196 protein-coding genes, 1 tRNA gene, 4 pseudogenes and 1 riboswitch (2 of these 202 only partly in view) are annotated in these 230,686 nt (G+C 61.7%); of the genes and pseudogenes, 96 read left to right on the forward strand and 105 right to left on the reverse strand.

Annotated elements, in window-relative coordinates:
- The 5 genes from AC3WRD_RS00235 to cobG all read right to left on the reverse strand — a co-directional run.
- Positions 1-456: the 5' end (the start) of a TcdA/TcdB pore-forming domain-containing protein gene (locus AC3WRD_RS00235; protein ID WP_102620086.1), read on the reverse strand. The gene continues 6,684 nt to the left of window position 1, outside the view; 456 of the gene's 7,140 nt are visible here — the first part of the coding sequence; the start codon lies at positions 454-456; the stop codon falls past the left edge of the window.
- A gap of 339 nt (positions 457-795) precedes the next feature.
- The gene (cobJ, locus tag AC3WRD_RS00240; RefSeq protein WP_102620087.1) at positions 796-2,499 is read right to left on the reverse strand and encodes a precorrin-3B C(17)-methyltransferase; all 1,704 of its coding nucleotides are present in this window, start codon (positions 2,497-2,499) and stop codon (positions 796-798) included.
- Complete coding sequence (locus AC3WRD_RS00245; RefSeq protein WP_371858307.1) at positions 2,499-3,233, reverse strand: precorrin-2 C(20)-methyltransferase; 735 nt, start codon at positions 3,231-3,233, stop codon at positions 2,499-2,501. Before AC3WRD_RS00245 ends, cobJ begins: the two co-directional genes overlap by 1 nt.
- Positions 3,230-3,856 carry a precorrin-8X methylmutase gene (locus tag AC3WRD_RS00250; protein ID WP_102620088.1) on the reverse strand — a complete coding sequence of 209 codons (627 nt, stop codon included), beginning with the start codon at positions 3,854-3,856 and terminating at the stop codon, positions 3,230-3,232. The genes AC3WRD_RS00245 and AC3WRD_RS00250 overlap by 4 nt, the downstream gene beginning before the upstream one ends.
- A complete protein-coding gene (gene cobG, locus AC3WRD_RS00255) occupies positions 3,849-5,147 on the reverse strand; it encodes a precorrin-3B synthase (protein ID WP_102620089.1) in 1,299 nt (432 codons plus the stop codon). Before cobG ends, AC3WRD_RS00250 begins: the two co-directional genes overlap by 8 nt.
- A 144-nt stretch (positions 5,148-5,291) precedes the next feature.
- Here cobG and cbiE point away from each other — a divergent pair, with 144 nt between their 5' ends.
- The 26 genes from cbiE to ureC all read left to right on the forward strand — a co-directional run bounded on the left by cbiE (position 5,292) and on the right by ureC (position 30,190).
- Entirely contained in the window at positions 5,292-6,503 is a 1,212-nt protein-coding gene (gene cbiE / locus AC3WRD_RS00260; protein WP_102620090.1) for a precorrin-6y C5,15-methyltransferase (decarboxylating) subunit CbiE, read from the forward strand.
- Entirely contained in the window at positions 6,496-7,593 is a 1,098-nt protein-coding gene (locus AC3WRD_RS00265; RefSeq protein WP_102620091.1) for a cobalt-precorrin-5B (C(1))-methyltransferase, read from the forward strand. Before cbiE ends, AC3WRD_RS00265 begins: the two co-directional genes overlap by 8 nt.
- A complete protein-coding gene (locus AC3WRD_RS00270; RefSeq protein WP_102620092.1) occupies positions 7,590-8,318 on the forward strand; it encodes a cobalt-precorrin-6A reductase in 729 nt (242 codons plus the stop codon). Before AC3WRD_RS00265 ends, AC3WRD_RS00270 begins: the two co-directional genes overlap by 4 nt.
- A gap of 191 nt (positions 8,319-8,509) precedes the next feature.
- Positions 8,510-8,812: a type II toxin-antitoxin system RelE/ParE family toxin gene (locus AC3WRD_RS00275; protein ID WP_102620223.1), complete on the forward strand. Its 303-nt coding sequence runs from the start codon at positions 8,510-8,512 to the stop codon at positions 8,810-8,812.
- A gap of 3 nt (positions 8,813-8,815) precedes the next feature.
- Positions 8,816-9,106, forward strand: a complete 291-nt coding sequence (locus tag AC3WRD_RS00280) for an addiction module antidote protein (protein ID WP_085609233.1) — start codon at positions 8,816-8,818, stop codon at positions 9,104-9,106.
- Positions 9,107-9,203: 97 nt separating this feature from the next.
- On the forward strand, positions 9,204-9,605 hold the full coding sequence (locus tag AC3WRD_RS00285; RefSeq protein WP_102620093.1) for a DUF2946 domain-containing protein: 402 nt from the start codon (positions 9,204-9,206) through the stop codon (positions 9,603-9,605).
- A gap of 48 nt (positions 9,606-9,653) precedes the next feature.
- Positions 9,654-10,133, forward strand: coding sequence for a copper chaperone PCu(A)C (locus AC3WRD_RS00290; protein WP_102620094.1), 480 nt, complete (start codon positions 9,654-9,656; stop codon positions 10,131-10,133).
- Positions 10,134-10,154: 21 nt separating this feature from the next.
- Positions 10,155-10,601, forward strand: coding sequence for a DUF2946 domain-containing protein (locus AC3WRD_RS00295; protein ID WP_102620095.1), 447 nt, complete (start codon positions 10,155-10,157; stop codon positions 10,599-10,601).
- 84 nt (positions 10,602-10,685) lie between these two features.
- The gene (locus tag AC3WRD_RS00300; protein ID WP_102620096.1) at positions 10,686-12,806 is read left to right on the forward strand and encodes a TonB-dependent copper receptor; all 2,121 of its coding nucleotides are present in this window, start codon (positions 10,686-10,688) and stop codon (positions 12,804-12,806) included.
- 80 nt (positions 12,807-12,886) lie between these two features.
- Positions 12,887-14,266: a PepSY-associated TM helix domain-containing protein gene (locus AC3WRD_RS00305; RefSeq protein ID WP_102620097.1), complete on the forward strand. Its 1,380-nt coding sequence runs from the start codon at positions 12,887-12,889 to the stop codon at positions 14,264-14,266.
- A 162-nt stretch (positions 14,267-14,428) separates the two neighbouring features.
- On the forward strand, positions 14,429-16,555 hold the full coding sequence (locus AC3WRD_RS00310; RefSeq protein ID WP_102620098.1) for a TonB-dependent receptor: 2,127 nt from the start codon (positions 14,429-14,431) through the stop codon (positions 16,553-16,555).
- A gap of 12 nt (positions 16,556-16,567) precedes the next feature.
- On the forward strand, positions 16,568-17,356 hold the full coding sequence (locus tag AC3WRD_RS00315) for an ABC transporter ATP-binding protein (RefSeq protein WP_096819763.1): 789 nt from the start codon (positions 16,568-16,570) through the stop codon (positions 17,354-17,356).
- Positions 17,353-18,300 (forward strand): ABC transporter substrate-binding protein, encoded by a 948-nt coding sequence (locus AC3WRD_RS00320; protein ID WP_102620099.1) that lies wholly within the window; start codon positions 17,353-17,355, stop codon positions 18,298-18,300. The genes AC3WRD_RS00315 and AC3WRD_RS00320 overlap by 4 nt, the downstream gene beginning before the upstream one ends.
- Positions 18,297-19,307, forward strand: coding sequence for a FecCD family ABC transporter permease (locus tag AC3WRD_RS00325; protein WP_102620100.1), 1,011 nt, complete (start codon positions 18,297-18,299; stop codon positions 19,305-19,307). The genes AC3WRD_RS00320 and AC3WRD_RS00325 overlap by 4 nt, the downstream gene beginning before the upstream one ends.
- Positions 19,308-19,352: 45 nt before the next feature.
- Positions 19,353-19,652: a 7(1) septoil knot domain-containing protein gene (locus AC3WRD_RS00330; RefSeq protein WP_102620101.1), complete on the forward strand. Its 300-nt coding sequence runs from the start codon at positions 19,353-19,355 to the stop codon at positions 19,650-19,652.
- Between the two features lie 225 nt (positions 19,653-19,877).
- On the forward strand, positions 19,878-21,143 hold the full coding sequence (urtA, locus tag AC3WRD_RS00335; protein ID WP_102620102.1) for an urea ABC transporter substrate-binding protein: 1,266 nt from the start codon (positions 19,878-19,880) through the stop codon (positions 21,141-21,143).
- A gap of 142 nt (positions 21,144-21,285) precedes the next feature.
- Positions 21,286-22,788: an urea ABC transporter permease subunit UrtB gene (gene urtB, locus AC3WRD_RS00340; RefSeq protein WP_102620103.1), complete on the forward strand. Its 1,503-nt coding sequence runs from the start codon at positions 21,286-21,288 to the stop codon at positions 22,786-22,788.
- Positions 22,788-23,867: an urea ABC transporter permease subunit UrtC gene (urtC, locus tag AC3WRD_RS00345; protein ID WP_102620104.1), complete on the forward strand. Its 1,080-nt coding sequence runs from the start codon at positions 22,788-22,790 to the stop codon at positions 23,865-23,867. Before urtB ends, urtC begins: the two co-directional genes overlap by 1 nt.
- Positions 23,864-24,733, forward strand: a complete 870-nt coding sequence (urtD, locus tag AC3WRD_RS00350) for an urea ABC transporter ATP-binding protein UrtD (RefSeq protein WP_085711202.1) — start codon at positions 23,864-23,866, stop codon at positions 24,731-24,733. Before urtC ends, urtD begins: the two co-directional genes overlap by 4 nt.
- A gap of 14 nt (positions 24,734-24,747) precedes the next feature.
- Positions 24,748-25,446 (forward strand): urea ABC transporter ATP-binding subunit UrtE, encoded by a 699-nt coding sequence (gene urtE, locus AC3WRD_RS00355; protein WP_102620105.1) that lies wholly within the window; start codon positions 24,748-24,750, stop codon positions 25,444-25,446.
- A gap of 43 nt (positions 25,447-25,489) precedes the next feature.
- Positions 25,490-26,329, forward strand: coding sequence for an urease accessory protein UreD (locus AC3WRD_RS00360; protein WP_102620106.1), 840 nt, complete (start codon positions 25,490-25,492; stop codon positions 26,327-26,329).
- 334 nt (positions 26,330-26,663) lie between these two features.
- Positions 26,664-26,966 carry an urease subunit gamma gene (gene ureA, locus AC3WRD_RS00365; protein ID WP_007950602.1) on the forward strand — a complete coding sequence of 101 codons (303 nt, stop codon included), beginning with the start codon at positions 26,664-26,666 and terminating at the stop codon, positions 26,964-26,966.
- A gap of 9 nt (positions 26,967-26,975) precedes the next feature.
- The gene (locus tag AC3WRD_RS00370) at positions 26,976-27,509 is read left to right on the forward strand and encodes a GNAT family N-acetyltransferase (protein WP_102620107.1); all 534 of its coding nucleotides are present in this window, start codon (positions 26,976-26,978) and stop codon (positions 27,507-27,509) included.
- Positions 27,510-27,514: 5 nt separating this feature from the next.
- Positions 27,515-28,048, forward strand: a complete 534-nt coding sequence (locus AC3WRD_RS00375; protein ID WP_102620108.1) for a GNAT family N-acetyltransferase — start codon at positions 27,515-27,517, stop codon at positions 28,046-28,048.
- Positions 28,048-28,353 (forward strand): urease subunit beta, encoded by a 306-nt coding sequence (locus AC3WRD_RS00380; protein ID WP_096819774.1) that lies wholly within the window; start codon positions 28,048-28,050, stop codon positions 28,351-28,353. Before AC3WRD_RS00375 ends, AC3WRD_RS00380 begins: the two co-directional genes overlap by 1 nt.
- A 136-nt stretch (positions 28,354-28,489) precedes the next feature.
- Positions 28,490-30,190 (forward strand): urease subunit alpha, encoded by a 1,701-nt coding sequence (ureC, locus tag AC3WRD_RS00385; protein ID WP_102620109.1) that lies wholly within the window; start codon positions 28,490-28,492, stop codon positions 30,188-30,190.
- Between the two features lie 100 nt (positions 30,191-30,290).
- Here the strand turns inward: ureC and AC3WRD_RS00390 are convergent, their stop codons facing one another.
- On the reverse strand, positions 30,291-37,286 hold the full coding sequence (locus AC3WRD_RS00390) for an NEL-type E3 ubiquitin ligase domain-containing protein (RefSeq protein ID WP_102620110.1): 6,996 nt from the start codon (positions 37,284-37,286) through the stop codon (positions 30,291-30,293).
- A gap of 177 nt (positions 37,287-37,463) precedes the next feature.
- Between AC3WRD_RS00390 and AC3WRD_RS00395 the strand changes: the two genes are divergently transcribed.
- The gene (locus tag AC3WRD_RS00395; protein ID WP_102620111.1) at positions 37,464-38,591 is read left to right on the forward strand and encodes a sensor histidine kinase; all 1,128 of its coding nucleotides are present in this window, start codon (positions 37,464-37,466) and stop codon (positions 38,589-38,591) included.
- A gap of 4 nt (positions 38,592-38,595) precedes the next feature.
- On the opposite strand, the gene AC3WRD_RS00400 is transcribed toward AC3WRD_RS00395, so the two are convergent.
- Positions 38,596-38,901: a chaperone modulator CbpM gene (locus AC3WRD_RS00400; RefSeq protein ID WP_096819778.1), complete on the reverse strand. Its 306-nt coding sequence runs from the start codon at positions 38,899-38,901 to the stop codon at positions 38,596-38,598.
- A 23-nt stretch (positions 38,902-38,924) separates the two neighbouring features.
- Complete coding sequence (locus AC3WRD_RS00405) at positions 38,925-39,875, reverse strand: DnaJ C-terminal domain-containing protein (protein WP_096819779.1); 951 nt, start codon at positions 39,873-39,875, stop codon at positions 38,925-38,927.
- A 293-nt stretch (positions 39,876-40,168) separates the two neighbouring features.
- On the opposite strand from AC3WRD_RS00405, the gene AC3WRD_RS00410 reads away from it, so the two are divergent.
- Positions 40,169-41,443, forward strand: coding sequence for an Hsp70 family protein (locus AC3WRD_RS00410; RefSeq protein ID WP_102620112.1), 1,275 nt, complete (start codon positions 40,169-40,171; stop codon positions 41,441-41,443).
- A gap of 139 nt (positions 41,444-41,582) precedes the next feature.
- Here the strand turns inward: AC3WRD_RS00410 and AC3WRD_RS00415 are convergent, their stop codons facing one another.
- The 3 genes from AC3WRD_RS00415 to AC3WRD_RS00425 form a co-directional block, all read right to left on the reverse strand.
- Complete coding sequence (locus tag AC3WRD_RS00415; RefSeq protein ID WP_096819781.1) at positions 41,583-42,596, reverse strand: AI-2E family transporter; 1,014 nt, start codon at positions 42,594-42,596, stop codon at positions 41,583-41,585.
- 98 nt (positions 42,597-42,694) lie between these two features.
- Positions 42,695-43,000, reverse strand: a complete 306-nt coding sequence (locus AC3WRD_RS00420) for a PsiF family protein (RefSeq protein WP_025111807.1) — start codon at positions 42,998-43,000, stop codon at positions 42,695-42,697.
- A 63-nt stretch (positions 43,001-43,063) separates the two neighbouring features.
- Positions 43,064-43,858, reverse strand: coding sequence for an AraC family transcriptional regulator (locus tag AC3WRD_RS00425; RefSeq protein WP_102620224.1), 795 nt, complete (start codon positions 43,856-43,858; stop codon positions 43,064-43,066).
- A 98-nt stretch (positions 43,859-43,956) separates the two neighbouring features.
- On the opposite strand from AC3WRD_RS00425, the gene AC3WRD_RS00430 reads away from it, so the two are divergent.
- Positions 43,957-44,850, forward strand: a complete 894-nt coding sequence (locus tag AC3WRD_RS00430) for a DMT family transporter (protein WP_096819783.1) — start codon at positions 43,957-43,959, stop codon at positions 44,848-44,850.
- Here the strand turns inward: AC3WRD_RS00430 and AC3WRD_RS00435 are convergent.
- From AC3WRD_RS00435 to AC3WRD_RS00445, 3 genes are all read right to left on the reverse strand, one after another.
- Positions 44,847-45,737 carry an esterase/lipase family protein gene (locus tag AC3WRD_RS00435; RefSeq protein WP_102620113.1) on the reverse strand — a complete coding sequence of 297 codons (891 nt, stop codon included), beginning with the start codon at positions 45,735-45,737 and terminating at the stop codon, positions 44,847-44,849. The genes AC3WRD_RS00430 and AC3WRD_RS00435 overlap by 4 nt on opposite strands.
- A 91-nt stretch (positions 45,738-45,828) precedes the next feature.
- A complete protein-coding gene (locus AC3WRD_RS00440) occupies positions 45,829-46,134 on the reverse strand; it encodes a DMT family transporter (RefSeq protein ID WP_096819785.1) in 306 nt (101 codons plus the stop codon).
- Positions 46,135-46,773, reverse strand: a complete 639-nt coding sequence (locus tag AC3WRD_RS00445) for an FMN-dependent NADH-azoreductase (protein WP_102620114.1) — start codon at positions 46,771-46,773, stop codon at positions 46,135-46,137.
- Between the two features lie 119 nt (positions 46,774-46,892).
- Here AC3WRD_RS00445 and AC3WRD_RS00450 point away from each other — a divergent pair, with 119 nt between their 5' ends.
- Positions 46,893-47,798 carry a LysR substrate-binding domain-containing protein gene (locus AC3WRD_RS00450; protein ID WP_102620115.1) on the forward strand — a complete coding sequence of 302 codons (906 nt, stop codon included), beginning with the start codon at positions 46,893-46,895 and terminating at the stop codon, positions 47,796-47,798.
- Between the two features lie 30 nt (positions 47,799-47,828).
- Here the strand turns inward: AC3WRD_RS00450 and AC3WRD_RS00455 are convergent, their stop codons facing one another.
- On the reverse strand, positions 47,829-49,904 hold the full coding sequence (locus AC3WRD_RS00455) for an AsmA family protein (RefSeq protein WP_102620116.1): 2,076 nt from the start codon (positions 49,902-49,904) through the stop codon (positions 47,829-47,831).
- A gap of 376 nt (positions 49,905-50,280) precedes the next feature.
- On the opposite strand from AC3WRD_RS00455, the gene AC3WRD_RS00460 reads away from it, so the two are divergent.
- The 7 genes from AC3WRD_RS00460 (at position 50,281) to AC3WRD_RS00490 (ending at position 55,440) form a co-directional block, all read left to right on the forward strand.
- Positions 50,281-50,787 carry a hypothetical protein gene (locus AC3WRD_RS00460; RefSeq protein ID WP_096819789.1) on the forward strand — a complete coding sequence of 169 codons (507 nt, stop codon included), beginning with the start codon at positions 50,281-50,283 and terminating at the stop codon, positions 50,785-50,787.
- A gap of 174 nt (positions 50,788-50,961) precedes the next feature.
- Positions 50,962-51,594 (forward strand): TetR family transcriptional regulator, encoded by a 633-nt coding sequence (locus tag AC3WRD_RS00465; protein WP_096819790.1) that lies wholly within the window; start codon positions 50,962-50,964, stop codon positions 51,592-51,594.
- 203 nt (positions 51,595-51,797) lie between these two features.
- Positions 51,798-52,298: an urease accessory protein UreE gene (gene ureE / locus AC3WRD_RS00470; protein WP_096819791.1), complete on the forward strand. Its 501-nt coding sequence runs from the start codon at positions 51,798-51,800 to the stop codon at positions 52,296-52,298.
- Entirely contained in the window at positions 52,295-52,969 is a 675-nt protein-coding gene (locus AC3WRD_RS00475) for an urease accessory protein UreF (protein ID WP_102620117.1), read from the forward strand. The genes ureE and AC3WRD_RS00475 overlap by 4 nt, the downstream gene beginning before the upstream one ends.
- A 22-nt stretch (positions 52,970-52,991) precedes the next feature.
- On the forward strand, positions 52,992-53,606 hold the full coding sequence (gene ureG, locus AC3WRD_RS00480; protein ID WP_007950645.1) for an urease accessory protein UreG: 615 nt from the start codon (positions 52,992-52,994) through the stop codon (positions 53,604-53,606).
- Positions 53,607-53,633: 27 nt separating this feature from the next.
- Positions 53,634-54,206, forward strand: coding sequence for a HupE/UreJ family protein (locus AC3WRD_RS00485; RefSeq protein ID WP_102620118.1), 573 nt, complete (start codon positions 53,634-53,636; stop codon positions 54,204-54,206).
- Between the two features lie 100 nt (positions 54,207-54,306).
- Positions 54,307-55,440 carry an AGE family epimerase/isomerase gene (locus AC3WRD_RS00490; protein WP_102620119.1) on the forward strand — a complete coding sequence of 378 codons (1,134 nt, stop codon included), beginning with the start codon at positions 54,307-54,309 and terminating at the stop codon, positions 55,438-55,440.
- Positions 55,441-55,479: 39 nt separating this feature from the next.
- Here the strand turns inward: AC3WRD_RS00490 and AC3WRD_RS00495 are convergent, their stop codons facing one another.
- From AC3WRD_RS00495 to amaB, 9 genes are all read right to left on the reverse strand, one after another.
- Positions 55,480-56,385, reverse strand: coding sequence for a cation diffusion facilitator family transporter (locus AC3WRD_RS00495; RefSeq protein WP_102620120.1), 906 nt, complete (start codon positions 56,383-56,385; stop codon positions 55,480-55,482).
- Positions 56,386-56,515: 130 nt separating this feature from the next.
- Positions 56,516-57,280: an SDR family oxidoreductase gene (locus tag AC3WRD_RS00500; RefSeq protein WP_007950653.1), complete on the reverse strand. Its 765-nt coding sequence runs from the start codon at positions 57,278-57,280 to the stop codon at positions 56,516-56,518.
- A 757-nt stretch (positions 57,281-58,037) separates the two neighbouring features.
- Complete coding sequence (locus tag AC3WRD_RS00505) at positions 58,038-58,754, reverse strand: ABC transporter ATP-binding protein (protein WP_096819796.1); 717 nt, start codon at positions 58,752-58,754, stop codon at positions 58,038-58,040.
- A complete protein-coding gene (locus AC3WRD_RS00510) occupies positions 58,751-59,623 on the reverse strand; it encodes an ATP-binding cassette domain-containing protein (RefSeq protein WP_096819797.1) in 873 nt (290 codons plus the stop codon). The genes AC3WRD_RS00505 and AC3WRD_RS00510 overlap by 4 nt, the downstream gene beginning before the upstream one ends.
- Positions 59,620-60,921 (reverse strand): high-affinity branched-chain amino acid ABC transporter permease LivM, encoded by a 1,302-nt coding sequence (gene livM / locus AC3WRD_RS00515; protein WP_096819798.1) that lies wholly within the window; start codon positions 60,919-60,921, stop codon positions 59,620-59,622. Before livM ends, AC3WRD_RS00510 begins: the two co-directional genes overlap by 4 nt.
- A 3-nt stretch (positions 60,922-60,924) precedes the next feature.
- Positions 60,925-61,839 (reverse strand): ABC transporter permease subunit, encoded by a 915-nt coding sequence (locus AC3WRD_RS00520; RefSeq protein ID WP_007950661.1) that lies wholly within the window; start codon positions 61,837-61,839, stop codon positions 60,925-60,927.
- A 146-nt stretch (positions 61,840-61,985) separates the two neighbouring features.
- Positions 61,986-63,119 carry a branched-chain amino acid ABC transporter substrate-binding protein gene (locus tag AC3WRD_RS00525; RefSeq protein WP_102620121.1) on the reverse strand — a complete coding sequence of 378 codons (1,134 nt, stop codon included), beginning with the start codon at positions 63,117-63,119 and terminating at the stop codon, positions 61,986-61,988.
- Positions 63,120-63,483: 364 nt separating this feature from the next.
- Entirely contained in the window at positions 63,484-64,767 is a 1,284-nt protein-coding gene (amaA, locus tag AC3WRD_RS00530) for an L-pipecolate oxidase (RefSeq protein WP_102620122.1), read from the reverse strand.
- An 89-nt stretch (positions 64,768-64,856) separates the two neighbouring features.
- Positions 64,857-66,347 (reverse strand): L-piperidine-6-carboxylate dehydrogenase, encoded by a 1,491-nt coding sequence (gene amaB / locus AC3WRD_RS00535; protein ID WP_096819801.1) that lies wholly within the window; start codon positions 66,345-66,347, stop codon positions 64,857-64,859.
- A gap of 161 nt (positions 66,348-66,508) precedes the next feature.
- On the opposite strand from amaB, the gene AC3WRD_RS00540 reads away from it, so the two are divergent.
- The 3 genes from AC3WRD_RS00540 (at position 66,509) to nadE (ending at position 69,577) form a co-directional block, all read left to right on the forward strand.
- A complete protein-coding gene (locus AC3WRD_RS00540) occupies positions 66,509-67,414 on the forward strand; it encodes a LysR family transcriptional regulator (protein ID WP_096819802.1) in 906 nt (301 codons plus the stop codon).
- Positions 67,415-67,521: 107 nt separating this feature from the next.
- A complete protein-coding gene (pncB, locus tag AC3WRD_RS00545; RefSeq protein WP_102620123.1) occupies positions 67,522-68,745 on the forward strand; it encodes a nicotinate phosphoribosyltransferase in 1,224 nt (407 codons plus the stop codon).
- A 4-nt stretch (positions 68,746-68,749) separates the two neighbouring features.
- Complete coding sequence (gene nadE, locus AC3WRD_RS00550) at positions 68,750-69,577, forward strand: NAD(+) synthase (RefSeq protein ID WP_096819803.1); 828 nt, start codon at positions 68,750-68,752, stop codon at positions 69,575-69,577.
- A 94-nt stretch (positions 69,578-69,671) separates the two neighbouring features.
- Here the strand turns inward: nadE and AC3WRD_RS00555 are convergent, their stop codons facing one another.
- Positions 69,672-69,956, reverse strand: a complete 285-nt coding sequence (locus AC3WRD_RS00555; protein ID WP_102620124.1) for a hypothetical protein — start codon at positions 69,954-69,956, stop codon at positions 69,672-69,674.
- A 184-nt stretch (positions 69,957-70,140) separates the two neighbouring features.
- On the reverse strand, positions 70,141-70,587 hold the full coding sequence (azu, locus tag AC3WRD_RS00560) for an azurin (RefSeq protein WP_102620125.1): 447 nt from the start codon (positions 70,585-70,587) through the stop codon (positions 70,141-70,143).
- A 341-nt stretch (positions 70,588-70,928) separates the two neighbouring features.
- Here azu and AC3WRD_RS00565 point away from each other — a divergent pair, with 341 nt between their 5' ends.
- Entirely contained in the window at positions 70,929-71,516 is a 588-nt protein-coding gene (locus AC3WRD_RS00565) for a cytokinin riboside 5'-monophosphate phosphoribohydrolase (protein ID WP_102620126.1), read from the forward strand.
- Positions 71,517-71,584: 68 nt separating this feature from the next.
- On the forward strand, positions 71,585-71,764 hold the full coding sequence (locus AC3WRD_RS00570; RefSeq protein ID WP_085732676.1) for a hypothetical protein: 180 nt from the start codon (positions 71,585-71,587) through the stop codon (positions 71,762-71,764).
- Positions 71,765-71,830: 66 nt separating this feature from the next.
- Here the strand turns inward: AC3WRD_RS00570 and AC3WRD_RS00575 are convergent, their stop codons facing one another.
- The 11 genes from AC3WRD_RS00575 to rnr all read right to left on the reverse strand — a co-directional run bounded on the left by AC3WRD_RS00575 (position 71,831) and on the right by rnr (position 88,633).
- Positions 71,831-72,727 carry a transglutaminase family protein gene (locus AC3WRD_RS00575; protein WP_102620127.1) on the reverse strand — a complete coding sequence of 299 codons (897 nt, stop codon included), beginning with the start codon at positions 72,725-72,727 and terminating at the stop codon, positions 71,831-71,833.
- Positions 72,727-75,213 carry a circularly permuted type 2 ATP-grasp protein gene (locus AC3WRD_RS00580; protein ID WP_102620128.1) on the reverse strand — a complete coding sequence of 829 codons (2,487 nt, stop codon included), beginning with the start codon at positions 75,211-75,213 and terminating at the stop codon, positions 72,727-72,729. The genes AC3WRD_RS00575 and AC3WRD_RS00580 overlap by 1 nt, the downstream gene beginning before the upstream one ends.
- A gap of 88 nt (positions 75,214-75,301) precedes the next feature.
- Complete coding sequence (locus tag AC3WRD_RS00585; protein ID WP_102620129.1) at positions 75,302-78,577, reverse strand: transglutaminase family protein; 3,276 nt, start codon at positions 78,575-78,577, stop codon at positions 75,302-75,304.
- Between the two features lie 327 nt (positions 78,578-78,904).
- A complete protein-coding gene (locus AC3WRD_RS00590; protein WP_102620130.1) occupies positions 78,905-81,217 on the reverse strand; it encodes a YgiQ family radical SAM protein in 2,313 nt (770 codons plus the stop codon).
- Positions 81,218-81,329: 112 nt separating this feature from the next.
- Positions 81,330-82,727, reverse strand: a complete 1,398-nt coding sequence (gene dnaB, locus AC3WRD_RS00595) for a replicative DNA helicase (protein WP_096819810.1) — start codon at positions 82,725-82,727, stop codon at positions 81,330-81,332.
- 120 nt (positions 82,728-82,847) lie between these two features.
- Complete coding sequence (gene rplI, locus AC3WRD_RS00600; RefSeq protein WP_008078307.1) at positions 82,848-83,294, reverse strand: 50S ribosomal protein L9; 447 nt, start codon at positions 83,292-83,294, stop codon at positions 82,848-82,850.
- A gap of 19 nt (positions 83,295-83,313) precedes the next feature.
- Positions 83,314-84,204 carry a YybS family protein gene (locus AC3WRD_RS00605; protein ID WP_096819811.1) on the reverse strand — a complete coding sequence of 297 codons (891 nt, stop codon included), beginning with the start codon at positions 84,202-84,204 and terminating at the stop codon, positions 83,314-83,316.
- 37 nt (positions 84,205-84,241) lie between these two features.
- The gene (gene rpsR, locus AC3WRD_RS00610) at positions 84,242-84,472 is read right to left on the reverse strand and encodes a 30S ribosomal protein S18 (RefSeq protein ID WP_002551829.1); all 231 of its coding nucleotides are present in this window, start codon (positions 84,470-84,472) and stop codon (positions 84,242-84,244) included.
- Positions 84,473-84,500: 28 nt separating this feature from the next.
- On the reverse strand, positions 84,501-84,929 hold the full coding sequence (rpsF, locus tag AC3WRD_RS00615; RefSeq protein ID WP_007950702.1) for a 30S ribosomal protein S6: 429 nt from the start codon (positions 84,927-84,929) through the stop codon (positions 84,501-84,503).
- 309 nt (positions 84,930-85,238) lie between these two features.
- Positions 85,239-86,006 (reverse strand): 23S rRNA (guanosine(2251)-2'-O)-methyltransferase RlmB, encoded by a 768-nt coding sequence (gene rlmB / locus AC3WRD_RS00620; RefSeq protein ID WP_096819812.1) that lies wholly within the window; start codon positions 86,004-86,006, stop codon positions 85,239-85,241.
- Positions 86,003-88,633 (reverse strand): ribonuclease R, encoded by a 2,631-nt coding sequence (rnr, locus tag AC3WRD_RS00625; protein ID WP_096819813.1) that lies wholly within the window; start codon positions 88,631-88,633, stop codon positions 86,003-86,005. Before rnr ends, rlmB begins: the two co-directional genes overlap by 4 nt.
- A gap of 225 nt (positions 88,634-88,858) precedes the next feature.
- On the opposite strand from rnr, the gene AC3WRD_RS00630 reads away from it, so the two are divergent.
- The 3 genes from AC3WRD_RS00630 to AC3WRD_RS00640 all read left to right on the forward strand — a co-directional run bounded on the left by AC3WRD_RS00630 (position 88,859) and on the right by AC3WRD_RS00640 (position 91,714).
- Positions 88,859-88,945: transfer RNA gene (locus tag AC3WRD_RS00630), tRNA-Leu, on the forward strand.
- Between the two features lie 193 nt (positions 88,946-89,138).
- Positions 89,139-90,149, forward strand: coding sequence for an iron ABC transporter substrate-binding protein (locus AC3WRD_RS00635; protein ID WP_096819814.1), 1,011 nt, complete (start codon positions 89,139-89,141; stop codon positions 90,147-90,149).
- On the forward strand, positions 90,149-91,714 hold the full coding sequence (locus AC3WRD_RS00640) for an ABC transporter permease (protein WP_096819815.1): 1,566 nt from the start codon (positions 90,149-90,151) through the stop codon (positions 91,712-91,714). Before AC3WRD_RS00635 ends, AC3WRD_RS00640 begins: the two co-directional genes overlap by 1 nt.
- Before the next feature lie 43 nt (positions 91,715-91,757).
- Here the strand turns inward: AC3WRD_RS00640 and AC3WRD_RS00645 are convergent, their stop codons facing one another.
- The 12 genes from AC3WRD_RS00645 to AC3WRD_RS00700 form a co-directional block, all read right to left on the reverse strand.
- The gene (locus AC3WRD_RS00645; RefSeq protein WP_096819816.1) at positions 91,758-93,692 is read right to left on the reverse strand and encodes a methyl-accepting chemotaxis protein; all 1,935 of its coding nucleotides are present in this window, start codon (positions 93,690-93,692) and stop codon (positions 91,758-91,760) included.
- A gap of 140 nt (positions 93,693-93,832) precedes the next feature.
- A complete protein-coding gene (locus AC3WRD_RS00650) occupies positions 93,833-95,122 on the reverse strand; it encodes an adenylosuccinate synthase (protein ID WP_102620131.1) in 1,290 nt (429 codons plus the stop codon).
- Positions 95,123-95,176: 54 nt separating this feature from the next.
- Positions 95,177-96,364 (reverse strand): ATP phosphoribosyltransferase regulatory subunit, encoded by a 1,188-nt coding sequence (locus AC3WRD_RS00655; RefSeq protein WP_085746509.1) that lies wholly within the window; start codon positions 96,362-96,364, stop codon positions 95,177-95,179.
- Between the two features lie 313 nt (positions 96,365-96,677).
- Positions 96,678-97,547, reverse strand: a complete 870-nt coding sequence (hflC, locus tag AC3WRD_RS00660) for a protease modulator HflC (RefSeq protein ID WP_007950723.1) — start codon at positions 97,545-97,547, stop codon at positions 96,678-96,680.
- Positions 97,547-98,716 (reverse strand): FtsH protease activity modulator HflK, encoded by a 1,170-nt coding sequence (gene hflK / locus AC3WRD_RS00665; RefSeq protein WP_085685164.1) that lies wholly within the window; start codon positions 98,714-98,716, stop codon positions 97,547-97,549. The genes hflC and hflK overlap by 1 nt, the downstream gene beginning before the upstream one ends.
- A gap of 96 nt (positions 98,717-98,812) precedes the next feature.
- A complete protein-coding gene (gene hflX, locus AC3WRD_RS00670) occupies positions 98,813-100,114 on the reverse strand; it encodes a ribosome rescue GTPase HflX (RefSeq protein WP_096819817.1) in 1,302 nt (433 codons plus the stop codon).
- Positions 100,115-100,126: 12 nt separating this feature from the next.
- Positions 100,127-100,387, reverse strand: a complete 261-nt coding sequence (gene hfq / locus AC3WRD_RS00675) for an RNA chaperone Hfq (RefSeq protein WP_007902656.1) — start codon at positions 100,385-100,387, stop codon at positions 100,127-100,129.
- 93 nt (positions 100,388-100,480) lie between these two features.
- Positions 100,481-101,452, reverse strand: coding sequence for a tRNA (adenosine(37)-N6)-dimethylallyltransferase MiaA (gene miaA, locus AC3WRD_RS00680; protein ID WP_085732663.1), 972 nt, complete (start codon positions 101,450-101,452; stop codon positions 100,481-100,483).
- The gene (gene mutL / locus AC3WRD_RS00685; RefSeq protein WP_102620132.1) at positions 101,452-103,362 is read right to left on the reverse strand and encodes a DNA mismatch repair endonuclease MutL; all 1,911 of its coding nucleotides are present in this window, start codon (positions 103,360-103,362) and stop codon (positions 101,452-101,454) included. Before mutL ends, miaA begins: the two co-directional genes overlap by 1 nt.
- The gene (locus AC3WRD_RS00690) at positions 103,359-104,747 is read right to left on the reverse strand and encodes an N-acetylmuramoyl-L-alanine amidase (protein ID WP_371858308.1); all 1,389 of its coding nucleotides are present in this window, start codon (positions 104,745-104,747) and stop codon (positions 103,359-103,361) included. Before AC3WRD_RS00690 ends, mutL begins: the two co-directional genes overlap by 4 nt.
- A 51-nt stretch (positions 104,748-104,798) precedes the next feature.
- On the reverse strand, positions 104,799-105,269 hold the full coding sequence (tsaE, locus tag AC3WRD_RS00695) for a tRNA (adenosine(37)-N6)-threonylcarbamoyltransferase complex ATPase subunit type 1 TsaE (protein ID WP_096819821.1): 471 nt from the start codon (positions 105,267-105,269) through the stop codon (positions 104,799-104,801).
- On the reverse strand, positions 105,257-106,756 hold the full coding sequence (locus tag AC3WRD_RS00700; protein ID WP_102620134.1) for an NAD(P)H-hydrate dehydratase: 1,500 nt from the start codon (positions 106,754-106,756) through the stop codon (positions 105,257-105,259). Before AC3WRD_RS00700 ends, tsaE begins: the two co-directional genes overlap by 13 nt.
- A 63-nt stretch (positions 106,757-106,819) precedes the next feature.
- Between AC3WRD_RS00700 and queG the strand changes: the two genes are divergently transcribed.
- Positions 106,820-107,899, forward strand: a complete 1,080-nt coding sequence (gene queG, locus AC3WRD_RS00705) for a tRNA epoxyqueuosine(34) reductase QueG (RefSeq protein WP_102620135.1) — start codon at positions 106,820-106,822, stop codon at positions 107,897-107,899.
- On the opposite strand, the gene AC3WRD_RS00710 is transcribed toward queG, so the two are convergent.
- The gene (locus AC3WRD_RS00710) at positions 107,881-108,492 is read right to left on the reverse strand and encodes a trimeric intracellular cation channel family protein (RefSeq protein WP_096819823.1); all 612 of its coding nucleotides are present in this window, start codon (positions 108,490-108,492) and stop codon (positions 107,881-107,883) included. The two genes, queG and AC3WRD_RS00710, sit on opposite strands and share 19 nt — an antisense overlap.
- Positions 108,493-108,576: 84 nt before the next feature.
- A complete protein-coding gene (gene orn / locus AC3WRD_RS00715; protein WP_096819824.1) occupies positions 108,577-109,119 on the reverse strand; it encodes an oligoribonuclease in 543 nt (180 codons plus the stop codon).
- A gap of 107 nt (positions 109,120-109,226) precedes the next feature.
- Between orn and rsgA the strand changes: the two genes are divergently transcribed.
- Complete coding sequence (gene rsgA / locus AC3WRD_RS00720) at positions 109,227-110,258, forward strand: small ribosomal subunit biogenesis GTPase RsgA (protein ID WP_102620136.1); 1,032 nt, start codon at positions 109,227-109,229, stop codon at positions 110,256-110,258.
- Between the two features lie 104 nt (positions 110,259-110,362).
- Here rsgA and dinD read toward each other — a convergent pair whose 3' ends face one another.
- The 3 genes from dinD to motA form a co-directional block, all read right to left on the reverse strand.
- On the reverse strand, positions 110,363-111,214 hold the full coding sequence (gene dinD, locus AC3WRD_RS00725) for a DNA damage-inducible protein D (protein WP_102620137.1): 852 nt from the start codon (positions 111,212-111,214) through the stop codon (positions 110,363-110,365).
- Positions 111,215-111,380: 166 nt separating this feature from the next.
- Positions 111,381-112,460: a flagellar motor protein MotB gene (motB, locus tag AC3WRD_RS00730; protein ID WP_102620138.1), complete on the reverse strand. Its 1,080-nt coding sequence runs from the start codon at positions 112,458-112,460 to the stop codon at positions 111,381-111,383.
- Between the two features lie 3 nt (positions 112,461-112,463).
- The gene (gene motA, locus AC3WRD_RS00735; RefSeq protein WP_007952169.1) at positions 112,464-113,315 is read right to left on the reverse strand and encodes a flagellar motor stator protein MotA; all 852 of its coding nucleotides are present in this window, start codon (positions 113,313-113,315) and stop codon (positions 112,464-112,466) included.
- A gap of 166 nt (positions 113,316-113,481) precedes the next feature.
- Here motA and AC3WRD_RS00740 point away from each other — a divergent pair, with 166 nt between their 5' ends.
- From AC3WRD_RS00740 to asd, 3 genes are read left to right on the forward strand one after another with little or no spacing between them, the layout of a single operon-like run.
- Positions 113,482-115,020: an HDOD domain-containing protein gene (locus tag AC3WRD_RS00740; RefSeq protein WP_102620139.1), complete on the forward strand. Its 1,539-nt coding sequence runs from the start codon at positions 113,482-113,484 to the stop codon at positions 115,018-115,020.
- Between the two features lie 39 nt (positions 115,021-115,059).
- Positions 115,060-115,875: a rhodanese-like domain-containing protein gene (locus AC3WRD_RS00745; protein WP_102620140.1), complete on the forward strand. Its 816-nt coding sequence runs from the start codon at positions 115,060-115,062 to the stop codon at positions 115,873-115,875.
- Positions 115,876-115,893: 18 nt separating this feature from the next.
- On the forward strand, positions 115,894-116,754 hold the full coding sequence (gene asd, locus AC3WRD_RS00750; protein WP_096819830.1) for an archaetidylserine decarboxylase: 861 nt from the start codon (positions 115,894-115,896) through the stop codon (positions 116,752-116,754).
- 60 nt (positions 116,755-116,814) lie between these two features.
- On the opposite strand, the gene AC3WRD_RS00755 is transcribed toward asd, so the two are convergent.
- Complete coding sequence (locus tag AC3WRD_RS00755) at positions 116,815-117,216, reverse strand: lectin OAA family protein (RefSeq protein ID WP_096819831.1); 402 nt, start codon at positions 117,214-117,216, stop codon at positions 116,815-116,817.
- Positions 117,217-117,438: 222 nt separating this feature from the next.
- Here AC3WRD_RS00755 and AC3WRD_RS00760 point away from each other — a divergent pair, with 222 nt between their 5' ends.
- Positions 117,439-119,193, forward strand: coding sequence for a cyclic-di-GMP receptor FimW-related protein (locus AC3WRD_RS00760; protein ID WP_102620141.1), 1,755 nt, complete (start codon positions 117,439-117,441; stop codon positions 119,191-119,193).
- A 39-nt stretch (positions 119,194-119,232) separates the two neighbouring features.
- Here the strand turns inward: AC3WRD_RS00760 and serB are convergent, their stop codons facing one another.
- Positions 119,233-120,447 (reverse strand): phosphoserine phosphatase SerB, encoded by a 1,215-nt coding sequence (gene serB / locus AC3WRD_RS00765; RefSeq protein ID WP_096819833.1) that lies wholly within the window; start codon positions 120,445-120,447, stop codon positions 119,233-119,235.
- A 134-nt stretch (positions 120,448-120,581) separates the two neighbouring features.
- Here serB and AC3WRD_RS00770 point away from each other — a divergent pair, with 134 nt between their 5' ends.
- Positions 120,582-122,096 carry an AhpA/YtjB family protein gene (locus AC3WRD_RS00770; RefSeq protein WP_102620142.1) on the forward strand — a complete coding sequence of 505 codons (1,515 nt, stop codon included), beginning with the start codon at positions 120,582-120,584 and terminating at the stop codon, positions 122,094-122,096.
- A gap of 390 nt (positions 122,097-122,486) precedes the next feature.
- Here AC3WRD_RS00770 and AC3WRD_RS00775 read toward each other — a convergent pair whose 3' ends face one another.
- From AC3WRD_RS00775 to AC3WRD_RS00815, 9 genes are all read right to left on the reverse strand, one after another.
- Positions 122,487-123,197 (reverse strand): PqiC family protein, encoded by a 711-nt coding sequence (locus AC3WRD_RS00775; RefSeq protein ID WP_102620143.1) that lies wholly within the window; start codon positions 123,195-123,197, stop codon positions 122,487-122,489.
- 231 nt (positions 123,198-123,428) lie between these two features.
- A complete protein-coding gene (gene parC / locus AC3WRD_RS00780; protein ID WP_096819836.1) occupies positions 123,429-125,693 on the reverse strand; it encodes a DNA topoisomerase IV subunit A in 2,265 nt (754 codons plus the stop codon).
- A gap of 7 nt (positions 125,694-125,700) precedes the next feature.
- Positions 125,701-126,225 (reverse strand): retropepsin-like aspartic protease family protein, encoded by a 525-nt coding sequence (locus AC3WRD_RS00785; RefSeq protein ID WP_096819837.1) that lies wholly within the window; start codon positions 126,223-126,225, stop codon positions 125,701-125,703.
- Positions 126,222-127,211, reverse strand: coding sequence for an esterase-like activity of phytase family protein (locus tag AC3WRD_RS00790; RefSeq protein WP_102620144.1), 990 nt, complete (start codon positions 127,209-127,211; stop codon positions 126,222-126,224). The genes AC3WRD_RS00785 and AC3WRD_RS00790 overlap by 4 nt, the downstream gene beginning before the upstream one ends.
- On the reverse strand, positions 127,211-129,118 hold the full coding sequence (gene parE, locus AC3WRD_RS00795; protein WP_102620145.1) for a DNA topoisomerase IV subunit B: 1,908 nt from the start codon (positions 129,116-129,118) through the stop codon (positions 127,211-127,213). The genes AC3WRD_RS00790 and parE overlap by 1 nt, the downstream gene beginning before the upstream one ends.
- A 50-nt stretch (positions 129,119-129,168) precedes the next feature.
- Positions 129,169-129,777: a YqiA/YcfP family alpha/beta fold hydrolase gene (locus AC3WRD_RS00800; RefSeq protein ID WP_085711138.1), complete on the reverse strand. Its 609-nt coding sequence runs from the start codon at positions 129,775-129,777 to the stop codon at positions 129,169-129,171.
- Positions 129,778-129,873: 96 nt separating this feature from the next.
- The gene (gene cpdA / locus AC3WRD_RS00805) at positions 129,874-130,689 is read right to left on the reverse strand and encodes a 3',5'-cyclic-AMP phosphodiesterase (protein WP_102620146.1); all 816 of its coding nucleotides are present in this window, start codon (positions 130,687-130,689) and stop codon (positions 129,874-129,876) included.
- A gap of 126 nt (positions 130,690-130,815) precedes the next feature.
- On the reverse strand, positions 130,816-131,268 hold the full coding sequence (locus tag AC3WRD_RS00810; RefSeq protein WP_096819841.1) for a DUF1249 domain-containing protein: 453 nt from the start codon (positions 131,266-131,268) through the stop codon (positions 130,816-130,818).
- Positions 131,259-131,876 (reverse strand): NUDIX domain-containing protein, encoded by a 618-nt coding sequence (locus AC3WRD_RS00815; RefSeq protein WP_096819842.1) that lies wholly within the window; start codon positions 131,874-131,876, stop codon positions 131,259-131,261. Before AC3WRD_RS00815 ends, AC3WRD_RS00810 begins: the two co-directional genes overlap by 10 nt.
- A gap of 228 nt (positions 131,877-132,104) precedes the next feature.
- On the opposite strand from AC3WRD_RS00815, the gene AC3WRD_RS00820 reads away from it, so the two are divergent.
- On the forward strand, positions 132,105-132,851 hold the full coding sequence (locus AC3WRD_RS00820) for an RsiV family protein (RefSeq protein ID WP_102620148.1): 747 nt from the start codon (positions 132,105-132,107) through the stop codon (positions 132,849-132,851).
- Here AC3WRD_RS00820 and cytX read toward each other — a convergent pair.
- The gene (gene cytX, locus AC3WRD_RS00825) at positions 132,820-134,112 is read right to left on the reverse strand and encodes a putative hydroxymethylpyrimidine transporter CytX (protein WP_102620149.1); all 1,293 of its coding nucleotides are present in this window, start codon (positions 134,110-134,112) and stop codon (positions 132,820-132,822) included. The two genes, AC3WRD_RS00820 and cytX, sit on opposite strands and share 32 nt — an antisense overlap.
- 79 nt (positions 134,113-134,191) lie before the next feature.
- Entirely contained in the window at positions 134,192-136,081 is a 1,890-nt protein-coding gene (gene thiC, locus AC3WRD_RS00830) for a phosphomethylpyrimidine synthase ThiC (RefSeq protein WP_096819845.1), read from the reverse strand.
- Between the two features lie 146 nt (positions 136,082-136,227).
- Positions 136,228-136,333: riboswitch (TPP riboswitch) on the reverse strand.
- A 219-nt stretch (positions 136,334-136,552) separates the two neighbouring features.
- On the opposite strand from thiC, the gene AC3WRD_RS00835 reads away from it, so the two are divergent.
- A complete protein-coding gene (locus AC3WRD_RS00835) occupies positions 136,553-137,986 on the forward strand; it encodes a TolC family outer membrane protein (RefSeq protein WP_102620150.1) in 1,434 nt (477 codons plus the stop codon).
- Positions 137,987-138,017: 31 nt separating this feature from the next.
- On the opposite strand, the gene waaA is transcribed toward AC3WRD_RS00835, so the two are convergent.
- Together waaA and AC3WRD_RS00845 are read right to left on the reverse strand one after the other, a co-directional pair.
- Positions 138,018-139,298 carry a lipid IV(A) 3-deoxy-D-manno-octulosonic acid transferase gene (gene waaA / locus AC3WRD_RS00840; RefSeq protein ID WP_096819847.1) on the reverse strand — a complete coding sequence of 427 codons (1,281 nt, stop codon included), beginning with the start codon at positions 139,296-139,298 and terminating at the stop codon, positions 138,018-138,020.
- 11 nt (positions 139,299-139,309) lie between these two features.
- Positions 139,310-140,212, reverse strand: a complete 903-nt coding sequence (locus AC3WRD_RS00845) for a LysR family transcriptional regulator (RefSeq protein ID WP_096819848.1) — start codon at positions 140,210-140,212, stop codon at positions 139,310-139,312.
- Between the two features lie 102 nt (positions 140,213-140,314).
- On the opposite strand from AC3WRD_RS00845, the gene AC3WRD_RS00850 reads away from it, so the two are divergent.
- The 4 genes from AC3WRD_RS00850 (at position 140,315) to AC3WRD_RS00865 (ending at position 143,767) form a co-directional block, all read left to right on the forward strand.
- Positions 140,315-140,647, forward strand: a complete 333-nt coding sequence (locus tag AC3WRD_RS00850; RefSeq protein WP_096819849.1) for a DMT family transporter — start codon at positions 140,315-140,317, stop codon at positions 140,645-140,647.
- A 135-nt stretch (positions 140,648-140,782) separates the two neighbouring features.
- A complete protein-coding gene (locus AC3WRD_RS00855; RefSeq protein WP_096819850.1) occupies positions 140,783-141,958 on the forward strand; it encodes an NAD(P)/FAD-dependent oxidoreductase in 1,176 nt (391 codons plus the stop codon).
- Positions 141,955-142,767, forward strand: a complete 813-nt coding sequence (locus tag AC3WRD_RS00860) for an aldo/keto reductase (protein WP_096819851.1) — start codon at positions 141,955-141,957, stop codon at positions 142,765-142,767. The genes AC3WRD_RS00855 and AC3WRD_RS00860 overlap by 4 nt, the downstream gene beginning before the upstream one ends.
- A gap of 31 nt (positions 142,768-142,798) precedes the next feature.
- Positions 142,799-143,767 (forward strand): metal ABC transporter ATPase, encoded by a 969-nt coding sequence (locus AC3WRD_RS00865; RefSeq protein WP_102620151.1) that lies wholly within the window; start codon positions 142,799-142,801, stop codon positions 143,765-143,767.
- Between the two features lie 66 nt (positions 143,768-143,833).
- On the opposite strand, the gene hldE is transcribed toward AC3WRD_RS00865, so the two are convergent.
- The 4 genes from hldE to msbA all read right to left on the reverse strand — a co-directional run bounded on the left by hldE (position 143,834) and on the right by msbA (position 148,636).
- A complete protein-coding gene (gene hldE / locus AC3WRD_RS00870; RefSeq protein WP_096819853.1) occupies positions 143,834-145,258 on the reverse strand; it encodes a bifunctional D-glycero-beta-D-manno-heptose-7-phosphate kinase/D-glycero-beta-D-manno-heptose 1-phosphate adenylyltransferase HldE in 1,425 nt (474 codons plus the stop codon).
- Positions 145,259-145,360: 102 nt separating this feature from the next.
- Positions 145,361-145,972 (reverse strand): adenylyl-sulfate kinase, encoded by a 612-nt coding sequence (cysC, locus tag AC3WRD_RS00875; protein WP_102620152.1) that lies wholly within the window; start codon positions 145,970-145,972, stop codon positions 145,361-145,363.
- A complete protein-coding gene (locus tag AC3WRD_RS00880; protein ID WP_096819855.1) occupies positions 145,965-146,669 on the reverse strand; it encodes a sulfotransferase family 2 domain-containing protein in 705 nt (234 codons plus the stop codon). Before AC3WRD_RS00880 ends, cysC begins: the two co-directional genes overlap by 8 nt.
- A gap of 164 nt (positions 146,670-146,833) precedes the next feature.
- The gene (gene msbA, locus AC3WRD_RS00885; RefSeq protein WP_102620153.1) at positions 146,834-148,636 is read right to left on the reverse strand and encodes a lipid A export permease/ATP-binding protein MsbA; all 1,803 of its coding nucleotides are present in this window, start codon (positions 148,634-148,636) and stop codon (positions 146,834-146,836) included.
- Positions 148,637-148,790: 154 nt separating this feature from the next.
- On the opposite strand from msbA, the gene AC3WRD_RS00890 reads away from it, so the two are divergent.
- Both AC3WRD_RS00890 and AC3WRD_RS00895 read left to right on the forward strand, forming a co-directional pair.
- On the forward strand, positions 148,791-150,656 hold the full coding sequence (locus AC3WRD_RS00890) for a bifunctional O-antigen ligase/aminoglycoside phosphotransferase family protein (protein ID WP_102620154.1): 1,866 nt from the start codon (positions 148,791-148,793) through the stop codon (positions 150,654-150,656).
- Positions 150,657-150,658: 2 nt separating this feature from the next.
- On the forward strand, positions 150,659-151,879 hold the full coding sequence (locus AC3WRD_RS00895) for an acyltransferase family protein (RefSeq protein ID WP_102620155.1): 1,221 nt from the start codon (positions 150,659-150,661) through the stop codon (positions 151,877-151,879).
- Between the two features lie 4 nt (positions 151,880-151,883).
- Here the strand turns inward: AC3WRD_RS00895 and AC3WRD_RS00900 are convergent, their stop codons facing one another.
- The 18 genes and pseudogenes from AC3WRD_RS00900 to AC3WRD_RS00985 form a co-directional block, all read right to left on the reverse strand.
- Positions 151,884-152,507, reverse strand: a complete 624-nt coding sequence (locus tag AC3WRD_RS00900) for a CatB-related O-acetyltransferase (protein WP_102620156.1) — start codon at positions 152,505-152,507, stop codon at positions 151,884-151,886.
- A 3-nt stretch (positions 152,508-152,510) separates the two neighbouring features.
- The gene (locus AC3WRD_RS00905) at positions 152,511-153,395 is read right to left on the reverse strand and encodes a glycosyltransferase (RefSeq protein WP_096819955.1); all 885 of its coding nucleotides are present in this window, start codon (positions 153,393-153,395) and stop codon (positions 152,511-152,513) included.
- Positions 153,396-153,409: 14 nt separating this feature from the next.
- Positions 153,410-154,564: a glycosyltransferase gene (locus AC3WRD_RS00910; protein WP_102620157.1), complete on the reverse strand. Its 1,155-nt coding sequence runs from the start codon at positions 154,562-154,564 to the stop codon at positions 153,410-153,412.
- Positions 154,561-156,006 (reverse strand): PIG-L family deacetylase, encoded by a 1,446-nt coding sequence (locus tag AC3WRD_RS00915; RefSeq protein ID WP_102620158.1) that lies wholly within the window; start codon positions 156,004-156,006, stop codon positions 154,561-154,563. Before AC3WRD_RS00915 ends, AC3WRD_RS00910 begins: the two co-directional genes overlap by 4 nt.
- Before the next feature lie 8 nt (positions 156,007-156,014).
- Positions 156,015-156,911 (reverse strand): antimicrobial resistance protein Mig-14, encoded by an 897-nt coding sequence (locus AC3WRD_RS00920; protein ID WP_096819862.1) that lies wholly within the window; start codon positions 156,909-156,911, stop codon positions 156,015-156,017.
- Complete coding sequence (locus tag AC3WRD_RS00925; RefSeq protein ID WP_102620159.1) at positions 156,911-158,041, reverse strand: glycosyltransferase; 1,131 nt, start codon at positions 158,039-158,041, stop codon at positions 156,911-156,913. Before AC3WRD_RS00925 ends, AC3WRD_RS00920 begins: the two co-directional genes overlap by 1 nt.
- On the reverse strand, positions 158,025-159,782 hold the full coding sequence (locus tag AC3WRD_RS00930; protein ID WP_007952261.1) for a carbamoyltransferase family protein: 1,758 nt from the start codon (positions 159,780-159,782) through the stop codon (positions 158,025-158,027). Before AC3WRD_RS00930 ends, AC3WRD_RS00925 begins: the two co-directional genes overlap by 17 nt.
- Positions 159,783-160,007: 225 nt before the next feature.
- Positions 160,008-160,781, reverse strand: a pseudogene (locus AC3WRD_RS00935) (DUF3800 domain-containing protein); the annotation flags it as partial.
- A 23-nt stretch (positions 160,782-160,804) separates the two neighbouring features.
- Positions 160,805-161,140: a YceK/YidQ family lipoprotein gene (locus AC3WRD_RS00940; RefSeq protein WP_102620161.1), complete on the reverse strand. Its 336-nt coding sequence runs from the start codon at positions 161,138-161,140 to the stop codon at positions 160,805-160,807.
- A 159-nt stretch (positions 161,141-161,299) separates the two neighbouring features.
- On the reverse strand, positions 161,300-162,751 hold the full coding sequence (locus AC3WRD_RS00945) for a lipopolysaccharide kinase InaA family protein (RefSeq protein ID WP_102620162.1): 1,452 nt from the start codon (positions 162,749-162,751) through the stop codon (positions 161,300-161,302).
- Positions 162,751-163,503: a lipopolysaccharide kinase InaA family protein gene (locus AC3WRD_RS00950; RefSeq protein WP_102620163.1), complete on the reverse strand. Its 753-nt coding sequence runs from the start codon at positions 163,501-163,503 to the stop codon at positions 162,751-162,753. Before AC3WRD_RS00950 ends, AC3WRD_RS00945 begins: the two co-directional genes overlap by 1 nt.
- Positions 163,500-164,234 carry a lipopolysaccharide kinase InaA family protein gene (locus AC3WRD_RS00955; RefSeq protein ID WP_102620164.1) on the reverse strand — a complete coding sequence of 245 codons (735 nt, stop codon included), beginning with the start codon at positions 164,232-164,234 and terminating at the stop codon, positions 163,500-163,502. Before AC3WRD_RS00955 ends, AC3WRD_RS00950 begins: the two co-directional genes overlap by 4 nt.
- Positions 164,234-165,040 (reverse strand): lipopolysaccharide core heptose(I) kinase RfaP, encoded by an 807-nt coding sequence (gene rfaP / locus AC3WRD_RS00960; protein WP_096819869.1) that lies wholly within the window; start codon positions 165,038-165,040, stop codon positions 164,234-164,236. The genes AC3WRD_RS00955 and rfaP overlap by 1 nt, the downstream gene beginning before the upstream one ends.
- Complete coding sequence (locus tag AC3WRD_RS00965) at positions 165,041-166,162, reverse strand: glycosyltransferase family 4 protein (protein ID WP_102620165.1); 1,122 nt, start codon at positions 166,160-166,162, stop codon at positions 165,041-165,043.
- Positions 166,162-167,223, reverse strand: coding sequence for a lipopolysaccharide heptosyltransferase I (waaC, locus tag AC3WRD_RS00970; protein ID WP_085711109.1), 1,062 nt, complete (start codon positions 167,221-167,223; stop codon positions 166,162-166,164). Before waaC ends, AC3WRD_RS00965 begins: the two co-directional genes overlap by 1 nt.
- Position 167,224: 1 nt before the next feature.
- On the reverse strand, positions 167,225-168,259 hold the full coding sequence (gene waaF, locus AC3WRD_RS00975) for a lipopolysaccharide heptosyltransferase II (RefSeq protein ID WP_039766536.1): 1,035 nt from the start codon (positions 168,257-168,259) through the stop codon (positions 167,225-167,227).
- 51 nt (positions 168,260-168,310) lie between these two features.
- On the reverse strand, positions 168,311-171,250 hold the full coding sequence (gene glnE / locus AC3WRD_RS00980) for a bifunctional [glutamate--ammonia ligase]-adenylyl-L-tyrosine phosphorylase/[glutamate--ammonia-ligase] adenylyltransferase (protein ID WP_102620166.1): 2,940 nt from the start codon (positions 171,248-171,250) through the stop codon (positions 168,311-168,313).
- The gene (locus AC3WRD_RS00985) at positions 171,247-171,372 is read right to left on the reverse strand and encodes a hypothetical protein (RefSeq protein WP_255261909.1); all 126 of its coding nucleotides are present in this window, start codon (positions 171,370-171,372) and stop codon (positions 171,247-171,249) included. The genes glnE and AC3WRD_RS00985 overlap by 4 nt, the downstream gene beginning before the upstream one ends.
- Before the next feature lie 262 nt (positions 171,373-171,634).
- On the opposite strand from AC3WRD_RS00985, the gene aceE reads away from it, so the two are divergent.
- From aceE to msrA, 5 genes are all read left to right on the forward strand, one after another.
- Positions 171,635-174,280, forward strand: coding sequence for a pyruvate dehydrogenase (acetyl-transferring), homodimeric type (gene aceE, locus AC3WRD_RS00990; protein ID WP_096819872.1), 2,646 nt, complete (start codon positions 171,635-171,637; stop codon positions 174,278-174,280).
- 11 nt (positions 174,281-174,291) lie between these two features.
- Complete coding sequence (gene aceF / locus AC3WRD_RS00995; RefSeq protein WP_102620167.1) at positions 174,292-176,244, forward strand: dihydrolipoyllysine-residue acetyltransferase; 1,953 nt, start codon at positions 174,292-174,294, stop codon at positions 176,242-176,244.
- 279 nt (positions 176,245-176,523) lie between these two features.
- Positions 176,524-177,921: an alkaline phosphatase D family protein gene (locus tag AC3WRD_RS01000; protein WP_102620168.1), complete on the forward strand. Its 1,398-nt coding sequence runs from the start codon at positions 176,524-176,526 to the stop codon at positions 177,919-177,921.
- 238 nt (positions 177,922-178,159) lie between these two features.
- On the forward strand, positions 178,160-180,856 hold the full coding sequence (locus AC3WRD_RS01005) for a putative bifunctional diguanylate cyclase/phosphodiesterase (protein WP_102620169.1): 2,697 nt from the start codon (positions 178,160-178,162) through the stop codon (positions 180,854-180,856).
- A gap of 107 nt (positions 180,857-180,963) precedes the next feature.
- Positions 180,964-181,629, forward strand: a complete 666-nt coding sequence (gene msrA, locus AC3WRD_RS01010) for a peptide-methionine (S)-S-oxide reductase MsrA (protein ID WP_102620170.1) — start codon at positions 180,964-180,966, stop codon at positions 181,627-181,629.
- A 169-nt stretch (positions 181,630-181,798) separates the two neighbouring features.
- On the opposite strand, the gene AC3WRD_RS01015 is transcribed toward msrA, so the two are convergent.
- The 5 genes from AC3WRD_RS01015 to putP all read right to left on the reverse strand — a co-directional run bounded on the left by AC3WRD_RS01015 (position 181,799) and on the right by putP (position 187,809).
- Positions 181,799-182,638: a 23S rRNA (adenine(2030)-N(6))-methyltransferase RlmJ gene (locus tag AC3WRD_RS01015; protein WP_007952304.1), complete on the reverse strand. Its 840-nt coding sequence runs from the start codon at positions 182,636-182,638 to the stop codon at positions 181,799-181,801.
- Between the two features lie 106 nt (positions 182,639-182,744).
- Complete coding sequence (locus tag AC3WRD_RS01020; RefSeq protein ID WP_102620171.1) at positions 182,745-183,065, reverse strand: hypothetical protein; 321 nt, start codon at positions 183,063-183,065, stop codon at positions 182,745-182,747.
- Between the two features lie 319 nt (positions 183,066-183,384).
- Positions 183,385-184,092: a DUF4123 domain-containing protein gene (locus tag AC3WRD_RS01025; protein ID WP_102620172.1), complete on the reverse strand. Its 708-nt coding sequence runs from the start codon at positions 184,090-184,092 to the stop codon at positions 183,385-183,387.
- A complete protein-coding gene (locus tag AC3WRD_RS01030; RefSeq protein WP_102620173.1) occupies positions 184,082-186,097 on the reverse strand; it encodes a type VI secretion system Vgr family protein in 2,016 nt (671 codons plus the stop codon). The genes AC3WRD_RS01025 and AC3WRD_RS01030 overlap by 11 nt, the downstream gene beginning before the upstream one ends.
- Positions 186,098-186,324: 227 nt before the next feature.
- A complete protein-coding gene (gene putP / locus AC3WRD_RS01035) occupies positions 186,325-187,809 on the reverse strand; it encodes a sodium/proline symporter PutP (protein ID WP_102620174.1) in 1,485 nt (494 codons plus the stop codon).
- 458 nt (positions 187,810-188,267) lie between these two features.
- Between putP and putA the strand changes: the two genes are divergently transcribed.
- Together putA and AC3WRD_RS01045 are read left to right on the forward strand one after the other, a co-directional pair.
- Positions 188,268-192,221 (forward strand): trifunctional transcriptional regulator/proline dehydrogenase/L-glutamate gamma-semialdehyde dehydrogenase, encoded by a 3,954-nt coding sequence (putA, locus tag AC3WRD_RS01040; RefSeq protein ID WP_102620175.1) that lies wholly within the window; start codon positions 188,268-188,270, stop codon positions 192,219-192,221.
- Positions 192,222-192,499: 278 nt separating this feature from the next.
- Positions 192,500-194,302, forward strand: a complete 1,803-nt coding sequence (locus tag AC3WRD_RS01045; RefSeq protein ID WP_102620176.1) for an acyl-CoA dehydrogenase — start codon at positions 192,500-192,502, stop codon at positions 194,300-194,302.
- A gap of 219 nt (positions 194,303-194,521) precedes the next feature.
- On the opposite strand, the gene AC3WRD_RS01050 is transcribed toward AC3WRD_RS01045, so the two are convergent.
- The 4 genes and pseudogenes from AC3WRD_RS01050 to AC3WRD_RS01065 form a co-directional block, all read right to left on the reverse strand.
- A complete protein-coding gene (locus tag AC3WRD_RS01050) occupies positions 194,522-195,367 on the reverse strand; it encodes a methyl-accepting chemotaxis protein (protein WP_492604502.1) in 846 nt (281 codons plus the stop codon).
- Positions 195,368-195,388: 21 nt separating this feature from the next.
- Positions 195,389-196,459 (reverse strand): annotated as a pseudogene (locus AC3WRD_RS01055) (cache domain-containing protein); the annotation flags it as partial.
- Between the two features lie 99 nt (positions 196,460-196,558).
- Positions 196,559-196,861 (reverse strand): cell division protein ZapA, encoded by a 303-nt coding sequence (locus AC3WRD_RS01060; RefSeq protein ID WP_096819884.1) that lies wholly within the window; start codon positions 196,859-196,861, stop codon positions 196,559-196,561.
- Entirely contained in the window at positions 196,858-197,088 is a 231-nt protein-coding gene (locus tag AC3WRD_RS01065) for a hypothetical protein (protein ID WP_007952320.1), read from the reverse strand. Before AC3WRD_RS01065 ends, AC3WRD_RS01060 begins: the two co-directional genes overlap by 4 nt.
- A 343-nt stretch (positions 197,089-197,431) precedes the next feature.
- Between AC3WRD_RS01065 and AC3WRD_RS01070 the strand changes: the two are divergent.
- The 6 genes and pseudogenes from AC3WRD_RS01070 to trxC all read left to right on the forward strand — a co-directional run.
- A pseudogene (locus AC3WRD_RS01070) lies at positions 197,432-198,088 on the forward strand (MCP four helix bundle domain-containing protein); the annotation flags it as partial.
- Positions 198,089-198,391: 303 nt separating this feature from the next.
- Positions 198,392-198,991 (forward strand): annotated as a pseudogene (locus AC3WRD_RS01075) (methyl-accepting chemotaxis protein); the annotation flags it as partial.
- 262 nt (positions 198,992-199,253) lie between these two features.
- On the forward strand, positions 199,254-200,996 hold the full coding sequence (locus AC3WRD_RS01080) for a potassium/proton antiporter (protein WP_096819886.1): 1,743 nt from the start codon (positions 199,254-199,256) through the stop codon (positions 200,994-200,996).
- 34 nt (positions 200,997-201,030) lie between these two features.
- On the forward strand, positions 201,031-204,384 hold the full coding sequence (gene mscK, locus AC3WRD_RS01085) for a mechanosensitive channel MscK (protein WP_102620178.1): 3,354 nt from the start codon (positions 201,031-201,033) through the stop codon (positions 204,382-204,384).
- A gap of 48 nt (positions 204,385-204,432) precedes the next feature.
- Entirely contained in the window at positions 204,433-205,896 is a 1,464-nt protein-coding gene (gene selO, locus AC3WRD_RS01090) for a protein adenylyltransferase SelO (protein WP_102620179.1), read from the forward strand.
- Positions 205,897-206,345: 449 nt separating this feature from the next.
- Entirely contained in the window at positions 206,346-206,780 is a 435-nt protein-coding gene (trxC, locus tag AC3WRD_RS01095; protein ID WP_064592954.1) for a thioredoxin TrxC, read from the forward strand.
- Positions 206,781-206,824: 44 nt separating this feature from the next.
- Here trxC and AC3WRD_RS01100 read toward each other — a convergent pair whose 3' ends face one another.
- Positions 206,825-207,595, reverse strand: a complete 771-nt coding sequence (locus tag AC3WRD_RS01100; RefSeq protein ID WP_096819891.1) for a ParA family protein — start codon at positions 207,593-207,595, stop codon at positions 206,825-206,827.
- Positions 207,596-207,965: 370 nt separating this feature from the next.
- On the opposite strand from AC3WRD_RS01100, the gene AC3WRD_RS01105 reads away from it, so the two are divergent.
- Genes AC3WRD_RS01105 through AC3WRD_RS01205 form a run of 21 tightly spaced genes read left to right on the forward strand, consistent with a single transcriptional unit; the run spans position 207,966 to position 226,404 of the window.
- Positions 207,966-208,691 (forward strand): beta-ketoacyl synthase chain length factor, encoded by a 726-nt coding sequence (locus AC3WRD_RS01105; protein WP_102620181.1) that lies wholly within the window; start codon positions 207,966-207,968, stop codon positions 208,689-208,691.
- Positions 208,667-209,476 carry a lysophospholipid acyltransferase family protein gene (locus AC3WRD_RS01110; protein WP_096819893.1) on the forward strand — a complete coding sequence of 270 codons (810 nt, stop codon included), beginning with the start codon at positions 208,667-208,669 and terminating at the stop codon, positions 209,474-209,476. The genes AC3WRD_RS01105 and AC3WRD_RS01110 overlap by 25 nt, the downstream gene beginning before the upstream one ends.
- Positions 209,457-209,717: a phosphopantetheine-binding protein gene (locus AC3WRD_RS01115; RefSeq protein WP_102620182.1), complete on the forward strand. Its 261-nt coding sequence runs from the start codon at positions 209,457-209,459 to the stop codon at positions 209,715-209,717. Before AC3WRD_RS01110 ends, AC3WRD_RS01115 begins: the two co-directional genes overlap by 20 nt.
- Before the next feature lie 9 nt (positions 209,718-209,726).
- Positions 209,727-209,981: an acyl carrier protein gene (locus tag AC3WRD_RS01120; protein WP_007909503.1), complete on the forward strand. Its 255-nt coding sequence runs from the start codon at positions 209,727-209,729 to the stop codon at positions 209,979-209,981.
- Positions 209,978-210,523, forward strand: a complete 546-nt coding sequence (locus AC3WRD_RS01125) for a COG4648 family protein (protein ID WP_096819894.1) — start codon at positions 209,978-209,980, stop codon at positions 210,521-210,523. Before AC3WRD_RS01120 ends, AC3WRD_RS01125 begins: the two co-directional genes overlap by 4 nt.
- Positions 210,520-212,199 carry an acyl-CoA synthetase family protein gene (locus AC3WRD_RS01130; protein ID WP_102620183.1) on the forward strand — a complete coding sequence of 560 codons (1,680 nt, stop codon included), beginning with the start codon at positions 210,520-210,522 and terminating at the stop codon, positions 212,197-212,199. Before AC3WRD_RS01125 ends, AC3WRD_RS01130 begins: the two co-directional genes overlap by 4 nt.
- Positions 212,192-212,926, forward strand: coding sequence for a glycosyltransferase family 2 protein (locus AC3WRD_RS01135; protein ID WP_102620184.1), 735 nt, complete (start codon positions 212,192-212,194; stop codon positions 212,924-212,926). Before AC3WRD_RS01130 ends, AC3WRD_RS01135 begins: the two co-directional genes overlap by 8 nt.
- Positions 212,923-213,870 (forward strand): lysophospholipid acyltransferase family protein, encoded by a 948-nt coding sequence (locus AC3WRD_RS01140; protein ID WP_102620185.1) that lies wholly within the window; start codon positions 212,923-212,925, stop codon positions 213,868-213,870. Before AC3WRD_RS01135 ends, AC3WRD_RS01140 begins: the two co-directional genes overlap by 4 nt.
- A complete protein-coding gene (locus AC3WRD_RS01145) occupies positions 213,851-215,395 on the forward strand; it encodes an HAL/PAL/TAL family ammonia-lyase (protein WP_102620186.1) in 1,545 nt (514 codons plus the stop codon). The genes AC3WRD_RS01140 and AC3WRD_RS01145 overlap by 20 nt, the downstream gene beginning before the upstream one ends.
- A complete protein-coding gene (locus tag AC3WRD_RS01150; protein ID WP_011332100.1) occupies positions 215,388-215,813 on the forward strand; it encodes an acyl-CoA thioesterase in 426 nt (141 codons plus the stop codon). The genes AC3WRD_RS01145 and AC3WRD_RS01150 overlap by 8 nt, the downstream gene beginning before the upstream one ends.
- On the forward strand, positions 215,810-216,412 hold the full coding sequence (locus tag AC3WRD_RS01155) for an outer membrane lipoprotein carrier protein LolA (RefSeq protein ID WP_102620187.1): 603 nt from the start codon (positions 215,810-215,812) through the stop codon (positions 216,410-216,412). Before AC3WRD_RS01150 ends, AC3WRD_RS01155 begins: the two co-directional genes overlap by 4 nt.
- Positions 216,396-218,735, forward strand: a complete 2,340-nt coding sequence (locus AC3WRD_RS01160; protein ID WP_102620188.1) for an MMPL family transporter — start codon at positions 216,396-216,398, stop codon at positions 218,733-218,735. Before AC3WRD_RS01155 ends, AC3WRD_RS01160 begins: the two co-directional genes overlap by 17 nt.
- Positions 218,732-219,892: a cation:proton antiporter gene (locus AC3WRD_RS01165; RefSeq protein WP_102620189.1), complete on the forward strand. Its 1,161-nt coding sequence runs from the start codon at positions 218,732-218,734 to the stop codon at positions 219,890-219,892. The genes AC3WRD_RS01160 and AC3WRD_RS01165 overlap by 4 nt, the downstream gene beginning before the upstream one ends.
- A complete protein-coding gene (locus tag AC3WRD_RS01170; RefSeq protein ID WP_102620190.1) occupies positions 219,879-221,126 on the forward strand; it encodes an NAD(P)/FAD-dependent oxidoreductase in 1,248 nt (415 codons plus the stop codon). The genes AC3WRD_RS01165 and AC3WRD_RS01170 overlap by 14 nt, the downstream gene beginning before the upstream one ends.
- Positions 221,123-221,848 (forward strand): class I SAM-dependent methyltransferase, encoded by a 726-nt coding sequence (locus AC3WRD_RS01175; RefSeq protein ID WP_102620191.1) that lies wholly within the window; start codon positions 221,123-221,125, stop codon positions 221,846-221,848. Before AC3WRD_RS01170 ends, AC3WRD_RS01175 begins: the two co-directional genes overlap by 4 nt.
- Positions 221,848-222,330, forward strand: coding sequence for a hypothetical protein (locus tag AC3WRD_RS01180; RefSeq protein ID WP_096819905.1), 483 nt, complete (start codon positions 221,848-221,850; stop codon positions 222,328-222,330). Before AC3WRD_RS01175 ends, AC3WRD_RS01180 begins: the two co-directional genes overlap by 1 nt.
- Positions 222,327-223,523, forward strand: coding sequence for a beta-ketoacyl-[acyl-carrier-protein] synthase family protein (locus AC3WRD_RS01185; RefSeq protein WP_102620192.1), 1,197 nt, complete (start codon positions 222,327-222,329; stop codon positions 223,521-223,523). Before AC3WRD_RS01180 ends, AC3WRD_RS01185 begins: the two co-directional genes overlap by 4 nt.
- On the forward strand, positions 223,520-223,984 hold the full coding sequence (locus AC3WRD_RS01190; RefSeq protein WP_102620193.1) for a hotdog family protein: 465 nt from the start codon (positions 223,520-223,522) through the stop codon (positions 223,982-223,984). Before AC3WRD_RS01185 ends, AC3WRD_RS01190 begins: the two co-directional genes overlap by 4 nt.
- Positions 223,977-224,705 carry a 3-oxoacyl-ACP reductase FabG gene (gene fabG, locus AC3WRD_RS01195; protein ID WP_102620194.1) on the forward strand — a complete coding sequence of 243 codons (729 nt, stop codon included), beginning with the start codon at positions 223,977-223,979 and terminating at the stop codon, positions 224,703-224,705. The genes AC3WRD_RS01190 and fabG overlap by 8 nt, the downstream gene beginning before the upstream one ends.
- Positions 224,705-225,940 carry a beta-ketoacyl-ACP synthase gene (locus AC3WRD_RS01200; protein ID WP_102620195.1) on the forward strand — a complete coding sequence of 412 codons (1,236 nt, stop codon included), beginning with the start codon at positions 224,705-224,707 and terminating at the stop codon, positions 225,938-225,940. Before fabG ends, AC3WRD_RS01200 begins: the two co-directional genes overlap by 1 nt.
- A gap of 20 nt (positions 225,941-225,960) precedes the next feature.
- On the forward strand, positions 225,961-226,404 hold the full coding sequence (locus tag AC3WRD_RS01205) for an excinuclease (protein ID WP_102620196.1): 444 nt from the start codon (positions 225,961-225,963) through the stop codon (positions 226,402-226,404).
- Positions 226,405-226,452: 48 nt separating this feature from the next.
- On the opposite strand, the gene AC3WRD_RS01210 is transcribed toward AC3WRD_RS01205, so the two are convergent.
- Complete coding sequence (locus tag AC3WRD_RS01210; RefSeq protein WP_011332089.1) at positions 226,453-226,740, reverse strand: addiction module antidote protein; 288 nt, start codon at positions 226,738-226,740, stop codon at positions 226,453-226,455.
- Positions 226,737-227,042, reverse strand: coding sequence for a type II toxin-antitoxin system RelE/ParE family toxin (locus AC3WRD_RS01215; protein WP_102620197.1), 306 nt, complete (start codon positions 227,040-227,042; stop codon positions 226,737-226,739). The genes AC3WRD_RS01210 and AC3WRD_RS01215 overlap by 4 nt, the downstream gene beginning before the upstream one ends.
- A gap of 118 nt (positions 227,043-227,160) precedes the next feature.
- Between AC3WRD_RS01215 and AC3WRD_RS01220 the strand changes: the two genes are divergently transcribed.
- Positions 227,161-227,598, forward strand: a complete 438-nt coding sequence (locus AC3WRD_RS01220; protein WP_096819910.1) for an excinuclease — start codon at positions 227,161-227,163, stop codon at positions 227,596-227,598.
- Here AC3WRD_RS01220 and AC3WRD_RS01225 read toward each other — a convergent pair whose 3' ends face one another.
- Positions 227,599-228,495: a LysR family transcriptional regulator gene (locus AC3WRD_RS01225; RefSeq protein ID WP_039766450.1), complete on the reverse strand. Its 897-nt coding sequence runs from the start codon at positions 228,493-228,495 to the stop codon at positions 227,599-227,601.
- 118 nt (positions 228,496-228,613) lie between these two features.
- Here AC3WRD_RS01225 and AC3WRD_RS01230 point away from each other — a divergent pair, with 118 nt between their 5' ends.
- On the forward strand, positions 228,614-229,888 hold the full coding sequence (locus AC3WRD_RS01230; RefSeq protein WP_102620198.1) for an MFS transporter: 1,275 nt from the start codon (positions 228,614-228,616) through the stop codon (positions 229,886-229,888).
- 56 nt (positions 229,889-229,944) lie between these two features.
- On the opposite strand, the gene hemE is transcribed toward AC3WRD_RS01230, so the two are convergent.
- Positions 229,945-230,686, reverse strand: the 3' portion of a protein-coding gene (hemE, locus tag AC3WRD_RS01235) for a uroporphyrinogen decarboxylase (RefSeq protein ID WP_007952372.1). It continues 326 nt past the right edge of the window; the window shows 742 of its 1,068 coding nt (coding positions 327-1,068); the start codon falls outside the window, past its right edge; it ends in the stop codon at positions 229,945-229,947.

The raw sequence follows: 230,686 nt of genomic DNA on the forward strand, positions 1-230,686 counted from the left end.
CAGCACTTGTTTCCAGAGATTGATGTAATCACGCTGAATCTCGCTAATGCCCCCACCCAGCCACACGAAGTGCAAAATTTTCGGCACCTGTGTCGCCGGCGACTTCATTTGTTCGATGCTGTAAAGCAGGCGCGACTCGAAGCTTTCCACTCGACCAGTAATTTGTGAAAGGGTGGGAGCCGATTCTGTATCAGGGCTGTGCGCCGGCTCCTGCTCCACTTCCCGGCGTACACGGCCCTGGCCAAATTCGCCCAGCGCCTGCTTGAACAGCGCCAGAGGATGCAGCAGCCGCGGCGAATCAAGCAGGCCGATGCAGGCAAAGTAATAACGGATAACGGCATCATATTGTCGGGTGTTCTTGTACGGCGACAGTGCCTGTTCAAGGTCCGCCAACTTGAACAAATTGACGAACTTTACATATTCACCATCAACGGCTTTAACTTTTGCATCTTGCATGAACCGACTTCCTTGAAACATCCAATGACATACGCACCAAAAACAAGCGCGCACCAAACACTTAGCCAAGAGAGAAATCCTCTGATGACAAACCAAAACGGTGGAAACTTAAAAACCCATCGAACGCAAAACTAGTGCAAAAGAACTTCACAGACAAACATGAAGCCATTCAAACAATGTCAGAAGAAACACCCAACAACATCAGCTCAAGATTTTTTACAACAATTAAATATGATTCCGAAAACAGGCCACGCAAAAACAGACAAGGCCGCGAACTTTCATTCGCGGCCTTGTTATTGACATCCATGTAGAGAAACAAAACGGATTACAAAAGCGCTGTCATCCGGCCGGTTTTTCCCCATACCAACGCGGCGTATACACCCACTCACCGCCCTCGCTGCGAGGGAAAGTACAGGTGGTGGACGAACCGATCAGCACCATCGTGCGCATGTCGACCTGATCCGGTGTCAGCGCGCCCAACGTCGTCACTCGCAGCGTCTGCCCCGGCCGGCCGATATCACGGCCCAGCACTACTGGCGTTTGCGGTGTGCGGTGTTGCGCAACGATTTCCAGCGCTCGCCCCAGTTGCCACGGACGGGCGCGGGAGATCGGGTTGTAGAACGCCAACGCCAGATCCGCCTCGGCGGCCAGGTCCAGGCGTTTTTCGATGATCGACCACGGCTTGAGGTTGTCCGACAGCGACATCACGCAGAAGTCGTGGCCCAGCGGCGCACCGGCCTGAGCGGCGGTGGCGAGCGACGCGGAAACACCCGGCAGGATTTCCAGATCGACGCTGTGCCACGCCGAATCCGTCGACTCGTGCAACGCCTCAAGCACCGCCGCCGCCATGGCGAACACGCCCGGATCACCGGACGAAACCACAATCACCGAACGGCCCTGAGCGGCCAGTCTGAAGGCATGGCGAGCGCGCTGCATTTCTTCGCGGTTATCGGTGCAGTGCTGCACCTGATCGTCGCGGAACGGGCCGGCCATACGCACGTAAGTTTCGTAACCCAGCACGTCGGTAGCCCGGGCCAGTTCGGCCTTCACTGCCGGCACCATCAACTCGGCGGCACCCGGCCCGAGACCGATGACGGCCAGACGTCCACGCGGACGACCGACCTGCGAAACATCCAGCGGCTGTTCGGCCACGGCGATGGCAATGTCGTGGGATGCTGTGATGATTCGAGCGTCTGGGACGGCATGGATTGCCAGCTCCGCGATGTCACTCGCTGGCGCAACAAAGCGTAGCGGCACCGCCAATTCAAGCGCTGCTTCACGCAATGCCGGGCTGGCCATCTGAACGTCAGCCGCCACCAGACAGGCCAGCGATTGAATCGCCACACCGGCCTGCCGCAACGCATTGCGAATCGCATCCGGCAGGTCGGCCACATCGGCACCGACCGCCACCGCCACGCTGCGCGGATAAATCAGCAACTCACTGGCGCTCGCCACGCGGGCGTCGCTGCCGACGTGAATCGAGCGCTGCGCCTGTGAATCTTCCGGCAGTTGCGCCTGCTCAAGCCAAGGCGCGGCGCCATCGATGCGCACGCTGTGGCCGGCAAGCAGATCGGACACAAAACGCTTGCCCTGCTCCAGATCGCCGAGGGCATAACCGCCGGGCGGGTTGAGCAGGCAGGTGCCAAAGCGCAACTCGCCGCTGGTGGTGATCGCCGCTGCCACTTCAAGTGCAGCCGCCATCTCACGGGCCATGACATTCACCCCGCCCAGGCCGCCGAGCAGCGGCACCACGGCGCTGCCATCTTCAGCCACGGCGAGCACCGGTGGCTCTACGCCTTTTTCCAGCAGCAGTGGCGCCAGCGTGCGGATGACAATGCCCGCCGCGCACAGGGCAATGATCGGCGTGTCTTGTTGATACAGCTCGCGCAGGGTTGCGCCGAACTCGCTGTAAGTCAGATCAGCCCCTTCGACACGTCCTTTGAGCCCGTGGATCTGCGCAGCCGGATAGACCTGCTGAAGGCGACGGGCCGTGGCCAGCGCGCCCTGGCCGAGAATGACGATGGCCGGTGTGGAATGGGTCATCAGCCTTGCCACCGTTCGCCGGGAACAATGATCAGCGAGAAGTACGGCGACGACATCGGCTCGACCTCATCCAGCGGCACGATCTTCTGATTGGCCATGGTTGCGCGCTCGACGTACAGCGCACGCTCGGACAGGCCCAGTTCTGCCAGAACGTCACGCACTTTCGGGAAGTTGCGCCCCAGCTTCATGATCACCGCCGCATCGGCATCGGCCAGACGACGCTTGAGTTCTTCGTGAGGTAGCACGCCGGACAGCACCGACAGGCTCTGATTGCGATACACCAGCGGCGCGCCCAGCACCGAAGCACCGCCAAGCATCGAGCAAACGCCCGGCACCACTTCGGCTTCGTAACGGCTGGCGAGGCGATCGTGCAGGTACATGTAGGAGCCGTAGAAGAACGGGTCGCCTTCGCAGATCACCGCCACGTCGCGACCGGCATCCAGATGCGCGGCCACTTCCTCGGCAGCGTCATCGTAGAAATCGCTGATCACCTGTTCGTAGGACAGCGGCGCCGGCAACACTTCGGTGGTCACCGGGTACACCAGCGGCAGCAGGTTCTGCGCATCCTGCAGGTGCGCTTCAATGATGCCGAACGCGTTGCCCTTCTTGCCCTTGGCCACGAAATACGCCACCACCGGCGATTCGCGCAGCAGGCGCAGGGCCTTGACGGTAATCAGTTCCGGATCACCGGGGCCGACGCCCAGGCCAATCAAACGTCCTTTAGCCTGCATCATTCGATCTCCGTGGCGAGGGCATTGACGGCAGCGGCGGCCATGGCGCTGCCGCCGAGGCGGCCTTGCATGATCACGAACGGCACGCCACGGCTGTTGGCGGCCAGCTCGGCCTTGGATTCGGCAGCACCGACGAAGCCCACCGGGAAGCCGAGGATCAGCGCCGGTTTCGGAGCGCCGGCGTCGAGCATTTCCAGCAGATAGAACAGCGCGGTCGGCGCGTTGCCGATCACCACCACGCTGCCTTCCAGGTGCGGACGCCACAGTTCCAGCGCCGCTGCCGAGCGAGTGTTGCCCAGTTCACGCGCAAGCTCCGGCACGCTGTCGTCGCGCAGGGTGCAGATCACCTCGTTGTTGGCCGGCAGGCGCGCACGGGTCACGCCTTCGGAGACCATCCGCGCATCGCACAGGATCGGCGCGCCAGCGGCCAGCGCATCGCGCCCGGCCTTGCCCGCGCCTTCGGAGAATTGCAGCCCGTCGATGGCCTCGACCATGCCGCAGGCGTGAATCACCCGCACCGCGAGTTTTTCCAGGTCGGTCGGGATGCGCGAGAGGTTGGCCTCGCGGCGAATGATCGCGAAGGAGTTGCGATAGATCTCCTGACCGTCGCGGATGTAATCAAGCATCAAGGGGGCTCCGTGAGCGGGCGGCGAGCAGGGTCGCGGCCGCTTCGATAGTAAGGTTGTGGGCGTGCAGCGCGCCGAAACCCGGCAGAGCTGCATCGCGAAAATAGAGATCGTAGTGACCGGGGCCGACCGCCAGCAGAGTCACCGCCGCCCGGTGTGCGGCGGCGCAGGAACGCAAGCAGCCGGACAGGTGCACATCCACGGCGTGTGGCAACAGCGTAGCCAGCAGGCGGGCATCGTGTTTGGTGTCGGCCAGGCCTTTGCCGCAACCGTTGGAGCCGGTGCAGGCGATCAGGTGTGACAGCGGGTCTTCGGTCTGGGTCAGCAGGTTCAGCTTGCTCAGAGCATCAAGCACTTGGACTGAGTCCGCTTCCCGCACATTGGGCAGCAACAGACTTTGCCAGGGTGTGAAACGGAGGCTGCCGTCGCCAAAGGTTCTGGCCAATTGCGCGGCACCTCGCAGCATGTCCGGATCGTGACGACCGAGCGCCGGTACAGCACCGACATAGACCTGACCTGCCACTTGCTGAGGATGAATGCCGATGTGCAAGCCTTCCTGCACGGCTCCACGTTGCCAATCACCTACAGCTAGCAGGCTGATCCGCTGACCGAGTTTTTCGAGGAACATCGGCGCCGGGCATTCATCCAGCAGATGGCGCATTCGTGTCTGCTCCGGTCGGGCCAGTTCGAGGAACAACTCCAGCACCGCGACCACCAGCGCATGTCCATCCGCAAGCGTCACGGCGGCCAGCGGTCGATCCGTCGGGCAACCCGCCAGACCAAATGCCAACAGCGTATCGCCGCGATCTTCGTATGCCGACAACCACAGATCGTGGGGATGTTCGAGCATCGCCAGCGCTTCACCGCCATCCAGTTGCACGGCGAACTTGGCGCTCAACTCATGGAAACGCGGATGACGTTGCAGGGTCTCGAGGATCTGCCCGGCCAATGGACGGGTATCGAAGCGCATCTGCCGGTCGGTGCCGGCGGCCGGACTGAGCATCAGGTTGCGCACATCGTCGCCCGTCGCGGTTCGCGGCCCGAGCCCGGCGGCCAGCAGGCTGTCGATCAACGCGGCGGACTGATCGCCGATGCCGCGAATCTGCAGATTGCCCCGGTTGGTCGCCTCGATCGCCCCGCCGGCAAACCGCTCGGCGGCATTGGCCACCGCATCGGCCTGATCGACCGAGATCGAACCGCCATCGAGCTTGATCCGGCAGATACCGCCATCCAGCGCCTGGACGATACGCAGCAACCCCGGACAGGCCGAGGGGCGTATGGCGTTGGACATCGGGCGTTCGTTCAAGGGCTGGCAGCTCTGTGGGAAAGGCGCTTCGCGGGCGAAGGCGCGGTATTATGCCTGCTTTGTCCGACGGCATGAAAAGTCTGCCCGTCGGAACGGCGCGTTTGCGGACACTTTTTTGAGGGGCTACAGATGTCACCCTGGCTGACAGTAGTAGGAATCGGTGAAGACGGCTTCAAGGGCCTGGGCAAAAATGCCCGACGCGCCCTGATGGGCGCTTCGCGGATCATCGGCGGTCAGCGTCAGCTGGATCTGTTACCGGTGTGCATCCGTGGCGAGCGCCAGTTGTGGCCGAGCCCGTTTTCTCTGGCCCCGGTTCTCGAGCGCCGTGGCGAAGCGGTGTGCGTGCTGGCCAGCGGTGATCCGATGTTCTACGGCGTTGGCGCAAGCCTGGCACGACAGGTTCCGGACACCGAAATGCTGGTGCTGCCGGCGCCGTCCTCGTGTTCGCTGGCGGCCGCCCGGCTGGGATGGCCATTGCAGGAGGTCAGCATCCTTTCGCTGGTGGCCCGCCCGCTGGCGGCCCTCAATGGTCGGTTGTCCAGCGGCGTGCGCCTGTTGCTGTTGAGCAATGACGGACAGAGCCCGGCCGCCGTTGCGGCATTGCTGCGCGAGCGTGGATTCGGCCCCAGTCGCCTGAGTGTTCTGGAACATCTGGGCGGCAGCGCCGAACGCCGGATCGACGGCACCGCCAACGACTGGAACGACCCAGACATTGCCGATCTCAATGTGATCGCCATCGAGTGCCTCGCCGATCCGCAGACACCGCGTCTGTCGCGTCTCGCCGGCCTGCCGGATTCAGCCTTCAAACATGACGGACAATTGACCAAGCGCGACGTGCGCGCCATCACCCTCGCCCGCCTCGCCCCGACACCGGGCGAACTGCTGTGGGACGTCGGCGCCGGCAGCGGTTCGATCGGTATCGAGTGGATGCGCGCTCACCCGAGTTGCCGCGCCCTGGCCATCGAAGCCGATGAAGGCCGACAACAACTGATCGAACACAACCGCGATGCGCTGGGGGTTCCCGGTCTGCAACTGATTCGCGGCAGTGCACCGCAAGCCCTCGCCGGGCTGGAACGTCCGGACGCGATTTTCATCGGCGGCGGCGTTACCCGCGAAGGCGTGCTGGAAACCTGCTGGGAGCAACTGAAACCCGGCGGCCGACTGGTGGCCAACGCCGTGACCCTGCAAAGCGAAATGACCTTGATGAGCTGGCGCGAACGCCATGGCGGCGAGTTGACCCGCATCCACATCGCCCAGGCGCAGCCGCTGGGCGAGTTCGACACCTGGCGTCAGGCCTTGCCGATCACCCTGCTCGATCTGGTCAAACCCCTCGATGCGTGACGAAACCGCCGAACAACCTGCGCCCCTGCGCAGCGGCCTGACCACCGGCAGCTGCGCCACCGCCACCAGCCTCGCCGCCGCGCGCCTGTTGCTCGGTGGAGTGGTGGCGGACGCCGTGCAGATCGTATTGCCCAAGGGCAAGCAGGTGCAGATGCGCCTGGAGTTCTGTCGGCTGACCGAGAACGGCGCCGAAGCCGGAACCCTCAAGGACGCCGGCGACGACCCGGACGTGACGCATGGCGCCCTGCTCTACTCCCGCGTGCAACTGATGGCCGAGCCGGGTATCCGCTTCATCGCCGGCAAAGGCGTCGGCACCGTCACTCGGCCGGGGTTGGTGCTGGCCGTCGGCGAACCGGCGATCAACCCGGTGCCGCGAAAAATGATCAGCGATCACCTGACATTGCTCGCCGAAGAAACCGGCTATCGCGGCGGCTTCGAGGTGACGGTGAATGTCGAGGGCGGCGAAGCCCTGGCGCTGAAAACCATGAACCCGCGCCTGGGGATTCTCGGCGGCCTGTCGATCCTCGGCACCAGCGGCATCGTCCGGCCGTTTTCCTGTGCGGCGTACATTGCCTCGATCCATCAAGGCATCGACGTGGCAAAAACCAACGGCTACCTGCACATCGCCGCCTGCACCGGCAACGCCAGCGAAGACACCATGCGCCGGGTCTACGACCTGCCGGAAATCGCCCTGATCGAAATGGGCGACTTCGTCGGCGCCGTACTCAAGCACCTGCGCAAAGTGCCTGTGGATAAACTCAGCCTGTGCGGCGGCTTCGGCAAGATCAGCAAACTGGCGGCCGGGCACATGGATCTGCACTCGCGCCATTCGAGCATCGACCTGCCGCAACTGGCCGAATGGGCCGCGGCGATTGGCGCTGACGATGCGTTGCAGCAAGCCATTCGCGAAGCGAACACCAGCCAGCAGGCATTGGCGATGGCCAGTGCGGCTGGCGTTGCCCTCGGCGATGAAGTTTGCCGCCACGCCTTGGAGTTTGCCCGCAGCGTGGTGCCGGCTCAGGTGCAGGTCGAGGTGTTTGCGATTGATCGTCAGGGCGGCATCGTTGGCCATGCGGGGGCTTTTGTATGAAACGGATTTTGTTGCTGGGCGGCGTGACTGAAGCGTTGACCATCGCGCGCACTTTGGGGCCGGAACACATTTACAGCCTGGCTGGAGTGGGCCGGGTGCCGACCGATCTGACGTGCCAGGTACGCGTCGGCGGCTACGGTGGCGCCGAAGGTCTGGCGCAGTTCATTCGCGACGAAGGCATCACACTTTTACTCGACGCGACCCATCCGTACGCCGCACAAATCAGTCAGAACGCCGCCACCGCTGCACAACTCACCGGCATCCCCTGCTGGGCCCTGCGCCGCCCGGCGTGGCAACCGCAACCCGGCGATGACTGGCGCGAAGTCGCCGACTGGGCCGAACTGATCACCGCCCTCGAACCCTTCCGCCGCCCGCTGTTTACCCTTGGCCGCGAACCGCTTCAGCACCTCGATGAAATCCCTGCGCACCAGTTCTGGACCCTGCGCGCCCTCGACGTCTACCCCGGCAACGAACGCTGCGAAGTGATCGGCGCCCGTGGGCCGTTTCTGCTGGAGGATGAGCGGGCACTGTTCGAACGGCGGCAGATCGACGTGCTGATCAGCAAGAACAGCGGCAGCACCGCAACCGAGCCGAAACTGGAAGTGGCGCGGGAGCTTGGGGTGCCGGTGATGGTGTTGAAGCGGCCGGAGTTGGCGGGGGTTGATCGGGAGTTCATGAGCACGTCTGAAGTCCTGGAAGCCCTCTCTACGTCAGATAATTCCTGATTTCGAGCTAATCCTTGATTTGACCGGCAAATTTTCAGGAAGCATCTGACTGTTCGTTCTTGCCACCTCACCCCAAGATTTCGATTCCTTTAATCCCCACAGATTTGCAGCGAGCAAATTCTTGAAGCGCACTGCAGCGCTCAAGAAAAATGCGGCTTGTCAGTCTGTATCCCAAGGAATACGATTTCGACATGATCGAATTTGAACGATCCCCTGCATTTGCCGATTGGCTCGACTCGATGAAAGACACCAATGGCAAAGCTCGAATCATCGCCAGAATTCGAGGTGCAGAGCATGGAAACATGGGTGATTGCGAGTTCGTTGGCAGTGCCGTTTATGAAATGCGTGTTCATTACGGTCCCGGCTACAGGATGTACTTCACACGTAAAGGTGACGTGATTTATCTGCTACTGCTGGGGGGCGACAAGTCGACACAAAAACGAGATATCAAACGCGCCATCCGGATGGCGCAAAGCATCGGTAATGAGGAGTAAGTCATGACCGAAAAATTCACCCGCTTCGACGCTGCAGAATTTCTGAAAACGCCCGAGGAAATGGCGGCTTACCTGGACGCTTGTTTTGACGAAGATGCTGGCGATGGCGTTCTCATCCGTGCAGCGCTTAATGACATTGCCCGCGCCCAAGGCATGACTCAGGTTGCGCGAGATGCAGGTCTGGGTCGTGAAAGCCTTTATAAAGCGCTGAGCAGCACTGGAAATCCGGAATTCGCGACTATCATGAAAGTCATGAAGGCGCTGGGTTTGCGGCTGCATGCCGTAGCAGGCTGAATCCTCTGCGACACCAAACCGCACGACGCTTTTTTACTTATCGGCCCTGATCAGGCTAAATAGCCGCGCCTGATCGCCCACCCTACGGACCTGTCCCATGAACCGACACCGGCTCGCATTTGCCTGGATCGCCTGCTTCGCAGTGCTGTTCAACATGCTCGCCATGCCGTTGACGGGTGCCATGGCGCAGGCGGCGCAAACGCCGGCCGAACAGTTGCTGTGGAGCAGTTTCTGCACCGGCAGCGGGACGAAGATGGTGGCGATCGACATCGGCAGCCTCGATCAGAAAGCACCGCAAAGCGGTGACAATCATTCGACCATGCAGCATTGCTGGTGCTGTTCCGGATCGGCGCCGGTGGTGGCGTTGCCGGGGCATTCGCCGCAGCTGTACTTCGCCCGATACGAAAGCAATCGCAGTGTGGCGCCCGCCTTGCTGCAATCCCCGACACCGCGCCAGCAATGGCCGAGCCTCAATCCCCGCGCCTCTCCTCTGGTTTGATTTGTTCCCGCATTTGACCTGCGTTTCAAATCGTTCTGGAGAACTGCCATGTTGAACAAATTCATCGTCATCGCTGCGCTGTTGCTGCCTGCGTGCTTCGCCCATGCCCACGAATACAAGGCCGGCGAGCTGGAAATCGCCCACCCGTGGTCGCAGGAACTGCCGCCGAATGCGCCGACGGTTGCCGCGTATTTCATCATTCACAATGGCGGCAAGACCGCTGACCGTCTGCTCAGCGTGGATTCGCCCATCGCCCCGACTGCCGAACTGCACGAACACGTGATGCAGGGCGATCTGATGAAGATGCAACAGGTGCCGAACGTGTCGATCCCGGCCGGCGAAAGCGTGACCTTCGCGCCGATGGCCTATCACGTGATGCTGATGAATCCGACCGACCGCAGTCTGTTGACCGATGGCAAGCGCTTCCCGCTGACCCTGCACTTTGAAAAGGCCGGTAACGTGACCGTCGAAGTGGCCGTGCAGAAGAAGCCACCGCAAGACATGCCGGAACACGCGCACGCCCAGTAACCCCTTCGGCAGACTCCGCCCATGCGCCCGCGCAGCGCCAGGTCGTCCGTGCAACGCCGTCAGACTGAACACCTGACACGCGGCAGCTGGATTGCCCTGTTCGCCATGTTGATGATCTTCATCGGCCCGCTGATTTCTCAGTCGATGCCGATGGATCAGCACGCCTCGACTTCGATGCCGATGAGCATGGACATGTCGATGGACATGGCGGGCATGGATCATTCCGCGCATGAAGCGAAACCCTCGGCCGAACACTGCTCGCCGCAATCGTCGCACCATGTGTTGTGGGAAAAATGCGGCTATTGCAGCCTGCTGTTCAACTGCCCGGCACTGACCGGTGGCGGCAGTTTTGCCACGTTCAGCATCGCCCACGTCAACACCTTCACCACGCCCTCCCCACGTCTGGGCCATGCCCGGCAAACGTTCTTCCCTGGCGCCCGCACCCGCGCCCCGCCCGTCGCAGCGTAAACACCCACCTCTGATTGCACACGGTTGAGAAGACAGCTTCAGGCTGCCGGCCGTGTCGTTTACGACTGTTTGATGGAAATTGTCATGTCCAGGTTTTCTGCTGTCCCACGCTCGGGTTCTGCCCCGGAGTCCTTCGCCCTGAACGAATCGCGTATCCGTTTCAGGCACGCTACCGCCGTCCTTTGCGGCGTTCTGCTGTCCCCGCTGGTCCACGCCGATGAACACGCCGGCCACACAGAAGAACTGAGCCCGACGGTGATCACCGCCATCGCCCCGAGTTCGCCGCTGACCATCGTCACCAACCCGAAAGACCCGCGCCAACCGGTGCCGGCCAGCGATGGCGGCGACTATCTGAAAACGATTCCCGGCTTCGCGCTGGTGCGCAACGGCGGCACCAACGGTGATCCGGTGCTGCGTGGCATGTTCGGTTCACGTCTGAACATCCTCACCAACGGCAGCATGATGCTCGGCGCCTGCCCCGGCCGGATGGACGCGCCGACCTCGTACATCTCGCCCGAGACCTACGACAAACTCACCGTGATCAAAGGCCCGCAAACCGTACTCTACGGACCGGGCGCATCGGCCGGCACAGTCCTGTTCGACCGCGAGCCAGAGAGCTTCGGCGAACTCGGCACCCGCGTGAATGCCAGCGTGCTGGCCGGCTCCAACGGACGCTTCGACAAAGTCGTCGATGCGGCGGCCGGCGGCTCGCTGGGTTATGTGCGCGTGATCGGCAACACCGCGCATTCCGATGACTACCGCGATGGCAACAACGACACCGTCGCCTCGCGCTATGACAAGTGGAACGGCGACGTGGCAGTGGGCTGGACCCCGGATGCCGACACCTTGCTGGAGCTGACCGCCGGCAAGGGCGACGGCGAAGCGCGCTACGCCGGGCGCGGCATGGACGGCTCGCAATTCCTGCGTGAAAGCCTCGGCCTGCGCTTCGAGCAATCCAACATCACCGATGTGCTGGAGAAGCTCGAAGCGCAGGTCTACTACAACTACGCCGACCACGTGATGGACAACTACACCCTGCGCACACCATCCGGCACCGGGATGATGGCAGGTCCCATGGCGTCCAACGTCGACCGCCGCACCCTCGGTGCGCGGATCAAGGCGACCTGGCGCTGGGCCGATATCCAGCTGATCACCGGCCTCGATGCGCAGACCAACGAACACCGTCAGCGCGCGGCCATGGGCATCGACGCCTACAAGGATCTGCCGCGCAACAAGGACGCCGACTTCCATAACTACGGGGTATTCAGCGAAATGACCTGGTACGCCGCCGACCGTGACCGCCTGATCACTGGCGCCCGGGTCGACCGTGCCTCGGCCAAGGATTATCGGCAGACCACCGGATCGGGAATGATGTCCCGCCCGAACCCGACCGCAGGCGATACCCGCGCCGACACCCTGCCGAGCGGTTTCATCCGTTACGAGCATGACCTGGCCGACAGCCCGACCACGCTCTACGCCGGTCTCGGCCACGCCCAGCGGTTCCCGGATTACTGGGAGCTGTTTTCGCCCAAGTCCGGCCCGGCCGGCTCGGTCAATGCGTTCGATTCGATCAAACCGGAAAAAACCACTCAGCTCGACTTCGGCGTGAACTACAAGGACGCTGACCTCGAAGCCTGGGCCTCGGGCTACATCGGCGTGGTGCGCGACTACATCCTGTTCGACTACACCCCGACGATGATGGGCATGAGCACCTCCCGCGCCGAGAACATCGACGCGCGGATCATGGGCGGTGAACTCGGTGCCGCTTACAAACTCACCGACCACTGGAAAGCCGATGCGACCCTGGCCTACGCCTGGGGCAAGAACAGCAGCGACGGCAAGGCACTGCCGCAAATGCCACCGCTGGATGCACGTTTCGGCCTGACCTACAGCGAAGACAACTGGAGCGCCGGCGCACTGTGGAGGGTGGTTGCCGCGCAAAACCGTATCGACCAGAACAAGGGCAACGTGGTCGGCAAGGATTACGACAAGAGTTCGGGCTTCGGCGTGTTCTCGCTCAACGGTGCCTATCGGATCAACAAAAACTGGAAGGTCAGTACCGGCGTCGACAACCTGTTCGGCAAGGCTTACGCCGAACACCTCAACCTGGCGGGCAACGCCGGATTCGGCTACCCGGCCAACGACCCGCAAGCCATCAATGAACCGGGGCGCACGCTCTGGACCAAGGTGGACATGAGTTTCTAACCCTCAAGGGCACTCGCTCTCCTTGAGGGAGCGAGTGACAACAGACAACTAGAAGATCCAAGCCAAGCGGAGCACTCGTGATGAAACAGCCCAAACCGAATTTCTACAACCTGGCCTGGCGTTGGCATTTCTACGCCGGATTGTTCGTCGCGCCATTCATGGTGATGCTGGCCCTGACCGGCATCATTTACCTGTTCAAGCCGCAACTCGATTCGCTGATGTACAGCAGCCTGCTGAACGTCCCCGCCGGGCATCACACCGTGCCGGCCGATGACTTGCTGCAAAAGGTCAAAAGCGCTTATCCACAAGGCCAGGTCACCCAGTACCTGCCGCCAGCGAACGCCGAGCGCAGCGCGCAATTCGTGGTGAAGAACGCCGGCCATGAGCTGAACGTGTTTGTCGATCCGTACCACGGCGACATCCTCGGCGAGCAGGACGCCAAGCAGAACCTGCAAGCGCTCGCCCGGGCGATCCACGGCGAATTGATGATCGGCACCGTCGGTGACCGGCTGATCGAACTCGCCGCCGGCTGGGGCGTGGTGCTGGTAGTGTCCGGGGTTTTCCTGTGGTGGCCGCGAGGTCAGGCCGCCGGAATACTGTGGCCACGCCTGAACAGTCGCGGTCGCGTTCTGTGGCGTGATCTGCATGCCGTTACCGGGTTCTGGGGTGCGGCATTGCTGCTGGTGATGCTGCTCAGCGGCATGACCTGGACCGGGTTCTGGGGCAAGCAATACGCCCAGGTGTGGAACGTGTTCCCGGCGGCGATGTGGGACAACGTGCCGACCTCCGACGTCGAAGCCGGCAGCCTCAACAACGCCGCGCGCCAGACCGTACCCTGGGCCATGGAAAACACCCCGATGCCGATGTCCGGCGACCACGCCGAACACATGGCCCACGGCGGCATGCAACACGGCCCCGCCGCGCCGATCATCAGCCTGCAGGACGTGCAGAACATCGCCATCGAGCGCAAGGTCGAGCCGGGCTACAGCATCACCCTGCCGACCACCGCCACCGGCGTGTTCACCATTGCGGTGTTCGCCGACGACCCACGCAACGATGCGACCCTGCACATCGATCAGTACACCGGCAAGGTTCTGGCTGACGTGCGTTTCGAGCAATACGGCGCCGTCGCCCGGGCCACGGAAATCGGCGTGATGCTCCACGAAGGCAAGATGTTCGGCACCTTCAACCAGATCATCGTGCTGCTGATCTGCTTGATGATTCTGCTCAGCGCCGTCAGCGGCGTGGTGATCTGGTGGAAGCGTCGCCCGCAAGGAAAATTCGGCGTACCACCGCTGCGCCACGATCTGCCGAAATGGAAAACCGGCGTGGCGATCATGCTGGTTCTGGCGGTGGTGTTTCCACTGGTGGGCGCTTCGCTGGTGGTGGTGTGGTTGCTGGATCGGCTGCTGTTGTCGCGTCTGGGCCGGCAAGCTGAATCTGCCTCAACTTCATCATGAAACAGGCGAGATGCGCGACCTAGACAGATCTTTAAACTGCCGGGGCTTAAACTCCGGCAATTTTTAGTGTTACTGTATAACACTAACTTGCTGCTCTGCCCGCAGCCATGCATTGCCATGAGCCTGCGGGCTTTTATTTTGAAGAAGTGATTCACCGCCCCGATGAACAAGTACCTCTTGTCCAGCCTCTGCCTGTTCGCCCTGAACAACAGCGCCCACGCCGATAGCGCGCCGCTGACGCTGCCCACCGGCACCATCACGGCTCTGGCCAATGACGACCAGACCGTCAGCCTGACCACGCCGACCAGCGCCGGCTCGCGCCTGAACCTCAGCGCGATGGAAACCCCGGCCAGCGTCGAAAGCCTGAGCGGCGAGCAAGTCCGCGCTCGTGGCGACCGCAGCGTGCAGGACGCGGTGTCGCGCAGCACCGGCATCAGCCGAACCGGCACGCCGGGCGATGGCGGCACTTCGTTGCAGGCCCGGGGCTTTACCGGGCAGAGTTCGGTGATGCAGTTGTATGACGGCAACCGGATGTACACCGGCATGGGCACCGTGACGTTCCCGGTCGACACCTGGTCGGTGGAGCGCGTCGACGTCCTGCGCGGCCCGGCCTCGGTGCTGTACGGCGAAGGCGCGACCGGTGCGGTGGTCAACGTGATCCCGAAGAAACCGTTCGAAGGCGAAATCGAAAACCACGTGCGCGTCGGTTACGGCTCGTTCGACAGCCAGCAACAGGCGTTCGACAGCGGCGGTTCGCTGACCGACACCCTGAGCTATCGCCTCAACCTCAACCGCCTGCGCAGCAACGGCTGGATCGATCGCGGCGACTCGTCCAGCGACTTCATCAGCGCCGCCCTGCGCTGGCAGGCCACCGATGATCTGACCTTCACCCTCGCCCACGATTACGGCGACCAACGCCCGCAGAACTACTTCGGCACACCGCTGATCAACGGCCAGTTGAAGGACAGCCTGCGCAACAAGAACTACAACGTGCGCAACGACAAGCAGCACTACAACGATCAATGGACACGCCTGACCACCGATTGGCAGATCAACGACGCGGTCAACGCCAGCAACGAGCTGTATTACCTCAAGGCTCAGCGCCGCTGGCAGAACGCCGAGAACTACAACTTCGACGCTGGCAGCCAACAACTCAGCCGCAGCGGTTACTTCGGCATCGGCCACAAACAGGAACAGGTCGGCGACCGCCAGACTTTCACCTTCAAGCATTCGCTGTTCGGCCTCGACAGCCAGACCGTGACCGGCGTCGATTACAACCGCATCCGCTTCCAGCTCAACAGCAACTCGCCGTTCAACGACGTGTTGCCGAACGGCCAACCGCTGGATCTGTACCACCCGCAAACCGGTTACTTCGAGAGCGCCGACCCGTATCGCGATCAGTTCGACAGCACCACCAGACAGATGTCGGTGTTCGCCGAAAACCGCACGCAACTGAGCGAGCGCTGGTCGCTGGTGACCGGCGTGCGCCGCGACTACGTGCACGTGGATCGCAACAACCTGGTCGACGGCAGCCAGAGCGACAAGACCCTGACCGGCAACAACTGGAAGGCCGGGCTGGTGTTCGCGTTGACGCAGGACACCTCGTTCTACGGTCAGGTCGCTACCAGCACCGATGGCATCGGCGGTTTGATTTCTCTGAGCCCGAGCCAGCAGCAATACGACTTGTCCACCGCGCGGCAAACCGAGATCGGCATGAAGCAGCTGTTCTGGGATCAACGTGGCGAATTCACGCTGGCGGCGTATCGCATCGTGAAGAAGAAGCTGCTGACCGACGATCCGGGCAACCCGACGCTCAAGCAGCAGGTCGGCCAGCAATCGTCGAACGGCCTGGAAGCCAGCTTCGATCTGCAACTGCCAAACGCCTGGCAACTGCAAGCCAACGCCGCCATCGTTAAAGCCAAGTACGACGATTTCGAAGAGGTGGTCGGCGGCGTGCCGGTGTCGCGCAACGGCAATCGCCCGGTGGACGTGCCACGTCGCACGGCGAACCTGTGGCTGAGCAAGGCGCTGACCGATGACCTGAAAGCCGGCGCCGGCGTGCGTTATGTCGATGCGCGCTACGCCGACATGGCCAACCGCAACGAACTGCCGAGCTACACCGTGGTCGATGCGACGCTGTCGTGGAAAGCCCTGCGCAACACCACGCTGGGGTTACAGGTGAACAATCTGTTTGACCGGACCTATGCGCAAAGCCAATACAATGAGGGGCAGCAGTGGATTCTGGGTGAGCCTCGTTCGTTCTTTGTCACAGCTGACTACACCTTCTAGAACAGGAACGAAATGACCTCCCTGACCCTCACCGACCTGAGATGGTCCCCACTGGGCCACGACCACTGCCATCACCAGTTCCAGCTGCGTGACGCCTCGTTGCAAGTGGCCGCCGGTGAGTTCGTCGGGCTGATCGGGCCCAACGGCAGCGGCAAGACCAGCCTGTTGCGCTGCGCCTACCGCTTCAGCCAGCCGGAGCACGGTGAGGTCAGACTCGATCATCACAACGTCTGGAAGCAATCTTCACGCTGGTGCGCGCAACGCATCGCCGTGGTCTTGCAGGAATTCCCCGACGCCTTCGGCCTGACCGTCGAAGAAGTGGTCGCCATGGGCCGCACGCCGCACAAAGGCCTGTTCGATGGCGACACGCTGGAAGACCGCCACCTCGCCACCCAGGCCCTCAAATCCGTGGGCCTCGATGGTTTCGAAGACCACGCATTCGCCACGCTGTCCGGCGGTGAAAAACAACGCGTGATCCTCGCCCGCGCCCTGACCCAGCAACCGCAACTGCTGATCCTCGACGAGCCGACCAACCACCTCGACCCGCGCTATCAGCTGGAGCTGCTGCAACTGGTCAAGCGCTTGCAGATCGGCACCCTGGCAAGCATTCACGACCTGAACCTCGCCGCCGCGTTCTGCGACCGTTTGTATGTGATCAACCACGGTCGCATCGTCGCCAGCGGCACCCCGCAAGAAGTCCTCACGGTTGAATTGCTGCGCGACGTGTTCGGCGTCGAAGCACTGATCGATTCCCACCCCCTCCACGGCTACCCGCGAATCACCTGGATAACCCGACCATGACTGTGCGCTCCCTGCTTTGCCTCGCCCTGTTGCTGGGCACCACCCAAGCCTTCGCCGAGGCCACCAAGTACCCGCTGACGATCCACAGCTGCAACCGCGAAGTGACCTTCAAGGAAGCGCCGAAACACGCGGTCAGCCACGACATCAACATGACCCAGATGATGCTCGCCCTCGGCCTCAAGTCGAAGATGGCCGGCTACAGCGGCGTCAGCGGCTGGAAGTCGGTAACGCCTGAAATGCAATCGCTGCTCGATGGCCTGCCGGAACTGGCGGCCAAATACCCGTCGGTGGAAACCCTGCTCAACGCCAACGTCGACTTCTTCTTCGCCGGCTGGGATTACGGCATGCGCGTCGGTGGCGATCTCACCCCGCAGACCCTGCAACCGCTGGGCATCAACGTCTATGAGCTGACCGAATCCTGCGCCTTCGTGATGAAGCGCCCGGCCGCCACGCTGGAAGACACCTACAACGACCTGCGCAACCTCGGCAGAATCTTCGACGTGCAGGACCGCGCCAACGCACTGATCGCCGACATGCAAAGTCACGTCGCCGACATCCGCAAAGACCTGCCCGCCGAGAAGCCACGGGTGTTCCTGTACGACAGCGGCGAAGACCGCGCCATGACCTCCGGTCGCCTCGGCATGCCGCAAGCGCTGATCGACGCTTCTGGTGGGCGCAACATTCTCGATGACGTCGATGCGAGCTGGACCCGGGTCAACTGGGAGACCGTGGTCGAGCGCAATCCGCAGGTGATCGTGATCGTCGACTACAGCGAAATCACCGCCGAACAGAAGATTGAATTTCTGCTGAAGAACAAGGCGCTGCAATCGGTGGACGCGATCAAGAACCAGCGTTTCATCGTCATCCCTTACGTGCAGGCCACGCCGGGGATCGACAACGTGCTGGCGGTTGAAACTCTGGCCAAAGGGTTCCACGGCGAATGATCAATCGTCGTTACGCCTGGCTGCTGATCGCTCTCGGCGCGGTGCTGCTGGTGTCGTGCGTGGTGTCGCTGGGCTTCGGCCCGGCGCGGGTGCCGGTGGACGTGGTGTGGCGGATTCTGCTGCACAAACTGCTCGGCCTCGGCGTGCCGGACTGGAGCGCCGGCCAGGAACACATCGTCTGGCTGATCCGCGTGCCGCGCATGTTGCTCGGTGCACTGGTCGGCGCCGGGCTGGCGTTGATCGGTGCAGTGCTGCAAGCGGTGACGCGTAACCCTCTGGCCGACCCGCACCTGCTCGGCGTTACCTCCGGCGCGACCCTCGGCGCAGTGATCGTGGTGCTGCACGTCGGCGAAATCGTCGGTCTGCTGACCTTGCCGATTGCCGCGTTTATCGGCGCGTTGTTGAGCATGTTTCTGGTACTGGGCATCGCCAACCGTCACGGACGACTGGACAGTGATCGCCTGCTGCTGTGTGGCGTGGCGGTGTCGTTCGTGATGATGGCGATCGCCAACCTGCTGCTGTTCATGGGCGATCATCGCGCCAGTTCGGCGGTGATGTTCTGGATGCTCGGCGGCCTCGGCCTGGCGCGCTGGGAGTTGTTGGCGGTGCCGGCGCTCAGCGTGTTGCTCGGGCTGATTCTGCTGCTGGGCATGGCTCGGCCATTGAACGCTTTGATGGCTGGCGAACAGACTGCCGTCACCCTTGGCCTGAACGCGCGGGCGGTACGTCTGCGGGTGTTCGTGATTGCTTCACTGATGACCGGGGTACTGGTGTCGATCAGCGGCTCAATCGGGTTTGTCGGGCTGATGGTGCCGCACATTGCGCGGCGCTTGATCGGTGCCGAGCACCGGCGTCTGCTGCCGGTGTGCGTGTTGCTCGGCAGCGTCTTCCTCGTTTGGGTGGACGTCGCCGCACGCACGCTGATCGCCCCCGAAGACTTGCCCATTGGTGTTGCCACCGCTGCCCTCGGCGGATTGTTCTTCATCGGCCTGATGCGCCGCCGCTGAGCCTGCTTTAGACTGCGCCCCCGATTTTTTCTCAGGATGAGTGTCATGTTGAAAGCAGCTGTTGTCGCGTTGCTGTTTGTGGGATCCAGCGCGGTGCTGGCCGATACGACCGTCGATGTCTCGAAGATCTACGGCAAGATCCAGTTCGTCAACTCGTACCCGGATTACAAAGTAAAGATCGATAACTCCTGGCCAGATCTGAAAGTGAAGCAAGTCACTCAGTGGCCAGACTCGGTGGGCAAATGGCAGATCGTTGATCAGTATCCCGATTACAAGATTCAGATCGTCGACTCTTACCCTGATTTCACCATCAAGTACGTGGACTCCTGGCCTGGCGTGAACTGATCTGTCACGCATCCCCGCTGCCGCCTCGCGGCAGCACCACAATGAAGCACTTCCCCGCACCACACCCTGCCGTCTGTCCCCTCCTGGTGCGCCGCCCCTGCGCACAACCGCTCTAAACCGACCTTTTGCTGCCCGATCCCGACCGGGCACAGCCCTTGCAAAACACCCTTCAGTCGTTCGCATCTGCCAACCATAAAAAACTTTAACGTTCGTGGAGATCGCACAATGAAGCGTCGCAGTTTGATCAAGGCTTTCACACTCACGGCATCCATTGCCGCGATGGGCATGACCTGGACGGTACAGGCCGCCGAGACCATCAAGGTCGGGATTCTGCATTCGTTGTCCGGCACCATGGCGATCTCCGAAACATCGCTCAAAGACATGGCGTTGATGACCATCGACGAGATCAACGCCAAGGGCGGGGTGAACGGCAAGATGCTTGAACCGGTGGTGGTCGACCCGGCGTCGAACTGGCCGCTGTTCGCGGAAAAGGGCCGGCAGTTGCTGACTCAGGACAAGGTCGCGGTGGTGTTCGGTTGCTGGACCTCGGTGTCGCGCAAATCGGTGCTGCCGGTGTTCGAAGAACTCAACGGCCTGCTGTTCTACCCGGTGCAATATGAAGGCGAAGAGATGTCGCCGAACGTGTTCTACACCGGCGCCGCGCCAAACCAGCAAGCGATCCCGGCAGTTGAATACCTGATGAGCGAAGAAGGCGGCAGCGCCAAGCGCTACTTCCTGCTCGGCACCGACTACGTGTACCCGCGCACCACCAACAAGATCCTGCGTTCGTTCCTGCATTCCAAAGGCGTAGCGGATAAAGACATCGAAGAGGTCTACACCCCGTTCGGCCACAGCGATTACCAGACCATCGTCGCCAACATCAAAAAGTTCTCGGCCGGCGGCAAGACGGCGGTGATCTCCACCGTGAATGGCGACTCCAACGTGCCGTTCTACAAGGAGCTGGCCAACCAGGGCCTGAAGGCCACCGACGTACCGGTGGTGGCGTTCTCGGTGGGCGAAGAAGAACTGCGCGGCATCGACACCAAACCGCTGGTGGGCAACCTCGCAGCGTGGAACTACTTCGAGTCGGTGGAGAACCCGGTGAACAAGAAGTTCGTCGATGACTGGAAAGCCTACGCGAAGAAACACAACCTGCCGGGCGCCGACAAAGCCGTGACCAACGACCCGATGGAAGCCACTTACGTCGGCATCCACATGTGGGCGCAGGCGGCGGAGAAAGCCAAGTCCACCGACGTCGACAAGGTCCGCGAAGCCCTCGGCGGCCAGACCTTCGCCGCGCCGTCCGGCTACACCCTGACCATGGACAAGACCAACCACCACCTGCACAAACCGGTGATGATCGGCGAGATCCAGGCCGACGGTCAGTTCAACGTGGTGTGGCAGACCGAGGGGCCGATTCGTGCGCAGCCCTGGAGTCCGTTCATTCCGGGCAACGACAAGAAGCCGGAGTATGCGGTGAAGAGCAACTGAGTTAACCCGCTCAACCTGATCGTTCCCACGCTCTGCGTGGGAATGCAGCCGGGGACGCTCTGCGTCCCAAAAGCGGACGCGGAGCGTCCGTTGAGGCATTCCCACGCAGAGCGTGGGAACGATCAATACAGGAACGCCCGTTATGTCCACTGCCCTTTACCGCTTGGTCCTGGCCCTCGTACTTTTACTGCCGATGGCCGCACACGCCAGCGACGCCGAAGACTTCGTTGCCGCCAACCCGACGCAACAGGCAAAACTGCTGGAAGCCTGGGCCGCGCAGCCCGATCCGGCCCGTGTCGAACTGATCAACGCCCTGCAACAAGGCGAACTGACCGTCGACGGCCAACCCAAAACCCTGCGCCTGAACAACCGCCTGCGGGGTCTGATCGACACCGCACTGGCCAGCCACCAATTGCTCGCCGTCGACGCCAAAACCCGTCTGACTGCCGCGCAGCAATTGCAGAAAAGCGCCAAACCGGCGCAGCTGAAATTCCTCGACCAGCAACTGGCTGGCGAAAAAGACGAAAGCGTCCACGCCGCCCTGAGCCTGGCGCTGGCCAACCTGCAACTGGTCGACACTGACCCGGCAGTACGCCTCGCGGCCGTGCGTCTGCTCGGTGAAACCGGCGACCCGTTGGCCCGCACTCGCCTCGAAGGTTTGCTCGAACCCGGCGTCGAGGCTGACGCCAATGTGCGCACCGCCGCCGAAACCAGCCTCGCCCAGGTCAAGCGCAAACTGCTGATCGGCGAACTGCTCGGCCAGGCCTTCAGCGGCATGTCCCTCGGCTCGATTCTGTTGCTCGCGGCGCTGGGCCTGGCGATCACCTTCGGCCTGCTGGGTGTGATCAATATGGCCCACGGCGAGATGCTGATGCTCGGTGCCTACTCGACCTACGTCGTGCAGTTGATGTTTCAGCGCTACGCACCGCAGGCCATCGAGTTCTATCCATTGATCGCGCTGCCGGTGGCGTTCTTCGTTACCGCCGCCATCGGCATGGCACTGGAGCGCACGGTGATTCGCCACCTCTACGGTCGCCCACTGGAAACCCTGCTCGCCACTTGGGGCATCAGCCTGATGCTGATTCAGTTGGTGCGTCTGGTGTTCGGTGCGCAGAACGTTGAAGTGGCAAACCCTGCATGGCTGTCCGGCGGGATTCAGGTGCTGCCGAATCTGGTGCTGCCGTACAACCGCATCGTGATCATCGCCTTCGCCCTGTTTGTGGTGGTGCTGACCTGGCTGCTGCTGAACAAGACTCGCCTCGGTCTGAACGTGCGAGCGGTCACCCAGAACCGCAACATGGCCGCCTGCTGCGGCGTGCCGACCGGGCGTGTTGACATGCTCGCCTTCGGTCTCGGCTCGGGCATCGCCGGGCTCGGCGGCGTGGCGCTGAGCCAGATCGGCAACGTCGGCCCGGACCTCGGCCAGAGCTACATCATCGATTCATTCCTGGTGGTGGTGCTCGGTGGCGTCGGCCAATTGGCCGGCAGCGTGTTCGCCGCGTTCGGCCTGGGCATCGCCAACAAGATTCTCGAACCGCAGATCGGTGCGGTGCTCGGCAAGATCCTGATCCTCGCGCTGATCATTCTGTTCATCCAGAAACGTCCGCAAGGCCTCTTCGCACTGAAAGGACGGGTGATCGACTGATGAACCAGCCTCTACTCGTAACGGCCACGCAAAAGGCCGGCCCCAAAGTTTCCAACGCTGTCGGTGCCGTTGTTCTCGCGTTGCTGATCGCCCTGCCGCTGCTGTCGTTGTTGCCGGCAGACAGTGCGCTGCATGTCTCGGCTTACACCCTGACGCTGGTCGGCAAGATTCTCTGCTACGCCATCGTCGCCCTGGCGCTGGATCTGGTCTGGGGTTATGCCGGTCTGCTGTCGCTGGGCCACGGTCTGTTCTTCGCCATCGGCGGTTATGCGATGGGCATGTACCTGATGCGTCAGGCTGCCGGTGATGGCTTGCCGGCGTTCATGACCTTTCTGTCGTGGAGCGAATTGCCGTGGTACTGGAGCGGCACCGGCAACTTCCTCTGGGCGATGTGCCTGGTGGTGCTGGCGCCGGGGTTGCTGGCGCTGGTGTTCGGCTTCTTCGCCTTCCGCTCGCGGATCAAGGGCGTGTATTTCTCGATCATGACCCAGGCCCTGACCTTCGCCGGGATGCTGCTGTTTTTCCGCAACGAGACCGGTTTCGGCGGCAACAACGGCTTTACCAATTTCCGCACGATCCTCGGTTTCGGCATCACCGAACCCGGCACCCGCGCGGTGCTGTTTCTGGCGACGGTGTTGCTGCTGGTGGCGAGCCTGTTCATCGGCTGGCGGCTGGCGCGCAGCAAGTTCGGCCGGGTGCTGACAGCGCTTCGCGATGCGGAAAACCGCCTGATGTTCTGCGGCTACGACCCGCGTGGTTTCAAGCTGTTCGTCTGGGTGTTGAGCGCGGTGTTGTGCGGATTGGCCGGCGCGCTGTACGTACCGCAGGTGGGGATCATCAACCCGAGCGAAATGTCGCCGACCAACTCGATCGAGGCCGCCGTGTGGGTGGCGCTTGGCGGGCGCGGCACCCTGATCGGCCCGCTGCTCGGCGCCGGTGTGGTCAACGGCATGAAGAGCTGGTTCACCGTGGCGTTCCCCGAATACTGGCTGTTCTTCCTCGGCGCGCTGTTCATCGTCGTGACGTTGTACCTGCCCAAAGGCGTGATCGGTCTGCTGAAGAAACGAGGTGAATCATGAGAGTCACGGCGAGCGCTGAATTCATGCTGGAACCGGCCTTTTTCCCGGTGGAGCCCAACAAGGACGAAGGCACCAGCCGCGACTCGATCGGCCTCGGACAACGCGTCGGTCCGGGCCTCGACACCCGTCACGGCACGATCCTGACCCTGGAAGACATCAGCGTCAGCTTCGACGGTTTCCGGGCGCTGAACGCTCTGAACCTGTACATCGGCGTCGGCGAACTGCGCTGCATCATCGGCCCCAACGGCGCGGGCAAGACCACGCTGATGGACGTGATCACCGGCAAGACCCGCCCGAGTCATGGCAAGGCGTGGTTCGGCGAAACCCTCGACCTGACGCAAATGAGCGAAGTACAGATCGCCCAGGCCGGCATCGGTCGCAAGTTCCAGAAACCCACGGTGTTCGAAGCCCTGAGCGTGTTCGAGAACCTTGAGCTGGCGCAGAAAACCGACAAGTCGGTGTGGGCCAGTTTGCGGGCGAAGTTGAGCGGCGAGCAGAAAGACCGGATCAGCGAAGTGCTCGACACCATTCGCCTGACCACCTCGGTCAATCGCCCGGCGGGGCTGCTGTCCCACGGGCAGAAACAGTTTCTGGAAATCGGCATGTTGCTGATGCAGGACCCGCAACTGCTGCTGCTCGACGAACCGGTGGCGGGCATGACCGACGCCGAAACCGAATTCACCGCCGAGCTGTTCAAGTCGCTCGCGGGCAAGCATTCGCTGATGGTGGTGGAACACGACATGGGCTTCGTCGGCTCGATTGCCGACCACGTCACCGTGTTGCACCAGGGCAGCGTGCTGGCTGAAGGTTCGCTGGAACAGGTGCAAGACAACGAGCGCGTGATCGAAGTCTATCTCGGGCGCTGAAGAGGAATTCCAACATGCTGCAAGTCGACAAATTGCATCAGTACTACGGCGGTAGCCACATCCTGCGTGGCCTGAGCTTTGACGTGAAGATCGGCGAAGTCACCTGCCTGCTCGGCCGTAACGGCGTGGGCAAGACCACGTTGCTCAAATGCCTGATGGGCCTGTTGCCGGCCAAGGAAGGCGCGGTGAACTGGGAAGGCAAACCGATCACCACGTTCAAGCCACATCAACGGGTACACGCCGGGATCGCCTACGTGCCGCAGGGCCGGGAGATTTTCGGCCGACTGACCGTGGAAGAAAACCTGCTGATGGGCCTGTCGCGTTTTCCCGGCAGCGAAGCCAAAGAGGTTCCCGCGTTCATCTACGAACTGTTCCCGGTGCTGCTGCAAATGAAACAGCGGCGCGGCGGCGACCTGTCCGGCGGTCAGCAACAACAACTCGCCATCGGCCGCGCACTGGCCAGCCGTCCACGGCTGCTGATTCTCGACGAACCCACCGAGGGCATTCAGCCGTCGGTGATCAAGGAAATCGGCGCGGTGATCAAAAAGCTCGCCGCCCGAGGCGACATGGCGATCCTGCTGGTGGAGCAGTTCTACGATTTCGCCGCCGAACTGGCCGATCAGTACCTGGTGATGTCCCGGGGCGAGATCGTGCAGCAGGGCCGTGGCGAAAATATGGAAGCCGAAGGTGTGCGCGGGCTGGTGACTATTTGAGGTTACGGTCTAATCTGTAGCGTCCTAACGATAATCAGAAAACATGAACTTACCTTTAGCGACTGCCCTGTTTACCCCGAGCTGGCATGCCGAGCTTGAGCTGGCCTACGCCCGCTTCGGCGATTGCACGCGGCCGACCCGACGCCGACACCTCGGTCCGTTGCGGGTGCAAAAGCATCTGTATGCCGAAGGGCCCGAGGTCTGCCAGCACATCATCGTCCACCCGCCGGGCGGGATTGCCGGCGGTGACCGGCTCGACATCAGCGCCCGCGTCGAACAGGGCGCCTGGGCACAGATCACCAGCCCCGGCGCGGCCAAGTGGTATCGCGCGGCGGGCCCCGCTTATCAGTCGCTGGACCTGCACGTCGCCGCCGGCGCGACACTGGAGTGGCTGCCCCAGGAAACCATCGTCTACAGCGCCGCCCAGGCGGAACTCACGACCTCGATCGATCTTGAAGGCGATGCACGACTGTTCTACTGGGACGTGGTGGCGTTGGGTCGTCCGGCCAGTGGTGAACGCTTCGACCTCGGGCATTTCCAGGCGCATCTGGATATTCGCCGTGATGGACGGTTGTTGTGGCATGAGCGTCAGCGCATCGTCGGTGATGACGGCTTGCTCGATTCGCCGATCGGGCTGGATGGCAATCCGGTGTTTGCGACGTTGTTGGTGACCGGCGAAATCGATGCCGAACTGCTGGAGCGCTGCCGCTCGCTGGGCCACGACGTGCGCGGGGATCTGACGCAACTTCCCGGACTTTTGGTCGCCCGTTGTCTGGCCAGTGAAGCGTTGCTGGCGCGTGGATGGCTGATTGATCTGTGGCGATTGCTCAGGCCTGCGTTGCTCGGCCGTGAAGCTCAGCCGCCGAGAATCTGGAGTACTTGAGGGCCAGCCCCTCACCCCCCGCCCTCTCCCCGGAGGGGAGAGGGAGCCTGACCGAGCTGTCTGGAAAGAATTTTGCAGTCTCAAAAAATTACTGACTGACCCGGCCATAACAAACAACCGAGATCAGTCCCCCCTCCGGGAGAGTGAGGGAACCTGACCGAGGTGACCGCTGGAAATGTTTCAGACACAAGAATTCAACTGACTGAACTGGCCATTGAAAACAACCGAGATCAGTCCCCTCTCCCTCCGGGAGAGGGCTAGGGTGAGGGGCGGTTCCAACTGCCCCCCTCAAACCGAAAGAACCACACAAATCTGCCCAAATGGATTTAAAACGATGGACCTGACCCCACGCGAAAAAGACAAGCTGCTGATCTTCACCGCCGGCCTCGTTGCCGAGCGGCGACTGGCCCGTGGCGTGAAGCTCAACTACCCGGAAGCCATGGCTTTCATCTCGGCGGCGCTGCTCGAGGGCGCCCGGGACGGCCAGACCGTGGCTGAACTGATGCATTACGGCACCACCCTGCTGACCCGCGATCAGGTGATGGAAGGCATCCCGGAAATGATCCCGGAGATTCAGGTCGAAGCGACGTTTCCCGACGGCACCAAACTGGTCACCGTCCACCAACCGATCGTCTGAGGCCGCGCCATGACTTACACCATTCGCGATGCACTGCACGCCGACCTGCCGGCGATCCGCGACATCTACAACGACGCCGTGCTCAACACCACGGCAATCTGGAACGAATCCCCGGTCGATCTCGGCAACCGTCAGGCGTGGTTCAGCGCACGCCAGAGTCAGGGCTATCCGATCCTGGTGATCGTCGACGCCGACAACACCACCCTCGGCTACGCTTCGTTCGGTGACTGGCGGCCGTTCGACGGTTTCCGTCACACGGTCGAGCACTCGGTCTACGTGCGCAGCGACCAGCGCGGCAACGGCCTCGGCCCGCAATTGATGACCGCGCTGATCGAACGTGCGAAAACCTGCGGCAAGCACGTCATGGTCGCCGCCATCGAAAGCGGTAACGCGGCGTCGATCCGTCTGCACGAACGCGCCGGGTTCATCATCACCGGGCAGATGCCGCAGGTCGGCACCAAGTTCGGCCGCTGGCTCGACCTGACGTTCATGCAACTGACCCTCAACCCTGGCGCGGAGCCGCCGCTCGCCAACAAGGAGTGACACCGATGAACCCCGCCCAACTGCGACGCGTCAATGCTGAAAGTTTTGCGCACTATCGTCAGGGCCTGATCGACCTGCTGCTCGACGCCGTGGGGTATGGCGCCAGCGTCGGCTTCATGGCCGATCTGGATGCCACTCAGGCCCGCGCCTATTTCGATGAAGTGCAGGACAACCTGAACAAGGGCAACGTCTTGCTGTGGGTGGTGGTCAAGGACGAACAGGTGCAGGCCAGCGTGCAACTGGGCCTGTGCCAGAAGGCCAACGGTCTGAACCGCGCCGAAGTGCAGAAACTGCTGGTGCGCGAACACGCCCGGCGGCGCGGCCTCGGCCAGCAGTTGATGGAAGCGCTGGAACTGACGGCCCGCCAGTACAAGCGCGGCATGCTCTACCTCGATACCGAGGCCGGCTCCCCCGCCGAAGACTTCTACAAGGCCCTGGGTTACACCCGCGCCGGGGAAATTCCCGATTACGCCTGCGACCCGAGCGGCACGTATCGCCCGACAGCCCTCTACTACAAGATCCTGCAAGGAGCCCACTGATGATTCCCGGCGAATACCGGATCCAGCCCGGCGACATCGAACTCAACGTCGGTCGTCGCACGATCAGCCTGAAAGTGGCAAACAGTGGCGACCGGCCGATCCAGGTCGGTTCGCACTACCACTTTTTCGAGACCAACGACGCCCTGACCTTCGACCGCGCCGCCAGCCGTGGCATGCGCCTGAACATCCCGGCGGGCACGGCGGTGCGCTTCGAGCCGGGCCAGAGTCGCGAGGTGGAGCTGGTGGATTACGCCGGGCACCGGCGGGTGTTCGGGTTTGCCGGGCGGGTCATGGGTGACCTCTGAGTCCGTGTGTGCCGCTGCCCCAGCCCTCTCCCAGGGGAGAGGGAGCCAACCACCGATAACCGCCCCACCGCGATCAGTCCCCTCTCCCTCCGGGAGAGGGTTGATGGCTCACCGCGATTTATCTGAAGGACGCTAGATGAAGATTTCCAGACAAGCCTACGCCGACATGTTCGGCCCTACCGTCGGCGACAAGGTGCGCCTGGCCGACACCGAGCTGTGGATCGAAGTCGAACAGGACTTCACCACCTACGGCGAAGAAGTGAAATTCGGTGGCGGCAAAGTGATCCGCGACGGCCAGGGCCAGAGCCAGTTGCTGGCGGCCGAAGTGGTCGACACTGTCATCACCAACGCGCTGATCATCGACCACTGGGGCATCGTCAAGGCTGACGTCGGCCTCAAGGACGGGCGCATCGCCGCCATCGGCAAGGCCGGCAACCCGGACGTCCAGCCGAACGTGAACATCGCCATCGGCGCCAGTACCGAAGTGATTGCCGGCGAAGGCATGATCCTCACCGCCGGCGGCATCGACACGCACATCCACTTCATCTGCCCGCAGCAGATCGAAGAAGCACTGATGAGCGGCGTCACCACCATGATCGGCGGCGGCACAGGGCCGGCCACCGGCACCAATGCAACGACCTGCACTTCGGGACCGTGGCACCTGGCGCGGATGCTCCAGGCGGCCGATGCGTTCCCGATGAACATCGGCCTCACCGGCAAGGGCAACGCCAGCCTGCCGGAGCCGCTGATCGAACAGGTCAAGGCCGGCGCCATCGGCCTCAAGCTGCACGAAGACTGGGGCACCACCCCGGCGAGCATCGACAATTGCCTGAGCGTCGCCGACCAGTACGACGTGCAGGTGGCGATCCACACCGACACCCTCAACGAGTCGGGTTTCGTTGAAACCACCCTCGGCGCGTTCAAGGGCCGCACCATTCACACCTACCACACCGAGGGTGCCGGCGGCGGCCATGCGCCGGACATCATCAAGGCCTGCGGTTTCGCCAACGTGCTGCCGAGTTCGACCAACCCGACCCGGCCGTTCACCCGCAACACTATCGACGAACACCTCGACATGCTGATGGTCTGCCACCACCTCGACCCGAGCATTGCCGAAGACGTGGCGTTCGCCGAAAGCCGTATCCGCCGCGAAACCATTGCCGCCGAAGACATCCTCCACGACCTCGGCGCGTTCTCGATGATCAGCTCCGACAGCCAGGCCATGGGCCGCGTCGGCGAAGTCATCACGCGCACCTGGCAGACCGCCGACAAGATGAAGAAGCAGCGCGGCCCGTTGCCTAAGGACGGCGAAGGCAACGACAACTTCCGTGCCAAACGCTACATCGCCAAGTACACGATCAACCCGGCGATCACCCATGGCATCAGCCACGAGGTAGGTTCGGTGGAAGTCGGCAAGTGGGCGGATCTGGTGCTGTGGCGCCCGGCCTTCTTCGGTGTAAAACCGACGCTGATCCTCAAGGGCGGCGCCATCGCCGCGAGCCTGATGGGCGACGCCAACGCGTCGATCCCGACCCCGCAACCGGTGCACTATCGCCCGATGTTCGCCAGTTACGGTGGCTCGTTGCATGCCACCAGTCTGACGTTCATCAGCCAGGCAGCGCAGGAATCCGGGCTGCCCGAAGTGTTGGGCCTGAAGAAGAAAATCGCCGTGGTCAAAGGCTGCCGCGACGTGCAGAAAACCGACCTGATCCACAACGATTACCTGCCCAACATCGACGTCGATCCGCAGACCTATCAGGTCAAGGCCGACGGCGTGTTGCTCTGGTGTGAGCCGGCCGAAACCCTGCCGATGGCGCAGCGTTACTTTCTGTTCTGATGTCTGGCCTCGGTCGTCGAGCCTTTCGACGACCGAGACTGCCAGCGCTTCAGCGGTCTGAAGTGTCCATCAGATACCGTGAAGTACCGGGCCGCTCACCCTAAAGCCCGACCCTCACCGGCTCGCCGGTTTCCTGACGTGACAAGGCAATCAGTTGCTGGTTGCGCTCAATACTGCGTTCAACCTCGAGCATCTGCACCGCCTCCTGGTACGCCGCGCTGGTGACGTCTTCGTATTCATCCTCAAGTCGCTGCAATTTTTCATCCGAACTGCGCTTGAGCGCGCCGAGTTCATCCGGGTACTTCCCGGTCAGGTATTGCACCCAGTAATCACGGCTGATCAGTTCCTCATAAAACCCCTCGCCTTTTTCAGCCTTCACCACCGCCGCGCGAGCGGCTGCCAGATCCTCGCCCCTGATCGGCCGGGCAAACCGCATGTGGCTGGGTTGCCCAGGCAATAGCAGGCCATCATCCCAGCCGGAGGTCAGGCCGATTCGATACTGCAGGCGCACTTCCGCAGGATCGGCGTGACGGTCCATGCTGCGCGCCGCGAGTTTTTCCACCTCACCCAGGCGAAACAGTTGTCGCGACAAGTCGAGCAAGGCGCGCCCCTTCGCCGCAAGACCTGGCTGCAGGTGTCGCAAGGCGTTGTACTCATACACTTTGACCTCGATTTCGCTGAGCGCCAGTGTGCGCCCGTCGACGCAGGTCGTGTGCGTGGTTGCCATGGAAAACAGCGTATCGCGCAGCTCCTGGCTGCCATCGGCCGCCTCGACGACTTCCCAGACCCGTCGGGTCAGGTCGGCGCGAAACACCCGGAATTCCTCGGTGTCCGGCATCCGCGACAGCAGATGGAAGAAGGCCTCGTTGTCGGGCTCGACTGCCAACCGCTGCCACATCGCCCGATAACGCAAGGCGTCCTCCTGGGGGATGTTTTCAATCCATGGTGTCACTTGCTGCTCAAGGACCGCTTCGGCGAGTGCCGGAAGGACCTCATCGGGTTCACTGTCGATCCTCAGGTCTTCGTCATCGCTTTCGGTGGTGCTGTCCAGATCGTCGATCATTCGGTCGATATCGGCATACGTCATGCCCAGCGCGTCACGACGCCCCTGCGCATCAGCGTATTCACGCAGCCGAATGAGGCTTTGCTGCGACATTTCGTAGTTTTCCGAAAGATTGCTGCCGGCAATCAGCGCAGCATGGCTGCCGTCATACAGCTGCGTTGGAATTGACGATATTTCGTTGTTGCTCAAGTCGATCGCCTGCAAGTGCGGGGCTTGCAATACTCCCTCCGGCCAAGCCGTGAGCAGGTTGTCACGCAGATCCAGCCGCTCCAGTCGCCCGAGTCGAGCGACACTGAACGCGCGCAGGCTGTTATGGCTCAGATCCAGCCATTGCAACTGGGTCAAACCTTCAAGCGTTTGAAACAGCGCCGCGGAGTCCGCAAGGCCGGTGAACGACAGTTCCAGTCGCGCCAGCCGACGCATTTGCCCGACAGGTTCGGGGATAACCGGCAAGTGATTGCCACTGAGGTTGAGTCGGCGCACCTGCGTGAATGCCCTGAGGAACGCATTGGAACCATCGGTGGAAAGCTTGACACCCGCCAGGTTCAGGGTGCTCACCGCAGGAAACACGTCCGTCAGCTCGGGCAGATTGCCTACTTGCAGGCCGTCGAGGTTCAGCTCGCGATCAGTGACGCCATTCCAGTCGATCGTACCTTCCCGCCAACATTCGATGATGCGCTGCGCAGCAATCTGGCGGGTGCGCGACGACACGACCCAATCCATACCGCGGGTTTCGTGGGTGAACAACCAATCGTTGAGGCGCCGCGTCAGCGACTCGAATGTCTGTTCCCAAGCGTCGATTCGCGCACTGATCTGCACCTCGGTCAGCCCCGCGCCCTGCATCCGTTCGATGGCCTGTTGTGCCCGAGTGTTGTCGTACTGCGGGCGCAGGCGGCGCAAGCGCGCGCCCCATCCGGCCGGCCCTTCAACAGCAGGCAACCGTGGCGGCAACGGCAACAGGCGCCGCGCGATGACCGAACCGCTTTCGGTGGGCGGTGTACGGTGACGCGGTTCCTCCAGCGCAAAACGCTGCAACGATCCGGGGGCCAGGCCTCGGGCGCCTTCGATCCTCTGCCGCGCAGTGGCGAGAGCGGCTTTGGCTTGCGGGTTCAACGGGGTGCCGGTCAGGCTGGTATCCAGCAACAATGCATCACGCGCCAGCAGCGTATCCGGCAGCGAGGTCAATTGGCTGTCGCTGAGATCCAGCCAGGTCAGTTCCGGAAGATCCTCGGCACCGGCCGGCCATTCGCGCAGGGCCGTCGAACTCAGGTCCAGCGCCATCAGGCGATTCATGCCGCGCACGTCGACACGCTCCAGAGGGTTATCGTGCAGGTTCAGGGTTTCGAGCGCCGGCAGATCGCTCGGTTCCAGCGGCAGTTCGGTCAAGCCACAATGGCTCAGGTCGAGGGTATCGACCCCGCGGAAGGTGCGGATGAAACCGCGCAACTGTTCGACCGGGGCCTGCAACCCGGCCAGATGCAGGCTTCTGACGTGGCTGAAACCTTCAGCAGACAAGACCGGCAGACTGTCCACGGGAGAACCCAGAATATCCAGCACCGACGGATCGGTGGGCAAACTGACGTACAGGTTGAAAAACACGCTTTCGGTGCGCGCGCCGTAGCGCTGGAACAAGCCACTGCGCCAATTGCTCCGCAAGGTTTCGGCGACTGCCGAGCGTGCGGCGCCGCCGTTGGCGATGGTCGGTTCGGAACCGACCCACTCTGTCAGCCGGTTGAGTTCGCTGAACTGTTCACTCAGGGCTTCGATGGCGACGAGCCGGCTCCCGGCATCTGTCCATTGCGTCTTGAAACCATTGCTCAGGACATCGAACAGGCTGGACTCCATGCCGACAAAACGCTTGAGCTCACCGCGACAGTAGTCGGCAACCATTTCGTCCAGATCGATCAGATGCCGAGGTTGACTGCGGACGAATTCGTAGATCGGTTTGAACACCCGGCGCGGGAACTTCGACCAGTCCAGCGACAGACCGGACAACAGTCGCTGATGACCTTCATAGATTTCCATCGGCAGCGCATTGATCGAGGTTGATCGCAGGTTCAGACGCTCCAGTCGTGGCAAATCCAGAACACCGCGCGGCCATTGATGCATTTGCGGGCTGCCGATTTCGAGCCTGCGCAGCTGGCGCATGCCGCTGAAATCAAGCTGCACCGGCACCACTGGGTTGGCGCCGCTGCCGGTACAGTGCAGCTCCAGCTCCTCGAGCCGGGTCAGTTCCCTGATCCTCGACGCCACGGCGCCCGTGAGGGGTGTGGCCAGTTTCAGCCGGGTCATGTGCCGCAGTGTCTTCAACGTTGTGAGGACCTTGTCGAATTCCGCGACGCCGGCGCTCATCACCAGTTTTTCAACGTTGGGGAACGCTGCAAGCGTGTCACCCACTACCGGGGCGCGCAGTGTCAGTTCGCGCACGTGAGAGAAATCCGCCGTCAATGGCGGCAGCGGAGCATCACTGATGATCGTGAGGCGCGCCGCCTGAGCATTGTGTTCGGCCAACGGTGCGTTGCGCCAACAGTCCTTGATGTTTAGCGCCACGCTGACGAATTCGTCACGGGCATTGCGCAGGCGCAGGTTCTGCGACATCAGCCATTCATCAAGCGTTGTTTCCAGCTCTCGCCATTCGCTCATTCGATTGTTGAGCAGATGAAGGATCTGTTGGTCAGTCTTGCCCAGCCGCCATTGCTCAAGAATGAAGCCGCGGGCCTGGACGTCGGTCAATCCCGGATAGACATTCTGCACGTGCCCGATCAACACAGGGTCTGGCCCCGGCCCATCGCCGCTGGCGGGATAACCGAGCAGTTTGGGGGCAATGCGTTGCGGCGGCTTGAACCAGGGTTTCTCGGCGGCGCCTGCGCGAAGAATCTGTGCCGACTGACTGCGCTCGGCAAGCGCCCGATCCATGATCGCGCCTTGCAACTCGACACTCTGCCCGACATTCGGCAGACCCAGCGCATGACGTGCCGGATCGGGCAAGGCATGCATCAACGAGGCGAAAAAGTTGTCGCCCCTGACCGGAATACTGTTAAGCGGCTCGCCTCGCTCATTGGCGGCTTGATAGGCGCCCCCGTACTTGACCAGATACTTGTGTTCGGAGGCCGTTTCGCTGCCGATGGCATCCAGCATCGGGCCGCTGATACTGCCCTCGCGGACTTCCAGACGCACGTCATTGGACCAGCCCGGTAGCCGTCCCAACGTCTGCAACGCGAGATGGCGGCTATCGGCAGAGGCCATGGTTTCACTGCGCAATCCGGCCAGGGCCCGGCTCAAGCGCCCTGCCTGGCCATACCAGCGACCGAGTTCCTGTAAATGCAAGGGGACCTTCGCTGCGCTGTCCAGCCGTGCCAGTTCCCCGGCATTGGCTTGCCCCAACACGGCTGCGGCCGCACGGTCGGTCAGGCCGGGGATCACTCGTTGCAGCTTTGCTGTCCGAGGCTCTACAGGCTCGGTTCCCTTGAGCAGGCTGTTGAATAACGCAGGCTGACGAGCGCTGGCGAAGTCGGCAATCTGTCGGGAGAACTCCTGCGCCCGTGCCGACCGAACGCGTGCAGGCTCGCCACCCAACAGGCGAATCGTCTCTGCTTCATCCAGCGCCGCGAGTATCCGGGTCGGCAGCTGACCGTTCAACACCTCGGCCCGGCTGATCCGGATCGGCGCCTTGCCGCCGCGCTTCGTCCCGTAACTGCGCGCCCTCCCCGAGAGTTCAGGGCTGTCGTAGATCTTCAGCACTCGTCCGAACGGCCAGCGTGGGATATCGGGAAGCAGCGCCAGCAGATGCAGAAAGCGACTGTCGATCGCCTGTGCACCGGCGGCCTGCCCGACGATCAGTCCGGCGTCACGCTCGGCGTTGAACAGGCGCATGGCGTCCGCCAGTTCCGGCGGCGGCAAGGCATTGTCCAGGTGCATCTTGCGCAAGGCGTTGTCGCTGACACCGGCGACATCGGCCATCGTCAGCAATTGTTCGTCAGCAAAGGGCTCGGTGCTGTGGCCGATGCGCCGCAACAGCGTCAATCGATCCCAATCCTGTGGGCGTTCCAGGGTATGCCGCCATGCGCCGGCGCCGTTGTGCGCCAGGGGCGGCTGATAGGCCTGCGGATCGCTCGGATGCTGGATGCGCCAGGCCTTGAGCGATTCGTCATAAGCCTGCTGGTAGGTCTTGCCGTCGAGCCGGATGCAGGTTTTTTCTCCGGCCTCGTATTGCCCCAGCGCATTCGGTATCGCGTGCGGATCCAGCCTAACCGGACTCTCGTAACCACGAAGGTCAGGCTTCCACAAACGGGTCGTGCCGTCGGGCAATTCCACCTGATGCAGGTTCTCGATGACCGGCACCGATCTGGCTGCCGCCAACCGAGCAAACCCCTTTCCCGCCCCCGCCATCAAGGCAATCAACGCGAGATTCTGCGCGACATCGATCAGATGGGCCTTGGCAGCCTTGCGATCACCTTCGCTCCACTCGATGGCGCCTTCAAAGGTTTCTTCGAACAGTTGCCCGGCCATCACTACCATCATCACTTCGCCCAGCACCGGCACGAACATCGAGACACCCATCAGCACCAGCATGCCGATGTTCAACAACGCGGCGAACTTCTCCGAGCGCACCCTGGCGTCGACATCCGCCGTGGGCACGGCATGGCTGCGGGCATCGGCGATCAACCGCTCACGATGCTGCTCGAACTGGTAATTCCACAGGTCGACATTGTCCGACCAGATCCCGCCCCCCTTGCGAGACAGGTCAACCGGGTTCAGATACGGCTCAACATTCGGCACCTGCTCGACCGGCGGCGCAGGCGGCAATTCGCGGATCCCTGTCAGCGCGGCGTTGATCGGGTTGAGTGCCTTGAAAAACTCGTTGAGCAGCGGCTCGTAGGGCGCCAGTCTTTGCGAGAACGTGCGGTTCGGCTTGTCGTCGGTGAATTGGTCGAAGTAGCGCGGCCGGTCGGCATAGGCGACGAACTGACTGAAAAAGCGCTGGTAGGCATTCGGTTCGGCGGGATGAGTTTGAGTCGCGTCGCGTGCGGTAAACCGCTGCTTGAACATTGCTGCGATTTCCCGCCCCTTGTAGCGTTTGAGCGGGTGGTAGGGATCACCCGGGATATACAGGATCGAGTCGTCGCTGTAGCGATACTTCTCGCAGATTGTGAACATCACGCAGCCAGTCATGCGCCGGCCCATCAGGCCCAGATCACGGAACCAGATCTGCCGACGGCCCTGACGCGGTACCAGTTCACCGTTGAGGATCGAGCGAATCGAGGCGTAGTCTTCGTGTCCGATATCACCTTTGACCAGTGCCAGTTCGGCCGCCGCACGCAGAGCGGTTTTATGCGCGGCGACGAATTTGTCGCGCAGCACGTGTTCGGTCACTGCGTCCTTGGGGCGCAGGAAATCCCTGAGGTACGCCTGATATTTCGCCCCGATGTCCAGTGAACGGCACAGACCGGTGAATTGCTCGACCGTCAGGGGCGTGCTCAACGGCGCAAGCGTGCCGGGTGTCGAGGTTTCCCTGCGAAATCCCGAGGTTTCATGAAAGGCGCCACGTTTACATTCACGGTCTTCGAAGTTGTGCAGGGCCGCTTGCAGCAAAGGCAATTTCAGGACTTCGAAGAAATCGATGTCGATGGCAAAAATCCCCATTTCCACCGGTTTGTTCAGCAGCAGCCAGGTCTTGTTGAGGTCCAGCGTCACGTTGAAGCGGTCCTTGAGGGCCTTGGTCAGCAACGGCGCGGCGAAGCTGTCGATGTCCTGGAAGCCCGACATGGCTTTGTCCAGGCGAGCCTGGGCAGCGAGGCTGGCAGTCACGGCGTCGCCCACCGCCTTGCGTTGATCGCGCGAGGCGCGCCTGTACCAGTCGGGCGTGGCGTTATCGGCACTTTTCAGCCCTTCCCGCTGCTGAACCGATGCGTTGATCAACCAGTCGGGGCTGGCCTGCTGGAGGAAACCGGCGTGCAGACTTTGCGTTACAACCGGCCCGGGAGGCGGTGCAGCCTTATCCGGCGAAGGTGGGGTGAGAGGGATTTCGGGCATGATTCGCTCCTTGAAATGGAGCGAAAGCAGACCATGGCGAACCTCCGTGGCTGCGGTATATATGTCTCGCAGTACGGCGTCTTGTCAGCGGAAATGTCAGGCTCGAGCGGCGCTATCTTTCCCGCGCAAAGGGACTAATATTCGAACGCCCCGCCTTGAATTTCCAGGAACCCGGACATGCGTTTATCCGAATTCATCAGGCAACACGCGGATCACATCGTCGAGGAATGGGAGCAGTTCGCCCGTACGATCACGCCGGCGGCCGACAATATGGATCAGACGGCGCTGCGCGACCATGCCAAGGCCATCCTGCTGGCCGCCGCGCGGGACATGGACACCGCACAAACCGCCAGCGAGCAAATCGCCAAGGCCAAGGGCGAAGGCCCCGAGAAAACCCCGAGCCTGGACGAGGCCGGCGCCAGCCACGGTGAGTTGCGGCATACGGTGGGGTTCGACCTGGTGCAGATGACCTCGGAATTCCGTCACCTGCGCGCCTGTGTGATTCGCTTGTGGGTCAACTCATTACAGTCGCCGGACATGACCTACTTTCAGGACATGATCCGCTTCAACGAAGCCATCGACGAAGCGCTGGCGGAATCCACGGCAGCCTACGCCGAGCAGGTCAACCGCTCGCGCGACATTTTCCTCGCCATCCTCGGTCACGACCTGCGCGCGCCGCTGCAAGCGGTCAGCATGTCGACCGAAGTGCTGATGCGCAAAACCACCCTGGAAGGCGATGCGCTGACCTGCGCGCTGAACATCAAGCACGGTGCGCGGCACATGGCGGCCATGGTCAGCGACCTGCTCGAACTGGTGCGCAGTCGCCTCGGCAAAAGCCTGCCGATCAACCCTGTCCCCATGGACCTGGCAGAAGCCGCGCGCCGGGCGATCGCCGAAGCCTGCGCCGGGAATCCGGAATGCGATCCGACACTGACCATCAGCGGCGATACCCGGGGTGCCTGGGATGCCGGACGGATCGATCAGCTGTTGCAGAACCTGATCGGCAACGCCTTGCAGCACGGCTCCGATCCCCGCGAGGTGAGCGTTGATCTGCGCGGCGACACCGACAACGTGTGCCTGAGCGTGCATAACGACGGCACGCCGATTCCCGAAGAGGCCATCGGCACGATTTTCGATCCGTTGGTACGCAGCGCCGACGAAGAACTCGGGCAGCCGTCGACCAGCCTCGGTCTGGGGCTGTTCATCGTCAAGGAAGTGGTGACCGCCCACGGCGGGACGATCGAAGTCAGTTCAAGCGAAGCCGACGGAACGCTGTTCAGCGTGACGTTGCCCAGACAGGTTTGAAGCGCTACTCGACCACCAGCCGCGCCAGACGCTGGCGCAGCATCCGGTTCTCGGCCCGCAATTCCTTCACTTCTTCCAGCAGGTCCAGCGCCAAGGCGACGCCTTCCCATTCCAGCTCCAGGTCGCGCCGCAGCTTGACGGCGCGTTTGGCCAAGGCCAGCTCGTAGTCGGTGAAGCGCCATTCCCGGGGCTGCGCGCCCTGAGGTTCGAGGATGCCGTGTTCGACGATTTCGATCACGTAGACGTCCGACAGGTCGGCCGCCTCACAGAATTCTGCCATGTCCAGTTGAACGATCAGGGGGCTGCTCATGATGGGCTACTCCGTCGCCGGGTTCAGAAGTTCTCTCGCGGGTTGAAGGCGGCTTTCTTCGCCAGTTCCTGCCACAGCGCCTTGACGTCATCACCCGCAGCCTTCGGCATCACGGCCTTGAGCTGGACGAACAGATAACCGCGCTCGCCGGCCTTGTTCTGCAGACCATGGCCCTTGGCGCGCATGCGCTGGCCGTTCTGGCTGCCGGCCGGGACCTTGAGGTTGATCTTGCCGGTCAGGGTCGGCACGGCCACTTCGGCACCCAGCGCCAGTTCCCACGGTGCCAGCGGCAAGGTGATGATCAGGTTTTCGCCTTCGACATCGAATTTCGGGTGCGGCGCGAAACGGATGGTCAGGTACAGATCGCCATTGGCACCGCCACCGATGCCCGGTGCGCCCTGGCCCTTGAGGCGGATGCGCTCGCCGTCGGTCACGCCCGCCGGGATCTTCACGTTCAGGCTCTTGCTGGTGTTGCTGACGTGCTGGCCGGAACCGTTGTATTGCGGCACCTGGAAGCTGATTTTTTTCGATTCGTTCGAAAGCGTCTCTTCGAGAAAGATCGGCAGTTCCAGTTCCACGTCTTGCCCTCGCCGTCCGGCGCTACGGGATTGCCGGCCTTCGCCGCCACCGAAACCGGGGCCGCGATTGCCGAAGATCGAACTGAAGAAGTCCGAGAAGTCACCGGTGTCGCCACCGCCGCCACCGAAGCCGCCACGGCTCTGCCAGCCCGGTGGGCCCTGGAACGGCTGACCGTGCTGCCCGTAACGGCGCAGGTCGTCGTATTCGGCGCGCTTGTCGGCACTTTTCAGCGCTTCATAGGCTTCCGAGGCATCCTTGAACTTGGCCTCGGCGTCTTTTTCCTTGCTGACATCGGGGTGGTATTTGCGCGCAAGCTTGCGATAGGCCGCCTTGATTGCCTTGTCATCAGCCGTCGGCTCCACGCCGAGTATCTTGTAATAGTCTTTGAAGTCCATTGAAGGAGTCACCATCCGTTATCGGTTTCGCGCCGCCGTCAGCATGCGCCGATTCGCGCGTGCCAGGTTGACCGATCTCAAACTTGTGACCGGGTGGCGCAGCAGAAGTTTATCGGCAGTGGACGGCGGTTCTTGCGACCGCCGGTATGTCTGCCGGCCCATGCCAGCAAGTTTGGGGCAAAGCGGCGACTTTCAAGCAAGCTTAGTCGTGAAATAGCAGATGACTGGCCTTCGAATCTGTCGCGCACTGGCATACACTGCGCGGCCGTTTTTTTGACCGGAACCGAAAGACCATGAAAGACGCCTCTCCAGCCCGTGCCTGCGGCATCGACTTCGGCACGTCCAACTCCACCGTCGGCTGGCTGCGCCCCGGCATGGAAACGATGATCGCGCTGGAAGACGACAAGATCACCCTGCCGTCGGTGGTCTTCTTCAACATCGAGGAGCGCCGCCCGGTCTACGGTCGCCTGGCGCTGCACGAGTACCTGGAAGGCTACGAAGGCCGGCTGATGCGCTCGCTCAAGAGCCTGCTCGGTTCCAAGCTGATCAAGCACGACACCAGCGTCCTCGGCACCGCGATGCCGTTCAAGGACTTGCTCGGTCTTTTTATCGGCCAGCTCAAGAACCGCGCCGAAGCGGCCGCCGGTCGTGAGTTCGAACAGGTGGTGCTGGGCCGTCCGGTGTTCTTTGTCGACGACGATCCGCTGGCCGACCAGGAAGCCGAAGACACCCTGGTGGAAGTGGCGCGCAAGCTCGGCTTCAAGGATGTGTCGTTCCAGTACGAGCCGATCGCTGCGGCCTTCGACTACGAGTCGACCATCGAAAAGGAAGAGCTGGTACTGATCGTCGACATCGGCGGTGGTACGTCGGACTTCTCGCTGGTGCGCCTGTCGCCCGAGCGTCGGGGCATGGATAACCGTCACGACGACATCCTCGCCACCGGCGGTGTGCACATCGGCGGGACCGATTTCGACAAGCAACTGAGCCTGCAAGGCCTGATGCCGCTGTTCGGCTACGGCAGCCGCATGAAGAGCGGCGCGTTCATGCCGACCAGTCACCACATGAACCTGGCGACCTGGCACACCATCAACTCGGTGTACTCGCAGAAATCGACCCTGGCCCTGGGCAGCATGCGTTACGACATCGAGGACACCGGCGGCATCGACCGTCTGTTCAAGCTGATCGAACAGCGCGCCGGGCACTGGCTGGCGATGGAAGTGGAAGAAACCAAGATCCAGCTGACCCACAACGACAGCCGCCACGTGCCGCTGGACCGGATCGAATCCGGGCTGAGCGTCGAGCTGACCCGGGCCTTGTTCGAATCGGCGATCGATACGCAGCTGGAGCGCGTGCGCGGCAGCGTCACGCAATTGCTGGCGGACGCCAATGTGGCGGTGGGTCAGGTCGATACGGTGTTCTTCACTGGTGGTTCGAGCGGTATCCCGGCGCTGCGCAACAGCGTCTCGGCGATGCTGCCAAACGCGCGGCATGTGGAAGGCAACATCTTTGGCAGCATCGGCAGCGGCCTGGCGATTGAAGCCATGAAACGCTATGGCTCGATGAACTGATCCAAAAGCGGCGGTTGATCGTTCCCACGCTCCGCGTGGGAATGCATCCCGTGACGCTCCGCGTCACAGCCTCAACAGCGGACGCAGAGCGTCCATGGCGGCATTCCCACGCAGAGCGTGGGAACGATCATTGCGGCTTCTAAACCATCCCGCCCAGCTTCAACTCACTCTTCAGATACGCGTAATAAATCGGCCCCGCCACCACCCCCGGCAGGCCGAACGCGGCCTCGAACACCAGCATCGCCAGCAGCAACTCCCAGGACTTGGCACTGATCTGCCCGCCGACGATGCGCGCGTTGAGGAAGTATTCGAGCTTGTGGATAAAGATCAGGTAGCCCAGCGCGGCAATCGCCACCCAGATCGACAGCGACAGGCCGACGATGGTGATCAGCGTGTTCGACATCAGGTTGCCGATCACCGGCAGCAAGCCGAGCAGGAACGTCAGCACGATCAGGGTCTTGGTCAGCGGCAGCTTGATCCCGAACAGCGGCAGGATCACCGCCAGGAAGATCCCGGTGAAGAAGGTGTTGAGCAGGGAAATCTTGATCTGCGCAAAAACGATATTGCGAAACGCCTGAACCAGCAGGTGCAGACGATCGAACAATGCGGCCGCCAGCGGCTTGCGCTTGGTGACGTCCGGTACGCGCTGCAGCGCGATGATCGCGCCGAGCACCATGCCGATCAGCAGGGTCACGAACATGTGCGCCGCGTCCTTGCCCACCAGTTGCAGGTCGGACAAGTGCTTGCTCAGCCATTCACCGATGGCCACGCGAAACTCCGCGGCACTGGCCGGCAGATAAGCATCGACAAACGGCGGCAGTTGCCCGCGCGCACGATCGACCACGCCCATGAATTTGTCGAGGGAAGCCCCGGGGTTTTCCGCCTCGTGCAGCAGGAAACTGATGGCCCCGGCAAAGATCAGCGCCAGCACACTCACCACCAGCGTGCCCAGCAACGCCACCGCCAGCCAGCGCGCGCGGCGGCCTTCGATCAGCCGTTGCAGTTGTGGGGTGAGCATGTTGACCAGCTCGAACACCAGCAGCCCGGCCAGCAGACTGGGCAACAAGCGCAGCGGCAGCACCAGCAGCAAACCGCCGAAAATGATGATGCAACTGACCCAGAACACAACATGACGCTCAGAAAACGTTGGCATACAGCCTCAAAACGAACGGCGTAAAAGGATTGGCAGTCTGCCAGCGATCCAGCGCCGAAGCGAGCGGATGCCCTGCCGCTCGCTGCGATCTGTCGATCTTATTTTTTCTTCAGGCAATCACTCATGAAGGTTTTGCGCGCATCGCCGGTCAGGGCCTTGGTCTTGGCGTCGGCATTACAGGTTTTCATCTTTTCCTGCTGCGGGGTCAGGGTCTTGGCGTCGTTGGCCGCCGGCGCTGCCTTGAGGCAAGTGCTCATGAAGGTCTTGCGCTCATCGCCTTTCAGGCTCTTGGCCGTGGCGTCGGCGTTGCAAGTGGTCATCTTGTTCTGTTGCGCCGTGGCGGCAAAACCCTGGGAGCACAGCAGCAGACCGATCATCAACAAAGGGACACGCAACATCTTCATGGAGTTTTCTCCTTGTTGCCGCATCGATGGAGGCGGCCTCCGGCTGAGTGTAGTCAAAGCTTGTTACACCTTCCTAGTCTCCAGATGGCTACGCCGGTATTGTTCCGGCGTACATCCGGCCTGCCGCGCAAACATGGCGATGAACGCAGACCCGCTGCTGTAGCCGAGATCGAAGGCGATTTCCTGCACGCTGCGCGAACTCTCCAGCGCCTCGATGGCCGCGAGATAGCGCAGCCGCTGGCGCCATTCGCCGAAACTCATCCCCAACTCCCGCACGAATTGCCGGGCCAGGGTGCGCTCGCTGACATGCACCTGCGCCGCCCAGTGCGCCAGCGGTTCATTGTTGCCGGGCTCGGCCTGCAGGGTTTCGAGGATGGTCAGCAACCCGGGACTGCTGGCGTATGGCAGATAACACTGATGAACCGGCGCCTGCCGCAACTGATCCACCAGCACCTGGGCCAGGCGCTGGTCGGCATCGAACGCGGGGATCTTCACATCCCGGGCGGCGAAGTCCTTGAGGATTGCCTTGAGAATGTCGCTGATCGCCAGGGTGCAAGCCTGCGCCGGTAAATCCGCGCACACCTCGGGCGCCAGGCACACCGCCCGATAATTGACCGGCTGATGACTGTAGAAACTGTGCTCGACCTGTGGCGGCACCCACACCGCGTACTGCGGTGGCGACATGAAGCGGCTGCCGTCGACATCCATGTGCAGCACGCCGTGGGCCGCGTATTCCAGCGTGCCCCACGGATGGCGGTGCGGCGCGGCGTATTCATGGGCGTTGAAGTCGGCATAGCGGAAATACACCGCCGACGGCAGTTCGCTGAAATCCAGCAGATCGATGTGTTTACTGTTCATGCTGTCCGGAATCAGAGGCAGGTTGTCCGGTTCGCAGTATAGGCCTGCATCCAGACAGGGGATAATCACCGTTCATCAACGTACTGGTTTCTCCTCCCATGCAATACGCGTTTCCCCTGCTGGCGATTTTCATCTGGGCCGGCAACACCGTGATCAACAAGCTTGCCGTCGGCGCGATTTTTCCCGCCGAGATCGGCTTCTACCGCTGGCTGCTGGCCGGTTTGCTGTTTACCCCGTTCATGCTCAGGAAGGTAATCGCGCACTGGCCGCAGATCCGCCCGAACCTGGGCAAGATTTTCATCCTTGGCGTGCTCGGCATGGCGGTCTATCAGAGCCTGGCCTACTTCGCCGCGACCATGACCACCGCCACCAACATGGGCATCATCCTGTCGCTGATGCCGTTGATGTCGCTGGCGATGGCAATCATCAGCCTCGGCCAGCGCCTCACCGCCGGCGCGCTGGTCGGTGCGGTGCTGTCTTTCGCCGGTGTGCTGGTGGTGGTGTCGTCCGGCAGCCTCGGCGCTTTGCTGCAACATGGCGTGAACCTGGGTGACGCAATGATGCTGATCGCCACCCTCGCCTACGCGATCTACAGCACTCTGCTGAAAAAATGGCAGCTGCGCCTGCCGCCGCTGGTGTTGCTGTACTTGCAGGTGCTGGTGGCGGTGGTGGTGCTGTTTCCGCTGTACGCCGTGTCGCCGAAAACCGGCCTGACCCTGCAGAACATTCCGCTGGTGCTGTACGCGTGCCTGCTGGCCTCGATGCTCGCGCCGCTGGCGTGGATGCAGGCTGTACAGCGTCTGGGGCCGAGTCGGACCACGCTGTTCTTCAACCTGTTGCCGTTGATCACCGCGCTGATTGCCGCGGTGGTGTTGAAGGAACAACTGGCGATGTATCACCTGGTAGGCGGTTTGCTGACCTTGGGCGGGGTGATTCTTTCCGAGCGCTGGACGACCGTCCTCGGCCGCTCCCGCACCCCGAGCGCCGCCTAGACCCCGGCGGCTTTCAACCGCGCCGCGTGCTCGACAAACAGCCGCACCGGGTCCGCGCCTTTGCCGACCAGTCCCAGTGACTGGTTGACGATGTCGAAGTGATCCATCGGGTAGTCATCACCGATGACCGTGCCCAGGTGCGAGCTGTAGCGTCCGACCATGCCGTCGCACTGCCCCGGCTCGCGCACGAAGGTCTTGGCAAACAACCGGCAACTGCGATTGGTACCGTCGAACAGGTTGCCGCCACGGTCGGTCTTGCCCGGCTGCAAGGTGCCGGACCACGAGTAATAACGCACCCCGTTGACCTCTTCCGGCCCCTGCCCGCCCCAGGTTTCCGGCAAGCCCTGTGGATAACGCTGGTTGAACAGCGCCACGCCTTCGGTGGTCAGGGAATGGTGTGAGGCGTGGATATCCACCGGCAGTTTCGGCCCGTGGTAACCGGTTTCCATGAGTGCCATCAACCAGCCGACAAAACGCAGCAGCGCCTCAAGAATGCGGCCCCGGGCACTGTCTGCCGGATAGTGTTTCGCCAGATAGTCGGCCAGTTCCGAACCGTGATTGGGTCCGGCCACCGACGTCACCGACGCCACCAGATCCGGGCGCTTCGCCGCCGCGTAACGCGCCGTCAGCGAGCCCTGGCTATGGCCGAACAGATTGACCCTGGCGGCGCCGGTCTCGCGCAGGATTTCATCGATGCGCGCCAGCAACTGCTCGCCACGCACTTCGGTGGAATTGAGCGGCGACACCTGCACCGCAATCACCGTCGCACCACCCCGGCGCAACGCGGCGATGATCCCGTACCAGTACGGGTACAGCACCAGCCGGATAAACCCGAGCATTCCCGGCACCAGCACCAGTGGATAACGTGTGGCCGAATCCTGCGACATGGGCAGACATCCCTGTGGTCGGTGGGTGGATGCATGACGTGCAAAACGCCCGCCAAGCATCCTCCTCGATGATGACAACTCCACGACCAGCCTACTTCAGCCCCACCACCCCCGCCACAATCAGCCCCACCGACAGCAACTTCACCAGCGTCAGGCTCTCGCCCAGCAGCGCGAAACCGAGAAACACCGTGCCGAGCGAGCCGATGGCGGTCCAGATCGGGTAGGCGATGCTCACCGGCAGCTCGCGCATTGCCAGGGTCAGGAAATAAATCCCGCCTACCGCCGCGACCACGGTAACCAGCGACGGCCACAGCCGGGTGAAACCCTCGGCGTACTTCATGCCCATGGCGAAGGTGACTTCGAACCCGGCGGCAATCAGCAGAAACAGCCAGGCCACTTAGAACTCCCGGGCCAGGTCGAGCAAACGCTGCTCGGCCTCGGCCACCGACACCGCGAAGGTGCGTTCGGCGGATTCCTCGCCCTCGGCTGCGACCACCGTGACGTCGTTGATGCCGATGAAACCCAGCGCCGTGCGCAACCATGGATCGGCGTGATTCAGCGCCTCCAGCTCGCCACCCGGGCCGAAACCGAAACCGCCGCGACTGGTGACGATCAGCGCTTTCTTGCCGCGCAACAGCGGCGTGTACTGGGCGATGCCATTGTCCAGGGTGTGATCGAACGTCAGGCCCAGGCGCACGATCTGATCGACCCAGGCCTTGAGGCCGCTGGGCACGTTGAAGTTGTACATCGGCGTGGAAATCAGCAGCAGGTCGTGCTCGAACAACTCGCCCACCAGTTGATCGCTGAGGGCCAGATCGGCCTGCATCGACAGCGGCCGCGCTTCGGGCTCCGGATAAAACGCCGCTGCGACAAACGCTTCATTCACCGCCGGGATCAGCGCCCGCCCGACTTCACGGCGGGTGACCTGAGCCTGCGGATGACGGACTTGCCAGGCGCTGAGAAAACTTTCCGCCAGGCGCCGCGAATGGGAGCGCTCACCACGTGGGCTGGCATGGATCGCAAGAATCTTGCTCATCTGAATCTCCTTGGGACTAGACTTGAGTGGCTGCGTGGCGCCAGATTGCTGCCATTCAGTCATCGCCTCAAATGAGCAAAAATCAGTCTGGCTGAATTGATTTCATCCATGGAGTTTTCATGTTCGCTTCATTGCCGCTGACCGCCCTGCGCGCGTTTGAATCCGCCTCACGGCTATTGAGCTTCAAGGCGGCCGCCGAAGAACTGGCGGTGACGCCGACGGCGATTTCCCATCAGATCCGCTCGCTGGAGGACTGGCTCGGCGTGGCGCTGTTCGAACGCCTGCCGCGTCAGGTGCGCCTGACCGAGGGTGGCGAGCGGCTGTTCCGCAGCCTGCACGGGGCGTTTCTGGAGGTGGCGCAAAGCGTCGACACCCTGCGCCCGCAACGCAGCGGCAGCAGCCTGACGCTGTCGACCACTGCCGCCTTCGCCGCGCTGTGGCTGGTGCCGCGACTGGGGCGGTTTTACGCAAAACACCCGAACATCAATGTGCGGCTGGACACCCATTGCGAAGTGATCGACCTGCATCAGGACGCCAGCGTCGACCTGGTGCTGCGCTACAGCCTCGACGATTACCCGAACCTCTACGGGTTGTGCCTGTTCGATGAGTCGTTCGGCGTGTACGGCTCGCCGGAACAGGTGGCGCTGGCCGCCCGCCGCACCCCGGCGCTGATCAGCGTGCGTTGGCATAACTCGAAGCTCTACGCCCATGGCTGGGAAGCGTGGTGCGCGCAGTCAGGCGAGAACTGGTTGAATCAGCACCCGGCCGTCCGCGAATACGACGAAGAACATTACGCGCTGCAAGCCGCCATTGCCGGGCAAGGGCTGGTGCTGGCGAGCAATATTCTGGTGTCGGAGAGCGTCGCCAGCGGTCTGCTGGTGCCGTACAAGGGCGAGGTGCAAGTCGATGGCGCCGGTTACAGCGCCCTGTGCGTTCCGGGGCGCGAGCGGCATCCACCGGTGAAAGCGTTTTTTGCCTGGCTGCGCGAAGAGGCGCTGCTGTCGGGACTGTCGCCGCGATCATAGCCTCGGCCCGAGGCTATGATCATTGGCGGTTTATCGGGTGGGTTTGACGGTCACCGGCGCCTTGCCTGCCTTCATCTGCTCCAGCAACGGCGCGCACTGATTCGGCTCGCCGCCGCTCGGCGCCACCAGCGCCAGCAGCCCCGCCGCCGGTGCGGCGATCACGCCCAGCGCCACCATGCCGGCCCCACGCAGGATCAGCGGCACCGCTTTCACCCCGGCATCAGGTTTGATGAACTTGCCGCGCACGTACAACGGCGAGCGCAGGGAGATCAGGCGCCAGCCCTTGGATTCCGGGGTCACGGTCAGGTCCAGTTGCTCGGTGGCCATGTTCGCCGTGCCGTCGATGTAGATGATCGCGTTCTCGGTATCGAACACGAACAGCCGCGTGGTCGCCAGCCCGGTCTTGATGTCGAAGTCCGCCGCCGCGCAGTTGATCTTCACTTCCTTGTCGCCAAAGACTTTACCGACCACGTAGTTGCCGACGTTGAGGCCCGCCAGTTCCATCAGCTCACGACTGATCGCGCCGTCATTGATCAGCATCTTCAGATTGCCGTTGGCACCGCCCAGCAGCTTGGCCACCGAGTTGCCGCGACCGCTGATGTCGGCATCGCCGTTGAGCTCGCCGAAACTGGTCTTCATCGGTTCGAAGGTCGGGAACAGTTGCTTGAGCTTGAACTTGCGCGCGGTCAGTTTTGCCCGGCCTTCCAATGGTTCAGTGCGGCCATTGAGGCGGATCTGCGCATCAAGGTTGCCGCCGGCCACGCCGAAGCGCAGCGGCTCCAGGCTCAGTTCGCCGTCGTTGAGTTTGAGGTGGATATAGAGGTCGGTGAACGGCAACTTCTCGCTGTGGACGATGCGTTTGCCGGTGAATTCGACGTCGGCATCCATATCGCGCCAGCGCTCGGTCTTGAACTCTTCCACCGGCAGCACTTTGTCCGTCGGTTGTTTGCTTTCACCGCCGCGGGCCTTTTGCTTGTCATTGGAGTCGGCACCGATCAACGGTGCGAGGTCGGCGAACAGCAGTTGATTGGACAGCAGCGCGCCACTCAGCTTGGGCCGTGGCTGACTGGCGACGTAGGCGAGATCGCCGTGAATGTCGCTGCCGCCGATCTTGCCGTTGAACTGTTCATAGCGGAACTGCGCGCCGTCCGGCTCATGCAGTTTGGCGATCAAATGACCGTCGGTGGCGTATGGCGGTGTATCCGGGAGGGTGACGCCGGTCAGCGGATAGAGATTGCCCAGGCTGGCGCCCGCCAGTTTCAGGCGCAGATCGAGGGCGCCCAGGTTCAGTGGATCGGTCAGCGTGCCGGCGAGTTCGATGCTGGTGTCGCCGATTTTTGCCTGGGCCTGCAGCGGGAACGGTTTGGCCGCGTCCTGCAAGGCCAGCAGGCCGCCGATATTGCCCTGGCCGGCGAGTTTCTGACCGTGGTACTGGCCGGTGACTTTCAGTGCGAAGGCATAATCCTGCGGTGCACCGCCTTTTTCCAGCGCGGTTTTCGCCGCTTTGTCGCCGACGATTTCGCTGAAGGGAATCGGTTTGCCCAGCGGATCGATCAACAGGTCGAGGTTGGTCTTGAGGGTCTGGTCGTCCAGAGTGACATGGCCCTTGTCGAAACCGATGGCGCCGATGTCCACCACCCAGTTCGAGGGCTCGGCGTTCAGGTCCTTGGGATCAAATTTGAAGGTCCAGTTGGCACGACCGTCAGCCAGACGCTGCAATTGCGCGTTGGGTTCAGTCAGGTCGATACGCGGGATCGTCACCCGTTGCGCCAGCAGCGCCAGCGGCGAAATGCGCAGTTCAACCCGCTTGAGGGTGACCATCTGCGGCTGCTTCGACCAATCCGGGTTGCCCAGGGTCAGGTCTTCGGCCACCACATGCGGCCACGGCACCCAAGCGCGCCAGCCACCTTCGTCGAGCTCGCGCCGCCAGACCACAGCGAGGTTGCCGTTGATGGCGAACGGTCGGTGCAATTCTTCCGAGACTTTGGCGTTGAGGGGCGGTTTGATCCGGTTCCAATCGAAGAACACGATGATCAGGACCAGCACCGCCAGCAACAGCAGGAGGGTGGCGAAGGTCCAGGCGAAGATTTTACGCGTGCGCGTCATTGCACAAAGCTCCTGAATACGACGGCGGATCGACACCGCTGAAACGACGGGCCTGATAGGGCCCTCATGAAGTCTACGACTGACAAACAGCCCGCAGGTTTAATCGAAAGCCCCATCAGGGCCAAAAAACGGTCGCCATTCTGACCGATCGGTCGAGTCGGCGTTACCGGCCCCGCACTTTTGCGAGGCGCAAGTGGGTGGAAAATACCCACTGCGGTGCAAAACCGCTCGCCTGAAACGCCCGAGCTAGAGCCTCCCAAGCGAACAATCAATTCTGTTGATTATTACCATTGTGTTTATGAACTTTTATATCGACTTATCGAGAGTAGCATTAGCTTCGTACCCACTTTATCGCCCTCCCAAGGAGCAACCCATCATGAAACGCCAACTTCTGTTCAGTCTTACCCTCTCGATGCTGGCCAGCACCGCTTTCGCTCTGCCAGCCGCCGACCAGGCTACCCCGCAAGTGAAATCCAGCCACTCGGTGTTCAGCCAGACTGTTGCCGCTGACGGTTCTGACCGCACTCCACAAGGCCAGACTCTGGCTGAAAACGGTCGTAACCGCCTGGAAGAAAAAGGTCTGGTTCAAGATGGCTATGACAAGACCCCACAAGGTCAAACCGTAGCTGAAGGCGGCCGTGATCGTCTGGAAGAAAAAGGTCTGGTTCAAGACGGCTCGGATCGCACTCCACAAGGTCAAACCCTTGCTGCCGATGGTTCCGATCGCACCCCACAAGGCCAGACCCTGGCTGCTGATGGTTCCGACCGCACTCCACAAGGCCAAACCCTGGCTGCAGATGGCTACGACAAAACCCCACAAGGTCAAACCCTGGCCGAAGGTGGTGGTGACCGCGTGATCGAACGCAACAGCGCTTTGAGCTAAGCCCGTGGCGGCCTGGAAAAAAAGCCCAATCCCCGGATTGGGCTTTTGACTTTTCAGCAGCCTGTATAAAGAAGTCGCGATTTCCCGCTTCCATCTCCCCCGCTGCCGTTCGACGCCGACAAAGCCGATTTGCTAGAGTGCGGCGCTTGTCTTGCCTAAGAACACACCCTTGCGATGCTGCCCCGCGCCGAACAGAAACAACAGACCCGCAACGCCCTGATGGACGCTGCCCGCCACTTGATGGAAAGCGGCCGAGGATTCGGCAGCCTGAGCCTGCGTGAAGTGACGAAAACCGCTGGCATCGTGCCCACCGGTTTCTACCGGCATTTCGCCGACATGGACGAACTCGGCCTGGTACTGGTCAGCGAAGTCGGCCAGACCTTCCGCGAAACCATCCGCCTGGTGCGCCATAACGAATTCGTCATGGGCGGGATCATCGATGCGTCGGTGCGGATCTTCCTTGACGTGGTCAGCGCCAACCGTTCGCAGTTCCTGTTTCTGGCCCGTGAGCAGTACGGTGGATCGCTGCCGGTGCGGCAGGCGATTGGCCGTTTGCGTGAAAACATCAGTTCCGACCTGGCGGCGGATCTGGCCTTGATGCCCAAGCTGCAGCATCTCAATCGTGAGGGCCTGAGTGTGATGGCCGACCTGATCGTCAAATCGGTGTTCGCCACCCTGCCGGACATCATCGACCCGCCGGCCGAAGCCCTGCCCGAGCATCTGACGCCCCAGGCGAAGATCACCCAGCAGCTGCGCTTCATCTTTATCGGGTTGAAGCACTGGCAAGGGCTCGGGAGTACCGAGTAAGCAGACCAAAATCGCAGCCTGGAGCTGCGATTTTTTTTGCGCCGTAAATTGGTGCATGTAAAAACCTTCATGCACCAAAACACCTCACAATCCTGCAACATCTTGAAACATCCGCTAGGCTCCGACAGGGTTTTCCTACGTCTCGTCCGATTGGCAAGCCCCTTGCTCTAGCCTGAGCATTGTCCATAGCAGGAAGCTTTCCGATGCTGGTGATTCATCGCAGAATCGACCCTCAACCCGTCTGGGCCGCCGAGTTGCACCTGACTTTCGAAGCCCGGAGCAAAAGCCGCCTGCGCTGTTTCAGTGCCGAAGGCGAAGACGTCGGATTGTTTCTGGAGCGCGGCCAGCCGCCGCTGCATGACGGCGAATGCCTGCAAGCCGAAGATGGGCGGATCGTCCGGGTCTGCGCCCGCCCCGAACAACTGCTGCACGTCACCTGCGCCAACGCCTTCGAACTGACCCGCGCGGCCTATCACCTGGGCAATCGCCACGTCGCGCTGCAAGTCGGTGACGGATGGTTGCGTCTGCTCGACGATTACGTACTCAAGGCGATGCTTGAACAACTGGGCGCGCAGGTCGAATCCATCGAAGCCCCGTTCCAGCCGGAACACGGCGCCTACGGTGGCGGCCATCACCATTCGCGACACGGTGACGAGGACTTCAACTACGCGCCGAAACTCCACCAGTTCGGCGTCCGTTTGTGAACCCGGCCTGGGCGCTGCTGCGCCTGGCCAGTCCGCAACTGCCGATTGGCGGCTACAGCTATTCCCAAGGCCTGGAGATGGCGGTGGATAACGGCCGCGTCGACAGTCCGGACAGCGCCCGGCGCTGGATCAGCGATCAATTGCTGCTCAATCTCGCGCGGTTCGAAGCGCCCATGCTGCTTGCCCACTGCCAGAGCGCAGCGGACGAAAACTGGGATGAATTGCGCAAACTCTGCGAAAGCCACCGCGCCAGCCGCGAAACCCGCGAACTGCATCTGGAGAGCCGGCAGATGGGCTACTCGTTGCAGCAATTGCTCAACGGCTTGCCCGAACTCGATCAGGCAGCGCGGGACTTTCTCGAACACTGCGCCGAACCGCACCTTGCCCTGTGCTGGGCACTGGCGGCCCGCGCCTGGCAGATCAGCCCGCAGGACGCCCTCGCCGCGTGGCTGTGGAGCTGGCTGGAAAACCAGCTCGCGGTGCTGATGAAAACCCTGCCGCTGGGCCAGCAAGCCGCCCAGCGCCTGACCAGCGAACTGCTGCCGCTGCTGCAACAGGCGCAGCAGGACGCCACCCGAATCAATCCCGAACACCTCGGCAGCGCCGCGTTCGGCCTGTCCCTGGCGTGCATGGCCCATGAGCGCCAGTACAGCCGCCTGTTCCGTTCCTAGGGCCTTTTATCTGGAGAATCACATGAACACACAACCCCTTCGCGTCGGCATTGGCGGCCCGGTCGGTTCCGGCAAAACCGCGTTGACCCTGGCCCTGTGCCTGGCGCTGCGCGAACGCTACAACCTGGCGGTGGTCACCAACGACATCTACACCCGCGAAGACGCCGACTTTCTGGTTCGCAATGAAGCGCTGGCGCCGGAACGCATCATCGGCGTGGAAACCGGTGGCTGCCCGCACACGGCGATTCGCGAAGACGCCTCGATCAACCTTGAAGCGGTGGATCAACTGAACCGGCGTTTTCCGGGGCTTGACCTGATTCTGGTGGAGTCCGGCGGCGACAACCTTTCCGCCACCTTCAGCCCGGAACTGTCCGACCTGACCATCTACGTGATCGACGTGTCGGCCGGCGACAAGCTGCCGCGCAAGGGCGGGCCCGGCATTTGCAAATCCGACCTGCTGGTGATCAACAAGATCGACCTCGCGCCGCTGGTCGGCGCCTCGCTGGAGATGATGAACAGCGACACCCAACGCATGCGCAACGGCAAGCCGTTCGTGTTCAGCAACCAGAAAACCGGTCAGGGCCTGGAAGACATCATCGCCTTCATCGAACGCCAGGGCCTGCTGACTGCAGCCTGATTCATTGATCAACACGGAAGCTTATTTATGACACTCAAACGCATTCTCGGCGCCGTCGCGCTACTGCTGACCCCGGCACTGGCCTTCGCCCACCCCGGCCACGGCGACTCTGGCCTGGTGGCCGGTATCAGCCACCCGATCGGCGGCCTCGACCATTTGCTGGCGATGGTGGCCGTCGGTCTGTGGGCGGCGCAGCAGCAAGGCGCGGCACGCTGGGCGCTGCCGTGCACCTTCGTCGGCACCATGCTGATCGGCGGCCTGCTCGGGTTTGAAGGGTTGGAGTTGCCGGCGCTGGAAAGCGGGATTGCTGCCTCGGTGCTGGCGCTGGGTCTGGCGGTGGCGCTGGCGGTGCGTCCGCCATTGGTGATGGCGGTAGCGGCTACGGCGCTGTTTGCGCTGTTCCATGGCGTGGCTCATGGCCTGGAGTTGCCAGACATGTCGAGCCCATGGGCGTATGCCGCCGGTTTCGTGGTCGCGACGGCTGCACTGCATGCAACGGGCTATGCGGTCGTGCGTTTTCTGCCTCAGGCGGCCGCGCCGCTGGTGCGACTGGCCGGAGCAGCTTCGGCGGTGACCGGCGCGTGGTTGCTGGCCGGCTGAATGGCACCTCTGATCGTTCCCGCGCATGGCGCGGGAACGATCGATCGCCACTCTCTGCTACCATGTCGCGCAATCGCCCCTGCCGTGACGACGTCCGCCCATGCCCCACGCTTCCCGCTCCACCTCCCTGCCTGAATTGACCACCCTGTTCGGTGAAGTGCAACAGCACTTTCTGGACGTGATCGTGCCCCTTTGGCAAGGACCGGGCTGGAACGCCGACATGGCGTTGCCTTACGAGGCGCTGGACGCCGCGCATCAGCCGCTGCCACCGCAGCGCTATCGGGCCATGGCCTGCGCACGGCAGCTGTATCTGTTTTCCAGCCTGATCGGGGTTGTGGATAACGCCGAAGCTCGGGCGGCCGCGCTGTTCCGTTCCCTGCAACGGCACTTCCACGATGCCGAGCACGGCGGCTGGTTCTACAGCATCGATCCGCAGGGCAAACCGCTGGATCAGCGCAAGGATCTCTACACCCACGCCTTCATCCTGTTCGCTTGCGCGCATTACTGGGAAAAGTCCCGCGAGCCCTTGGTCGAATCGACCCTGAACGCTGCGCTGGAAGTCATCGGCCGACGTTTCGCCACCGGTGACGGCCTCTATGAAGCCTGCCTCGACCGTGACTGGATTACCCTAGAAACCGGCCCGCTGCAAAACCCATTGATGCACCTGGCCGAAGCCTTCCTGGCCACGCTGGCCGTGCGCGAAGATGCACAGGTCAAGCAAGCGCTGAGCGAGTTATGCACAGCCATGCACAAGCGTTTCGTCGATCCGCAACATGGCGTGCTGATGGAAAAACCGCTGGGGGCTGTGGATAACTGGTATGAGCCGGGCCATCAGTTCGAGTGGTATTTCCTGCTGGAGTCCTCGCCCCTGCTGCGCGGTTCGAAACTGCATGCCGCCCTGGACCGGGCCTTTGCGTTCACCGAGCAGTTCGGTGTGGTGCAGCCGTCCGGTGCCGTGCGGGCCATGCTCGATCTGAATAGGGACGGACGCCCGAAAGATTCGACCCAGCGCATCTGGGCCCAGGCCGAATATCTGCGCGCGCTGACACTGCGTCCGGACAGCGAAACCGCCGTGCTGCGCCAGTTGCAGGCGTTGCAGCAGCGCTTCCTGCATGCGGGTGGCTGGAACGAGTGCCGCGACGAACAGGGCGAGGTCAGCCGCAAGGACATGCCGTCGACCACGCCGTATCACTTGGCGACCTGCTATCGCGGCCTCGCCGACTATCTGAGCTGACAGCCGTGGCGAGGGAGCCAGCTCCCTCGCCACACAACATCAGGCAATCCACTTCCTGTCGCCAGTGAAGCTGATGGTCAGCCAGCGCGCCGCATCCGGTTTGCCCAGCTTCGCGGAAATCGCCTCACGCAGCACATCCAGCTGGCCGACGCTCTGCAGTCGGTAATCCGCCGGCAACACCACATGAATCTCGATGAACCGCGCCCGCCCGTGCTTCTGCACGTAAGACACGTAGTCATCAAAACCATGTTCGACCTTGGCCGCGTCCATTACCTGACGGACTTGGTCGTCCAGCGTGTCCGGCGCAATACCGAGCACGTCACGCAGCGCCGGGCCAAGGATCTTGAAGGCCGGCGGCAGCATGGTCAGGGCCAGCACGATGAGAATCAGCGGGTCGACAAATTTCGCCCACTCGCCATAACCCTGGGACTTGAGCAGCAGCGCCGCGAGGAAACTGATCAACAGGCCCACCGACAGCATCGCATCCACCAGCCAACTGATGTTGTCGAACTGGATCAGGCTCGACTTGAGCTTGCGATTACGGTGGCGCACGTAGAAGAAGTAGGCGAACTCGACAACGGTAAACACCGCCGCGTAGATGATCACCAGGCCCAGCTCGATTTCACGACCGCCGTTGATGATGCCGAACACGCCGTTGAGAAACGCATAGATCGCGATCAGCAGCAGGAAACTGCCCTCGATCAGCAGCACCATTGGCTCCAGATGCCAGAAACCGAACTGGAAGCGCTGGTTGCTTTGCTTGGCGATGAGCTTCGCCGTGATCAACATCAGGACTTTGATGAACGTTGCAATCAACGAAAAAAAGCCATCGAACAGGATGGACTGGGAACCCGAAACAAAACCGGTGACGATCCCGGCGATCGCCACGGCGAACATCAGGATGGTCGATTGTTTGAGCAGCGACTGCTCACCTCGGTTACTCACTTGAACTCCTCGAAAAACCTTGAAAACCGCAGGGTGCGGCGGGGTTGTTGAGGGATGAGTCTACCTTACTGCCAGATTCTGGCCGATTTGCCCTCTTCGCCAGCCCGCTGGCGAAGAGAACAAAACCGTATCAAGCCTTGTTACGCTCGATGGCAAAACCCGCCCAGGTCTGGCTCACCGGCATCAGCTCCAGGCTGTTGATGTTGATGTGCGCCGGTGCGTTCAGCACCCAGAAGATGGTCTCGGCAATGTCCTGCGGCTGGATCGGCTCGGCACCGGCGTAGGTCGCGTCGTAACGCGCCTGATCGCCCGCGAAACGCACCAGCGAGAACTCGCTCTCGCACAGGCCCGGTTCGATGTTGCTGACGCGTACGCCGGTGCCCTGCAAATCGCAGCGCAGGTTCAACGAGAACTGCTTAACGAACGCCTTGGTCGCACCGTAAACGTGGCTGCCTGGGTACGGGTAGTTACCGGCGATGGAACCGAGGTTGACGATACCGGCGCCGCGACCGTGGGCGATCAGGCGTGGCAGCAACAGGCGAGTGCTGTACATCAGGCCTTTGACGTTGGTGTCGACCATGGTGTCCCAATCGTCGAGGTCGCACTTCGGTGCAGGGTCCACGCCCAGCGCGAGACCTGCGTTGTTGATCAGGCCGCGCAGCTTGGCGAAGGACGGCGGCAGGTTGGCAATCGCCTCCTCCATCGCCTTGCGATCACGCACGTCCAGCACCAGGCCATGCACTTCGGTCTGCTTCGACAGCTCCGCACACAGCGCGTTGAGGCGTTCTTCACGACGACCGGTCAGCACCAGTTTCCAGCCGGCCTCGGCAAAACGACGGGCACAGGCTTCACCAAAACCGGACGTCGCGCCGGTGATAAACAGGGTGTTGGACATCGTGTTCTCCTTGCTTCGGCCACCCGGGGCAGCCATTGGAATAGAAAATCAGCAGGCAGCATGCCCGGCCCCGCATTCACGAGCAACCACCGACTGGCGTGCATTTCTGCTCATAATTTGATCAACCCTCGCAACGCCTTGAGTGGCGTGGCCTGTAGCCACATGCACGCACGTTATCCACAAGCCCTTCCACAGTTTCCGGGGGCAAGTGGAAATGCGCAAAGCCACGCCACACAAGGCTTTGCGCCGCAAAAGCAAAGTTTTTTGCTTGACCCTGATCCGCCGATTGTGCCGGGCAAGGCATTTTGCACGACCGACCGGTCACCGCCGTGATTGCGCAGGGCCAGTAATCACGGCCCTTAGCGCAGTCTTTCCAGAGTTTAATCACAGACTTATCCACAGGCTTGCGCTCATGCATTCGCCTGTTTTGCCGTGGCCATAAAAAGGTTGACAAACGAACCCTCAGCAACTGGTAAAAGGCCTGTTCAAAAAACAACCACAGGCCTGCAAGCCACGGTTTGAAAGGCTCTCAGCCAGCTACTCCCACGTTATTCACAGCCGGCTCCACAGCAAACGGGGACAAGTCAAAACTGTGGAAAAACAGCGATTTGCAGCGTCTATATGTCGCGCTTTGGCAGGTTGGGGATTTTGTTTTCCACAATTTCGGGAATGGCGTGGATCGTGATGGATTCTGGATACAAAAAAGCCCCGGGACTGGCGTCTCGGGGCTCTGTATCGCTGTGGAAAACCTGAAAACTCAGTGCCCGCCGAGATAGGCGTTACGCACCTCTTCATTCACCAGCAGTTCCTTTCCGGTACCCGTCAGGCGGATCTCGCCGTTGACCATCACGTACGCCCGGTCGGACAGTTTCAACGCATGGTTGGCGTTCTGCTCGACAAGGAAAATGGTCATGCCGGTTTTCGCCAGTTCCCGCAGGGTTGCGAAGATCTGTTTCACCACGATCGGCGCCAGCCCCAGGCTCGGCTCATCCAGCAGCAACAGCTTGGGACGGCTCATCAGCGCCCGGGCAATGGCGAGCATCTGCTGTTCGCCGCCGGACATGGTCATTGCGCGCTGAGTGCGACGCTCTTCAAGCCGCGGGAACAGCTCGAACATGCGCTGCATGTCTTCCTTGGCGTACTTGTCGCCAATCGGGATGGTGCCCATCAGCAGGTTTTCCTCGACGGTCATGTCGGGGAACACCCGCCGCCCTTCCGGCGACTGCGCGATGCCGTTGGAGGCGATGTAGTGCGATGACTTGTGGGTGATGTCCACGCCTTGATAAACGATCTGTCCGCCTGCCGCCCGTGGCTGGCCGAAGATCGACATCAGCAGCGTCGACTTGCCCGCGCCGTTGGAGCCGATCAGGCTGACGGTTTCCCCTTCGTTGATCTGCAGCGAAACGCCTTTGAGGGCCTGGATCGGGCCGTAGAACACGTCCAGATCCTTGAGTTCGAGGATGGGTTGCGTCATACGACTTCCTCTTCGTCGGCGCCCAGGTAAGCCGCAATCACCTTCGGATCGTGGCGGATAGCCTCCGGACCGCCCTCGGCGATGACGATGCCGTGGTCCAGCACCACGATGTGATCGGAAATGCTCATTACCATGCCCATGTCGTGTTCGATCAGCACCACGGTCAGATCGTGCTCGTCGCGCAGCAGCCGGATCATCGCGCTCAGCGCTTCGGTTTCCTGAGGGTTGAGGCCGGCGGCCGGTTCGTCGAGGCAGATGATCTGCGGCCGAGTGCACATGGCCCGGGCAATCTCCAGACGGCGTTGCTGGCCGTAGGACAGTTCACCGGCCAGACGGTTGGCGCAGTCCACCAGATCCACCACTTCCAGCCAGTAGAACGCGCAGTCCAGCGCATCGCTTTCGGCCTTGCGATAGCCCTTGGTGTTGAGGATGCCGGCCAGCATGTTGCGGTTGACCCACATGTGCTGGGCCACCAGCAGGTTTTCCAGCACCGACATTTCCTTGAACAGGCGAATGTTCTGGAACGTCCGGGCCAGACCCGCGCGGTTCACCAGGTGGGTGCCGCCGAACATCTTGTAGTACAGACGACTGGCAAAGTTTTTCGGCGAGACGAAGTCGGTCGGCTTGAACGACTCGCCCAGCAACTTGATGACGTTGGTCTGCTGGCCACGCACGTTGAGTTCGATCTTGCCGCCAGAGGCCTTGTAGAACCCGGTCAGGCAGTTGAACACCGTGGTCTTGCCGGCGCCGTTGGGGCCGATCAGGGCGAAGATCGAATTGCGTTTGACCTTCAGGCTGACGTCGCTCAAGGCCTTGATGCCACCGAAGTGCATCATCAGTTTTTCAACAGAGAGTACGACTTCACTCATGGCGCAGTCCTCTCATAGTGAATGGCACCTTTGCGTGGAGTGACCCCGGTACGGCTGATGCGGATCAGCCCGCGAGGTCGCCAGATCATCATCAACACCATCAGGATCCCGAACAGCAGCACGCGGTATTCGGCGAAGCCGCGCAGCAGTTCCGGAGCAACGGTCAGCACGAACGCTGCGATCACCACACCGATGGTCGACCCCATGCCGCCGAGCACGACGATGGCGAGGATCAGCGCCGATTCGAAGAAGGTGAACGAGGTCGGGTTGACGAAGCCTTGATAGGTGGCGAAGAACACACCTGCCAGACCGGCGGTGGATGCACCGATAGTGAACGCCGAGAGCTTGACCAGCACGTGGTTGAGGCCCATCGAGCGGCAGGCGATCTCGTCTTCACGCAGGGCTTCCCAGGCGCGACCGACCGGCATCTTCACCAGACGATGCTTGATGTACAGCACGGCCAGCACCACCAGGAACAACACCGCATAGATGAAGTAATACTTCACGTCCGGGTTGTAGGCGATGCCGAAGAACTCGTGGAACGGCACCCCGCCATCCTTCGCCCGCTTGCCGAATTCCAGGCCGAAGAAGGTCGGCAGTGGTGCCGGCATGCCGTTCGGACCGCCGGTCAGGGACAGCCAGTTGTTGAGGATCAGACGGATGATTTCACCGAAACCGAGGGTCACGATCGCCAGGTAGTCGCCGTGCAGTCGCAACACCGGGAAACCGAGGATGCATCCGGCCAGCCCGGCGGTGATCGCCGCCAGCGGCAGCACGGTCCAGAAGCCCAGGCCGAGGTACTGATAACCGAGCGCCAGACCGTAGGCACCGATGGCGTAGAACGCCACGTAACCGAGGTCGAGCAGGCCGGCCAGACCGACCACGATGTTCAGTCCCAACCCCAGCAACACGTAGATCAACCCGAGGATGACCACGCCCAGCAGGTAGGAGTTGGAAACGAACGGCACGGCCACGGCCAGCACGATCAGCAGCGGGATGATCCAGCGCAGCCTGGATTTGTGATCGGCGGGCAGCACATGCACGCCGGAACCGGTGCTCTCGAATCCTTCGAGGATTTTCAGGCCCTTGGGGGTTTGCAGGAACAGGCTGAGGGCAAACCGGCCGGCCATGACGATGGCAATGATCCACGCCACGCGGGTCGGTTCGAGGTTGAAGCTGTAGCCATCGAGAACGACGCCGACAATCGGCCCGAACACGATCAGGGCAATCAGACCGGCGAGAATCGCCTCAACCAGGCTTTTTTTGACATCAATGGATTTTGTAGTGGTTGAAGACATCGCTTACACCTTCGACACAAGAGGACGGCCCAGCAGGCCCTGAGGCCGGAAGACCAGAACAAGTACGAGCAGCGAGAAGCTGAACACGTCTTTGTAGTCGGAGTTGACCAGGCCCGAGAACAGCGACTCGGAGATCCCGAGGATGATCCCGCCGAGCATGGCGCCAGGCAGCGAGCCGATCCCGCCGAGCACCGCAGCGGTGAACGCCTTGATGCCGATGACGAAGCCTGCGTAGAAGTCGAACGTGCCGTAGTTCATGGTGATCAGCACGCCGGCCAGGGCCGCCATCGCTGCACCGATGATGAACACGTAGGAAATCACGCGGTCGGTGTTGATCCCCAGAATCGAAGCCATCTTGCGGTCTTGCTGGGTCGCGCGGCACATGCGGCCGAGCTTGGTGTACTTGATCACGTAGGTCAGCAGGCCCATCCCGACGAACGCCGCGACGAGAATGAAGATCTTGGTGTAGGTCAGCTGGACGAAGCCCGAGCCGACGTCGATGCGCCAGGCACCGGTGAGCAGCGTCGGAACACCCTGTTGACGGGCGCCCTGACTGATCTGGGCATAGTTTTGCAGAATCAGGGAGATACCGATGGCGCTGATCAGCGGTGCCAGTCGGGTGGAGTTGCGCAGTGGTTTGTAGGCGATGCGTTCGATGACCCAGCCATACACCCCCGTGACGACGATGGTGAAGACCAGTGTGCCGAGCATCAGCAGCGGGAAGGATTCGATACCGAAGTAAGCCAGCAGAGCCAGACTGATTGCCGCGAGGTAAGCGGAAATCATGTAAACCTCGCCGTGGGCGAAGTTGATCATGCCGATGATGCCGTAGACCATTGTGTAGCCGATGGCGATCAGGCCATAGACCGACCCGAGGGTCAGGCCGTTGACCAGTTGCTGCAGGAAAATACCATCCATAACGCAATCTCACGCAGTGAGAACCTGCACACCCTGGGGCGCGCGGTTCTTCTAGGAAAAATACAGATGTACGTCGGAGCAATGTCAGCCACGACCGGGCTGGCCCCCACAGAATTTCTGCAGAGGTCAGCCGATCGCGTCAGCCCTTACTTCTGTTTTTCCAGCTGGTGATATTTGCCGGTCGCGTCCCACTGGTAGACCACGTAGTCGGACACTTTCAGGTCGCCCTTGGCGTCCCAGGTCTTCTCGCCCATCACGGTTTTCACAGGGTTGGCTTTCAGCCATTTGGCAGCGTCTTCGCCCTTGTTGGACTTGGCGCCGTTGAAGCCCGCAGCCAGTGCCTGAACCGAAGCGTAGGCGTACAGGGTATAGCCTTCAGGCTCGGTGCCGGCCTTGCGGAAGGCATCCACTACAGTCTTGCTTTCCGGCAGCAGGCGCGGATCGGCGCCGAAGGTCATCAGCACGCCGTCGACGTATTGCGGGCCGCCAGCGGTGGTCACCAGTTCGTCGGTCACGATGCCGTCGTCAGACATGAACTTCACGTCTTTCAGGCCTTCTGTACGCAGTTGCTTGACCAGTGGACCGGCTTCCGGGTGCAGGCCGCCGAAGTAGACCACGTCGGCACCGGCCGCGCGGATCTTGGTGACCACGGCGCTGAAGTCTTTCTCGCCACGGGTCAGGCCTTCGTACAGCACCGGCGTCACGCCGCGCTTGGTCAACTGTGCCTTGGTCGCATCGGCCAGGCCCTGACCGTAGGTGTCCTTGTCGTGCAGCACGGCCACTTTCTTGCCCTTGAGCACGTCGACGATGTAGTCGCCGGCGACGATGCCTTGCTGGTCGTCACGCCCGCACATACGGAACATGGCGCTCAGACCGCGCTCGGTCACTTGCGGGTTGGTGGAACCCGGCGTGATCGCAATGATGCCGGCTTCGTCGTAGATCTCCGACGCAGGAATGGTGGAGGACGAGCAGAAGTGGCCAACCACACCGGCGACTTTCTGGTTGGTGAGGTCCTTGGCGACCGTCACCGCCTGTTTCGGTTCGCAGGCGTCATCGCCTTTGACCAGGACGATTTTCTCCCCGTTGACGCCGCCCGCCGCGTTGACCGCATCGGCCGCCGCTTGTGCCCCCTTCATGTACTGCTCGCCAAATGCCGCGTTGGCGCCAGTCATAGGGCCCGCCACACCGATTTTCACATCAGCTTGTGCAAACGCAGAAACACCCAGCGCAGTAGCCACTGCGAGGGCCAGAAAGCCTTTCTTGTAAAACGTCTGGGACATGAGGTGGTGCTCCAAGGTTTTTTTTAGTTGGCACTGCGACTTCACTGGATTGCTCAGAGCAAGGGCCGTGCCATCGGTTTTTTATTCTTCAAAAAGTCGCTGCTTTCTTGTTATTTCGACTGTTTCGTTCCCATTTTCATTGGGCGTGCAACCGTCTAAACCGCGGAAGGTGAAACCATTTATTTTTTCAGGCGCAACCCGCACGCGCCATCATTGCAACCGCGGCGCCAAACGACGTGCAACCAGCCTGTAACAGCCCGCGTCACCGAACTGCACACTGCTGGTGCGGGACTGCTACAACCCGCACCATTACAGGCTAGTCGCTACGCCGAAAAGCGCCGCTTCACGCAACATATTTCAACACTCAAATGACAATGCGCAGGCACTGGCCCGCGTGATACAGCGAGAACCCGGCCTCGTACAGACAACTGCGCAAACCCACGCCCGCCAGGGGCTGCATCGGTGCAAAGGGAATCGGCAACGCCTGAGGATTTCCGTTACACAGGTAGTCGGCGAAGGCTTTGCCGACCACGGTGCCGGTGGTCACGCCACGGCCGTTGTAACCGGTGACGGCCACCAGTCCCGGCGCGGGCTCGAACAGGCGCATCAAATGATCGGGAGTAAAAGCGATGCGCCCGGTCCAGGTGCATTCCCACTCCACAGGCTTGAGGTTGGGGAAGTAATGCTGCTGCACCCGGTCGGCCCAGGCCTTGAGGAACCAGGTCGGTTTCTGATTGCCGTTGCCAAGGCTGCCCAGCAACAGACGCCCGTCCTTGTCGCGGCGGATGCTGCTCAGCACCTGGCGGGTATCCCACGAGCCCTGCCCGCCCGGGAGGATTTCCTGGGCAGCGTCTTCGGTGAGCGGCACCGAAGCGACCTGATAGTAGTAACCGGGGAAGAAATTGCGTTTGAGTTCGGTCCAGTCGCCTTCGGTGTAGGCGTTGGAAGCGATCACCACTTGTTCGGCGAGCACCGAACCCTGCTCGGTCTGCACCGACCATTGCTGACCCTGACGCTCAAGGCGCGTGACCGGGGAGTGATCGAACATCTTTCCGCCAAGGCTGATGACAGCGTTGGCCAGCCCGGTGACATAAGCCATCGGGTTGAGCGTGCCGGCACGCCGGTCGAGCAACGCGGCGGCAATCTTCTGCGTCCCGGTCGCCTGTTCACAGGCCTTGCCGGTCAGCAGTTCGACCGGCGCACCGCGGCGTTTCCACTGTTCTTCGCGACTGCGCAGATCCGCCTCACCCTTGGCGTTGTGCGCCATGTGCAGGGTGCCTTCGCGGCGCAACTGGCAATCGATGTTGTATTTATCCACGAGGCTGAACACCAGCGCCGGCGCCGCACCGAGCATGCGGTTGAGCTGACTGCCGACGGCCTCGCCGAACCCGGCCTCGATCTCGTCCGGCGGAATCCACATCCCGGCGTTGACCAGCCCGACGTTGCGCCCGGATCCGCCATGCCCGGCGCGATGGGCTTCGAGCACGCAGACGCTTTTGCCCTTCTCCAACAGATGCAGCGCCGCCGACAGCCCGGTAAACCCGGCGCCGATCACGCAGACATCGACTTTGACTTCGCCCCTGAGCGCCGTGTTATCCGGTCGTTGCGGCGTGAGTTTTTCCCACAGACATTCTTCGCGTAACGGCATTGCCAGACTCCAACAGAAACCTGCCAAACACACCAAAATGACCGTTCCCACGCAGAGCGTGGGAACGGTCGATAGCTTTGAGAAAACTGTCAGTCGAACGTAATGCCCTGCGCCAGCGGCAACTCCAGCGAGTAGTTCACGGTGTTGGTCTGGCGGCGCATGTAAGCACGCCACGCATCCGAGCCCGACTCGCGCCCACCACCCGTCTCTTTCTCGCCACCGAACGCGCCGCCGATTTCAGCGCCGCTCGGGCCGATGTTGACGTTGGCGATGCCGCAGTCACTGCCGACTGCCGACATGAATTTCTCGGCCTCGCGCACATCGGTGGTGAAGATGCACGACGACAGGCCTTGCGGCACCGCGTTGTTCAGGCGCAGCGCCTCTTCGAAGTCGCTGTAGCCAACCACGTACAGGATCGGCGCGAAGGTCTCGCTGCACACCACGTCGCTCTGCTCCGGCATTTCAACGATGGCCGGCGACACGTAGTAGGCATTCGGGAATTGATCTTCCAGTTGGCGCTTGCCGCCGAACACCCGGCCGCCCTCGCTCAGCGCTTGTTCCAGCGCGTCCTGCATGTTTTCGAAGCTGTGTTTGTCGATCAGCGGGCCGATCAGGTTGCCTTCCAGCGGGTGACCGATACGGACCTTGGAGTACGCGGCTTTGAGACGGGTGACGATTTCTTCTTTCACCGATTCATGGGCGATCAGGCGACGCAACGTGGTGCAACGCTGGCCGGCGGTGCCGACGGCGCTGAACAGGATGGCGCGCACGGCCATGTCCAGATCGGCGCTCGGGCCGAGGATCATTGCGTTGTTGCCGCCCAGTTCGAGAATGCTGCGGGCAAAGCGCGCGGCGACTTTCGGCGCCACTTCGCGGCCCATCCGGGTGCTGCCGGTGGCGCTGATCAGCGCGACACGCGGGTCATCCACCAGCGCTTCGCCGGCATCGCGACCGCCGATGATCACCTGACAGAGATTGGCCGGCGCATCGCTGAAGTTCTTCACCACACGATCAAACAGCGCCTGACAGGCCAGTGCAGTCAGTGGGGTTTTCTCCGAAGGCTTCCATACCACCGGGTTACCGCAGACCAGCGCCAGCGTGGTGTTCCACGCCCACACCGCGACCGGGAAGTTGAACGCACTGATCACGCCGACCACGCCCAGCGGATGCCAGGTTTCACGCATGTGGTGGCCCGGGCGCTCGGAAGCGATGGTCAAACCGTACAACTGGCGGGACAGGCCGACGGCGAAGTCGCAGATGTCGATCATCTCCTGCACTTCACCCAGGCCTTCCTGAGTAATCTTGCCGGCCTCCCAGGAAACCAGTTCGCCAAGATCATTCTTGTACTCGCGCAGCACTTCGCCGAACTGACGCACCAGCTCGCCGCGACGGGGGGCCGGCACCTTGCGCCATTGTTCGAACGCATGATCTGCGCGACTGATGTGCTGCTCGACTTCGGCCGGGCCTTCCCAGTTCACGGCGGCGATGCGGCTGCCGTCGATGGGCGAATGCACCGGCACTTTGCCGTTTTGGTACAGGGCCGGGTTCACACCAAGACGATCAAGCAATGCGGCAACCATGGGTCACTCCTCAAGCAAAAAACTGAATGTGTGCGGGCGCGTTTTCACGACCGGGCAGACCTTTAGTTGTAGCGTCAGGAAGGCTGTGCAACAAACGACCTTTACGCGAGATATCATTCCGTTTATTCATGCTGCGCAGAAAGACAAGAAAAGGATCGCCCATGCTGAACAAACGCCACTTGCCGTCGATCACCGCGTTGCAGTGCTTCGAGGCCGTGACCCGGCACCTGAGTTTCACCCGGGCCGCCGAGGAACTGAACCTGACCCAGAGCGCCGTCAGCAAGCAGGTGGCGCAACTCGAAGAATTGTTACAGCACTTGTTGTTCCGTCGGGTACGCCGCCGTTTGCAGATGACCCCGGCCGGCGATCTGTACCTGGTGGAAGTCAGAAAAATCCTGACCCAGGTCGAGATGTCGACCCATTACCTGCGTTCCTACGGCGGCGAGACCGAAGTCCTGCGCGTCTCCACACCCTCGACCTTCGGCGCACGCTGGCTGGTGCCGCGCCTCAAGGGCTGGCGCCTGCGCCATCCGTCGATTCATCTGGACCTGTGCAACGAGCAGGAGGCCGATGACTTGCTGCAAGGGCGCAGCGACCTGGCGTTCTATTTCGGCCAGGGTTCACGCCCCGGCACCGAATGCCTGAAGTTGTTTGGCGAGGAACTGGTGCCGGTCTGCGCACCGAGCAGTCTGCCGGACACTCCGTTGACTGATCCAACGCAACTCACCGATCTGGTCCTGCTGCAGAATGCTTCGCGCCCACAGGCGTGGCACGACTGGTTCGACAGCCAGGGCTACCAGACCGAACACAGCTACCACGGCCCGCGTTTCGAAACCTTTTATATGTGCATCCGCGCCGCGCAGGTCGGCTGCGGCGTCGCCCTGTTACCAAGGTTTCTGGTGGAAGAGGAATTGGCCGACGGCAAACTGGTCATTCCCTGGCAGCATGCAATGCCCAGCACCGATGCGTATTACCTGGCCTACCCGGAACACGCGGCGGAAGTACCCAAGGTGCGGGATTTCGTGAAGTGGATGCTGGAGCAGATCGACAGTCCTGAGGCGGTCTGAGGCTCAGCGCAGGGATAAAAATCGCTGGCAATCCACACCCCGGATATGAGCCACTAGCGCCATTGATTGATACCGCGCCAATGCGCGGTCCGCCTGGAGACCCCGTTATGAGCGAGAGTGTGTTTGCCGATCGCATCGTGCAGAACCTGCTCGACACCGACTTCTACAAACTGACGATGATGCAGGCGGTGCTGCACAACTACCCCAACGTCGAAGTCGAATGGGAGTTTCGTTGCCGTAACAGTGAAGATCTGCGCCCCTATCTGGCGGAGATCCGCTTCCAGGTCGAGCGTCTGGCCGAGTTGAGCCTGAGCGCCGATCAGTTGAGTTTCCTTGAGCGCATCAGTTTCCTCAAACCTGACTTTCTGCGATTCCTCGGCCTGTTCCGCTTCAACCTGCGCTACCTGCACACCGGCATCGAGAACGGCGAACTGTTCATCCGTCTGCGCGGGCCGTGGCTGCATGTGATTCTGTTCGAAGTGCCGCTGCTGGCGATCGTCAGCGAAGTGCGCAACCGCTATCGCTACCGCGAAACCGTCCTGGAACAGGCCCGCGAACAGCTTTATCGCAAGTTCGACTGGCTGACGGCCAACGCCTCGACCGAAGAATTGTCGCAGTTGCAGGTCGCCGATTTCGGCACACGCCGGCGGTTTTCCTACCGCGTGCAGGAAGAAGTGGTGAACGTGCTCAAGCATGATTTCCCGGGGCGTTTCGTCGGCACCAGCAACGTGCACCTGTCCCGCGAACTGGACATGAAACCGCTGGGCACCATGGCCCATGAATGGATCATGGCCCACCAGCAACTCGGCCCGCGTCTGATCGACAGCCAGATTGCCGCACTCGATTGCTGGGTCCGCGAGTACCGCGGCCTGCTGGGGATCGCCCTGACCGACTGCATCACCACCGATGCCTTCCTCGGCGATTTCGATCTGTTCTTCGCCAAGCTGTTCGACGGCTTGCGTCATGATTCCGGGGATCCGGTGCAGTGGGGCGAAAAATGCATCGCTCACTATCACAAGCTCGGCATCGACCCGATGAGCAAGACCCTGGTGTTCTCCGACAGCCTGACGCTGCCCAAGTCGCTGGAGATCTTCCGCGCGCTGCGCGGTCGGATCAATGTCAGCTTCGGCATCGGCACCAACCTGACCTGTGACATTCCGGGTGTCGAACCGATGAGCATCGTGCTTAAAATGACCGCCTGTAACGGCCAACCGGTGGCGAAGATCTCGGACGAGCCGGGCAAGACCCACTGCAAAGACCCGAATTTCGTCGCCTATTTGCGACACGTTTTCCAGGTTCCTGCCGTTTCCAGCCTTTCTAGCAAGGAGTGAATTCATGCAAGCCGTACAGCGTGAGATTGCTGAACAGCTCAACGTTCAGCCGCCGTTCGCCGATTACCAGGCCCTCGAAGCGGAAGTCGCCCGACGCATCACCTTCATCCAGGACTGCCTGACCAATTCCGGGCTCAAGACCCTGGTACTGGGCATCAGCGGCGGCGTCGACTCGCTGACCGCAGGCCTGCTGGCCCAGCGCGCCATGCGTGAACTGCGCGAGCGCACCGGCGACAACGGCTACAAGTTCATCGCTGTGCGCCTGCCGTACGACGTGCAGTTCGATGAACACGACGCCCAGGCCTCGGTGGACTTCATCGCCCCGGACGAACGCCACACCGTCAACATCGGCCCGGCAGTGAAATCCCTGGCCGGCGAAGTCGCAGCCTTCGAAGGCAAGCACGCAGTGTCGGTGGATTTCGTGCTCGGCAACACCAAGGCGCGGATGCGCATGGTCGCTCAGTACACCATCGCCGGCGCGGCCCATGGCCTGGTGATCGGCACCGATCACGCGGCGGAAGCGGTGATGGGTTTCTTCACCAAGTTCGGTGACGGCGCCTGCGACCTGGCCCCGCTCAGCGGTCTGGTGAAAAATCAGGTCCGGGCCATCGCCCGCAGCTTCGGCGCGCCGGAATCGCTGGTGGAAAAAGTGCCGACGGCGGACCTGGAAGACCTGTCGCCGGGCAAACCGGACGAAGCCTCCCACGGCGTGACCTACGCCGAGATCGACGCCTTTCTGCACGGCGAGCCGGTGCGTCAGGAAGCGTTCGACATCATCGTCAACACGTACAAAAAGACCCATCACAAACGCGTCATGCCGTTTGCGCCTTGATGTCATGTGTAAAAGTGAGGCGCTTGTTCAAAGCGCCTCACTCAGCACAGGTCAGAAAGCTCGCTTCGATTACAAAAGCCACCGCTGAACTCTGTCACACGATATATACAATCCAGCTCTGCGAACGCTTTCCGTCAACCTCCGCCTGAAAGTAACGCTCACCCTCCGGCAGTTCTTCCAGCGTTACCTTCCATTTCCCTGCTGGATCCGTGGTCACTTTCCCACGGGGGAGAAAATCATCTTCGATGGTTACTTCCGCTAGACGATAGGCTTCGCCATAGACAATCAGTGTCCGATCAGAGGTTTTACCCTCCTGTTCGATCAAATTGTCCTTCAAATCCGTGACTTTGGTAATTTTCAGCTGAACGTTATCGGTCATGACCATCTCCTTCTTTCTCATGTCGCACGACAAGCACGACGTCCGGAGATTTGAGCCTCGAAGCAAACCTGCGTCTACTGTCAGAACTAACAGGTTCAGAGCAGAACCCGACAAACGGTTCAGACATAAAAAAAGCCACTGTAGCGAACTACAGCGGCTTTTTGCTGACAGGTGGCTCTGAAACTTACCTCAGGGTCACGGTGCCTTTCATCATCGAGATGTGGCCCGGGAACGAGCAGAAGAAACCGTAATCGGTGCCGGCTGCCAGTTTCGATACGTCGATGGTCAGCGAATCTTTCTCGCCGGCGCCAATGATCTTGGTGTGGGCGATGACGCGCTCGTCACCGTCCTTCAGGTAGTTCTTGTCGATGCCCGCGGCCAGGCCGTCAGTGGCAATCGGCTGCATGTCAGCGGTCTTGCTGACCACCAGGTTGTGGCCCATGACGTTCTTCGGCAGGCTGCCGGAATGGGTCAGTTCGACGGTGAAAGTCTTGCAGCTCTTGTCGATCACGATCTCCTTGGTGGTGAAGGACATCTGGTCGGTGGAGTCAACGGTGGTTTTGCACTCGGCAGCCATCAATTGGCTGCTGGCCAGCGCCAGCAGGGATACCGCAACAACTTTGGAAAACATGGTGAATCTCCAAGGCAGGGTTAACAAAAACACGAATGGGGGAAAGACTGCCTGAAATCTTCGCAAGTTCCTATGACTTGAGTCAAAAATTGTATACAACTTTCAGGCTATGACACTCATCGAAACAATCTAACAGCCAGACGATTGGCCGGGCCGTATCTTCAGGGCTCAACTCTCATCTGGAGCATCAGTCATGTCCTTCAACAGTCTGTTGTGCAGCCTGCTCGCCGCCTACGCCTGTGGCGCCAGCGGCACCTATGAAACCCCGAAACGCGAAGTCTAGCCCTTGGATCAAGGCGTGCCAGCCATTACCCTGTGACGGATTGACCCAGGAGGAAGGCATGTCTCTCACATCCGTTTGTGTATTTTGCGGTGCCAACGCCGGCACCACCCCGGCGTACACCGAAGCCGCCATCGCCCTCGGCAAAGCCATTGCCGAGCGTAAACTGACGCTGGTCTACGGCGGTGGCGCTGTCGGCCTGATGGGGATTGTCGCGGATGCCGCACTGGCGGCCGGCGGTGAAGTGATCGGCATCATTCCGCAGAGCCTGATGGACAAGGAAATCGGTCACAAGAGCCTGTCGCGCCTGGAAGTGGTCGACGGCATGCACGCCCGCAAGGCGCGCATGGCCGAACTCAGCGATGCGTTCATCGCCCTGCCAGGTGGCCTCGGCACGCTTGAAGAGCTGTTCGAAGTCTGGACCTGGGGCCAACTCGGCTACCACGGCAAGCCGCTGGGCCTGCTGGAAGTGAACGGTTTCTACAGCAAACTCACCGAATTTCTCGATCACATCGTCGGCGAAGGCTTCGTTCGCGCACCGCACCGTGACATGCTGCAAGTGAGCGAATCGCCGCAATCGCTGCTCGATGCTCTCGACCAGTGGCAGCCGACCGTCACGCCAAAGTGGGTCGACCAGAAACCCGGTTAACCCCCGGGCACCGATACAGGGCAGAATACGCGCCGCTCAACCTCACCTTCGACCCAAGAGGATCGCCCATGGCCAAACCCAATTACTCCTTCGCCAAGCGTCAACGTGACCTGGCCAAGGAACAGAAGAAAGAGGAAAAGCTTCAGCGCAAGAAGCAGATGGCTGAAGAAGCGGCACTGAACCCTGACGGTGAAGTGGCGACCGATGATGATGTTGATGCACCGAAAGACCCGGCGCCCGACGCCTGAGCAACACCGCAGGACCACTGAACGCAAAACCTGCAGGAACGGACTTGCCCGCTCCTGCAGTGTGTTTCATGACTCATTCAGTGGCATCACCGTGACCCTGACCTCGGGATCATGACTCCCCCCTCCCAGAATCACCCCGCGCAACGGCGACACATCGGAGAAATCCCGGCCCCAGGCCAGGGTGATGTGCTCCAGTGCCGGTTGCACATTGTTGGTCGGATCGAAATCCACCCAGCCCAGCACCGGGCAAAACACCGACACCCAGGCATGGGACGCATCGGCGCCGATCAATCGCGGCTGCCCCGGTGGCGGTCGTGTCAGCAGATAGCCGCTGATGTAGCGCGCCGCCAATCCTCGGGAACGCACGCAGGCCAGCATCAGGTGGGCAAAGTCCTGACAGACTCCGCGCCGCCGCTCCAGCACCTCGACCAGCGGAGTCGCGACTTGCGTCGCCTCGGCATCGAAGGTGAACTCGTCGAAGATCTTTTCCATCAACGCCTGCACGCCCAGCAGCAACGGTCGCCCAGGCGGAAAACAGCTTTCGGAGAACTCGACGAAACTGCGTTTCAAGTGAACGTAGGGTGACTGAAACCGGTAGCGACAAGCCTCCAGCAGCTCAGCGGACAACGGTTGACTGCTGTAGGTCAGCGCATTGCGCGTCAATTCCCAGGCCGGTGACAGATTGAAATCCAGCGCCGGCCGCGCCAGCACCTCGACCGTCAGCCGTGCGTTGACCTGCAATTCATCATGAGGCCGTTCGAACGCCAGACGTGTCAGCGGATTGCCGAACACATCCTGTTCGTCACGACGTGCGGTCGGCTCCGGACTGATCAGTAATTGCTGCTCGGTGCAGCGCTGCCAGGCACATTCCCGGGGCCACAGGTGCGCGAGCTGCTGTGCCAACGAGACCGGGCTGTCGTAGTGATAGCAGGTGTCGTGAAGGATCTGGTAGTGGGCATTCATCAGACGGACACCGTGCGCTGGCTGACATCATCGACATGGGCGAAATGGCGCAGGGCCAGACGATCGGACACCTGACCGCTGGCGTCGGCGATGTCTTGCAGCAGATCCGCCAGCCCGTCGAGGGCCGCACGTACGCTGGATTCGCCGAACAGGGGATTTTCCAGACACCCCAGATCGAAGCGTGCCAGACGCTCGACCAGTTCTGGCAACCCGGCCTCCCTCGGCACACCGAAATCATCGTTCAGACGCTTGAGGGTGCGCGTCACCAGTTTCAACTGGAACAACACCGCATGGGGGTTCTGCTCGTCCAGCAGCAACAGGTCGAGCACCGGAATCAACTGCGCCACCGCCAGATAGCGCGAACGATAGGTGATGCTGCTGTTGCCTAGTTCCAGCAGCCACTCAAGCCCCGCTTGATCGAACGCCCCGGCGCCGCGCAGGAAACCCGCGAGACTGCTACTGAGAAATTGCAGACGCTCGATGCGCCGGCCGATCATCAGGAAGCGCCAGCCTTCGTCGCGGGTCATGTCGTCGAGGGCAAATCCGGACAGCGCCGCCAGCGACATCACCAGCCGGTTGAGAAAATCCAGCAGCTCGCCAAAGTCCGGCTCGTCGGTGTCCAGTTCCGTCGCCTCGCGCTGCAACTCCACCAGCGCCTGCCAGTTCTCCCGCGAGAGCTTGCCGCGCACCTGCGACGCCGCCCACTGCAAGCGTTGCAGGTTGGAACGCAAGCTGAACGACCAGTCCTCGCCGAGCAAAGCCGCGAGCAGGCGCTCCGGCAACTCGCCTTCGTCTGGCAGCAGCATCAGCCGCTCACCGAGCTCCACGGCAGCCTGCAAGGCTTGTGGATCGTCACCGTCGACGTAACGCGCCAGCATGATCCGCAACAACCGCGCGCTGTCGTCGCAACGCTCGCAGTAACGACCGAACCAGAACAGGTTTTCCACCACCCGCGACGGCAGATAGGGATCGCGCCGCACCAGATCAGGCACACCGATGTTGCGCTGCGCCTTCCATTGTTCACCGCTTGGCGGCCGGTCACCCAGCACCCAGGTGTCCTTGCTCGCACCGCCGCGCTGCATCGACACCACTTCGGCATCGGCTTCGGCCGCCACCCGGGTCAGACCACCGGGCAGCACTCGATAGCCGTCGCGACTGGCCACCGCGTACATGCGCATGCCGATGGCTCGCGGTTGCAACTGGCCGTCCTCGGGCTGCCAGATCGGCGCGTGGGACAGTTGCGCGAGTTCTTGCGCCACATACGCATAAGGCCGGGCCTGCATGCGCTCGGCGAGACTCTGGCGCTGTTTTTCACTCAGGTCACGCCCGAAAACGGGGGCGAAGCTCTGGGAGGGAAAGGCCGGTTTTATCAGCAACTCCGGCAATTTTTCCAACGCCTGGGCCAGTACCGGCGCCTCCCCACACCACCAGGTGGCGATGGAGGGCAGGATCAGTTCTTCGCCGAACAGGTACTGATTGATCTTCGGCAAGAAACCCAGCAGCCCCGGCGACTCCAGCACGCCGCTGCCCAGCGCGTTGGCCACCAGCACCCGGCCCTGACGCACGGCCTCAAGCAGCCCGGGAACGCCCAGCGCCGAATCCGTGCGCAGTTCCAGCGGATCGCAGAAGTCATCGTCGAGCCGACGCATGATCGCGTGAACCCGGCGCAGGCCACTGAGGGTTTTCAGGTAGACCGTGGCATCGCGCACCGTCAGGTCACCGCCCTCCACCAGCGGATAGCCGAGCTGGCGCGCGAGATAAAGATGTTCGAAATAGCTTTCGTTGAAACGCCCCGGGGTCAGCAACACCACCAGCGGCGCGTCATCGTCGCAGGGTGCCTGACGGGCCAGCGTTTCCTGCAAGGTACGGAAGAATCCGGCCAGATGCTGCACCTTCAGGTCCCGGTACAGCTCGGGGAAGGCCCGGGACACGATGGTGCGGTTTTCCAGCGCATAGCCGGCACCGGACGGCGCCTGGGTTCGATCCGCCGTCACCCACCAGCGCCCGTCCGGTGTGCGCGCCAGATCCACGGCATACAGATGCAGAAAGGCCCCGTCCGGTGGCGAGATACCCTGACAGGGCCAGAGGAAGTTGTTGTGGCCGAACACCAGCTCCGCCGGCAGCAACCCTTCGCTGATCAGCCGCTGCGGACCGTACAGATCCGCCAGCACCGCATTGAGCAGGCGCGCGCGCTGGGCGATCCCGGCCGACAGCTGTTGCCACTCGTCAGCGGCGATCACGTGGGGCAGCAGGTCGAGTTCCCACGGACGATCCGCGCCCTTGGGGTCGGCATAGACGTTGTAGGTGACGCCGTTTTCCTGAATCTGCCGGGTCAGCAATGCCTGACGCTGCACCAGTTGCGTCGGGGTGCTGCGCTGCAATTGGTCGAACAGCCGCTGCCAGTGCGGACGCACCGCCCCGCCAGCATCGAGCAGTTCGTGGTAAGTGCCCGCCGTCAGCGGGTAGCGGTCAAGCAGGTCAGGCATGGAAAGCTCGGCAGCCAGCAAGGAACGGTCAGACTAACGCAGGCACATGACGCCCGGATATACGAAAAATCCGGGCGTCGCGTACGATCTAAAAGCGTCGCAAATCGAGAGTCATCGGTAGCTCGTCGTTCGTTTCGACAATGGGTACAGGAAGTTTCCCCGGCGTGTGCCCGATGCGGAAGAAACGCGCCATGCGCCGGCTCTCCGCTTCGTTGGCGTTGACCGGCAACGTCTCGTAATTGCGCCCGCCCGGATGCGCGACGTGGTACTGACAACCGCCCAGCGAGCGCTGCATCCAGGTGTCGAGCAGGTCGAACACCAGCGGCGCATGCACCGGGATCGTCGGTTGCAGGCAGTTGGCCGGTTGCCACGCACGGAAACGCACACCGGCGACAAACTCGCCGACCCGCCCGGTCGGTTGCAGCGGTACCGGGATGCCATTGCAGGTCAGCAGATAACGCTGCGGCGGCAGCCCCGTGAGCTTGACCTGCAGACGCTCCAGCGATGAATCGACGTAACGCACCGTGCCACCCGCCGCGCCCTCCTCGCCCAGCACATGCCAGGGCTCAAGGGCCTGACGCAACTCCAGCTCGATGCCGTTGACGGCGTAATCGCCGACCTTGGGAAAGCGGAACTCCAGATGCGCAGCGAACCATTCGGCACGCAGCGGATAACCGGCATTGTTGAGTTCGACGATGACGTCGGCAAAGTCCTGCTCGATGAAGTGCGGCAGCAGGAAGCGGTCATGCAACTCGGTGCCCCAGCGCGCCAGCTTCGGCGGTGCATAGGGCTCGCGCCAGAACCGCGCCACCAGTGCCCGCAGCAACAGCTGCTGAGCCAGGCTCATGCGCGCATGGGGCGGCATTTCGAATGCACGCAACTCCAGCAGACCGAGACGCCCGGTGGCGCCATCCGGTGAATACAGTTTGTCGATACAGAACTCGGCGCGGTGGGTGTTGCCGGTGACGTCGATCAGCAGGTTGCGCAGCAAGCGATCCACCAGCCATGGCGCGCACGCTTCTCCCGGCGCCGGCATCTGCGCGAAGGCGATTTCCAGCTCGTACAGCGCATCGTTGCGCGCTTCATCGACTCGCGGTGCCTGAGAGGTCGGACCGATGAACAGACCGGAAAACAGGTAGGACAGCGACGGATGGTTGTGCCAATAGCTGATCAGGCTGCGCAGCAGATCCGGGCGGCGCAGGAACGGGGAGTCCGCCGGCGTTGCTCCGCCGAGTACGAAATGGTTACCGCCACCGGTGCCGGTGTGTCGCCCGTCGATCATGAATTTCTCGGTGGACAGTCGGGTCTGGCGCGCCTCCTCGTACAGGAACTCGGTGCGCTCGACCAACTCATCCCACGTCGCGGACGGCTGGACGTTGACCTCGATCACGCCGGGATCCGGCGTAATGCGGAAGTTGCTCAGGCGCGGATCGCTCGGCGGCTCGTAGCCTTCCAGCAGCACCGGACAGTGCAGTTCCTCGGCAGTGGCTTCGATGGCGGCCACCAGCTCCAGATAATCCTCGACCCGCTCCAGCGGCGGCATGAATAGATACAACCGGCCTTCCCGTGCCTCGGCGCAGAACGCGGTGCGGGTCAGCCAGTCGGCGGACTCGTCGATCTTCGGCACCCGTTCATCCGCCGCAGCCGGCGCATCATGGCGATTGAGTTGCGCAGTGTCGGGCAGTTCGGGGAAGTCCTGATTCGGGTCGTTCGGATGAATGAACGGATACTCCGCCGCTTTCACCCAGGGCTGCGAACCCAATGGCAGGCGATAGCCCAGCGGTGAATCCCCCGGCACCAGCCGGCAATGTTCATCGCGCAGATACCAGCGCCCGCTCTGCCATTGATCGCCCTTGGCGGTGCGTGCCAGCGGCAGCACCTGACCGATGACCTTGTCCAGCCCCTGACTGAACACCTTGCGCAGTCGCGCACGTTCCAGCGGTTCCTCCAGACGCGAGTCTTCGGCGCTGACGTTGCCCGGCAAGGCGCCCTCGCGCCAGAGGTAATAGAAATTGTCTTCGTAGGCCGGAAACACAAAACGTGTCGGCAGTTTCAGGCGTTCGGCGACACTCGCCAGAAAGCGCCCAGCCAATGCGCCATCGGCGCCGTAGTCCTGCTGCTCATCGGCGATCAACGCGGTGTTGTGCCAGATCGGCACACCGTCGCGGCGCCAATAGCAATTCAGCGACCAGCGCGGCAGTTGCTCGCCCGGATACCACTTGCCCTGGCCGAAATGCACCAGCCCTTTTGGCGCGTAGTGTTTGCGCATGCGCTGGAACAGTTCGGCGGAGAGCCGGCGCTTGTCCGGGCCCAGCGCGGCGGTGTTCCATTCGGCACCATCCGGGTCGTCGATGGACACGAAGGTTGGCTCACCGCCCATGGTCAGCCGCACATCGCCTTCCAGCAGATCGGCATCGATCTGCCGGCCCAGCGCCTGGATCGCCAGCCATTGCTCATCGGTGTAGGGCTTGGTGACCCGAGGTGCTTCCCAGATCCGCTCCACGGACATTTCGTGGCTGAACTCACATTCGCAAGGCTCTACCAGACCGCTGATCGGCGCCGCCGAGGACGGATCGGGACTGCAGGCCAACGGGATATGCCCTTCCCCGGCGAACAGCCCGGAGGTGGCATCGAGGCCGATCCAGCCGGCGCCGGGCAAGTACACCTCGCACCAGGCATGCAGATCGGTGAAGTCCACTTCGGTGCCGGAGGGGCCGTCGAGGCTTTTCACGTCGGCGGTCAGTTGAATCAGGTAACCGGAGACGAAACGCGCCGCCAGCCCGAGATTGCGCAGCAGTTGCACCAGCAACCATGCCGAATCGCGGCAGGAGCCGGAGGCGTGTTCGAGGGTGTACTCCGGGGTTTGCACGCCCGGTTCCATGCGGATCAGGTAATTGATGTCCTCGCTCAGGCGCTGGTTGAGCGCCACGAGGAAATCCACCGCCGGCAGCGGCGTGCGGTCGATGGCGTCCAGGTAGGCCTTGAGTTTTGGCGTCAGCGGCAGGGTTTCGAGGTACGGCGCCAGTTCCTTGCGTTCATCGGCGGCGTAGGCAAAGGGGATTTTCTCGGCGTAGGGCTCGAGGAAAAAGTCGAACGGGTTGAACACCGCCATCTCGGCCAGCAGGTCGACCTCGATCCGCAGCTCGGCGGTTTTCTCGGGGAACACCAGTCGTGCGAGGTAGTTGCCCTGAGGGTCCTGCTGCCAGTTGATGAAGTGCTGCTCGGGCGAGACTTTCAGCGCATACGACAGAATCCGCGTGCGGCTGTGGGCAGCCGGGCGCAGACGCACGATCTGCGGGCCGAGTTCGACAGCGCGGTCGTAGCGGTAATGCGTGACGTGATGCAATGCGACATGAATCGACACGGCGTGCCTCCTGCGAGCCTAAGCGTATTCGAAAGCGCGCAAGACTTATGCCATGCAGAGGCTTGGGCGCTTTCCCGGAATGCTTAGGGCAGTACAGCACCAAAATCGGGCGATGCGGTGAAATGGTTTGGCACAGTTGCACGCAAATGTTGCGAAGAAGCCCTCCCCCTGACCCTCTCCCGTGATCGTTCCCACGCTCCTGCGTGGGAATGCAGCCCGTGACGCTCTGCGTCACTGGACGCGGAGCGTCCCTGGAGGCATTCCCACGCAGAGCGTGGGAACGATCAGCGAAATGCAAAAACGCCAACCCGAAGGTTGGCGTTCTCTTTAGCGCGGTACGACCGGCTTGCGTGCCGGTTTCGGCCCTTTGCCTTTCGCGGCTTCCTTGCGCTCCTTGGCGGCCTGCTGGTTGCGGGCGAATGCCGCGGCCTTGGCCTGTTCACGCTTGTCCCAAGGGTTGCCGCCGTCGCTGGCGCGTGGAGGCAGACCGGTGTGCTGGGTGAGGATCTTGGTGGTCTTCTCTTTCACATCCTTCGCCACTTTATGGCTGCCGGACGGCGTCGAGTTCTTGCGACGGGCACTCTGATAGCTGTCGGTGGCCGGCTGATGCGTCGGAATCAACTGGTTCTTGCCCGGCCCGATCAGGTCAGCGCGGCCCATGCGGATCAGCGCTTCACGCAGCATCGGCCAGCCTTTCGGGTCGTGATAACGCAGGAACGCCTTGTGCAGACGACGCTGCTCCTCGCTCTTGACGATGGTCACGCCGTCGCTCTTGTAGGTGACCTTGCGCAGCGGGTTCTTGCCCGAGTGGTACATCGCGGTGGCGGTGGCCATCGGCGAAGGATAGAACGCCTGCACCTGGTCGGCACGGAAGCCGTTGCCCTTGAGCCACAAGGCGAGGTTCATCATGTCTTCGTCGGTGGTGCCCGGGTGCGCGGCGATGAAGTACGGAATCAGGTACTGCTCTTTCCCGGCTTCCTTGGTGTACTTCTCGAACATGCGCTTGAAGCGATCGTAGGTGCCGATCCCCGGCTTCATCATCTGATTGAGCGGACCTTCCTCGGTGTGTTCCGGGGCGATCTTCAGGTAACCGCCGACGTGGTGGGTCACCAGCTCTTTGACGTACTCCGGCGACTCGACCGCGAGGTCGTAACGCAGGCCGGAGGCGATCAGGATCTTCTTCACACCCGGCAACGCACGGGCGCTGCGATACAGCTGGATCAGCGACGAGTGGTCGGTGTTCAGGTTCGGGCAGATGCCCGGGAACACGCAGGACGGCTTGCGGCACGCGGATTCGATTTCCGGGCTCTTGCAGGCGATGCGGTACATGTTCGCGGTCGGGCCGCCGAGGTCGGAAATGACGCCGGTGAAACCCGGCACCTTGTCGCGGATCTCTTCGATTTCGCGAATGATCGACTCTTCGGAGCGGTTCTGGATGATCCGGCCTTCGTGCTCGGTGATCGAGCAGAAGGTGCAGCCGCCGAAGCAGCCACGCATGATGTTCACCGAGAAGCGGATCATGTCGTAGGCCGGGATCTTTTCCTTGCCGTACGCAGGATGCGGGATACGTGCGTAAGGCATGCCGAACACGTAGTCCATTTCTTCGGTGGTCATCGGAATCGGCGGCGGGTTGAACCAGACGTCGACTTCGCCGTGTTTTTGCACCAAGGCACGGGCGTTGCCCGGGTTGGTTTCCAGGTGCAGCACGCGGTTGGCGTGAGCGTACAGGACCGCATCACCACGCACTTTCTCCATCGACGGCAGGCGGATCACAGTCTTGTCACGCGTCATCTTCGGGCTGGCCAGGATCTGCACGACCTTGGCTTCTTCCGGATCTTCAACCGGCCCCTTCTCTTGCTCGATGGCGCAAGCCTGAGTGTCCTGGGTGTTGACGTACGGGTTGATGATCTTGTCGATCTTGCCCGGACGGTCGATGCGCGTGGAGTCGACTTCGTACCAGCCCGCAGGGGTGTCACGACGGATGAACGCAGTGCCGCGCACATCGGTAATGTCTTCGATCTTGTGACCGTAGGACAGACGCTGGGCGACTTCGACGATCGCGCGCTCGGCGTTGCCGTACAGCAGGATGTCGGCGCTGGCGTCGATCAGGATCGAGTTGCGCACGCGATCCTGCCAATAGTCGTAGTGGGCGATGCGGCGCAGGGAGGCTTCGATGCCGCCGAGCACGATCGGCACGTGCTTGTAGGCTTCCTTGCAGCGCTGGCTGTAGACCAGGCTCGCGCGATCCGGACGTTTGCCGGCCATGCCACCCGGGGTGTAGGCGTCGTCGGAACGGATTTTCTTGTCCGCGGTGTAGCGGTTGATCATCGAGTCCATGTTGCCGGCCGCGACGCCGAAGAACAGGTTCGGCTCGCCAAGCTTCATGAAGTCGTCTTTGGACTGCCAGTTGGGCTGGGCAATGATCCCGACGCGGAAGCCTTGCGACTCCAGCAGCCGGCCGATGATCGCCATGCCGAACGACGGGTGATCGACGTAGGCATCTCCCGTCACAATGATGATGTCGCAGGAATCCCAGCCGAGCTGATCCATCTCCTCCCTGCTCATCGGCAGGAATGGCGCCGGCCCGAAACATTCGGCCCAGTATTTTGGATAGTCAAATAACGGCTTGGCTGCTTGCATGTCGATGACCGGTGTTGAGGTGAAAAATCGCGGGCGCGGAATATAGCACAAAAAATAACCAATTCCGACGGCTGTGGTCGGAAATATCAGGAGCACTCAGACGACGGAGCGCTTACTCGTCGTCGTCGAAGTTATAGCTGCCCGGCGCAAGGTTTTCGAAGCGTGTGTATTTGCCGATGAAGGCCAGGCGGATGAAGCCGATCGGGCCGTTACGCTGTTTGCCGATGATGATTTCGGCGATGCCCTTGTGTTCGGTTTCCGGGTGATAAACCTCGTCCCGGTACACGAACATAATGACGTCGGCGTCCTGCTCGATCGCTCCGGATTCCCGCAAGTCGGAGTTCACCGGACGCTTGTTGGGACGTTGTTCCAGGGAACGGTTGAGCTGCGACAGGGCAACCACCGGGCAGTTGAATTCCTTGGCCAGGGCTTTCAGGGATCGGGAGATCTCGGAAATCTCGTTGGTCCGGTTGTCACCGCTGGAGCCGGGAATCTGCATCAGCTGCAGGTAGTCGATCATGATCAGGCCGACATCGCCGTGCTCGCGCACCAGACGCCGGGTCCGGGCGCGCATCTCCGACGGGCTGATGCCGGCGGTGTCATCGATGAACAACTTGCGGTCGTTGAGCAGGTTGACCGCCGAGGTCAGGCGTGGCCAGTCGTCGTCTTCCAACTGACCGGAACGCACCTTGGTCTGGTCGATACGACCGAGGGACGAAAGCATACGCATGATCAGCGATTCACCTGGCATCTCGAGGGAGTACACCAGAACCGCCTTTTCACTGCGTAGAACGGCGTTTTCCACCAGGTTCATCGCGAAGGTGGTCTTACCCATCGACGGACGGCCGGCGACGATGATCAGGTCGGACGGTTGCAGGCCGCTGGTCTTCTCGTCGAGGTCGGTGTAGCCAGTGGACAGGCCGGTGATCGCGTCGGCGGTGTTGAACAGGGTGTCGATGCGGTCGATGGCCTTGGTCAGCAACTCGTTGACGCCCACCGGGCCGCCGGTCTTCGGCCGCGCCTCGGCAATTGCGAAGATCTGCCGCTCGGCTTCGTCGAGGATCTCTTCGGCGGTACGGCCTTCAGGGTTGAAGGCGGCGTCGGCGATGTCGTTGCTGATGCCGATCAACTGGCGCAACGTCGCACGCTGGCGGACGATTTGCGCATAAGCCTTGATGTTGGCGACGGACGGTGTGTTTTTCGCCAGTTCGACCAGATACCCAAGCCCCCCGACTTGCGAAGTCTGACCTTCCTTGTCCAGTTGCTCGGAAAGGGTCACGACGTCGATCGGCGAGTTCTGATCGGCGAGTTTGGCGATCGCACGGAAGATCAGACGGTGGTCATGCCGGTAGAAATCGCCGTCGGAGACTTGATCAAGCACGCGTTCCCAGGCGTTGTTGTCCAGCATCAGACCACCGAGTACAGCCTGTTCGGCCTCGATGGAATGCGGCGGCACCTTCAGGGATGCGGTTTGCAGATCGTATTGCTCGGGAGCGGAGATTTCGTTCATGGCCACTTTTTTATTCAGGAAAAGCAGGGATTACAGAAAGACAAAGGGCACGACCTGTAAACAGGATCGTGCCCGATGTTAACCGTCTGACGGGCAGGCCGCCAGCCGATCAGGTGTTGCTTAAGCTGCTACCACGACAACGCGTACGGTGGCTTCAACTTCGGCGTGCAGGTGCACAGCCACGTCGAATTCACCCACGTTGCGGATGGTGCCGTTCGGCAGACGAACTTCGCTTTTCGCAACTTCAACGCCGGAGGCGGTCAGTGCGTCAGCGATGTCGTGAGTACCGATCGAACCGAACAGCTTGCCTTCGTCGCCAGCGGTGGCAGTGATGGTCACTTCCAGCTCGGCCAGTTGGGCAGCACGGCTTTCAGCCGATGCTTTACGGTCTGCAGCAGCTTTTTCCAGCTCGGCACGACGCTCTTCGAACGCAGCAATGTTTGCTGGGGTCGCGGCGGTAGCCTTGCCGTAAGGCAGCAGGTAGTTACGACCGTAACCGGCCTTAACGTTCACTTTGTCACCCAGGTTGCCCAGGTTGGTGACTTTTTCCAGAAGGATCAGTTGCATGTGAAAATCCTCTTAACTTTTAACCTTCACCGTTCGCGCTATCGGTGTCTTTCGACACGTGACGACCGCGAAAATCAATCAGGCTGTCGACGATGGCCAAGACCACCAGTAACGGACCGAGCAAGTGCATGAAAGGCACGAGCGTCACGTATATCCCCACCAGCCAGAAACCGGCCAACCGCTTCTGCGCCACCAGCCCGTGAACCAAGGCCAGGCCTGCGAAGAACAGCGGCACGCTGCACAACGGCAACAGGACCAAGGCATGCAGACCGAAGAACGGTGCCACACACATGACGGCCAGAAGCGACAGCGCAACGCTTTTCGGCAGTCGGATGGCGCGAAACTCGCGACCGAAACCGCCGGGGTTATACAACAACGCCTGCCAGTAGCGCCCAAGAATCAGGCACAGCACGCTAAAAACCTGCAACGACACCGCTGTCGAAATGATCGACAGTGGGACCGCCAATGCAGTGAGAATTGCCTTCTGATCTGCCGAGAATTTCTCGTAGACCTCACCCATCGCCAGCGGCAAGACTTGCTCAAACGTCTGCGCCAGAGTCTCGGTGAAGGAACTGAATACAGTCCCCAGGCTCACGGCAATCAACAATCCCACGGCCACGCTGACCAGCAGCGCGCGATTCCAGGTGTGGCCGGCGCGTAAAACCAGCGCCAGACCACAGGTCCCGAGCAACACAATCAGTGCCGTCGGGTCTTTCAGGTAGTGCCAGCTCACTAACGCTGACAACACTCCCACACCCAGGACGCTCAAGGCGTCCGAACCGCGCCGCAGGAGCACAAGGCAACCTGCAGCGGCACTCAACCAGAACAACAGCGGCAATGCCGCAGATCCGGCCACGACCAGCGTGGCCTGCATACGCCCCCGCATGATGAATTCAGCTAAGGCACGCATGCATTCGATCCCTTACTTACTTGTCGACTACCCGGTCTCAGCGGCCGTGGCTGTCGGTGTAGGCCAGCAGGGCCAGGAAGCGGGCGCGCTTGATAGCGGTGGCCAGCTGACGCTGATAACGAGCTTTGGTACCGGTGATGCGGCTTGGAACGATTTTGCCGGTCTCGGATACGTAGGCTTTCAGAGTGTTGAGATCTTTGTAATCGATCTCCTTCACGTCTTCAGCGGTGAAGCGGCAGAATTTACGACGACGGAAGAAACGTGCCATTTGATAGGCTCCTTAAAAGGTCCGTGGATTACTCGTCAGCGTTATCGCTGTTGTCGCTGTCGCTATCGCTGTCATCGCCATCGGCGCTGCCATCGTGCTCAGGACGTTCGCGACGCTCACGGCGCTCACTGCGGTTTTCTTCAGCCTTGAGCATCTCGGACTGGCCGGTAACGGCTTCGTCGCGACGGATGACCAGGTTACGGATCACTGCATCGTTGTAGCGGAAGTTGTCTTCCAGCTCGGCCAGGGCCTTGCCAGTGCACTCAACGTTCAGCATCACGTAGTGAGCCTTGTGAACATTGTTGATTGCGTAGGCCAGTTGACGACGGCCCCAGTCTTCCAGACGGTGGATTTTGCCGCCGTCTTCTTCGATCAGCTTGGTGTAACGCTCAACCATGCCGCCGACTTGCTCGCTCTGGTCAGGGTGGACCAGAAAGATGATTTCGTAATGACGCATGAATGCTCCTTACGGGTTGTAGCCTGCCGCTCAAAAACGGTCAGACAAGGAGTGAATGACACTTATGGACTTGCCGGCGCGGGGCACATGCGTGCCTGCCGTCACAGCAAGGGGCGCAATTGTAGAGAAGGGACAGAAGAGGTGCAAGGCAATTGGTGATTATTTGAACAGCCACCAAAACTTCGCCCTGCCATAAAACGCTGCGGGAGCGCAGTCTGCTCGCGATTGGGTGAAACACTCAACAATGATGCCGAATGTAACTCCGCTTTCGCGAACAGACTCGCTCCCACATTTTGGACGGCGTAAGGCTTAAGGCTTCTTGGCAGCCGCCTTGGCCTTGGCCCCGCGCTGGCGCTGGGCCTCGAACAGGCACACGCCCGTCGCAACCGACACGTTGAGACTGCTGACGCTACCGGCCATCGGCAGGTTCACCAGGTAGTCGCAATGCTCACGGGTCAGGCGACGCATGCCTTTACCTTCGGCGCCCATGATCAGGATGGTCGGGCCGGTCAGATCCTGGTCGTAGATGCTGACCTCGGCCTCACCCGCCGTGCCGACAACCCACAGCCCGCGCTGCTGGAGCTTTTCCAGGGTGCGCGCAAGGTTGGTGACGGCCACCAGCGGAATCACTTCCGCCGCACCGCAGGCCACTTTACGCACGACAGGCGTCAGGGTGGCCGATTTGTCTTTCGGCACGATGACCGCCAGCGCACCGGCAGCGTCCGCCGAACGCAGGCAGGCGCCGAGGTTGTGCGGATCGGTCACGCCGTCGAGCACCAGCAACAGCGGCGCACCTTCGGTGCGATCAAGCAGCTCGTCGAGCATCGCTTCGCCCCAGACCTGGCTTGGACTGACGTCCGCCACCACACCCTGATGCACGCCTTCGACCCAGGCATCCATTTCACGGCGCTCGGCCTGACCGATCTGGACCCGGTTTTCGTTGGCCAGCTCGATCAACGTCTGCACCCGCGGATCGTTGCGGCTTTCGGCCAGCCAGATCTGCTTGACGCGCTTAGGGTGGTGACGCAGCAACGCTTCTACCGCGTGAACGCCGTAGATTTTTTCCAACTGACTCATGACTTCGCCTTCGGTTTACGTGCCCCGCCGCTTCTGGCTGGAGCGGAACCCGCTTTTGGCGGGCCCTTGCGGTGTTTGCTCGGTTTGGCTGGTTTGCCGCCGGAGGCCTTTTCAGGCGCCGACCGCCCGGTCTTTCCCCCGGACGCCGCTTTACCACCGTTTTTGGCGTCGGCCAGCAAGGCCTTCTTCATTTCACGGCTTTTGCGCAGTTCGGCGTTTTTCGCCACGGCATCGCTCGGGCGATAAGCCTCGGCCACCTTTTCCTTGGCCGGACGACGGCTGGCGGTTTTTGCCGGAGCCTTTTCTTCCACAGCCTTGGCCGCTGGAGCAGCCGTTTCGGTGCCACGCTTCTTGCGGCCGATTGGCGCGCTGATGGTTTTTTCGGCCATCTCGAAGTCGATCTTGCGCTCGTCGAGATCGACGCGCATGACCCGCACTTCAACGGTATCGCCAAGACGGAAGCTGCGACCGGTGCGCTCGCCCGCCAGGCGGTGATGCACAGGGTCGAAGTGGTAGTAATCGCCCGGCAGCGCCGTAACGTGCACCAGACCTTCGACGTAGATATCGGTCAGCTCGACGAACAGGCCAAAACCGGTCACGGCAGTGATCACGCCCGGGAACGACTCGCCCACGCGATCCTTCATGAACTCGCACTTGAGCCAGTTCACCACATCGCGGGTTGCTTCGTCGGCACGGCGCTCGCTCATCGAGCACTGCTCGCCGAGCTGTTCCAGGGCCGCCTCGTCGTACGGATAGATGCGCGCCTTCGGAATGGTCATCGCGCCGGCACGGCGAACGTGCGGGGTGTCCTGTTTCGAATGGATCACGCTGCGGATCGCCCGGTGCGTGAGCAAGTCCGGGTAACGGCGGATCGGCGAGGTGAAGTGGGTATAGGCTTCGTAATTCAGGCCGAAGTGGCCGTCGTTCTCGGCGCTGTACACCGCCTGGCTCAGGGAGCGCAGCATCACGGTCTGGATCAGGTGGAAATCCGGACGGTCCTTGATGCTGGCCAACAGGGCCTGATAGTCCTTTGGCGACGGGCCGTCCTTGCCTTTGTGCAGGGACAGACCAAGCTCGCCGAGGAACGCGCGAAGTTTTTCCAGACGCTCTGGTGGCGGGCCGTCGTGGACACGGTACAACGCAGGGATTTCGTGCTTTTTCAGGAATTCGGCGGTGGCCACGTTGGCCGCCAGCATGCATTCCTCGATCAGCTTGTGCGCGTCGTTACGAGTGGTCGGGCGGATTTCGGCAATCTTGCGCTCGGAACCGAAGATGATCCGGGTTTCCTGCGTTTCGAAATCGATCGCGCCACGTACGTGACGGGCAGCCAGCAATACCTTGTACAGCGCGTAGAGCTGTTTCAGGTGCGGCAGGACGTCGGTGTATTCGCCGCGAAGCTTGCGACCTTCAGTCGCTTTCGGCGTTTCCAGCATCGCGCTGACCTTGTTGTAGGTCAGGCGGGCGTGGGAGTGGATCACCGCCTCATAGAAGCAGTAGTCGGTCATTTCGCCGGATTTGGAGATGGTCATCTCACAAACCATGGCCAGACGATCGACGTGCGGGTTCAGCGAGCACAGGCCGTTGGACAGCTGCTCCGGCAGCATCGGCACCACGCGCTCGGGGAAGTACACCGAGTTGCCGCGCACCTGGGCTTCGTTGTCCAGGGCCGAGCCGATCTTCACGTAGCTGGAAACGTCGGCAATCGCCACGTACAACTTCCAGCCGCCGGAGAACAGGCGCAGCTTGCCTGGCTTGGATTCGCAGTAGACCGCGTCGTCGAAGTCGCGGGCATCTTCGCCGTCGATGGTGACGAACGGCAGATGACGCAGGTCGACGCGTTTCTCTTTGTCTTTCTCTTCGACTTCCGGCTTGAGCTTGCCGGCTTCCTTCAGAACGGCCTCAGGCCAGACGTGCGGAATGTCGTAGGTGCGCAGGGCGACATCGATTTCCATGCCCGGCGCCATGTAGTTGCCGACGACTTCGACCACATCGCCTTGCGGCTGGAAGCGCGGAGTCGGCCAGTGGGTGATTTTCACCTCGACGAACTGACCGATCTGGGCATTGGCGTTGCGGCCCGGGGTGACCAGCACTTCCTGCTGGATCTTCGGGTTGTCCGCGACAACAAAGCCGATACCGCCTTCTTCGAAATAGCGGCCGACGATGCTTTCGTGGGCACGGGACACCACTTCGACGATCACGCCTTCGCGGCGACCGCGACGGTCCAGGCCGGAAACACGGGCCAAGGCACGGTCGCCATCGAACACCAGGCGCATTTGCGCCGGGCTCATGAACAAGTCGTCGGAACCGTCATCCGGCACCAGGAAGCCGAAGCCGTCGCGGTGACCGCTGATGCGACCGAGGATCAGGTCGAGCTTGTCCACCGGCGCATAAGTGCCACGACGGGTGTAGATCAGTTGAGCGTCGCGCTCCATGGCGCGCAGGCGGCGGCGCAGGGCTTCGATCTGGTCTTCTGTGGTCAGACCAAATTCTTCGACCAGTTGCTCGCGGGCAGCAGGCGAACCCCGATCAGCAAGGTGCTGAAGGATCAGTTCGCGGCTGGGAATAGGGTTTTCATATTTTTCCGCTTCACGAGCGGCCTCGGGATCGAGGGACTGCCAATCGGCCATTAGAGAGTTTTCACCTTGTCTATATGCGGGTTAGTTTGGCATAGGCGCCATCAAACGGGAAATTTCCGACTCTATAAGGCGCGTCTTGAGCCTTGTATCGACGTCTGAAAGGCGTTTTGAACACCGCTGGTAAAAAAAACCATTTTTTTTGCTGGCAGGGGTTTACAGTTAAAAAGACGCTCCGTATAGTGCGCGCCATCGACGACGTACACACGTTGCCGAGATGCCCAGATGGTGAAATTGGTAGACACGCCAGCTTCAGGTGCTGGTGACCTTACGGTCGTGGAAGTTCGAGTCTTCTTCTGGGCACCAATTCAAATTCAAGGTCACGATCTTGAATCTCACAAAAACCCGCGAAAGCGGGTTTTTGCGTTTCCGGGGTTTGGAAAAGCCCGAGACACAGCACCTACCAGACACACCCTCTCCCCCGCAAGGAGCATTTGAGAAACGATATCGTTTATCATTGTTGCAAGTTTTTGCAATGCGACAGTGAGGAACCCTGCGAATGATGTTTCGAAATACCCTGCGCCGCGGCTTGACCTTCACCCTGCTCGGCCTGGCACTCGCCACTCCCCTCACCCAGGCTGCCGACGCGGTTTCCCTGACGCTCTACAACGGTCAACACAAGGAAGTCGGCGATGCGATCGCCAAAGCCTTCGAAGCCAAGACCGGCATTCACGTCAATGTACGCAAGGGCAGCAGCAACCAGCTCGCCAGCCAGATCATCGAAGAAGGCGACCGCTCCCCCGCCGACGTCATCTACACCGAAGAATCCCCACCGCTGAACAACCTCGGCGAACAAGGCCTGCTGGCCAAGGCCGACGATGCAACCCTGGCCGTTCTGCCAAAAGAATACGTCGCCGGCAACGGCACCTGGATCGGCGTCACCGCCCGGGTTCGCGTGGTGGCCTTCAACCCGAAACTGGTCGATGAAAAGGACCTGCCGAAATCGGTCCTGGATTTCGCCGATCCGCAATGGCAAGGCAAGGTCGGTTTCGTGCCCACCAGCGGTGCGTTTCAGGAACAGGCCGTCGCCATCATCAAAAAGCACGGTCGCGAAGCCGCCGAAGAATGGCTGACCGGCCTGCGCGCCTTCGGCAAGACCTACAGCAACAACATGGTCGCCCTCAAGGCTGTGGAAAACGGCGAAGTCGCCACCGTACTGGTGAACAACTACTACTGGTTCGCCCTGCAACGGGAGAAAGGCAAGCTTGACTCCAAACTGCATTACTTCACTGGCGGCGATGTGGGCGGTTTGATTACCGTCTCCAGCGCAGCCGTGCTGAAATCCAGCAAGCATCCAAAAGAAGCCCAGCAATTCCTCGCGTACATGGCCAGCGAAGAAGGCCAGCGTGTGATCACCCAGACGACTGCCGAGTATCCGCTGCACAAAGGCATGGAGTCGGATCGCGGCCTCAAGCCTTTCAGTGAACTGGAAGCGCCGGACGTCACGCCCGCCGACCTGGGCAATGCCGAAGAAGCGCTGGACCTGGAACGCGAAGTTGGCCTGAACTGATGACCGCATCGCTATCCGCCTCCGCCGCTCGCGGGGGTTACGTGCCACGCCGCAAGCGGCCATCGATCTGGCTGGTGCTGCCGGTGTTGCTGCTGGTGGTCATGAGTCTGCTGCCGCTGGCCTACGTCGGGCTCAAAGCCTGGCAGGCCGGCTGGAGCGAAGCGCTGCACTTGCTGTGGCGCCCCTACGTGTTCGGCCTGCTGCGCAACACGCTAGCGCTGATGGTTGGCGTAACCGTAACTTGTGGCGTGATCGGCCTGTCGCTGGCCTGGCTGCTGGAGCGCAGCAATCTGCCGGGCCGGCGCCTGTGGGGCGTGATTCTATGCTTGCCGTTCGCGGTGCCGGCCTTCGTCAGCAGCTTTACCTGGGTTTCACTCAGCGCGCAGTTCGAAGGGCTCGGCGGGGCGATTCTGGTGATGAGCCTGTCTAAATACCCGCTGATCTTCCTGCCGGTGGCAGCCACGCTGCGCAATCTCGATCCGTCCCTTGAAGAGTCCGCCCGAACGCTGGGGCAGAATCGCTGGGGCGTGTTTTTCCGCGTCACCCTGCCGCTGCTCTGGCCGTCTTTGCTGGCGGGCTCATTATTGATTGCGCTGCACATGTTGGTGGAATTCGGCGCACTGTCGATCATTGGTCTGCAAACCTTCACCACCGCGATCTATCAGCAATTCGAACTGGAATTCAGCAATGCCAACGCGGCGATGCTGTCAGCGGTGCTGCTGGCGTTGTGTTTGATGCTGTTGTGGCTGGAACTGCGAGTGCGCGGCAAGGGCCGTCATGTGCGTACCGGCCAAGGGGCTGCGCGTCGCGCCGAGCAAGTGCAATTGGGACCGTGGGCCGCTGCGGGTCAGCTGTACTGCCTGATGCTGGCGATTGTCGGCAGCGGGATTCCACTGGGGATGCTGGCGTACTGGCTCGCCGTGGGATCGTCAGCGGCGTTTCCGGTTGCAGCGATCACTGAAGCTTTGCTGTCTTCATTGGCGCTGTCTCTGGGTGGCGCAGGATTGTGTCTGGTGCTGGCGGTGCCGGTCGGGTTGCTGGTCGTACGTTACAAAGGCCAATTGGCGATCTGGGCCGAGCGCCTGCCTTATCTGCTGCACGCGCTGCCGGGGCTGGTGATCGCCCTGACACTGGTGTATTTCGCCCTGCATTATGTGCCGGCGCTGTACCAGACTTCCGCGCTGTTGCTGATCGCTTATGCGCTGCTGTTTCTGCCACTGGCTCAAGCGCCGATCCGCACGGCGCTGAACAAGGCAGCACCACAACTGGAAGAGGCCGCCCGCACACTGGGCGCGTCTTCGTTCACCGCGTTTTGCCGCGTGACTTTACCGATCATCTTCCCGGCACTGGGCGCGGCGTTTGCGCTGGTGTTTCTGGATGCCATGAAGGAACTGACGGCGACGCTACTGCTGAGTCCGACCGGGCTCAACACCTTGGCGACCGAAGTCTGGGCACACACCGCGAACGTCGAATTTGCCGCGGCAGCGCCTTATGCAGCGTTGTTGATTGTGGTGTCGGGCTTGCCCGTCTACCTGCTGACAACCCGGATGTATTTGAGCCGATAAAAAAATCGCAGCCGAAGCTGCGATTTTTTTTGCCCGCAATATATCAAGCCCGGAACTGACCCAGACTGGCCTTGAGCTGCGCCGCCAGCCCGTCCAGCACCTTGCCGCTGGCCGTTGTTTCGACCACCGCCTGAGCGGCTTTCTCGGCCTGGGCATGAATCGTCTCGACGCGCCCACGCACAGCCTGCGCGCCCTGCGCCTGATGCGCCGCGGCCTGAGTCGCCAGACCAATCGCCGCATGCACCTGCTCGACCGACGCCTGCACCGACTGCTGCAGTCGCGCGCTGTCACGCAGCACCAGCAAACCTTCGCTGGCCTGGCGCCCGGCCTGCCCGATCGCCTCAACCGCCTCACGAGCGCCCTGCTGCAAGGCCACGATGTGCGCCTGAATGTCGCCAGTGGAGCTTTGGGTCTTGCTCGCCAGCGCACGGACTTCATCCGCCACCACCGCAAACCCTCGTCCGGTTTCACCAGCCCTGGCCGCTTCGATGGCGGCGTTGAGCGCCAGCAGGTTGGTCTGCTCGGCGATGCCGTGAATCACGGTCAACACCACTTCGATCTGCTCACTTTGCTGCGCCAGGCGCTCGATGACTTTCGCGCCGGTATCAACCTGCCCTGCCAGCGCCTCGATCAGGCTGCCGACCTTGGCCGACGTGCGAGTGTTCTCGTCAGTGGCCTGACGAATATCCACCACCTGCTTCAGCGCCGCCTGCATCGCATGGCTTTCCGACTGCGCCTCATCAGCCATTTGCGACAGCGCGCGCAAGCTCTCGGCCACTTCATCACGCTGCATCCCGGCCGCCGCGTCGGCACCGGCATTGCGCAACGTCATCGCGCCGATTTCCACACCGGTACGCTGAGCCACATCCCCGGCCTCGCGCACGATCGGTTGCAACTTATCCACAAAGCGGTTGACCGCCGAAGCCATGTCGCCGATTTCGTCTTTGCTGTTGATCTGCACACGCTTGGTCAGATCGCCCTCACCCGCCGCGAGATCATCCATGGCGGCGTTGAGCATCTTCAAGCGGTTGACCACACGGTGACCGAGTACAACGGCCAGCAGCAACAGCACGCCGGCACCGACCAGCGCCAGGCCCATGCCGATGCGCCAGCGCAGCGTCGCGGCGGCGTCCTGTACGGTGCTGGTCGTGTTGGCTTTCATCTCGGCAGCCGTGGACTGCGCCGATTGCAGGCGCGCGCGCATGGCCGTGGCACTGTCGGCAGCAGCACCCTTGAGGCTGTCGCCGACCAGTTGATCGCTGCTGGCGATCAGCGCCGAGAAGCGTTGATCGAGCGCCGCCAGATCGGCATCCACCGAGGCCGTCGAGACGCCCATCAGCACCTTGCCGATTTCGACTCCGTTGGGATTGATCGACGCTTCGAGGTAATAGACCGAGGGATCGTTCTTCGCCGCATCCAGCACTTTATCCAGCGCCCGCTCACCCTGGCCTTTTTCCAGAAGGGCCTTGTTGATCGGGTTTTCGCGGTTGAGATAGCGGGTCAGATGCTGGCCGGTGGCGTCGTCATAAACCACGAACAGCACGTTGGGATTGCGCTGGGCTCGGCGGGCGAATTCGGACAGGGTCGGCACGTCGCTGTCCCACATGGCGCGAGGCGCTACGGACGCGAGCAACTGGGCCATGTCGTTGGCCGAGTCCTTCAGGTCTTTTTCCAGGGTCGCACGCAGTTGTGCCTGCTCGTCCTTCAGACGCGAGGACAGGCCGGCAGTCAGCCGCTGACGAGTATTGGTGGATAGCGTATCGAGGCTCGACGTGACTTCCCGCCCGGCCTGCTCCAACTCACCGGACAGCTTCTGGCTGTCGACGCCCAGGCGAGCACCGAGATCGGCCTCCAGCGCGGTGACGGTGCTCCGCGTCAGGGCGACGGCCACCAACACTTGCACCAAAAGGGCGATACCAAGGGTAACGAATACGGGCCGCAACAAACGGCTTTGTAACAGTGAGAGAACGGCCGACACTGTGAATCCCTCTACTTCTGACGCCATTAATTTGATGGCACTCTTGTAGACAGATTCACAGCAAAGGTCATGCCGTCCAACAGGCATAAACGACAAAGGCCCCGATGAAGGGGCCTTTGTGTTTTTACATCAACGACTTATCAAGCGAACGGATGACGCAGAACGATGGTTTCGTTGCGGTCCGGGCCCGTCGAAATAATGTCGATCGGCGCGCCGATCAACTCTTCAACGCGTTTGATGTAGGCACGAGCGTTGGCCGGCAGCTCTTCCAGGGTCTTGGCACCCACGGTCGATTCGGTCCAGCCCGGTACTTCTTCGTACACAGGCTGCAGGCCCACGTAGCTGTCAGCGTCAGTCGGCGCAACAGCGTTGCCTTGCGCGTCTTTGTAGCCGGTGCAGATGTTGATGGTTTCCAGACCGTCGAGTACGTCCAGCTTGGTCAGGCAGATGCCCGAGATGCTGTTCACATCGATAGCGCGACGCAGGATAACGGCGTCGAACCAGCCGCAACGACGGGCACGGCCGGTGGTCGCACCGAACTCGTGACCTTGTTTGGCCAGGTGTGCGCCCACTTCGTCGAACAGCTCAGTCGGGAATGGACCCGAACCTACGCGAGTGGTGTAAGCCTTGGTGATGCCCAGGATGTAGTCCAGGAACATCGGGCCAACGCCCGAACCGGTCGCCACGCCACCAGCGGTGGTGTTGGAGCTGGTCACGTACGGGTAGGTACCGTGGTCGATGTCGAGCAACGAACCTTGGGCGCCTTCGAACATGATGTCTTTGCCGGCGCGACGCAGGTCGTGCAGCTCGGCAGTGACGTCCAGCATCAGCGGCTTGAGCAGCTCGGCGTATTCCTTGCACTCGGCCAGGGTCTTTTCGAACTCGATGGCAGGCTCTTTGTAGTAACCGACCAGCATGAAGTTGTGGTAGTCCACCAGTTCACGCAGCTTGTCTTCAAAGCGCGGCATGTTGAGCAGGTCGCCAACACGCAGGCCGCGACGTGCAACCTTGTCCTCGTACGCCGGGCCGATGCCGCGACCGGTGGTGCCGATTTTCAGCTCGCCACGGGCCTTTTCACGGGCCTGGTCCAGCGCCACGTGGAAGGACAGGATCAGCGGGCAGGACGGGCTGACACGCAGGCGCTCGCGCACCGGTACGCCTTTCTCTTCCAGCTTGGTGATCTCGCGCAGCAGGGCGTCGGGTGCAACCACCACGCCGTTGCCGATCAGGCACTGCACGCCTTCGCGCAGCACGCCCGACGGGATCAGGTGCAGGACGGTTTTTTCACCGTCGATCACCAGCGTGTGGCCAGCGTTGTGGCCACCTTGGTAGCGCACTACGGCGGCAGCATGTTCGGTCAGCAGATCAACGATCTTGCCTTTGCCCTCATCACCCCATTGGGTGCCCAGGACTACGACATTCTTACCCATAACACTTGTCCTCATTCGCGCAAACTTGGTGCCGGCGGTGGCCGGCAGGAAAACTCAAGAAGCCAGTGGCGATACTTGCCAAAGCCCGTTCTGCTGGATCAATTGCCGGTCGCAGTCCGCATCACGGGCGGCGGCCAAAGGTTGTCCAGGCAACGCCTGAACGACACGCTGACCCTCACTGCGCAACTGGCAAACCTGCTGCCAGAGTGCCGCATCCGTACTGTCAGGCATCCAGATACCGCCAGACGGTAGCTCGATCTCAGCACGCCCCAGGGTCACCAGGGTTTTCAAATCGGTGGAAAAGCCGGTGGCCGGACGGGCGCGACCGAAGTCGGCGCCGATGTCGTCGTAACGACCGCCCTGAGCGATGGACTGACCAACACCCGGTACGAACACCGCAAACACCACACCCGTGTGGTAGTGGTAACCGCGCAACTCGCCCAGATCGAAGTACAGCGGCAGCTCCGGGAAGCGCGCCGACAGCCGCTCGGCGATCGCCAGCAAATCTTCCAGCGCGGCCAGTACCGGCGCCGGCGCATTGGCCAGACGCTCACGGGCAGCGCTCAATACTTCACGGCCGCCGCACAGGTCGACCAGCGCACGCAGCATGCCGGACAGATCGGCCGGCAGGCCTTCGGTCAAGGTAATGACCTCGTCGATAGCCTTGCGTTGCAACGCATCGAACAACTGCTGCTCGACCTCACCCGACAGACCGGCCGCCTGGGCCAGACCGCGGTAGATGCCGACATGCCCCAGGTCCATGTGCACGTCCGGCACATCGGCCAGTTGCAGCATGGCCAGCATCAGGCTGATGACTTCAACGTCGCTGCTCGGGCTCGCATCGCCGTACAACTCGGCGCCCAACTGGATCGGGCTGCGCGAGGACGACAAGGCACGCGGCTGGGCATGCAGCACGCTGCCGGCGTAGCACAGACGGCTCGGGCCTTCGCGACGCAGGGTGTGCGCATCGATGCGCGCCACTTGCGGCGTGATGTCGGCACGGAACCCCATCTGCCGGCCCGATTGCGGGTCGATGACCTTGAAGGTACGCAGATCCAGGTCCTGGCCCGCGCCGGTCAGCAGGGATTCCAGGTACTCGATATGGGGAGTCACGACAAACTCGTAACCCCAGCTCTGGAACAGATCCAACACCTGACGACGCGCGACTTCAATGCGCGCCGCTTCCGGTGGCAGTACTTCTTCGATGCCATCTGGCAGCAGCCAGCGGTCTACCGTTGCCATTACGCCATTCCCCTTAGATCCGGGCGGCCAGCCCGAGGGCGAGCCTTGAGTGAAGCAGAAAATGACCGGCCCGTTCAAAACGCACGCGCATGAACGACGCGGCGAAAGGCCTGTTACCGGCTTCGCCCATCACTTTCCTCGAAAAACTGTCGGGTCATTCAACCCGATCTTCTGCAACAAAAACAGCAATCAAACGTGCAGACGCAAAAAAGCCGGGAATTTCCCGGCTGCCGCATCATACACACGTTTTCCCAAAGGATCACCCCGCCCGAGGTTTTAGCCGCCGGGCGGAATGATTCAGGTCAACGTCGTATCAAGGCTTGGACTTTTCCAGGTAACGGAAGAAGTCGCTGCTTGGGTCGAGGACCAGGACGTCGGATTTGTTCGCGAAGCTTTCACGGTAGGCACGCAGGCTACGGTAGAAACCGTAGAACTCCTGATCCTGGCCGTAGGCCTTGGAGTAGATCGCAGCAGCCTGGGCGTCACCGTCACCGCGAATCTCTTCGGATTCACGATAGGCTTCAGCCAGCAGCACGCGGCGTTGACGATCGGCGTCGGCACGGATGCCTTCGGCCAGCTCGTTACCCTTGGCGCGGTGCTCGCGAGCTTCACGCTCACGCTCGGTGCTCATACGTTCGAACACACTGCGGTTCACTTCTTTCGGCAGATCGATGGCCTTGACCCGGACATCGACCACTTCGATACCCAGCTCTTTTTCCGCCATCTTGTTCAACGACGCCGTGATATCGGCCATCAGCGCATCGCGCTCACCGGACACCACTTCGTGCAGGGTACGTTTACCGAACTGGTCACGCAGGCCCGATTCCAGACGACGGGACAGACGCTCGTCGGCGATCTGCTTGAGGCCGGAAGTCGCGGTGTAGAAGCGCTCGGCATCCTTCACGCGCCACTTGGCGTAGGCATCGACCATCACGGCTTTCTTTTCCAGCGTCAGGAAGCGTTGTGTCGGTGCATCCAGCGTCATCAGACGTGCGTCGAATTTACGCACCTGGTTAACGTAAGGCACCTTCACATGCAGACCAGGCTGAACATCGGCCTGAACCACACGACCGAACTGCAGCAACACCGCACGCTCGGTCTGAGCCACGATGTAGAAGCAGTTCCAGCCGACCAGTACCACAACAACGCCAACGATCAGGGCGATCAGCGATTTATTGCTCATCAGCGGGTCTCCCTTGTGCGCGACTGCGGCAGGTCAGTGACATGCGGCGTGACGTCCGTGTTGTTGCTGGCGGCAGCCGAGCCGGTGACCGGTGCATTGCTGCCCGAACTGTTCTGAATCATTTTGTCCAGCGGCAGGTAAAGCAGGTTGCTCTGGCCGTTCTTGTTGCCGGTCACGAGTACCTTGCTGGTGCTGCTGAAGACTTCCTGCATGGTGTCCAGGTACAGACGCTGACGCGTGACCTCGGGCGCCTTGCGATACTCGGCAACCAGCTTGGTGAAGCGATCAGCCTCACCCTTGGCGCGCGAGACCGTTTCGTCGCGGTAGCCGTTGGCATCTTCGAGGATGCGCTGGGCCTGACCACGGGCTTCCGGCACCACGCCGTTGGCGTAGGTTTCAGCCTGGTTGCGCGAACGCTGCTCGTCTTCACGGGCGCGGATCACGTCATCGAAGGCTTCCTGCACTTCACGCGGTGCAGCTGCGCTCTGTACGTTGACCTGAGTGACGGTAATACCGGTGCGATAGGTATCGAGGAAACGTTGCAGACGCTCCTTGATCTCGCTGGCCATCAGCTCACGACCTTCGGTCAGCACCTGGTCCATCGCGGTGGAACCCACCACATGGCGCAGCGCACTGTCGGTCGCATGTTGCAGGCTGATTTCCGGCTGGTCGACGTTCAGCACGAAGTCCTGCAGGTTGCTGATCTTGTACTGCACGGTCAGCGGCACTTCGACGATGTTCTCGTCTTCGGTCAGCATCTGGCCCTGCTTGGTGTAGGCACGCTCACGCGTGACGTTTTCCATGTACTTCTTGTCGATCGGCGGGAAATAGATGTTCAGGCCCGGGCCGACGGTCTCGTAGTACTTGCCGAAGCGCAGCACCACGGCTTGCTCCTGCTCGTCCACCACGTACACCGCGCTGTACAGCCACACGGCCGCCAGCACGACGAGGCCGATGCCGAGCAGGCCGCCGAAGCCGCCACTCTTGCCCGAACCACCGCCATCGTCACCCCGTTTCTTACCACCACCGAACAACCCGTTCAGGCTTTCCTGCAGCTTTCGGAAGGCCTCGTCGAGATCTGGTGGTCCCTTGCGGTCGCCGTTATTGCGGCGCTTGCCACCCCAAGGATCCTGATTGTTCGAGTTGCCACCCGGCTCATTCCAAGCCATAGCGCTCTCCATCTGATAAAGCAAAGACGCACCCACGGCGCGCCGACCAATGCTACAGAATGCCTGCCGTTGCGGCACAACCGCTTTTTCAGGCTTTTATTGCAAAGTGTGTTGCTCGATGAACTCCGTCGGCACAACGCCTTCACGACTGACCAGTCGATTGAGCTCCGAGCGTGGCAATCGAATGGCCAGCAAGCTGACACCTTCTTCGTCGTATTCTTCTTTCTGTACCGCGCCCAGCTCAAAGAACTGTGCACGCAGACGCGCAAACCGCTGGGGCAAACGCAAGGTTCCGACAAACAAATCACTGCCCAGCAATTCGGCAATGGCTTGCTCAAGCAATTCCAGACCAGTGCCATCCCGCGCCGACAGCCAGACCCGTTGAGGCCTGCCATTTTCGTCGCGCTGGATTTGTGGCTCAACGCCTTCAAGCAAATCGAGTTTGTTATAGACCTCGAGGATCGGCAAGTCCTGGGCACCAATCTCGCCCAGCACCACCATCACCTGCTCGATCTGCAACATGCGATCCGGTTCGGCCGCATCGATCACGTGCAACAGCAGGTCGGAATTGCTCGACTCTTCGAGCGTAGACCGAAATGCCTCGACCAGCTTGTGCGGCAAATGACGAATGAAACCCACGGTGTCGGCCAGGACAATCGGCCCCAGGTCGTCCAGTTCCAGACGGCGCAGGGTCGGGTCCAGCGTGGCGAACAACTGGTCCGCCGCGTACACGTCGGATTTCGTCACGTTATTGAAGAGCGTGGATTTGCCGGCGTTGGTATAGCCCACCAGAGACACGGTTGGGATATCCGCACGCGAGCGGCCGCGACGCGACTGTTCGCGCTGGCTGCGCACTTTTTCCAGCCGCCCCTTGATCTGGCGCAGGCGAACCCGCAGCAGTCGCCGGTCGGTTTCGAGCTGGGTTTCACCCGGACCGCGCATGCCGATACCGCCACCCTGACGCTCAAGGTGAGTCCAGCCGCGAACCAGCCGGGTGCTCATGTGGTCAAGCTGGGCCAGTTCGACCTGGAGCTTGCCTTCATGGGTGCGGGCGCGCTGGGCGAAAATATCGAGAATCAGACCGGTACGGTCGATCACGCGACACTCGAAAACACGTTCGAGGTTACGTTCCTGACTGGGCGTGAGGACGTGATTGAAGATCACCAGATCGGCTTCTTCGGCGTGGACCAGGTCGCGCAGTTCCTCGACCTTGCCGCTGCCAATCAGGAATTTGGCCGTTGGCCGATGACGCGGCACGTTAAAAAACGCAACGGTCTCGGCGCCGGCCGAATTTGCCAACTCCTGAAACTCCTGCGGATCTTCGCGCGCCTCAGGGTCCTGTCCATCCAAGTGAACGAGGATGACTCGCTCACCACCACCGTGGCGCTCAAAGAACAAAGGAGACTCCTATCAGGCGTTACCTGGCTCAGCGTCACCTGCTTCGGATTCGGTTGCGCTTGGCAGACGAATTGGACGAACCGGCACGACTGTAGAGATAGCGTGTTTGTAAACCATCTGGCTGACGGTGTTCTTCAGCAGGATAACGAACTGGTCGAACGACTCGATCGTGCCTTGCAGTTTGATACCGTTGACCAGGTAGATGGAAACCCCAACTTTCTCTTTACGTAAAGTATTCAAGTAAGGGTCTTGTAGCGAATGCCCTTTTGACATGTGCCGCACTCCTTTAAGGATTCAATATAAAAAATAGGTAATCAGATGGCTTTTGCCGCCACACCCCCAAGGATAGACGGCAATTGCAAGGACTCAGCTCAATATGGAGATGGTCCCAAGGTATTTCAAGGCGCGTGGCAGATTGTCGCAATCCAGACTGTCGAGCCAGTGTAAATCGTCCCAGCTGCGCAGCCAGGTAAACTGGCGTTTGGCCAATTGGCGCGTGGCAATGATGCCCCGCTCCTGCATTTCAGCCGACGTCAGCTTGCCATCCAGGTAATCCCAGACTTGGCGATAGCCTACCGCACGTATAGACGGCAACCCGGCATGCAGGTCACTTCTATTACGCAGGGCTACGACCTCGTCGATGAATCCCTGTTCCAGCATATTTGTGAATCTTTGTTTAATGCGGTCGTGCAGTACCTGACGATTTGCCGGAGCAATGGCCAAGTTCGCGACAGTATAGGGCAATTGTTGCAGTCCCGATGCCGCAGCTTGGGTACTTTGTTCAGATTGTTTCAGCCGCAGTTCAGTCATGCTCTGACCGCTGACCCGATAGACTTCCAGCGCACGACTCAGGCGCTGAGGATCATTCGGGTGAATACGCGCCGCCGATTCCGGGTCGATCACTGCCAACTGATCGTGCAAGGCTTGCCAGCCAAGGCGTGCAGCCTCTTCCTCGATCTGCGCACGAACCTCGGGATCCGCCGCCGGCATATCCGCCAGACCTTCGACCAAAGCCTTGTAATAGAGCATCGTGCCGCCTACCAGCAGCGGAATTTTTCCGCGTGCGGTGATTTCGGCCATGGCTTGCAGGGCATCGCGGCGGAAATCGGCCGCCGAATAACTCTCGGCCGGGTCGAGAATGTCGATCAGCCGATGAGGATGTTCGGCGAGCAGTTCTTTGGACGGTTTGGCCGTGCCGATGTCCATGCCGCGATAGACCAGTGCCGAATCGACGCTGATCAACTCGCACGGCAGCACCTTGGTCAGCTCGATGGCCAGGTCGGTCTTGCCCGCAGCGGTCGGGCCCATCAGGAAAATCGCTGGAGGAAGCTGGCTCATCAACGACCGCGCAGAAACAGTTTGTCCAGATCGTCCAGGCCCAGTTGGGTCCAGGTCGGTCGGCCATGGTTGCATTGACCGCTGCGCTCGGTGTTTTCCATGTCGCGCAGCAGACCGTTCATTTCCGGCAAGGCCAGGCGGCGGTTGGCGCGGATCGCGCCGTGGCAGGCCATGGTGCCGAGCAGTTCATTCAGGTGCGCCTGGATCCGGTCACTGGTGCCGTATTCCATCAAGTCCGACAGTACGTCGCCCACCAGACGGTTGGCCTCGGCCTGTTTGAGCAGGGCCGGAATCTGGCGGATCGCCAGGGTTTCCGGGCCCAGACGCTGCAATTCGAACCCGAGACGCTGGAACCACGCCGCATGCTCTTCGGCGCAATCGGCCTCGCGCTGACTGACCGCCAGCGACTCCGGCACCAGCAACGGCTGGCCACTCAGGCCTTCGCTCGCCATGGCGATCTTCAGGCGTTCGTACATGATCCGCTCGTGAGCGGCGTGCATGTCCACCAAAACCAGGCCCTGAGCGTTCTCGGACAGAATATAGATGCCCTTGAGCTGTGCCAGCGCGTAGCCAAGTGGCGGAATATCTTCCTGACCGGCCGGTAGCGCATTGGCATTCGCCTCGGGCAGCGGCGCGAAAAACTCGCGGTACGCAGCCTGAGCTTCAGCGGCCGGCGGCACCGCAGATTGCGGACGCGGCGTGTATTGATACTGATAAGCGCCACCAGTGCTGGCGCCCGACGAGGTATTGAAAGTCGGTTGTGCCTGCGGCTGCTCCAGCAGCGCATTGGCGGCCAGACGCATTTCACCTTGCGGGCCAAACTCACCGGCTTCGAGGCCGGTTGGCCGCACGATTGCGGTAGTGACCGAACCGGCAAGCTGATCTTCCGGTCGCACATCGCCGAGGGCACGGTGCAAGGTGCCATACAGGAAGTCATGCACCATGCGCCCGTCACGGAAGCGCACTTCGTGTTTGGTCGGGTGCACGTTGACGTCGACCGCTGCCGGATCGACCTCGAAAAACAGCGCGAACGTCGGATGCCGGCCGTTGAACAGCACATCGCGATAGGCCTGACGCACCGCGTGGGCCACCAGTTTGTCGCGCACCGCACGGCCGTTGACGAAGAAATACTGCAAGTCCGCCTGACTGCGGTTGAACGTCGGCAGACCGACCCAACCCCACAGATGCAAGCCATTGCGCTCGATCTCGATCGGCAAGGCCTGTTCAAGGAAGCCCGAACCGCAGATCGCCGCCACACGCCGGGCGCGGGCCGCGTCATCGTGAGCCTCGTGCAGGCTGAGGATGGTCTTGCCGTTATGGCGCAGATGAAACGCCACGTCGAAACGCGCCAGCGCCAGACGCTTGATCACTTCTTGCAGATGATCGAATTCGGTTTTTTCGGTCTTGAGAAATTTGCGCCGTGCCGGGGTGTTGAAGAACAGGTCACGGACTTCCACCGAGGTGCCGACCGGATGCGCCGCCGGCTGCACGCGGGGTGCCATGTCGCGACCTTCGGTCTCGACCTGCCAGGCCTGATCGGCATCGCGGGTACGCGACGTCAGGGTCAGGCGCGCCACGGAGCTGATCGACGCCAGTGCCTCGCCCCGGAAACCCAGGCTCATCACCTGTTCGAGGTCTTCAAGGTTGCGGATCTTGCTGGTGGCGTGACGGGCCAGCGCCAGCGGCAGGTCATCGGCGGAAATGCCGCTGCCATCATCACGCACCCGCAGCAGCTTGACGCCGCCCTGCTCGACATCGACGTCGATGCGCCTGGCGCCGGAGTCGAGGCTGTTTTCCAGCAATTCCTTGATCACCGAGGCCGGGCGCTCAACCACCTCGCCAGCGGCGATCTGGTTCGCCAGCCGTGGGCTGAGCAGTTCGATGCGGGCCGCGTTCAGAACCTGATTCATTCTTTGGACGCCAGTTCGGTACCAGGAATGGTCAGGTGCTGACCGACCTTCAGCTCATCGCTGCTGAGGTTATTGGCACTGCGCAAAGTGGCTGGCGACACCTGATAACGCACGGCAATCATCGCCAGGGTCTCGCCCGGGCTGACGCGGTGATCACGTGGCCCCTGGGCGATCTTGCCCGAATCACGCAGCCAGGCAATGTAAGTGCCCGGTGGCGGGTTCTGCTGGAAGAACTGGCGTACGCCGCTGCTGATCGAACGCGCCAGCGCCTGCTGGTGGCTCGAGGCCGAGAGCTTGTTCGCTTCGTTGGCGTTGGAGATAAAGCCGGTTTCCACCAGGATCGACGGGATGTCCGGCGACTTCAGCACCATGAACCCGGCCTGCTCAACGCGTTGCTTGTGCAACGGCGTGACGCGACCAATGTTGGTCAGGACTTTCTGGCCGACGTTGAGGCTGGAGGTCAGCGAGGCGGTCATCGACAGGTCGAGCAGCACGCCGGCAAGCATCCGGTCCTTGTCGTCGAGGCTGACGTTGCCGGCACCACCGATCAAGTCAGAACGGTTTTCACTGTCTGCCAGCCAGCGGGCGGTTTCCGAGGTGGCGCCACGGTCGGACAAGGCAAACACCGAAGCACCGAAGGCCGCCGCAGACGGCGCGGCGTCGGCGTGGATCGAGACGAACAGATCGGCGCCTTTCTTGCGGGCGATTTCGGTACGGCCACGCAACGGGATGAAGTAGTCGCCGGTACGGGTCAGTTCGGCGCGGAAGCCTTTCATGCCGTTGACCTGACGCTGCAACTCACGGGCGATCTGCAGCACCACGTCTTTCTCGCGCTGACCGCGTGAGCCGGACGCGCCCGGGTCTTCGCCGCCGTGGCCGGCGTCGATCACCACAATGATGTCGCGCTTGCCGGCCGGGGCCGGAGGCAGTTTGATCGCCGGTTCTGTCGGGGTGACCGGCACGGCCGGAACGGTCGCAACTGCCGGTGTCGGCGCAGGTGTGGGTGGTGGCGGCGCGGCATCGGCCGGGTTATCGAACAGGTCGACCACCAGACGGTTGCCATACTGCGCGTTTGGCGCCAGCGAGAAACTCTTCGGGGTGACGGCTTTTTTCAGGTCGATGACCACCCGCAGGTCGGTCGGCGTACGCTGGGCCGAACGCATCGCAGTGATCGGCGTATTGGCGGTGGAGACTTTCAACGGTGCGCCGAGGGTGGCGCCATTGATGTCGATGACCAGACGGTCCGGCGACGTCAGGGTGAAAACGCTGTGCTGCACCGGACCGGTCAGGTCGAACACCAGACGCGTGTTGTCCGGCGCCCGCCACAGGCGCACGCTGTTGACCTTCGTGTCGGCCACAGCGTTGACGGTTACTGCCATCAACATCAGTCCAGCGGCAGCCACCAACGCGCGAAAGCGCATACCTAACCCCATCATTTAATTGGTTTCCAATGCCAAAGCGGCACACCAGGCCTCGCCACGCGAGCCCTGGGACAAAATAGTCAGCGAACGCCCGCTGTCTTGCGGGCTAATGGTAATGGTCAGGTCAGGCTTTGGCAAAAAGCCTGCACCTTTATCGGGCCACTCGATCAGGCACAGGGCGTCGTCTTCGAAATAGTCGCGAATGCCGAGAAACTCCAGCTCTTCCGGATCGACCAGACGATACAGATCAAAGTGGAAGGCGCGGATGTCACCGATCTCGTAGGGCTCGACCAGCGTGAAGGTCGGGCTTTTCACCGCACCGACGTGCCCCAGCCCGCGAATGATGCCCCGCGACAGCGTGGTTTTACCCATGCCGAGGTTGCCTTCGAGGAAGATCAGGCCATGCCCCCCGGTCACGCGGGCGATCCGTGCGCCAAAGTCGCTCATCGCCTGTTCATCGGCCAGGTACAGGGTTACTTCAGACACGGTGCATGCTCCTCCAACAACTGACGAATGGCTGGAATCAGATCACTGGCCGCCAGCCCACGGCCGAATTTACCTTGTTGCGCTCCTGCGCTGGCGTGCAGCCAGACCGCCAGGCACGCCGCATCGAACGCATTCATGCCCTGAGCCAGCAACGCACCGACCAGACCGGCCAGTACATCGCCGAGCCCGGCGGTGGCCATGGCCGGATGGCCTTGATGACACAACGCCAGACGCCCGTCGGGGTGAGCGATCAGACTGCCCGCGCCCTTGAGCACCACCACCGCTGCATATTTTTTGCTCAATGCCAGTGCTGCCGCAGGACGATCGGCCTGCACCTCGGCGGTGCTGATCCCCAGCAAACGCGCCGCTTCACCCGGATGCGGCGTGATCACACAATCTTTGGGCAGAGTGACAAATCCGGACGCCAGCAGATTCAACGCGTCGGCATCCCACACTTGCGGCAGCGGTGCATTGGCGGCGGCCGACAGCAGTGCCCTGCCCCAACTCGCTTGCCCAAGCCCCGGACCTACTACCAGCACGGACACTTTTTCCAGCAGCCCCATCAGTTGATTGGCCGACGAAGTGCCCAACGCCATGGCTTCAGGAACCCGGCTCAACGCTGCCGGGACATGTTCCGGGCGGGTCGCCAGCGACACCATTCCGGCTCCGCTGCGCAACGCACTTTCGGTGCTGAGAAGAATCGCGCCGCCAAAGCCGTGATCGCCACCGATCAGCAGGACATGGCCAAAACGCCCCTTGTGCGTAGCCGGCAATCGAGCAGGCAGGCGCGGCAGATTACCGGCATTGAGCCGGCGGGCGGCGACGGCAATGTCACTGTAGGTTTCGGCAGGCGCTTGCAGATCGTTAAACAGCAGGTCGCCGACGTGATCCGCCGCGCCCCCGGTAAACAGGCCGAGTTTCAGCCCGATGAAGGTCACGGTCAGGTCAGCGCGCACCGCGCTGCCCAGCACATGGCCGGTATCGGCACACAAACCGGAAGGGATATCGACCGCCACCACCGGCAGGCCGCTGGCATTGATGACTGCGATGGCAGATGCATACGGCTCACGCACATCACCGCTCAGACCGGTGCCAAGCAGCGCGTCGACAAGAATTCCGCGCAATTCACTGGAAACATTCCAAACAGCAATCGCAACGCCTTCAGCCACTGCTTCGGCATGCGCCAGGGCCGCATCGCCCTGCAAGCGTTGCGGATCGCCGACGGCCAGCACCTGCACCGTCCACCCCGCACGCCGGGCCAGCGCAGCCACCAGATAACCATCGCCGGCGTTGTTGCCGTGCCCGGCCAGCACCGTCAATTCATTCGCGGCTGGCCATTGGCGCACCAGTGCACGCCAGGTGGCATGGGCGGCACGCTGCATCAATTCGAAGCCCGGCGTGCCGGCGGCAATCAGCCGTGCGTCGAGTGCCCGCACTTGCGCGGCGCAGTACAGCGCGTCGGGTAATTGATCTTTAGTGTGCGGCATGCGTCTTCGGGCTCCGATGTCTGGCAGAATTATACGCACCTCAGCTCCGGTTTCTCTCGCCTCATGTCCGCCATCACCACAGATCTTCCCGCCCTCGCCCAATCCATCAAGGACTGGGGCCGCGAGCTGGGCTTCCAGCAAGTCGGCATCAGCGGTCTGGACCTGGCCGAGCACGAGCAGCATCTGCAACGCTGGCTCGAGGCCGGCTACCACGGCGAAATGGATTACATGGGCGCCCACGGCAGCAAACGCTCGCACCCCGAAGAGCTGGTGCCGGGCACCTTGCGCGTGGTGTCCTTGCGCATGGACTACCTGCCGGGCGACACGCAAATGGCGCAATTGCTGGCCAAACCGGAAAAGGCCTACATCTCGCGTTATGCCTTGGGCCGCGATTATCACAAATTGATCCGTAAACGCGTGCAACAACTGGCGGACAAGATTCAATCCGAAATCGGCCCGTTCGGCTTCCGCGCCTTCGTCGACAGCGCCCCGGTGCTGGAAAAAGCCATCGCCGAACAGGCCGGCCTGGGCTGGATCGGCAAAAACACCCTGGTGCTGAACCGCAAGGCCGGCAGTTACTTCTTTCTCAGCGAGCTGTTCGTCGACCTGCCCCTGCCGGTGGATGACCCCCATAGCACCGAACATTGCGGGCGCTGCACCGCGTGCCTCGACATCTGCCCGACCAACGCTTTCGTCGGGCCGTATGTGCTGGATGCGCGGCGCTGCATTTCTTACTTGACCATCGAGCTGAAGAACGCCATCCCCGAAGACCTGCGACCGTTGATCGGCAATCGGGTGTTCGGCTGCGACGACTGCCAGATCTGCTGCCCGTGGAACCGCTTCGCCCGCCCGTCCGGCGAAAGCGATTTCAAGCCACGGCACAATCTGGACAACGCCGAACTGGCCGAGCTGTTTCTGTGGGATGAAGACAAGTTCCTCAGCAGCACCGAGGGTTCGCCGCTGCGCCGCGCCGGCTATGAGCGCTGGCTGCGCAATCTGGCGGTGGGACTGGGTAACGCACCGTCGAGCATTCCGGTGCTGGAAGCGCTCAAGGCGCGGCGCGAATACCCGTCAGAGCTGGTGCGCGAGCATGTGGAGTGGGCGCTGAAACAGCACGCCGACCGTCAAGGCGCGTCGTTATAGACGAACTTCGGCATTTCCCAATGGAAGCGAATCGCCAACAGCCGCAATAGAAAGCCACCGAACAGGGTGATCAGAATCGCCTGCTCGCTCGGCACGTTCAGGAACAGGCACAGCATGTAGCACCACGCCGCGGCGAACGAGACGCTGGCGTAGAGTTCGCGGCGAAAGATCAGCGGGATGTCGTTGCAGAAGATGTCGCGCAGGATGCCGCCGAACACCCCAGTGATCACGCCACTGACCGAAGCCACCAGCATGCCGTGACCCATTTCCAGCGCGGTCATGCAGCCGATCAGAGTGAACGCCACCAGACCGACCGCGTCGAGCACCAGAAACAGCGAGCGCAGATGGCGCATCCAGCGTGCCGTGAACACGGTGATCATCGCCGCGACCGTGGTCAGCACCAGGTATTCCGGGTGTTTGACCCAGGTCAGCGGGTAGTGCCCGAGCAGCACGTCGCGCACCGAACCGCCGCCCAATGCCGTGACGCAGGCGATCAGCACCACGCCGAACCAGTCCATGCCGCGACGGCCCGCAGACAGGGCGCCGGTCATGGCTTCGGCAGTAATGGCGACGAGGTAGAGCATCAGCAACATGGTGGCGATCCTGGCAGGAAGGCGCGCAGTCTACTCACTTCGCCGGGGCACCAAAAGAGGGCGCCTCGGCGTGGGTCGCCGATCTCAGAACTTGATGAAATGCTTGCGGTAGTGCTGCAGCTCGGCGATGGATTCACGGATGTCGTCCAGCGCCAGGTGAGTGCTGCCCTTTTTGAAGCTGTCGCGCACGTCCGGCGCCCAGCGCGCGGCCAGTTCCTTGAGCGTGGAAACGTCGAGGTTGCGATAGTGAAAGTAGCTTTCCAGCGACTTCATGTGGGTATAGAGGAAGCGGCGATCCTGGCAGATGCTGTTGCCACAGATCGGCGACTTGCCCTTCGGCACCCACTGCTCGAGGAAGGCGATGGTTTCGGCTTCAGCCTCGGCCATGCTGACGCGGCTGTCGCGCACGCGTTGGGTCAGGCCGGAGTTGCCGTGGGTGCGGGTGTTCCACTCGTCCATGCGGGCCAGCACTTCGTCGCTGTGGTGGATGGCGATCACCGGGCCTTCGGCCAACGTATTCAGGTCACTGTCGGTGACGATGGTGGCCATTTCGATGATGACGTCGTTTTCCGGATCCAGACCGGTCATTTCCAGGTCGATCCAGATCAGATTCTGCGGGTTTTGCATATTTCGGCTCCTAGGCAATGCTGCGCAGTTTAGCCTAGGGCGGTGCCCGGGCGTGCTAAACTCGCGGCCGTTTTACCTAATCGCTGCATTCTTCAGACGGAACACCCATGGCCAAACGCCAACTCAATCGTCGTCAAAACTGGCGCATCGAAAAGATTCAGGGCGAGCGCGCCGCCCGCGCCGCCAAACGCGAGTCCTCGGCTGTCGAGGCGCTCGAAGGCGGCGATCTGGGCCCGGAACAGCACGGCCTGGTGATCGCCCACTTCGGTGTGCAGGTCGAAGTCGAGGCTGTTGACGGCGAACTGGCCGGCCAGGTTTTCCGCTGCCACTTGCGGGCCAACCTGCCCGCGCTGGTGACCGGCGATCAAGTGGTCTGGCGCGCCGGCAACCAGGGCATCGGCGTGATCGTCGCGCAACTGCCGCGCACCACCGAGCTGTGCCGGCCGGACAGCCGTGGCCAGCTCAAACCGGTGGCCGCCAACGTCGACATGATCGTCATCGTGTTCGCCCCGCTGCCCGAGCCCCATGCGAACCTGATCGACCGCTATCTGGTCGCGGCCGAACACGCCGGCATCCGCCCTTTGCTGCTGCTGAACAAATTCGACCTGATAGACGAGCAGAATGCCCCGGCGCTGAATGCACTGCTGGCGGTGTACCGCACGCTGGGTTATCCGGTGCTGGAAGTGTCGGCGCACCACGGCAACGGCATGGAGCAATTGCAGAAGCAGCTCGACGGGCGCATCAGCGTGTTCGTTGGTCAGTCCGGTGTCGGCAAGTCGTCGCTGGTCAACAGCCTGCTGCCCGAGGTGGAAACCCGCGTCGGCCCGCTGTCCGAACTGTCCGGCCAGGGCACCCACACCACGACCACCGCGCGCCTGTTCCACTTCCCTGGTGGCGGTGAGCTGATCGACTCCCCGGGTATCCGCGAATTCGGCCTGGGCCACGTCAGCCGAGCCGACGTCGAGGCTGGCTTCATCGAGTTCGACGACCTGCTCGGCACCTGCCGCTTCCGCGACTGCAAGCACGACCGCGAGCCAGGATGCGCCCTGCTCAAGGCCCTGGAAGATGGCCGCGTGCAACAGCAGCGAATGAACAGCTACCGCTCGATCATCGCCAGCCTGCCTGAAAACGGCTACTGAACAAGATCGCCAGCAACGCTGACTTTGGGAATGTCCCAGCCAAACAAAAGCCGCAGTCATCTGCGGCTTTTGTTTGTGGATCCACTCCAGCGACCACCTCAATATCAGTCAGCCGGTAGCTTCGGCGCCTGCTTTGCGATGCTCCTTTCCTGTGATTTAACCCGACGTTCAAGCTTGCGAATATCCTCTTCCGCAGGGAGTTCCTCGGGTTTGATACCACGCTGGTCCAGCATGTCGCGCACGCTCAAATTGTTCTGGACATGCTCGCTCGCAATAGCCGACTCACCCTGTAAATCAACCTGAAGCACATTGTGATTGGTCATCTCAGTGGCAAGATTTTTCGCAGCAATAGTCAATGTAGGCAGAAAATCAGCAAGTGGCCGACTCTTGATGATGCCGTAGCGATCTTTCATCGCTTGAGTCGTTTTCCCACCGAAAAGCGCTGCATCTCCCCGGGAGCGGATACGAGCAAACCCCTCATCATCCACGCCACGTTCGTAAATATTCTGCGACAGTTCTTTTTCCGACTCGCGCAAGCGATCACGAGCATCAAAGCGGGCCAGCAGGCGCATCCGGTCTTCAATCAACTCTTGCTTGCGCGTTTGTAGCGCGAAATAGCTCTGAGCAAAGGCAATGGGCCGTTTACGCGGATCGCCATTCTGCGCAATCAAGTAACAGGCATAGCGCGTAAGCATGAAATCGTCGGTAGCTCGTTGCCCACCTTTGCCAATCTCGATCATTTTCGTAACGCCACGAAAATGATCGAGAGCATCCACACCGGTGGCTTCACACGAGGCTATTGCACGCTGGACAACGGTGAGAAAGTTTTCCCAACGTGCATAACCCAAAGGCTCCTGCAGTTCGCGAGCGAACCAGAACTCGATACCCTCGCCAGGCACCCGTTGCGCTAATTCGTCAAATTGCTGTTGCAGCAAAAAGATTGTCTGATTTTCCATCGTCACGACTCCCTGTGGTTCAGAAGGATTTGAATTCATTGCTGGCCATTTAAAGCAAAACACCCGTGTGCGCTGATCGGGGATTATCCGTGAGAGGCTGATCAAAAAAGCGCCCAGTCGTCGCCGGATACAAAAAAGCCGACATCACTGTCGGCTTTTTTGTGGGTCACTGCTTGGACGCGGGCGCCGGGGCAGTGGCGGGTGCAGCGGGCGCCGGGGCTGGCGCCGCGCCAGCCGGCGCGGCTGGCTTCGGCGCCGCGTCGTCAAACAGGTTCAACCGTTCGCGCAGTTCGTGCGCCGGCACTGGTTGCTGATCCGCCGGCAAGGCGTTCGGGTCGACCGGTGTGGCCGGGGCCGCACCGTTCTGACCTTGATCTGCCGGTTTCGACGGTTCGGTACCTTGCGAACCTTCGATGGCCGCCTGGGCCTTCTTGGTCAGCACCACGATGTCGATGCGACGGTTGACCGGGTTGAACGGGTTCTCCTTGTCGAACAGCGCCGACGAGGCGTAACCCACGACCCGCGCCACTTGCCCGTCCGGATAACTACCCGCCACCAGCGCACGCCGGGCGGCGTTGGCACGGTTGGCCGAGAGCTCCCAGTTACCGAAGTCACCGGTGCCGGTGTACGGCTTGGCGTCGGTGTGGCCGCTGATGCTGATCTTGTTCGGCACCGCTTTGATGGTGTCGGCCATGGCCAGCAGGATGTCTTCGAAGTACGGCTTCAGGCGTGCAGAACCGGAGTCGAACATCGGACGGTTCTCGGCGTCCATGATCTGGATGCGCAAGCCGTTCGGCGTGATCTCGAACAGGATCTGATCCTTGAACTTCTGCAGCTGCGGATTCTCGTCGACCTTGTTCTGCAGTTCTTGCAGCAACAGTTCCAGACGTTCCTTCTCGACCTGCTCGGCCATGCCTTCAACCTGCTCGGTGTCGACCGTGACCTTGTCCGGTTGCGGCTGCGACTTCACTTCAGGGTTGAGGGTGTTTTCCGGCGCCAGGGTCGGCGTACCGCCCAGGTCGATGATGTACGGCGTGCCGCTCTCGGAGAAACCGACCGGGTCCTTGAAGTAACCGGCGATGGCGATCTTCTGTTCCGGGGTCGCGGTGGACAGCAGCCACAACACCAGGAAGAACGCCATCATCGCCGTCGCGAAGTCGGCGAAGGCGATCTTCCACGCCCCGCCGTGATGCCCGCCGGCGATGCGCTTGACGCGCTTGATGATTATCGGCTGGTTATTTTCCATGACTTAACGACCGCGAACGGCTTGTTCCAGCTCGGCAAAGCTTGGACGGTGAGCCGGGTACAGAACCTTGCGACCGAACTCGACAGCCAGCGATGGCGGCATGCCGGACGCCGAAGCTACCAGCGAGGCCTTGATGGCTTCGTAGACGTTCAGCTCTTCCTTGGCATCGTGCGCCAGGGAGTGCGCCAGCGGGCCGAAGAAACCGTATGCCGCGAGAATACCGAAGAAGGTACCCACGAGTGCCGCACCCACGTGCAAACCGATGGACTTCTGATCGCCTTCACCCAACGAGGCCATGGTCACCACGATACCCAGTACCGCCGCGACGATACCGAAACCCGGCATGGCGTCGGCGATGCCGTTCACCGCGTGGGACGGATGCTCCAGGTCTTCCTTGAGGCTGTACAGTTCCATGTCGAACAAGCCTTCCAGCTCGTGCGGCGCCATGTTGCCGGACGACATGATGCGCAGGTAATCGCAGATGAACGCGGTCATGCGTTCGTCTTTCAGTACCGCCGGGTACTTGGCGAAGATCGGGCTCGCAGCGGCATCTTCGATGTCGCCCTCGATGGCCATCATGCCTTCACGGCGGCTCTTGTTGAGGATCTCGTAGATCAGGCCCAGCACTTCCAGATAGAACGTGTGGCTGAAACGCGAACTGAACATGCTCAGAGATTTCTTGAGCACGTGCATCGTCATGTAACCGGGGTTGGCCTGGAGGAATGCTCCGAGTGCCGCACCACCGATGATCATCACCTCGAAAGGCTGGATCAGGGCGGCAATCTTGCCGTGGGAGAGCACGTATCCGCCGAGCACGCTCGCGAATACGACGATGATGCCGATAATTTTAGCCATAGGTAGAAAGTACTTATTTAAGTCGGGTTCAAGGTCATATTCGGAAGTTAAAAAATCTCTTCTTCTACTTATCGGCAAAACTGCGCCAGACTATAGCCAGTTCAGGCGAAAAGCCAATTTAGCCCATGCCGGGCGCGTCTACAGTCAGTGAAGATCTCGTCCAGACATGGCTAATGAAACGAACGTCCCACACGTAAAACCCACCACACTCGATGGCTGGGTGAAGCTGCTCGACGGCGTACGCCTGCCGGTGCCGCAAGAAGCCCACGATCGTGTCTGCCGCGCCATCCGCGATAATCGCAGCTCGCTGCGCGACATCGCCGACCTGATGCAGGACAGCCCGGCGCTGGCGCTGAGCATCATTCGCGAAGCCAATCGCCACACCCAGGGCAGCATGACTGCACCGGCGGAAAACCTTGAGGTCGCGATCAATCGCCTTGGCCTCGCCCGCACCGAAGAACTGCTGGCTCGCCTGCCCGCCGAACCGCAGGCACAAATTCCCCAGGCCTTGCGCCAGATACAGATGATCAGCCAGCACGCCACGCAACAGGCCAACGGCTTTTTTGCCAGTCGCCTGGCGCGGCTGTGGCAGGACATTCATTGGGGCAGTCTGTTGTTTCTGTCGCCGCTGTGGCCGCTGGCACTGACCTTTCCCAAACTGCTCGAAGAGTGGGAAGTGCGGGTTATCCACAAGGGCGAATCGGCCCGCGACGTGGAAAAGCAATTGTTCGGCGTGCGCCTGCTGAAGATCGGTGAGGCGCTGGTCGAAGTCTGGCGATTGCCGATCTGGGTGCAGCAGGGCTATCGATTGCTGCTCACCGAGCAGCGCGAACTGGTCAAGGTTTTGCGCATCGCCCGCGATGTCGATCACCCGCTACGCCAGCAGAATCGCCTCGATGACGACCCGACCCTGCGCCACTGGCTCAATCAGCCGGCCAACACCGTGCTGCTGGCCAACGGCCTGGCGCTGTCGGCACAACAGGCCTGGGACAGTCCGCACAGCGAGCGCTGGCAATACCTGACCAGCCTCTATCTGCAAATCTCGATGGACGAGGTGCAACAACAGTTGCACCAGCAGGCCGCCAACAGCGCACGCCGGCATTCGATGCCGGATCTGTGGCACCCGGCGGTTTCCCTGTTGTGGCCGTGGGGCACCCATCGCCTGCCCGCCGGAATGCTGCCGGCCGCCGCACCCAATGCCGACGACCTCGCCAAGTGGCGCCGGCAATGCGCCGAACTGCTGGCCGAGCCGAGCCGTTTCACCAATGCCATGCACTTGACCATTGCCGCTCGCGACGCGCTGGTGGCCAGCGGCATGCGCCGGGTGATGATCCTGATGGCCGACCGCACACAGTCCAGTCTGCGCGTGCATCAGATTTCCGGCCTGCCGAAGGAAGCCGCTGCGCTCAACTTCGTCGTCAGTCAAAGCACCGTGCTGCAACGCTTGCTCGCGCAGCAGGCACAAGTGCGGATCACCCCGGACAACAACGCCCAGTTTTCCGCCCTGCTGCCGCCCTCGCTGCGCACGCTGTTCCGAGGCGAACACCTGTTCCTGCGCTCGCTGGTCCACAACGGCCGCGTCATCATGATCGTGGTGGCCGACCAAGGTGGCGGGCCGTTCGCCGACATCACCGTGCAAGCCTTCGGCAAAACCGCGCAGTGCATCGAGAAAGCCCTGCACAGCTTTAGCCAGCGCGGCCAATGACAGCTACAATCCTTCCCCTTTGTGCTCTGGAGACCTCACATGTCTGACTTCTCTGGCCTGGCGCTGGTGATCGAGCCGAGCGACCTGCTCCCTCGCCTCGAAGCCCGCAACCTGATTCTGGTGGATCTGACCAGTGCCGCCCGCTATGCCGAGGGTCACATTCCCGGCGCACGCTTCGTCGATCCGAAGCGCACCCAGCTGGGCCAGGCACCGGCTCCGGGCCTGTTGCCGACAAAAGAAAAACTCGAAGAGCTGTTCGGTGAACTGGGTCATCACAAGGACGCGGTCTACGTGGTCTATGACGACGAAGGCGGTGGCTGGGCCGGACGTTTCATCTGGCTGCTCGACGTGATCGGTCACGACAAGTACCACTACCTCGACGGCGGCCTGCCGGCGTGGCTGGCGGAAGGCTCGCCGATGTCGATCCAGATCCCTCCTGTCGTCGGCGGTCCGGTAGCCCTGACCCTGCACGACGAACCGACCGCCACCCGCGAATACCTGCAAAGCCGCCTCGGTGCCGCCGACCTGGCGATCTGGGATGCTCGCGGGCCACTGGAATACTCCGGCGAGAAAGTGCTGGCGGCCAAGGGTGGGCACATCCCCGGTGCAGTCAACTTCGAATGGACGGCAGGCATGGATCAGGCGCGCCAGCTGCGCATCCGCACCGACATGCCGCAGATCCTCGAAAGCCTCGGGATCACGAAAGACAAAGAAATCATTACTCACTGCCAGACCCATCACCGGTCCGGTTTCACTTATCTGGTGGCCAAATCCCTCGGTTATCCGCGGGTCAAGGGCTACGCCGGTTCCTGGGGCGAATGGGGCAACCACCCCGACACCCCCGTCGAGCTTTAAGGATTTTTAAGGACAGTCATGAAAGAGCGTTTGTTTATCATCAGCCAATACCTGCTGCCTCACCACTTGCTGTCGCGCCTGGCCGGCTGCATTGCCGAGTGCCGCGTGCGCTGGTTCAAGAATGCCTTCACCACCTGGTTCGCCAAGCGTTATCAGGTGGACATGTCGCTGGCGCTGGTTGAGGACGTGACCGCTTACGAGCACTTCAACGCCTTCTTCACCCGCGCCCTGAAAGACGGCGCCCGTCCTCTGGACGAGACACCGGGCGCGATCCTCAGCCCGGCCGACGGTGCGATCAGCCAGCTCGGCCCGATCGAACACGGTCGCATTTTCCAGGCTAAAGGCCACAGCTTCAGCGTGCTGGAACTGCTGGGTGGCGACGCGGCCAATGCTGCGCCGTTCATGGGCGGCGAATTCGCCACCGTTTACCTGTCGCCGAAGGACTACCACCGCGTGCACATGCCGCTGGCCGGCACCCTGCGCGAAATGGTCTACATCCCGGGCCGGATCTTCTCGGTCAACAAGACCACCGCTGAAAACGTCCCTGAGCTGTTCGCCCGCAACGAGCGCGTAGCGTGCATCTTCGACACCGAGCGCGGGCCGATGGCCGTGGTGCTGGTGGGCGCGATGATCGTGGCGTCGATTGAAACCGTGTGGGCCGGTCTGGTCACGCCACCGAAGCGCGAACTGAAAACCTTCCGCTACGACGAAGCCGCCCGTGCGCCGATTCATCTGGAAAAAGGTGCGGAACTGGGTCGCTTCAAGCTGGGTTCGACCGCGATCGTGCTGTTTGGCCCGGATCAGGTGAAATGGGTTGAAGAAATGAAAGCCGGCTCGCCGGTACAGATGGGCCAGGCCCTGGCATTGCCGAACGCCTGAACCTGTTGATCCGCCCTTTCGCACGTCTGCGAAGGGGCGGACACGACCTGGCTGGCGCCGTTACTCTATCTGCCCACGGAAGCCGATCGGCCCTTCGTTGGCGTAGGTATTGGTGCCGCTGAGGTTTTTCCCGCCGTCACTCGACGTGACACTCAACGCGATAACGTTCTGGTTATCCCGACCGCCGATCACCCATTTGCCACCTGGGTGCCACGGGGCATCGTTGCCACCCCACTGGTTCTCGACGTTGTACTGGTTCTGGCCAGTGCGCTGAGCCTTGAAGCCAATAGGGCCTTCGCCGGCGTAGGTCATGGTGCCGGTGAAGCTTTTGCCGCCGTCGCCGGACTTGATCTCGATCGCGACGACTTTCTGGTTGTCCCGCGCGCCCAGTACCCAGGTTCCACCCGGATGCCAGGGTGCCGAATTACCGCCCCATTGATTTGCCACTGCGTATTTAGACATGAACCTCATCTCCTTGAAGTTGTTCAGAGACCTGCCCGACGTGTGCGGCAAGCCGTGCAACCGTGCGTTTCCGATCGCACGCCAAAGAGCCTAGTAGCGCCTGCCGAAATGGCACCAAGCCAGCAGACCAACGGTAAAAAAGCCTGACAAACGCCTGCGAAACAGACCACAACTGCTAGAGTTTTTGGCATCGTCCTATTCGCCGCCGGAGCGGGTCACGGCATGAGTGAGCCTCGATCCCAACCACCACTGAGCGCCCCGACGCCGACTCAGTTGCGCCTGTCGTTCTGTGAAGCGACTCCGCGCGATCTCAAGCGCTGGATCGCCGGCCTGCCGAAAGCCAACATCGGCGAAACCGCGCGCCAGCTTTATCAGGGCCTTGGCGAACTCAATCAATTGCTGACGCCCAGTGACAATCGTCTGCATCTGCTGGAACTGCTGCGGCCCGAGGTGTACTTCGTCTGCCAGCACCTTGAGCGGCACTTTCTGCATCAGGCGATCATGCTCGATGAGCGTTCACGCAAGATCAGCAACCTGTGCCAGGCGCTGCAAAGCCAACTGGCCATCGGTTACAAACAGATCGTTCTGCGGATCGCGCCCAAATACACAAAGGATCGGGCGACTCTGCTGAGCGAGGCGCTGCAACGCGCCACCCATGCGCTGAAAGGGCAACTGGTGCGCGCCACGCAGTTGTACAGCCCGGCGCCGGAACAGCTGTGGTTTGAATTGCACCAATTGTTTCGCTGCGCCTGCGACTTGCAGCTGCAACACCGTCGGGTCCGTGATGACCTGGCCAGCCTCGCCGGGGAACTGAGCGTCGAACAGACCTACATCGCCGCTCTGCTGCTGGGCAGCGCCCGCTGCAATCAACTGCGCCAGAACCCGATCGCCCAACTCGCGCAGGTGCTTGAGCCGTGGAGTGCCTGGTTGAAACTCCATCCCGGTGCCTCGGGCGAAGGGCTGTTTGCCATTTCTGCGGAGATCGACGCAGGTCCGCGCTATCGCAGCAAATTTCGCAGCGAACAACAGCCGGGACTGCTGGGATTCGATCCGCAACCGCTGGTCGATGCCATCGAAGCCCACTTGCTGCATCAGGACACCTCGACACCGCTGCCAGTGCCGGCCGGCCTGACACTCGACACCCTGCAACATCTGCATGCCACCTGGGGCGAAGCCGCCGAGCGCAGCTTCCAGCGCACCGTCGGCCAGGGCAACCTGACCGTATGTGTGGGCATGAGCGCCCTGCACTTCTATCTGGGTGGCGAACGCACCTTCAGCGAACTGCTCCGGCATCCCGGCTCGCGCGCCGCAAACTTCAGCCGCGCAGTGGCCCAAGGCGAAAAGGACAGCTGGAGTCAGGCATTCGATGCAGCCCCACAGAGCAAGTCCGACGAGTTTTTGCCTTACGAAGAAATCCGCTACGAACCGCTGGCCGACGACGAAGGCGACGCTGACAGCCCGCCGCATTACCCGACCTATGCGTTGCCCGTCATCAACCACAGCCCCGGCGGTTATTGCCTGGCGTGGCCAAAAGAAGTGCCCGCCGAATTGCAGACCGGGGAGATGGTCGGCATCCAGGACACCACGAATCAGGGCTGGAGCATTGCCGTGGTGCGCTGGATCCGCCAGGTGCGCGGCGCCGGGACGCAAATGGGCATCGAACTGGTGGCGCCACACGCCCAGCCCTGCGGCTTGCAACTGGTGCGCACGCGGGACGATCACAGCCATTACCTGCGGGGCTTGTTGTTGCCGGAAATCAGCGCCATCGACTTGCCCGCGACGCTACTGGCGCCACGACTGCCGTTTCAGGAAGGCAGTAAAGTCATGATCAACACCCAGGGCGAAGAGCACCGCGCCGGGCTGGATCGGCGGGTGGCGAGCACCCACAGTTTCAATCAGTTTGCCTATCGCTCGCTGGAGGCCGCGCAGAATGGCGGGAGCGAGGAGGATTTCGACTCGTTGTGGAAATCCCTTTGAGCCAGGACCGCATCCGGGAGCTGCGATCCTGTGCCGTTGTCAGAGCTGCCCGTCGCGATCCCGGAAGCCCAGCAGGTACAGCACGCCATCCAGGCCGAGGGTGGAAATCGCCTGTTTCGCCGACTGCTTGACCAGCGGCTTGGCGCGGAACGCCACACCCAGACCGGCAATCGCCAGCATTGGTAGGTCGTTGGCACCGTCGCCCACCGCGATGGTCTGCTCCAGACGCAAACCTTCTTTTTCAGCCAGCTGTTTCAGCAGATCGGCCTTGCGCTGGGCATCGACGATCGGCTCGATCGCCACGCCGGTGCATTTGCCGTCGACCACTTCCAGTTCGTTCGCAAACACGTAGTCGATGCCAAGCTTGGCCTGCAATTGCTTGGCGAAGTAGGTGAAGCCGCCGGACAGGATCGCGGTCTTGTAGCCCAGGCGCTTGAGTTCGGCGAACAGGGTTTCGGCGCCTTCGGTCAGGCGCAGCGAGGCACCGATCGAATCGAGTACACCGACATCCAGGCCCTTGAGCAGCGCCAGACGCTCTTTGAAGCTGGCGCGGAAGTCCAGCTCACCGGCCATTGCCCGCTCGGTGATTTCCGACACCTGGTCGCCAACGCCGGCGGCCTTGGCCAGTTCATCGATGACTTCGGCTTCGATCAGGGTCGAATCCATGTCGAACACCGCCAGACGACGGTTGCGACGGAACAGCGAATCTTCCTGGAACGCGATGTCGACGTTCAGCTCCTGGGCCACGCTGAGGAATTCGGCGCGCAGGGCCTGCGGATCGGCAGCTTCGCCGCGCACGGAGAATTCGATGCAACCCTTGCCCTTGTCCGCCGGCGTGTCCAGCGGCATGCGACCCGACAGACGGTCGATATGGTCGATGTTCAGGCCATATTTGGCGGTGATCGAGCTCACGGCCTGCAACTGGCCGGCAGTGACCTTGCGGGTCAGCAGGGTGACGATGTGGCGTTTCTTGCCCTGATTGCCCACCCATTGCTGGTAATCCTCTTCGGACACCGGGGTGAAGCGCACCTGCTGGTCGAGCTCGTAACCCTTGAACAGGATGTCCTTGAGCACCGACTTGCCTTGCTCGGAGTCGGGGATTTCCACGAGGATGCCGAACGACAGCATGTCGTGGATCACCGCCTGACCGATATCGAGGATGTTCACACCACCCTGGGCCAGAACACCGGTAATGGCCGCCGTCAGACCGGGACGGTCGACTCCCGTGATGTTAATCAGGACGATTTCGCGCAACGCGCACCCCCGCAACTGGAAAAAAACCGCATTCTACCCACTTTCAGTGACCATCGGGCACCGCCAGCGCTTTGCCGGTCTAGGGCCTGTCGCTATACTGCGCGTCAACTTCACGGACAAAAGAGCCGAGCTCAGTGAACCGGCCCACGCCAGTTAAAACCGATAACTTCTTTCTGCTGATCTTCCGTGCACTGCGCCACCGCCGTGTACCGATTGCATTACGCATTGCCAGCCATAACGTGATCCTGGTCGCCCTGGCCCTGGTGATCTATGCCTGCGTGATGGGCTTGCAGTTCAAGCAGGCCATGCACGAGCAGGCCGATGCGCTGGGCGAAAGCCTGACCACGCAGACCGCCACCTCCGCGACCGAGCTGCTGGTGTCCAACGACATCCTCAGCCTCAACGTGCTGCTCAACAACCTGACCAAGAACAAGCTGGTGGCCCACGCCGCCATCTACAGCGTGGACAACCGCATCCTCGCCGAGTCCGGTCAGCGGCCCAAGCACAGCCTGCTGGGCGAAGCCGAGGGCATGTACGAGAGCAAGATCACCTTCCAGGACGTGACCGCCGGGCAACTGCGCATCAGCCTGGACATGGATCAGTTCCAGCAGCCGATGACCATCAGCCTGCAAAGCATGGGCATTCTGAGTGCGATCCTGCTGGCACTGTCCCTGGCCCTGAGCCTGCGCCTTGGCCGGCACATTTCCACGCCGCTGCTGCAATTGCGCGTGTGGCTGCGCCGGATCGACGAATACACGCCGGGGATCGAGCGTCAGGACGAGATCGGCGACCTGGCCCGTCAACTGCACGCCAGTTACGCCCCGGAACCAACCATTCCCGAGCCTGAGCCGGAACCCGAGTTCGAGGACGATGACGTCGAGCCGGAATTCGAAGTGCGCAACCTGCGCGATCCGAGCTTTGACGAGAGCCGCCCGATGGCCGCGCAGAAGCCTGCGCCGCGCCATGTGGTCAGCACCGTTGAAGACGACGATGACGAAGACCCGTTTGCCGATCTGCGTGACGAATCGCTGAACGAACCCGCGCAACCTGCCGTTCGCAAGCCAACCCCGAGCGTGCCGCAACACACCGCGGTGCTGGCAGTGCAACTGGGTTCGCAGGAGCAACTTCGCCGCCTGCCGCGGGCACGTCTGGAAGAGTTGCAGGAGCGCTATCGTGACTGCCTGGAGCAGGCGGCTTCGCTGTATCAGGGTGAAATCGAAACCCTGAACGATGGCAGCACGCTGATGCTGTTCCACACCGAAGACAGCGGCGACGATTACCTGACCAACGCCATCTGCTGCGGCGAGCTGCTGCGAGCGCTGGGCCACCAGTTGCAGATCGAAGTCGCCGACAGCGGCATCACCCTGCAATTGCAGCTTGGCCTGACCCTGGGCGACGAACTGTTCGGACTGAGCCAGATCGACCTGCTGCTGACCGACTCCGCCCAGGACGCCCTGGCGCTGTCGCAACACAGCCGCAACCTGCTGCTGGTGGAGCGCAAGATCGGTGATGACGCGCTGATTCGCCAGCGTGCGCGGATCCGGCCGATTGCCAGCCCTGAAGGGGCTTGCTGTGTGGAGCGATTGATGGAGCCTTATCCGTCGATGCTTGAGCGGCAGCTGGCGCGGATGCATGAGCGTCGGGCCTGAGGCCTTGATGTGAAGAAGCCCGCAGACGAGTGATTGTCTGCGGGCTTTTTTGTGTGTGGCGTTTTCGTGATCTCGCCAGGCTTTGGAGTCCCCTCACCCTAACCCTCTCCCAAAGGGAGAGGGGACTGATAGGGGGATATTCGGGATCTACACCGACCTGAACATGCTGTGCCGAATCCATAATTGTGAGACCGCTCTGCGCCAAATCCATAATCGCCAAGACTTCGCAGGTCGATGAATGACGCAAGACACCTCGGTCAGTCCCCTCTCCCTCCGGGAGAGGGTTAGGGTGAGGGGAGCTTTTCGAGACAGGCATCAATGCATGTACCACCAACGCCCAGAAACGACAAAGCCCGCACAAGGCGGGCTCTGTCCTGACTCGATCCAGCCTTAGAAGCGAAACACTTCCATATCGGTGCGAATCGGCGAAGCCATCGGAATCTTCGGTTGTTTCTCGGCTTCTGCCGCCGGCGCTGCCGGTTTCGGTGCCGGTTTGCGTGGCGCTTCGGCAACCGGTGGCTGGTTGGCCAACGGCTTGAGCGCTACAGAGAGCTGCTCGGCCAGGCGTTGCAGCAAGATGCCTTGCGCCTGAACCTGCGAAGCCGTGCCGCCACTGTGCTGCTCTTGCAGATGCACGATGCGGTTGTCACGCACCTGGCCACGACGGTCGATCAGACGCCATTGAGCATCGAGAATCGCCGGCTGCGACACGCCGGAATCCAGACGCGTGATGGTCAACAGCACCTGCACATCCGGGGTGAAACCCAGAGTGGCCGGCGCCAATACCACACGCTGGCTGTCCAGATGGCCGGCGACCTGACGCAACAGCAACTGATCGATGTCCGAAGACAGGCTGCCGGCCCAGCGGCCGTCGATCGATGCCTGCAGGCTGCCGTCCGGTTGACGCTGCAACAGGGTTTCACGTTGCAGGTAGTCGGCAACTACCACAGGGCCCAGCAAAACTGCCATGCCCGCGCTTTGCGCAGGCTGAGCCGGACTTCCGCTGTCCAGCTGATACAGCGACACCGGCTGGTGAACGCTGCAACCCGCCAGGCCAAGAACGCCGGCGAGCAGGAAAATAAGGGGGCGCAGAGAAGTCATCATCCCGTCCAGGTGGCCGCCACAAGGCTGACCACAGTGAAAATACTCAAAAAATATGAAGAACGCTCGGCCACGCCGGCGCTTGGAAAGGCCATATCATCCGTGAATATGCGTTCCGACTCCAGCGCCAAAGCGCCGATCTACGGGTTAAATCGAAGATCGGGCGCTCTAGAGAGGCGTTCTCAGTCATTTTTCCCGAAGGAGAAATGAGTGCGAACGCTTCCTGGCCGCTTAATTGAGGTTTTCGACGAGCAGCGCATCCACTCGCTGGAAGCCCCGTGGCAGTTTATTGCCACGGCGACCACGCTCACCCTTGTAGTGTTCGAGGTCGTCGGCTTTCAGCGACAAGGTACGTTTTCCGGCCTGCAGCACCAGCGTGGCGCCTTCCGGAAGAACGGCGATGTCCGTGACATATTCTTCGCGACTGGCCACTCGTTCACCGGAAATGCCGATGATCTTGTTGCCTTTGCCCTTCCCTAATTGTGGCAGATCGCTGATTTTGAAGATCAGCAGGCGACCCTCGGTCGTCACCGAAGCCAGCCAGTTCTGCTCGCGATCGGCCACCGGACGCGGCGCGATCACCTTGGCGTTGTTCGGCAGGCTCAACAGGGCCTTGCCGGCCTTGTTCTTGGCTTGCAGATCTTCGCCCTTGACCACGAAACCGTAGCCGGCGTCAGAGGCGATCACGTACAGCGCATCGTCTTCCGGCATCAGCACGCATTCGAACGTAGCGCCAGGCGGCGGCGTCAGACGGCCGGTCAACGGCTCGCCCTGGCCCCGTGCCGACGGCAAGGTGTGTGCGGCCACCGAATAACTGCGGCCGGTGGAGTCGATAACCACGGCTGACTGGTTGGAGCGCCCCGCCGCCGAGGTCTTGAAGCCGTCGCCGGCCTTGTACGACAGGCCGGTGGCGTCGATCTCGTGGCCCTTGGCCGAACGAATCCAGCCTTTTTCCGACAGCACAACGGTCACTTTCTCGTTCGGCAGCAGATCGTGCTCGGTCAGCGCCTTGGCTTCCGTGCGCTCAACGATTGGCGACCGACGGTCATCGCCGTAGGTTTCAGCGTCTTTCAACAGCTCGGTGCGCACCAGTTTCTTCAGCTTGGCTTCGCTGCCCAGCAGGGCTTGCAGCTTGGCCTGTTCCTTGAGCAGTTCGTCCTGCTCGTCGCGCAACTTCATTTCTTCCAGTCGCGCCAACTGACGCAGACGGGTATCGAGGATGTAGTCAGCCTGGATTTCGCTGAGGGCAAAACGCTCGATCAGCTTGGCTTTCGGGTGCTCCTCGGTGCGGATGATATGGATCACTTCATCCAGGTTGAGGTAAGCGATCAGCAAACCGTCCAACAGGTGCAGGCGACGCTCGACCTTGTCGAGGCGGAACTGCAGGCGGCGACGCACGGTCAGCACGCGGAATTCCAGCCACTCCACCAGCAACGCACGGAGGTTTTTCAGCTGCGGCTTGCCGTCCAGACCGATGATGTTGACATTGACCCGGTAGGTCGACTCCAGCTCGGTGCTGGCGAACAGATGCTGCATCAGCGCTTCGTGATCGACACGGCTGTTGACCGGGATGATCACGATGCGGCATGGGTTTTCGTGGTCGGACTCGTCACGCAGGTCGGCGATCTGCGGCGCTTTCGACGGTTTGGCCTGCATCAGCGCGGCGATCTGTTCCAGCACCTTGGCCCCGGAGACCTGGTGCGGCAGCGCGGTAACGATGATGTCGCCATCCTCGACGTGGTACACGGCGCGCATGCGCACCGAGCCCTTGCCGGTTTCGTACATTTTCAGCAGGTCGGCACGCGGGGTGATGATTTCCGCTTCGGTCGGGTAGTCCGGGCCCTGAATGTGTTCGCAGAGCTGTTCGACCGTGGCTTTCGGCTCATCGAGCAGACGCACGCACGCGGTGGCGACTTCGCGCAGGTTGTGCGGCGGCACGTCGGTGGCCATGCCCACGGCGATACCGGTGGTGCCGTTGAGCAGGATGTTCGGAAGACGCGCAGGGAGAACCAGCGGTTCCTGAAGGGTGCCGTCGAAGTTCGGGCCCCAGTCTGCGGTGCCCTGGCCCAGTTCGCTGAGCAGCACTTCGGAATAACGCGACAGCCGCGCTTCGGTGTATCGCATGGCGGCGAAGGATTTCGGATCGTCCGGCGCACCCCAGTTACCCTGGCCGTCCACCAGCGTGTAGCGATAGCTGAACGGCTGGGCCATCAGCACCATCGCTTCGTAGCACGCCGAGTCGCCGTGGGGGTGGAACTTGCCGAGCACGTCGCCGACGGTACGCGCCGACTTCTTGTGCTTGGAATCGGCGTCCAGCCCCAGCTCGCTCATGGCGTAGACGATACGCCGCTGTACCGGTTTCAGACCGTCGCCGATATGCGGCAAGGCACGGTCCATGATCACGTACATGGAGTAGTTGAGGTAGGCATTTTCGGTGAAGTCAGCCAGCGACCGGCGTTCTACGCCATCTAAGCTGTCTGCAAGGTTGTCGCTCATGCGGGCCTCATCGGTTCGTTGTCTGGCGCAACAGCATGGTGCCGCCGCGCTGAGTAAATTCAAGTTTGTTCAGGGCGCTCATGCCGAGCAGCACCTGGTCGCCATGCAGCCCCGGCGCCACCAGTGCGCGGACGTCCCGCAGCACGATGTCGCCCAGTTGCAGGCGGTCGATACGGGTGCGATAGCCCTGGCTCAGGCCGTTGGCCGTGCTCAGGGTCACACCGAAACCTTCTTCCAGCTTCAGGCTTTTCGCCACCTCCGCCGGGATTGCCACGTCGGTCGCGCCGGTGTCGAGCATGAACTCCACCGGCCGACCGTTGATCAGGCCGCTGACGACAAAATGTCCCTGGGCGTTGCCGATCAGTTTCACTTCGATATAGCCGTTGCCCTGCTGCGAAGTCACCTCTGCATTGGGATTACGCTGGCGGTCTTCCCACTGGCCGAAAAACCGCGTGGCCAGAAACAGCGCCGCGCACCAGGCCAGAATCATCAGCACACGCCCGGCGCGCTTGCCCGGCGGTTGCTGACTCATGGCTTGGCGCTCCAGCCACCCTCAGGCGCGGCAAAGCGCCAGACAATCGGGCGGACCTCGCCATCGGCGCGAGGACCAAAATTGTTGTCGACGCCGATCCAGGCGCCTTGAGCATCGACGACCAGCGCCTCTTCCAGACCGAAGTTCTGCGCGTAACGACGATTGCCCTGCAACAGCTCGGCCGCGTACGACCAGCAAAGCTCGACCTTGGCCGTCTGCGGATCACGGCGACAGATCTGGTAGGCGTTGCGCTCAAGGGTAAACAGTTTGCCGTTGAACAATGACAGGTCGGAAAAATCCCGATTGACCGGTCTGGCCTTGGGAAACTGCGGCGGCTGCATTTCCATCCCGCCTTCGCTCAGCAACACGCAGCGACCGTCACAGTCCCACACCGTCTGTTGGCGCTTGATCAGCAACAAACCACGGCTTTGCCGTTCGGCGGCCAGCCACATCTGATCGCCCGCCGGATTGATCGCCAGGCCTTCGAAAATCGCATTGAATTGCAGCAGCAGGCCACTGGCCCGCGCTTCGCGCACCATCATCGGCGAAATTTTCAGCCACGACGACGGCCCCTGCGGCGGCACTTGCAGTACGGCTGCATGGCCTTCGCTGACAATGTAGCGATTGCCGGCGCTGTCGCAGGTGATCCCTTCGAAATCCAGGTCTCCGCCGCGAACGAACGACGCCGCCCAGGTCCGTGACTTGATGCCCCACGGCAAACCGCTGTCGGGGACTGGCGGCGGGTCGATGCGTACGGCAGTCGCCTGCCAGACGGCATCGCGAGTATCGAGACGGTAGATCTGATCATCATCGCGATCCGACACTGTCCACAGCTCGTTGCCGCACAGGGCCAGCCCCGACAGGTTGCCGCCGCGCATGCCTTCGACCGGGTGTTCGGCGAGCACGCGCAGTTCTTGCACAGGCTCCGCCGACGCCGTCATCGACCCCAGCAGCAACGCACCCGCCAAGGCCCAGCCAAACCGCATCAGGCCAGGACCTCGGCGAGGTTGCCCTTGGACTCGAGCCAGGTCTTGCGGTCACCGGCGCGTTTCTTCGCCAGCAGCATGTCCATCATTTCCGAGGTTTCGGCGAAGTCGTCCCCGAGGGTCAACTGCACCAGACGCCGGGTGTTCGGGTCCATGGTGGTTTCACGCAGTTGCGGCGGGTTCATTTCACCCAGACCCTTGAATCGGGTGACCTGCGGCTTGCCGCGCTTCTTCTCGGCCACCAGACGGTCGAGGATCCCGTCGCGCTCGGCATCGTCCAGGGCGTAGAAAATCTCTTTACCCAGATCGATACGGTACAGCGGCGGCATCGCGACGTAGACGTGACCGGCATCCACCAACGGGCGGAAATGCTGGACGAACAAGGCGCACAACAACGTGGCGATGTGCAGACCGTCGGAGTCGGCGTCGGCGAGGATGCAGATCTTGCCGTAACGCAGCTGGCTCATGTCCTCGGCGCCCGGATCGACACCGATGGCCACGGCAATGTTGTGCACTTCCTGGCTGGCCAGCACTTCGCTGCCGTCGACTTCCCAGGTGTTGAGGATCTTGCCGCGCAACGGCAGGATCGCCTGGAATTCCTTGTCCCGCGCCTGCTTGGCCGAACCGCCGGCGGAATCACCTTCCACCAGGAACAGCTCGGAACGCATCGGGTCCTGCCCGGCGCAATCCGCCAGTTTGCCCGGCAGTGCCGGCCCCTGGGTGATGCGCTTGCGCTCGACTTTCTTGCTGGCTTTCAGGCGACGGCCGGCGTTGCTGATTGCCAGCTCCGCCAACGCCAGACCGGTTTCCGGGTTGGCGTTGAGCCACAGGCTGAACGCGTCCTTGACCACGCCGGAGACAAACGCCGCCGCTTCACGGGAGGACAGACGCTCCTTGGTCTGGCCGGAGAATTGCGGCTCCTGCATCTTCATCGACAGCACGAAGGCGATGCGTTCCCAGACGTCTTCCGGCGCCAACTTCACGCCGCGCGGCAGCAGGCTGCGGAATTCGCAGAACTCGCGCATCGCATCGAGCAGGCCCTGACGCAGACCGTTGACGTGGGTGCCGCCCTGCTCCGTCGGGATCAGGTTGACGTAGCTTTCGGTGACCGAGGTGCCGCCTTCCGGCAGCCAAAGCAGGGCCCATTCGACCGCTTCCTTGGTGCCTGCCAGGTTGCCGCAGAACGGCGCGTCCGGCAGACGCTCGAATTCACTGACCGCGTCTACCAGGTAGGAACGCAGGCCATCTTCGTAATGCCACTCGACCTTTTCGCCGGTGCCTTTGTCTTCGAAGCTGATCAGCAGACCCGGGCACAGCACGGCCTTGGCCTTGAGCACGTGCTTGAGGCGGCTGATGGAGAACTTTGGCGAATCGAAGTATTTCGGGTCCGGCGCGAAGTACACGCTGGTCCCGGTATTGCGCTTGCCGACGGTGCCGATCACTTGCAGATCGGTGGCCTTGTAGCCGTCGGCGAAGGTCATCTCGTATTCGTTGCCGTCACGCTTGACCCGCACCCGCACCTGGGTCGACAAGGCGTTGACCACGGAAATACCCACCCCGTGCAGACCGCCGGAGAACTGGTAGTTCTTGTTGGAAAACTTGCCGCCCGCATGGAGCTTGGTGAGGATCAGCTCAACACCCGACACACCCTCTTCCGGGTGAATGTCGACCGGCATGCCGCGACCGTCATCGCAGACTTCCAGCGAGTGGTCGGCGTGGAGGATGACCTGGATCGATTTGGCGTGGCCGGCCAGGGCTTCGTCGACGCTGTTGTCGATGACTTCCTGGGCGAGGTGGTTCGGCCGACTGGTGTCGGTGTACATGCCGGGGCGTTTGCGCACCGGGTCGAGGCCCGAGAGGACTTCGATGGCGTCGGCGTTATAGGAGCTAGCGCTGGGAGTGGCCATAAGGTCTCGTCGTCAGTGTTCGGTGAATAAGGAATTAATGGGGCAACCGCTCACAGCGCGGTGAAATCGATTGCCTGAAACAAATCGGCGCCAATGCCGGCAAAACTCAGCAACGCCGGCAATTGCCCGGCAAACCCCTGGAAACTATGGTCGCCGCCGGCCTGAATGCGCAAGGCACAGGCCCGGTAATACTGCTGGGCATGGCGATAGTCCAGCGTTTCGTCCCCGGTCTGCAACCACACCTGATACCGCTGCGAATCCTGCGGTGCCGGCACTTCCAGTTCGGCCAGGGCCGTCACATGGTCGTGGGTCAATTCCCATGTTTCGTCGGTGTACAGGTTTTTCTGCGTCCCCAGGTATCCGTCGAACATCCGGTGCGGACTGACGGCCGGGTTGACCAGCAGGGCTTTCAGGCCATGGCGCTCGGCCAGGTGAGTCGCATAGTAGCCGCCGAGCGAGCTTCCCACCAGCAACGGCCGGCCGAGTTCGGCGATTGCCTGCTCCAGCTGACCGATGGCTTCACGCGGGTGGTGATGCAGCGCCGGGACACGCAATTGATCGCTCAAACCCAACCGCTCCATCACCTCGACCAGCTGACAGGCCTTCTTCGAGGCCGGTGCGCTGTTGAAACCGTGGATATAGAGGATCGAACCGGACATTTGAGCTCCCTGGGTGTCGGCTAAAGAAAGCGGAGTTTACAGGGAGTCAGGGGGTGTTGGGCCAGCACCCGAGGAAATCAGCGCCGCGCCCCTGAATCAGTAGCCGTTGGAGCCGTAATCGACGGTGAACCGGAAATCGGTGACACGCTCCACGCCCGTCTCGATCCGCCCGTCCGGCAACAGCCGCAACCAGCGATAGCCCGGTGACTGCTCGCCGACCTTGAAGTCGACACTGCCCGGCTCGAACTGAATGCAGGTCGACGGCGAGGCGATCAGTCGCACGCCGTTGCGTTCGCGGTCGATCTCCTGATGCACATGTCCCCACAACACGGCGCGGGCCTGCGGGAAACGGTCGAGCACGTCGAAAAACGCTTCGGGATTGCGCAAGCCGATCGGCTCCATCCAGGCACAACCGATCGACACCGGGTGATGGTGGAAGCACACCAGGTGATGCCGATCCGGCGCCTCGCTCAGCGAACGCGCCAGCAATTGCAGTTGGTCATCCTGCAAATACCCCGGCACCGAGCCCGGCACCGCCGAATCGAGCAGGGTCACGCGCCAATTGCCGACATCCACCACTGGCTCCAGCAATGCACTTTGTACCGCGGCCATTTGCATGATCTGCGGTTCGTCGTGGTTGCCGGGGATCCAGCGCGCAGGTGCGTCGATCTGCGCCGTCATCTGACGAAATTGCTGGTAGGACTCCAGCGTGCCGTCCTGGGACAGATCACCGCTGGCAACGATCAAGTCGATCTGCGGCTGCTGCTCGAGCACCAGTTCGATGACTTTCTGCAGGCTCTCGCGGGTCTTCATGCCCAGCAGCGTACCGTCCGCTTCGGCGAACAAATGACTGTCGGACAGTTGCACCAGCAATGCCGCATCGGCGGTGGTCAGAGTCGATACGCTCGGCAAGGCGTTCTCCCAAGGCTGGATCGCCGGGTCGGAAAGGTTCGCAATTATGCTGGGGGAAGGCCCCGGGAAGAAACCGCCGAACCGGACGCAGTTCACAACTTGCCGCTGTTATCACAGCTATCGAAGCTATCGAACGGCGGCGTACTCGTGACCGCAGGCCAGACAATGACTCAGCCATTCTCCGAGGAACAGATTGAGCTGGGCCTTTTCGTCCGGCTGATGCATGGCCGCGTTGGGGTAAGGATAGATGCCGCGAAAGCGTCGTGCATGTTCGGCGCTGATCACTTCGGCCATGCGCGCGTCGTGATAGACCTGCACTTCCAGTTGCGGCACCGGCAGCCAGGGCAGGCTGTGTTCCTGACGCACTTGCAGAGTCGTGGTGTACGGACAGGCCTGCAACACTTCGATGGCCAGCACGCCGAGCATCTGGTCGCCCTGGGTCACGGCGATGCGCCGCGCTTCAGGTTCGCGGCGCATGTCCGGCAACAGTCGCATCAGGCGCGCGTAGTTGGCCTCGCAGGCGGCTTGCAGGCCTACGAGGTCGACACGATAGCGATCGCGCAGTTTGTTTACGACCATAGCCCCCTCACTTCGGCGCGATTGAGCGCCAGCCACTGCAAGGCGATGATGCTCGCCGCATTGGCAATCCGTCCGTCGCGTACAGCCTGCAGGGCATCTTCGAAGGCCCAGACCGTGACGCGGATATCTTCTGCCTCTTCCTCCAGCCCGTGCAGGCCGCCAACGCCTTCGGTGCTGCAACGCCCCAAGTACAAATGCACGAACTCGTTGCTGCCCCCCGGCGACGGGAAATATTGCATCATCGGCCACAGCGCCTTGATGTCCAGTCCAGCTTCCTCCTGCGCTTCGCGGCGAGCAACTTCTTCCGGCACTTCTTCCTTGTCGATCAGACCGGCGACCAGCTCCACCAGCCAGGGATTGGTGGTCTTGCCCATGGCGCCGACGCGAAACTGCTCGATCAGCACCACTTCATCGCGCTGCGGATCGTAGGGCAGCAGGCACACGGCGTCGTGTCGCACGAACACTTCACGATTGATCTCGCGGCTCATGCCACCGGCGAACAATTCATGGCGCAAATGCACGCGATCGAGCTTGTAGAAGCCCTTGTAGCATTGCTCGCGTCGCACGATGTCGATGGCGGACGGAATGGCTTTGGCAAAATCGGTCATGAGCATCCTCGTTTACTGCAAATCCTATACGAGGTTCATTTTTGCTACCTGCAACCTCGACTTCGCGCCATCCTAACGCGCCCGTGACGTTTGATGCAGCCCCTTTACCGTCAGCGGGATGGACGGTGGAGGTGAAACCCACTCTAATTAGCTTAGTGGCGAACTGACTGCTTCGTAGAGAGTCGAAGCGGTAACTTTTTGCCTTCCCCTGTTTCAGAAAGGACGCCCATGTCGCTTTTCAAAATTGCCTCCGTGGCCGCCATCGCCCTGACCCTGGGCGCTTGCGCCAGCCTGTTCCAGCCCAACTACCGGACGCCGCTGGAAACCACCCGCGACGCCTCGGAAACGCTGAAACCCGGTTGCTCCAACCCTGACTGCCCACTGGTGAACATCGACACTCTGCACTTCCCGGCAGAGCCTGCACTGGATGGCATCATCGAAAAACGCCTGCTGCAATTCACCCGCACATCGCCGGATGCACCGGTGGCGCCAACCCTGGCCGCCTATCGCGAGCAGTTCCTGCGCACTGCCGGCCCGCGCAACAGCAGCTATTTGCAGGCGAAAGTACGCGAGCAGCATGACGGTCTGGTGATTGTCGAAGTGTCGAGCTACCTGGATACCGGCGGCGCCCATGGCACACCGGGTCGTGGCTTCATCAACTATTCGCGCCAGCAGCACAAGGTGCTGAGCCTGTCGGACATGTTGGTGCCGGGTCAGGAAGAAGCGTTCTGGAAGGCTGCGCAAGTGGCGCATAACAGCTGGCTGATCAGCACCAAGCTGGATCAGGAACCGGAATATGTGAAGAACTGGCCGTTCGTCAAAACCCCGCACGTGGCGCTGACTTACGGCGGCGTGATCCTCAAGTACGACGTGACCACTATCGCGCCTTATGCGCTGGGCCACGTCGAACTGAAGATCCCTTACCCGCGCCTGAACGGCATCATCAAGCCCGAGCTGTTTCCCGGCCGTAACTGAAAGCCCGACCGAGCACCAGCTGCAGCAGCCCTGCCAGGACTAGCGCCGGCAGGGTTGCGCCGACATCCGGATACAGATTGGCCAGCAGATGATAGGTGCTGATGCCACCCAGCCAGGCCAACAGCGCCGGCCAGCGCAATGCGGCCGAAGCCACCTGGCCACTGCGCTTGCGCAGGATGAAGTGATCCACCAGCACCACGCCGAACAGCGGCGCGAACACCGAGCCGATCAACAGCAGGAAGTTCTGGTATTGCGCCAGTGGCGCGAGCAAGGCGATCAGGGTGCAGATCACGCCGATAGCCAAAGCCAGATGCTCGACTTTCAGACGCAACAGAATCCCGCTGGAAACCGCTGCCGAGTGAATGTCGGCAAAGGCGTTTTCCGACTCGTCCAACAGGATCAGTAGCAACGGAATCCCCAGACCGGCGCCGGCCAGCGCCAGCAGCAACGCGTTGACTTCACCGCTCGGCGCAAAGGCCAGGGTGTAGGCAACGCCCAGGCTCATCAGCCAGAAGTTGCCGATGAAGAAACCGATCGCCGTACCACCGAACACGTTCTTCGCCTTCTTGCCGAAACGCGAGTAGTCGGCAATCAGCGGCAGCCATGACAGCGGCATCGCGATGGCAATGTCAAAGCCCACGGCGAACGGCATAGAACCATCCCCGGCCTGTGCCCACAAGGCGCCCAGATCGGCCTTGGCGAACAGGTTCCAGGTCAGCCAGATGCACGCGGCCAGAATCAGCCAGATACCCCATTTGCGCAGGATCCTGCGCACGAACGTCAGCGGACCGCTGACGGCGAGCAGCGTCGCCAGCGCACCGAAGCACAAGGTCCACAACATCGGACTGGCCCACAGCGAGCCTTCGCTGAACGCACGGGTGCCGAGCAGACTGGCAGCGTCACGCATGACGATGATTTCGAATGAACCCCAACCGATCAGTTGCAGCAGATTGAGCAGCGCCGGCAGGCTCGCGCCCTGGCGGCCGAGGCTGAGTTTCAGCGCGGCCATCGACGACAGGCCGGTGTCGCTGCCGATCACGCCAACGGCGGCCAGCAACAGGACGCCGACCAGCGTGCCGAGGAAGATCGCCAGCAGCGATCCCGACAGGCCCAGCCCTGGCGCCAGCAACGCACCGGTCTGCAATACCATCAGGCCGATGCCGAGGGAGAACCACAGGGAAAACAGATCGCGACCGCCGAATACACGCTTGTCGGCGGGCACGGCGAGGTCGGGGGAATAAGTACCGGGTTGAATGCTCAAGGGTGTTATCTCAGAGGGACATTTGTTGTTTTTTTGATCGTCATCGCGGCGGCGCGAACGCCGCCCGACTCAGGTCAGATCAAACCTTCTTGTACAGCTGACTGCCTTCCTTCTTGAACCGCTCGGCCTGTTCCGCCAGGCCCTGGGCGACGTCCACGTCGACCGCGTCGATCCGCTGGTTGGCCGCGTATTCGCGGACTTCCTGAGTGATCTTCATCGAGCAGAATTTCGGCCCGCACATCGAACAGAAATGCGCGACCTTCGCCGAGTCCTTCGGCAGGGTTTCATCGTGATACGAACGGGCGGTGTCCGGGTCCAGACCAAGGTTGAACTGGTCTTCCCAACGGAATTCGAACCGCGCCTTGCTCAAGGCGTTGTCGCGGATCTGCGCGCCCGGATGCCCCTTGGCCAAGTCCGCGGCGTGAGCGGCGATCTTGTAGGTGATGATCCCGGTCTTCACGTCATCCTTGTTCGGCAGACCCAAGTGCTCCTTCGGCGTCACGTAGCAGAGCATCGCGCAACCGAACCAGCCGATCATCGCCGCACCGATACCGGAGGTGATGTGGTCGTAGCCCGGTGCAATGTCGGTGGTCAGCGGGCCGAGGGTGTAAAACGGCGCCTCGTCGCAGCACTCCAGCTGCTTGTCCATGTTCTCTTTGATCAACTGCATCGGCACGTGGCCCGGGCCTTCGATCATGCATTGCACGTCGTGTTTCCAGGCGATCTTGGTCAGCTCGCCGAGGGTCTCCAGTTCGCCGAATTGCGCTTCATCGTTGGCGTCGGCAATCGAGCCCGGACGCAGGCCGTCGCCCAGCGAGAAGCTGACGTCGTAGGCCTTCATGATTTCGCAGATTTCGTCGAAGTGGGTGTAAAGGAAGTTCTCTTTGTGGTGCGCCAGGCACCACTTGGCCATGATCGAACCGCCACGGGAAACGATGCCGGTCACACGCTTGGCGGTCAGCGGCACGTAGCGCAACAGCACGCCAGCGTGGATGGTGAAGTAGTCGACGCCCTGCTCCGCCTGTTCGATCAGCGTGTCACGAAACAGCTCCCAGGTCAGGTCTTCGGCCACGCCGTTAACTTTTTCCAGTGCCTGATAAATCGGCACGGTGCCGATCGGAACCGGCGAGTTACGGATGATCCACTCGCGGGTTTCGTGAATGTGTTTGCCGGTGGACAAGTCCATGACGGTGTCCGAACCCCAGCGAATGCCCCAGGTCAGTTTCGCCACTTCTTCTTCGATAGACGAACCCAGTGCGCTGTTGCCGATGTTGCCGTTGATCTTCACCAGGAAGTTACGGCCGATGATCATCGGTTCCAGTTCGACGTGGTTGATGTTGGCCGGGATGATCGCGCGGCCACGGGCGATTTCTTCACGCACGAACTCAGGGGTGATTTCTTTCGGGATGCTCGCACCGAAGCTGTGACCGGCGTGCTGCTGCTTCAACAGGCCGGCGGCGCGGGCCTCTTGCAGCTTCATGTTTTCGCGGATGGCGACGTATTCCATCTCGGCGGTGATGATGCCTTGGCGGGCGTAGTGCATCTGGCTGACGTTGGCCCCGGCCTTGGCGCGGCGCGGGTTGTTGACGTGGGCGAAACGCAGTTTGGTCAGTTCGGCGTCGGCAAGGCGTTGCTGGCCGAAGTTCGAGCTTAGGCCTGGCAGGCGCTCGGTGTCGCCACGGTCGTCGATCCACGCCGAACGCACATCGCCCAGACCTTTGCGTACGTCGATCACCACGTTCGGATCGGTGTACGGGCCAGAGGTGTCGTAGACGGTGACCGGCGCGTTGATTTCGCCGCCGAAGTCGGTCGGGGTCACATCGAGGGTGATTTCGCGCATCGGCACGCGGATGTCCGGGCGGGAGCCCTGAACGTAGACTTTTTGCGAACGGGTGAACGGTTGAACCGACTGTTCATCGACCTTGGCCGAGTCACTCAGGTTGATCGCGTTTTTAGATTTTGTAGTCATCACGGGCTCTCCAGACAGCATCCAGGCAGTGGATTGTCGGAGCAGAACCTGAAAGGCACGGACGCACCAGGACTGGTGCTGTGCATCGTCGTCGAGCGTTCGATTGTCGAACAATTTCCCGGACGAAGCACAAGAGGACTCGCCGGGTGACGAGAAATCTTGTTCCCTACGCAGGCGCTAACCTGATCAGGTTCAACGGGATCCGAAATTATTCGATCTCAGCCTCATAGCAAGGCACCCCGACAAGAACCCGGCCAGTCTAGACACAACCGGCAAAGAACGCCAACACCGTGGCAAACACCATGATGAATGGCGCAATTGCGGCGGCCGACAGGATTGTGAGCGCCTCAATGCACAACTACACTCGCCTTGCCCTGCCGCGCCTTGGCGCCAAGCCTTGACGATGCAGTGCCCGCGCCCTACCTTTGGCGCCCGGATTATTTCCATAATATTCATGCTAGGGATCGCCTCATGCTGCGCAAACTCTCACTGGCTGTTGCCGTGTCTTGTGCGTCCAACGCAATGGTCTGGGCAGCAGAAGCGCCCTTGTCGACCAAGACCGATCTGGTCAGCGTCTATCAGGAAGCGGTCGACAACAACGCCGATCTGGCCGCCGCCCGCGCCCAGTACGGCGCCCAGAAAGAAGTGGTGCCACAGGCCCGCGCCGGATTGCTGCCGAACCTCTCCGGCGGCGCCGAAACCGCCAATGTGCGCACCTCGATCGACCAGCCTTCGGCCACCGCCAACCGCAGCGCGCATTCCTATCAGGCGACGCTGGCACAGCCGCTGTTCCGCGCCGATCGCTGGTTCCAGTACCAGGCCGCCAAGGACGTCAACGAGCAGGCCGCGCTGCAACTCTCGGCCACCGAGCAGAACCTGATCCTGCAATCGGCCGAAAGCTATTTCAACGTGCTGCGCAGCCAGGACAACCTGGCCTCGACCAAAGCCGAAGAAGCCGCGTTCAAGCGCCAGCTCGACCAGTCCAACGAGCGCTTCGACGTGGGCCTGTCGGACAAGACCGACGTGCTGCAATCGCAAGCCAGTTACGACACCGCACGCGCCAACCGGATCGTCGCCCAGCGTCAGGTCGATGATGCGTTCGAAGCGCTGATCACCCTGACCAACCGCCAGTACAACTCGATCCAGGGCATCGTCCACACCCTGCCGATCCTGCCGCCGGCGCCGAACGACGCCAAGGCCTGGGTCGACACCGCCGCGAAACAGAACCTCAACCTGCTGGCCAGCAACTTTGCGGTGAGCTCCGCCGAACAAACGCTGAAGCAACGCAAGGCCGGCCACTTGCCGACCCTCGACGCCGTGGCCAAATACGAAAAAGGCGACAACGACGCCCTCGGGTTCGCCAACCCGAATGCCTTCGGTACGCCGTACAGTGGCAACGTCGAGCAGAGCACCGTGGGCCTGCAACTGAACATCCCGATCTACAGCGGCGGACTGACCAGCTCCCAGGTGCGCCAGTCTTACGCGCAACTGGATCAGAGCGAGCAGCAGCGCGAAAGCCTGCGCCGGCAGATCGTGGAAAACACCCGCAACCTGCATCGCGCGGTGAACACCGACGTCGAGCAGGTGCAGGCGCGCCGCCAGTCGATCATCTCCAACCAGAGCGCGGTGGAAGCCACGGAAATCGGTTATCAGGTGGGGACGCGCAACATCGTCGACGTGCTCGACGCCCAGCGCCAGCTCTACACCTCGGTGCGCAACTACAACAACACCCGTTACGACTACATCCTCGACAACCTGCGCCTGAAGCAGGCCGCGGGCACCTTGAACCCGGGCGACTTGCAGGACCTGACACGTTATCTGAAGGCCGACTACAACCCGGACAAGGATTTCCTGCCGCCGGATCTGGCCAAAGCTGCGGAAGCACAGCTCAAGGCCCGGCCTTAAACAAAAAACGCAGCCCTGAGGCTGCGTTTTTTTATGGGCGGTCGATCAACCTTCCCAGGCCATCAAGCAAGCGCTGCAACGCGCCCTGATTGCGGCGCATCACGCTCAATCCGGCTTCGGCCATGCGCTGTGCGTCGCGCGGCAGTTCGAACAGGCGCTGCACTTCTGTCGCCAGACCTTCGGCGTCATCCACTTCGGCCAACGCCCCGGCGCTGCGCAGTTGTGCGGCGATGTCGAGGAAGTTGAACAGGTGCGGGCCGCTGATCACCGGTTTCGCCAGCGCTGCCGGTTCCAGCAGGTTGTGTCCGCCGTTGGGCACCAGGCTGCCGCCGACAAATGCGCTGTCGGCCAGGGCGTAGAGAAACAGCAACTCGCCCATGGTGTCGCCGAGCAGCACCGACGTTGTGGCATCGACGTTGACACCGGTCGAGCGACGCACCGTGGCGAAACCTTCGCGCTGGCACAGTTCGAACACCGAGTTGAAACGCTCCGGATGGCGCGGCACCAGAATCAGCAACGCATCGGGATGGTTGGCCAGTAAACGGCGATGGGCGTTCAGCACCACCTCGTCTTCGCCTTCATGGGTGCTGGCGGCGATCCACACCGGACGCTCCTGCGCCTGCCATTGGCCGCGCAGTTCAGCGGCGCGTTGCAACAGCTGCGGGTCGATGGTCAGGTCGAACTTGATCGAGCCGGTGACTTCGACTGTCTCAGGGCGTGCGCCCAAATCGCGGAAGCGCTGCGCTTCAGCTTCGGTCTGCACGGCGAACAGGCTCATTTCGGCGAGCATCGGCGCGGTCAGTTTGCTGAACCGGCCATAACCTTTGGCCGAACGCTCGGACAAGCGTCCATTGGCCAACGCCACCGGGATCCCGCGTTTGGCGCATTGGTGAATGTGGTTCGGCCAGAGTTCGGTTTCCATGATCACCGCCAGCTTCGGCTGCACACGATCGAGAAAACGCGCCGCCGCGCACGGCAAATCGTAAGGCAGGTAGCAGTGCTGGATGCGCGGTTCGTCGGCGAACATCGCATGGATGCGCTCCGACCCGGTCGGCGTCATGCAGGTCACGGTGATCGGCAGCTGTGGATAACGTTGCAGCAGCGCGCGGATCATCGGCGCGGCCGCGATGCTTTCGCCCACCGACACCGCATGGACCCAGATGCCGCCAGGTTGCAGCGTCGGCATCCCATAGGAGAAACGTTCGCCAATCCGCTTGGCATACGCCGGCGCCTTGCGCGAGCGCAGCCATAGCCGAATCGCCACCAATGGCAGCCCCAGGTAAAACAGCGCGGTGTAGAGAGTTCTATTCATGGCGGCGGAGTTTATCGGCTTTTGCCGCCGATCGCCCGCAGGTGTATGGCAAATCGCTCCGCCAGCCAGCGCGCCGCTGGTCCCAGGGGTTCGTCACGACGCCAGACCAGCTCCACCACCAGCGCCGGCGGCGTCCATTCGCTGTCGAGTTCCACCATCAGGCCTTGATACGCCGAATACTGCACCACATGGCGCGGCAGCCAGGCCCAGCCGAGGTCGCGCACCAGCCATTCGGCCATCACGTAAAAACTGTCGGCGCGCCACACCTGTGGGCTGGCCGGTTCACTGCCGGGGTAGACGCTGGTCTGGGTCGACATCAACAGTTGCCGATGTTGCGCAAGCTGCTGACAGTTGACCCGCGATTGCGCGGCCAGCGGGTGATTGACGCCACACACCGTGACCATCTCCACGCTGCCCAGCACCCGGCGCTCCAGTGCCTCGGGAATTTCATCGTGATAGAACAACAGCCCGAGATCGGCCCGGCGCTCCACCAGTTTGCGCGAAACTTCGCCCTGGGCGGCGCTGGTCAGTTGCACCTCCAGGCTCGGAAACTGCTCGGCCAGCGCGCCGAAGCTTTCCACCAGCGCCTGATAGGGCATCGCCTCATCCTGGGCGACCCGCAATTGCGCCTCCTGACCGCGCAACATGGCCATGGCCCGGCCGTTCAGGCGCTCGCACTGACGCAGGACTTCCCGCGCCTCTTCGAGCAAGGCTTCACCCGCTTCGGTAAGACTCGGCTGGCGACCGCTGCTACGCTCGAACAGACTGACACCGAGGTCGTCCTCCAGCATCGCGATCGCGCTACTGATTGCCGACTGCGCCTTGCGCTGCTGGCGCGCCACAGCGGAGAACGAGCGTTGTTCGGCGACCGCGACGAACACGCGTAACTGATCCAGATTCCACTGCATGCTCATCGGCCAACCCATCTCATAAACAGATAGGTAATGACTTTACCCCATCTGGGGAGTCACTAGAATGCCGCCTCAGAAAGCAACGCTTCACACGAGGATTTGAACATGAACGCTTACGTCTACCTGGCCATCGCCATTTGCGCCGAAGTGATCGCGACCGTTTCGATGAAAGCCGTCAAAGGTTTCAGCACGCCTTTGCCATTGGTGCTGGTCATCGTCGGCTACGGCATCGCGTTCTGGATGCTGACGCTGGTAGTGCGCAGCGTGCCGGTAGGCGTGGCCTACGCGGTGTGGGCCGGCATGGGCATCGTGATGGTCAGCATCGCGGCGCTGTTCATCTACGGACAGAAGCTGGATATCCCGGCGATGCTCGGGATGGGCTTGATCGTGCTCGGCGTGGTGGTGATCCAGCTGTTCTCGAAAACCGCCGGCCACTGATAGGTCGATCCAGATCCCTGTGGGAGCCAGCGTGCTCCCACCGTGGCGGGTGCCTTCCCTCTGTTGATCAGCAACAAATCCCCTTTTCCCCGAGTCTGTATACTGCGCCCTCGTCTTGAACACTGAGGTCGTTGCATGCCATCTCCAATTTCCACCGACGTGCTGATTGTCGGCGCGGGTGTCGCCGGTCTCTGGCTGAACGCGCGCCTGCGCCGCCAGGGTTTTTCGACCGTGCTGGTGGAAAGCGCCAGCCTCGGCGGCGGGCAGAGCGTGAAGTCCCAGGGCATCATCCACGGCGGCGCCAAGTACGCGCTGCACGGTGCGCTGACCGGCGCCTCGGAAGCCATCGCCGACATGCCGCGCCGCTGGCGTGAAGCCCTGGCCGGCGACGGCGAACTGGACCTTAGCGGCGTGCGCCTGCTGTCCGAAGCCCATTACCTGTGGTCGCCGGGCACCCTGGCCGGCAACCTCACCAGTTTCTTCGCCAGTAAAGCGGTGCGTGGCCGGGTCGATCAGGTCAAGGGCGACCAATTACCGCCGGCCCTGCAGGACAAGCGCTTCAAGGGCAAGGTTTACCGCCTCGCCGAGCTGGTGGTCGATGTGCCGAGCGTGATCCAGCGCCTGGCCGACCTGGCGGGCGACGGTCTGCTCGCCGGCCAGAACATCGAGCCGTTGCTGGAAAGCGGCGTGCTGGTTGGCTTGAAAGTTGATGGCCGAGAGATTCGTGCCCAGCGCATTGTCATCAGTGCCGGTGCTGGCACCGCAGCGCTGCTGGAAACCCTCGGCCTGACTCATCCGGCCATGCAACGCCGGCCGTTGCACATGATCATCGCCAAGGGCCCCGGCCTGAAGCCGCTGTACGCTCACTGCCTCGGAGGCGGCACCAAGCCGCGCATCACCGTCACGACCCATCCGGCAGCGAATGGTCAGTGGGTCTGGTACATGGGTGGCGACATTGCCGAAAGTGAAGGCGTTGCCCGCGAGCCGGCCGAGCAGATCGCCACTGCGCAAAAGGAAATCGCACAGTTGTTGCCGTGGATCGATCTCAGCACCACGCAGTGGGCGACCCTGCGCGTCGACCGCGCCGAACCGCTGCAAACCGGCCTGACCCGCCCGGACAACGCCTTCCTTGCGGAAGAAGGTCGTCTGCTGGTGGGCTGGCCAACCAAACTCGCCCTGGCGCCGGACTTCGCTGACCGGGTAATCGCGTCCCTCGAGCGCGACGGCATCCAGCCGAGCCACGCTGCCCCGCTGCCAGAACTGCCAAAACCACCGATGGGCGTTCCGGCCTGGGAGCAACTGCTGCCATGAGCCTGCCGACCCTCCACGATCTGCATCGCCCGTTGGGCAGCACCGGCCTGAAGGTTTCGCCACTGGGCCTGGGCACCGTCAAACTCGGCCGCGACCAGGGCGTGAAATACCCCAACGGCTTTCAGATCCCCGACGACGACGCCGCGCGCATGCTGCTCAAACAGGCGCGAGAGCTGGGCATCAACCTGATTGACACCGCACCGGCCTATGGCCGCAGCGAAGAGCGCCTCGGCCCGCTGTTGCGCGGCGAGCGCGAGGATTGGGTGATCGTCAGCAAGGTCGGCGAAGAATTTGTCGATGGCCAGTCGACCCACGACTTCAGCGCCGCTCACACGCGAATGTCGGTGGAGCGCAGCCTGCAACGTCTGGAAACCGATTTTATCGACCTGGTGCTGGTGCACTCCGATGGCAACGATCTGGCGATTCTCAATGACAGCGAAGTCTACGCGACCCTCGCGGCGCTGAAGGCCGAGGGCAAGATTCGCGGCTTCGGCTTTTCCGGCAAAACCGTCGACGGTGGCCTGAAAGCACTGGAGCAAGGCGATTGCGCGATGGTCACCTACAATCTGAACGAGCAAAACGAGAAGGCAGTCATTGACTATGCTGCTGCCCACGGCAAAGCCATTCTGGTGAAGAAGGCGCTGGCCAGCGGTCACGTGTGCCTGAGTCCCGGCGTGGACCCGGTGCGCGCCAGCTTCGAGTTGCTGTTCGCCCAGCCCGGTGTGGCCAGCGCCATTGTCGGGACGATCAATCCGCTGCACCTCGCCCATAACGTTGCGACCGTTGCCCAGGTCCTTCGTGGTCAATGACGCCGCCCCGCGGCCTTAAGCAGGAGCCGACATGCCGCGTACGCTCATCAGAAAGAACCCGAGCAACTTCAAGACGCTGCCGCTGTTCGTCGAAGCGACGCCCGAAGGCCTGACCTACCAGAGCGTCGGCATGCCGCTGAATTTCGCCCAGACCCTGCAACGGCGCAAACCGGTCAGCGTGGCGGATGCCGAACGCTTTGCGCTGGAGCTGGCCAACCTCGGCGTCTCGGTGCGCCTGACCTTGCACTGGCAGAATCGTGATTACTGGGTGCTGGTGCGCCAGCGGCGGCAGGATCGCGGCGATGTCGTGCTCAAGCTGATTTCCGGCTACGTGCCGGCGCATGAACTGAACATTCCGCTGCACACGGCGATCCAGGAGATCGCCGAGGAATGCCTGCTGGAAACCCCGGAAGGCTGGCTCGGCGGGCGCTTCAACGACACCTGGCTGCCAGCGCCGTACGCATCGGCGCTGCATTACCGCGAGGCCCTGCCCTTTCGCCTGACGCCGCTGTCCGGTTCGGCCCGACCGGTGCGCTGCGCCAACCTGCAATTGCTCGAACGGCCACAGGCCTACGTGCACTTGCCGACCGCGTCCCTGCAATTGATCTACGACCTGCGGCTGGACGTGCCCAAGGAAGCCAAGAGCCTGAGCCTGTTCCATGTCGATGAACGGCTGGAAGGCGATCAACTGGTCGCCCGGCTCGACCGCAAACGCCCCGATCTGTACTTGATGCCGTTGCAGGACGGCGAACCGCTCCCTGAGTTGTATACGCTGAAGAAAGGTCATCTGTACCCGGCGGGAACCCGTGGTCTGTATCTGGCGGAAAGCTTCGCCCGACAGGACGGCTGGCTGGTGCGTGAGGAGCGGATTCGCTGGAAGGACTGGCTGCGGCAGCAAGGTTTGACGCCGCCGCCCAAGGACACGGGGCTGGCGCGCTTGCGCGGCAAGGCGAAACAACTGCTGAAGAAGATCGTGCCGCGCAAGAAAGTGAACTCCTGAACGGCAAAAGACCGCGCCTGCGAGTGACTCCAGAGAGTCGTCGCAGGCGCGGTCTTTATGTTTGCATCACTCGGACTTGCGGATTTTTTCCACAATCGCCGTGGTCGAGCTGTTTTCCACCAGCCCCAGCACTTTAACGGTGCCACCGTAGGCCTTGACGATGTCGGCACCGACAACCTGGTCGATGCCATAGTCGCCACCCTTCACCAGCACGTCCGGCTTGACCTCGCGCAACAGGTTTTCCGGGGTGCCTTCGGCGAAGCTGATCACCCAGTCCACCGCACCGAGACCGGCGAGAACCGCCATGCGCCGATCGACGCTGTTGATCGGCCGGCCCGGGCCTTTCAGGCGGCTGACCGAAGCGTCATCGTTGATCGCAACGATCAGGCGATCGCCCTGGGCCCGCGCCTGCTCGAGGTAGGTCACGTGGCCGGCATGGAGGATGTCGAAACAGCCGTTGGTGAACACGATCCGCTCGTTGTGCGCCCGGGCATCGGCAACCGCCAGCAGCAGTTGCTCCAGACCCAGCACACCCCGCTCGGAACCTTCCTCGCGCTGAATCGCGCGGCGCAGTTCCGGAGCGCTGATCGCCGCCGTACCCAGCTTGCCGACCACGATGCCGGCCGCCAGGTTGGCCAGCGCCACCGCGTGCGGCAGTTCTTCGCCAGCGGCAATCGCGGCCGCCAGGGTGGAAATCACCGTGTCGCCGGCACCGGTCACGTCGAACACTTCACGGGCCCGGGCCGGCAGGTGCAGCGCCGGATGATCCGGACGCAGCAGGGTCATGCCGTGCTCGCCGCGGGTCACCAGCAGTGCGCCGAGCTCGAGGTCGTGCATCAGCGTTGCGCCCTTGCTCACCAGTTCGTGCTCATCGGCGCAACCGCCGACGATAGCTTCGAACTCGCTGAGATTCGGGGTGATCAGGCTCGCGCCACGGTAGATCGAGAAATCCTTGCCCTTCGGGTCGGCCAGCACCGGAATGCCTTTGGCACGGGCGGCCTGGATCAACGCCTGATGGTTTTTCAGGGCGCCTTTGCCGTAGTCGGACAACACCAGCACCTTGATGCCTTCCAGCAGGTCGTCGACCTGGGAAGCAAGGGCCAGGGCATCAGTGGCGAACGGTTCTTCGAAGTCGATACGCAGCAGTTGCTGGTGCCGGCTCATGACCCGCAGCTTGACGATGGTCGGCTGGTGCGCAATGCGCTGGAACAAGGCGCGCACGCCCGCACCCTTGAGGCTGTTGCTCAGGCTGTCGGCGGCTTCGTCGTCACCGGTCACACCGACCAGCGACGCCGGCGCGCCCAGCGCGGCAATGTTCAAGGCAACGTTGGCGGCACCGCCCGGGCGGTCTTCGATTTGCTCGACCTTTACAACCGGAACCGGCGCCTCAGGGGAAATCCGTGAGGTACCACCATGCCAGTAACGGTCGAGCATGACATCGCCGACCACCAAGACAGGGGCTTGATCGAATCGCGGCATGGACAACTTCATGGAGCAACCCACATACAAAATGAACAGGGGCGCGATATTAACACAGGGTTGGCGAAGGCTTGTGCGGTGGCTGCAACAGGATGAAACGACAGGCTTTTTTGCTCATTTTTTGCACAGGAACGCGGCCAGTCGATGGCAGGCATCGGCCAGTTCCACCTCATCGGTATCGATCCGGCACTCGGCCGCCAGCGGCGCCTCGTACGGGCTGTCGATCCCGGTGAAGTCCTTGATCCGCCCTTCTCGCGCCGCCCGGTACAACCCCTTCGGGTCACGTCGGGCGCAGACCTCCAGCGAGGTGCTGACATGCACTTCAATGAAATCGCCTTCGGCAAACAGCCGGCGCGCCGTATCCCGCTCGGCACGAAACGGTGAAATGGCGGCCACGATCACGATCAACCCGGCGTCCACCATCAACCGTGCCACTTCGGCGGTGCGCCGGATGTTCTCGCGCCGACAGGCCTCGGTCATCCCCAGATCGCGACAAAGACCGCCGCGCAGGTTGTCGCCATCGAGCAGGAACGTATGCAGCCCGAACTGATGCAGATGCAGCTCCAGTGCATTGGCCAGCGTCGATTTGCCGGCCCCGGACAACCCGGTCAGCCACAGGCAGCGCGGTTGCTGCGACTTCTGCTCGGCGCGAGCCTGGGCGGGCAGTGCCAGGGCATAGGGGCGGATGGCCGGTGGCAACAGGGAAACGGACTGTGCTTCATTCATAGCCGAGCATCTCGTAGTCACGTTCATAGACCCGCCGAACCAGGCGTCGGGTGCGCTGCGTGCAGAAATCACGCGCCGGCAGCGGACGCCGCTGCCGGGAAACGTTGACGTGCTGCAATTGACTCGTCAGCCCCAGGTGCTCGCACACCAGGCGGAAGTCCCGCTCCAGATGCTCCTGATAGCCGACGAAATCCAGCGCCAGGCGCCCCAGCGAATCGGTGAGAAAGTCGGTTTGCGCGGCAAAGTGCAATTGTCGCGCAATGGTGTCGGCATGTAGCCAGCGTGCAACAAAATCGTCGAAGTCGCGGTAATGCCTGACCATTTGCTGCGCTGCGTGATCACGCTCGCTCAGTTCGTTGCCCCGCAGGAACGCGTAGGCCGAATAGGCACGCTCCAGCGGATCACGCACGAAAGCGAACTTGTAGGCAGCCGCAAACTGCGCGGGAAACTGTTCTTCATACCAGTACAACGGCAGATGGCCCGGCCGCCAGCCGTCGAACATCGCCGCGCACACGCTGCTGCCGGCGCATTTGGGCACATGAATGAACAGACAGGAATGCTGCTCGAAGGCTTTGGGAAAGCGCAGGTTGGCCGACATCGACTTGTTCACCACTTGCCGGTCGACCACCGACAGGCGCCCAAGCAGGAAGGTTCGCTGCGACTTGGGCAACAGTTTCCACAGATAGCGTTGCAGCATGAGAGTACCCGCGCGACGGGGATAGCCCCTTCGTTGGAAGTCAGAGTTCAGTCAGGAACCTTAACAAGCGCGATGCCGGGTTTTATGCAGGTTTGGTCAAGAAGGGTAAGGATTCTGATACAAATGGCCGGGCGCATTGCGCGCCCGACCTTCACAAGGCTGGATCAGGCGATGTCTTCGGCCGGCGCATCGAGGCCCATGGCGTTCAGACGCGCGTAGTAGCCGTTCTGCGCCAGCAGGTCGCCGTGAGTCCCGCGCTCGACGATCCGGCCCTGATCCATGACCAGAATCAGATCGGCCTTCTCGATAGTCGACAGACGGTGAGCGATCACCAGCGTGGTGCGGCCTTTCATCACCTGGTCCAGAGCCGCCTGAATGTGCCGCTCGGATTCGGTGTCGAGAGCCGAGGTGGCCTCGTCGAGGATCAGCAGCGGCGCGTTCTTGAGCAAGGCACGGGCAATCGCCAGGCGCTGGCGCTGACCGCCGGAAAGCAGCACGCCGTTCTCGCCGACCTGGGTGTCCAGGCCTTCCGGCAGTTGCGCGATGAAATCCATCGCGTACGCATCACGCGCCGCTTTCTCGATGTCTTCACGCGGTGCCCCGGCCAGGTCGCCATAGGCAATGTTGTTGGCCACGGTGTCGCTGAACAGCGTGACGTGCTGGGTCACCTGGGCGATGTGGCGGCGCAGGTTGAGCAACTTGTACTGCTCGACTTCCACGCCATCGATCAGGATTTCACCCTTGTCGTGGTGATAGAAGCGCGGGATCAGGTTGGCCAGCGTCGACTTGCCGCTGCCGGAGCGCCCCACCAGCGCCACCATCTGCCCCGGCTCGACCGAGAAGCTGATGTTGTCGAGTACCTGACGTTCGGTCCCAGGGTAGGTGAAGCTCAGGTTACGCACATCGAGACGACCGCTGACCGCATCGCGCTCAATCGTGCCGGTATCGATTTCCGGTTCGACATCCAACTGCTCGAAAATGCTTTCGGCACCGGCAACGCCCTTCTGGATGGTCGAGCTGACTTCGGACAACTGGCGAATCGGCTTTGGCAGCAAGCCGGCCAGGGTGATGTAGGCCACCATGTCACCCGCCGAAGCGTCACCGCGCAGGAACAGCACCAGGAACATCAACACCGCCATGGCGCTGTAGATCACCAGTTGCAGCATCGGCGTGTAGATCGCGCCGGTGCGGGTCATGCGCAGTTGTTTGTCGGTATTGCTCTGACTGGCGTTGAGGAAGCGTTTTTCTTCGTAGGTTTCGCCGCCGAAGCTGCGCACCACGCGATAACCCTGGATGGTTTCCGAGGCCACGTGTGTCACGTCGCCCATGGCCGCCTGGATCTTCTTGCTCTGCTTGCGGAATTTCTTGCTCGCGGTACGCACCATCACGGCGATCAGCGGCAGGATGGCGACCATCACCAGCGTCAGCTTCCAGTTCATGAACAACAGGGAGGCGAACAGGAAGATCACCGTCATGCCTTCACGGATTACGACCTTGATCGCATCTGTTGCCGCCCCCGTGACCATGGTCACGTTGAAGGTGATACGTGAAATCAGATGGCCGGAGTTATGCTTGTCGAAATACCGGTTCGGCAGCACCAGCAGGTTGTTGAACAGCTGCACCCGCAGATCGTGCACCAGGCCCAGGGAGACCTTGGCCAGGAAGTAGTTGCCCAGATAGGATCCCAGGCCCTGCCACGCAGCGATCAGGATGATCAGCAGCGGTACGGCCTGCAACAGTTGCAGATCGCGCAGGTACGGCACGGTGGGAAACAGCACTGCCTCGGGATTGGACAGACCGTCGACGAAATACTTGAGAATGTAACCGAGCATCGGCTGGGTCGATGCGAAAATCAGAAAACCGACGATGCTGATCAGGAACAGACTGATATACGGCCGGACGTAGCCGAGCAGGCGGAAGTAGATTTTCAAGCTCGAAGGGCTTGCGGCGAGACTGGAGTCGGTCATATCACGCGAGAGTCGATAAAAAGGACGCTGACTTTAGCACAGCTTCTTCAGGGTTCTGGCAATCGGGCAAAGGCTGTTATTGTTAGGCATCTTTTTCAGCATCAAATAGCCATCAATGAAATGGCCGATCAACTTCAGGATTGAATCTCACAGCATGCAACTTCGCGGCTTCAGCAGTACGTCCAATCGAATCTTCGATTTCATCAGCCTGTGGATACTTCCCGTCGGCTTCTTCCTGCTCTTGTGCGCGCTGTTCTTCCTGCCGGGTCGCAGCCTGCATCACAAACTGTTTTATGGTCTGTTCAGCATTCCTGCACTGATCGCCCTGTGCCTGCGCCCGCGGGAGTTGAAAGAGCTGCTGGGCGAACCGGTGGTTCTTGCGGTGCTTGCGTTCATCGCCTGGGCGTTGCTCAGTCTGTGCTGGGGCCCGCCCGATGGCGAATCGTTCGGCGGCATGCTCAAACCCCCGCTGCATACCTTGCTGCTGTTCGTCGGTTGCTACCTGGTGGTGCGCTACCGCAGTGACATTATTTCGCCGATGCTGTTCGTCGCGGCCGTGGTTGCCTTGATCGCCACGATCTGTTTCCTGATCCCCTTTATCCATCATTACCAGCCAGGTGCGCGTCTGGTCGGCGGCGGGGCGTTCGACAACCCGCTGCTCAGCTCCCATCTGTTCGGTTTTTTCTGCGCCTACTGGCTCAGCGTCAGCATGTCCTGCAAACATGGCCGCCTGCTCTGGCTCAGCCTGCCGGCGATGCTGATCATGTTCGCGGCGGTGATCTCGACCGGTTCCAGAACGCCGCTGGTCGCCTTGACCATGGCGGCCTTGTGGCTGGCCTTCATCTGCTGGAACCGGCGTTCGCTGGTGATGCTGGGGTCGCTGGCGGCCGTCGGCATCGCCGTGGTCGCCCTGTTCTCGAAGATGATCACCGAGCGCGGCGACTCCTACCGTTTCGAAATCTGGCAGATTGCCCTGCAAAAAATTGCCGATCACCCCTGGATCGGTCATGGCTACAACGCCGATCTGGCGATTGACCCGGGCGTTGGCTACAGCTTTCAGGAACCGCACAGCTTCGTCCTCGGCGTGCTTTATTACGTCGGCATCCTGGGCCTGCTGCCGTGGCTGTTCTTCCAGGGCTGGAGCTTGCTGAGCAGCTGGCGTCAACGCGTACAACCCTTGCTGATCATCGCTTCCACCTGGCTGGTGTTCGGCATCGGTGCCGGGCTGACAGAAGGTGGCGGCATCATTTCGCGCCCCAAGGAACACTGGTTCCTGCTGTGGATTCCGCTGGCGCTGATTGCTGCGATCAGCATCAATCAGCGGGCCCGACGTCTGCTGGCAATACCGGTGCAGAAACTGTCGGTCTCCGGCCTGCAACAACGCTGCGCCGATGCTCAGGTGATCGAAGAGGACGGCCTGGGTCCAAAGGTCCTGCGCCTGACCGATGGCAGCTTCCTCAAGCTGTTCCGTCGCCGCCGCTGGTACACCTCCGGCAACTTCAACCCGTACTCCGAACGCTTCGCCATCAATAGCGAACAATTGCGCCGGATGGGCATCCCGACCCCGCAGGTGCTGAATCTGTATCGCCTGGACGATGGCAGCAGCGCAGTGCACTACGCTCCGTTGCCGGGCCACACCTTGCGTCAGGTGCTGCAGGGCATCCCCGCACCAGCGGTGCGACAGGCGCTGGTCGAACGTTTCGGCAAGTTCATGGCCCGGCTTCATGAGCAGGGTGTCTATTTCCGCTCACTGCATCTGGGTAACGTGCTGGTGCTGGAGGACGGTGAGTTCGGGCTGATCGATCTGGCCGACCTGCGCATCTATCCATCACCCTTGAGCCTTTCATTGCGCCAGCGCAATTTGCGCCACATGCAACGCTACACGGAAGACAAGCGCTGGCTGTTCGAGGATCACTTCGATGCCCTGCTCCAGGGGTATTCGGTGACGGCCTCCAAGGCTGCCGTCGACAATCTGCACCGGCAAGTGCAACAGGGAGGTCGCCCGGCTCGGGCCCACTGATCATGACGGATACAAACCCAGTCTTTGCCGCGATAGCGTATCTGCTCGCTATCGCGACGTCGGTAATGTTCCTGCGTCTGATACCCAAAGCCGCCCAGCACCTGCGTCATAGCGGCGAAAGCCGCTATAACAGCATTGACGGCTTGCGCGGCTATCTGGCTTTTGGCGTGTTCATTCATCACGCAATCATTACCTGGTTCTACCTGCGCACTGGCGTCATCGACTTTCCGCCCAGCAATCTCTACTCCCAATTGGGCCAGGCCAGTGTCGCGCTGTTTTTCATGATCACCGGTTTCCTGTTCTGGAGCCGCCTGCTCAAACAGGGTCGCGACCATGACTGGCAGGCATTTGCGGTCTCACGGGTGTTTCGGCTTTATCCGCTTTACCTGCCGCTGATGCTGATCGTGTTTGTCACCGTCTTCCACCTGCAAGGCTGGGAACTGAAAGACTCCGGCACGCAGCTGGCCGGGCAGATACTGGCCTGGCTGACGTTCGACCGACCCGACATCAATCAGTACCCCCATAGCGGCATGTTGATTTCCAACGTGACCTGGACGCTGGCCTATGAGGTGTTTTTCTACCTGGCGCTGCCACTTCTGGGGCTGATATTCATCTACCGCAAGCACTGGCTGCAGGTGGTCCTGTGCCTGATCGGGATCTATGCCCTTTATCAGGTGGTCGGCTGGGAGCATTCGCTGAAAAAGCACTTTCTGGCGAGTTTCCTGGGGGGGATCGCCGCGGCTTACTGGGTGAGACGTCCCCATCTGGTGGCATGGAGCCAGACACGGTTCGCCACCTTCATTGCCCTGCTGGCCCTTGTTCTGGTGATGACGCAATACAAACGCGCCTTCAGCCTGATGCCGCTGCTGTTGCTGGGCGTGTTTTTCGTCATCGTGGCATCGGGCAACGCGCTATTTGGCGCCTTGCGCCTGCGTAGCGTCCGCTGGCTGGGAGAGATCAGCTACAGCACCTATCTGCTGCACGGCTATGTGCTCTGGATGATGGTGCAGCAACTGCCGCACCTGGTTCCCTTCAATCCACAGAACCCGATCCTCTATCTGCTGTTGATGGCCGTGTGCAGTTGTCTGCTGATCGTGATCGCCAGCCTGACATTTCTGTACATCGAGAAACCGGGCATCGAAGCAGGCAGGAAGTTTCTGCAATGGTTACGCCAGAAGCAGGCGCCGAAAAAACTGGCCGACAAAGCCGTTCAGGACCACTGAGCGGCTACACCGGCTGACGTTGGCGGGCATAACTCAGGAAAGCCTCGATGTCATCGCTGCAGAGCTTGTCGACCAGCCCGCGCAGTTCGGCTTCCGGCCAATCCCACCAGGCACTCTGCAACAACTCCTGACGCTGCTCCTCGGGAAACCGCCAGCGCAGGAACTTCGCCGGATTGCCGCCCATGACCGCATAGGGTTCGACATCCCGTGTGACCAGTGCACCGGCAGCGATGATCGCGCCACTGCCGATCGTGACACCCGACAGGATTGTGCAGTTGGAGCACAGCCAGACATCGTTGCCGATTATCACGTCCCCGTGAGTACCGCTGTAATCGCAGATGCCAGCGGCCTCCGGCAGCATCGCCGGAAAGGGAAACGTGGTCACCCAGTCCGCCCGGTGATGCCCGCCAAGAAAGATCTGCACACCTACGGCAATCGAACAGTAGGCACCGATCTTCAGCGTCGAGCCTTCCTTCCAGTCATGAACGATCGGCAGACCATAACTGCCCCGGCCAAAGCTGTAGTCAGGGTAAGCCCGGGCGAACCGCGCCGCGCCGCGTTCGATCTTCGGCAGCTTGCGAATCGCCCGTTTGGCGCGCTGCTCACGCCAGCGCTGAAGCCAGCCCATGGCTCAGTCCTTTTCCAGCGGTGAAAACAGCAACCGGCCCAGACCGCGCCAGGTTTTCTTGTTCCAGGCCTTGAGCGGAATCTGTGCCAGCAGCTCCCGCGCCAGTTTGCGGTCACGGTTGGCGGTTTTCAGGAACATCGAGTTGAGCGACTTGTAGCGCACCTCGTCGTACAGCGGGTGATCGCTGAACAGCGCGTAGGTACGCAGGATGTTTTCGATCATGAAACGGTGGTTCTTGTACGAGTTCGTGGCGTGTTTGCGATAGCGCGCCATCACCACGTTCAGGCCGTCGATGAAATACCCGGCACGGGTGACTTTCAGCTCGATGTACAGATCCTCAAGACGAATCGTCGGATCGAACCCTCCCACCTTGTCCAGCGCCTCGCGGCGGATCATCAGGGTCGGCGCCGGCGGATACGGCTTGCGCTCCAGGAACATGTCATCGAAATCCAGGCGACGGAACGGCACGTCCCGACGCTGGCGCTTTTCCGGGTAGAGGTTGCCGTCGGCGTCCATCAACTCGATGTTGCCGGCGCAGATACCCACTTCCGGCTTGCCGTCCATGTACGCGACCTGGGTGGCGATCCGGTCCGGGTACATGATGTCGTCGGAGCCGAACGGCACGATCAGGCTGCCCCTGGCCCGCGCAATCGCGCCGTTCAACGTATTGGTCAGGCCCTGGTTCTGCTGCACACGGAAGTCGAATCCGTGCTTTTCCTGCAAGGCTTTGATGCGCTCGACGCTGTCATCCTTCGAGCCGTCGTCGACCACCAGCAGCTCAATGTTCTTGTAGCTCTGGTTGATGACGCTGAGGATGCTTTCCTCGATGTACGGTCCGTGGTTGTAGGACGCGATGATCACGGTGACGATGGGTTGTGCATCGCTCAGGGCGGTGACCTCACTCATGGCTGTTCCTTGCGGGCCTGCGCCAGGCCGGAGTCGATCAGGGTCAGGTATTCCTGACGGAAGACCTCGATGTCGTGTTGTTCCTGCAAATAGCGATAGGCCTGCTCGCCCTTGGCCTTGAGCTCGTCATCCGACAGCCCGAGGTAGGTATCCAGCGCCGTCACCAGGCTCGTCACGTCCTTGGGGGTGATCGACAGGCCACCGGCACCTTCGATCAGCGGCAACATGGCCGGCACGTTCGACGCGATCACCGGCAGATGCCCGCTCATGCCTTCCAGCAAGGCCAGGCCCAGGCCTTCGGCCAGCGACGGCATGGTCCAGATATCGAACGCACGTACGTATTGCAGAGCGTTTTCCTTGAAGCCCAGCAGGTGCGCGCGGCCGGTCAGACCCAACTGTTCGATCTCGGCCGCCAGCGGCGCTTGCAGGCGCCCGGCACCGATGATTGCCAGTTGGGTGTTCGGGTATTTGTCTTTCAGTTGGGCGAAAGCCTGCAACAGGTAAGTGTGGCCCTTGACCGACACCAGCCGGCCCAGCGCACCGATCAGGCGCACCTTCGGGTCGATACCGAGCAGCTCACGAGCCCGCTCGCGGCTGTGCTGCAAACCTTCGGCCTGCTCGATGTCGATGGCGTTGGTGATCGCGTACGTATTCTGATCGGTGAAACCGCAATCGCAGTCCAGCAGGTACTGCTTGACCGCCGGCGACACACCGACAAAGCGCCAGTGGCGATCGATCAGACGCTGGGTCTGACGACGGCGATAGAAGCGATCGTACTCGCCAAAACCGTGGGAAATGCCGATGCACAACGGCACTTTCAACCAACGGTTGAGCGTCAGCATCATGTTCACCGGTTTGAACCGGTTGCAGATCACCACATCAAACTTTTCCCGCCGGCAGAACTTGTACAGCTGCCACATCGCCCGCAGGCGCATGCCTTTGAGGGACTTGTCGGAAAACTCGAAATACACCGAACGGTCGGCCCGGCTGACGGCCTCACCCGGCCCGGGCTTGCCGCGCAGGAATGCTGCTGTCACCTCATAACGATCCGTCGGCAAAGCCTTGACGATCTGTTCGGCGAGGTCGGCGAAATCATGGGATTTGACGTTGTAGTCGGGCTGCAGCTGCAGAACCTTTGCGCGTTGACTCATGACTCTCCCCGTTGCGAACCCGTCGCGCCTGTTTCGCTCTGCTTCAGCACCCAGAACAACTCCTGGCGCCTGACCGCTTTGCGGAAAAATTCGTTCTCGCCGTAGACCGACGGCATACGACCGGCCAGCAGTCGCTGAAACAGCCGGCGCAGACGCCGCTTGAACGGTGCCGGCGGCTGCAGGTCATGCATCATGCCCAGCGCCATGGCCTTGTCACGTTGCAGCTCGATCGGCAGCGGCAGGCACAGCGGTTGCATCGCCACGTTTGCATCGAACGTCGGCGGCAAGGCGATGCCCTGCCCGCTGTCGCCCATCGGCCAGCGATCGTTGTCGTGCAGGTGGTTGGCGTAACCGAGCAGGGTCGGTTGGTAATCGAGACCGCGCAAGGCTTCCAGTACGGCCTCCTGGGCGCAGATATGGTCGGGATGCGGATCCAGCGTCGGGTGCGGCAGCACGATCACATCCGGACGCGCACGAGACAGGACGTCACGCAGGTCGGCCAGCAGATTGTTCCAGGTCGGCGCGCCGTCGGCATCGCCGGGCAAGGCAAACGGATTCAACTGACGAAACATCCGCGTGTCGCTCAGATCAGCTTCCCGCGAACCCACCGGTTGATTCGGCGCAGCCTGCATCGCCGCCAGTTGCAGGCAGAAATACCCGAGCTGCACGCAGTGTTCCTGCGGCACACCGGCCCAGCGCGGCACGGCGAGGCTGTCCCAGGCCCGCAAGCGGCCCTTGAGTCGCGCCGCCTCGACCTTGTTCAGGCCCATTTGCTGATAGTGTTCGGCTTCGATCTCGCCGGCGGTCAGGGTAACGATCCAGGCCTCATCGGCCTGACTGTACAAACCGTAAGCGGCCAACTCGGCATCATCGGCGTGCGGCGCGATCACCATCACCCGCTGATGGCGGTAATCCGGTTGTTCCAGCGCCCATAGCACCGGCTCGCCGGTCACCCGGCAGAAACGTCCGCGCAGGCGCAACAGGCCTTGCGACAAGGTCTGCGCCTGACCGCTGAGGTTCAGATAACGCAGGCCGTTGACGCCACGTTCGAAGGTCTGTGCATCCGGATTCGCTCCGCCCGCAAGCTCCACGCGTGGATCGAAGAAACGTCCCAGCCAGGTGCTTTTCACCCGCACGGCGAGGATCAGCGTGGCGTCGTCCACCAGCATCACGCCCTCGTCGAGGCGCAACTGCTCACCGCTCAAATGCACTTTCGGCTGCGGTGTGAACGGCGGAAAGCTGTATTGGTAGTCGTCTTTCGGCGAGTAGAACAAATGATCGGCGAACCACGCTTCGTGAGCGATCCAGCCAACCACCGCCAGCACCAGCGGCAACCACCAGGCCACCAGCACACCGAGGGCGATCAACACGATCAGCGCAATCAACAGGCCGATACGCTTATTGCGCCGGTGACGCTTGAGCAGTTGCTGTTTGCGGCTCATGGGCTGACTCATACGGTGAAGACCGGCACAGGATTGCACCAGCGATCCTTGTATTCACGGTCGGCACGACCGAAGGAAAAGCGTAGCGGCTTGTTCAGCGCCCGGGCGTGCTCCCACGCCGATTGCGTATTGAGGAAGCTCAAGACACTACCAGGGCTGAATTCACGGGTTTCGGGGTCGACGCCGCCGTTGATGTATTCGACGCTGATCCACTCCGGCGCTTCGACGCGATACACCAGTTGAATGGCGATCGGCGCATCGTTGAGGAAGATCACCGAACCGATCAACAGCTCGCGCAACAACTCGATGACCTCGGCCATGCGTGCCGCGCCAGTGGCCGGGAATCCCCAGCGACGCTGGAACAGGTCGCAATAAATGGCTGCCAGTTCCGCACTCGTGAACTCGCTGACCGGCCGTACGACACCGCCCGCCTCTTCAAGCAGGCGCAACTCACGACGCTGGTTGTAGCGAAACTTCTTCGACAGTTCTTCCGGGGTGCGGGCCATGGCCAGTTGTTCGGTCTGCAACTTGAGACCGCTGAAGCGGTTTTCGTTGAGCGCCGACAGGTATCGCCCGCGATGGCGCAGCGGGGCCTGGGCATCGACGGCGGCCGGCAGGATCAGCTCGGCGTTGCCGAGGTCGAACAGGCCTTTCTTGCCGTTGCGCTTGAGCACGTCCTTGGACAAGGCCAGATCGCGGCCCCAGGTCGGGATCGCCGCTTTGACTTCGCCCTGCTGCTCCCAGGCCAGATAACGCACCGGGATGCCGGCCAGATCCGCCAGACGCTCGACGACCAGCGGATGAGTCGCGACGCTGCCGCCAAAACGCTGCCAGGCCTGTGCATAAGTTGAGGCGTCAACGGGCGACCAGCCACGTTCGCGCCAGCCTTGAAATCGGTTGAGCATCAGCCCCTCGGTGCCAGATCGGTAACTTGCGGCAAATGCCAGAAGGTGTCGCGTACGGCGCGGTCGGAGAAGCGCTCGCGCAGGCGATCGAACATCATCTCGGCGCATTGACGGCGTTGCTGCTCGTCCATGCCGGCCAGATGTTTCAGGCCCTGGGCCAGATGTTCGGCATCACCCAGCGGGAACAGAATGCCCACGCCTTCGACCACTTCCTTCGCCCCGCCGCACGCAGTCGCCAACAACGGCACGCCAGCGGCCATGGCCTCCAGCAGCACCATGCCGAACGGTTCGTGGTCGGAACTCAGGGCAAACACATCGAATGCACGGAAATAATTGCGCGCGTCCGGCACCTGACCGAGAAACAGCACGCGATCACCGACGCCCAGTTCGCGGGCCAGGGCCTTCAGATCATCCTCAAGACGCCCCTTGCCGAGAATCACCAGTTGGCTGTTGGCCGGCAGACCGGGCAGCGCCGCGGCAAAACCGTGCAGCAGCGTGGCCTGATCCTTGTCCGGGTGCAGGCGACCGACGTTGCCGACAATGAACGCATCCGCTGAAAGACCGAGGGTCTCGCGGGCTTCACGGGCGGACACCTGACTCATCTGCAATGCCGAAACATCGATGCGGTTGTAGAGGGTCTGGATGCGCGTCGCCGGCCATTTCGGCAGGCAGCGGCGCATGTCGTCGCGCACCGCGTCGGACACGCCGAGCAGGCTCAGGCGCTTGCGGACAATGTGCGCGAACAGCTTGCGCGTGCCGCGTTTGTAATCGCCAAACGCGTGGTGCACGCCAATCACCGGCAGCGAAGTGCCGAGCAAGGCGATGTAGATCGGCTTGAAGCGATGGGCGATGCAGAAACTGAAATTGCGTGAAGCGGCGATCTTGCGCAGATCGCCGATGGCGCCCAGCTTCAGGCCACGAATGGCCTTGGAGCTGTATTCCATGAACAACACTTCGTCGGAGGCGCAGGCCGCAGCCACCTCGCTATCGGCCGCCCCGGTCAGAAAGACCGTGGTGACCCGATAACCGGTGCCCGCGAACAGGCTGGCGTACTGCCGCGCGCAGTCCAGGAACGGCCCGTCATAGCCGTGGCAGAACTGCAGCACATGGCGTTCAGCCGAGCGTGTCATAAGCGTTTGCGCCTTCTTTGACCACCAGGATGTCTTCCATGATCAGGTACTGCAGATCGGAGCCGAAGAACATGTTCAGGGCGTCGGTCGGCGAGCAGATCATCGGTTCACCACGGCGGTTGAGCGAGGTGTTCAGGGACACGCCGTTGCCGGTCAGCACTTCCAGCGCCTTCATCATGTCGTAGTAGCGCGGGTTGTATTCGCGCTTGAGCACCTGGGCCCGGGAAGTACCGTCTTCGTGGACGACTTCCGGCACGCGGGTCTTCCACTCTTCCGCCACTTCGAAGGTGAAGGTCATGAACGGCGCCGGGTGATCGATCTTGATCATCTGCGGCGCAACGGTGTCGAGCATCGACGGGCAGAAAGGCCTCCAGCGCTCGCGGAACTTGATCTGGTGGTTGATGCGGTCAGCCACGCCAGCGACGCTCGGGCAACCGATGATCGAACGACCACCCAGAGCACGCGGACCGAACTCCATGCGGCCCTGGAACCAGGCCACCGGGTTGCCATCGACCATGATCTTGGCGATTTGCTCCGGCATGTTGTCGAGCTTGCGCCAGGTCGGCTTGTTCTCGTGACGGGCGCACGCGGCGATCACGTCTTCGTTGCTGTACGACGGGCCGAGGTAGACGTGTTCCATCTTCTCGACCGGTACGCCACGGGCGTTGGACACATAGGCCGCTGCGCCGACTGCGGTGCCGGCGTCGCCGGATGCAGGCTGCACGAACAGTTCCTTGACGTCGTCGCGGGCGATGATTTTCTGGTTGAGCTTGACGTTCAACGCACAGCCACCGGCGTAGGCCAGTTTGCCGGTTTCCTTGAGCACGTCGCCCAGGTAGTAGTCGATCATCTGCAGCGCAATTTTTTCGAACAGCGCTTGAATGCTGGCGGCGTAGTGGATGTACGGCTCGTCGGCGATGTCGCCTTCGCGCTTCGGACCCAGCCACTCGATCAGCTTCGGCGAGAAGTAGTAACCCTTGCCCTTCTCTTTATAGCGACGCAGACCGATCACGTTGGCGTAGTCGGTGTTGATCACCAGCTCGCCGTTCTCGAACGAGGCCAGGCGCGAGAAATCGTATTTGCTGGCGTCGCCGTACGGCGCCATGCCCATGACCTTGAACTCACCGTCCAGCATGTCGAAACCGAGGAACTCGGTGATCGCGCCGTACAGGCCGCCGAGAGAGTCCGGATCGAAGAATTCCTTGATCTTGTGGATCTTGCCGTTTTCGCCATAACCGAAGAAGGTCGTGGCGTACTCGCCCTTGCCGTCGATGCCGAGGATCGCGGTTTTCTCTTTGAAACCCGAGCAGTGGTAGGCGCTGGAGGCGTGGGCCAGGTGGTGTTCGACCGGTTCGATCTTGATTTTCTTCGGATCGAAGCCCAGTTGCTCCAGGCACCAGACGATCTTGTTGCGATAGCGCTTGTAGCGGCGGTTACCCATCAGGATCGCGTCGAGTGCACGGTCCGGGGCGTACCAGTAACGCTTGGCGTACTGCCAGCGGGCCTTGCCGAAAATGCTGATCGGGGCGAACGGAATCGCTACCACGTCAACGTCGGACGGCTTGATGCCAGCCTGCTCCAGGCAGAACTTCGCCGATTCGTAGGGCATGCGGTTCTTTGCATGTTTATCGCGTACGAAGCGCTCTTCCTCAGCCGCCGCGACCAGCTTGCCGTCGATGTACAAGGCTGCTGAAGGATCATGGCTAAGGGCGCCGGACAGGCCAAGAATCGTCAATGCCACAGGGGTCTAGCCTCTTTAGTCTGCATTCAGGCGCGATGCGCCTTGAAAAATGATGTGCCCTCGCACCGGGCGAGAGACAGCTAAAGGGCGGGATTATAGCTTAAAAGCGCCGACAAACCTCTAGCGGAACTGGCCGGCCAGTGCGTTGACACTCGAGTAGCATCGACATAGACTCCAGCGCAAATGGACTGGGAGATCCCGGTCGGCGCTAATGCCTCGGTGAGATCATCGGGGCTTTTCGCTTTCTGGGGATGGGAAAAGCTTCAAACCCCAATTCTCGAAACCCTCTCCAACTTTGCTCCGCCCTCCGCTGCAATAGAATTTGCGCTTGAGCACGTCAAAAGCACGGTTTCCCTGACCCGCCCTCAAAAAGCTCATGCCAATGGGCCTCGCAACAAGATCGGCTAGCTGCAAGCCGGTGGAGTTCACCTGCTTGGTTGCAAAAACGATGTCAAACGGCAGTTGAATACCCCATCGATTCGCCCCACCACACATCCTGCGAAACTCCAACTCAAGCTCGTTATCCTCTCGCTTTCCTCGGCGCTCGAAAATCACATGCGTCAGTGCCCCTTGTTGATTCTTCTCCTGCAAAAATTCATAGAGCGTTTCCAGACAAAAGCCGAGAGCGAGGTGATACGGATTATGCCCTGTGCCTTGTTTCTCACGAAGAGAGGCCTTGTCTACCACGCAACTGATCAGAACGAAGTTGCTAGCTTCAATGATGCAAGTCAGTTCCTCAAGAAAAGCATTCTTGTGCTCTCTGGACATGAAGAGGCCAGAAAACGCTCCTTTTTCTTTACGAATTTCGAGTTCATGCAGACCAATCAGATCGTGCCCCATATGGGTGAACTTGAAATTCTGCAGTGCCGGAATGACCTTCTCGCAGTAATGCCTCTTATGAAAGGCACAAAACGCGAGCACAAAGACTGGATAGTTGCGATCCAGTGTTTGCATCCCATGATCACCACTCTCATCGACATAAACGATGAAATTGCTGTACTTACTGGTCGAGGGCAAAGTATTTACCCACGGCTCGGCCGCCAATAAACACTGATATTCCCGTCCACCGCCTGACGATAGATCGTATAAGGCAGGCAAGCCGTGTCGAAGACGCCGGACAGGGTCAGGTCGAGCAGGACAACCGGCACCAGAATGCCGGTGGGGTCGGGCGGCGCGTGCAGCAGGCAGAAGTCGTGGGCGAGGCCGCTGTAGATGCGCGGAATGGACTGGCAGTAGGTTTTCTGTTTGCGCAGGCCGCGCGTGGCGTCCTCGTCGTCCTGCAACACTGTGACGGCGGTGCCGCAGCCGGATAGCGCCAGGGAAAATGCGCCAATGGTGATAGCCGTTTTGATGGTCAAGGTTTGCCCTCCGGGAACGTCGGGGCAAACTAGCATCGGGGCTTTATGCGGGGCAGTTCATGGGTTCCGGGAAGGCCGTAGGACAAGTCACAAGGATTTGTCGCCACATGCCTTACCCGAATTCAACTGCAGAAACCTCTTACGCGCTGGCGAAAATAATCACGCAGCGCCCGATGCATCCTTGGGCAAACGCTGATCAATCACCTGATACAGCGCACTGCTCTCAGGCCAGTTGCGCATGAACCGCGCACGATCCTTGGCATAAGCCGGAGCAAAGCTGCCCGCCGAGCCGTGCTGGCACATCGAATCCAGATCGATCAGCGCCCAGCGGTCCTCGTGCCAGAACAGGTTGTGGCCCTTGAAATCGCCGTGACTGATGCGCTCGGCAATCAACCGCGCAAACAACTGATCCAGCGCCTGCAACTCGGCTTCCGGCGCTTCGCCGCTTTCAACGTACGGTGCAAAACACTCGATGATGTCCGGCCCGGCCAGGTACTCGGTGATCAGGTACGCCTTGCTGCGCAACCAGAAGAAGCGTGTTTCCAGCACCGCCAGCGGTTTGGGCGTAGCAATGCCGAGAAACGCCAGGCGATTGCCTTCGCGCCACGAATGCCAGGCACGGCTCGGGCGCCAGAAGCGCTTGAGCCAATGGGCAAAATTCTTGATGTTGTAACGTTTGATCACCAGCGGACGCCCGGCGACTTCGACCTTGCCGACGCTGGCCGCGCCGCCGGTCTTGTACAGGTGCCCCTGATCGAGCAAGGCATCGGCCTGCTCCAGCACCGGCAGCATCGCGGGTTCTTCCTCGCGACGGATCGAACGCAGGCCAAAGGCTCCGCGTCGCACGCTGAACAACGTGCATTCACGACCGACTTTGATCAGGAAATCCTTCAACCGCCAGGCGCGCACCTTGTCGATCTGCTTCTGCAAGGCTTCCAGCGGCAGCGCGTGTTCGCTGTTGCTCAGCAGGTAATACACCAGCAATTCTTCGGTGAACGGCTCGAGCGACTTGGGCAACTGGGCGAAAAACACCCCGAGGTTTTCCAGCACTTTCTGCCGGGACAATGGCTGGCCAGCGTTTTCCGCACAAATGCCGGCGCCATCGATCAGGTACAACTGACCGCCGTGGCGCAGCAGGTTGTCCAGGTGCAGGTCTTCCTGCCACAGGCCTTTGCCGTGCAACTGGCCAATGGCGCCGAGGGCCTCGGCCAGCACCGCCGACTGTTCGTCGGCCAGCACCGGCAAGGACTCGACCTTGTTCCAGGCATCACCGAGGCTTTCGGCGCCTTCGAGAAACTCGAACAACAACCAGCCACCCTCGCCATCCTTCAGACCATCGGCCAGCATCAGCGGCGTAGTCATGCCTTGGGCGGCAAGCAGTTTCACCCCTTCCAGTTCACGCTGAAAATGCCGTGCAGCCTTGCTGCCAACCAGCAATTTGGCCAACACCGGACGCCCGCGCCACACGCCGGCACCGACATAGCGCTGCCCCGGCAACACCCGCAACAGGCTGAGCAACTGCAAATCGGCGGCACCCGCCGCATCGGCCAACGAAACCGTCAGCGGCAGGCTCGGCGTACGTCCGGCGTGTTTCAGATCGGACAACTGCATCAGCGCGTCTCCTTGCGACTGCGCCGCGCGGTCAGCCGCGTGACCCAGCTATCGACCAGTGAACTGTCGACCGACTGATCGAGATAGGCCGCCAGCAACTCGCGCAGTTGAGCTTCGTTCCACTCCGGCGCACGACGCAGCAGCGGCTCAAGATCCTTGACCCGATCACGCTGGCCGAACAGCAGGGGTCGGGTCTTTTCCAGGTCGATCAGTTGCGCCTGATACCCGGTACCCTCGGCACGCAGAAAAATGTGCTTGGGATAGAAGCAGCCGTGCACCTGACGTACACCGTGCAGGCGCCGCGCCAGCTGGCCGCAGGCCTTGAGAATCGCCGAATGCTGCGTGACTTCCAGGCTAGACCAGCGCTGCAGCAACGAATCCAGATCATCCCAACCGTCGAGGGCTCGGGTCAGCAGGATCGCGCGCACTTCGCCGTTGACTTTGCGCTGGCCGAAAAACGCCGCTTGCAGCGCCGGAATGCCGAGCTGGTTGTAACGACTGATGTTGCGAAACTCCCGGGCGAACGTCGGCTCGCCAAACGGCGCGTGCAGGGTGCGGGTCAGGTAGTTGCTCTGACGCTTGAGGTAATAACCGTGGCCTTCGAGTTCGAGCCGGAACACACTGCTCCAGCCGCCGCCGTCGGTGTTCGGTTCATCCACAGCATCGAGTTGCTTGTCCCACAACGCGTCGAACGTGCCGAGGCCGTGGCGCTCCAGCAGCGCACGGTCTTCAGCGGCGAGAAAATCAGTCATTCGCGTCCCTCGAAAAATCTCACCACGTGGCGAATCCGTTTCTTGTCGGCGGCATTGAGCCGGTCACGCTGGCGGTATTGCAGGTAGAAGCGCAGGCGCTGGGTGTTCGACAGGTGATATTTGGCAACCTTGTCGAGACAGGCCAGGTCCTTGGTAATCCGGTATTTGAGCCAGAAACCGCGCCAGAAATCGCCGTTCGGGCAGTCGATCAGAAACAGCCGCGCCTGATCGTCGATCAGCAGGTTGCGCCACTTCAGATCGTTATGGGTGAAGCGATGGTCGTGCATTGTCCGGGTGTAAACGGCCAATTGCCGACTGATGCCGTCGACCCAGCTGTGATTCTTCAGCTTGGGATCGTTGCGCTCGGCCAGCGCCGAGAGGTCCTCGGTACGCGGCAGTTCGCGGGTGATCATCGCCCCGCGATCGTAGGCCATGCCATTGCGCTCCAGGCCCCAGGCCACCACTTCGGCGGTGGGAATGCCCCACTTGGCGAAACGCTTGAGGTTCTGCCACTCCATCTTCACCCGCGGCTTGCCGAGGTAACGGCGCAAGCCCTTGCCGGCGCCGACGTAGCGTTTGACGTAGTAATTGACACCGTTGCGCTGCACGCGGATGACTTCAGACAGCGGGTCGCGGGTCAGACGCTCGCCTTCAAGCGCGAACACCGCTTCAAGGCTGCCAAAATCCGCTGCGAGGTCGCTGTACCCGGGTTCAAGATTCCAACCCGCCATCAGAGCGCATCCCCGTAGCGCAACTTGCGCTCGTAGAGTTTGTTGGCCTTGCCTTCGAGCCAGCTCAGCAACGGTGCTTCTTCCGCCAGGATCTGGCGCAGCGGTTGCTGGAAGTAACCCTTGAGAAAGCGCAGCTTGTCGCGACGGGTCAGGCCGATGTCCAGCGCGGAAAAATACAGCGCCGCCAGATCCTTGTTGCGCCAGCGCTGAGTGATCGCCGGGCGAGTCTGGGCCCGGTGCAGGTCGATCACCGAGAGTTTGAAATCTTCCGGGGTGACCGGTTTGTCGGTGTGCAGCAGGAAGTGGCAGATGTAGCAGTCGCGGTGGTTGACCCCCGCGCGGTGCATCATCCCCGTCATGCGTGCAACTTCAGCGATCAGCGCGCGCTTGAGCTTTGGCTGCGGCGGCTGCTTGACCCAGTCGATGCTGAAGTCTTCGAGGCTGATGGTCGGCGCCAGTTCTTCGGTGACGATGAACGAATGCTGGTCCGCCGGGTTGCTGCCCTTCTCACCGTACGCGACGGCGGTCATGGTCGGCACACCGACTTCCTGCAGACGCTGGATAGCCTTCCATTCCTGGCCCGCGCCAAGCACCGGCAGCTTGGCAGTCAGCAGGTTCTTGAAAATCTCGCCCCAGCCAATGCCTCGGTGGATCTTGACGAAAAATCCGTTGCCGTCGACTTCCGTGCGCAAAGTCCTGCGGGCTTCCAGCTCGCGGTACACCTCGCCCTGCAAGCCCTCGACTTCCGCGAACGCATCGCGGCCGGCCCAGAGGCTCTTGAACGGTTCAGCCAGCATCAACTTCATTTATGCGTGCTCCGCCAGAATCACATCGGCCGCGTGCTGCGGCATGCTGTAGAGGTCGGCCGTCTCGGCGAAAGCCAGACCGTTGCGGCTCCAGGCCGCCCGTGCAGCGTCGTCGTTCAACATGTCAGTCAGGTATTGCGTCAGTTGCGCCTGATCGAACGGCTCGTCCAGCACGCGCCCGGCATCGGCCTCGGCAATGTAATGGGCGTAGCCGCAGACCGCGCTGACCAGCACCGGCAACCCGGCGACCAGCGCTTCAAGCAATACCGTACCGGTGTTCTCGTTGTACGCCGGGTGGATCAACAGATCGGCGCCGAGCAGGAAACGCGGGATATCGCTGCGCCCCTTGAGGAACGTCACGTTGTCGCCCAGACCCAATGTTGCACTCTGCATCTGGAACAATTTGGGGTCATCCTGGCCGATTACAAACAGCCGGGTGCGTTTCTTCAGTTCGGCGGGCAATGCGGCCAGCGCCTTCAGGCTGCGATCGACGCCCTTGGTCTTGAACCCGGAGCCGATCTGCACCAGCAACAGTTCGTCGTCCTTGAGGTTGAATTCGGCGCGGAAACCGGCGCGAATTTCGTCGGCATCCGCCGGACGCCGACGATCCTGGGCGATGCCCGGCGGCAGCAGGTGGAAGCGCTCGAGCGGCGTGTCGTAATGCTTGATGAACAGCGGCTGCTGCACTTCGGAGATCATCAACACTTCAGTCTTCGCGTCTTTGGCGAACACCGCGCGCTCGTACTCGGCGAAGTGGCGATAGCGGCCCCAGCGGCGATACAGCGAATTGCGCAGGTTCTGCGCCTTGTCCTCGAAGCAGCCGTCGGCGGCGTAGTAGACGTCCAGCCCCGGCATCTTGTTGAAGCCGATCAGGCGATCCACCGGGCGCTTGGCCAGGTCCGCTTCCATCCACGCGCTGAGTTTCTCGTTGCGGCGATGGTTGAAGAACGCCTTGACCGGCGCCACCAGCACTTCGAAACCGGGCGGCACGTCGCCTTCCCAGATCAGGGTGTAGACGCGAATCTTGTGGCCACGCTTCTGGCATTCGAGGGCGATGCGCATGAAGTCGCGCTGCAAACCACCGAACGGGAAATACTTGTAAAGGACAAATGCCAATTGCATCAACGCAGCTCCTCAGCCATCAACAACGTGCTCAGTCGGCTGGCGACACGCTCGGGATTCAGACGCGTGAAGCACAAAGGCAACTCGCGTTTCAGGTCAAACTGACGGGCATCCTGCGCGGTCGGTTGATACGTACATTTCTTTTGCAGGCACGGCGCGCACGGGAAATCGCTGCCGAGGTGAATCTGCAGCTTGCCGTAGGCACCGGTCAGGCCCGGATTGGTCGGGCCGAACAGCGAAATCGTCGGCACGTCCAGTGCCGCAGCGAGATGGCCGAGACCGGTGTCCACCGCGACGCAGGCCTGGGCACCGGCCAGCACCTTGCCGACCCCGGCCAGGTTCAGCTTCGGCAGCACTTCGGCGTGTTTGAAACCGGCAGCGATGCGCTCGGCCCGGGCCTTCTCCAGCGGGTTGCCCCACGGCAGCTTGATCCCGACGCCGAGGTAGCCGACCCGCTCGGTCAGCTCACGCCAATAGCTTTCCGGCCAGTGTTTGGTGTCCCAGGTGGTGCCGTGCAAAAACACCACGTAAGCATTCTTGCGTGGCAGTTCCACCAGACGCTCGACGTTGAGGCCGTAATCGCCCAGCCCCTTGGGCAAGTCATAACCCAAGGCGATTGCAAACAACTGGCGCACGCGCTCAACGGCGTGCTGCCCACGGGCCACCGCCAGTTTGCGGTCATAAAAGCGCGCAGCGATCGGCTCGCGGGCCGAGCCCTTGTCGAGACCGGCCACCGGGGCTTTGACGTAGCGAGTCAGCCAGGCGCTTTTCAGCAGGCCTTGAGCATCGATCACCAGGTCATATTTGTTCGCCCGAACGGATTGCTTGAAGCGTTTCCACTCGCCGCTGGTGATGGTTTTCCAGAGATTCTTGCGCCAGCGGCGAATCGCCACGGGAATGACCTTGCCCACGGCCGGGTGCCAGGTCGGGATTTCGGCAAAGCCTTCTTCCACCACCCAGTCGAATTTGATCCCGGGAATCGCCCGGGCGGCGTCGGTCAACGCCGGCAACGCATGAATCACGTCGCCCAGCGAAGAAGTCTTGATCAGCAATACCCGCAACTTAATGGACCTCGACCACAGAGCCCTGCAAACGCTGCAAGGCATCGTTGACCGCGTCCGGCATCAGCTGGCGCAGGCAGTTGTAATGGCCGAAACGGCAAGTGCGATCAAAGCAAGGGCTGCAATCGAGGCCCAGACGGACGATTTCCACATGCTCGGCCAGCGGCGGGGTGAAGCCCGGCGAAGTCGAGCCATAGACGGCCACCAACGGACGGTTCAGCGCTGCAGCAACGTGCATCAGACCGGAATCGTTGGAAACCACAGAGTCAGCGCAGGACATCAGGTCGATGGCCTCGGCCAGCGAAGTACCGCCACTAAGGTTCACGGACTCTTCACGCAGGCCCGGAATCAGCCGTGCGCGGATGTCTTCGCCCACGGCGTGATCGTTCTTCGAGCCGAACAGCCAGACTTGCCAGCCTTCGCGGATGCGCGCCTCGGCGACCTTGGCGTAATGCTCGGACGGCCAGCGTTTGGCTTCGCCGAATTCGGCACCGGGGCACAACACCAGCACCGGGCGATCGAGGGTCAGACCGAACTTGGCCAGCGCCGCCTCGCGGGTCACCGGGTCGATCTGCAGGCTCGGGCGCGGATACGGTTTCGGCAGCTCGGCGTTCGGCTCGTAGGCCAACGCCATGAAGCGCTCGATCATCAGCGGATAACGTTCTTTATCCAGTGTGCGCACGTCATTGAGCAGGCCGTAGCGGAATTCGCCGCGCCAGCCGGTGCGCTTCGGGATGCCGGCGAAGAACGGCACCAGCGCCGACTTCAGCGAGTTCGGCAGCAGGATCGCCTGGTCGTACTGGCCGGCCAGGGATTTGCCGATCCGCCGACGGGTCGCCAACTCCAGCGCGCCGTGGCCGAGCGGAAAGCTCAAGGCCTTGCGCACTTCGGGCATGCGCTCAAGGATCGGCCGGCTCCACTCGGGGGCCAGCACGTCGATTTCGCACTGCGGGTGGCGTTGCTTGAGACACTGAAACAGTGTCTGCGCCATCACCATGTCACCGACCCAACTGGGCCCAACGATCAGAATATTCATGTGGTTTCCAAAAACGAACCGGGGAGGCTTTACGCCTCCCCGTCTCGAGAATCAGCTTAGCCCCAGCTCGCGCCAGATCCGCATCACCTGCCGCCGTTCGTCCGCGAACTGATCGCCCGGTATCACCCCGGCATCCTTCTGCAAGGCCTGCCGGTGCGCGGCGGAACGATAGGCCTTATAGGCCTCGCGCAACAGGCTGGCGTCTTCGACGGGCATCAGCCCCTCGTGTTCCAGCTCTTCCAGAATGCGGATATTGTCCGTCCAGCGCAGCAACGGCGGGTGGGTCTGCGACCACGCCAGGGCCGCGTATTGCACCATAAATTCAATATCGACGATACCTCCGGCGTCCTGCTTGAGGTCGAACGGCGCCGTGGCGTCGAAGGCATTCGCCGCGGTACCGGCGGCGGTGCTCTTGCTGCCGAGGTTATCGCGCATCTTGGCGCGCATCTCGCTCACTTCCTGTTGCAGTTTCGCCAGATCCCGCGCCTTGCCCAGCACCTGAGCCCGTACTTTCTCGAACGCCTGGCCGACATCCTGACTGCCCACCAGCACCCGCGCCCGCACCAGAGCCTGATGCTCCCACGTCCAGGCTTCATTTTCTTGATAGCGGGCAAATGCCCCCAGCGAACTGACCAACAGCCCCGACGCACCGGACGGCCGCAGACGCATGTCCACTTCATACAACTGGCCGGAGTTGGTCTGGGCCGTCAGCAAGTGAATGATCCGCTGGCCGAGCCGGGTAAAGAACTGCGCACCATCAATAGGCTTCGCCCCGTCGGTTTCTGCCTGTGGATCGCCGTCATGGATGAACACCAGATCCAGGTCCGAACCATGCCCCAACTCGATCCCGCCGACTTTCCCATAACCGACAATGATGAAGCCGGGATCGCACAACGTGCCGTCGGTGCGCAGCGGCGTGCCGTACTTGGCCACGGTCTGGCGCCAGGCCAGGGCCAGCACTTGTTCCAGAATCGCTTCCGCGAGCCAGGTCAGGTAATCGCTGACTTTCATCAACGGCAGGCTGCCGGCGATTTCCGACGCGGCGACGCGCAAGCGATGCGCCAGTTTGAAATGGCGCAGGGCTTCCATCTGCTGTTCGAGGTCGTCCTCGGGGATCCGGGTCAGGCGCTCGCGCAATTCGGCGGCCAGTTCCGGCGCCAAGGGCGGCTTGAACAGGCGACCTTCGTTGAGCAACTCATCGAGCAGCAGCGGGAAACGGGTGATCTGCTCGGCGATCCACGGACTCGCGGCGCACAGGGTCAGCAAGCGACGCAGCGCGCCGGGGTTTTCCGTCAGCAACACTAAATAAGCCGAACGCCGGGCCACCGCTTCGACCAGCGGCAGAACCCGTTCAAGCACCAGATCCGGATTGTCATGCTCCACTGCCTGAGCGAGCAGACGTGGAATAAAGGCGTCGAGGCGTTCGCGTCCCAGACGCTGCATCGCCCGCAGCTGCGGACTGCTGCGCAGACCGGCCAGCGCTTTCAAGGCTTTGGTGGCGTCGGCGAAACCGCCTTCTTCCAACTGACGGCAAGCGGCTTCTTCGTCCTGCGCCTCTTCCCACAGTGGCAGCCATTCACCGCCGACCACCACTTCGCAATCGGCGCCCTCTTCTTCATCAGGGTCAGCGATCACTTGCGCAAAGTGCCAGGCCACCCGGCCACGCCAGAACATCAGCTTTTCATGGAAGGCGTCCCAGTCGGCGAAACCGAGCATGAACGCAATGCGCGCCTGATCCTGCGGGCTGTCCGGCAGCATCTGGGTCTGCCGATCGGCAATCGCCTGGATCGCGTGTTCGGTGTAGCGCAGGAATTCGTAACCTTCACGCAATTCGCTGATCACTGCCGGCGGCAGATAACCCTGCCCTTCCAGCGTGCTCAACACCTTTAATAGAGGCCGCTGTTGCAGGCTCAGATCGCGACCGCCATGAATCAACTGAAAGGCCTGGGCGATGAACTCGACTTCACGAATGCCACCGGAGCCGAGCTTGATGTTATCGGCCATGCCCTTGCGCCGGACTTCCTGCTGGATCAGTTGCTTCATGGTGCGCAGCGCTTCGATCGCCGAGAAATCCAGATAGCGCCGGTAAACGAACGGCCGCAGCATTTCCTGCAACTGCGCCCCGGCCACCTGATCGCCGGCCACCACCCGCGACTTGATCATCGCGTAGCGCTCCCAGTCACGGCCCTGATCCTGGTAATACTGCTCCAGCGCATTGAAGCTCAGCACCAGCGCGCCGGACGAGCCGTACGGGCGCAGGCGCATGTCGACGCGGAACACAAAGCCGTCGACGGTCATCGGGTCGAGGGCCTTGATCAGGCGCTGGCCGAGACGAATGAAGAATTCCTGGTTATCCAGCGCGCGCTTCACGCCGACGGTTTCGCCGCCCTCGGGGTAGGCGAAGATCAGGTCGATGTCCGACGACAGGTTCAGCTCGACCGCGCCGAGCTTGCCCATGCCGAGGATGACCATTTGCTGCGGTTCGCCGCTGCGCCGGCCGGTCGGTGTGCCGAATTGTTCGCAATGGCGGCTGTACAGCCATTGATAGGCCTGATCGATGCTGGCGTCGGCCATGTCCGAGAGGTCGCGGCAGGTTTGCACCAGATCGGCCTGGCGAGTCAGGTCGCGCCAGATGATCCGCACTTGATGCCGGGCGCGCTGACGACGCAGGACGCGACCCAGTTCATCCTCGGTCTGCGCGGTGCTGACCGCCGTCGCAATCTGCCCGCACAGCTCGCCGGGGGCGAACGGCCGATCGAGCTCGCCGGACTGCACCAGCGACAGCAACATCAAAGGGTCACGAACGCTCTGTTCAATCACGAAATCGCTGGCGGCGGTGACGCGGGCGAACTGCGCCCAGCGCTCCGGGGTCCAGGTGGAGAAGCCTTGATCATCCTCAAGTGCGGCGACGGCCGTACGGAACGACTGCTCGGATCGGCTGACCAACGGCAGGAGAATGGCGGGCAGTTCGGCAAGCGCGGGCAGGGTCATGGTCTATCCTTGATCGGCGTGTAAATGGCCGCTTGTAGTGATGATTGAAAAACCGCTACGCGAAGGACTGTCGAACAAAAGTGAGAAATAGCTGAAATTTCTTTTTCTTTGGCAGCCAGCATCAAACTTTCACCTTTTTCGGATGGCTAAAGAGCAACCTTAACGATTATTCTCACAACGCAGTCGGAGGCCACAAGCCTTTCATCTGTAGTTTTACTACTCGTCTATACATTCGAAAGGCTGAAATGCCGGATGATTTGTAGTAAAACTACACGCCGCCGGAACAACCTGTCGGCAATCCAAGAATTTTAAATCGTCTGCCCACAAGGCCAGTCGCAAACTCAGGCAACCGATTCTGGAAGCCTTTCCGCCCTGGAGCAAGCCATGCAAGACCTCGATCCCGTCGAAACCCAGGAATGGCTGGACGCCCTGGAATCGGTTCTCGACAAAGAAGGCGAAGACCGTGCTCACTATCTGATGACCCGTATGGGCGAACTCGCGACCCGCAGCGGCTCGCAACTGCCTTACGCCATCACCACGCCTTACCGCAACACGATTCCCGTTACCCACGAAGCACGCATGCCTGGCGACCTGTTCATGGAACGCCGCATTCGCTCGCTGGTACGCTGGAACGCGATGGCCATGGTAATGCGTACGAACCTGAAAGATTCTGACCTGGGCGGTCACATCTCCAGCTTCGCCTCCAGCGCGACCCTGTACGACATCGGCTTCAACTACTTCTTCCAGGCCCCGACCGACGAACACGGCGGCGACCTGATCTACTTCCAGGGCCACACCTCGCCAGGCGTCTACGCCCGTGCGTTCATGGAAGGCCGCATCACCGAAGACCAGATGAACAACTTCCGCCAGGAAGTCGACGGTCAGGGCCTGTCGTCCTATCCGCACCCTTGGCTGATGCCTGACTTCTGGCAGTTCCCGACTGTATCGATGGGTCTGGGCCCGATCCAGGCGATCTACCAGGCTCGCTTCATGAAGTACCTGGAACACCGCGGCTTCATCCAGCCGGGCAAACAGAAAGTCTGGTGCTTCCTGGGCGACGGCGAGTGCGACGAGCCGGAATCCCTGGGCGCGATCTCCCTGGCCGGCCGCGAGAAGCTGGACAACCTGATCTTCGTCATCAACTGCAACCTGCAGCGCCTCGACGGCCCGGTTCGCGGCAACGGCAAGATCATCCAGGAACTCGAAGGCGTGTTCCGCGGTGCTCAGTGGAACGTGACCAAAGTCATCTGGGGCCGTTTCTGGGACCCACTGCTGGCCAAGGACGTCGACGGCATCCTGCAACGTCGCATGGACGAAGTCATCGACGGCGAGTACCAGAACTACAAAGCCAAAGACGGCGCGTTCGTTCGCGAACACTTCTTCAACACGCCTGAACTCAAGGCGATGGTTGCAGACCTGTCCGACGACGAGATCTGGAAACTCAACCGTGGCGGCCACGACCCGTACAAGGTCTACGCGGCGTACCACGAAGCGGTCAACCACAAAGAACAACCGACCGTCATCCTGGCCAAGACCATCAAGGGTTACGGCACCGGTGCGGGCGAAGCGAAAAACACCGCGCACAACACCAAGAAAGTCGACGTCGACAGCCTGAAGCTGTTCCGCGACCGCTTCGACATCCCGGTGAAAGACGAAGAGCTGGAAAACCTGCCGTTCTTCAAGCCGGAGCCAAACAGCGCCGAAGCCCGTTACCTGGCCGAGCGTCGCACTGCACTGGGCGGTTTCGTCCCTCAGCGTCGCGCACAGAGCTTCAGCGTACCGACCCCGGATCTGGATACCCTCAAGGCAATCCTCGACGGTTCCGGCGACCGTGAAATTTCCACCACCATGGCGTTCGTGCGGATCCTCGCGCAACTGGTCAAGGACAAGGAAATCGGCCCGCGCATCGTTCCGATCATCCCGGACGAAGCCCGTACCTTCGGTATGGAAGGCATGTTCCGTCAGCTGGGCATCTACTCGTCCGTCGGCCAGCTCTACGAGCCAGTCGATAAAGACCAGGTGATGTTCTACAAGGAAGACCAGAAAGGTCAGATCCTTGAAGAAGGCATCAACGAAGCGGGCGCCATGAGCTCCTTCATCGCGGCCGGCACTTCGTACTCCAGCCACAACCAGCCAATGCTGCCGTTCTACATCTTCTACTCGATGTTCGGCTTCCAGCGTATCGGCGATCTGGCCTGGGCTGCCGGCGACAGCCGCACCCGTGGCTTCCTGATCGGCGGCACCGCCGGCCGTACCACCCTGAACGGTGAAGGCCTGCAGCACGAAGACGGTCACAGCCACCTGCTGGCTGCCACCATCCCGAACTGCCGCACCTACGATCCGACCTACGGCTACGAGCTGGCGGTGATCATTCAGGACGGCATGAAGAAGATGACCGAAGAGCAACAGGACATCTTCTATTACATCACCGTGATGAACGAGTCCTACCAGCAGCCAGCCATGCCGGCCGGTGCCGAAGAAGGCATCAAGAAAGGCATGTACCTGCTGGAAGAAGACACCCGCGAAGCGGCGCACCACGTACAGCTGATGGGCTCCGGCACCATCCTGCGTGAAGTCCGTGAAGCGGCGAAGATCCTGCGTGAAGAGTTCAACGTCGGTGCCGACGTGTGGAGCGTCACCAGCTTCAACGAACTGCGTCGCGACGGCCTGGCCGTAGAGCGCAGCAACCGTCTGAAACCAGGCCAGAAGCCTAAGCGCAGCTACGTCGAAGAGTGCCTGAGCGGCCGTAAGGGTCCGGTCATCGCCTCTACCGACTACATGAAACTGTTCGCCGAGCAGATCCGTCAGTGGGTACCGTCCAAGGAATTCAAAGTCCTGGGCACCGACGGTTTCGGCCGCAGCGACAGCCGCAAGAAACTGCGTCATTTCTTCGAAGTCGACCGTCATTTCGTGGTGTTGGCAGCCCTGGAAGCACTGGCTGACCGTGGTGATATCGAACCTAAAGTCGTGGCCGAGGCCATCACCAAGTTCGGTATCGACCCGGAAAAACGCAACCCACTGGACTGCTGAGGAGAAACTCTGTGAGCGAACTCATTCGCGTACCTGACATCGGCAGCGGTGAAGGTGAAGTAATCGAACTGTTTGTGAAGGTCGGCGACCGTATCGAAGCCGACCAGAGCATCCTGACTCTGGAATCGGACAAGGCCAGCATGGAAGTGCCGGCCCCGAAGGCCGGCGTCATCAAGAGCCTGAAAGTGAAGCTGGGCGATCGCCTGAAAGAAGGCGACGAACTGTTGGAACTGGAAGTCGAGGGCGCCGCTGCTGCGGCCCCTGCTCCGGCTGCTGCTCCTGCCGCCAAGGCTGAAGCTGCACCGGCTGCCGCTCCTGCGGCTGCCGCGCCAGCCGCTGCGCCTGCTGCCGCTTCGGTTCAGCAAGTGCACGTGCCGGACATCGGTTCGTCGGGCAAGGCCCAGATCATCGAGATCCAGGTCAAGGTCGGCGACAAGGTCGAGGCTGATCAGTCGCTGATCACCCTGGAATCCGACAAGGCGAGCATGGAAATCCCGTCGCCTGCCGCTGGCGTGGTCAAGGCCATCAGCGTCAAGTTGAACGACGAAGTCGGCACTGGCGACCTGATCCTGGATCTGGAAGTGGCGGGTGCTGCGGCCCCTGCTGCGGCCGCTCCGGCCCAGGCTGCTGCTCCAGCCGCTGCCGCTGCGCCGGCTCCGGCCGCTGCACCTGTCGCACCGGTTGCCGACAGCGTTCAGGACATCCACGTTCCGGACATCGGTTCGGCCGGCAAGGCCAAGATCATCGAAGTGTTGGTCAAGGCTGGCGACAGCGTTGAAGCCGACCAGTCGCTGATCACTCTGGAATCCGACAAGGCGAGCATGGAAATCCCGTCGCCTGCCGCTGGCGTGGTGGAAAGCATTTCCATCAAGCTGGACGACGAAGTCGGCACCGGCGACCTGATCCTCAAGCTGAAAGTCAAAGGCGCCGCTCCGGCTGCTGCCCCGGCACCTGCCGCTCCGAGCGCTCCTGCGCCAGCCGCTGCTGCTCCGGCTGCCGCTGCACCTGCTGCCGTTCCAGTTGCTGCTCCAGCCAAGCCTGGTGCGAAAGTTCACGCCGGCCCTGCCGTGCGTCAACTGGCTCGCGAGTTCGGCGTCGAACTGAGCGCTGTTGGCGCCAGCGGTCCGCACGGTCGCATCCTGAAAGAAGACGTGCAGACTTACGTCAAAGCCATGATGCAGAAGGCCAAGGAAGCTCCGGCCGCTGCTGCTGGCGCAACCGGTGGCGCGGGCATCCCGCCGATTCCGGTCGTCGACTTCAGCCGTTTCGGCGAAATCGAAGAAGTGCCGATGACTCGCCTGATGCAGATCGGCGCGTCGAGCCTGCACCGCAGCTGGCTGAACATCCCGCACGTGACTCAGTTCGATTCGGCTGATATCACCGAGCTGGAAGCGTTCCGTATCGCTCAGAAAGCCGTTGCAGAGAAGGCTGGCGTCAAGCTGACCATTCTGCCGCTGCTGCTCAAGTCCTGCGCACACATGCTCAAGGAACTGCCGGACTTCAACAGTTCGCTGGCTCCAAGCGGCAAGGCGATCATCCGCAAGAAGTACGTGAACATCGGCTTCGCCGTCGACACCCCGGATGGCCTGCTGGTACCGGTCATCAAGAACGTCGACCAGAAGAGCCTGCTGCAACTGGCAGCCGAAGCCGCTGCGCTGGCCGCCAAGGCCCGCGACAAGAAGCTCACCGCTGACGACATGCAGGGCGCCTGCTTCACCATTTCCAGCCTCGGCCACATTGGCGGCACCGGCTTCACGCCGATCGTCAACGCGCCGGAAGTGGCGATCCTCGGTGTTTCCAAGGCAACCATCCAGCCAGTCTGGGACGGCAAAGCCTTCCAGCCGAAACTGATGCTGCCACTGTCGCTGTCCTACGATCACCGTGTGATCAATGGCGCCGCTGCCGCACGCTTCACCCAGCGTCTGAGCAGCCTGCTGGCGGACATCCGCACCATCCTGCTGTAAACCGCTTGGCCCTCCGGCAACGGAGGGCCGACCGGGTTCCACGTTTTCGAGCGCCACACGCTCGTACCTCAACCCCGTCAGTTTGGCGGGGCTTTTTTTTGCCTTAAATAACTGCCGCCCGCACTTTTCCCACAATTTGCGCTGATATAAGCCACGACTCAAGTCCACTTCCTATCGATATTTTTCAGCAACAGACAACTAACCTTTGCGCATTAAAGTTACGCCTATAAAGCTGGATAACTTTATTCATTACCAATACTTATTCGAATGGATTCGAACATGCTGAAACCTAATGTCGGCCCGATCGTTGGCCACACAACAACTAATCAGGCGCGGATCTTCATTCGCGGCGGACTGCAACATGACACGGCCGTATTTGCCGGTATTCGCTATCGAATATTGGATTCGAAACAATGGCAACCGGGCCAGTTTGTCAAACTGGATTCAACCCGCGACATGACTGAAGTGCTGGTACTCGATCATTTGCAAGCCGACACCGACTACGAATACCAGACCGGCTGGTTCAGCCCGATGAGCCCCGTCCACACCATCCACAGCGTGGCGGAGTTGCCACTGCAATGGCCACGGGAGACGTATCACCTGCGCACCCGCAGCCATCGGCCTTTGCAGCCTCGCGCCTACATCCTCGGTTCCTGCCGCTATCTGCGCCTGACCGCCGGCATCCCGTCGCTCCCGCATCTGGGCGACCGGATCTTCGCGTCCATCAGCCAGTTGATCGAGGGGGCACAACCGGCGATCAGTGCAATCATGATGTGTGGCGATCAGATCTACGCGGACGATCTGAACCTGTTCGCACCGGATCGCGACTACGACGAGTTCATTGCAAAGTATCGTGTGGCGTTTTCCCTGCCCAATATCCGACGACTGATGTCCGGCACTTCGACTTACATGATCCTTGATGATCACGAAATAGAAGACAACTGGCCAATGAATGCCAGCAAGTCCGATAAAACCCTGTATCGCAATGCAATAGCGGCTTACGATATTTATCAAGCAAGTCATAGCCCGATCTGCGCGACAACAACTAACGGCACAATTGATCGCACGACACTGAAGCACTACTGGTATCAATTCAGCGACGGCGATATCGAATGGTTTGTGACGGACAGTCGAACTCGCCGCAACTTGTCGAGCGAGAACCGCCGCATCCTCGATGAAGAACAGGAACAGGCCTTGTGCAAGTGGTTGGTCGAGAGCCCGGCGCGGGTCAAATTCGTGGTCACCAGCGTCATGTTCTACCCCGACCGCAAAATGAACAGCGATGATGCCTGGGCGGGCTTCCCCGAACAGCGACTGCGCCTGCTGGAAACCATCCGCCGGCATCGGCTCAAAAACGTCGTGTTCATTTCCGGCGATGTGCATGGTTCGCTGACCAGTCGCCTGACCCACAGCGAAGACCAGGACTTTGAAGTACACACCGTCGTGTCCTCGCCGCTGAGCAACAGCAAACTGCTGCCCTATGCCAGGGCATCGACGTTCATTCTCGATCAGCCGCTGGCTCGCACAGACGCGGGAGAATACCGGCACACGCTGACCAGCCAGGTCGTCAGCCAGGACAATTTTGCCCACATGGTGGTCGAGGCCGAACACATCCGGGTCAACTACCACGACCGGGATGGCAAACACTTGCAATCAATCGACATTCCACTGCGCTGAATGGAAAAATGCCGCCGCTCCGGATGCCAGAAGGCTCTGGAACGGCGCTCTCAGCGCGCCGCTGCATTACTTTCCAGCGCCCGCTGGAGAAATGTTCAGCGCAGCCGACATATTCTTATAGCACTTGGCCTTCATGTCTCTTGTCAGTCGGTGCCGCAATGATGCAACCTTGCCGCAGGCAACAGTAAAGAGGGCGAGAGCCCGGCGCGTTCAGCAAATTTCCAAGCGAGTTCCCTTCATGAAGAGCCAACCCGATGCCGCCAGCCGTATGGCGGCCGAGGTAGTGACGCAGTTGCCTGTGCCCTCGCGGCTCGGCATGCTGCGTTTCGAGCGCCTGAATGAAGCCAGCTGGGCGATGCTGTTTCTCGATCCCAACTGCGAACGCCAGTTCGGCCAGCCTGCCGTCGAACTCTGCGCTTTGGTCGGTTCACCCTACGCCAGCCTGATGGAGCCCGAAGCGCGCTATCAGTTGCACGATGCGATCCAGCAACAACTGCGCGACAGCCCGCATTATCTGGTGCGCTATACCCTGCACACCGCCGCCGGGGCGCTGAGTATTCTCGAACTCGGTGAAGCCTACAAACAGCACAACCGCCACTTGCTGCGCGGTTACCTGCTGGCGGTCGATGACGTGTTCGACGAAGCGCCAGCATTGCCGTCCGTCGACCTGGAAACCCAGAACTCGCGCCTGCAAATCGCCCTTGAGCTCAATCAGCGTGCCCAGCAGGAACAACTGCAGCATCTGGAGCGGGTGCGCGCCCAGCAGGACCTGATCCTGTTGCTGGCCCGCCAGCGCTACAGCAGCCAGAACTCCCTGCAAGAAGCCGCCGAGCTGATTACCCGCTGCGCCTGCGATATCTATGAAATCGACTGCGCCAGCCTGTGGAACCTCGAAGGCCAGAAGCTGGTACCGATTTCCGCCTACCACCGCGCCACCCAGGAATACATCCTGCCGGAGGTGATCGACGTCAGCGGCTTCCCCGATTACATGGACGCCCTGCACGGCAGTCGCGCCATCGACGCGCACAACGCGATGCGCGACCCACGTACCCGGGAAATGGCCGAAGCCCTTCGCCCGCGTGACGTCAACGCCATGCTCGACGCCAGCATCCGCGTCGACGGCCAGGTGGTCGGCGTACTGTGCCTGGAGCAGACCGGCGTGACACGCGCCTGGCAGTCCGACGAAATCGCCTTTGCCGGCGAGCTGGCCGATCAGTTCGCCCAAGTCATCAACAACCACAACCGCCGCACCGCCACCAGTGCCTTGCACCTGTTCCAGCGCGCGGTCGAGCAAAGCGCCAATGCCTTCTTGCTGGTCAACTGCGACGGCGTGGTCGAGTACGTCAACCCGAGCTTCACTGCGATCACCCAGTACACCACCGAGGAAGTCCACGGCCAGCGCCTCTCGGAGCTGCCGGCCCTGGAAAACCTCAGCGAGCTGTTGTTCGACGCACCCTCGGCGCTGGCCAAGAGCAACAGCTGGCAGGGCGAATTCAAAAGCCGCCGCAAGAACCTCGAACCCTACTGGGGCCAGTTGTCGATTTCCAAGGTCTACGGCGACAACCGTGAGCTGACGCACTACATCGGCATCTACGAAGACATCACCCAGACCAAACTGGCGCAGCAGCGCATCGAGCGTCTGGCCTACACCGACAACCTGACCAACCTCGGCAACCGGCCTGCATTTATCCGCAATCTGGATGAGCGCTTCGCCCGAGACAGCGATACCCCGATCAGCCTGCTGCTGGTGGACATCGACAACTTCAAGCGGATCAACGACAGCCTCGGCCACCAGACCGGCGACAAACTGTTGATCAGCCTGGCCCGGCGTCTGCGCAACAGCCTGAGCCCGAGCGGTAGTCTGGCGCGGTTCGCCAGTAACGAATTCGCGGTGTTGCTCGACAACACCGACCTTGAGGCCGGCCAACAGATCGCCAGCCAGTTGCTGCTGACCCTCGACAAGCCGATGTTCGTCGACAACCAGTTGATCAGCGTCACCGGTTCCGTGGGCCTGGCCTGCGCGCCGCTGCACGGCCGCGACCCGCAGACCCTGATGCGCAACGCCGGCCTCGCCCTGCACAAGGCCAAGGCCAACGGCAAACATCAGGTGCAGGTGTTCACCGAAGCGCTGAACGCCGAGGCCAGCTACAAACTGTTCGTCGAGAACAACCTGCGCCGCGCCCTGACCCAGAACGAACTGGACGTGTTCTACCAGCCGAAGCTGTGCCTGCGCAGCGGCCGGTTGCTGGGCATGGAAGCGCTGCTGCGCTGGAACCACCCGGAACGCGGCATGATCCGCCCGGACCAGTTCATCAGCGTGGCCGAGGAAACCGGCCTGATCATTCCGATCGGCAAGTGGATCGCCCGCCAGGCCTGCCGCATGAGCAAGGCGCTGACCGCTGCGGGCATGGGCAACCTGCAAGTGGCGATCAACCTGTCGCCCAAGCAGTTCTCCGACCCGGATCTGGTGGCCTCCATCGCCAACATCCTCAAGGAAGAAGCGCTGCCGGCCAATCTGCTGGAGCTGGAACTGACCGAAGGCCTGCTGCTGGAAGCCACCGAAGACACCCACTTGCAGCTCGACCAGCTCAAGCGCCTGGGCCTGACCCTGGCCATGGACGACTTCGGCACCGGCTACTCGTCGCTCAGCTACCTGAAGAAATTCCCGATCGACATCATCAAGATCGATCGCAGCTTCATCCACGAAATCCCGGACAACCAGGACGACATGGAAATCACCTCCGCCGTGATCGCCATGGCCCACAACCTGAAACTCAAGGTCGTGGCCGAAGGCATCGAGACCGCCGAGCAGCTGGCGTTCCTGCGCCGGCACCGCTGCGACGTCGGCCAGGGCTACCTGTTCGACCGGCCGATTCCGGGCGCCGAGCTGATCCAGGCGCTCAAGCGCTACCCGCGCGGCCCTCTCCCGCTGTAAACCACAACCGCAGTACCCGCACATTTTGACTAGTGATTAACTGGGCATCATTGGGCACACTGGTGGTCTGTGTAATTGACATCCCATCCTGACTGAGAGGAACGATCATGGTTCTGCGCTCGGAAATTCTGGTGAACAAAAACGTGCTACCGACTAAAGAACAAGCTCTGCCTGGCCGCGAAACCGCGATGACCCTGCCTGAAAACCATTTTGTCTTCAAAGACACGCCACTGCTTGGCCCGTTCTTTCAGGACGTCGATTTCGCGATTTTCGGACTGGGCTGCTTCTGGGGTGCGGAACGCCGCTTCTGGCAGCGTGAAGGCGTGGTCAGCACCGTGGTCGGTTACGCCGGCGGTTTCACGCCGAACCCGACCTACGAAGAAGTCTGCTCGGGCCTGACCGGTCATTCGGAAGTGGTGTTGGTCGTTTTCGACAAAGACAAAGTCAGCTACGAAGAGCTGCTGGCAATGTTCTGGGAATTGCACAACCCGACGCAGGGCATGCGTCAGGGCAATGACATCGGCACCCAGTACCGTTCGGTAATCTATGCGACCCATCCGGAGCAACTGGATGCGGCGTTGAAGAGCAAAGCCGTTTATCAGGCTGAGCTGTCGAAGGCAGGTCTGGGTGAAATCAGCACCGAGATTGAACAGGCGCCGACCGTTTACTTTGCCGAGACCTATCACCAGCAGTATCTGGCGAAAAATCCGGAAGGCTACTGCGGGATTGGCGGCACTGGCGTCTGCATGCCACCGAGCCTGGCGGGTAACTGACCGCGTCGTCTGATCGCCTGATCACCCGATCATTCCCACGCTCCGCGTGGGAATGCAGCCCGGGACGCTCCGCGTCCCAACAGCGGACGCAGAGCGTCCATTGAGGCATTCCCACGCAGAGCGTGGGAACGATCACCGCCTCGACGTGGGAACGATCATTGACGGTTGATCAGCTCTCGGCGATCAACCAATCCATCTGCCACCCACCCTGGGTCTGGCCCAGTTTCTTGGACAGCCACGGCAGCAGCTCACGCAATTCTTCCTCCAGCCCCCACGGCGGATTGGCGATCGCCAGGCCAGAGCCGTTCAGACTGTTCGGCGTATCCAGCGGATGCACCAGCAGTTCGACCCGCAGCAACTTCGGCGCACCGGTGCCGGCCAGATCCTGATAGAAACGACGCAGTGCGCGCTGATCCTTCACCGGATACCAGATCGCCGCCACGGTTTGGCGCATCCGGCCAATGGCCTCTTTCATCGAGGCTGCACAGCGCTGCATTTCATCGAGCTGTTCGAACGGCGGATCAATCAGCATCACCGCGCGTTTCTCCTGCACCGGCAACATCGCGCGGGCGACATGCCAGCCCTCGCCCAGATGCACTTTCACCCGACGATCGCCGGCCATGTTGTCCTTGAGCAGGACGCCGTCTTCGGGGTGCTTCTCATTGAGCATCACCCGATCCTGCGGCCGGGTCAGACGCCGCGCCAGCTCCGGCGACCCCGGGTAATAGCGCAACTGGCCGTCCGGGTTCATCTCGTGCAGCACTTTCATGTAGTCGGCAGTCAGCGCCGGCAGATCCGGCTGATCCCACAAGCGTGCGATGCCTTCCAGGTACTCGCCGGTACGGTTGGCCTGATCGCCCTGCAAGTCATACAGACCGATGCCGGCGTGGCTGTCGAGATAGGCAAACGGCTGCTCCTTGCGCGACATCAGGGCGATGAGGCGGGTCAAGGTCAGGTGTTTGAACACATCGGCGTGATTGCCGGCATGGAAGGCGTGACGATAATTCATGGCTGCTCCTGCGAGGGCCGTGAAGTTTACCTTTTACCGGGCGGCAAGTCAGGGGTTGGGGGCTGAGTGGGCGTTTGTTCCCACGCAGAGCGTGGGAACGATCGAGTCAGGACGGTATGGCGCGTAGTCGCTTGCCAATCACATCCAGCACATCACAGCCGTCACGCAACGGAATCACGCAGAGCTGGGCGAAGTCGCTGAGGATGACGGAGTCGCACTCGACCGAGCCGCGCATGCACATGTTTTCCAGGACCTGGATGACCGCGCGGATGCGGTAGTTGGCGGCGTCCATCAGGATGTCGAGCGGGGCGTGGGTGTCGATGAACAGGGTGGGCATGTCGTTGCAGTTGCTGGTCAGCGCCATGAGGCGGTTGTTGGGGTGAGGAATGAAAGGTTCGTAAGGTGGATCGGGTTTCAATGTTGGCACTGGACTAACTCCTAACGTATTGGATGGAGCCGCCAACTCTCACTTCCACGCATTAGGTGGCGGCTGTACGCAGGTGTGGAAGACCGGGACGTTAGGCACCCGGCGCACTCGAAAGCGCCCCGCGCACAGCCACCAAAAACTCAAACGACAAAGACGTCTGACTGGTGCAGCTTGACGCGCCTAACGATAAAAGGGCTTCCACGCCCTGTCACCGATTTTGCGGTGACAGCCAAAAGACTATCCCCGCACCACCATGCCCACCAGTTCACGCAAACCGCCACAACTCGCGGGAAACGTCCGAAGCCATTGCCCGGAAATTTCACTCTGACTCGTCCCATAAGTAGTCCAGCAACGCCGAATCCGAAGATTCGTCCGACGCCGAAACCGCAAAAAACCTGACAACCTTGCAGCGCAGGACATCGGCGGGGAATGCCTCGAACAATGCCGGATGTTCCTCGCTCAACCACTGCAAGGCATTGTTGATCCGGGCATCACCACCGAATTGCGTCAGCAGTTTTTCCGGCACCGACCACCAAGGAAATTCCCGCCCCGAGGCCTGTCCCCTGCCCCCGATCTCGACGGCCTGACCGTTGACCAACCCTCGCGAGAAGACCGGTAGAAGTTGCCCGGCCTCCACCTCGGGCGACTCAAGGATCGGCAACAAATACCGCCCATCCCAAAACCGAAAGAACACCGCTTTCCCGTCCGGCATCAGTACCTGAGTCAAACTGCGAAAATGCTCGACCACCGCCTCAAGCCCCGCCGAGGACACTACCAGCCAGCCCCAGTCCCGAGACTCCGTGGTCGCCACCCAATCCAGAAACTCACTGCCTGCGTCGACGATTCCCACGTAGGGCATCACCGCATCCCACTCGGCATAGATCGTTCCCGCCCAGACCGGCTTCGGCATCTGCGCATTCGACGGCCAGGTTTTCAGCGGGTCCACCGCACTCGCACGACTGAAAATCGCAAACAACTGCTCCGTCGCTTTCAGCGGCTCATCCTTCAACCATTGATCAGGCTGCACAGACACCGTCCTTGCAGCGCTCGCATTCTTCGCAGAACGGCGCGTCTCCCTTAAGGCTCATGATTTGCGCGGCCGTCAGAATCGCAGCCGGTGCCGCCACCAGTTTTTCCGGCAACCCCGGCACTGCTGGTGCTGCACTCATCGCCGCCATCGGCGCACCACCCACCATAATCGGCACACTGCTGAAGATCCCGCCGGGACCGATGTTGATCCACTGCCCACCCGCCTGAATCGTTGCGCTCGCACCGCCGTCAATCACCACTTGCTGGCCGGCGCTGACGTGAAATTGCGCATTGGCGCTGAACGTCTGGTTGTTCACGCGGATATTACGGTCGCCGGTCACCGTGAGGTGATCATCCTGCTTTACCTCGGTCTGACGCTGACCGTGGGTGATGTGCTGCTCATCGGCCTTCAGCTCATGCTTGGCGAGGCCCGTGACAACGACGCTGCGCTGGTTGTCGACCTGCACCTGCTGATCATTCAACACATGCTGCGTCCAGTTTCGCTGGGCGCGCAGGTAGATTTCCTCGGCGCCTTTGCGATCCTCGATGCGCAATTCGTTGTAACCGCCGCCACCGGGACTGCTCTGGCTGCGGAAAATACTGCGGGTCTTGTCGGCCGGCAGGTCCAGCGGCACCGGCGTCGCCGCGTTCGGCAGGCAACCCATGACCAGCGGCTTGTCGGCATCGGAATCGATGAACCCCACCAGCACTTCCATGCCGACCCGCGGAATCAGCACGCTGCCATAACGGTCGTGGGCCCAACCGCTGGCGACCCGCAGCCAGCAACTGGAATGTTCGTTGAGTTCGCCGTCGCGATCCCAGGCCAGTTGCACCTTGACCCGGCCGTACTCGTCGCAATGGATTTCACTGTCTTTGGGGCCGGTGACCACGGCCGGTTGATAGCCAAGCATTCGTGGTTTGTCTGGCCCAAGAGCTGGACGGAAAAACACATCCCACGGCGTTGCAAGAAAGGCATTACGGTAACCTTGAGCATCCTCCCCATCACTGGTCACCAATTCCTCCAGCACTTGCGGCTGTCGGCCATAGTGCTCGATGGCTGTCAGCAACCAGAGGTCATTCCAATCCTGGCGTGGGTGTTCGGCCAGTTGCAGGAAGTGTCCGCAGGCCAGTGCGGATGCATCGCTGCGCCCCTCGACCTGCCGATAATCGGCGACATGTCGCTCAAGTGCGCGCTGAACCAGTTGCCTGCCGCTCTCGCGATCACTGAACTGGCCGGGAAAGTGATAGTCCTCCAGCACCGGGCGCTGTTCACTGTCGATGCCGCTTTGCATGTGCAGCAGCGGTTTCTCGAAGTTGTAGTCGCGCCGAGTGACAACACTGGTCCGCGTTTCCAGGCGAACGTTGAAGCGCTGGATCGCCGACGCCGTCCCGATCATGCCGCTGCCGGGCAGATACAAGACGGGCTCGGCCAGTCGTGGAAACACGGTCTGGTCATCGCCGAATACCAGAAAATGTCCGCTGGAACTGTGTTGAAAGTGGAAATGAATGCCCACCTCAGCACAAAGGCGCTGGATAAACGCCAAATCACTCTCGGCGTACTGCACGCAATATTCGCGCGCGGGGTAGTCACTCCCCAGTCGGAACTCGAAGGCGTCGCGCAGGATTGCATGATCCTTGAGGATCTGCGCGACAATCTGCGGAACCGTCTGATGCTGGAAAATCCGTTGATTGATCCGATGACCGAGATACATCAGACGCGGAACAAGGCTCAAGTGGTAGCGGGTCAGACGTTTTCCGGAATCCCACTGACCAATCTGATAAATCTGCCCGTGAACACCGTTACCTTGGGCATCAAAACTCAGAAACGCCTGACAATGCAGCAGGCTTTCCAGATCCAGATCCGGCCGCTCACTGACCAACTCCACCTCGAATCGATAGGGTTGGCTGATGGCTTCCTTGCCCGTGAACTCAAGGACTTTGAGATCAAACTGGGCGCCTTCGACGGTCAACGTGAAACGCGGTTGATTGGCAGGCGCGAACATCCGATGTCTCTCTGCAGATTGAGGGCGGGCGATTCTGCATGAGGGGCAAGGGGTGCAGGTTGGGTGACTGAAAAATCAGATTTCCCCTACTTGAAACTTCGATTTCCCCTTCAAAAATAGGCGCATTCGACTACAGACTTTTCCTTCAGAAAAATCACAGGCAATAAAAAACGGCCCGCTTCCTATAGGAAACGGGCCGTTCTTTTGTGAGCCTCAGCTCATTCCCATCACTTGTTCAGATGGAAATCCTTCTCGGCCGCTTCAAAGCGCTGAACCATGCCGGTGCTCGGCTGGCCCAGCAGGCTGACGAAGTAGATCGCCAGGCTGGCGAAGATGAAGCCCGGGATGATTTCGTACAGGCCCAGCACTTCGAAATGCTTCCACACGATCACGGTGATCGCGCCGACCAGGATGCCGGCCAGTGCGCCGTCGCGGGTCATTTTCTTCCAGATTACCGAGATCAGTACGACTGGACCGAACGCTGCGCCGAAACCGGCCCAGGCGTAGGACACCAGGCCCAGCACGCGGTTTTCCGGGTTGGCGGCCATCGCGATAGCGATCAGTGCAACCAGCAACACCATGGCGCGGCCGACCCATACCAGCTCGACTTGCGAGGCGGACTTACGCAAGAAGGTTTTGTAGAAGTCTTCGGTCAGGGCGCTGGAGCACACCAGCAACTGGCAGCTCAGGGTGCTCATCACCGCCGCCAGAATGGCCGACAGCAGGACACCGGCAATCCACGGGTTGAAGAGGATTTTCGCCAGTTCGATGAACACACGCTCGTGGTTCTCGCTCACGGGCATTGCCACGTCCGGGTTGGCCGAGAAGTAAGCGATACCGAAGAAGCCCACAGCCACGGTGCCGCCCAGGCACAGGATCATCCAGGTCATGGAGATGCGGCGGGCGTTGGCGATGGATTTCACCGAGTCAGCGGCCATGAAGCGCGCCAGGATGTGCGGCTGACCGAAGTAACCCAGGCCCCAGCCCATCAGCGAGATGATGCCGATGAAAGTGGTGCCTTTGAGCATGTCGAAGTTGCCAGGATCGTTGGCTTCGATGGCCAGGAACGTGGTGTCGACGCCACCGGTGGCCAGCAGCACGATGATCGGCGTCAGGATCAGCGCGAAGATCATCAGGGTGGCTTGCACGGTGTCGGTCCAGCTGACCGCGAGGAAACCGCCGACGAAGGTGTAGGCAATCGTCGCCGCAGCACCGGCCCACAGCGCGGTCTCGTAGGACATGCCGAAGGTGCTTTCGAACAGACGGGCACCGGCCACGATGCCGGAAGCGCAGTAGATGGTGAAGAACACCAGAATCACCACCGCCGAAATGATCCGCAGCAGGCCGCTTTTGTCTTCGAAACGGCTGGCAAAGTAGTCCGGCAGGGTCAGCGCATCACCGTTGTGTTCGGTTTGAACACGCAGACGACCGGCGACGAACAGCCAGTTCAGGTAGGCACCGACGATCAGGCCGATGGCGATCCAGCTTTCGGACAGGCCGGACATGTAGATGGCGCCCGGCAGGCCCATCAGCAACCAGCCGCTCATGTCGGAAGCGCCGGCGGACAATGCGGTCACCACGCTGCCCAGGCTGCGGCCGCCCAGAATGTAGTCGGATAGGTTGTTGGTGGAGCGATAGGCCATGAAGCCGATCAGCACCATTGCTGCGATGTAGATCACGAACGTGATCAGGGTTGGATTGCTTGCGCTCATTACGTACGTGCCCTGGCTTTGTTTTTATGTAGCGGCGGCGGTTGCACCGTTTGCAGACTGACGTCTGACAGACGATTCGCACGGCCGCGCATTTATGACCAATGTTTCCCCAGGAAAGCCATTGGCCGGTACACCGGGTTCCCCGGTTGCACCTTGGGCGCGAATCCTATGCAACAAAGCAAAACAGGTGCAACCAGTTTCTTGAGAATTAGTTGCACCTACGTCGTTTTTTCGACTGTAAACCGCCTATTTTGCACTGTTCCGGCGCAGTGACAGCCCTCCATCTGCCTTGAAAGCACCTATCTAGAGCGGTCATCGCGAAGCTGAAATTTATTCCTGACAAGTTGCCGAATATTCCGACAAAAAAAGGGTTGCACCCGGTTGCACCTCTGCAAGCTCACGGCTAATCTTGCCGCCAGCTGTTGTCGCGCAACTGCGGCACCTATGAGGATAAAAATATGGCTACCACCACCCTTGGGGTCAAACTCGATGACCCGACCCGCGAGCGCCTGAAGGCCGCCGCAACCTCGATTGATCGCACACCGCACTGGCTGATCAAGCAGGCAATTTTCAATTACCTGGAAAAACTCGAGGGTGGTGCAACCCTGACCGAGCTGAACGGTTTGACCGCCAAGGATGCCGACGAGGCAGGCGAAGTCCACACCGATCACGCTCACCAATGTTTCCTCGAATTTGCCGAAAGCATCCTGCCGCAATCGGTGCTGCGCGCCTCGATCACCGCCGCTTACCGTCGCCCTGAGCCGGAAGTGGTGCCGATGCTGATCGAGCAGGCTCGTCTGCCGGCGCCGATGGCCGAAGCCACCAACAAACTCGCCGCAACCATCGCGGAAAAACTGCGTAACCAGAAGAGTGCCGGCGGTCGTGCAGGCATTGTTCAGGGCCTGCTGCAGGAATTTTCCCTGTCGTCCCAGGAAGGCGTGGCGCTGATGTGCCTGGCCGAAGCGCTGCTGCGTATCCCGGACAAGGGCACTCGCGATGCACTGATCCGCGACAAGATCAGCACCGGCAACTGGCAGCCGCACCTGGGCAACAGTCCGTCGCTGTTCGTCAACGCAGCGACCTGGGGTCTGCTGCTGACCGGCAAACTGGTTTCCACTCACAACGAAGCCGGCCTGACTTCGTCCCTGAGCCGCATCATCGGCAAGAGCGGCGAGCCGATGATCCGCAAGGGCGTCGACATGGCCATGCGCCTGATGGGCGAGCAGTTCGTGACCGGCGAAACCATCGCCGAGGCCCTGGCCAATGCGAGCAAGTTCGAAGCCAAGGGTTTCCGTTATTCCTACGACATGCTCGGTGAAGCGGCGCTGACCGAACACGACGCCCAGAAGTACCTGGCCTCGTACGAACAAGCCATCCACTCGATCGGCAAAGCGTCCCACGGTCGTGGGATTTATGAAGGCCCGGGCATCTCGATCAAGCTGTCGGCCCTTCACCCGCGCTACAGCCGCGCCCAGTACGAGCGCGTGATGGACGAGCTGTACCCGCGTCTGCTGTCGCTGACCCTGCTGGCCAAGCAATACGACATCGGCCTGAACATCGACGCCGAAGAAGCCGACCGTCTGGAGCTGTCGCTGGATCTGCTCGAGCGCCTGTGCTTCGAACCGCAACTGACCGGCTGGAACGGCATCGGTTTCGTGATCCAGGCTTACCAGAAGCGTTGCCCGTACGTGATCGACTACGTGATCGACCTGGCTCGCCGCAGCCGTCATCGCCTGATGATCCGCCTGGTGAAAGGCGCGTACTGGGACAGCGAAATCAAGCGCGCCCAGGTCGAAGGCCTGGAAGGCTATCCGGTCTACACCCGCAAGGTGTACACCGACGTTTCCTACATCGCCTGCGCCCGCAAACTGCTGTCGGTGCCGGAAGTCATCTACCCGCAGTTCGCCACGCACAACGCCCACACCCTGTCGGCGATTTATCACATTGCCGGTCAGAACTATTACCCGGGCCAGTACGAATTCCAGTGCCTGCACGGCATGGGCGAACCGTTGTACGAGCAGGTTGTAGGCAAGGTTTCCGAAGGCAAGCTGAACCGTCCGTGCCGCGTGTACGCTCCGGTCGGCACCCACGAAACCCTGCTGGCGTACCTCGTACGTCGTCTGCTGGAAAACGGCGCCAACACCTCGTTCGTCAACCGCATTGCCGACCAGTCGATTTCGATTCAGGAACTGGTGGCCGATCCGGTTGCGCAGATCGAGCAGATGGCGACCGTGGAAGGTGGTTTCGGCCTGCCGCACCCGCGCATTCCGCTGCCGCGTGATTTGTACGGTTCCGAGCGCGCCAACTCCAGCGGCATCGACATGGCCAACGAACATCGTCTGGCATCGCTGTCCTGCGCCCTGCTGGCGACCGCGCACAACGACTGGAAAGCCGCGCCGATGCTCGGTTGCGCCTCCAGCAACGAAGCGCCGGCACCGGTGCTGAACCCGTCCGATCTGCGTGACGTGGTCGGCCACGTGCAGGAAGCCACCGTCGAAGACGTCGACAACGCCATTCAATGCGCCCTGAACGCCGCTCCGATCTGGCAGGCCACCCCGCCGGCCGAACGTGCCGCGATTCTGGAACGTGCCGCCGACTTGATGGAAGGCGAGATCCAGCCGCTGATGGGCCTGCTGGCCCGCGAAGCCGGCAAGACCTTCGCCAACGCCATCGCCGAAGTCCGCGAAGCCGTCGACTTCCTGCGTTATTACGCGGTGCAGGCCCGCAACGATTTCAGCAACGACGCCCACCGCCCATTGGGCCCGGTGGTCTGCATCAGCCCGTGGAACTTCCCGCTGGCGATCTTCAGCGGTCAGGTTGCCGCCGCACTGGCCGCCGGTAACCCGGTGCTGGCCAAACCGGCCGAACAGACTCCGCTGGTCGCCGCACAAGCCGTGCGTCTGATGCTCGAAGCCGGGATTCCGGAAGGCGTGCTGCAACTGCTGCCGGGTCGCGGTGAAACCGTCGGTGCCGGCCTGGTGGGCGATGAGCGCGTCAAAGGCGTGATGTTCACCGGCTCCACCGAAGTCGCGCGTCTGCTGCAACGCAACATCGCCGGTCGCCTCGACAACCAGGGCCGTCCGATTCCGCTGATCGCCGAAACCGGCGGCCAGAACGCGATGATCGTCGACTCTTCGGCACTGACCGAACAGGTAGTGATCGATGTGGTGTCGTCGGCCTTCGACAGCGCCGGCCAGCGTTGCTCGGCCCTGCGCGTCCTGTGCTTGCAGGAAGATTCCGCTGATCGCGTCATCGAAATGCTCAAGGGCGCGATGGCTGAAAGCCGTCTCGGCAACCCGGAGCGCCTGTCCGTGGACATCGGCCCGGTGATCGACGCCGAAGCCAAGGCCGGCATCGAGAAGCACATCCAGGGCATGCGCGACAAAGGTCGCAACGTGTACCAGGTAGCCATCGCCGATGCCGAGGAAGTCAAACGCGGCACCTTCGTCATGCCGACCCTGATCGAACTGGAAAGCTTCGACGAGCTGCAACGCGAGATCTTCGGCCCGGTGCTGCACGTGGTGCGCTACAAGCGTAAAGAAATCGACCAGTTGATCGCCCAGATCAATGCGTCCGGTTACGGCCTGACCCTCGGCGTGCACACCCGCATCGACGAGACCATCGCCAAGGTGATCGACAACGTCAACGCCGGTAACGTCTACGTCAACCGCAACATCGTGGGTGCCGTGGTCGGCGTCCAGCCGTTCGGCGGCGAAGGCCTGTCGGGTACCGGTCCGAAGGCCGGTGGCCCGCTGTACCTGTACCGCTTGCTGTCGACGCGTCCTACCGATGCCATCGAACAATCCTTCGCTCGCGGTGATGCGGCCGTGGCACCGGACGTTCGTCTGCGCGATGCCCTGAGCAAACCGCTGGTCGCCCTGAAAGCCTGGGCCGACAGCAACAAGTTCGCCGACCTGAGCACTCTGTGCGTGCAATACGCAGCCCAGTCGCAAAGCGGTATCACCCGCGTACTGGCCGGCCCGACCGGCGAGAAGAACAGCTACGCGATCCTGCCGCGCGAGCACGTGCTGTGCCTGGCGGACATCGAAGGTGATCTGCTGACCCAACTCGCTGCGGTACTGGCAGTGGGCGGTTCGGCGGTCTGGCCGGAATCCGACACCAGCAAGGCATTGTTCGCACGCCTGCCGAAGGAGATTCAGGCGCGGATCAAACTGGTTTCCGACTGGAACAAGGACGACGTGGTATTCGATGCGGTTCTGCATCACGGCCACTCCGACCAGTTGCGCGCGGTCTGCCAGCAGATCGCCAAGCGTGCCGGCGCCATCGTCGGGGTTCAGGGCCTGTCCCAGGGCGAGACCAACATTGCGCTGGAGCGCCTGGTGATCGAGCGCGCGTTGAGCGTCAACACTGCAGCAGCGGGCGGTAACGCCAGCCTGATGACCATCGGCTAACCCCCGCGCGATCGTTCCCACGCTCCGCGTGGGAATGCAGCCCTGGACGCTCCGCGTCCCATCGGTGCCAGGCTTGAAGTTGGCAGCGCGGCTGGAACGCGGAGCGTCCCTTGAGGCATTCCCACGCAGAGCGTGGGAACGATCAGCACAGCAACCTGAAAATGGGCGCCCTCACCGGCGCCCATTTTTTTGGCCTCTCCATCACCGTTATCAATCTTCCTGTTCAGCCTTTATTCGCACGCCTAGACTCGGTCCATTCCAAAAAAAGGTAGGCCGCCATGTCCGAGACGCTGCTCAGTTCCCGCAATCTGGCTTTCGAGCTGTACGAAGTCCTCGATGCCGAGGGCCTGACCCGGCGCGAGCGGTTTGCCGAACACAACCGCGAAACCTTCGATGCCGCCATCGGCACGGCGCGCAACATCGCCGAGAAGTACTTCGCACCGCACAACCGTAAGGGCGACGAGAACGAGCCGCGCTACGAGAACGGTCAGGCGATTCTGATTCCCGAAGTGAAACCGGCGGTGGATGCCTTCCTCGAAGCCGGATTCCTCAACGCGGCGCGCAGTTTCGACGCCGGCGGCATGCAACTGCCTACATTGTTGTCCCAGGCCTGCTTCGCCCACTTTCAGTCGGCCAACGCGGCTTCGACTTCCTACCCGTTCCTGACCATGGGCGCGGCCAACCTGATCGAAAGCTTCGGCACCGAAGAACAGAAGCAACGGTTCCTGCAACCGATGATCGACGGTCGTTTCTTCGGCACCATGGCCCTGACCGAACCCCATGCCGGTTCGTCGTTGTCGGATATTCGTACCCGCGCCGAACCAGCGTCCGACGGCACTTATCGCTTGAAGGGCAACAAGATCTTCATCTCCGGCGGCGATCACCCGCTCTCGGAAAACATCGTGCACATGGTGTTGGCCAAACTGCCGGACGCACCGGCCGGGGTGAAGGGGATTTCGCTGTTTATCGTGCCCAAGTTCCTGGTCAACGATGACGGCAGTCTCGGCAAACGCAACGACGTGCTGCTGGCCGGGCTGTTCCACAAGATGGGCTGGCGCGGAACGACCTCGACCGCGCTGAACTTCGGCGATAACGGCGAGTGTGTCGGCTATCTGGTGGGCAAGCCGCATCACGGTTTGAGCTACATGTTCCAGATGATGAACGAGGCGCGAATCGGCGTCGGCATGGGCGCGGTGATGCTCGGTTACGCCGGCTATTTGTACTCGCTGGAATACGCTCGCGAACGTCCGCAGGGCCGGGTGCCGGACAGCAAGGACCCGACGACGGCGCCGGTGGCGATCATTCAGCACGCGGATGTCAGACGCATGCTGCTGACGCAAAAGTCCTACGTTGAAGGTGCGTTCGATCTCGGTCTGTACGCGGCGCGGCTGTTTGATGACACCACCACGCTGGAAACCGAAGCCGAGCGCAAACAGGCGCATGAGCTGCTGGACTTGCTGACGCCGATCGTCAAATCCTGGCCATCGGAGTTCTGCCTCAAGGCCAACGAACTGGCGATCCAGATTCTCGGCGGCCACGGTTACACCCGCGAATACCCGGTGGAGCAGTATTACCGCGACAACCGACTGAACCCGATCCACGAAGGCACCCACGGCATTCAGTCGCTGGACTTGCTGGGACGCAAACTGGCGCAGAACGGTGGCGCCGGGCTCAAGCAACTGATTCGCCTGATTGCCGACACGGCCGAACGCGCGGTGGTGTACGAATCGTTGACCGCATTGCGTGAGCCGCTGGAGAAACTGGTCGCACGCCTGCAGAGCGTGACCATCGGCCTGCTGACGGATCTGGCCCAGGGCAAGGTCAACAGCAGCCTGGCGAATTCGGCGCTGTACCTGAAAGTGTTCGGGCACACGGTGATTGGCTGGCGCTGGCTGGAGCAGGCGATTCGGGCGGAGGAAGGTTTGGCCAAGGGGAATGCGGCGGATGCCGACTTCTATAAGGGCAAATTGCAGGCGGCGCGGTATTTCCTGACGTGGGAAGTGCCGGGCTGCCATCATGAGCTGGCGTTGCTGGAGGTGCGGGATGATACGTGTCTGGGGATGCAGGATGCGTGGTTCTGATCATTAACCGAGCTGGGCCCCTTCCCCTCACCCCAGCCCTCTCCCGGAGGGAGAGGGGGCCGACCGCATAGTTTTGCGAGGTACATCGACCTGAACGACCGAGTCGATTATGGATTCAACGCCGATCCTTCAAGTCGGTGAACCTCTTCAATATTCCCCAATCAGTCCCCTCTACCTCCGGGAGAGGGTTAGGGTGAGGGGCTCTTTGGCTCTTGGCACTCAACTCAACTTGAACCCACCCATCTGCCGCGCCAGATCATCCGCCAGCCGCTGCAGCATCTGACAATCCTCACGACAAGCCCGAACCTCCCCCGCCGTCGCCCGCGCCAGATCGGAAATCCCCTGCACGTTGCGGTTGATCTCCTCGGTCACCGCCGACTGCTCCTCAGTCGCCGTCGCCACCTGATGGTTCATGTCGCTGATGCGCTCGACCTGCCCGGTAATCGCGGTCAAAGACGCACCCGTACGCTGGCTCGACTCAACGCCGGTGCCGGTTGCCGCCTGTCCCGTACGCATTGAAGACACGGCATTCTCCGCCCCCTGTTTGAGACTGCCGATCATCTGCTGGATCTCGTCAGTGGATGCCTGAGTGCGGCGCGCCAAGGTGCGCACTTCATCGGCCACCACCGCAAAACCACGCCCCATGTCCCCGGCCCGCGCCGCTTCAATCGCCGCGTTCAATGCCAACAGATTGGTCTGCTCGGAAACGCCGCGAATCACCGCCAGCACCTGATCGATCGACGCCACCTGATGCGCCAGCTCACCCACCGCGCCGGCCGCGACGCCGATTTCATCGGACATGCTTTCTATATGGCGAATCGAGCCGCCGACCACTTCGCGCGCCTGCATCGCTTCATCGCGAGCGGTTTGCGAGGCGAGCGCGGCGTTGCCGGCGTTCTGGGCGATTTCCTGCACGGTCAGGCCCATTTCGTGGACGGCGGTGGCAACCATGTCGGTCATTTCCTGCTGGCGGCCGGAGCGCTCGGCGGTGTTATCCACAACCCTGGCCACCTGACCCACAGCGACACGCAAACGCTCACTGGTGGTCAACACCTCGGCGATCATCCCGCGCTGACTGTCGAGGAAACGGTTGAAGCCCCGAGCGAGGTCGCCCAGCTCGTCGGCGCGGCTGGAATCTAACCGATGGGTCAAATCTCCACCACCGCTACCGATTGCTACCAGCGCAGCTGTTACCTGACGAATCGGTCGCACCAATCCCTGAGCCAGCCAGATCACCAGCGCCAGGCAAACCAGCGCCACCGCCAGACCGATGCCGCTGCTCATCCACATCGCCCGTCGGGCTTCGGCGTAGATCTGTGACTGCGGCACTTCGGCCACCAGGGTCCAGCCAAGGTCACGCAAAGGCAGGCTGAAGGCGAGGAAGTCTTCGCCGTCGCGCTGGAAGCTGCTGTTGGCGGCCACTTTATGGCCCATGACCGCTTGTGCCGCGCTTGCGCCGATCTGCTCCGTAAGCGTGCGCTTGCCGCTGAATTGCGCCTCGGGATGGACCTGGATCAAACCGTCGGAACGCACGAGATAGACCTTCCCGCGCTCGCCGAAGCTGAAATTGTGGATCAGCTCGGACAGCTCTTTCATGCTCAGACCTAGCCCCGCAACGCCGACCACTTTGCCGGCCTGCTCGACCTTCAGGTCGATGAACAGCGCCAACTCTCCGGTGGCCCCGTCGTTGTCGATGTTCAGGGTTCTGGGCTGATTGCTGTCCAGGAATGAGTAGAACCACGCATCGGCCGGTTTGGCGCGGCTGAGGGTGCGATCCAGGCCTTTTTCGGTGATGTAGTGATTGGATTCGGTGCCGATGATCAGCGCGGTAAACGCCTTGTGTTCGGCGCGGATGCCTTCCAGATATTGCGCGAAGCCTGCCGTTTTGGCGGAGTCTTCACCTGTGGCCAGCCAGTCGCGGACCATTGTGTTGCTGGCGATGTCTTTGGCGGCAGTGAGGGGTTGAACGAGGATTCGCTCGATGTCGTTGCGCGTCGCTTCGATGCTCGACGGCAACGCCTGCTCGACCAGATAGCTCTGGGCGAGGCGGTTGACCACCAGGGTATAAATGCCAACCACGATCAGAATGCTGACCAGCAGAGCGGTGCCCATGCCGAGGATCAACTGCCATTGAATACTGCGACGCCAGAACTGCATGGAGCACCCCCAAAGAATAAGAGGCTGAAACACTGCAACAGCCGTGCCGATTGTATACAACGCAATCGACAATCTTATTCCTTGGTTGTGCGCAACCCATCAACCCTGATTGATGGTCTTGGCGATGGTCTCGACCGTGGCGCTGACTTGCTCTTGGTAACGCTCGAGTTCCTGCTGGTGCTGCTTCTTCATTTCAATCTGCTGCGAGCACAGATTCATCGCCGCCAGCACCAGCAGGCGGTCGCCGATCAGCGTCGGGTATTTGCGTTTGGTGTCGGCCAGTGCGGCCTTGAGCATCAATGCGGCGTCCAGCAGGGTCTGTTCTTCCCCGGCCGGTGCCTTGATCGAATAGTCCTCCCCCATGATGGAGACGACTTTTACCCCTGCTGTGCCGTGGTTCATGCGCTGACAGGGCCTGCGTTGACGCGATCAACCAGGGCCTGGATGCGAGCGGCAGTGGCGCCGTGTTTTTCTTCCTGTTCCATCAGGCTCAGTTGCAGGCTTTCGTTTTCATCCTTGGCCTGGGCCAGTTCCGTGGACAGGGTCTGGTTGGTTTCCGAGAGGGTCTGGTTCTGTTGCACCAGGTCGCTGACGAGCTGTTCCAATTGGCTGAGGGATGCTTCCAACATTTTGATCTTCCAGGGCATTTTCAAAGGGCGCGTACGATAAAGAAAAGTCGTCGTGGATGCCAGGGTTAAACCGGCGCAAGGCCTTGATTTTCCTGGTGGCCGACCGTTCCTGCGAGTGTTAGAGACTGTGATCTGCCGATCTGGTTCCTGCACTTCGTCGCCCGGCCTTCAGTGCGACAAATACGCGCACCGGCTCAAGACTTTAGTCGTATGACCGATAAGTCATCCAACAGCAGTCTCAGCCCGCATGGATGCGGCCCTTCCTGGTATACGCCCCATGTCCCTTCGCAATATGAATATCGCCCCCCGGGCGTTCACCGGTTTCGCCCTGATCGGCGGCCTGATGCTCATTCTCGGTGTGTTCGCCCTGAACCAGATGAGCAAGATCCGCGGCGCGGCCGAAAACATCACCACCACCAGCGTGCCGAGCATCAAGAACCTCGACGAGTTCACTCAACTGACCCTGCGCCTGCGAGTGCTGTCGTACCGTTTGCTGGTGAACCGCGAGCCGGACATCCAGCAGAAAACCATCGAACTGCTGGAGATGCGCAACCAGCAGATCCGCAAGGCCCAGACCGATTACGAGCCGTTGATCGGCAGCCCGGCCGAACGTGCGGCCTACGATCAATACGTGCAGTTGCTGGGTCAGTACCGCCAGATCGAAGACCGGATGAAAACCCTGTCGCGCAACAATCAGGTGGATGAACTGCGCAACCTGCTGAACACCCAGTTGCTCGACAACTCCGAAGCGATGAACTCGGTGCTCAACCGTCTGATGCAAATCAACGGCGAGCAGATCAGCACCACCAACCAGCAAGCCGCCGAGCAGTTTTCTTCGGCTTTCAGTCTGGTGGTGACGCTGCTGGTGATCGCGACCGGCCTGACCTTCCTCTTCGCCTGGCTGCTGACCCTGAGCATCACCAAGCCGATCTCCAAAGCGCTGGATGCGGCGGAAACCATCGCCGAAGGCAACCTGACCCAGCCGATCCACGTTGACGGCACCGACGAAGCCGGTCGCCTGCTGGCAGCCATGGCCAAGATGCAGTCGAAGCTGCGCGACACCCTGCAGCGGATTTCCGGCTCGGCCACCCAACTGGCCTCCGCCGCCGAAGAGCTGAACAGCGTCACCGACGAAAGCGCCCGTGGCCTGACCCAACAGAACAACGAAATCGAACAGGCTGCCACCGCAGTCAACGAGATGACCAGCGCGGTTGAAGAAGTCGCACGCAACGCCGTCAGCACCTCCGAAGCCTCGAAGAACGCCACCACTTCCGCCGGCGACGGTCGCGATCTGGTGCAGGAAACCGTCAGCGCCATCGAGCGCATGAGCGCCGACGTGCAGAGCACCGCGACCCTGATCGGTGATCTGGCCAACGAGTCCCGTGACATCGGCAAGGTGCTGGACGTGATCCGCGGCCTGGCTGACCAGACCAACCTGCTGGCACTCAACGCTGCCATCGAAGCGGCCCGTGCCGGTGAAGCCGGTCGCGGTTTTGCCGTGGTGGCGGACGAAGTCCGTGCCCTCGCGCACCGCACCCAACAGTCGACCAGCGAAATCGAGCGCATGATCGGCAGCATCCAGAGCGGCACCGAACACGCCGTGGATTCGATGCGCAACAGCACCGAGCGCGCCGAATCGACCCTGAACATCGCCCGTGGCGCTGGTCTGTCGCTGGACACCATCAACACGGCCATCGTCGAAATCAACGAGCGCAACCTGGTGATCGCCAGCGCTGCCGAAGAGCAGGCACAGGTTGCACGTGAAGTGGATCGCAACCTGGTCAACATCCGCGATCTGTCGGTGCAATCGGCGACCGGCGCGAATCAGACCAGTGCGGCGAGCAACGAGCTGTCGCGATTGGCGCTGGATCTGAACAATATGGTTGGACGGTTCAGCCTCTAACCCTCGGCGTTGATCGTTCCCACGTCGAGCCGTCTGTGTTGATCGTTCCCACGCTCTGCGTGGGAATGCAGCCCGGGACGCTCCGCGTCCCAAAAGCTGACGCAGAGCGTCCATTGAGGCGTTCCCACGCAGAGCGTGGGAACGATCGCCTCATCTAGTACAAAAGCTTTTTGACAGCATCACATTTCAACAGGTTAGAATCGCTGGCACGCAGACTGCATGGTCAGTTTGTGCCCGCCTTTCCGCTTCTGGAGTACTGCCTTTGAATGCGACGACCATCAACAGCCTGTTCTTGATCGGCGCGTTGCTGGTAGGTGCGAGCATTCTTGTCAGTTCCCTTTCGTCGCGTCTCGGCATCCCGATTCTGGTGATCATCCTTGCAGTCGGCATGACTGCCGGGGTCGATGGCGGCGGCATCATTTTCGATAACTACCCGACGGCCTATCTGGTCGGCAACCTCGCTCTGGCGGTGATCCTCCTCGACGGCGGTTTGCGCACCCGGGTGTCCAGTTTCCGCGTGGCCTTGTGGCCGGCCTTGTCGCTGGCCACCGTCGGCGTCCTTATAACCACCGGTCTCACCGGCATGGCCGCTGCGTGGCTGTTCGACCTGAACCTGATTCAAGGCCTGTTGATTGGCGCCATCGTCGGCTCGACGGACGCCGCAGCGGTGTTCTCGCTGCTCGGCGGCAAGGGCCTGAACGAACGGGTGACCGCCAGCCTGGAAATCGAGTCCGGCAGCAACGACCCGATGGCGGTGTTCCTCACCGTGACCCTGATCGACATGCTCGCCAGCGGCCAGACCGGCCTGCACTGGAGCCTGTTGACCCACCTGATCCGCGAGTTCGGCATCGGTGGCGTGATCGGCCTCGGCGGCGGCTGGCTGATGCTGCAACTGGTCAACCGGATCAACCTCGCCACCGGCCTCTATCCGATCCTGGTAATCGCCGGCGGTCTGGTGGTGTTCGCCCTGACCAACGCCCTGCACGGCAGCGGCTTCCTCGCCGTTTACCTGTGCGGCCTGGTGATCGGCAACCGTCCGGTGCGCAGCCGCCACGGCATCCTGCACATGCTCGACGGCATGGCGTGGCTGGCGCAGATCGGCATGTTCCTGGTGCTGGGCTTGCTGGTTACTCCGCACGACTTGCTGCCGATCGCCCTGCCTGCTCTGGGCCTGGCGCTGTGGATGATCCTGTTCGCACGGCCGCTGTCGGTGGTGGTCGGGTTGCTGCCGTTCAAGGCTTTCCATGGTCGCGAAAAGGCGTTCATTTCCTGGGTCGGCCTGCGCGGCGCGGTACCGATCATTCTGGCGGTGTTCCCTCTGATGGCCGGGCTGCCGAATGCGCAGCTGTATTTCAACCTCGCGTTCTTCATCGTACTGGTGTCGCTGCTGGTGCAGGGCACGAGCCTGCCGTGGGTGGCCAGACTGCTCAAGGTGACGGTGCCGCCGGAGCCTGCGCCGATCTCCCGTTCGGCCCTGGAAGTGCACATCACCAGCGAGTGGGAGCTGTTCGTTTACAAGCTTGGCGCAGAGAAATGGTGCATCGGTTCACCCCTGCGGGAGCTGAAAATGCCCGAAGGCACCCGTATCGCCGCCCTGTTTCGCGGTCAGCAACTGCTCCATCCGTCGGGTAGTACGGTGCTGGAAGTCGATGATTTGCTGTGCGTTATCGGCCATGAACACAACTTGCCGGCCCTCGGAAAACTGTTCAGCCAGGCACCGCAACGGGGCCTCGATCTGCGTTTCTTCGGCGACTTCGTACTCGAAGGAGACGCCCAGCTCAAAGCGGTTGCGGCCCTTTACGGCCTACCGGCCGAAGGTATCGATCCGGACATGACCCTGGGCCACTTCATTGCCCAGAAAGTCGGCGGTGCGCCGATCGTGGGCGACCAGGTGGAATGGAACAACACCCACTGGACGGTTGCGGTCATGGACGGGAACAAGATCGCCAAAGTGGGCGTCAGATTCCCCGAAGGAAGTCGCCCGGGCCCCGGGCTCTTCCTCTAAACTGCCTCCACTCTCACTTGCTTGACCGGTCTCTATGCCTACCCTGCGCTCCTTTTTCCTCGCGGCCCTGCTGGGCCTGAGTCTTACTGTCGGCCCGCTGCACGCCGCAGAACCGCCATCCAGCGACGCCGTGCAGGCCAACCTGGACAAGCTCACCGACAGCAAACTGCCCGAGGCCGACAAAAAGGCCCTGCAAACGCTCCTGCAAAACACGCTGAACCAGCTCAACAACCGGCGTGACTACGAGCAGAAGCTGAGCGACCTCAAGCAGCAGTTGGCCACTGCGCCGAAGCAGACCATCGAGAACGCGCGCGAACTGACGCGACTCAAGGCCACCCCTGTGGTGCCAGTGGCGCAGCGCTTCACCAAAGAGAACATCCAGCAGCTGGAGCAGATACTCACCGAGCGCTCGACCCAGCAAAGCGATCTGCAAAAAGCCCTGGCCGACGCCAACAGCCTGATCATCACTGCGCAAACTCGCCCGGAGCGCGCCCAGGCAGAAATCGCCAGCAGCCAGACGCGCATCCAGCAGATCAACAACATCCTCAAGACCGGCAAGGACAGCGGCAAGACCCTGAGCGCCGAGCAACGCGACCTGCTCAACGCCGAGCTGGCGTCGCTCAATGCACTGATCCCGCTGCGCCGTCAGGAACTGGCCGGCAACAACCAGTTGCAGGATCTGGGCAACAGCCAGCATGACCTGCTCACGGAAAAGTCCGACCGCCTGGACCATGAGATTCAGGAACTGCAAACCCTGATCAACCAGAAACGTCTGACCCTGTCTCAGGAAACCGTGACGCAGCAGTCGATCGAGGCTCAGAAGTCGGGCAGCAGCACCCTGCTCGCCACTGAAAGCGCGGCCAACCTCAAGCTCTCCGACTACCTGCTCAAAAGCACCGACCGCCTCAACGAGCTCACCCAGCAGAACCTGCAGACCAAGCAGCAGCTGGACAGCGTGACCCAGAGCGATTCGGCCCTCGACGAGCAGATCAACGTGCTCAAGGGCAGCCTGCTGCTGTCGAAGATTCTCTATAAACAGAAACAGGCGCTGCCGCGCCTCAAGGTCGACCGCGACCTGGCGGATCAGATCGCCGACATTCGCCTGTACCAGTTCGAAATCAACCAACAGCGCGAACAGTTGAGCAATCCGGCGACTTACGTCGACAACCTGCTGTCCACCCAACCGCCGGAGCAAGTCACGCCACAGCTGCGCAAGAGCCTGCTGGAGCTGGCCAACACCCGCGTCGATCTGCTGGAGCGGCTGAGTCGCGAACTGAGCGCGATGCTCAACGAGTCGATCACCCTGCAACTGAACCAGAAGCAACTGCTGAGCACCGCGCAAAGCCTGCGCGCGACCCTCGACGAGCAGATGTTCTGGATCCCCAGCAACAAGCCGCTGGACAACGAGTGGATTCGCGGCGTGCCGGAACGCCTGAAACGCCAGATCGACACCCTGCCGCTGGCCTCGAGCCTGAGCGAACTGACCGACGGCCTCACTCAGCGCCCGCTGCTGTTCCTGCCGCTGGCGCTGCTGATCGGCGCGCTGCTGTGGCGCCGCAAACAGCTGTATTCGCGACTGAACAAGGTCCACCAGGATATCGGTCACTTCAAACGTGACAGCCAGTGGCACACCCCGCAGGCAATTCTGATCAACATCCTGCTGGCGATGCCGGTGGCGCTGGGCCTGGCGTTGTGCGGGCTGGCGCTACAGATCGACGCCCGGGGCCAGAACGCCAACATGGGTGCGGCCCTGCTGCAAATGGGCCAGGCGTGGCTGGTGTTCTACACCGCTTACCGGATCCTCGCGCCGGGCGGTGTGGCCGAGCTGCATTTCCGCTGGGAAAAACCGCAGGTCGAATTCCTTCAGGGCTGGGTGCGTCGCCTCGGTCTGGTGGTGATGGCACTTGTGGCGGTGGTGGCGGTTGCCGAACTGCAACCGGCGGCGCTGGCCGATGACGTCATCGGCATGCCGGTGGTGCTGACCTGCTACGCCCTGATGGGGTGGCTGCTCAGTCGACTGCTGATCAGCAGCCCGGCCCACGAAAACGCCTCGCTGTTCCGCAAGGCCGTGGGTGTGATGTTCACCCTCCTGCCGATCGCCCTGTTCGTCGCGGTGTGCTTCGGCTACTACTACACCGCGCTGAAACTCAGCGACCGCTTGATCAACACCCTGTACCTGCTGATGTTCTGGCTGGTGATCGAAGCCACCTTCGTCCGTGGTCTGGCGGTCGCGGCACGGCGTCTCGCCTACCAGCGGGCCCTGGCCAAACGTCAGGCAGCGAAAGAAGCCGGCGACGGCGAAGCGGTGATCGAAGAACCGACCCTGGACATCGAAAAGGTCAACGAACAGTCCCTGCGCCTGATTCGCCTGGCGCTGCTCGGCGGTTTCATCGCCGCGCTGTACTGGGTCTGGGCCGACCTGATCACGGTGTTCTCGTACCTCGACAACATCACCCTCTACGAATACACCAGCGGCACCGGCGCCAACATGAGCATGGTGCCGATCAGCATCGGCGACATGCTGGGCGCGCTGATCATCATCGGCATCACCTTTGCGCTCGCACGCAACTTGCCGGGTCTGCTTGAAGTGTTCGTGCTGTCGAAACTCAATCTGGCCCAAGGCAGTGCCTACGCGACCACGACGCTGCTGTCGTACGTGATCGCCGGGGTCGGCTTCGTCTCGACCCTGTCGACCCTCGGCGTGAGCTGGGACAAGTTGCAATGGCTGGTGGCGGCGCTGTCGGTCGGCCTCGGCTTCGGTATGCAGGAGATCTTCGCGAACTTCATCTCCGGCATCATGATCCTGTTCGAACGTCCGGTGCGGATCGGCGACACCATCACCATCGGCAATCTGTCGGGCACGGTGAGCAAGATCCGCATCCGTGCCACGACCATCACCGACTTCGACCGCAAGGACATCATTGTCCCGAACAAGACGTTCATCACCGGGCAACTGATCAACTGGTCGCTGACCGATACCATCACCCGGGTGACGCTGAAACTCGGCGTCGATTACGGCTCCGATCTGGATCTGGTCAAGGAACTGCTGCTCAAGGCCGCCCGGGAAAACCCGCGCGTGCTGAAGGAACCCGAGCCGCACGTGTACTTCCTCAACTTCGGCGAAAGCACCCTCGACCACGAACTGCGCATGCACGTGCGCGACCTCGGTGACCGCAACCCGGTGATCGACGAGGTCAACCGCTTCATCAACCGCGAGTTCAAGAAGCAGCACATCAACATCTCGTTCCGGCAGATGGAGGTTTACCTGAAGAACCTTCACGGCCAGGAGTACAAACTGGTGCCGGTCGAAGACGACAGCAAAACCATCGTCCCGATCAGCGGCGAGCAAAAACCGCTGCAAGAGCCGCCACCCGCCAAACTCGACTAACCCGGCTAATCCCAGCAGAATGCTCGGACATTCTGCTGGAGCCGGCCCTTGAAAGCCCTCGACGAACTGACCTTCGACAACCGTTTCGCCCGCCTGGGCGACGCGTTTTCGGCCCATGTGCTGCCTGAACCAATCGACAACCCGCGACTGGTGGTCGCCAGCCCGGCGGCCCTGGCGCTGCTGGATCTGGATCCGGCGACGGCCGACACTCAGGAATTCGCTGAACTGTTCGGCGGCCACAAGTTGTGGGCCGATGCCGAGCCGCGGGCGATGGTCTATTCCGGGCATCAATTCGGCGGCTATACCCCGCAACTGGGCGATGGTCGCGGTCTGCTGCTGGGCGAGGTCTACAACGCGGCCGGCGAGCATTGGGACTTGCACCTCAAGGGCGCCGGGCAGACGCCGTTTTCGCGCATGGGCGACGGTCGTGCGGTGCTGCGTTCGTCGATTCGTGAGTTTCTCGCGTCCGAAGCGCTGTATGCGCTGAACATCCCGTCCTCACGCGCCGCGTGCGTGATCGGTTCCGACACCCCGGTGTGGCGCGAGAAACAGGAACGCGCCGCGATGGTCCTGCGCCTAGCGCCGAGCCACGTGCGTTTCGGCCACTTCGAATATTTCTATTACACCAAGCGTCCCGAGCAGCAGAAACTGCTCGGCGAACACGTGCTGGCGATGCACTTCCCCGAATGCCTGGAACAGCCGGAACCGTATCTGGCGATGTTCCGCGAAATCGTCGAGCGCAACGCCGAACTGATCGCCAAGTGGCAGGCCTACGGTTTCTGCCACGGGGTGATGAACACCGACAACATGTCGATCCTCGGCATCACCTTCGACTTCGGCCCGTTCGCCTTCCTCGACGACTTCGACGCGAACTTCATCTGCAACCACTCCGATGATCAGGGCCGCTACTCGTTCAGCAATCAGGTGCCCGTCGGCCAGTGGAACCTCAGCGCCCTGGCCCAGGCCCTGACGCCGTTCATCAGCGTCGAAGCCCTGCGCGAAACCCTTGGCCTGTACCTGCCGCTGTTCCAGGCGCATTACCTCGACCTGATGCGCCGCCGTCTGGGCTTCACCACCGCCGAGGACGAAGATCAGCAACTGCTGGAACAACTGCTGCAATTGATGCAGAACAGCGGTGTCGACTACACCTTGTTCTTCCGTCGTCTGGGCGAGGAGTCAGCAGATAAGGCTGTTGCCCGGTTGCGCGATGACTTTGTGGATATCCGAGGCTTCGACGCCTGGGGCGAGCGTTACGTCGACCGTGTTGCACGCGATGGCGCGACCGATCAGGAACAACGCCGCGCGCGGATGCATGCGGTGAATCCGCTGTACATCCTGCGCAATTACCTGGCGCAGAAGGCGATCGATGCGGCGGAACAGGGTGACTATTTGGAGGTTCGCCGACTGCATGCGGTGTTGAGCAATCCATTCGAGGAACAGCCTGGAATGGAAAGCTACGCGCAACGGCCGCCGGAGTGGGGCAAGCATTTGGAGATCAGTTGTTCGTCGTGAGGCTGCTTCCAACTTCCAAATACTCAAGACGATCGATGTAATTGGCTATACGCGTCGAGATGGCCGCCTATTATCTCGATCAAACCCATGAGCGGGTGTGACTCGTCCGCTCCAGCCATGCCTCTCAGCTCCTTAACTGCTTCGACCAGCAAATTGTATTCCTCCTCTGACTCTGGCCGCTTAAGGACAGGTGCGACGTGGCCCCAGTGCTCAATAGCCCACTCAACTATTCCGCTCATTTTTGCCCCTTGCTTTGGTCACCAGCAAATTGCCAGGACGCCCGGAGTCACTCTATGCCGCGAGCAAAATGAGCAAAATCAGCTGAAACGGCACTTTATGTAGGACACATCTTCGATTATCGAAGGTAACTGCTGTCAGATTTCGTCTTGATAAATGCCTCGCATGACACCAGATTCGTTTTACGAACTGCCTAATCAACCGAGCCGATCATGACCGACCCACTCCTCATCCCCTGCCCCTCCTGCAACGGCCTCAACCGCATTCCCGCCGAGCGCCTCAACGACCACCCGAAATGCGGACGCTGCAAGTCAGAGGTGCTGTTGAACAAGCCGTTCGAACTCAAGCAAGGCGACTACGCCAGCCAGATCAAGGGCGATCTGCCGTTACTGGTGGACGTGTGGGCGGACTGGTGCGGGCCGTGCAAGTCGTTTGCGCCGGTGTTCGAGCAAGCCGCTGCGCAATTGGCAGGCAAGTGCCGGCTGGCCAAGCTGGACAGCGAGGCCAATCAGCAGTTGTCGGCGCAGTTGGGGATTCGCTCGATTCCGAGCCTGATTCTGTTCAGGAATGGCCGTGAGGTGGCGCGGCAGAGCGGAGCGTTTCCGCTGCCGCAACTGATGGCGTGGCTGCGCAGCCAGGGCATCTAAAACGACACCCTCCAATGTGGGAGCTTGCTCCCACATTGTTTTTTTCAGGCGTCTTCGAGCAGGTTGTGCAGTTCGACGAACTGCTGGGTCAACTTGTGTCGCGGGTCGAGATGGATCAGCGGCGTGCTGGCCTGATGCGATTCGCGCATGCGCACTGAGCTGGCGAGATAAACCGGCAGCACCGGCAAACCTTCAGCGATCAATTCGTCGAGAATCTGCTGCGGCAGGCTGGCCCGGGCCTGGAACTGGTTGACCACGATGCCTTCGACTTCCAGGCCTTCGTTGTGGTCGTCCTTCAACTCTTCGATCTCCGACATCAGCCCGTACAGGGCCTGACGGGAAAAGCTGTCGCAATCGAAGGGAATCAACACCCGATCAGCAGCAATCAGCGCCGAAACCGCATAAAAATTCAGGGCCGGCGGCGTATCAAGGTAGATACGGTCGTAGTCCTCGCTCAACTCATCGAGCAACTTCCGCAGTTTGTTGATCTTGTGCTTGGCCTCGAGCTTGGGCTGCAAGTCGGCCAGTTCTGCCGTGGCGGTGATGATGTGCAGGTTGTCGAACGGGGTTTCGTAGATATCCGCTTTGTTCTTCTTGGAGAACGGACCCGAAGACAGGGTCTGTTTGAAGAAGTCGGCGATGCCCATCGGAATGTCGTCACCGGTGAGCCCGGTCAGATACTGAGTGGAGTTGGCCTGGGCATCGAGGTCCACCAACAGCGTGCGATAACCCTCGCTGGCGCTGACCGCCGCCAGATTGCAGGCGATGCTGGATTTGCCCACGCCACCTTTCTGATTGAACACCACGCGCCGCATGACAAAACCTCCGTGTATCAAAGAATGACCGAGTGTAGTGGTGCCCGGCCCCGCTTCGCTACCTTCACGGACACGGACTACAGGGTCAGGCGCAAATATCTCAATGGGCACGGCGCAATTGCCGCCATTGACCGCCGATATGCCCGACAGACAATCCCGTCGCAATCCGGATAATGGCCAAGTGACATTTTTTGCCATGTACCCTTCGGTCCATTTCAGCGCGCAAAATGTAACCAGCATTTGCTACACACTCGTCGCACCGGGATAATGCGCGCCACCCGGCGCCAAGCGCCACGCCACTTTCGGCAAGGTCAGCACCTCTGTGGCTTTGGCAGAACCGCGTCAAAAACAGCCCGCAGGGGCGGGATGAATGTCCGTGATCAACTTCAACATCGCCCAATGGCGCGCCTGGGCTCCCGGGCTCGACAGTGTGGACGCCTGGCAAGCCTGGAGCCGACAGCCGGTCGCGCTCCCGAGCAGCGATGCCGCGCCCGATGTGTCGTTCCTTCCCGCCATGCAGCGCCGCCGTCTCAGCCGCCTGGCGCGGATGGCCTTCAGTGTCGGCTGGCCACTGGCCGACGGTCGGGAAAACCTGCCGCTGGTCTTCGTCTCCCGCCACGGTGAAACCCCGCGTACGTTCGACATCCTCAGCGACCTGGCCAACGAACAACCGCTGTCACCGACCCAGTTCAGCCTCTCCGTGCACAACGCGATCATCGGCCTGTGGTCGATCATGCGCGGCGAAACCAGCGAGATGACCGCCCTCGCAGCGGCGGGCGACGGCCTCGAGCACGGCGTGCTGGAAGCCGCCGCCCTGCTGGACGAAGGTGCTCCAGCGGTACTGTTGGTGATCACCGAAGAACAACCGCCCGCCGCCTATTCGGCATGGATCGATGACGTGCCGTTTCCGTATGCGGTGGGCTTGCTGCTGACCCCCGGTACCGACTGGCGGCTGACCCTGAACAGCGCCCCCGAAGCACTGTCCAAAGCGCAATGGCCCCACGCGCTGAATCTGCTGCAAACCCTGCTCGGCCAGCAAACCCTTTGCCAACATGCCTGGAAAAATCGTGTATGGACCTGGCAACGCAACCCGTAACCGAAAAAAACCGCGACGCCTACTACTGGCGTCTGCTGGCCACCGCCATCAGCTTCGCCCTGTTCGGGCTGGGCGGGCTGTGCCTGCGCCTGCTGGTGTTTCCGCTGCTGGGCTGCCTGCCGGGCGATGCGAAGACCCATCGGGAGCGGGCGCGGCAGACCGTCAGTCGGCTGTTCTGGTTTTTCGTCCGGTTCATGGCCCGCACCGGGGTGCTGACCTACGACATCCAGGGTGCCGAACGCCTTGGCCGTCCGGGGCAGATGATCATCGCCAACCACCCGTCGCTGATCGACGTGGTGTTCCTGATCGGTCTGGTGCGCCACGCCAATTGCGTGGTGAAGAAAAGCCTGTGGGAAAACCCTTTCACCCGTGGCCCGCTGCGCAGCACCGAATACATCAGCAACGACGGCAGCATGGACATGCTCGATGCCGCCGCCGACGCGCTGCGAGACGGGCAGACCCTGATCATTTTCCCGGAAGGTACCCGCACCCAGCCCGGACAGGCACCGGCCTTCCATCGGGGCGCGGCGGCCATCGCTCTGCGGGGTGCGAAAATTCTCACCCCGGTGATCATCAAGGTCAGCCCGACTACGCTGACCAAGGCCGAGCCGTGGTATCGCATCCCCTGCCGCCGTGTTCACTTCAGTTTTCGCGTCGGGGCCGATATAGACCCACAGACCTTTGCCGCACAAGGCCCTGCACCGCAGGCCTCGCGCAAGCTCAACGACTTTCTGCACCATTTTTTTATCAAGGAGCTCGCCGAAGATGAGCGATCTGCACCGTGAGATAAAACTGCTGATCATCGACGCCCTGGGCCTCGAAGACATCAGCGTCGACGAAATTGGCGACGACCAGACGCTGTTTGGCGAAGGCCTGGGCCTGGATTCGGTCGACGCCCTGGAACTTGGCCTGGCCATCCAGAAAAAGTACGGCATCAAGATCGATGCCGACGCCAAGGACACCCGCAACCATTTCACCAACGTGGCGAGCCTTGCGGCGTTCGTCACGGCAAAACAGGCAGCTTGAGACCGGACCATGCAAACTCGTGACGACATTTTCAACACCCTGCGCGATGCCCTGGTCGAGCTGTTCGAACTGGACCCGGCCCGTGTGAGCCTGGAATCGAACCTGTATCAGGACCTGGAAATCGACAGCATCGACGCGGTCGACCTGATCGACCACATCAAGCGTCAGACCGGCAAGAAAATCGCCGCCGAGGAATTCAAGTCGGTGCGCACCGTCGGCGACGTGGTCGAGGCGGTCTACCGTCTGGTTCAACCGGCCGCATGAGCCGACTGATCGGCCTCGGCCTGCTGCTGGCGGGCCTGTTGTACCCCTTTGCGGTGTATTTCGGCATGGAGCACTTTGCGCCGTGGCAGTTCGGCCTGCTGCTGGGCAGCCTGTGGCTGGCCCGTGCGCTGACCGGCGAGCGCAAGCCCGGCAGCCTGTGGATGGCCTGCGTGGCGATCGTGTTCTGCCTGCTGCTGGCGCTGTTCGACAGCCCGCTGTTACTGCGCTGGTACCCGGTGCTGATCAGCGGCTTCATGTTGATGCTGTTCAGCCTGAGCCTGAAATACGGCCCGCCGATGGTCGAGCGCCTGGCGCGTTTGCGTGAACCGCAGCTGCCACCCGAAGCGATCCGCTACACCCGCCAGGTCACCGTGGCCTGGAGCGTGTTCTTTTTCTGTAACGGCTTGTGCGCGGCCCTGCTGACCCTTTGGGCGCCGCTGCACTGGTGGATGTTGTACACCGGCCTGATCTCCTACGGATTGATCGGCCTGATGTTTGCCATTGAATGGCTGATACGACAACGGGTAAGAGGTCGCCCATGAACTGGATAAAACTTGAGCAACTGTTGCTCAAGGATCTGCCGCAGCGCGCCATCACCGTCGCGCCGGCACTCGATCACGCACACCTGCGCGAACAGGCCCTGAGCCTGGCTGCGGGCCTGCAAGCCAAAGGTGTGCAGCGAATGGCCGTGCACCTGGAAGATGCCGCGGAACTGGCGATCGCCCTGCTCGGTGCCTGGCGCGCCGGCGTCAGCGTATTGCTGCCTTCGGATCTGCAAGCGCAGACCCGCCAGCGCTGGTCGCATGAAGTCGACCTGTGGCTGACCGATCACGCGGACGACGCGCACCTGAGCGATTGGCAGCACACCGCACTGACCGGCGCCGAACTGGATCTCGACCAGTGCCGCCTGAGCCTGTGCACCTCCGGCTCCAGCGGCGAACCCAAGCGCATCGACAAATCCCTGCGGCAACTGGCCAACGAAGTCGAAGCCCTCGAGCAACTGTGGGGCATGGATCTCGGTGAGGCCTGCATCATCGGCAGCGTCGCCACCCAACACATTTACGGTCTGCTGTTCCGTGTGCTGTGGCCGCTGTGTGCCGGACGCCCGTTTCTGCGCAAGCAACTGGCCTTTCCCGAAGACATGCAGCGCGCCAGTCGCGAGCACCCGGCCTTCGCCTGGGTCGCCAGCCCGGCGCTGCTCAAGCGCATGGGCGACAACCTCGACTGGCCGGCCCTGAGCGCCGTGCGCCGGGTGTTTTCCTCCGGTGGTGCGTTGCCGGCGGATGCCGCGCAAAGCCTGCACCAGCGTTTGCAACAGTGGCCGACGGAAATCCTCGGCAGCTCGGAGACCGGCGGTATCGCCTGGCGTCAGGGCGAGTCGCTGTGGCAGCCGTTCGCCGGGGTCGAGCTGAGCCAGGACGGCGACGGCGCGTTGCTGATCGCCTCGCCGTATTTGCCCTCCGGACATATCGAACACACCGCCGATGCCGCGCGCATCGAGGCCGATGGTCGTTTCGAACTGCTCGGGCGACTGGACCGGATCGTCAAACTGGAAGAAAAGCGTATCTCCCTGCCGATGCTGGAACAGGCGCTGGTCACCCATGAATGGGTCGCCGAAGCGCGACTCGGTGTGGTGCAGGAAAACCGTGCGTCTCTCGGTGCCTTGCTGGTGCTCAGCGAATCCGGTCTGTTTGCCCTGCGCGAACACGGCCGGCGCAGCCTCACCGAAACCCTGCGCCGTCACCTCGGCGAGCATTGCGAAGCCCTCGCCCTGCCCCGGCGCTGGCGCTTGCTGCGACAACTGCCGCTGAACACTCAAGGCAAGTTGCCTCAGGCTGACGTCGAAGCCTTGCTGCTGGCACCGCGTCCGAAGGCACCGGAAGTTCTGGAGCAGACCGAAACCGAGGGCGAATGGAGCCTGCAACTGAGCGTGCCGCCGGATCTTGCCTACTTCAGCGGTCACTTCCCCAAGGCCCCGGTATTGCCCGGTGTGGTGCAGGTCGAATGGGCGTTGAACCTCGGTCGACACCTGTTAAACCTGTCCGGTGCATTCGCCGGGATGGAAGTGCTGAAGTTCCAGCAACTGGTGCGCCCCGGCGATGAAATCCAGTTGCACCTGCGCTTCGACGCCGAACGCGGCAAGCTGTATTTCGCCTATCGCAACGACACCGCGACCTGCTCCAGCGGCCGGATTCTGCTGGGGGCTGGCGATGCATAACTCTTGCGCGGTCATCCCGGTCTACAACCACGAAACCGCGATCACCACGGTGGTCGAGGCCCTGCTCGCCCAAGGCTTGCCGTGCATTCTGGTGGACGACGCCAGCAGCAAATCCTGCGCAGCCGTGCTGGATGTTCTGGCCGAACGCGAGCGGGTGTATCTGGTGCGACTCACCACCAACCAGGGCAAGGGCGGCGCGGTGATGACCGGACTGCGTGAAGCCGCGCGACTGGGTTTCACTCATGCCTTGCAGGTCGATGCCGACGGTCAGCACGACTTGCAGGACGTCAGCCGCTTCGTCGAAGAATCCCGCGCCCATCCGCGTGCGCTGATCTGCGGTTATCCGCTCTATGACGCCAGCGTGCCCAAGGGGCGCCTGTACGCCCGTTACCTCACTCACGTGATGGTGTGGATCAACAGCCTGTCGCTGCAGATCCGCGATTCGATGTGTGGTTTCCGTGTCTATCCGCTGGAGCCGACACTGGCACTGATCGACTCGGCACGGATCGGCAAGCGCATGGATTTCGACTCGGACATCCTCGTGCGCCTGTCATGGCGCAACCAGCCGATGCGCTGGCTGCAAACCAGCGTGCACTACCCGCTGGACGGCGTGTCGCACTTTCGGATGTTCCACGACAACGTGTTGATTTCGAGCATGCACACGCGCCTGTTCTTCGGCATGTTGCTGCGCTCGCCCGCGATCCTCTGGCGACGGTGGCGCGCATGACGGTCGAGACCGACAAGAAGCACTGGGCCGACCGCGAAGAGCGCGGCAGCTTTCTGCTGATGAAATTCACCGCGTTCGCCGCCAAGGTTCTTGGCCGACGCCTGCTGAGCCCGTTGCTGTACGGCATCGTCCTGTACTTTTTCCTGTTCGGCCGCACAGCCCGGCGCAGTGCCTGGCAGTATCAGCAACGCCTCGCCGACTGGAGCGGCCGCCACGAATTGCGCCCAAGCCTGTGGCGGGTGTTCGGCCAGTTCATGGCGTTCGCCGATTCGCTCCTCGACAAGCTCGACGTGTGGAACCGCAAGCTGCGCATCGAGCAGATCGAAATCATCGACCCGGCGCTGTTGCGCGATCAGTTGCGCGGCAGTCGCGGGCAAATGCTGGTGGGCGCGCATCTGGGCAACCTCGAAGTGTGCCGGGCGCTGGCGGAGATCGGCGAAAAGGTCACCATGAACGTTCTGGTGCACACCAAGCACGCCGAACAATTCAATCGCTTGCTGGGCGAGGCCGGGGCGACCAATCTGCGACTGATCCAGGTCAGCGAGCTGGACCCGGTGATCATGCTGCAACTGCACGAACGCCTGGAACGCGGCGAATGGCTGGCGATTGCCGGTGACCGCGTGCCGCTGCATGGCGGGCGCAGCGTGACCGTGGACTTCCTCGGCCATCCGGCGCGATTTCCGCAAGGCCCGTGGCTGCTGGCCGGCTTGCTGAAATGCCCAGTCAATCTGCTGATGTGCCTCAAGCAACCTGACGGCCACTATCGCCTGACCCTCGAACCGTTCGCCGATGCCGTGACGTGGACACGCCGCGATCGCGAACAGGTCATTCATCAGTGGGCGACCCGCTATGCCGAACGCCTGAGTCACTATTGCCTCGAAGCCCCCAAGCAATGGTTCAACTTTTACCCTTTCTGGAAGACCGATGACGACGCCAACCCATGAGCCGGTAACCTTCGGCGAACGCCCTTTGCGCATCGAAGACGTGCTGGCCCTGGCCAACCGTCAGGCGCCCGTGCAGTTGCAGAGCGACGCCGACTACCGCGAACGCATCGCCAAAGGCGCGCGGTTCCTTGATTCGCTGCTGGACAAGGAAGGCGTGATCTACGGCGTGACCACCGGTTACGGCGACTCCTGCGTGGTCGCGGTGCCGCTGCATCACGTCGAGGCGCTGCCGCGTCATCTCTACACCTTCCACGGTTGCGGACTGGGCAAACTGCTCGACGCCCAGGCCACCCGCGCAGTGCTGGCGGCGCGTTTGCAGTCGCTGTGCCACGGCGTGTCCGGGGTGCGCATCGAGCTGCTGGAACGTCTGCATGCCTTCCTCGAACACGACATCCTGCCGCTGATCCCCGAAGAAGGTTCGGTGGGTGCCAGCGGCGATCTGACGCCGCTGTCCTACGTCGCCGCGACCCTGTCCGGCGAGCGTGAAGTGATGCTCCGTGGCGAACGCCGCCAGGCTGCCGATGTGCATCGCGAGTTGGGCTGGACGCCGCTGGTGCTGCGTCCCAAGGAAGCGCTGGCACTGATGAACGGCACCGCCGTGATGACCGGTCTTGCCTGCCTGGCCTATGCCCGCGCCGATTACCTGCTGCAACTGGCCACCCGCATCACTGCGTTGAACGTGGTGGCGCTGCAAGGCAATCCGGAGCATTTCGACGAGCGCCTGTTCGCCGCCAAACCGCACCCGGGGCAGATGCAGGTTGCCGCGTGGCTGCGCAAGGATCTGGCGATCGACGCACCGACCGCTCCGCTGCATCGTCTGCAGGATCGCTATTCCCTGCGTTGTGCACCGCACGTGCTCGGCGTGCTGGCCGACAGCCTGAACTGGCTGCGTTCGTTCATCGAGACCGAACTCAACAGCGCCAACGACAACCCGATCATCGACGCCGAAGCCGAGCGCGTGCTGCACGGCGGGCACTTCTACGGCGGGCATATCGCGTTCGCCATGGACAGCCTGAAAAACCTCGTGGCCAACGTCGCCGACCTGCTCGACCGACAACTCGCGCTGCTGGTGGACGAGCGTTACAACCACGGTTTGCCGAGCAACCTGTCCGGCGCCAGCGCGGATCGGGCGATGCTCAACCACGGCTTCAAGGCTGTGCAGATCGGCGCCAGCGCCTGGACTGCCGAAGCCTTGAAAAACACCATGCCGGCCAGCGTCTTCTCGCGCTCCACCGAATGCCACAACCAGGACAAGGTGAGCATGGGCACCATCGCCGCCCGCGACGCCATTCGTGTGCTGGAGCTGACCGAACAGGTCGCCGCCGCCACCTTGCTCGCGGCCAATCAGGGCGTGTGGCTGCGCAGCCGTGATGAGGACGCACGACCACTGCCGCCGTCGCTGGCTGCCATGCACGAGCAACTGGCCCAGGACTTCCCGCCGGTGATCGAAGACCGCGCCCTGGAAGGCGAACTGCGCCTGTGCCTGCAACGTATCGCCGAACAACACTGGAGGCTGCATGCGTAGCGCCGGAGTGCTTCACGCCGATACGGAAATCCTCGTGCCGTTCTTTGACGTCGACACCATGCACGTCGTCTGGCACGGCCATTACGTGAAATACCTGGAAGTGGCGCGCTGCGCGTTGCTCGACAAGATCGGCCACAACTACAACCAGATGGTCGACTCGGGCTACGCCTGGCCGGTGATCGACCTGCAATTGCGCTACGTGCGCGGCGCAGTGTTCGGCCAGCGGCTGAACGTTCGCGCCAGCCTGGTGGAATGGGAAAACCGCCTGAAGATTCACTACCTGATCACCGACGCCCAGACCGGCGAACGCCTGACCCGCGCCAGCTCGGTGCAGGTCGCCGTCGAGGTGAGCAGCCGCGAGATGCAACTGGCGTCGCCGAAAGTCTTCACCGATGCCGTGGAAAGGATGCTGCGATGAATGTGTTTGTGAAATCTCTCGGGGCCTTGGCGTTGCTGGGGCTGTCGTCGCTGGCCAACGCCTTCGACCTGCAACAGTTGAGCGATCAACTGGCGAAACCGGACGTGATCCACGGCCAGTTCATCCAGGAAAAGCACCTGCGCGCCCTGCCCCAGCCGCTGATCAGCAAGGGCAGCTTTGTCCTCGCCAAAAACCACGGCCTGCTCTGGCTGTTGAAAACCCCGCTGCAGCAGGATTACCGCATCAGCGCCAAAGGCATTGCCCGTCGTGACCTCAACGGTTGGCAACTGTTGCCCGGCAAGAGCGCCGGTGCCGAACAGAACCGTCTGTTCCTCGCCGTGCTGCAAGGCGACAGCAGCGGCCTGCAACGGGATTTCGAACTGGCCCTGAACGGCGACGCGCAGAAATGGCAACTGACGCTCACCCCGCGTTCGGTGCTGCTCAAGCAAGTGTTCAACCAGATCAACATCACCGGCGGCACGCTGGTGAGTACCATCGAACTGCTGGAAACCCAGGGCGACAGCACTGTGCTGCGCATGCAGGACAGCACCGCCGGCCAACCGTTGAGCGACGCGGAGCAACATGACTTTGCCGAGTGAACGCAGGCTGCCCTGGCTGTTCCTGATCCTGCTGCTGGCCGTCGTCGCACTGGGCGCCTGGCAGTGGCGCAACGGCGCACCGCTGTCGGCGAACCTGATGGAGCTGGTGCCCGGCACCCACCCGGACGCCGTCGAACAGCGCGCCGAACAACGCATGCAGGAACCGCTCAACCGGGAAATGCTGGTATTGGTCGGCCACACCGATCGCCAGCAAGCCGTCGCCATGGCCCAGATTCTGGGCGAGCAATGGCAGGCCAGCGGCCTGTTCGAGAAAGTACAGTGGAACCTGCAAGCCGATCTGCCCGCCCTGCGCACGCAATTGCTGCAAGGGCGACTGGCGATGCTCTCGGCCGACGATCGACAGTTGCTGATCGAACACCCGGACGCCTTCATCCAGCAACGGGTGCAGGCGCTATTCGATCCGTTCACCGGTTTCAGTCTGGTGCCGAGCCAGGACGACTGGCTGGGCCTGACCGGACGCATCCAGAACAACCAGCCGCAGCACGGCGCGGTGCAACTGGACATCGGCAGTGGCGCATTGATTGCCGATGCCGACGGCAAGAGCTGGGTACTGTTGCGCGCGCGCACCACCGGCAACGCCTTCGACATGAACCTGCCGCTACAAGTCGCCGCGCTGCTGCAACACAGCCGCGAGCAAGCGGCGAAATCCGATGTGCAACTGCTGGCTGCCAGCGGATTGCTCTACGCGGCCAATGGACAGCAACAAGCGACCCGGGAAATTTCCTGGGTCGGCGGCGGCGCCACCCTCGGCATTCTGTTGCTGCTGTTGCTCGCCTTCCGCCGCTGGCGGGTGTTGCTGGCGTTCATTCCGGTGCTGGTGGGCATGCTGTTTGGCGCGGTGGCCTGCGTGGCACTGTTCGGGCACCTGCATGTCATGACCTTGGTGCTCGGTTCGAGCCTGATCGGCGTGGCAGTGGATTACCCGCTGCACTATCTGTCCAAGAGCTGGAGCCTCAAACCGTGGCGCAGCTGGCCGGCCTTGCGCCTGACCGTGTCGGGCCTGACCCTGAGCCTGATCACCAGCGCCATCGGCTATCTGGCGCTGGCCTGGACACCGTTCCCGGCCCTGACCCAGATCGCCGTGTTCTCCGCTGCTGGCCTGCTCGGCGCTTACCTGTCCGCGGTGTGCCTGCTGCCGGCGCTGTTGAGCAACGTCGAGTTGCGCCCGGCGCAATGGCCGCTGCGTCTGGCCGAGCGCATGGTCAGTCTTCGGGAAATGCTGCTGGAACACGTGCGCACACCGATTCTGGCGGCACTGCTGATCGCGTTCTGCGCCGGTGGCCTGGTACAGCTGCAAAGCAAGAACGACATCCGCCAATGGGTCGGCGCGCCGCAGCACCTGACCGATGAGGCGCAGACCATCGCCCGCATCACCGGTTATCAGCCGACCAGCCAGTTTTTCCTGGTGCGCGCAGAAAACCAGGAGCAACTGCTGGAGCGCCAGGCGGCCCTCAGCGAACGACTGGATCAACTGGTCAACCTCGACAAGTTGCAGGGTTATCTGGCCCTCAACCAATTGGTCAGCCCGCCGAGCCAGCAACAGCAGGTTCGCGAAGCGCTGAACAAGTTGCCGCAATTCTGGCAGCCGCTGCTTGAAGTCGGCGTACCGCTGGCAGCCCTGCAAACCGAACTGATGCAATTGCAGGCCCTGCCCGCTGAAGACATCGACGCCGCACTCGTCGGCCCGCTCGGCGAGCCCTACCGCACCTTGTGGCTCGGTCCAACCGAAGAAGGCGTGGCGGCGATGGTCAGCCTGCAAGGCCTGAACAACCCGGCGCTGCTGCGGGTGCAGGCACTGGATTTGCCCGGCGTGGAGCTGGTGGATCGCCTCGGTGACTTGAACCGGGTGTTTGCCGAAACCCAGATCAGCGCCGCCGAACTGAAACTCGCTTCCTGCGTGCTGATCGTGCTGGTGCTGATACTGCCGTTCGGTCTCGGTGGCGCGTTGCGCATCGTTTCCCTGCCACTGCTCGCGGCGCTGTGCAGCCTGGCCAGCCTCGGCTGGCTCGGTCAGCCGCTGACCCTGTTCAGCCTGTTCGGTCTGTTGCTGGTGACGGCGATCAGTGTCGATTACGCGATTCTCATGCGCGAGCAGGTCGGCGGCGCGGCGGTCAGCCTGCTTGGCACTTTGCTGGCGGCGCTGACGACCTGGCTGTCGTTCGGCCTGCTGGCAGTGTCGAGTACGCCGGCGGTGAGCAACTTCGGGTTGTCGGTGAGCCTCGGGCTGGCCTTCAGTTTCATGCTGGCGCCGTGGGCCGGGCGTCATGCTCACGCTGCGACAGTCGCGGAGCCGGCAGCATGATGGTCGCTGTCTTCTGGGTCATGGCCCTGGCGTTGTTCGCCGTGGCCACCCGTGTCGGTCGATATTTCGGATTGATTCCGATCGTCAGCCAGTTGCTGCTGGCCAGTTTCGTGCTGCCGCTGTTGATGTACGTCTGGATCGAACCGGGCTGGCAGCTCAGCGGTGCCGAACTGATCGCGCCGGCCTGGCTGAAGAACCTCTACAGCCTGAGTTTTGCGCTGTTGCTCGGGCACATTCTCAGCGACGTGATCGACCTGCACCTGGATCGTCAGAGCGTGAAAATTGCCCTGCCGAGTTTTGCCGTGCCGTTCGCCTGCGGGTTGGCGACGGCGTACTGGCTGCTGCCGGCGCAACCGTGGATCAACTCGCTGGCCATCGGTCTGGTGTTCGCCATCACCGCGATCCCGGTGCTGTACCTGTACCTGCGCCATATCGACTATCCGCCCGCCGCCACCCGGCGTCTGGTGCAGACTGCGATCCTGATCGACCTGACTTGCTGGACCCTGTTCGGCCTCGCCCAGGGCAGTCTGCACCTGAGCAGCCTGTTGCTGCCGCTGGGGCTGGCCTGCGTGCCATTGCTGTTGCGTGTGTTCGGCATCCGCCGGCCACTGACTTACAGTCTGGGTTTCTTTGCGCTGTTGGTGCTGGCCGAACACTACAAGCTCAATGCGCTGATTTTCGGCATCGGCTATCTGCTGTGCATGGCCGCGCTGAAGGTGCCGTTGGTGCTGCCTCTGCCGGCACGCTGGATGAACCGTTTGCAGACGTGGATCGCGATTCCGCTGATCCTGACGTTTGGCATCGTGCAGATCGATGTGCACAGCGCCCTCGCCAGCCTCGGCCCTGCGCAATGGGCAGCACTGCTGCTGTTGCCGGTCGCCAGCAAAATCGTGGGCAACTGGCTCGGCCTCGGCTGGGCCGGCGCATCGTTCGAAGGCGCCAGCCGCTGGCGCGAAAGTGTGCTGCTGAACATTCGCGGCTTGAGCGAAATCGTCTTCCTCAATTTGCTGTTGCAACAACAACTCATCAGCCCGGCGCTGTACTTTGCGCTGATGCTGATGGGCCTGATCGCGACGCTGCTGCCGGCCTTCATCGGCCTGCACCGGGCGTCACTGAACCCTATTGCCGTACCCAGGAGCTCGCGTGCCAATCGTTGAAATGGAATCCCGTCAGGTCGTGATCATCGGCGCCGGCCCGTCCGGCGCCATCGCCGCCGCGTTGCTCAAGCGCAAGGGCCACGACGTGCTGGTTATCGAGCGCCAGCATTTCCCACGGTTCTCCATCGGCGAAAGCCTGCTCAGCCATTGCCTGGATTTCGTCGAAGAAGCGGGGATGCTCGAAGCGGTGAACGCGGCCGGATTCCAGCGCAAGACCGGCGCGGCATTCGCCTGGGGCGAGCGCTACAGCGCGTTCGATTTCGGCGATACGTTCACCGGCGGCAAACCGACTACCTTCCAGGTACAACGCGCCGACTTCGACAAACTGCTGGCCGATCAAGCGGCGTTGCAAGGCGTGGAAATCCGTTATGGCGACGCCATTGTCAGCGTCGACTTCGAGCGTACGCATCCGCAACTCGATGTGCGTCGCGAAGACGGCAGCGAGTACCGTGTCGAGGCCGGTTTCGTCCTCGATGCCAGCGGCTACGGCCGCGTGCTGTCACGCCTGCTGGATCTGGAAGCTCCATCGAATTTCCCGGTGCGCCAGGCCGTGTTCACCCACGTCGAAGATCACATCGACCACCCGGCCTTCGACCGCGAGAAAATCCTCGTCACCACCCACCCGCAGCATCGCGACATCTGGTTCTGGACGATTCCGTTCAGTAACGGTCGCTGCTCGGTGGGCGTGGTCGCTGCCGCTGAACATTTCAAGGGTAGCGATACCGATCTCGACGCCTGCCTGCGCGGTTTCATCGCCGAAACCCCGAGTCTGGCCAAGGTACTGAACAACGCCGTGTGGGATACCCCGGCGCGTACCCTCGGCGGTTATGCGGCCAACGTCAAAACCCTGCACGGTCCGGGGTTTGCGCTGCTGGGCAACGCGGCGGAGTTTCTCGACCCGGTGTTCTCCTCGGGCGTGACCATCGCCATGCGCTCGGCAAGCATGGCCGCCGGCGTGCTGCACCGGCAGTTGCAGGGCGAAACCGTGGATTGGCAGAGCGAGTTCGCCGAACCGCTCAAGCGCGGCGTCGATACCTTCCGCTGCTATGTCGAGGGCTGGTACGCCGGCACCTTCCAGGACGTGATTTTCCACGAGCAAGGCTCCCCCGAAATCCGTCGCATGATCTGCTCGATCCTCGCCGGCTACGCCTGGGACGAACGCAACCCGTTCGTCAGCGAAGCGCGCCGCCGGCTGAAGACGATTTCCGAACTCTGTGCAAGGGACGACACATGAATTACTTGAGCGACAGCTACGTCGAGGAAACCCGTTTCGGCTTCTGGTTCCTGCGCAGCCACACCTGGCAGCACCATGTGCTGCGCGTGGCGATCAATGATTTGCGCGGCTTGTTCAGCGAACCGCTGCCGGCCAACCCGGTGCTGCTGGATGCAGGCTGCGGCCAGGGCAAATCCTTCGGCCATCTGCGCCAGACCTTCGCGCCACAGCGTTTGATCGGCGTCGATGCCGACCCGCACAGCCTGGAATTGAGCGCTGAGGAAGCGGCGCGCCAAGGCTTCGCCGTCGAGCTGATCGGCAGCGACTGCGCGACACTGAATGTCCCGGATGCGAGCGTCGATCTGCTGTTCTGTCACCAGACCTTCCATCATCTGGTGGAGCAGGAAAAAGCCCTGGCCGAGTTCTACCGGGTGCTCAAGCCGGGCGGTTATCTGCTGTTCGCCGAGTCCACCGAGGCTTACATTGATACATGGGTCATCCGTTGGTTGTTCCGCCATCCGATGCACGTGCAAAAGAGTGCGGCGCAGTATCTGGAGATGATTCGCCAGCAGGGATTCGAGTTCGGCGAGCGGAATGTTTCCTACCCGTACCTGTGGTGGAGCCGCTCAAAGGATTTTGGTCTGCTGGAACGTTTTGGCCTGCGCAAACCGAAGCCGTTTGGCCAGCGTGAAGAAACCCTGGTCAACGTCGTGGCGCGCAAACCGCTGGAAGAGGCCGTCTGATGCTGCGTGTTCTGCTGCTCGCCTGCGTCCTGCTGCTGACCGCTTGCGCCAGCCAGGCGCCGCTGCCTGTGGATAACCCTACGCTGCCCTTGCCGCTGCAATTGCACATCGAGCGCCAGCAAGCCGAACAGCGTCAGGACTGGTTGCTGGTGATCCAGCGCGAGGGCCCGGGCATTCGCTGGTCGATGATGGATCCGCTGGGCATTCCCCAGGCCCGTCAGCAACTGATCGACGGACGCTGGCAGGCTGACGGCCTGCTGCCGCCGAATCCGGAGGCCCGGGAGTTGTTCGCCGCGCTACTGTTCGCCCTGACACCGTCCGGCGAACTGTCGCGCAATTACCCCACCGCGCAGCAACACGGCGGGCAACGTTCCTTGCCGGCGCGTTGGGACATCCGTTACGCACAACCGTTGAGCTTCGAATTGAACCTGCCCCAAGGCCCGCAGTATCGGGTTTCTCCCTTAGGTGAATCGACGCCATGACCGCCTACCTCAACGCCCTCGGCGTGATCTGCGCCCTGGGCCGTGACAAGCAAGAAGTCGCCAGTCACCTGTTCGCCGGCGATTGCTCGGGCATGCGCCACGAGTCGGGCTGGGTGCCGGAACGCGAGTTGCCGGTGGCCGCAGTGCACGGTGACCTGGCGCCTGTTCCGCCGCAGATGGCGGCGCACAAGAGCCGCAACAATCAGTTGCTGCTGGAAGCCGCGTTGCAGATTCGCGACGACATCGACGCCGCCATTCAGACCTATGGCCCCGACCGCGTCGGCGTGGTGCTCGGCACCAGCACTTCGGGCATCGACGAGGCCAGCCAGGGTCTGGCGCATTACATTCGCGAACAACAGTTCCCGGCCGATTACGACTATCGGCAACAGGAACTCGGCGCCCCGGCGACGTTCCTCGCCGACTGGCTGCAACTGAGCGGCCCGACCTACGTGATTTCCACCGCGTGCACCTCCAGCGCCCGGGCCCTGATGAGCGCCCGGCGCCTGCTGGATCTAGGGCTGTGCGACGCGGTGCTGTGCGGCGGTGTCGACAGCCTGTGCAAGCTGACCCTCAACGGTTTCTCGTCGCTGGAAGCGGTGTCCGACGAGCGCTGCAATCCGTTCTCGGCCAACCGCAACGGCATCAACATCGGCGAGGCCGCAGTGCTGTTCGTGATGAGCAAACAGCGCGGCGACGGCCCGGCCATTGCCCTGCTGGGCGCTGGCGCCAGCTCCGATGCGCACCATATTTCTGCACCAGAACCGTCTGGCCGTGGCGCGTTGCAAGCCATGCAACAGGCGCTGGATCGCGCGCAGCTGCAAGCCACGCAAATCAGTTATCTGAACCTGCACGGCACCGCCACCCTGCACAACGACGCCATGGAAAGCCTGGCCGTTTCCACGCTGTTCCCGCAGGGTGTGGCGTGTTCCTCGACCAAGCCGATGACCGGCCACACCCTCGGTGCTGCCGGTGCACTGGAAGCCGCGTTCTGCTGGCTGAGCCTGAGCGCCGACAACCCCGACCACGCCTTGCCGCCGCACGTCTGGGACGGCCAGGCCGATCCGGACCTGCCAGCGCTGAAGTGGGTGACCGCGAGCGAGCGCCTGGCGTCCATTGCACCCCGCTACCTGATGAGCAACTCGTTTGCCTTCGGTGGCAATAACGTCAGCCTGATTATCGGAGACGCCCCATGAATGACTGGCCGCTCGCCGAATTGCTGCCCCACGCTGGCGACATGATTCTGATCGACCGGATCCTGAGCTTTGACGACGAGCAGATCCACACCACCCTGACGGTCAAACCCGATGGTTTGTTCAACCTGCCCGACGGCAGCCTGCCGGCGTGGGTCGGCGTCGAGTTGATGGCACAGAGCGTCGCTGCATTCGCTGGCTGCCATGCACGGCAGAAGGGCAATGCGGTGGAGCTGGGCTTTCTGCTCGGCACCCGCAAGTTCGAATGCAATGTCGAGGCGTTTCCGGTCGGTTGTGAACTGACTATCCATGGCATCCGCTCGCTGGAAGACGACAACGGCATGGGCGTGTTCGAATGCCACATCAATGCGCCCGGCATCAAAGCCAGCGCCCGGCTGAACGTGTTCCGCCCGCCGCACGCGGCGCAATATCTTGAACAATTGAAGGAGTCGAACGATGACTGAATTCGTACTGGTCACCGGCTCCAGTCGCGGTATCGGCCGCGCAATTGCCCTGCGTCTGGCTCAGGCTGGTCACGACATCGTCCTGCATTGCCGCAGCGGCGTGGCCGAGGCACAAGCGGTGAAATCCGAAATCGAAGCGCTCGGGCGCCATGCGCGCATCCTGCAATTCGACGTCGCCGACCGCGAAACCTGCAAAGCCATCCTCGAAGCCGATGTCGAAGCCCACGGCGCCTATTACGGCGTGGTGCTCAATGCCGGACTGACCCGCGATGGCGCGTTTCCGGCCCTGAGCGACGACGACTGGGACGTGGTGCTGCGCACCAACCTCGACGGTTTCTACAACGTCCTGCACCCGGTGATGATGCCGATGATCCGCCGCCGCGCCGCCGGTCGCATCGTTTGTATCACCTCGGTCTCGGGGCTGATCGGCAACCGCGGCCAGGTCAACTACAGCGCCTCGAAAGCGGGTGTGATCGGTGCCGCAAAGGCGTTGGCGATCGAACTGGCCAAGCGCAAAATCACGGTGAACTGTGTTGCTCCCGGCCTGATCGATACGGCCATGCTCGATGAAAACGTGCCGGTGGAAGAACTGATGAAAATGATCCCGGCACAACGCATGGGCACGCCGGAAGAAGTGGCCGGTGCGGTGAATTTCCTGATGTCGGCGGAAGCGTCGTACATCACCCGCCAGGTGCTGGCAGTCAACGGAGGCTTGTGCTGATGAAGCGCGTTGTCGTCACCGGCATGGCCGGCATCACCTCGCTGGGCAGCGACTGGGACACCATCGCCGGCAACTTCGCCGCCAACCGCAGCGGCATCCGCCGGATGGACGAGTGGGATCGCTTCAGCGAACTCAACACCCGACTGGCCGGGCCCATCGACGATTTTCTGGTGCCGGCGCACTGGACCCGCAAACAACTGCGCAGCATGGGCCGGGTCTCGCGGCTGGCGGTCGGCGCGGCTGAAAAAGCCTTGGCCGATGCCGGCCTGCTCGGCGACGAAACGATCAAGGACGGCCGTATGGGCGTGGCCTGTGGCTCGTCCACCGGCAGCACCGACGAGATCAAGGCGTTCGGCAACATGCTGCTGAATTCGGTGGCCGAAGGCCTCAACGCCAACTCCTACGTGCGGATGATGCCGCACACCACGGCGGCGAACATCAGCATCTTCTTCGGCCTCACCGGTCGCCTGATCCCGACGTCCAGCGCCTGCACCAGTGGCAGCCAGGGCGTCGGTTATGCCTACGAGGCGATCAAATTCGGTCGTTTGCCGCTGATGCTCGCTGGCGGTGCCGAAGAGCTGTGTCCGACCGAGGCCATGGTGTTCGACGCGCTGTACGCCACCAGCCTGAAAAACGATGCGCCGCAAACCTCGCCACGTCCGTATGACAAGGGCCGCGACGGCCTGGTGATCGGCGAAGGCGGCGGCATGCTGGTGCTTGAAGAACTGGAACACGCCTTGGCTCGCGGTGCGCACATTCACGCCGAAATCGTCGGCTTTGGCAGCAACGCCGACGGCCAGCACACCACCCGTCCGGAGCAGGTCACCATGCGCCGTGCGATGGAGCTGGCACTGGAAGACGCGGGCCTGACGCCTGACGCCATCGGTTACGTGAACGGTCACGGCACGGCCACCGAGCAGGGCGACATCGCCGAAACCCTGGCCACCAGCAGCCTGTTCGGCGAACGCATGCCGATCAGCTCGCAGAAGAGTTTCCTCGGCCACACCCTGGGTGCCTGCGGTGCGCTGGAGTCCTGGTTCAGCATCGAAATGCTCAATCGCGACCTGTACGTGCACACGCTCAACCTCGACGAAGTCGACCCGCACTGCGGCAAGCTCGATTACCTGCGCGGCGAATTCCGCCAGATGCACCACGACTACGTGATGAACAACAACTTCGCGTTTGGCGGGGTCAACACCTCGCTGATCTTCCGCCGCTGGACGCAACCGAATTAATTCAGGTCAAGGAGACCTCCATGCGTTTGAACAAACTCGCGGCCGCCACCCTGCTGCTCTGCGCCTTGCCCGCCGTCAGCCAGGCCCGTGACACGGCGGTGTACCTGCCGTTCGACAAGGCGGTCGCCGAGGCAACCCGCACCGGCAAGATCGACGGCAGCGTGAAGTTCTATCTGGCGGGCAACGCCCCGGCCGGCAAAGTCACCGTGGTCAGCAGCGGCGCGGTGACCAACAAGAAGACCAACGCCTTCAACAAGTCCGATGAAGTGGCCTGCGAATGGGTCGTGCAGTCAGCCATCATCAGCCTGCACCAGGCCGCGAAAAACGCCGGCGCCAACGCCGTGGCCAACATCGTCAGCTTCTACAAGAGCAACGAGCGCAAGGATGCGAAGAACTACGAATGCCATGCGGGCGCGATCATGGCTGGCGTTGCCTTGAAGGGTGATCTGGCGACGGTTCAATAACGGCCGGAAACGACAAAGGGCGCCTTTCGGCGCCCTTTTCAGTTCAGATCATGTGCTGGCATGCAACTTCAGCCCCAGCGCCTTCATGACTTTGAGGATCGTCCCAAACTCAGGATTTACCTCGCCTGACAGTGCGCGATAAAGACTTTCCCTTGATAGCCCAGCATCGCGCGCAACCTGCGTCATGCCACGCGCCCGAGCGATAGTGCCAAGTGCCTTGGCAATAAAAGCCGGGTCGTCACCCGCCTCTTCCATACAGGCGTCCAGATAGTTGGCCATGTCCTCTTCTGTCTTGAGGTACTCGGCTGAGTCCCAACGAGTGAATTGTTCGGTCATGGGTTTTGCTCCTGCCAGGATTCCGCTATGAGCCTGGCTTGCTTGATGTCTCGAGATTGACTGCTCTTGTCTCCACCACAAAGGAGGATGACCAGCTGACGACCTTGCTGCATGAAATAGACCCGATATCCCGGGCCATAGTCAATTCGGGCTTCGCTGATCCCTTCGCCAATGGCTTTGACATCACCGAAATTCCCATCAGCCATGCGATCAATTCGCACCTGAATACGCATCCTGGCGCGACTATCAGCCAGCTTCACAAGCCAGCTCGAGAATGTGGAGCTTCGAAGTATCTCAGTCATGGCTGCAAGTGTAGCCGTTGAGCTACACGCACTCTACATGGACTTCTCTCTGTCCGATATACGGCGTCTACACTCGTCATACCCGTAATTTGCTGCGCGTTACGTCAAGGAGATGACCATGCAAGCGAAAGCCCTGATCGCCGCCGCCCTTTTCAGCCTGCTCCCCAGCGCCAGCCACGCCACCAACCTGATGTACATGCCGTTCGAAACCGTGCTGTCGGATGCGATTCGTGCCGGGCGGCTGGATGGCAGTGTGAAGTTCTACCTGATCGGCAATGGACCACTGGGGACTCAGCGGATGTTGCAGCGCGGGGTGGTCAGCGATCTGAAGACCAATGGCTTCAACAAGAGCGATCACGACTCCTGCGAGTGGGTGTTGCAGTCGAATCTGATTGCGCTGCAGGCCCAGGCCAAGCGCGTCGGGGCCAACGCGGTGACCAATATCGTCAGCTACTACGACCAGCATGTGCGCAAGGATCTGAACACTTACGAATGTCGGGCCGGGGTGTTCGTGACGCGGGTGGCGTTGAAGGGTGACCTGGTGCGACTGCCCTGATCAACCGGCTTCGACCTTGCGCGTGAGCAGCTCGACGAACGCCTTGGCCATCGGCGATTTCTGATCCTTGCGCTGCACCAGCCACACCGCCGTCACCGCTTCGGGATCGAGCAACGGCCGATAGACCACGCCGTCGATGCGCATCCGCTGATACGAGGCCGGCATGACCGACACGCCCAGGCCCGCCGCCACCAGGCCGATGATCGTCATTGCCTCCCCCGCCTCTTGGGCGAAGTGCGGGCTGAAACCGGCGTCACGGGCCAGGCTGATCAGTTGCGAGTAAAGACCGCTGCCGTAGCTGCGCGGGAAGAACACGAACGGCTCCAGAGCCAGCGCCGAAAGAAACAGACCTTCCTCGCTACCCTGCGCCAGCGGATGTTTGGAGCTGAGCACCGCCACCAATGGCTCGCGCATCAGTTCGACCACGCTCAGCGAATCCGGCAGGCCCAGGGGGCGCATGATGCCGACCTCGATCGATTCGTCCACCAATGCGTCGGCCACCATGGTGCTACTCATCTCCCGCAGATTCAGGTGCACGGCCGGGAAACGCTGGCGGAAGGAAAAAATCGCCTGGGGAATCGTCGAGTTGAACGGCGCCGACGAAGTGAAGCCGATCTTCAGTTCCCCCAGCTCTCCGAGCTGCGCCCGCCGCGCCACGTCCGCCGCTTTGTCGACCTGAGCCAGCACCAGCCGCGCCTCTTCCAGAAACAATCGTCCGGCCTCGCTGAGCTCGACCCGACGATTGGTACGCTCGAACAGCCGTGCGCCGACTTCCTGTTCCAGCGCCTGAATCTGCTGGCTCAGCGGTGGCTGAGAAATGCCCAGCACCTGTGCGGCGCGGCCGAAATGCAGTTCTTCGGCGACGGCGATGAAGTAGCGCAAGTGACGCAATTCCATGGAAACCCCATTAGGTCGTGAAAGCTATCAAACAGGTCGAACAATATATTGGATAGAAACATTAGCCAGCTATATGATTTTTTCATTGCCTGCCTGCCCGCGCCCTCCGAGGTCTGATGTGAAAACCGCCGTCGCTCCACTGGCCCATGAAGTCCCGCCCGCTGCGGCGGACGATGTGCCGACCGAACTGCAAGAGATCTACATCGAGAAAGGCACGCCCGCGTTCATGCGCACGGTGCTCGCGCTTTTCAGCGGCGGCTTCGCGACGTTTGCCCTGCTGTACTGCGTGCAGCCGATGATGCCGTTGCTGTCCCAGGAGTATTCGATCAACGCGGCGCAAAGCAGCCTGATCCTGTCGGTGGCCACCGGCATGCTGGCCTTCGGTCTGCTGATCACCGGGCCGATTTCCGATCGGGTCGGGCGCAAACCGGTGATGGTTGCCGCACTGTTTGCTGCGGCCCTGTGCACCATCGCCAGTTCGATGATGCCGAGCTGGCACGGCGTGCTGATCATGCGGGCGCTGATCGGGCTGTCGTTGAGCGGCCTGGCAGCGGTTGCAATGACTTACCTGAGCGAGGAAATCCATCCGCAACACATCGGTCTGGCGATGGGCCTGTACATCGGCGGCAACGCGATTGGCGGGATGAGCGGGCGATTGATTACCGGTGTATTGATCGACTTCGTCAGCTGGCACACGGCGATGCTGGTGATCGGCGGCCTGGCACTGATTGCGGCAGCGGTGTTCTGGAAGATCCTGCCGGAGTCGCGCAACTTCCGCTCCCGCTCGCTGCATCCGCGCAGCCTGCTCGACGGCTTCACCATGCACTTTCGCGATGCCGGCCTGCCGCTGCTGTTCCTTGAGGCGTTCGTGCTGATGGGCGCGTTCGTCACGTTGTTCAACTACATCGGCTACCGCCTGCTGGCCGAGCCGTATCACCTGGATCAGGTGTTTGTGGGGTTGTTGTCGGTGGTCTACCTGTCGGGCATCTACAGCTCGGCAAAAATCGGTTCACTGGCCGACAAACTGGGGCGCCGCAAAGTGCTGTGGGCCACCATCGCCCTGATGTTCGCCGGCCTCGCCCTGACGATGTTTACACCGCTGCCTCTGGTGATCATCGGCATGCTGATCTTCACCTTCGGCTTCTTCGCCGCACACTCGGTGGCCAGCAGCTGGATCGGCCGTCGGGCGCTCAAGGCCAAGGGCCAGGCGTCGTCGCTGTACCTGTTCAGCTATTACGCCGGCTCGAGCATCGCCGGGACAGCGGGCGGGGTGTTCTGGCACATGGCCGGGTGGAACGGGATTGGGTTGTTTATCGGCGCGTTGCTGCTGGTGGCGCTGTTGGTGGCGTTGAAGCTGGCGAAGCTGCCACCGCTGGGCGGCGTCAAAGCCTGATTCACGCCCATAAAAAAACGCCCGGCATAAGCCGGGCGTTTTTTATTGAGGCACGATCACTCGTGGTACTGCGCCGACAACTCGTGCACCGCACGCAGGAACGCGCCAGCGTGTTCCGGATCGACTTCAGGCGTGATGCCGTGGCCGAGGTTGAACACGTGGCCGCTGCCCTTGCCGTAGCTGGCGAGGATGCGCCCGACTTCGGTGCGGATCGCTTCCGGCTTGGCGTACAGCACGGTCGGGTCCATGTTGCCTTGCAGTGCGACCTTGTCGCCAACGCGGGCGCGGGCGTTGCCGATGTCGCAGGTCCAGTCCAGGCCCAGTGCGTCGGCGCCAGCGTCGGCGATGCTTTCCAGCCACAGGCCGCCGTTCTTGGTGAACAGGATCACCGGCACCTTGCGACCGTCGTGCTCGCGGATCAGGCCGCTGACGATTTTCTTCATGTAGGCCAGGGAGAATTCCTGATACGCCGCCGCCGACAGGTTGCCGCCCCAGGTATCGAAGATCTGCACCGCTTGCGCACCGGCCTGGATCTGGCCGTTCAGGTACGAGGTCACCGACTGCGCCAGCTTGTCCAGCAACAGGTGCATGGCTTGCGGGTTGTCGTAGAGCATCGCCTTGGTCTTGCGGAAGTCTTTCGACGAGCCGCCTTCGACCATGTAAGTGGCGAGGGTCCATGGGCTGCCGGAGAAACCGATCAGCGGCACGCGGCCGTTCAGTTCGCGGCGGATGGTGCTGACCGCGTCCATCACGTACCCAAGGTCTTTGTGCGGATCCGGGATCGGCAGGGCTTCGATG

The organism is Pseudomonas sp. FW215-R2, assembly GCF_058789255.1.

Bases quoted from the DNA above. Each gene is read 5' to 3' on its own strand.
- AC3WRD_RS00295 (WP_102620095.1), top strand. From the start codon at position 10,155: ATGCGCCCGCGCAGCGCCAGGTCGTCCGTGCAACGCCGTCAGACTGAA.
- AC3WRD_RS01220 (WP_096819910.1), top strand. From the start codon at position 227,161: ATGCAAGCGAAAGCCCTGATCGCCGCCGCCCTTTTCAGCCTGCTCCCC.
- putA (WP_102620175.1), top strand. From the start codon at position 188,268: ATGGCTACCACCACCCTTGGGGTCAAACTCGATGACCCGACCCGCGAG.
- urtC (WP_102620104.1), top strand. From the start codon at position 22,788: ATGAACCAGCCTCTACTCGTAACGGCCACGCAAAAGGCCGGCCCCAAA.
- AC3WRD_RS00790 (WP_102620144.1), bottom strand. From the start codon at position 127,211: ATGCGGTTTGGCTGGGCCTTGGCGGGTGCGTTGCTGCTGGGGTCGATG.
- AC3WRD_RS01060 (WP_096819884.1), bottom strand. From the start codon at position 196,861: ATGAACCACGGCACAGCAGGGGTAAAAGTCGTCTCCATCATGGGGGAG.
- AC3WRD_RS00955 (WP_102620164.1), bottom strand. From the start codon at position 164,234: ATGGCGGGTTGGAATCTTGAACCCGGGTACAGCGACCTCGCAGCGGAT.
- AC3WRD_RS01215 (WP_102620197.1), bottom strand. From the start codon at position 227,042: ATGACTGAGATACTTCGAAGCTCCACATTCTCGAGCTGGCTTGTGAAG.
- AC3WRD_RS00690 (WP_371858308.1), bottom strand. From the start codon at position 104,747: ATGTTGATGGCAGTAACCGTCAACGCTGTGGCCGACACGAAGGTCAAC.
- asd (WP_096819830.1), top strand. From the start codon at position 115,894: ATGAAAGAGCGTTTGTTTATCATCAGCCAATACCTGCTGCCTCACCAC.
- cobG (WP_102620089.1), bottom strand. From the start codon at position 5,147: ATGTCCAACGCCATACGCCCCTCGGCCTGTCCGGGGTTGCTGCGTATC.
- AC3WRD_RS01185 (WP_102620192.1), top strand. From the start codon at position 222,327: ATGACCGCCTACCTCAACGCCCTCGGCGTGATCTGCGCCCTGGGCCGT.
- AC3WRD_RS00360 (WP_102620106.1), top strand. From the start codon at position 25,490: ATGAACTTACCTTTAGCGACTGCCCTGTTTACCCCGAGCTGGCATGCC.
- AC3WRD_RS00510 (WP_096819797.1), bottom strand. From the start codon at position 59,623: ATGAGTGAAGTCGTACTCTCTGTTGAAAAACTGATGATGCACTTCGGT.
- AC3WRD_RS01165 (WP_102620189.1), top strand. From the start codon at position 218,732: ATGATGGTCGCTGTCTTCTGGGTCATGGCCCTGGCGTTGTTCGCCGTG.
- AC3WRD_RS00435 (WP_102620113.1), bottom strand. From the start codon at position 45,737: ATGTCGCAGGATTCGGCCACACGTTATCCACTGGTGCTGGTGCCGGGA.
- fabG (WP_102620194.1), top strand. From the start codon at position 223,977: ATGACTGAATTCGTACTGGTCACCGGCTCCAGTCGCGGTATCGGCCGC.
- mscK (WP_102620178.1), top strand. From the start codon at position 201,031: ATGCCTACCCTGCGCTCCTTTTTCCTCGCGGCCCTGCTGGGCCTGAGT.
- amaB (WP_096819801.1), bottom strand. From the start codon at position 66,347: ATGGTTGCCGCATTGCTTGATCGTCTTGGTGTGAACCCGGCCCTGTAC.
- AC3WRD_RS01100 (WP_096819891.1), bottom strand. From the start codon at position 207,595: ATGCGGCGCGTGGTGTTCAATCAGAAAGGTGGCGTGGGCAAATCCAGC.
- rpsR (WP_002551829.1), bottom strand. From the start codon at position 84,472: ATGGCACGTTTCTTCCGTCGTCGTAAATTCTGCCGCTTCACCGCTGAA.
- AC3WRD_RS00775 (WP_102620143.1), bottom strand. From the start codon at position 123,197: ATGACTTCTCTGCGCCCCCTTATTTTCCTGCTCGCCGGCGTTCTTGGC.
- AC3WRD_RS00580 (WP_102620128.1), bottom strand. From the start codon at position 75,213: ATGCCTGACCTGCTTGACCGCTACCCGCTGACGGCGGGCACTTACCAC.
- AC3WRD_RS00855 (WP_096819850.1), top strand. From the start codon at position 140,783: ATGCCATCTCCAATTTCCACCGACGTGCTGATTGTCGGCGCGGGTGTC.
- rfaP (WP_096819869.1), bottom strand. From the start codon at position 165,040: ATGAAGTTGATGCTGGCTGAACCGTTCAAGAGCCTCTGGGCCGGCCGC.
- AC3WRD_RS00605 (WP_096819811.1), bottom strand. From the start codon at position 84,204: ATGCGTGCCTTAGCTGAATTCATCATGCGGGGGCGTATGCAGGCCACG.
- AC3WRD_RS00315 (WP_096819763.1), top strand. From the start codon at position 16,568: ATGACCTCCCTGACCCTCACCGACCTGAGATGGTCCCCACTGGGCCAC.
- hfq (WP_007902656.1), bottom strand. From the start codon at position 100,387: ATGTCAAAAGGGCATTCGCTACAAGACCCTTACTTGAATACTTTACGT.
- AC3WRD_RS00710 (WP_096819823.1), bottom strand. From the start codon at position 108,492: ATGTTGCTGATGCTCTACCTCGTCGCCATTACTGCCGAAGCCATGACC.
- AC3WRD_RS00310 (WP_102620098.1), top strand. From the start codon at position 14,429: ATGAACAAGTACCTCTTGTCCAGCCTCTGCCTGTTCGCCCTGAACAAC.
- AC3WRD_RS00525 (WP_102620121.1), bottom strand. From the start codon at position 63,119: ATGTCCCAGACGTTTTACAAGAAAGGCTTTCTGGCCCTCGCAGTGGCT.
- rlmB (WP_096819812.1), bottom strand. From the start codon at position 86,006: ATGAGTCAGTTGGAAAAAATCTACGGCGTTCACGCGGTAGAAGCGTTG.
- amaA (WP_102620122.1), bottom strand. From the start codon at position 64,767: ATGCCGTTACGCGAAGAATGTCTGTGGGAAAAACTCACGCCGCAACGA.
- AC3WRD_RS00815 (WP_096819842.1), bottom strand. From the start codon at position 131,876: ATGACCGATTTTGCCAAAGCCATTCCGTCCGCCATCGACATCGTGCGA.
- AC3WRD_RS00305 (WP_102620097.1), top strand. From the start codon at position 12,887: ATGAAACAGCCCAAACCGAATTTCTACAACCTGGCCTGGCGTTGGCAT.
- rpsF (WP_007950702.1), bottom strand. From the start codon at position 84,929: ATGCGTCATTACGAAATCATCTTTCTGGTCCACCCTGACCAGAGCGAG.
- AC3WRD_RS00985 (WP_255261909.1), bottom strand. From the start codon at position 171,372: ATGCTGGCTGCCAAAGAAAAAGAAATTTCAGCTATTTCTCACTTTTGT.
- AC3WRD_RS00745 (WP_102620140.1), top strand. From the start codon at position 115,060: ATGTCTGACTTCTCTGGCCTGGCGCTGGTGATCGAGCCGAGCGACCTG.
- AC3WRD_RS00910 (WP_102620157.1), bottom strand. From the start codon at position 154,564: ATGAGTCAACGCGCAAAGGTTCTGCAGCTGCAGCCCGACTACAACGTC.
- AC3WRD_RS00520 (WP_007950661.1), bottom strand. From the start codon at position 61,839: ATGGATGGTATTTTCCTGCAGCAACTGGTCAACGGCCTGACCCTCGGG.
- ureG (WP_007950645.1), top strand. From the start codon at position 52,992: ATGAACACACAACCCCTTCGCGTCGGCATTGGCGGCCCGGTCGGTTCC.
- AC3WRD_RS00325 (WP_102620100.1), top strand. From the start codon at position 18,297: ATGATCAATCGTCGTTACGCCTGGCTGCTGATCGCTCTCGGCGCGGTG.
- AC3WRD_RS00640 (WP_096819815.1), top strand. From the start codon at position 90,149: ATGACCGCATCGCTATCCGCCTCCGCCGCTCGCGGGGGTTACGTGCCA.
- AC3WRD_RS00455 (WP_102620116.1), bottom strand. From the start codon at position 49,904: ATGACGCGCACGCGTAAAATCTTCGCCTGGACCTTCGCCACCCTCCTG.
- hflC (WP_007950723.1), bottom strand. From the start codon at position 97,547: ATGAGCAATAAATCGCTGATCGCCCTGATCGTTGGCGTTGTTGTGGTA.
- AC3WRD_RS01110 (WP_096819893.1), top strand. From the start codon at position 208,667: ATGGACCTGGCAACGCAACCCGTAACCGAAAAAAACCGCGACGCCTAC.
- ureC (WP_102620109.1), top strand. From the start codon at position 28,490: ATGAAGATTTCCAGACAAGCCTACGCCGACATGTTCGGCCCTACCGTC.
- AC3WRD_RS00500 (WP_007950653.1), bottom strand. From the start codon at position 57,280: ATGTCCAACACCCTGTTTATCACCGGCGCGACGTCCGGTTTTGGTGAA.
- AC3WRD_RS01175 (WP_102620191.1), top strand. From the start codon at position 221,123: ATGAATTACTTGAGCGACAGCTACGTCGAGGAAACCCGTTTCGGCTTC.
- AC3WRD_RS00880 (WP_096819855.1), bottom strand. From the start codon at position 146,669: ATGCTGCAACGCTATCTGTGGAAACTGTTGCCCAAGTCGCAGCGAACC.
- AC3WRD_RS01150 (WP_011332100.1), top strand. From the start codon at position 215,388: ATGCGTAGCGCCGGAGTGCTTCACGCCGATACGGAAATCCTCGTGCCG.
- hldE (WP_096819853.1), bottom strand. From the start codon at position 145,258: ATGAAGTTGTCCATGCCGCGATTCGATCAAGCCCCTGTCTTGGTGGTC.
- AC3WRD_RS00950 (WP_102620163.1), bottom strand. From the start codon at position 163,503: ATGACTGATTTTCTCGCCGCTGAAGACCGTGCGCTGCTGGAGCGCCAC.
- AC3WRD_RS01160 (WP_102620188.1), top strand. From the start codon at position 216,396: ATGACTTTGCCGAGTGAACGCAGGCTGCCCTGGCTGTTCCTGATCCTG.
- AC3WRD_RS00430 (WP_096819783.1), top strand. From the start codon at position 43,957: ATGCAATACGCGTTTCCCCTGCTGGCGATTTTCATCTGGGCCGGCAAC.
- AC3WRD_RS00890 (WP_102620154.1), top strand. From the start codon at position 148,791: ATGCAACTTCGCGGCTTCAGCAGTACGTCCAATCGAATCTTCGATTTC.
- AC3WRD_RS00800 (WP_085711138.1), bottom strand. From the start codon at position 129,777: ATGTCCGGTTCGATCCTCTATATCCACGGTTTCAACAGCGCACCGGCC.
- trxC (WP_064592954.1), top strand. From the start codon at position 206,346: ATGACCGACCCACTCCTCATCCCCTGCCCCTCCTGCAACGGCCTCAAC.
- waaA (WP_096819847.1), bottom strand. From the start codon at position 139,298: ATGAATAGAACTCTCTACACCGCGCTGTTTTACCTGGGGCTGCCATTG.
- AC3WRD_RS00850 (WP_096819849.1), top strand. From the start codon at position 140,315: ATGAACGCTTACGTCTACCTGGCCATCGCCATTTGCGCCGAAGTGATC.
- AC3WRD_RS00265 (WP_102620091.1), top strand. From the start codon at position 6,496: ATGCGTGACGAAACCGCCGAACAACCTGCGCCCCTGCGCAGCGGCCTG.
- AC3WRD_RS00415 (WP_096819781.1), bottom strand. From the start codon at position 42,596: ATGCCAACGTTTTCTGAGCGTCATGTTGTGTTCTGGGTCAGTTGCATC.
- AC3WRD_RS00505 (WP_096819796.1), bottom strand. From the start codon at position 58,754: ATGACGCAACCCATCCTCGAACTCAAGGATCTGGACGTGTTCTACGGC.
- AC3WRD_RS00860 (WP_096819851.1), top strand. From the start codon at position 141,955: ATGAGCCTGCCGACCCTCCACGATCTGCATCGCCCGTTGGGCAGCACC.
- AC3WRD_RS00655 (WP_085746509.1), bottom strand. From the start codon at position 96,364: ATGGCAACGGTAGACCGCTGGCTGCTGCCAGATGGCATCGAAGAAGTA.
- rnr (WP_096819813.1), bottom strand. From the start codon at position 88,633: ATGGCCGATTGGCAGTCCCTCGATCCCGAGGCCGCTCGTGAAGCGGAA.
- AC3WRD_RS00410 (WP_102620112.1), top strand. From the start codon at position 40,169: ATGAAAGACGCCTCTCCAGCCCGTGCCTGCGGCATCGACTTCGGCACG.
- AC3WRD_RS00245 (WP_371858307.1), bottom strand. From the start codon at position 3,233: ATGATGCAGGCTAAAGGACGTTTGATTGGCCTGGGCGTCGGCCCCGGT.
- AC3WRD_RS00845 (WP_096819848.1), bottom strand. From the start codon at position 140,212: ATGAGCATGCAGTGGAATCTGGATCAGTTACGCGTGTTCGTCGCGGTC.
- AC3WRD_RS00290 (WP_102620094.1), top strand. From the start codon at position 9,654: ATGTTGAACAAATTCATCGTCATCGCTGCGCTGTTGCTGCCTGCGTGC.
- AC3WRD_RS00700 (WP_102620134.1), bottom strand. From the start codon at position 106,756: ATGCCGCACACTAAAGATCAATTACCCGACGCGCTGTACTGCGCCGCG.
- hflK (WP_085685164.1), bottom strand. From the start codon at position 98,716: ATGGCTTGGAATGAGCCGGGTGGCAACTCGAACAATCAGGATCCTTGG.
- motB (WP_102620138.1), bottom strand. From the start codon at position 112,460: ATGGAAAATAACCAGCCGATAATCATCAAGCGCGTCAAGCGCATCGCC.
- nadE (WP_096819803.1), top strand. From the start codon at position 68,750: ATGCAAGCCGTACAGCGTGAGATTGCTGAACAGCTCAACGTTCAGCCG.
- AC3WRD_RS00465 (WP_096819790.1), top strand. From the start codon at position 50,962: ATGCTGCCCCGCGCCGAACAGAAACAACAGACCCGCAACGCCCTGATG.
- ureA (WP_007950602.1), top strand. From the start codon at position 26,664: ATGGACCTGACCCCACGCGAAAAAGACAAGCTGCTGATCTTCACCGCC.
- AC3WRD_RS01135 (WP_102620184.1), top strand. From the start codon at position 212,192: ATGCATAACTCTTGCGCGGTCATCCCGGTCTACAACCACGAAACCGCG.
- AC3WRD_RS00965 (WP_102620165.1), bottom strand. From the start codon at position 166,162: ATGCAATTGGCATTTGTCCTTTACAAGTATTTCCCGTTCGGTGGTTTG.
- AC3WRD_RS00540 (WP_096819802.1), top strand. From the start codon at position 66,509: ATGCTGAACAAACGCCACTTGCCGTCGATCACCGCGTTGCAGTGCTTC.
- AC3WRD_RS00420 (WP_025111807.1), bottom strand. From the start codon at position 43,000: ATGAAGATGTTGCGTGTCCCTTTGTTGATGATCGGTCTGCTGCTGTGC.
- AC3WRD_RS00760 (WP_102620141.1), top strand. From the start codon at position 117,439: ATGAGTGAGCCTCGATCCCAACCACCACTGAGCGCCCCGACGCCGACT.
- AC3WRD_RS00330 (WP_102620101.1), top strand. From the start codon at position 19,353: ATGTTGAAAGCAGCTGTTGTCGCGTTGCTGTTTGTGGGATCCAGCGCG.
- AC3WRD_RS00925 (WP_102620159.1), bottom strand. From the start codon at position 158,041: ATGACACGCTCGGCTGAACGCCATGTGCTGCAGTTCTGCCACGGCTAT.
- AC3WRD_RS01005 (WP_102620169.1), top strand. From the start codon at position 178,160: ATGAAGAGCCAACCCGATGCCGCCAGCCGTATGGCGGCCGAGGTAGTG.
- pncB (WP_102620123.1), top strand. From the start codon at position 67,522: ATGAGCGAGAGTGTGTTTGCCGATCGCATCGTGCAGAACCTGCTCGAC.
- parC (WP_096819836.1), bottom strand. From the start codon at position 125,693: ATGAGCGACAACCTTGCAGACAGCTTAGATGGCGTAGAACGCCGGTCG.
- rsgA (WP_102620136.1), top strand. From the start codon at position 109,227: ATGGCCAAACGCCAACTCAATCGTCGTCAAAACTGGCGCATCGAAAAG.
- AC3WRD_RS01125 (WP_096819894.1), top strand. From the start codon at position 209,978: ATGAGCCGACTGATCGGCCTCGGCCTGCTGCTGGCGGGCCTGTTGTAC.
- AC3WRD_RS00285 (WP_102620093.1), top strand. From the start codon at position 9,204: ATGAACCGACACCGGCTCGCATTTGCCTGGATCGCCTGCTTCGCAGTG.
- AC3WRD_RS01015 (WP_007952304.1), bottom strand. From the start codon at position 182,638: ATGAATTATCGTCACGCCTTCCATGCCGGCAATCACGCCGATGTGTTC.
- AC3WRD_RS01145 (WP_102620186.1), top strand. From the start codon at position 213,851: ATGACGACGCCAACCCATGAGCCGGTAACCTTCGGCGAACGCCCTTTG.
- AC3WRD_RS00370 (WP_102620107.1), top strand. From the start codon at position 26,976: ATGACTTACACCATTCGCGATGCACTGCACGCCGACCTGCCGGCGATC.
- AC3WRD_RS00450 (WP_102620115.1), top strand. From the start codon at position 46,893: ATGTTCGCTTCATTGCCGCTGACCGCCCTGCGCGCGTTTGAATCCGCC.
- AC3WRD_RS00445 (WP_102620114.1), bottom strand. From the start codon at position 46,773: ATGAGCAAGATTCTTGCGATCCATGCCAGCCCACGTGGTGAGCGCTCC.
- AC3WRD_RS01130 (WP_102620183.1), top strand. From the start codon at position 210,520: ATGAACTGGATAAAACTTGAGCAACTGTTGCTCAAGGATCTGCCGCAG.
- AC3WRD_RS01200 (WP_102620195.1), top strand. From the start codon at position 224,705: ATGAAGCGCGTTGTCGTCACCGGCATGGCCGGCATCACCTCGCTGGGC.
- AC3WRD_RS00565 (WP_102620126.1), top strand. From the start codon at position 70,929: ATGTCTCTCACATCCGTTTGTGTATTTTGCGGTGCCAACGCCGGCACC.
- AC3WRD_RS01210 (WP_011332089.1), bottom strand. From the start codon at position 226,740: ATGACCGAACAATTCACTCGTTGGGACTCAGCCGAGTACCTCAAGACA.
- urtB (WP_102620103.1), top strand. From the start codon at position 21,286: ATGTCCACTGCCCTTTACCGCTTGGTCCTGGCCCTCGTACTTTTACTG.
- AC3WRD_RS00390 (WP_102620110.1), bottom strand. From the start codon at position 37,286: ATGCCCGAAATCCCTCTCACCCCACCTTCGCCGGATAAGGCTGCACCG.
- AC3WRD_RS00575 (WP_102620127.1), bottom strand. From the start codon at position 72,727: ATGAATGCCCACTACCAGATCCTTCACGACACCTGCTATCACTACGAC.
- cysC (WP_102620152.1), bottom strand. From the start codon at position 145,972: ATGAATGAAGCACAGTCCGTTTCCCTGTTGCCACCGGCCATCCGCCCC.
- AC3WRD_RS00900 (WP_102620156.1), bottom strand. From the start codon at position 152,507: ATGGGCTGGCTTCAGCGCTGGCGTGAGCAGCGCGCCAAACGGGCGATT.
- AC3WRD_RS00485 (WP_102620118.1), top strand. From the start codon at position 53,634: ATGACACTCAAACGCATTCTCGGCGCCGTCGCGCTACTGCTGACCCCG.
- putP (WP_102620174.1), bottom strand. From the start codon at position 187,809: ATGAGCGCAAGCAATCCAACCCTGATCACGTTCGTGATCTACATCGCA.
- AC3WRD_RS00570 (WP_085732676.1), top strand. From the start codon at position 71,585: ATGGCCAAACCCAATTACTCCTTCGCCAAGCGTCAACGTGACCTGGCC.
- queG (WP_102620135.1), top strand. From the start codon at position 106,820: ATGTCCGCCATCACCACAGATCTTCCCGCCCTCGCCCAATCCATCAAG.
- AC3WRD_RS00810 (WP_096819841.1), bottom strand. From the start codon at position 131,268: ATGGTCGTAAACAAACTGCGCGATCGCTATCGTGTCGACCTCGTAGGC.
- AC3WRD_RS01045 (WP_102620176.1), top strand. From the start codon at position 192,500: ATGTCCGAGACGCTGCTCAGTTCCCGCAATCTGGCTTTCGAGCTGTAC.
- AC3WRD_RS00405 (WP_096819779.1), bottom strand. From the start codon at position 39,875: ATGGACTTCAAAGACTATTACAAGATACTCGGCGTGGAGCCGACGGCT.
- AC3WRD_RS01205 (WP_102620196.1), top strand. From the start codon at position 225,961: ATGCGTTTGAACAAACTCGCGGCCGCCACCCTGCTGCTCTGCGCCTTG.
- AC3WRD_RS01065 (WP_007952320.1), bottom strand. From the start codon at position 197,088: ATGTTGGAAGCATCCCTCAGCCAATTGGAACAGCTCGTCAGCGACCTG.
- glnE (WP_102620166.1), bottom strand. From the start codon at position 171,250: ATGACCCTGCCCGCGCTTGCCGAACTGCCCGCCATTCTCCTGCCGTTG.
- AC3WRD_RS00555 (WP_102620124.1), bottom strand. From the start codon at position 69,956: ATGACCGATAACGTTCAGCTGAAAATTACCAAAGTCACGGATTTGAAG.
- cbiE (WP_102620090.1), top strand. From the start codon at position 5,292: ATGTCACCCTGGCTGACAGTAGTAGGAATCGGTGAAGACGGCTTCAAG.
- AC3WRD_RS00835 (WP_102620150.1), top strand. From the start codon at position 136,553: ATGCTGCGCAAACTCTCACTGGCTGTTGCCGTGTCTTGTGCGTCCAAC.
- rplI (WP_008078307.1), bottom strand. From the start codon at position 83,294: ATGCAACTGATCCTTCTGGAAAAAGTCACCAACCTGGGCAACCTGGGT.
- AC3WRD_RS00945 (WP_102620162.1), bottom strand. From the start codon at position 162,751: ATGCAGTTGTCCGATCTGAAACACGCCGGACGTACGCCGAGCCTGCCG.
- dinD (WP_102620137.1), bottom strand. From the start codon at position 111,214: ATGGAAAATCAGACAATCTTTTTGCTGCAACAGCAATTTGACGAATTA.
- AC3WRD_RS00755 (WP_096819831.1), bottom strand. From the start codon at position 117,216: ATGTCTAAATACGCAGTGGCAAATCAATGGGGCGGTAATTCGGCACCC.
- thiC (WP_096819845.1), bottom strand. From the start codon at position 136,081: ATGACTACAAAATCTAAAAACGCGATCAACCTGAGTGACTCGGCCAAG.
- AC3WRD_RS00740 (WP_102620139.1), top strand. From the start codon at position 113,482: ATGGCTAATGAAACGAACGTCCCACACGTAAAACCCACCACACTCGAT.
- dnaB (WP_096819810.1), bottom strand. From the start codon at position 82,727: ATGAACGAAATCTCCGCTCCCGAGCAATACGATCTGCAAACCGCATCC.
- AC3WRD_RS00425 (WP_102620224.1), bottom strand. From the start codon at position 43,858: ATGAACAGTAAACACATCGATCTGCTGGATTTCAGCGAACTGCCGTCG.
- aceE (WP_096819872.1), top strand. From the start codon at position 171,635: ATGCAAGACCTCGATCCCGTCGAAACCCAGGAATGGCTGGACGCCCTG.
- AC3WRD_RS00915 (WP_102620158.1), bottom strand. From the start codon at position 156,006: ATGAGCCGCAAACAGCAACTGCTCAAGCGTCACCGGCGCAATAAGCGT.
- miaA (WP_085732663.1), bottom strand. From the start codon at position 101,452: ATGAGCCAGCTTCCTCCAGCGATTTTCCTGATGGGCCCGACCGCTGCG.
- AC3WRD_RS01180 (WP_096819905.1), top strand. From the start codon at position 221,848: ATGCTGCGTGTTCTGCTGCTCGCCTGCGTCCTGCTGCTGACCGCTTGC.
- AC3WRD_RS00380 (WP_096819774.1), top strand. From the start codon at position 28,048: ATGATTCCCGGCGAATACCGGATCCAGCCCGGCGACATCGAACTCAAC.
- AC3WRD_RS00650 (WP_102620131.1), bottom strand. From the start codon at position 95,122: ATGGGTAAGAATGTCGTAGTCCTGGGCACCCAATGGGGTGATGAGGGC.
- AC3WRD_RS00280 (WP_085609233.1), top strand. From the start codon at position 8,816: ATGACCGAAAAATTCACCCGCTTCGACGCTGCAGAATTTCTGAAAACG.
- msbA (WP_102620153.1), bottom strand. From the start codon at position 148,636: ATGACCGACTCCAGTCTCGCCGCAAGCCCTTCGAGCTTGAAAATCTAC.
- AC3WRD_RS00300 (WP_102620096.1), top strand. From the start codon at position 10,686: ATGTCCAGGTTTTCTGCTGTCCCACGCTCGGGTTCTGCCCCGGAGTCC.
- AC3WRD_RS00590 (WP_102620130.1), bottom strand. From the start codon at position 81,217: ATGCAAGCAGCCAAGCCGTTATTTGACTATCCAAAATACTGGGCCGAA.
- AC3WRD_RS00275 (WP_102620223.1), top strand. From the start codon at position 8,510: ATGATCGAATTTGAACGATCCCCTGCATTTGCCGATTGGCTCGACTCG.
- AC3WRD_RS01030 (WP_102620173.1), bottom strand. From the start codon at position 186,097: ATGTTCGCGCCTGCCAATCAACCGCGTTTCACGTTGACCGTCGAAGGC.
- AC3WRD_RS01115 (WP_102620182.1), top strand. From the start codon at position 209,457: ATGAGCGATCTGCACCGTGAGATAAAACTGCTGATCATCGACGCCCTG.
- AC3WRD_RS01225 (WP_039766450.1), bottom strand. From the start codon at position 228,495: ATGGAATTGCGTCACTTGCGCTACTTCATCGCCGTCGCCGAAGAACTG.
- AC3WRD_RS00865 (WP_102620151.1), top strand. From the start codon at position 142,799: ATGCCGCGTACGCTCATCAGAAAGAACCCGAGCAACTTCAAGACGCTG.
- AC3WRD_RS01140 (WP_102620185.1), top strand. From the start codon at position 212,923: ATGACGGTCGAGACCGACAAGAAGCACTGGGCCGACCGCGAAGAGCGC.
- AC3WRD_RS00490 (WP_102620119.1), top strand. From the start codon at position 54,307: ATGCCCCACGCTTCCCGCTCCACCTCCCTGCCTGAATTGACCACCCTG.
- AC3WRD_RS00375 (WP_102620108.1), top strand. From the start codon at position 27,515: ATGAACCCCGCCCAACTGCGACGCGTCAATGCTGAAAGTTTTGCGCAC.
- AC3WRD_RS00395 (WP_102620111.1), top strand. From the start codon at position 37,464: ATGCGTTTATCCGAATTCATCAGGCAACACGCGGATCACATCGTCGAG.
- AC3WRD_RS00635 (WP_096819814.1), top strand. From the start codon at position 89,139: ATGATGTTTCGAAATACCCTGCGCCGCGGCTTGACCTTCACCCTGCTC.
- azu (WP_102620125.1), bottom strand. From the start codon at position 70,587: ATGTTTTCCAAAGTTGTTGCGGTATCCCTGCTGGCGCTGGCCAGCAGC.
- AC3WRD_RS01000 (WP_102620168.1), top strand. From the start codon at position 176,524: ATGCTGAAACCTAATGTCGGCCCGATCGTTGGCCACACAACAACTAAT.
- urtD (WP_085711202.1), top strand. From the start codon at position 23,864: ATGAGAGTCACGGCGAGCGCTGAATTCATGCTGGAACCGGCCTTTTTC.
- AC3WRD_RS00400 (WP_096819778.1), bottom strand. From the start codon at position 38,901: ATGAGCAGCCCCCTGATCGTTCAACTGGACATGGCAGAATTCTGTGAG.
- waaF (WP_039766536.1), bottom strand. From the start codon at position 168,259: ATGAATATTCTGATCGTTGGGCCCAGTTGGGTCGGTGACATGGTGATG.
- AC3WRD_RS00785 (WP_096819837.1), bottom strand. From the start codon at position 126,225: ATGAGTCAGCAACCGCCGGGCAAGCGCGCCGGGCGTGTGCTGATGATT.
- AC3WRD_RS01050 (WP_492604502.1), bottom strand. From the start codon at position 195,367: ATGATCGCCGAGGTGTTGACCACCAGTGAGCGTTTGCGTGTCGCTGTG.
- ureE (WP_096819791.1), top strand. From the start codon at position 51,798: ATGCTGGTGATTCATCGCAGAATCGACCCTCAACCCGTCTGGGCCGCC.
- AC3WRD_RS01155 (WP_102620187.1), top strand. From the start codon at position 215,810: ATGAATGTGTTTGTGAAATCTCTCGGGGCCTTGGCGTTGCTGGGGCTG.
- AC3WRD_RS01120 (WP_007909503.1), top strand. From the start codon at position 209,727: ATGCAAACTCGTGACGACATTTTCAACACCCTGCGCGATGCCCTGGTC.
- urtE (WP_102620105.1), top strand. From the start codon at position 24,748: ATGCTGCAAGTCGACAAATTGCATCAGTACTACGGCGGTAGCCACATC.
- urtA (WP_102620102.1), top strand. From the start codon at position 19,878: ATGAAGCGTCGCAGTTTGATCAAGGCTTTCACACTCACGGCATCCATT.
- motA (WP_007952169.1), bottom strand. From the start codon at position 113,315: ATGGCTAAAATTATCGGCATCATCGTCGTATTCGCGAGCGTGCTCGGC.
- AC3WRD_RS00320 (WP_102620099.1), top strand. From the start codon at position 17,353: ATGACTGTGCGCTCCCTGCTTTGCCTCGCCCTGTTGCTGGGCACCACC.
- cobJ (WP_102620087.1), bottom strand. From the start codon at position 2,499: ATGACCCATTCCACACCGGCCATCGTCATTCTCGGCCAGGGCGCGCTG.
- AC3WRD_RS00820 (WP_102620148.1), top strand. From the start codon at position 132,105: ATGTCGCTTTTCAAAATTGCCTCCGTGGCCGCCATCGCCCTGACCCTG.
- AC3WRD_RS01105 (WP_102620181.1), top strand. From the start codon at position 207,966: ATGTCCGTGATCAACTTCAACATCGCCCAATGGCGCGCCTGGGCTCCC.
- parE (WP_102620145.1), bottom strand. From the start codon at position 129,118: ATGGCCACTCCCAGCGCTAGCTCCTATAACGCCGACGCCATCGAAGTC.
- AC3WRD_RS01190 (WP_102620193.1), top strand. From the start codon at position 223,520: ATGAATGACTGGCCGCTCGCCGAATTGCTGCCCCACGCTGGCGACATG.
- msrA (WP_102620170.1), top strand. From the start codon at position 180,964: ATGGTTCTGCGCTCGGAAATTCTGGTGAACAAAAACGTGCTACCGACT.
- AC3WRD_RS00895 (WP_102620155.1), top strand. From the start codon at position 150,659: ATGACGGATACAAACCCAGTCTTTGCCGCGATAGCGTATCTGCTCGCT.
- livM (WP_096819798.1), bottom strand. From the start codon at position 60,921: ATGTCTTCAACCACTACAAAATCCATTGATGTCAAAAAAAGCCTGGTT.
- mutL (WP_102620132.1), bottom strand. From the start codon at position 103,362: ATGAATCAGGTTCTGAACGCGGCCCGCATCGAACTGCTCAGCCCACGG.
- AC3WRD_RS00270 (WP_102620092.1), top strand. From the start codon at position 7,590: ATGAAACGGATTTTGTTGCTGGGCGGCGTGACTGAAGCGTTGACCATC.
- AC3WRD_RS00920 (WP_096819862.1), bottom strand. From the start codon at position 156,911: ATGCTCAACCGATTTCAAGGCTGGCGCGAACGTGGCTGGTCGCCCGTT.
- AC3WRD_RS00460 (WP_096819789.1), top strand. From the start codon at position 50,281: ATGAAACGCCAACTTCTGTTCAGTCTTACCCTCTCGATGCTGGCCAGC.
- AC3WRD_RS00250 (WP_102620088.1), bottom strand. From the start codon at position 3,856: ATGCTTGATTACATCCGCGACGGTCAGGAGATCTATCGCAACTCCTTC.
- orn (WP_096819824.1), bottom strand. From the start codon at position 109,119: ATGCAAAACCCGCAGAATCTGATCTGGATCGACCTGGAAATGACCGGT.